This is a genomic window from Microbacterium sp. LTA6, assembly GCF_045690355.1.
Lineage (GTDB): Bacteria > Actinomycetota > Actinomycetes > Actinomycetales > Microbacteriaceae > Microbacterium.
On the sequence record NZ_CP147855.1, the window covers coordinates 1,872,539 to 2,103,224 of the forward strand.

The following is a 230,686-nucleotide window of genomic DNA, read 5'->3' on the forward strand; positions in this document are numbered from 1 at the left end:
GTTCCGTGCTCCACTCGTGAACATTGCGGCTGATCGCGCCGAGGCGCCCACGTGGCTGTACCGATTCTCGTGGCCCTCCGGCACCTTCGGATTCGCCGAGCACTGCCTCGATGTGCCCTTCTTCTTCGACTGCCTCGACGGACCGGCCATGGAGCCGCTCGCCGGCCCCAACCCCCCGCAAGCGCTCGCCGACGAGGTGCACTCGGCCGCCGTCGCGTTCATCGTCACGGGCGTTCCCGGCTGGGAGCGACACCAGGAGGACCGCGGAATCGTGCGGGTGTACGACACGCAGACACGGGACGTCGTGGATGCCTATGCCTCGGTCCGTCCGCTGCGGGGATTCGCATCGTGACGGCCGTCGCCCCGGCGGAGGCCGTGCCGGCGCGCCATCACGCTGTGCGGCCGCGCCCGATGCTCTGGACCGCCCTCGGCCTGCTCGTCGCGTTCCTCCTGCTGGCCGTCGGCGTGCTCGCCGCTCCGGAGTCCCCCTGGACGCAGGCAGTGGACGATGCCTGGCGACGATTCGCCGGGGTGGACCCGGCATCGTCTCTTCCCGGAACGGCGTGGGCGCAACTCTTCCAGCACCTCGGACAGCTGCCCGGCGCCGTGTTGATGATGCTTCTGCTGCCGCTGGTGCTCGTCGCGGTCGGACGCTGGCGCTCCGCGTTGTTCGTCATCGCGGTGCAACTCGCAGGTCCCGGGCTGCTGTCGCAACTCACGAAGAATCTGGTCGACCGTCCGCGACCCGCCGATGACGCAGCGGCGGGACTGTTCGGCCCGCTCGTCCCAGTCGACCACGGTTCGTTCCCGTCCGGGCACGCGGTCAGCATGGCGGTGATCATCGTCAGCGTGTTCGCGTTGATCCCGGCATCCGCCGTCTGGGCGCGTCGGATCTGGGCGGTGCTCGGTGCCTTCCTCGCCGTCGGAATGGTGTGGCAGCGAACCCTCATCAACGCGCACTGGTTGAGCGACGCCGGTGCCGGACTGATCGGTGGCGCGGGCGTGGCGCTGCTGCTCTGGTGGGCGTTCTGGCCCCAACTGGCGCAGGATCATCGCCGGCCCGTGTGGTTCCTGCCGCACGGCCGCTCCTCGATCCCCGTGGCGACTCCCGAATCCCAAGAAAAGGTGAACCGATGACCACTCCTGAAAACCTCAGCCTCGAACAGAAGGCATCCCTGACCAGCGGCGCCGACTTCTGGACGACGAAGGCGATCGACAGCGCCGGCGTGCCCTCCCTCATGCTCACCGATGGCCCGCACGGGTTGCGGAAGCAGGCGGAGGCCAGCGATCACCTCGGTCTCAACGCGTCGGTCCCCGCGACATGCTTCCCGCCGGCGGCGGCACTCGGTTCGACCTTCGATCCGGAGCTCGCCGAACGCGTCGGCGTCGCGCTCGGCATCGAGTCCGCGATCGAGGATGTCGCCGTCATCCTGGGCCCTGGCATCAACATCAAGCGGTCTCCGCTGTGCGGCCGCAACTTCGAGTACGTCTCCGAGGACCCGCTCCTGTCGGGTGGAATCGGAGCCGGTCTCGTCCGCGGCATCCAGTCGCAGGGGGTCGGATCCTCGCTCAAGCATTTCGCCGCAAACAATCAGGAGGACGACCGGATGCGCTCGTCCAGCGATGTCGATCCGCGCACACTCCGCGAGATCTATCTGCGCGGGTTCGAGCGCGTCGTCAAGGACGCCCAGCCGTGGACCGTGATGTGCTCGTACAACCGCATCAACGGGGTCTACGCCTCCGAGGACCCGTGGCTTCTCACCCAGGTGCTGCGCGACGAGTGGGGCTTCGACGGCCTCGTCGTGTCGGATTGGGGTGCCGTCGAGGACCGCGTCGCCGCTCTCGCCGCCGGACTCGATCTGGAGATGCCGTACAGCGGCGGCGAGACGGATGCCGAGATCGTCGCCGCCGTCCGCGGCGGCCGGCTCGCCGAGGACGTGTTGGACACGGCGGCGCAGCGCGTACTCGACCTGGTCGCGAAGGCGCAGGAGCGTCCGCCGGTCCCGGGCCCGCTCGACGTCGACGCGCACCATGCGCTCGCGCGAGAGGTCGCCGGACGCTCGATCGTGCTGCTGAAGAATGAGGGCGCTCTGCTGCCGCTGGCATCCGAGGTCTCCGTCGCTGTGATCGGCGAGTTCGCACGCACCCCGCGCTACCAGGGCGGCGGGTCCTCGCACATCAATCCGACCAGGATCGACACCGCGCTCGATGCGTTCCGCGATGTCGCGGGGAACCGGGTCGCGTTCGCGCCGGGGTTCACGTTCAATGGGGCGGATGCCGAGGCGCTGCGTGATGAGGCCGTGGTGCTCGCCGCGCAACGGGACGTCGTCGTGCTGTTCCTGGGGCTGCCGGATGCAGAGGAGTCGGAGGGTTTCGACCGCGCGCATCTCGACCTGCCAGCGGTGCAGCGCGAACTGGTGGACGCGGTCGTCGCGGTGAACCCGCGCACGATCGTCGTGCTCTCCAACGGTGCGGTCGTGACGCTGCCGTTCGCCGAGAAGGTCCCCGCGATCGTGGAGGCGTGGCTGCTCGGACAAGCGGGCGGATCGGCGACGGTCGACGTGCTCACGGGTGCGGTGAACCCCTCTGGTCGCCTCGCCGAGACCATCCCGCACCGTCTGGAGGACACTCCGGCCTTCGGCAGCTTCCCCGGTTCGTTCGGGCACGTCCGCTACTCCGAGGGCATCTTCGTCGGATACCGCTGGTACGACGCGCGCCGCATGGAGGTGGCGTTCCCGTTCGGGCACGGTCTGTCGTACACGACGTTCTCGTACGGTGAGCCCACCGCAGCGGTGAACGCCGATGGCGACATCGTCGTGTCGCTCGCCGTGGCGAACACCGGGAGCCGCGACGGCCGCGAGATCGTGCAGGTCTACGTCGCCCCCGAGGCGTCGGCCGTCGAGCGCGCCCCGCGCGAACTCAAGGCTTTCGTCTCGGTCGAGGTCCCCGCGGGGTCGATGCGTGAGGTCGAACTGGTCGTCCGTCGCGAAGACCTCGCCTACTGGGACATCCGCGTCGATCGCTTCGTCGTCGAGGGCGGCTCTTATCGGGTCGAGGTCGCAGCATCCAGCCGCGATATCCGGGGCACGGCCTTCGTCGAGGTCGGCGGCGACGAGGTCCGCCTTCCGCTGACCGCTCACTCGTCGATCACCGAGGTGCTCGCGCACCCGGTCGTCGGTCCGGTCGTCGCCCAGCAGCTCGCGGCGATGCGGGAGCAGGCGGACGGCGCGATGGATGCCGGGATCATGGGCGACGAGGCCATCATGAAGATGATGGCGTCATTCCCGATCGGCCGGATGGCCGGCTTCCCCGGGATGGGCATCGACCGCGCACAGGTCGATCAGCTCATCGCCGCAGCCAACGCCTGACTCGGGACTCTCGCGGGCGGATGCCCCGCGTCGAGAGGAGTCGCACATGGTCGCCCTGCGTCTGCAGAAGCGACCATGTGCGGCCCTCGCGGCGCAGGAGGTGTCGCACATGGTCGTCTCGAGTGCCAGGAGGCGACCATGTGCGACCCCTCGCCGTGGTCCGAGGGCGGAGAGGGGTCGTCAGCCCCGCACGTAGCCGTCGGCGACGGTGAGCGCCTCGTCGAGCACACGCAGGCCGCGTACGAGGTCGTCTTCGGAGATCACCAGGGGAGGAGCGACGTGCATCCGGTTGAAGTGCGTGAACGGCCACACGCCGCCCCGCTTCGCCGCCGCGGCGAACTCGGTCATCGGTGCCGCATCCGCTCCGCTCGCGTTGAACGGCACCAGCGGCTCGCGGGTCTCGCGGTCGCGCACGAGCTCGACGGCCCAGAACAGTCCGCGCCCTCGGACTTCGCCGACGCTGGGGTGCGTCTCCGCCCAGGCACGCAGCGTCGGTTCGACGATGCGGGTACCCAGATCGCGCACGCGCTCCAGGATGCCGTCGCGTTCGAACACCTCGAAGGTCGCGACGCCCGCGGCGCACGCCAGAGGATGCCCGGAATAGGTGAGTCCGCCAGGGAACGGCACCCGATCGAAGTGCGCCGCCACCTCTGCGGAGATGACGACACCGCCGAGCGGCACGTACCCGGAGTTCACACCCTTCGCGAAGGTGATCAGATCGGGCTTCGCGTCGAACGCGTCGATGCCGAACCACTCGCCGAGACGCCCGAAGCCCACCATGACCTCGTCGGCGATGTACAGGATGCCGTGGCGATCGCACAGCTCGCGGACGCCCTGCAGGTAGCCGGGCGGCGGCACCAGCACGCCGTTCGTGCCGACGACGGTCTCGATGATGATCGCCGCGATCGTCGCCGGGCCCTCCAGCAGGATCGTCTGCTCGAGGTGCTCCAGGGCGCGCTGCGACTCCTCTTCGATCGTCGAGGAGTGGAACGCCGACCGGTACAGGTACGGGCCGAAGAAGCGCACGGTCGCGATGTCGCTCGGGTCGTTCGCCCAGCGGCGCGGGTCGCCGGTCATCGAGATCGCGGTCGACGTCGAGCCGTGGTAGCTGCGGTACATCGACAGCACCTTGCGGCGGCCGGTCACCTGGCGCGCCATCCGCACCGCGTACTCGTTCGCCTCGGCGCCGCCGTTCGTGAAGAACACCTTCTCGAGACCGTCGGGAGCGACCGCGGCGATGCGCCGGGCGAGCTCGCCGCGCACGTCGTTCGCGAACGACGGCTGGATCGTCGCGAGTCGGCCGACCTGCTGCTGGATCGCGGAGACGAGATCCGGATGCTGGTGCCCGAGGTTCAGGTTCACCAGCTGGCTGGAGAAATCGAGGTAGGCGTTGCCGGCGTAATCCCAGAACGTGGCGCCTTCGCCGGCGGCGACGGGCATCGGGTCGATGAGCGCCTGGGCGCTCCAGGAGTGGAAGACGTGACCGCGGTCGTCCGCGCGGACCTGCGCCTCGGCATCCGGAGCGGGGAGGGTGTGGGCGGCGTTGTGCCGGTCGGTGAAGTTCATGCGTGACTCCTCAGAATCGGACGACGGTCAGTGGTTGCTCGGGAACCCGAGGTCGACCTGTGCGGACGTGTGGTCGGGCCAGCGGGTGGTGACGACCTTCGACCGGGTGTAGAAGTGCACCGATTCGGGACCGTAGATGTGCGAGTCTCCGAACAGCGAGTCCTTCCAGCCGCCGAAGGAGAACGCCCCGACCGGAACCGGGATCGGCACGTTCACGCCGACCATGCCCACCTCGATGTCGAATTCGAACTGACGAGCGGTGCCGCCGTCGCGGGTGAAGATCGCGGTGCCGTTGCCGTAGTTGTTGGCGTTGATCAGCGCGACCGCCTCCGCGTACGTCTCGACGCGGACGACGGAGAGAACCGGTCCGAAGATCTCGTCATCGTAGACCTTCATGCCGGGCTTCACGTCGTCGAGCAGACTCACGCCGATGAAGAACCCGTCTCCGGCGAACGACTTCCGGCTGCCGTCGACGACGACCGTGGCGCCCTCGGCCGCAGCACCGGTCACGTAGGAGGCGACCTTGTCGCGGTGCTCGCGGGTGATCAGCGGACCCATCTCGCTGGACGGGTCCGTGCCGGGACCGATCTGCAGCGTGGCGATGCGGTCGCGGATGCTCGCGACGAGGTCATCGGCGATGTCGCCGACGGCGACGAGCACCGAGACGGCCATGCAGCGCTCGCCGGCCGAGCCGTACGCGGCCGAGATCGCGGCTGCGGTGGCGCCGTCGATGTCGGCATCCGGCATCACGACCATGTGGTTCTTCGCGCCGCCGAGGGCCTGAACGCGCTTGCCGTTCGCCGAGGCGCGCTGGTAGATCGTGCGGGCGATCGGGGTGGAGCCGACGAAGCTGACGGCGGCGACGTCGGGTGCGTCGAGCAGCGCGTCGACCGCGACCTTGTCGCCGTGCACGACGTTCAGCACGCCGTCGGGGAGTCCTGCCTCCTGGAAAGCCTTGGCGAGCCAGACGGCGGCTGACGGGTCCTTCTCGCTGGGCTTCAGGATGACGGTGTTGCCGCAGGCGATCGCCGAGGCCACCATCCACAGCGGCACCATGACCGGGAAATTGAAGGGGGTGATCGCCGCGACGACGCCCACGGGCTGCTTGACGGAGTGCACGTCGACGCCGCGCGAGACCTGCTCGGCGCGCTCGCCCTTGAGCAGGTGCACGAGCCCGGCGGCGAACTCGACGTTCTCGATGCCGCGGGAGACCTCGCCGGCCGCGTCCGAGAGCACCTTGCCGTGCTCGTCGGTGACGATCGCCGCGAGCTCCGAGGTCCGATCGGCGAGAATCTGGCGCAGCCGGAAGAAGACGTCCGCGCGCTTGATGAGGCTCGATGAGCGCCAGCCCGGGAGCGCGGCCTTCGCGGCGGCGACGGCGGCGGCCACTTCGGCCTCGGAGGCGAATGCGACCTGTCGCTGCACCGCGCCGGTAGCCGGGTTGAAGATGTCGCCGGTGCGGGCGGCCTCGGCGGTCTCTGTGCCGTTGATGAGGTGGCGGACGATGCTCACGGATGGACTCCCAGGTGATGTGCGGCGGTCGAACACTCTGACCGGCGAGATGAACGTGCTTGCTTTCCATGTTTTCAGAGGGCAGGATCGATGGGAGGCGGCAGAACGTCGTGAACTTCACCAGAATCCGGACAGAGTGTATGGATCGCATCGTCGAACAGCTCGCCGGATTGCCTGATGTCGCCGAGGTGCTGTCGATGCCTGCCCTGCAGGCCGGCTTCCCCGAGGTCCTCACGGACGTCACCACCCTGCAGCCGTCGGTCCGCTGGGTGCACGTCTCGGACAGCCCGCGGGTCGCCGCGCTTCTCGACGGGGGTGAGCTGTTGCTGTCCACCGGCGCCGGCTGGCCGGGGGATGCCGAAGGGCTGTCGGTGCTGGCATCCGAACTCGCGGATGCCGGTGTCGCCGGGATCGTGCTCGAACTCGGCACCCGCTTCACGGTGACTCCACCGGCATTCGTCGCCGCATGCCGCCGATTCCGGGTCGCGCTGATCAGCCTCGAGCGGGAGGTCAAATTCGTCGCCGTCACCGAGGCCGTGCATCGGCGGATCATCGCCGGTCAGCTCGACGCGCTGCAGCAGCGTCAGCAACTGCACGAGTTGTTCACCACGCTCAGCCTGCGCGGCGCGCCGGCCGACGTGATCGTGCGCGAGACCGCCAGAGCCCTCGACGCCGGCGTCGTGCTGGAGAACCTCGCGCACGAGGTCGTCGCGGCCGATGCCCGCACCGTCGATGACGCCGGCCTTCTGGACGGATGGGCGGCGCGCTCGCGGCGGATCGCCGACGGGCGCGAACAGGGATGGATCCTGGTGCCGGTCGAGGGCCGCGGAATCCGCTGGGGGAGCCTGCTCGTGGCTCCGGGAGCGCCGCATCCTGCCGGCCGGACGACGGTGCTCGAGCAGGCGGCGACGGCACTCGCTCTGGCCCGGCTCGCCGACGGCGACGGCGCGTGGGAGTTGCTCTCGCAGCGCCGGCTGCTGGCATCCCTGCTCGAGCAGCAGCATGCGACGACCGCGGATGCGCAGGCGCGGCTGGAGGCGAGCGGCTTTCCCGTGCGGGGGCGACGGCTGCAGGCGCTGGTCGTGGATGCCGCCTCGCCGAGCAGCGCGGAGGCGGTACGCGCCGCCATCGAAGACACCGAACCCGCAGCGCGCTCGATCGGCGCCGTCTTCGATGGTGCTGCCGTCATCCTGCTGTCGTTTCCCGCCGGTGCGTCCGTGTCGGATGCGGCCGCCCGTCGCATCGCCGCCGGTCTCGATGACGCCGGAGGACTCGCCGTCGGCGCGGCATCCGATTCCCTCGCCGAGTTGCTGGACTCGTTGCCGGCTGTTCGTGCCCTCGCGCGGCGGCTGCCGCCCGGCGGCTTCCGGCGCGTGGACGACCGACCCCTCGCGCGTCTGGTGAATGCGCTGCACGGGGATCACCGGCTGCAGGAGCACAGCGAGCGGATGCTCGGGCCGCTGATCCGATACGACCAGGATTCCGGCGGCGACCTGCTCGCCGTGCTGGGCGCGCTCGTGCAGCACCCGGGCAGTCGCACGGCCGCCGCGGCGGCATCCCATCTCTCGCGCTCGGTGTTCTACCAGCGGCTGACCCTCATCGGCGATCTGCTGGATGCCGACCTCGAAGACGGCGAGACGCTCGCCGCCCTGCACCTGGCGCTCTCGGCGTACACGGCGACGTCGCGCTGAGTGCACCGCTGTTAGAGATTGTTATCTTCGTCGATTTCCGCGGGCTGCCGTGGCTACGGTGTGAGCACCCCAGCCCGCCTCGACGATGAGGAAGCTCATGAACGCTCAGTCCTGCCCTTCGTTCTCCCGCCGCCAGATCCTTCGACTCGGCGTCGCCGGAGGTCTCGCGCTCGCCGCGTCGGCCGCGACGCCCGTCTTCGCCGCCCCGCCGGCGCTCGCCGGCCGCGGTCCCTCCGCAGGCTCCGCGGGTCCTGGCGTCACTGTGACGGACCTCGGTCCGGGGGTGACGGCATTCACGCACGCCGCAGCGACGCGAGTCGGTGACACCGTCTACGTCGCCTCGCGCAACATCGCCCCGATGCGGGTCGTCGGCTATCACATCCCGACTGGCACGGTCACGAGCGTCACCGATGGTCCGGGCGTCAGCACGCAGCTCTTGGTCCCGGATGTCGACGGCCGCTACCTGTACTCCGCGATCCGCCAGTACGCCACCGCGCCGGGTCCCGGTCTCATTCGGATCGACCTCGGCCAGCCCGACGCGCCCAAGGAGGATCTGCACGACATCCCCGCCCTCGACCCCTATGGCCTGAGCGTCACGCCGGACGGCGTGGTGTACTTCGGCGGCCGCGAGATGAGCGCTGATCTTCGCCCGAGGTTGCGCAGATACGACACGACGACCGGGGTTCTGGACGAAGTCGCGATCCCCGACCCGAAGGCCACGATGATCCGCTGCGTCGCCGCCACCGCGACCGAGGTGTACATCGGCACCGGCAGCGTGCTGAACGCTCTCCCGACGAGCAGCAAGGCGGGTCTGTGGGTGCTGGACAGGGCGACGAACGCCGTCCGCTCCATCCTCCCTCCGGAGTTCGCAGGTGGCGTCGAGGTGCGCGACCTGATCATCGTGGACGAGAACACCCTGTGCGTGAGCGGAATCACGCCGCAGGGGGCGGCGCTGGCTTTCATCAACCGGGCGGACCCGTCGTCGTACGTCATCGCGCCTGCCGGGCGCGGTGGCTCGGCGAAGAATCTCGCGCACGCCGACGGCAAGATCTACGCGATCCTCGGCGGGCTCTTCGAGTACGACACCGCCACCCGCACGGTCCGTGATCTCACTCCGAAGGGCGTCGAACTCGGCGAGCTCTGGGGGCTGTTCGTCCGCGACGGCAAGTTGTGGACCGTCTCGGCGTTCGCGCTCGCCGTCGAGGTCGACCTCGCGACAGGTGAGCACACCCTGCACGACCTGATCGCGGCCGGCGCCCCCGCCGGGGCTCTGCTCGCCATGTCGGTCGCGGCAGGCGGAGGCGGGGTGTATGTGGGCGGGACGAATGCCGTCTCGCGCCGCGACACCGCGACCGGAGCGGTGACGCGCCTCTTCGCGCCTTCGGAGGCCAAGGACATCGGCATCGTGAACGGCGTGGCGTACTTCGGGCAGTACAGCAGCGTCGGCATCCTGGGTCACGACCCCGCGGCCGACGGCGCGTGGCCCCGTCTCGTCGAGAAGTTCCCGGCAGGTCAGAACCGTCCGCATCAGGTCGTCTGGGACGAGGCGAACCAGCTGCTCCTGCTCGGCCTGCAGAACGACACGCAAGGCGGCGGCAGTCTGCTCACCTACGATCCCGTGCGGGACGTCCTCACTTCGGCGATCAACCCGATCGATGCCAGGCAGATGATCCGCTCAGTGGCCACGCACGACGGCATCGCGTATCTCGGCGGTGACGTCACCGGAGGCAGAGGGGTGGTGGTGGCGTGGGATCCGGTCGGGCAGACCGAGCTCTGGCGCGTCGATCCGCTCACGGACACGGCCGGGGTCACCGGCCTTGCGGTCCACGGGCACCATCTCTACGTCATGGGGTATCGCGGAGAACTCGCCGTGGTCGATCTGGAGACCCGCGTCGTGATCCATCGATCGCGCCACCGCGACGTGGTGCCGAACTACGGGACGCTCTTGGTCAATCGCGGGGTCGTCTACGGAACATCCAGCGCGGCCTTCTTCCGGTTCGACCCGCGGACCTTCGACCGGACCGACCTCGTGACGCTGAACGGCGAGTGGTACGGGATCCCGCGAGCCGCGGTCGACGAGAACGACGACTTCTACGCGATCCAGGGACGCAACCTCGTGAAGATCCGGGTCAGTCAGCGCTGACGGGCAGCTCGTCTCAGGCGATGTAGACCTTGCGGAGCGTCTCGGCGACGGTCCACAAGGTCTGCATCCCCTCATCGAGGCGGACGATGCTGCCAGGTCCGACCTCGAGCGCTGGCAGCGCGGGCGAGACGAACTCGATCGTCGCCCGCCCGGACAGCACGACGAACACCTCGTCGACCTCGGTGTCGGATGCCGTTCCCGGCGTCATCTCCCAGATGCCGATCTCGGTGTCGTCGATTGTCGCGAGGGCGTGCGACGCCGTCGTCGGTGCACCTGACAGCACCTCCGCGGCAGGTAGCGGCTCGTGCGCGAGCGCCAAGCCCGCCGCATCCACGCCGGTCCCTGCCGCCAGCTCGCCCGCGAGCTCCTCACGACTCACGAGTCGAACCCCATACCGACGGCGTCGAGCGCCTTGAGGAACAGATTGCGCTTGCCCTCGTTGTGGTCGGCGCGGTTCATCGCTGCCCGCACCAGGTTGATGCCGATGGCAGCCGCCGGCTCCGGCGGGAACGGGATCGGCTTCTCCCGCACCATCCGCAGTTGCGTGCGCTCGGTCTCGATTCCCGACAATTTGTCGAGCATGACGTCGGCGGCGAAGCGGGCGGCCCCGACGCCGAGTCCGGTGAAGCCGGTGGCATACGCCACGCGTCCGCGTCGCGCGGTGCCGAAGAACGCGCAGAAGCGGCTGGACGAGTCGATCGCCCCGGCCCAGCGGTGCGTGAAGCGCACGCCCTCCAGCTGCGGGAACGTCGTGAAGAAGTGCTCCGCGAGGCGGCGATGGCTCTCCATCCTGTCCTCGTACTCCGGGCGCACCTTGCCGCCGAAGTGGTAGACGGCGTCATAGCCGCCGAACAGGACGCGGTTGTCGGCCGACAGCCGGTAGTAGTGGAACTGGTTCGCGCTGTCGGCGAGCCCCTGCCGGTTCGACCAGCCGATCGAGGCCAGTTGCGCGTCGGTCAACGGCTCGGTCATCAGCACGTAGTCGTACACGGGAACCGTCATCAGGCGATTGCGCTTGAGGAGCGACGGGAAGACATTCGTGCCCAGGGCGACCGCATCCGCCGTCACCCGCCCGCCGTCGGTCTCCAGCACGACCGGGTCGGCGCCGTCACCGTCGACGAGGCGCACCCGCGACTGCTCGAAGATCTCGACGCCCAGTTCGGTGGCCACGCGCGCCAGTTCGAGACCGAGCTTCGCCGGGTGCACCATCGCGCACCCCTCGCGGTCCCAAGAGCCGGCGAGGTACGTGTCCGAGTGCACCTCGGCGCGCACGGCATCCTGATCGAGGAATCCCTCCTCGCCGCGATACCACTCGACCTGATGCGGCTCGACCGCCACGGCCAGCTGGCCGGTGCGCTCGAAGTCGGCGTCGATGCCGTAGCGCTGCACGGTGTCGGCGATGCCGTCGAGGTTCTCCACGCCCAGTTCCTCGAGGCGGTCGATCTCTTCCGGCCAGCGGTTGACCCCGTTCTCGTGACCGTGCGTGAGGCTCGCCTCGCAGAAGCCGCCGTTGCGTCCGGATGCCGCCCAGGCGACGCGCGAGGCCTCCAGCAGCACGACACGGCGGTCGGGCTCGCGCTCCTTCGCCCGGATCGCCGTCCAGAGTCCGGCGTACCCGCCGCCGACGATCGCGAGATCCGCCCGGACGTCGCCCGCGAGACGCGGGTACTCCGTGCGCTGCACGTCGTCGAGCCAGAAGGCGGCGAATGCGGTGCTCTGCAGGGCGTGGTCGACGACGGATGCCGCGGGGCGGCGGCGCTCGAAAACAGTGGTGCCCATCAGCGCGTTCCCCAGTTGTAGAGGTCCTTGTAGAGCCCCGCGTAGAGCAGGCTCTCGGTGTGCGTGACACCCGGAAGGGTGCGGATGCGGGTCGCAATCAGATCGATCAGGTGCTCGTCACTCTCGCAGACGGCCTCGACGAGGATGTCGAAGGTGCCGAGGGTGACCACCACGTAGGCGAGCTCGGTGATCTGCGTGAGTTCCTGTGCGATCGCTCGCGGGTCCCCCGAGACGCGGATGCCGATCATCGACATGCGATGGAATCCGAGCTGCATCGGGTCGGTGACGGCGACGATCTGGATGATCCCGGCCTCCGTCATGCGCTGCACGCGCTGCCGGGCAGCGGCCTCGCTGAGGCCGACCGCACGGCCGATTTCGGCGTAGGGGCGGCGGCCGTCTTCCTGGAGGAGCTCGATGATCTTCTTCGAGACCTCATCGAGGGCAGGCTGCTTCTGTTTGGCGCTCATGTGTCGATATTGACACGCTGGGTCGGTCGATGCAACTGATTCAGTCGTGAAAACTGGATGAGTGCTACAGAATTCGTAGCGCTCCGGATATGATGACGGTCATGCGCACAGAGCTTTCTTTGCAGAACTTCATCGGCGGCCGCTACGTCCCTGTGCACGGGGACGGCACGATGCCGCTCATCGACCCCGCGACCGAAGACGTGTACGGGACGCTCCCGGTCTCGGATCGCGACGACGTCGACACCGCGTACGCGGCAGCATCCGCCGCTTTTCCGCTCTGGCGCGACACGACGCCGGCAGACCGTCAGCTCGCGCTGTTCCGCATCGCTGACGAGATGCAGGACCGCGCGGAGGAGTTCGCCGATCTCGAGTCGCAGGACACCGGCAAGCCGCGGGCGACCCTGGTGGCCGATGAGATCATGCAGTCCGTCGATCAACTGCGGTTCTTCGCGGGTGCTGCCCGCAGTCTCGAGGGGAGAGCGGCGGGGGAGTACCTCGCCGGACACACCTCGTTCGTGCGCCGCGAGCCGATCGGCGTGATCGGGCAGGTCACTCCCTGGAACTACCCGCTGAACATGGCGGTCTGGAAGATCGCACCGGCGCTCGCCGCTGGCAACACGGTCGTGCTGAAGCCGGCAGAGTCGACCCCGCAGTCGACCCTGCTGCTGGCCGAGATCGTGGCGAAGCACACCCCGGCAGGAACGCTCAACGTCGTGCTCGGCGATCGCGACACCGGTGTGGCCCTGGTCGAGCATCCGACGCCGCAGATGGTCGCGATCACCGGGTCCGTGCGCGCCGGCATGGCCGTGGCGCGTTCGGCCGCGAACGATGTCAAGCGCGTGCACCTGGAACTCGGCGGCAAGGCGCCTGCGATCGTGTTCGCGGACGCCTCGATCGAGAAGGCGGTGGAGGGGATCATCACCGGTGCGTTCTTCAACGCTGGCCAGGACTGCACGGCCGCGACGCGCGTGCTGGTGCACGCGTCCGTGCACGATGAACTGGTGGAAGCGCTGGTGAAGAGGGCGCAGTCGGATGCTCGCACCGGCGGCCCGCACGAGGAGGGCGTGCTCTACGGCCCGCTCAGCAGTGCGGCGCAGCTCGCTCAGGTCTCCGGCTTCATCGAGCGGCTTCCCGCGCACGCGAAGATCGAGACCGGTGGTCGGCGGCAGGGCGATCGTGGGTACTTCTTCGAGGCGACGATCGTCTCGGGCGTGCGGCAGGACGACGAGGTCGTGCAGGGCGAAGTCTTCGGCCCTGTGCTCACCGTGCAGTCCTTCGAGACCGATGAAGAGGCATTGGAATTGGCGAACGACGTGGACTTCGCGCTCGCGTCATCCGTCTGGACCACCGATCATGCGCGGGCGATGCGCTTCTCCCGAGACCTCGACTTCGGGTGCGTCTGGATCAACACGCACATCCCGTTCGTCTCGGACATGCCGCACGGCGGCTTCAAGCACTCCGGGTACGGGAAGGACCTCTCGCAGTACGGATTCGACGACTACACGCGCATCAAACACGTGATGTCGGCGCTCGGCTGATCGGGGAACGGGGAACCGCCCGACGAAAGTCTGGCCACACGCGACGAAAGTCACGTGTCGGCGGAATGAGTCGCGGCAATAGAGTGACGCTGTCGTAAGCGTGCGCTGGGGAAGTTGCCGATCTACGGGAATGGCGTCCCCAATGAACGCCTACGAAAGAGGGCTCGTGCGCACACCCACCAAAGCCGCCGTTGTCGCTGCAACGACGGCTTTTCTCATCCCTGTATTCTCCTCACCCGCCTTCGCCGCCGACGACACCCCGATACTGCTCGGCACCAACACCTCGGCCGCGGCGGCTGCCGACGTCCTCACCGATCTGGCGGTGGCAGGCGGACAGGTCTACTCCAGCTACGGCGACTATGACGCCAACACCGGCCCGGTCGATCTCAACTCGCTCAACGTCACCACGGGTGCGCTGACGAAGCAGCTGACTCTGAACAGCGAGGAGCTGAAGGCACTCCGCGTCATCGACGGCAAGGTCTACGCCGCGGATGTCGACCCGAAGGCCGCGTGGACGGCCAACGTCGGGTACGCCACGAACGCCGGCGGATCCTGGACATATAACGCGGCCACCCCGTTCCAGCACGTCTTCGACATCGCGAAGAGCGGCAGCGAGATCTTCCTCGCCGGCAGCATCGTCAACCCGGATCCCGCGGTGTACGGGCCGACCCCTGACCTCGCCGTGATCAAGAAGAGCTCTGATGGCGGAAAGACCTGGTCGATCACCAAGGCGAGGTCGTCGGCCAGTGGTTCCAGTGCCTACGACCGCTACTACTGGCTGGCCAACGTCGGGGGGAAGATCGCGGCGATCGCGGAGGTCCGCGATGCGAGTGGCAACACGAACCGTGTGCTGGACGTGTACAGCGGCGGCCGATGGAGCACGATCGACCTGGGGCGCTTGTTCTCACTCGCACACCGGCACGAGCCGACCAAGTACGAGGTCCTCGGCAGCAGGATCATCCTGTCGGACAGCAACACCACCGGGTACATCGACCTGAACGCGAAGGGCAAGAACGGCGGAGTGCAGATGTCGAACCTCCCGGCATCCTTCGCCTCGCGCGACATCACCGTGCACAACGGGGTCGTCTATTCGGTCGGGAACTGGTTCGCCGGCACCGGCATCGACATGACGAAGAACGTCGTCTTCGCGACCAGGGACGGCGCGAACTGGACCCAGGTGGCGACTCCCGCCGTCATCCCCGCGACCACCTATTGGGATCACAACGGGGAGATGATCCCCGACTACGGCATGTACACGTCGATCGCCGTGGATGGCGCGACGATGTATCTCGGCGGAGATGACGCGAAGGTCTACAAGGTCAGCGCACCCGTGGTGCCCTGACGAGTTCCTTCACTCGACGGTGCTCGGCGAGCGCGACGTCGGGGCGCTCCTCGACCTTCGTCGCGCCGTCGGCGACCCAGCCGTGCGCTTCGTAGAACGCGTCGGCGCGAACGTTGCCGTCGAGCACCCAGAGGTAGGCGCGGGTGTGCCCGGCACCGGCGATGCGCTCCTCGGCTGCGGCGAGGAGCGCATGCCCGATGCCGGTGGACCACGCGGCGGGGTCTGCGTAGATTCCGTAGACCTCGCCATCCGCCGCGCCGTCTTGGTCGCGGCCGGATCCGAATGACGTCCAGCCGACGACCTCGCCATCGCGCTCCGCGACCAGGAGGGCGAGCGTCGTCGGCAGCGGCTCGGCGATGATGCTCCGCCAGCGATCGGCGCGATCGGCGACCGAGAGCTCGTCGAGCACCTTCTGGTCGATGAGCCCGAGGTAGGCGGCCTGCCAGGAGCGCACGTGCACGCCTGCGACGTCGTCGGCATCATCGATCAGAGCCTCGCGTATCACCAGCTGCGTCATCGCTTCAGGCTAGCGGCGAGGGCGGGAGGGGGCGGAGATGGCCGCCTCGCCGCGTCGGATGCGGCCGAGTGCGTCCCCTCTCGCGGGGGAGGTGTCGGAGATGGTCGCCTGACGGCGGGGGATGCGGCCGAGTGCGTCCCCTGCCAGCGGCTGGCCGGAGAACTCAACCGGCGTTGCGTCGGGCTTCCCAGCCGGTGCGCACCATCTCGTCGACCGTGTAGCGCATCGTCCAGTCCAAGTCGCGGGCGGCGAGTTCACCGGTCGCCACGATGCGGTCGGGGTCGCCGGCGCGGCGAGGGCCGATCTCGGGCGAGAAGTCGATGCCGGTGACGCGGACCATGGCATCCATGATCTGCTTCACGCTCAGGCCGTCGCCGGAGCCGAGGTTGTACGCGGCCTCGATCGCTTCACCGGCGGCAAGGCGCTTCGCGGCGGCGACGTGCGCCGCGGCGATGTCGCCGACGTGCACGTAGTCGCGCACGTTCGTGCCGTCTTCCGTGGCGTAGTCGTCGCCGTTGATCCGCGGGGTCTCGCCGGCGATCAGCTTCTCGAACACGATCGGGAACAGATTGTGCGGGCTCACGTCGTACACCGTCGGGTCGGCCGAGCCGACGACGTTGAAGTAGCGCAGAGACGTGTGCCGCAGCGGCTTCTCCGAGCCGGCGGTCGCGGTCGCCTGGTCACGCAGCAGCCATTCGCCGATGAGCTTGGATTCGCCGTACGGGCTCGCCGGCTTCTTCTCGGTCTCCTCGACGACGAGCGAGACATCGGGGGTGCCGAAGACAGCGGCGGATGACGAGAAGACGATGTTCGTCACGCCCGCAGCATCCATCGCCTCGAGGATCACGCGGGTGCCCTCGACGTTCTGCGCGTAGGTATGCAGCGGCCGCTGCACCGAGACTCCGGCGTACTTGAAGCCGGCGACGTGGATGACGCCCTGCGCGTCGTGGTCGCGGAGCGTCTTCTCGACGAGGTCGCGGTCGAGGATGCTGCCGTGCACGAACGGCACACCCTCAGGGACGAACGAGGCGACGCCGCTGGAGAGGTCGTCGAGGACGACGGGGGTGAGGCCGGCATCCGCGAGTGCGCGCACGACGTGCGCTCCGATGTAGCCGGCGCCGCCGGTGACGATCCAAGACATGTGTGTTCCTCTCATCGCGCTGGCGCGCGGTATTCAGTCTGTCAGGCGTCGCGGTGCGCGCCCGCGGAGGGGGTCACCGTGAAGATGTGCGGTTCGGAGAATCCGGATGCGGCGAACGCGGCGTTCACGGCATCGGACACCGATGCCACGGCGTCCTGCTCGACGAGCGCGATGGCCGCACCGCCGAAGCCGCCGCCGGTCATCCGCGCACCGAGCGCGCCGGCCGCCAGCGCGGCCTCGACCGCGGTGTCGAGCTCGGGCACCGAGATCTCGAAGTCGTCGCGCATCGAGACGTGCGAGGCGACCAGCAGATCGCCGATCGCGCGGGCACCCTCTGTGCGCAGCACCTCGACGGTGTCGAGCACGCGCTGGTTCTCGGTCACGATGTGGCGCACGCGGCGGAACGTGATGTCGTCCATGAGCTCCTGCGCGCGGGGGAGATCGTCGACGGACACGTCGCGCAGCGCGGCGACACCCATGATCGATGCGCCCAGCTCGCAGGACGCTCGGCGCTCGCCGTAGCCGCCGGTGGAGTGCGCGTGCTTCACCCGGGTGTCGATGACGAGGATCGCGAGGCCGGCCTCGGCGATGCCGACCGGCACCAGCTGCGCCTCCAGTGATCGGCAGTCGAGGAAGATCGCGGCATCCGGCTCACCGAGCATCGATGCCATCTGATCCATGATCCCGGTGGGCGCGCCGACCGCCTCGTTCTCCGCGCGACGACCGATGCGGGCAAGAGCCGTGCGATCGAGGTCGGCGTTCCAGAGGTCGTTCAGCGCGGATGCGGCGGCCCCCTCGATCGCGGCGGAGGAGGACAGCCCGGCGCCGACCGGTACATCCGAGGCGATCGCGATGTCGACACCGCTGCCGACGAGTCCGGTCTGCCGGAGCGCCCACGCGACGCCGAGCGGGTACGCCGCCCACTCCGGCACGGCCGGTTCGCGGCCGGTCGCTGTCGGGAAGATCTCGTCGAGATCGTCGAGCGCGACTTCGACCGGCTCCGCGGCGAACGTCGATGCGACGCGCACACGGCCTTTCCCGTCTTCGCGCCTGCCGACCGCGGCGACGGTACGGTGCGGAATCGCGAAGGGCAGCACGAAGCCGTCGTTGTAGTCGGTGTGCTCGCCGATGAGATTCACGCGACCCGGTGCCGACCAGAGGCCGTCCGGCTCGCGGCCGGTCAGGTCGGTGAAGAGGGTGCGTGCGGCGACCTGGGTGGCGTGATTCGACTCAGCCATCTCGTTTCCTTCGGTCGATCCGGTCGAGGGCTGCCGACGCATCATGCGGATGCCCTTTCGATGGCCTCGCGAATACGGGCGGCACCCTGTTCGGGGGCGACCTCGGCGGCCCAGGCCCACATCGCGGCCTCGGATCCGGCGAGGAATTTCAGCTTGTCGGCGGCGCGACGGGGGCTGGTGAGCTGCAGGTGCAGGCGCACGCTCTCGCGGCCGATGTGCACCGGCGCCTGATGCCAGGCGGCAATGTACGGGGTCGGGGTGTCGTAGAGGGCGTCAACACCGCGCAGCAGTTTCAGGTAGAGGGGGGCGAGTTCGTCGCGCTCCGCTTCCGTCGTCTCGGCGAAGTCGGGCACGTGGCGGTGCGGCATGAGGTGCACCTCGAGCGGCCAGCGGGCCGCGAAGGGGACGAACGCCGTCCAGTGCTCGCCCTGGAACACCACGCGCTCCGACCCCTGTTCGAACTCGAGGATGCGCTGGAACAGATCGGGCGCGGTGCGGTCGATGCTCTCCAATACCCGGGTGGTGCGCGGGGTGACATACGGATAGGCGTAGATCTGGCCGTGGGGGTGCGGGAGGGTCACGCCGATCGCCTCGCCGCGGTTCTCGAACGGGAAGATCTGCTCGATGCCGGGGAGGAGCGAGAGCGCGGCGGTGCGGTCGGCCCAGGCCTCGATCACGGTGCGGGCGCGGGTGACCGACTGGGTGCCGAAGGATCCTGCGTGCTCGGGGCTGAAGCACACGACCTCGCAGCGGCCGACCGAGGTGCGGGTGCGGCCGAGGCCCAGGGCCGCGAGATCATCGAGGCCTCGTGGCGGATTGCTCGCGCCCGGCGCGGTGCCGACGGCTTCGGCGAGGGCAGGGCCGAACGCGGGAGAGCGGTTCTCGAAGACGGCGACGTCATAGAGCGACGGCACCTCGGACGGGTTCGTCGGGGTCTGCGGCGCGAGCGGGTCGGCGTCGGCGCTGGGCATCATGACGCGGTTCTGGCGGTTCGCGGCGACCGTGATCCAGTCGCCGGTGAGCACGTCGAGGCGCATCGTCGCCGTCGCGGGCCGCGGGTCGAGGGTGCGGGCATCGACGGAACGCTCGGCGTCGAGCGTCGTGTCTGGGTCGTCGTAGTAGATGAGGTCGCGGCCGTCGGCCAGCACGGTGGCGCGCTTCGTGACGCCGGCGCTCAGTGCTTCGATTCGCGTCTGGGGGGATTCGTGCGTGTTCACGTAAACATGGTGACATAGCCTCCGTGGTAACGTCAACACGGAAAGGGGGATTGCGATGACCGCTGACGATCTCGCGCTCGGATCGGACCAGGCAGAGCCGACACCACGTCGCCGCCGCGGCTCGACCGGACGGGTCTCGATGGCCATGGTCGCCGCGCGTGCCGGGGTGTCGGGCCAGACCGTCTCCCGCGTCGTGAACGACAGCCCCCGCGTCGACCCCGAGACCCGTGCGCGCGTCGAGACCGCGATGGCCGAGCTCGATTATCGCCCGCACCGCGCCGCCCGCGCCCTGCGCACCGGTCGCTCCCAGACCATCGGTCTCGTCGTCACGACACTTGCCACCGTCGGCAACTCGCGCATGCTGCAGGCGACGGCCGAGGCCGCAGCCGAGCGGGGCTATGCACTCACTCTCGTCACCGCGTCGAACGGCGTCGCCGCCGCATTCGAGAGCCTCGCCGAACAGGAGGTCGATGGAGCGATCGTCCTGAACGAGGCCTCGGCCCAGGTCGCCACGGTCGAGCGCCCTCGTGGGCTGCGACTGGTCGTCGTGGACGCGGCTGTGGATGCCGGGTTCGTCTCCGTGCACAGCGATCATGCGGGCGGTGCGGCCGCCGCCACCGCGCATCTCCTCGCCCAGGGGCACGCCACGGTGCACCACGTCGCCGGCCCCGCCGACTCCTTCGCTGCGGCCGAGCGCGAGCGCGGCTGGCGCGAGACGCTCGTCGCCGCGGGGGCCGATGCGCCGGCTCCTGTTCGCGGCGACTGGAGCGCCGAGTCGGGGTACGCGGCCGGGATCGCCCTGGATGCGGCATCCGCCGTCTTCTGCGCCAACGATCAGATGGCTCTCGGCGTGCTGCGCGCTCTCGCGGACAGTGGTCGAAGGGTGCCGGAGGACGTCGCGGTGATCGGTTTCGACGACGTGCCGGATGCAGCGAACTACCGGCCGCCGCTGACCACGATCAGACAGGACTTCGCAGCCCTCGCGCACCGCGCCGTTGAGGCGCTCGTGGCAGAGATCGAGGGTGGCAGCGTGGCGGCAGGTCCCGTCATCGTGCCGACGTCCCTGATCGAACGCGCGAGCGTGCGCTGACGCCTCCTCGCCTCAGGCGGAGATCATGCACTCACTTGTCAGCGCGCCGGCGCCGTGGATTCGCGCGCATGCAGCGTCGGGCTCAGGATGACCCGGTGCACGGGGCGCGAGGGGTCGGCGAGGCGCCGAGCGAGCAGATCAACCGCCGCGGCGCCGACCGCACCGCGCGGAGGGCTGACCGCGGTGAGCGCCGGGGTGAACAGCTGGGCGACCTCATCGTCGTAGGCGATGACGGACAGGTCCTCCGGCACGGCGAGGCCGCGGTTGAGGGCGATGTCGATGAAGGCCATCGCCGCGGGGTCGGGGTGGATGAGCAGCCCGGTCGCCCCCTTCTCGAGCGCGGTGTCGATCGCGGCGTTCACGGCCGAGGTGAAGCCGGGGACGTTGCGATCGGGGATCAGGCTCTCGAAGTGGGCATCGGGACCCAGTTCGAGTTCCTCGCACGCGGCGGCCCACCCCTTCACGACCTTGCGGCCGGTGGGGGAGTCGCGCGAGACGATCAGGCCGAGCCGGCGGTGGCCCAGTTCCGCGAGGTGCCTGGCGGCGAGCACGGCGCCGAACGCGTGGTCGGTCGTGACGCTCTCGACGGGCTCTCGCCCCGGGAGCACGACCGCATCGCGCTCGACGAACACGCTGGGGATGTCGGAGGACGCGAGCCACTGCACCACGTCCTGCGCGTGGGCGGCGTCGGGGTTCGGGGCCACGATCAGGCCCCGGATGTCATCGGATGCCACGAGGCGCTCGAGGACCGGTCGCTCATCCTGCAGCTCGTACGAGGCTCCGCGGAGCACCAGGCGCAGGCCGCGGCGCTGCGCCTCGGCCTCCATGCCGCGGAAGACGCCGGGCCAGTAGTACGCGAGCGAGGGGACCAGCACGGCGATCGCCCCGCCGCTGACGGACTCCGTGGCCTCGACAGACACCGCGCCCGACGTGGGAACGGCTCCGCCGTGCACCCGCTCGAGGTGGCCTTCCTCCTCGAGCTGCTGCAGATCCCGGCGAAGAGTGACGGGGGCGACGCCGAGCTCCTCGGTGAGCTGCGAGACCCGTACGATCCCGTCGCGCACCAGGGCGGCGAGGATGTGCGCATGGCGCGCCGGCGCCAGGGGGACGTGCTGCTGATCGGTCATGGATTCAGCATAGCTGATCGAAAATGATCGAATGTGGATTAATTACGGGTTGTCTTGATCGAAACAGAATGATAATCTCCAAACGATCGCGAACGGAGAGAGTCCGACGGCGGTACCCGGAGCAGTATTCAAAGGAGAAGCCCGTGGCGTTCGAGCCCACCAGCGAAGCGGCGAAAAGTCACCGCAGCGATGCGGAATGGACCCGCGATGATCTGCTCGCCTACGCCGACGGGCTGCTGGCGGCCGTGCGCCCCTGGGCGTCCGAGACCGGCGCCCGCATCACGCTCCCCGGAGCATCCGGCGGCTACGGCGTCGACGTCGATGGGCTCGAGGGCTTCGTGCGCACCTTCCTGCTGGCCGGCTTCCGCATCGCCGGCGCCCGAGGTGAAGGAGTCGACGATCTCATCGACTTCTACTCGCGCGGCATTGTCGCCGGCGTCGATCCCGAGAACGAGGATCGCTGGGTACGCCTCGATGAGTATGCGCAGGCCAAGGTCGAAGCCGCCTCCATCGCGCTCATCCTCGACATGACCAGGCCGTGGATCTGGGATCGCCTCGACGCTCTCACCCGGCAACGCATGATCGACTACCTCTCGCCGGTCGTCGGTGACGAGACCTACCCCGGCAACAACTGGCTGTGGTTCCGGGTGGTCGTGCAGACCTTCCTGCGTTCGGTGGGCGGCCCGTGGTCGCAGGCCGACATCGACGACGATCTCGCCCGTCACGACTCCTACCTCCGTGAGAGCGGCTGGATCTCCGACGGAGACGAGCGCGCCTACGATCACTACGTCGGCTGGGCACTGCACCTCTATCCCGTGCTGTGGGCGCGGATGCAGGGCGCAGCCGAACTCGCGAACGGCCGCACGGCCGGAGATATCGCGCGTCTCGACGCCTTCCTGCAGGACGCGATCGCGATGGTCGGCGCCGACGGCTCGCCGCTCATCCAGGGTCGCAGCCTCGTCTACCGCTTCGCGGCGGCCGCGCCGTACTGGGCAGGCGTGATCGCGGAAGTGCCGTCGGTTCCGGCGGCGCAGCTGCGCCGTGCGGCATCCGGCATCGTCCGCCATTTCTCCGCCAACGGCGTGCCGAACGGCGAGGGGCTTCTCGACCTCGGCTGGCACTCAGAATGGCGCCGTCTCGCGCAGAACTACTCGGGCACCGGGTCGCCCTACTGGGCGGCCAAGGGGCTGCTCGGCATCGCCCTGCCCGAAGACCACCCCGTCTGGTCAGCGCCGCCCGTGCCGCTGCCCGCCGAGACCGCAGACACCCTGCGTATCGCCGTCGCTCCGGCGTGGATCATCTCGGCCACCGTCGATGACGGCATCGTGCGCGTCATCAACCACGGCGCCGACCACGCGCGGCCCGGCGACCTCGTCGGAGACTCACCCCTGTACGCCCGCCTCGGCTACTCCACCGCTGCGAGCCCGTTGCTGAACGGCGACGCCTGGGCCGAACCGCTCGAGCAGTCAGCCGCCCTGATCCACGCCGACGGCCGGGCGACGCACCGTGCCGGTATGCAGGTGCAGGGCATCCGGCTCGATGGCGGGGCGGCGATCGCCGGATCCCTGGCGAATGCGCACTGGATCGCTCCGGCAGCGACCCAGACCCGACATGGCTCGGGGATCGTCGGCTCCGTCGAGATCGCCGGTGCCGTCTCCACCTGGTCGATCGTGCGGGGAGCCTGGGAGGTGCGCCTGGTGCGCGTCGACGCCGTGGCAGCGGATGCCGCGCCGACCGTGCTGCGCATCGGCGGCTGGGCGATCGCAGCGGATGCCGTCGACGATCTGGTCTCCGCCGACAGCGCCGCAGCCGCGGCCGGTGGCCGTCACAGCACGATCGTCGCCCTCACCCCCGGAGGCGCGCCTGCCGTCGAGACCCGAAAGGATGCGAGCCCGCTCGGTGCTGCGGCATCCGTTCCTGTCATCACCTACCCGGTCGTGATCGGCGGGTGGATCGCCACCGCGGTGCACCTCTCCGATCACGCGCCGGTATCCGCCCCCTCCGTCCGGATCGACGGCGACGCCGTCGCCGTCACCTGGCCCGATTCCACCGCCACCGAACACCGGCTCGCCTGAGCCGGACACCCGACCCGTCCTGGGCACCCGCAATTGCAAAGGAGCAGTACCCACATGAACCGCAAGATCCTCGCCGCCGGCAGCATCGCCGCAGTCGCGGCCCTCGCCCTCGCCGGCTGTTCCGGCGGCACCGACGCCGCTGAGAGCACCGACCCCGATGCCCCCATCACCCTGACGCTGTCGGGCTGGAGCATCGAGACCACGCCCGAGTTCCAGACCCTCGCCGACGCGTTCACGAAGGAGCACCCGAACGTCACGATCGAGCTCAAGGAGTACGACGCCGCCGAGTACAACACGCTCGTCACTGCCGACCTCGCCGCCGGCTCAGGTCCCGACATCATCACGCAGAAAGAGGTCAAGTACGTCACCACCTTCCAGGAGGGCGGTCAGCTGCTCGACGTCTCCGATGTGAAGCTCCCCGACGGCATCAGCGGCGCCGACTCCTACAAGGTCGACGGCGCCTCGTACGCGGTGCCCTACCGCCAGGACTCCTGGGTGCTCTTCTACGACAAGGACCTGTTCGACGCCGCAGGCGTCGAACACCCCGACGGCTCGTGGACCTGGGATGACTACGCCGACGCCGCGAAGGCGCTGACCACCGACACTGTCAAGGGCGCCTACCTGCACCGCTGGCAGTCGACCGTGCAGGGCTTCGCGAACGCGCAGACCGGCACCAGCGTCCTCGACGGCGACTACGGCAATCTGAAGGACTACTACGACAACACGCTGGCGCTGCAGGATGCCGGCTACCAGGTCGACTTCAACACCTCGACCGCCAACCAGCTCACCTATCAGGGCGAGTTCGGCACCCAGAAGGCGGCGATGATGCTGATGGGCACCTGGTACACGGCGACCCTGATCGCCCAGCAGGCCTCGGGCGACGCGAACGACTTCGAGTGGGGCATCGCTCCCGCTCCGCAGCTCGACGCGAAGACCGCGGGCACCGACAACACCCCGGTGACCTACGGCGACCCGACCGGCTTCGGCATCAACGCGAACATCGACTCCGCGAAGGCCGACGCGGCCAAGCAGTTCCTCGAGTTCGCTGCGTCCGAGGACGGCGCCCAGGCGCTCGCCGCGATCGGAATCACCCCGGCGCTGACGAACGACGCCGTGGTCGACACCTACTTCTCGGTCGAGGGCGCTCCGTCCGACGAGCTGTCGAAGTTCGCCTGGTCGACCCACGAGGTGCTCCCCGAGAACCCGACGTCCAGCAAGACGGCAACGATCCAGGGCATCCTCGCCGACCTGCACACCGCCGTGATGTCCGGCTCGGCGGCGATCGGCGACGCGATCAAGACGGCCGAAGACCGCGTGAAGAACGAGGTCGGCTGACCCACTCGGGGGCCGGCCGCCGGCCGGCCCCCGACATCGCGCCCCGCGCCGCATCCAGGAGATGAGAGACATGACCACCACCGAGGCCCCGCCCCGCGGCACGGCCCCGCGGCCGGCCAAGCCGCCGAAGCCGCAGAAGCGCAGCTCGGCGCTGCGCCGCCGCAACGCCCTGATCGGCTGGAGCTTCATCCTGCCGAACTTCATCGGATTCGGGTTCCTCACCCTGCTGCCGGTGCTGATCCTCTTCTACATGGCGTTCACGAACTGGAACGTCTTCGGCAAGGCCGACTGGGTGGGACTGGCGAACTTCCAGCGCCTGATCGGCGATGGCAGCTTCCGCATCGCCTTCGGCAACACTCTCTACTACTCGGTGATGCACATCCCGCTGACGATCATCGTCTCGCTGGGGCTGGCGCTGCTGCTGAACAACAAGCTGCGCGGCGTCGCGTTCTTCCGCACCGCCGCTTTCTTCCCGTACATCACCTCGATCGTCGCGATCGCGGTCGTCTGGAACCTGCTCTTCAGCCCGGATTACGGGCCCATCAACGAGATCCTCCGCGCGATCGGCATCTCAGAGCCCCCCGGTTGGCTCACCTCGTCGGAGTGGGCGATGCCCGCCGTGGTCATCGTCAGCACCTGGCGAGACATGGGTTACTACATGATCCTGTTCCTCGCGGGGCTCCAGACGGTGCCGAGAGAACTGCACGAGGCCGCCAGGGTGGACGGCGCGAGCGTCTGGCAGCGCTTCGTGAACGTGACGCTGCCGTGCCTGCGGCCGACGATGTTCTTCGTCACCGTGATGCTCACCATCAACTCCTTCAAGATCTTCGACCTGATCCTCGTGATGACCGACGGCGGCCCCGGCCAGTCGACGCTCGTCCTGTCGCAGTTCATCTACAAGAAGGGCTTCGAGGAATCGCAGTTCGGCTATGCATCCGCCGCAGCCGTCGCGCTGTTCTTCCTCTGCATCATCGTCACCATCGGCCAGTTCCTCTGGAACAAGAAGCGGAGCGCATGATGACCGCGACCCAGGTCCTCGTCACCGGGGGCTCGCTGCGCAAACTCAGCGACCCCACCCCGGCCGGCCGCGTACGCACCCGCCGCACGGTCGGCCGCGTCATCGGCTACATCGCCCTGATCATCGCCGCGATCGGTCTGCTCGCCCCGTTCGCCTGGATGGTGATGAGCTCGCTGAAGAACGCCAACGAGGTGTTCTCCGTGCCGGTCGTCTGGGTGCCCGAGATCTTCGTGTGGCAGAACTACGTCGACATCTGGACGAAGTCGGACATGCTCGTCTGGATCCGCAACACCCTGTTCCTGGCCGTGAGCGTCACGTTCCTCCAGGTGCTCACCGGATCGTTCGCCGCCTACGGCTTCGCCCGCATCCGCTTCGCCGGCCGAGACATCCTGTTCCTCGCCTACATCGGCACGATCGCCGTGCCGTGGCAGTCGTACATGATCCCTCAGTTCATCCTGCTGTCGAACCTCAAGGTGTCGAACACCCTGTGGTCGATCATCCTGCTGCAGGCGTTCGGCGCCTTCGGCGTGTTCCTCATGAAGCAGTTCTACGAGACGATCCCCGAGGAGCTCAGCGAGGCTGCACGCCTGGACGGTCTCAGCGAGTACGGCATCTGGCGGCGCATCATGCTGCCGCTGTCGATCCCGGCGATCGCGAGCCTCACGCTGCTCACCTTCGTGAACACGTGGAACGACTACCTCGGACCGCTCATCTATCTGCGCAACCCCGACCTGTGGACGATCCAGCTCGGACTCAAGAGCTTCGTCTCGAACCTCTTCGACACGAACTACGCGCTGCTGTTCGCCGGCCTGACGATCTCGGTCCTGCCGATCGCGATCATCTTCCTGCTCGGCCAGAAGTACTTCGTCGAGGGCATCGCCACGAGCGGGATGAAGGGCTGACCGATGAAGCGCATCTCACACGACACCTGGGCGACGATCCTCGGCGTCGTCTACCTCGGCCTGATGTCGAACTTCCTCGTGCTCCTCACCGCGGCACCGCTGGTGGTGCTGCTGATCACCACCGACCCGGTGCTTTCCTGGCCACTGCTGGCTCTTGCGGTGCCCCTGGCTGCGCCGGCGCTCACGGGGGCGTTCGCCGCGTTCCGCGAATTCGGGCGCGGTGAGCCGCAGGTGGTGCGGTCGTTCTTCCGCGGCTGGAAGGCGACTTGGCGCAAGGGGATGCTGATCGGGGCCGCCGCCGCGGCATCCGTCGTCGTCCTGCTCGTCGACGTGCGCGCGGTGGCTGCGCTGCCGGCGTCCGTCGTCGTGGTCCCGGTTCTGGCCCTGCTCACCGTGGTCGCCGTCGCTACTGCGCTCGTCGCCCTCGCCGCGCTCGCCGAGGCACCGCAGGCACGGCTGCGTGACATCCTCAAGGCGGCGCTCTACCTGAGCGTGCGGCGCTGGTACCTGACGGCGCTGTCGTTCGCGGTTCTGGGGGTGCAGCTGGCGCTGTTCACCACGATGCCGGCGATCGCGATCGGCCTGACCTGCGCGCCGGCGCTGTACGTCGCGTGGGCGAACAGTCGTCACACGTTGCGCCCTGTTCTCGACCTCGAAGAGGTGCGGGCGTGAGGGTTCGCACCGCGATGAGCCCCGAGGTGTTCGAGTTGCTGTTCGACTCCGCCCGTCTCGAGCGGCTGCGCGCGCTGACCTCGTCGTCGCCGTGTCTGGCGATCGACGACGGCGATCTTGCAGACACCGAGATCCTGTTGACCTCGTGGGGGGCGCCCCGTCTCGACACCGAGCTGCTCGACCGCATGCCGCGGCTGCGCGCCGTGGTGCACGCCGCCGGGAGCGTCCAGGGGCTCGTCTCCGATGAGCTGTGGGAGCGCGGCATCACTGTGACCTCCGCGGCCGATGCCAACGCGGTGCCCGTTGCGGAGTACACGTTCGCCGCGATCATCCTCGCGTTCAAGCGTGCCTTCGTGCACATGCGCTCTCCCGCGGCGGTCCTCGGCTGGGGAGACCTGGTCGGTTCGCCGAAGTACGGCAGCGTCGGCAGGACGGTGGGCATCGTCGGCTTCTCGCGGATCGGGCGCCGGGTGGTGCGGATGCTGCGGCAGCTCGATGATGTGCGCATCCTCGTCGCCGACCCCTTCGTCGCGCCGGATGCCGTCGCGGCAGCGGGGGCGGAACTCGTCCCTCTCGAGTCGATGCTCGGACAGGTGGATGTGCTGTCGCTGCATGCTCCGGCCCTGCCGGAGACGCACCACATGATCGGCGGCACCGAGCTCGCCGCCCTGCGCGACGGTGCCACCGTGATCAACACGGCGCGCGGCTGGATCCTCGACCACGAGGCCCTCCTGCGGGAGTGCGCCTCCGGGCGGCTGGACGCCGTCCTCGACGTGACGGAGCCCGACCCCCTGCCGGCCGAATCGCCGTTGCGCGAGCTGACCAATGTGGCGCTGACCCCGCATATCGCCGGATCGATGGGCACCGAGGCGCGGCGGCTCGCAGACTCGGCCCTCGACGACATCGAGACCCTGCTCCGCGGCGGAATCCTGTCGCAGGTGATCACGCGGCCGGACATGGAGCTCAGCGCGTAGCGGCACATGGACGGACAGGATGAGGGCCCCGCTGGGCTGATCGAGCGCGGAGCGCTGCTGCGCATCTGGCAGTCGTCGCAGCCAGACGCCGCGCCGCATCTGGTGCCGAAGTCCTCCGATCGCGCCGCCTGGGAGTCGATCGACCAGGAGGCGCGAGCTCTCATCCTGTCGGCGGCCGACGCCGAGCGAGGCGAAGCTTGGCTCGTGCCTCGGCTCTCGCAGTGGTCGGACTTCGCACGGACCGGGGATCGCGGAGGCTACGAGGCGGTCGAATTCGCACACAAGCGGCGCATTCGACTGGCCGTCCTCGCCGCCGCGATCGACCCGTCACCGGCGCGTGTCATCGAGGCGGCCGACGGTCTGTGGACGCTCTGCGAGCAGTCGACCTGGTGCTGGCCTGCGCACGACGACTCGTTCTCGCGGGGGCTGCTCACCACCGACGTCGACCGCCCGTTCCTCGATCTGGGGGCGGGGGAGTGCGCGGCTCTCGCCGGATGGGCGGCCCTCATGCTCGGCGACGCCCTCGATATCGAGGTGCCGGGGCTGGTCCCGCGGCTGCGCGCCGAGGTCGAACGCCGCATCCTGTCGCCGCTGATGCAGCGCCGTGACTGGTGGTGGGAGAACCGCGAGATCAACAACTGGCTGGCGTGGATCGTCGGCAACGTCATCCCCGCGGTTGTCGCGTTCAGCGAGGGAGAGCACCGGGCTGGGCTGCTGGAGAGATGCGTCGACGGCATCGACCGGTACCTGTCGCATCTCCCGGCCGATGGCGGCATCGACGAGGGCTTCGCATACTGGTGGCAGGGTGCCGGTCGTGCCTTCGACGGCCTGGTGCTGCTCGACACGTTGTCCGGTGGCCTGATCAGGCCGGAGGCGGTCGACGGTGCGCTGGCCGGACTGCGCGAGCTCGCCCGCTTCCCCGAGAGGATGCTGCTCGGCGAGGATTGGGTCGCCAGTTACTCCGACGCGGAGGCGCGGATCGGAGCGGATACGCCCTGGTTCTCGCTGTTTCGCGCGGCCCACCTCTGCGGGCTCGAGGAGACCGCTGCGTTCGCGGCGGGCCGGAGGCGCGAGGGAAGGATCCTCGGGCTGGAGGCCGACACGGTCGGTGGAATCGGTCGCATGGTCGGCGAGTCGTTCGATGCCCGGTGGCGCACGACCCCGCCGGGCGGGGCACCCTATCCCCGCCTCGCCGAGTGGGATTCGATCGCGGTCGGCATCCGTCGCGAGCGCGAACGTGAATCCACCGGGCTCACCGTCATCGCGAAGGCGGGGCACAACGGCGAGAGCCACAACCACAACGATCTCGGATCCGTGTCCGTCGCGGTCGACGGGGTGCCGCTGCTCGCTGATCTCGGCCGTGGCGTCTACACCGCGACGACCTTCTCCGAGCAGCGGTACTCGCTGTGGCATCTGAGCAGCGAATGGCACAGCGTCCCGCATCCCTCCGGGCTCGAGCAGCTGCCCGGTCCGGAATGGGAGGCGCCGATGCGGCCTCTCGACGACGGCTGGTCGATCGACCTGACCGCCGCATACCCGTGGCCCGAGGGCGCCGAGCGCGAATGGACGAGGGAGATCCGCCTCCGCGACGGCGAGGTGATCATCCGCGACCGGGGAGTCGCCGTCGGCGCAGCGGGCACTCGCATCGCCGTCGTGTGCGCCGGTGTGCCCCAGCGAGTGGGCGACGGCATCCTCGTGCCCGGTCGGCACGCATCCCGTTCCCTTCTGCTGGTCCATGACCCCGCAGAGGTCGTGATCGAGACGCGGACCGTCGACGATCCCTATCTGCATCGGTCGTGGGGCGAGTTCATCTCGCGGATGGTGTTCGCTCCGGAGACGGCGGGCGGGCGGTGGGAGCTGCGAGGGAGCGTCGCATGATCGAGGGCGCGCAGGCGTCGAGCCTGGAAATCACCGGAAAGCGGCGGTGGCCGCCGCGAGCACCACGACGAGGGACGCTACTCCACAGGCGGTGAGGCCGATGGTGAGGGCCAGCGCGAGACTTCCGTCCGGAAGCCGCGCGCGATCACCCTGTTCGTCGAGAGCGGCAGACATCGCGCGGGAGCGGCGCCGCGAGGCGACCCACAGCGAGGTCGACAGCGCGACCCCTGCCGCGCCACCGAGCGTCCAGAGCGCATCGCCGAAGACCGCCGGCAGCAGCCTCATCGCCACGAGAGACGCAGCGCCAAGGGCGAGACACGTGCGTCGCCAGGCGAGTTCGGAGCGTTCGAGCTGCAGACCGGGATCGAACGGCGGCTTCATCGCAGCAGTGTCGCGAGCACGACGAGGATGCCGGATGCCGTGACGGCGACGCCGAGCAGGATTCCGAGCGGCGATCCGGGCAGCGGTGCATCCTCGCGCAGTGCGCGCTCGGTGCGGCCCCAGCCGAGCCATGCCAGGACGGGTGTGACCGCGCCGGCGATGACGAGGATCAGCGACGCGGCCAAGCGCAGCCGCGGTTCGAGGTCGAGGCCGAGCAGCTCCAACGCAACGCCGCCAGCGAGCAGCGCAAGGGATGTGCGGATCCAGGCGAGGAAGGTGCGTTCGTTGGCGAGCGTGAATCGTGCATCCGGTTCCCGCCCGTGGTCATAGACGTGCCGCGGGAAGCGGCGCCGGCGGCTCATCGTGCGACCGTCCGGAAACCGGCGTTGCCCATCGACGAATCCGGGGTGTTCCGGGAACGTGCCGAATTGCGATATCGGTTGCAGTACGAGTCATGGCAGAGATAGCTTCCGCCGCGCAGTACCCGTTCTGTGCCTGTCGAGGGGCCGGTGGGAGAGAACGAAGGGGAGTCTCGGTAGTAGCCCGCCGAGAACCAGTCCTGACACCACTCCCAGACGTTGCCGACCGCCTGGTGGAGTCCGTAACCGTTGGGCGCAAATGAGTCGGCCGGCGCGGTGGTGAGGTACCCGTCGTCGAGGGAGTTGTCGTGGGGGAATCGCCCCTGCCAGATGTTGGCCCGCCAGCCGCCGACATCCGGCGCGTCGTCGCCCCACGGATACGTGGCACCGTCCAGTCCGCCGCGCGCGGCGTACTCCCATTCGGCCTCGGTGGGAAGGCGACGGCCGGCCCATTCGCAGTACGCGATGGCATCGTTCCAGCTGATGTGCACGGCGGGATGCCTTCCGAAGTCGTCACCGTCGACGTCCGAGAGACGTCCGCCGGGATGCCGCCAATCCGCACCCTTGACCCCTACCCACCACGGCGAGCGAGCAGCCGGGCCCATGATGTCGCTCTCTGCTGCGGTGATCGCGAGGTGGAACACGGCGGAGTATCCGAAGACCTCGGCCTCCGTGCGGTACCCGGTCTCTTCGGCGAAGCGCGCGAAATCATCGTTGGTCACGGTCGTGGCGTCGATCGAGAACCCATCGAGGGTGATCGGATGCCGTGGCTCCTCGCCGTCGCCGTGATTGCCGTCGCCGGAGGAGTCGCCCATGAGGAATCGTCCCGGCGGAACCTCCGCCTGCAGCACCGCATGCGCGCCAGGGTCCGCGGTCGCGCTGAACTGGGGAGGGTCGACGTTGATCGACAGCAGCCGGCTGCGAGCTGGTGGCCCGCAGGTGCAGGATGCCCCGCAGTCGTTGGGGGTCTCGAGAGTCATCGCGGGACACCGTACCATTCGGCATCCCGGTCATTCGCGAGCACGATGGACTCCTGCCGGTTCAGATCGCGCTGGGGCGCGGCGGTCGTCGGGTGAGGTCGACCGGCATGTGGTGCGCGAGCACGGAGGTGCCGGCGGCGACGAGCTCGGAGATCTCGAGGATCTGCGTCGCATCGATGTTCGGCTCGCGGGTGAGGCAGGACTCCACGACCGAGGCCAGCAGGCCGGTCAGCATGTCCTCGTTCGCTTCGATCTCGAACGCGGTATCGCCTGCTGCGGTCCGTGCACGACCTCTCGTCCACGGGGTCCATTCCGCGGGTCCGCCGATCGTCGCGGTCCTCGAGCCCGGCCACACCATGCGCACGCCGCTGCCCGCGGGCTCGACGCGAGTGCACCCAGGCCCGAAGATCGCGACGGCCAGGTCCACCAGATGCACGCCGTACCACGCGAGCCCCGGATGCCCTGGCTGCTCGACCAGAGGCCCGGTGAGGTCGATCGATTCGATCTCCTGCGAGAGCAGGGTCTGGAACTTGGGCGTGAATCGCTTGGGCGAGCCGCTCAGCACGAGACAGCCCGATTCCTCCGCGAGCTGCAGCATCTGCTGGGCATCCTGCAACCCTGCGGCGAAGCGGGTGTCGACGTACACGGGCTTCCCGAAAGGCGCGACACGCGCGAACTGCTCACGACGAGTGCGCACGTCCGAGCTCACCAGTAGAAGCGCGTCGGACGCTTCGGCGACCGCCTCAGCGGAATCGCGCATCTCGACTCCTGTTGCCGCCAGCAAGGCGGCGTTCGCGTCGCTGCGGTCGCGGCTCGGCGGGAAGTCTGCGGAGACCGGACCCTGCCACGCCGTGGCGACCCGACCGCCTTCGACCCGACCGGTGCGGCCGTCGCCGAGAAGCCGAGTGAACTGGATGGCGTGCGATGAGTCGACGCCGATCAGGCCGAACCTGATCGGCTCCTGCGTGATCATCCCTTGATCCCGCTTGCGGTGATGCTCTCCACGATGTGACGCTGCAGGAAGATGAAGATCAGGAAGCAGGGGATGAAGCTGATCAGCGCGGCGGCCATGATGTTCGAGGTCGACACGGTCTCGGTGTTGAGGGTCGCCAGCCCGACGGTGAGCGTGCGGGCCTCGTCGGACTGGCCGACGACGAGCGGCCAGAGGAGGTCGTTCCAGTGCCAGAGGAAGACGAAGATCGCGAGAGTCGCCAGCACCGGCTTGAGCAGCGGCAGCACGATCGAGACGAACGTGCGCCATTCGCCGGCGCCGTCGATGCGTGCGGCGTCGAAGAGTTCATCGGGCATGTCGATGATGAACTGACGGATCAGGAAGACGGCCTGGGCGTTCGCGAGCGTCGGCAGGATGAGACCCCAGAGCGTGTTCACGCCTCCGGCGCCGGCGACCAGGATGAAGGTCGGGATGAGTGTTGCCTGCATCGGGACCATGAGCGTCGCGATGATCGACCACAGGAGCGCGCTGCGACCGGGGAATCGCTTCCTGGCGAGCGCATAAGCGGCCATCGATGCGGTGAACAGCACGATCACGACCGACACCACGGAGTACACGACCGAGTTCCAGACCCAGGTCGGGAACTCGCCGACGCGGAAGATGCGGAAGATGTTGTCGAGTGTCAGCGCCTCCGGGATCGCGTAGGGGATCGTCGGCGCGTCCGCCGGAGACAGCGCGAGGACCACGACGGCGATCAATGGGGCGACCGTGAACAACGAGATCGCGGTCAGCGCGATGACCGTCCACCGCTGGCCTGATCGCCGCCTGCGACGGGGGGCAACGGATGCTGCGCTGTGACCGCCGGAGTTCGGAGCGGCCACACGGGGGGCGAGTGCAGAGGTCATCACCGCTCCTTCCTTTCGAAGAATCCTCGCTGGATGAGCGAGAGGATGAGGACGATGGCGAACAGGACCATGCCGACGGCCGCCGCGTATCCGAAGTCGAAGAACTTGAAGCCCTGGTCGTAGAGGAAGTAGATGAGGCTGTAGCTCGCACGGGCGGGGCCGCCGCCTGTCATCACGTAGATCGTGTCGAAGACCTGGAATCCGACGATGGTCTCGATGACGAGGACGAAGAACACCACAGGTTTCAGCAGCGGCAGCGTGATGTGCCAGAACGTCTTCCACGGCCCCGCGCCGTCGATCGTCGCGGCCTCGTGCACTTCGGCCGGCTGGGCCTTGAGCCCCGCAAGGAAGATCAGCATCGAGTATCCGAACCCCTTCCAGACGGCCACCATCGCGAGGCTGGCAAGCACGAGCCACTGGTCGCCGGTGAGGAACGGCACAGGGTCGAGCCCGACCGAGGCGATCACGGCGTTGAGGGGGCCGTCGACGCCGAAGATCCACTTCCAGATGATGCCGGCCATCACGAACGAACTGAGGTACGGCACGAACAGCAGGGCCCGGAACAAGCCGCTCATCCGCACCAGACGGTTGAGGAGCACCGCACCGGCGAGAGAGATGATCATGATCAGTGGAACGAAGATGACGACGTAGACGAGAGTCACCCAGAGGCTCTGCCAGAAATGCGGGTCGGCGAAGAGTCGGGTGTAGTTCTCGGCGCCGAGAAACTCGATGTCACCGTTCAGGCGGTATCTGGTCAGGCTCATGGCTCCTGCGCCCGCGATGGGGAGGAACTTGAAGAGCGCGAAGATGACCAGCGTCGGCAGGATGAAGAGCACCCCGGCCCAGGCCTCGCGGCGGCGCGTGGCTCGGCCCGCGATGAGGCGTGCATCCGACGCTCGTCGTGATGTGGTGCTGACGGACATGTCGTTCCTCTCAGAGGATGTGCGGTGCGGGGGACGAACCCCCGCACCGGTCGGGTCAGGAGCGGTCGAGAGCTGCCTGCGCCTCGGCGGCGGCCTTCTCGAGAGCCTCCTCGGCGGAGATGTCGCCGCGCAGAGCGGCCTGGATGTAGGGCGCGAGGACGGCCATGACCTGGCGTGCTGCCGGGTTGGGCTCTCCGGGGTTCGCCACCTCGAGGGCCGCCTCGTACGCGGCCCTGTCGGCTTCGGCGCCGGCGATCTCGACGTCGGTGCGGGTCGGGAAGTTCCCGGCCGTCGCGTTCAACTCGGTCTGGAAGTCAGCCGACGTGAGGAACGAGAGCACCTCGTAGGCAGCCGCCCGGTTCTCCTTCTTGTTGATCGAAGTGAGCGACAGCAGGCCGGGGTTCCCGTAGGTCGCCTGCGCCTCGCCCTTCAGCGGCGGGCCCACCACCACGGCGTCCTCGCCGAGCGCGGCCCGCATTTGGGCGAGCTCGGCCGGCGACGTGGTGGAACGGATGCCGACCTTGCCGGCGGCGACGGGGGAGCCTTCGATGCCGGTGGTCTGGGTGGCTGCATCCGCAGGAATGCCGCCTTCCTTCTTCAGGTCGACCAGGAATTCGAGCGCCTCGACGCCCTCCTTCGAGTCGAACGCGATCTCGGTGCCGTCCTCGGAGAAGACGGTGCCGCCCGCCTGCCACAGCAGCGGATAGAAGGTGAGGTTGAGGGTCTGCTCGGGTGAGCCCACGTAGTCGAGCACGGCGGCGCCGCTCTCGGCGAGCACGGGCGCGGCATCGCGGATGTCGTCCCAGGTCTTCGGCAGATCGAGACCGGCATCCTCGAACAGAGCCTTGTTGTAGGCCGTGGTGAAGACGTTCTGGAACAGCGGAACACCGTACAGCTCGTCCTCGAACGTCGCGGCATCCAGCGTCGCCGGGTAGAAGACGTCGCGCTCGGCAGCGATCGCGTCGTCGACGGGGAGCAGGCCGCCGACATTGAGGTACGTCGCCGCCTGGTCCGGCGTGATCAGAACGATGTCGGGGCCGGAGTTGGCGGCGAGAGCAGCCGAGATCTGCTCGTCCCGCTTGTCGAACGTCTGCAGCTCGATGGTGAGATCGATCGAGGGATTGGCCTTCTCGAAGGACGCTTCGGTGTCCTCCCAGAAGCTCTTGCTGGCCGCTTCGTCGCGGATGACCGGGTACATCCACAGCGTCACTTCGCCCTTCGCCTCGCCGTCGACGGGCTTCTCTGTCTCCGCAGAGGGAGAGGAACAGGCGGTGAGTGCCAGAAGGGCGACGCCGGTGAGGGCGGTGGCTCGTACGATGCGGTGCGTCATTGCAGTGATCTTTCTCTCAGGGGTGTGTTGCAGGTCAGGCGGGGGCGTCGATCGGTTCGGCTCGGTGCATCCGTGCGATGCGGTCCAGACTCGTCAGAGCGAGACGGTGCCGCGGCGATGCCGGGCTCGACAGCAGCGGATCTTCGGTTTCGCGCATCCATTCCTGCAGCGCGGTGGCGAGTTCGGCGATCTGCGGTGCCCGTGCCGGCTCGTCGATGAGATTGACGAGCTCCTCAGGATCGGCGCCGAGGTCGTAGAACTCCATCAGCGGGCTGGTCCCGATGGTGGGCCCGGTCAGGTCCACCGGGATGCTGCGGTGCATCCAGGACTGGGTCGGGTCCATCGCGCGCGGAGCGTTGGACAGGTTGAGGATGAGCTTCGCATCGGCCGACCGAACGGAGCGCTTCGGGTCGAAATAGGTGTGGTACGTCAGCTGCCCGAACGTGAAGGCGCGTGGAGCCGCGTCGTGCTCGACGAGTGCGACCAGGCTGGTCCCGGCGGCGCCGGCGGGATCGGCGGATGCCGCGAGCTCGAGAAGCGTGGGCACGACGTCGACGTGGCTGACCAGGCTGCGGATGCGCCGGCCGTGCCAGGCCGCCGCACCTGGCACCCGCATGAACAGCGCGACGCCGACGCCGGCGTCATACAGCGTGCACTTCGCGCGAGGCAGCGCGAGACCGTGGTCGGTGGTGAACACGACGAGGGTGTCTTCGGCGAGGCCGAGCTGATCGAGTTCGGCGAGGATGGCGCCGACGCCCTCGTCCATGTGCCGGACCGCGCCCTGCAGCTCGGCCATCTCCTCGTGCGCCTCGGCGGTGTCGGAGAGGTAGGCCGGAACCGAGACGCCGCGCGATTCGTCGGCCTCGAAGCCGTCGCCGAGGAAGCCCATGATGCCGTCGCGGTCGCGACGGGAGGGGGTGCGGTGAGGCTCGTGGAATCCGACCTGGAGGTAGAAGGGCTGATCGGATGACGCCGCTCGCCGGAGCGCATCGATGGTGCGCTCGACCACGACGTCGCGATCGCCGCCGGTGCGCACGAGGTCGAATCCGAGTCGGGAGGCGAGCTCATCGTCGGGGAGGGTGCGGGATTCATGATGGACGCCGATGAGCTCGGTGGCGTACCCGAGCCGGCTCAACCGGTGCGCGATGTGCGTGGTCGGGTCGATCAGATCCCAGCCGAACGGTTCGTGGGTGAGCCCGAGCACGCCGTGCTGCTGCGGGTACGACCCGGTGAACAACGAGGCGCGCGCAGGGCTGCAATGCGGCGATGTGGCGAAGGCCGACTCGAACACCGTCGATTCGGCGGCCAATCGGTCCAGGTGCGGAGTGCTGACCGTCGTGACCCCGTATGCGCCGAGGAAGCGGCCGAGGTCGTGGCAGTGCAGGAGCAGGATGCTGCGCGCCATCTCAGCCCATCCTCTCGAGTGCTTCGCGAGTGATGCGGTGCTGGAGCTGCGCGCCGGCGAGGAACCGGTCGATCTCATCGATCACGATCCGTCCGGCTCGGGCGCGTGATTCCGCGGTGGCACCGGATACGTGGGCGGTGAGCAGGGCGTTCGGAAGCTCGCGCCAGCGATCGTCCAGCGGCAGCGGCTCGGTGTCGAACACGTCCAGCGCGGCGTCCAGCCGGCCGGAGGCGACCTCGCCGTACAGGGCGTCCATGTCGATGATCGAGCTCCGCGCTGTGTTGACGAGGGCGGCGCCGTCGCGCATCGACGCGAGTTGCTCACGGCCCAGCATCCCGGAGGTCTCCGCCGTCGCCGGAGCGTGGACGGCGACGATGTCACTCGTGGCGAGCAGGTCGGCGAGATCCGTCGCGAACGCTGTGAGCGGGTCGCGCGCCGGGAGATACGGGTCGTACACCCGCACCTGCGCGCCCAGAGCGCGGCACATCCGGATGAACTCGCGTCCGGTGCGGGACGCGCCGATGACGCCGATGCGCGACCCGGAGATCTCCCGCGCACGATCTATCGCTCGCGCCTGGTCCCAGGGGCGACCTGTGCGCAGCGCGTGATCCATGCGGTGCGTGCGGCGCAGCAATGCGAGCGTCAGCGTGAGCGACATCTCGGCGACGGCAGGCGACATGGCCGCCCCCGCCTGGCTGATCGGGATCCCGGCGTCCCAGAACGCATCGCTGACGAGGCCGCGCACGGAGGAGGCGGCGTTGACGACAAGGCGCAGACGCGGCATCCGCGACAGCAGGTCGGCGTCCAGCCGCGGGAATCCCCATGCGACGACGGCGATCTCGGTCTGCGCGAGCGCCGCGGATGAGGTGATCGTCGCGGGCTCGCCGGTATCGAACGCGGATGCTCGTGCCGCGAGGGCGTTCAGCGCCGCGGTCGGGAAGAACGCGGTGCGCTCGGCCGTGGCGATGCTCACCAGGATGCGCGCGGTGGGATGCGGCTCGGAGTCCGCTACTCGGACGGCGTCGTTCGACATGCCGAGAATTCAATCAGCCGATATTCGTTTTGTCAATGACAAAAATAATAGAATCAAGGGACGACCTGACGACGAAGGAGTGGCGATGGCCGACGGGGCAACAGCGGAGCGTGCGGCGGGGCGCGTCGGCAGCAAGGCGCTCATTCGGGAGATCAACGAGGCGCTCGTCCTCGATGTCGTGCGTCGCAGGGGCACGACGTCCCGCGCCGAGATCACGAGCTCCACAGGTCTCAGCCCGGCCACGGTCACGGGGATCACCGGGCAGCTCGTCGGGGAAGGGTTGCTCCTCGAAAGCGATGTGCTGCGTGGCACGGGAGGCCGCCCCGCGCGGTTGCTCCAGCTCGGCAGGGATGCGGTCGTCGTCGCCGGCGTGCAGCTCTCACCCGACGCCGTCGAGATCGCGCTCGTGGATCTGCGCGGAGACGTCGTCTCGACCCTGCAGGTCCCGCTCTCCTCGACGACTCCCGACACCGCCGCCGACACCGTTGCTGCGGCCGTCTCATCCGTGATCGCGAGCCATCCTGGTTCCGAGCTCCGGGGCGTCAGCGTCGCGCTCTCCGGTGTCGTCGACCGTCCTCGCGGCATCGTCCGCCACAGCGGGGCGCTGGGCTGGGAGGATGTGCCGTTCGCCGCGCTACTCGCCGGCCGCCTCGGCCGGCGAGTAGCGATCGACAGCCTCGTCAACAGCTTCACCACGGGACTCCTCCTCCTCGACACCGATCTGGCAGAGCGCGACGTCATCGTGTTCAGCGTCGGTGCGAGTCTCGGCGCGTCGATGCTGACGCGCGGGCGGATCCACCGCGGATTCCGGGGCGGGGCGGGGGGCTTCGCACATTCCGCAATCGGTCGTCGAGACGGTGGGGCGCTCTGCCACTGCGGGGCTCACGGATGCCTCGAGACGCAGAGCAGCGTGTGGGGCTTGCGGCAGGCTCTCGAGACCCGCGGGATCGATCCGTCTGATCTCGTCGCCCCGGCCGCCTCCGCTGTGCTCGGCGATGGCGGGGCGAAGCTCGGGCTCGCGATCGCGAATGCGTCGAAGATGTTCGGCCCTGAGCGGGTGGTGCTCGTGCTTGCGGCCGAGATCGGCCAGACCGTGTTCGAGGAGGCGTGTCGGGAAGCCTTCACGGCGGAGTACGCGTTCGGTGACGCCGTGCCGCCGTTCCTGGTCACCGTTCCGGCGGATGGCGACATCTTCGCGCGCGGGGCCGGGTACGACATGATCACGGAGCTGTTCAGCGCGGAGCCCGTCGGGGGGCTCTGACCGAGCTCCGGGAGATCGAATCGAGCCGAATCGACCTCGGGCTCGCGCGTCTAGGTCGAGTCGCGCACGTTCAAGGCCGGTGCGAGCTTGGTGCGCTGCGAGGGCGTCTCGTCTCGTTCCTCGAGCCTCATGAAGCAGGTCTCCAGAGCCCGGCGACCGACGGCGAGCTTGGGAGGTGCGACGGCCGTGAGCGGCACGCTGGCGAGCGACGCGATCTCGTCGTCGTACGCGACGATCGCGAAGTCCTCGGGGACGCGCAGCCCACGCTCCTCCGCGACGCCCAGAAGACCGAGGGCGAGGTCGTCGGGAAGGACGAGTGCCGCACGGGCCCCCGCGGCGAGACAGTCGTCCAGGAACTGGCGGAGCACGTCAGCGGTCGACCCGTCGCCCCACCGCGGGGACGGGGCGGTGGCGACCGGCGCGCTCGGGTCGAGTCCCCACCGTTCGATCGCCCTGGCATGACCCCGCACGATCCAGGGTGCCGTCGCGCTCTCGCGGCAGAGCAGGCCGACGCTGCGGTGGCCGCGCTCAGCCAGGTGATCGACCGCGATCTCGGCGCCGTAGCTGTGATCGCTGCGGACCGCGTCGATGCGCAGCGAGGTCGGAGCGCCGCCGGCTGAGCGCTCGACCAGAACCACGGGCGTGCCGATCTTCGCGATCGTGTCCCACGTGGCCTGGTCGTCGATCTGCGGCCGTGCCGTGACGAGCATGATCGCGTCGACGCCGCTTTCGCTGAGCCGGATGAGCTGGCGCGCCTCCTCGCGGGCGTCGTAGCTCGTCGTTCCCAGCACGAGCCGGACACCGGCCGCCCTGGCCGCATCGCTCGCGCCGCGGATGACGGGCGGGAAGTAATACGTGGCATCCGGCACGATCAGCCCGATCGTCGCGATCGGCCTGCCTGACGAGCCGATGCCGCGCGCGCCGATCGCCGGCGCATCCGCCGCGTCGGGCAGCACAGCCCCGCCGTGCACCCGCCGGAGCAGTCCGCGCTCGGCGAGTACAGCCAGATCACGGCGGATCGTCATGCCAGAGAGGCCGAGGCGTGCGGCGAACTCTGGCACCTCGACGCGGCCCCGCAGCACGAGTTCGCGAAGAATCCGCTCGCGTCTCTCCTCGGCTATCACGGCATCAGGCTAGCGAGTCGCCGGGTGGGCGTGTTCATGAGCATGCATCCTGCGTGAGTCCGGGCGGCACGTCTCTCGTGAGAGACGTGCCGCCCAGGTGGAGGGTTCAGCGGCAGCTGCGCGCTGCGTAGGGGACCTCGAGTGTGGTGGTGTCGCCGCCGGCCGTCGCCGTCACCTCGACGGTTCCGGCAGGGAACCGCAGCGGGGCCTTGAAAGACACCGTCATCGATTTCCCGGATGCGAGGCGCTGATCGGCCTTGGTGCCCAGTGGCGTCGTCACGGTGACCGTGATCGCCCGGTTCTCCGAACTGCGCACCGTCACGGCGAGCTCTGCCTTGCCGCCGTTGCAGCGGGTGCTCACTGAGGCCGCCGCGTTCACGTCGGCCTGATGCAGTCCGGCGCCGAACAGGTTCAGCCCTTCGCCCACCACCGGGCTGCCCGCGGGCAGTGTCACACTCGCGACCGGCTTCCCGGACAGCGGAATCCGCTGCGCGAAGACGGATGCCGCGCCCTGGATCTCGGCGACGGTGCCGCCGAGATACGGGCGGTCGCGCTTCAGATACGACGAGGCGCTGCCGACGAGGGTCGTGTCGGGGTCGCTGCCGGCGTCCGCCGTCGACCACAGCGGCAGTTCGATCACGACCTCCTGGCTGCTGCCGTCCTGATAGTGCACCGTCGCCGTCCCGGCGGTCGCCTGGCCCGTCGAGAAGCCGACCACGACGAGAGCATCGCCGGATCCTTCGAGCGCCAACTGCTGCCCGGCCGCCTTCACGGTGTCCGGCGTGCCGATCGCATTCGGATGCCAGTCGATCTCGGTGTCGAACGCTGTGACCTGTTCGCCGACCCGCAGTCCGGCATCCGCCAGCGCCGACGCGGAGAACACCCGGTAGTCGGTCGTGATCGCGCCGTTGCGCGGATTCGCCGCGCTCGCCACCGACGTCTGGTTGACCAGGGCGGTGAAGGGGAGTGGGGCGACGGCGACCCCGGTTCCCTGATCGGCGCCGATGTTCGGAGCATCCGCGGGGATCGGGTTCCCGAAGAAGTCCTGCGCACCGGCGTCCGCGATCGCGGTGCCCGCACCGATCAGGGGCGAGCCGACCGCGAGGCGATAGCCGGGCAGCTCACGCGTCTGCTGGCCGCTGCCCGCTGCGATCAGACCGGGGTCGGCGGTGACCGCGCCGGTCTCGATCGCCGGGGGCTGGATGCCCCCCGAGTACGCGTTGTTCGAGTACACGGCGTTCGCGGTCTTCAACGTGCCGCCCGGCGCGATGAAAATATTGTTCTTCATCTCACGCGGCGCGGTCATGTCGTCTTCGAACGGTCGGTTCATGCACGAGAAGGTGTTGTTGTAGATGAGGTGCATACCGGGACCTCCGCTGGCGCCGCCGAGGCGGCAGTCGTCTTGCGAGACGTTGTAGCGGAGCACAGCGTTCGCCGTCGTGGAGGCCGTCCCGCAGCCGGAGATGCAGTCCAGGTAGAAGCCGCCGGCGTTGCCGTACGAGTAGTTGTACTGGAACGTGCACGTGCCCTTGATCTTCATGTCGCAGTCCCACGCGGTGGAGTCGTAGATCGAGCGCACGCTGTTGCCGACCACGTTGTACTGGAACAGCGGGTTGACCGAGTTGTACGGCCACATGCCGGCGAAGTTGCCGTTGATGAACGGGTACTCGCCGTGTCCGAGGTCGATCGCCGAGTTGTACTCGATGACCGGCTTGTCGGAGTTGTGGATCACGATGCCGTCTCCGCCGACGTCGTGGATGTCGTTGCGGGCGACGTAGACGTCGGTGTTGTAGAGCTTCGTCGTGTCCGGCGCGGAGAGCTTGATCCCGCCGGCAGCGGTGTCGTTGACCTCGTTGTCGGTGATCGTGATGCCCGCGAATGCTCCGACGCCGTCACCGAGCACCGAGATTCCGGCCGAACGGGAGAACGCATTGCCGAGTGTGGTCTTGTCCGACCAGCCGGCGACCTTCTCGACGTGGTTGTTCGTGAGCACGACTCCTCGTCGCACGGTGCCGTCATTGATCTCGTAAAGAATGCCGACGCGGCGCTGATCGGGGGTGCCCGGATTGATCACCCGCATCCCGTCGACGGTCCAGTTGCTCACGTTCAGCAGGTGGATGCCGGCGAGGGCGCCGTTCCCGTTGATCGTGGCCTTCTGTTCACCCTCGCCGTAACCGGAGACCACGATCGGCGCGTCGTCGAAGCCGGACCCGTTCGGGGCGAAGGTGCCGAGGCATTCGGTGCCGCGCCGGAACAGCACGCGCTCGCCGGGGTAGAACGCGCCGACGCCGGCCAGTTCCTCCAGCGACGAGAACGGCGCCTGCTCGGTGCCGTCGCCCGGTTCCTCGCGCGAGCAGTCGACGAAGTAGGCCTGGTCGGAGACGCGCACGACGCGTGCCGCGATGGTCCCCTCGGCGATCGTGTCGAACAGAGACGGAGCGGACGCGGTGATCGTGTGGTCGCCCTTCTGGGCGTCTGCCGGCACGACGAATGTCACGAGGGCGACGCCCTGATCGTCGGCGTTGGTGACGGTCGGCTCGCCGTCGAACGCAACGGTCACCGGTGTCTGCGGGTTCGCGCCTTCGACTCGCAGGGTGACCGGCATGCCTGGCGAGAGCAGCGACAGATCCACATCCTGCGGGGTGAGCGTGAGCGGCTGCGCGAGGAAGGCATCGGTGCAGTTGAACCTCAGATCGGCCCAGTCTGCGTGATCGTTGCCGTTCCCCTCAGGGCCTGCTTCGGCGCGGAGCTCGATCAGGTCGGCACCCCGGAGATCGAGGTTCAACCGGCCAGCCGGATCGGAGCCGGTGCGCTGCAGACGGAACTGCTCCATACCGTCGACGGCGACCACGAAGTCGACACGTCCCTTGCCCGCCTGGCTGTCGTCGATCCCGACGTAACCCAGCAGCTGCGTGCACTCCTGGTTCACTTCGTAGACGATCTTCGAGGGAGCGTGCGTGCCGAGTCCCTTGTCGTAGACGGTGCCGCGGATGGAGATCTTCTGGCGCGTGGTGTCGGGGACGGCTCTGGCGCCGTTGTTGAAGTCCCTCTCGACCGGTCCCCAGCCGTTGTCCGCCGTGATCCAGTCGAGATCGCTGGCGTAGTGGACTCCGCCGGGCAGGCCCTCGACGGCCGCGGCCGAGAGGGGTGCTGCGGTCAGGCAGATCGCGCTCGCCGCGATCGCCGCCAGCATCCGTGTTCGTGTCTTGTGCACGTGACTCCTCCTCGAATCAGCATGATGAGCCGTCGTCGGGAGACGGCTGCTGTCATCGTGACACCAGCCAACGCACACCGTTGAACATATGAACACACTTGAACATCGCTGTCCGACCACGGTGGGCGGTCATCGCGCCGATGACCGCCCACCGTATGCCTCCTCCGGGCTACTGGACGTCTACCCAATAGCTGTGCGTGTTCAATTGACCGTTGCCGGTGAAGACCTCGGTGCCGGCCTGGACGCTGGTGAGGTACTTGTTGTTGCTGATCCACCCTCGGTTCACGAGATTGTTGGCGAAGTCCCGCAGGTTGAAGTTCACCGAGGTGGTGTTCGAGGTGCGAACGAACGAGAAGACGTTCCAGCCGGTGCCGTTGCCCGCGTCGATCCAGCCGCGGTAGAGATCCCAGGTCCCGCCGCCGATGTTGACGGTCGCCTGGAGGGTGCCGGCAGGCCCCGCTCCACCCGACTTGTAAGGCCAGATCATGATCTCGTCGCTGGGCCCGCTCGATGCCCCGGGGTTCGACTCGTTGTGCAGCCAGAGGTCGTAGGCGACGTTCATCGTGCCCGAGCCGGTGACCTCGTAACTCCAGGTCGTCGGGATGCTGCGGTTGGCGCTCAACTGGACCGGGAGCTCGGTGTTCGGGCGCTGCCACCCCCAGTGCCAGCCGAGGATGATGCTCGAGTAGCTCTTCACCGAGTTTGACTGTCCGCTCCACTGCCAGTTGGTGCCCCACCCGACCGTGTCGCCGGACTGCCAGTTGTCCCACACGCACTGCCAGCCGGTGCCGGAGCCGTTGCCCCAGAGGTTGTTGACGACGTAGTACTTGCCCATCGCGATGTTGCCGCCGCTGGCGCAGGTGCTTGCGGCCTGAGCCGGCGCGGCCACAGCCACGACCGGAGCCGCGGCCAGGCACAGTGCGGCGACGGTGCCGGTGATCCGACGTTTGATCGATGCTGTTCGACGCTGACGCATCTTTGTCCTTTCGTTCCGTTTCGTCGGGCCGCCATTGGTCCGACGATGATCCGCTGAGGTAGCGGTGAGGCCAATGATGGGGCGAACCTTCGCCAATGTCCATGGTTTTGGATGAATTTGTCGAAGCGCTTCCGCGCTGTCGTACGTAGGGGAGTGGGGATGGGTGGCCTGCAGGCCGCGAGTACTGCGCCAGCACCGCCTCGCTCCTCGTATGGCGGCCGGGTCCCTCGTGATGGAACGCCTTTGATCGGGCGGAGCGAGGGGAGTGCGCTGCATCCGCGCTTGCGGAATGTGCTTCCCGGTGTCAGGATGGAGAAACCGGAAAGCGCTTACCCAATTCCGCCGGAGCGCCGAGAAGAAGGAAAGATCGTGTCAGAGACGACCACCCTGGACGCACCCACCGCAGAGCTCTCCCGCCCGCAGGTGCGCGAGATCGGGATCATCATGAACGGCGTCTCCGGGCGCATGGGCTACCGGCAGCACCTCGTGCGCTCGATCCTCGCGATCCGCGACCAGGGCGGCATCGAACTCTCCGACGGCACCCGCGTCACGGTCAAGCCGATCCTCGTCGGCCGCAGCGAGCAGAAGCTCGCCGAGCTTGCCGCCCTCCACGGCATCGAGGACTGGACGACCGACCTCGACGCGGCGCTCGCCGACCCGCGGTGGGAGATCTACGCCGACTTCCTGGTCACGAAGGCCCGGGCATCCGCGATCCGCAAGGCGATCGCCGCCGGCAAGGCGATCTACACCGAGAAGCCGACCGCCGAGTCCCTCGAAGAGGCCCTCGAGCTCGCGCGCCTCGCCCAGGAAGCCGGTGTCAAGACCGGCGTCGTGCACGACAAGCTCTACCTGCCCGGCCTGCAGAAGCTCAAGCGCCTCATCGACTCCGGCTTCTTCGGCCGCATCCTCTCGGTGCGCGGCGAATTCGGCTACTGGGTCTTCGAGGGCGACTGGCAGCCGGCTCAGCGGCCGAGCTGGAATTACCGCACCGAAGACGGCGGCGGCATCATCAGCGACATGTTCCCGCACTGGAACTACGTGCTGGAGAACCTCTTCGGCGAGGTGAAGAGCGTCTATGCGCAGGCGGCGACTCACATCCCGGAGCGCTGGGACGAGAACGGCGAGAAGTACACCGCTACCGCCGAGGACGCCGCATACGGCATCTTCGAGATCGAGGGCGGCATCGTCGCCGAGATCAACTCGAGCTGGACCGTCCGCGTCAACCGCGACGAGCTCGTCGAGTTCCAGGTCGACGGCACCCACGGCTCCGCTGTCGTCGGTCTGTTCGGGGCGAAGATCCAGCCGCGCAATGCCACTCCGAAGCCGGTCTGGAACCCGGACCTCGAGGACACCCGCGACTACGACGCCGACTGGCAGAACGTGCCGACCAACGACGTGTTCCTCAACGGCTTCCGCCAGCAGTGGGAGGAGTACCTGGAGTCGTACGTGTTCGGCACCGTCTACCCGTTCGACCTGCTCGCGGGTGCGAAGGGCGTGCAGTTCGCGGAGGCCGGTCTCATCTCGAGTGCCGAAGGACGCAAGGTCGCCATCGAGAAGCTGTCCCTCTGATGGCAGGGCTGACGCTTCTCGCCGCCGACGGGTCCCTGTCCGAAGTCCCGCTGAACGCCGCGGGAGCCTATGCGCGACCGACGGCTCCGCTGCGGAGCCGAGTCGCCTACGCCGCAGCGCACGTCGTGCCGCGCGTCTCGGCCGACAACACTCCGGGTCAGCCGGCCGACATCGACTGGGATTCGACTCTCGCGTTCCGCCGCAACGTCTACTCGTGGGGTCTCGGCGTCGCCGACGCGATGGACACCGCGCAGCGCAACATGGGGCTGGATGCCGCGGCCACGCGCGAGCTGATCTCCCGCAGCGCCGAGGTGGCCCGTGAGGAGGGCGGTTCGGTCGTGGTGGGCGTGAACACCGATCACGTTCTCGATTCCCGCATCTCGCTCGATCAGGTGATCGACGCGTACAAGGAGCAGCTGCACTTCACCGAGGAGCAGGGCGCAGGTCCTGTGCTGATGGCCTCCCGCCATCTCGCCAGGGTGGCGCAGGATGCCGCCGACTACCGTCGCGTGTACCGCGCGGTCCTCGAGACGGCCACGACTCCAGTCGTGCTGCACTGGCTCGGCACCGCTTTCGACCCGGAGCTGGCCGGATACTTCGGCGCGGACGACTGGCAGACGGCATCCCAGGTGCTGCTGGAGATCATCGGCGAGAACCCGGGCAAGGTCGCCGGCGTGAAGATGAGCCTGCTGAACGCGGAGTCCGAGATCTCGGTGCGAGCGCAGCTGCCCGAGGGCGTGCGCATGTTCACCGGTGACGACTTCAACTACGTCGGCCTCATCGGAGGCGACACCGTCGGACAGGGCGACAGCCACTCCGATGCGCTGCTCGGCGCATTCGCGGCGATCACTCCGGTGGCATCCGCAGCGATCCAGGCGCTCGACGCCGGCGACCCCGCTCGATACCTGGAGATCCTCGGCCCGACCGAGGAGCTCAGCCGTCAGGTGTTCGCCGCGCCCACGTTCTATTACAAGACGGGCGTCGCGTTCCTCTCCTGGTTGAACGGGCACCAGCCCGCGTTCCAGATGGTCGGCGGCCTGCACTCCGCCCGCAGCCTGCCGCACCTGAGCCGCATCGTCGAGCTCGCGAACGCCTCGCTCGCCCTGGAGAATCCAGAGCTCGCGCGTGAGCGCTGGCACGGGATGCTGCGCGTGAACGGAGCGGACGCATGAGCGCCGCCCACCCGCGCCTGTCGATCAACCAGGCCACCATCAAGTACGCCGACCTCGCGACGGCGCTTCAGGTCACGGCCGAAGCCGGAGTGCAGTCCATCGGACTCTGGCGCGAGCCGGTGAACGCGGTCGGCCTCGACGTCGCCGCGCAGATGCTGTCCGATTCCGGTCTGCGTTTCTCGACCCACTGCCGTGGCGGCTTCTTCACGCTGCCGGAGGGGCCGGAGCGGGATGCCGCGCTCGATGACAACCGTCGGGCGATCGAGGAGACCGCGACACTCGCCGCCGCGGGCGCCGAAGGATCGACGGCTGTGCTGGTGCTCGTCGCCGGCGGGTTGCCGGAGGGGTCCCGCGACCTCGTCGGCGCGCGAGAGCGCGTGCGCGACGCGATCGGCACGCTCGCACCGGATGCGAAGGCGGCGGGCGTGACGCTTGCGATCGAGCCCCTGCATCCGATGTACGCCTCCGACCGTGCCGTCGTCTCGACTCTCGGTCAGGCACTCGACATCGCCGCCGACTTCGACGCCGATGTGGTCGGAGCCGCCGTCGACACGTTCCACATCTGGTGGGACCCGCAGGTGTTCGAGCAGATCGCTCGAGCCGGCCGTGAGGGGCGCATCGCCACGTACCAGGTGTGCGACTGGAAGACGCCGCTGGCCGCGGACGTGCTGCTGTCACGGCACTACATGGGCGACGGTGTGATCGACTTCGGTGCGCTCACGCGTGCGGTGATCGAGACCGGGTACGACCGCGACATCGAGGTGGAGCTCTTCAACGCCGACATCTGGGCGGATGCTCCCGCCGATGTCGTCCGTCGCACCGCCGAGGCGTTCGGCGCCGTAGTCGCCCCGCACCTGCCCTGACAGGATGAACGTATGACGACGATCAGGCCGGGGCTGTGCTCGGTGACCTTCCGGGAGCTCCCGCCAGAGCGGATCGTGGGGCTGGCGGCGGACGCCGGGCTCGAGGTGATCGAGTGGGGCGGCGACGTGCACGTCCCGCCCGGTGACACCGAGCGCGCCGCGCAGGTCGCACGGGCGACGACGGATGCCGGACTCGCCGTCTGCTCGTACGGCTCGTACTTCCGGGCGGGGCCGGGGGAGGAACTCACGCCGATCCTGGACAGCGCCGAGGCGCTCGGGGCCGATCGCATCCGTATCTGGGCCGGCCCTGTCGGCTCGGCGGAGGCGACCCAGGCGGATTGGGCCGGCACCGTCGCGCGGCTCCAGTCGGCGACGTCCGAGGCATCCGCGAGGGGAATCGGATTGGCGCTCGAGTTCCACTCCGGCACTCTCGCCGACACGGCGCCGACGACGCTGCGGCTCCTTGCCGATGTCGCCAGCCCTGCCCTCACCACCTACTGGCAACCGACGGTCACGGCGCCCGATGACGTCGCGCTCGCCGAGTACCGTGCGATCGCGGCGCATACGAGTGCCGCGCACGTCTTCTCCTGGTGGCCGACGAAGGAGAGGCTGCCGCTGCGCGCCCGCGATGAGCTGTGGAGCCGGTTCTTCGCGGCAGCATCCGCCGCCGAGCGCCCTCCACGCGACGCCCTGCTCGAGTTCATTCCCGACGCCGACCCGGACCTCCTCGCTTCCGAAGCCGCGGCCTTGCGCGGATACCTTTCCCGCTGATCCTCTGAATCGGCCAGGGACGGCGTGCGACGGGCATCCGGTGTCAGCGCACGCGCCCCAGGTGGCGACGGATCCACGGACCGAAGGCGAACATCAGGCCGCCCGCGGCGAGGCCCGCGAGGCCGATCACCAGGAAATAGGCGAACTCGCTCGTCGAGTGGTAAAAGCTTCCGATCACGCCGGAGAGCGAGGATCCGAGGGCTGAGGCGATGAAGTACAGCGCCATCAGCTGCGCACGGAACGCCTGAGGCGCGAGCTTCGTCGTCACCGCGAGTCCGATCGGCGCGACGAGCACCTCGGCGACGGCGAGGATCAGGAGGATGAGGAAGACGTACAGGGCCGGGGTCGTCTTGCCGGTGCCGCCCGCGAACGGCAGGAACAGCAGGAAGCAGATTCCACTGAGCATGATTCCCACGCCGAGCTTCGTCGGCGTGGACGGAGCACGGTCCCCCAGGCGGACCCAGATCGCGCTGGCCATCGCGAGCAGCGGCATCACCCAGACGGTCTCCGCGAGGAACAGCCAGGATGACGGGGCCGTCCACCCGAAGATGTTCCAGTCGATCCGCTCGTCGGAATAGGCGGCGAATGCCGTGAACATCTGGGTGAACAGAGCAGCGAAGACGGTGATGGACAGGAACATGGGGATGAAAGCGCGGACCCTGGACCGCTCGTCCTTCGTCACCTTCGGGCTGGTCAGGATGACCACGAAGTACACGACGGCCGCAAGTGAAACGACGATGCTCAGCACCTGCGCAAGGTTCGACAGATTCACCACCCCGGTCAGCAACGCGGCGGCGACGACCGAGGCCGACGCGACGGCGAATACGACCGTTCTCGTGATCGCAGTGCGCGGCAGCGGGTTGCCTGGAGCTTTTCCGGCCGTGCCGAGGTTGCGACGGAAGGCCACGTACTGCACGAGCCCGAGGAGCATGCCGACCGCCGCTGCGCCGAACGCGAAGTGGAAGCCGCGCGAGTCGTTCAGCAGGCCGGTCAGCAGCGGTCCGAAGAAGGAACCGACAGTGATGCCGAGATAGAAGATCGAGAATCCGCTGTCCGTTCGCCGGTCATCCCGGGCGTACAGCGTGCCGAGCAGGGACGATGCGTTCGCCTTGAGCGCCCCGGCTCCGATCGCCACGAGCACCAGCCCGGTCGAGACGCCACCGAATCCCGGCAGCAGTGCCAGTGCGACATGACCGAGCATCACGACGAACCCGCCGTAGAAGACCATGCGCTCCATTCCGAGCACGCGATCCGCCAGCCAGCTGCCGAGCATGGTCGACAGGTACACCAATCCTGCGTACGCTCCGACGAATCCCAGTGCGGCGGGCTGCGGGATGCCCAGCCCGCCTTCGTCGAGGGAGTAGTAGAGGTAGTACGGCAGGATCGTCACCATGCCGTAGAACGAGAACCTCTCCCACAGTTCGACTCCGAGGAGGTTGGCGAGGCCGATGGGGTGCCCGAGGATCGTTCGCGGGGGCCGGGCCTCGACTGTCGCGTCGTCTTCTCGCTCTGCAGTCTGGGACATGTTCTTCAACCTCCGGGCTCGGCGTCTCACGGCTGCACTGCCGCGAGCTCATCGATGCGCCGGGAATCGTTGACGAGTTCACGTCGACGGCGCATCGCGATGTACCAAAGTGTGGGCGGTCGCGCCGCCGTCGCCTTGTTGTTGTCGGCCAACATCACGGCGACATTTCATGATTTCCCACAACGGTCGTGGCGCGGCCGCGAGAGGGGCGCCGTGAAAAAGATCAGTTTCTCCATTGAATGGCAACCGTTTGCCAGATACTCTGAGGCGGCACGCTACTGAACGGTAAGAATGTTTACTAATCACGTGGCGCACGAACCGTCGAGAAGCAGTTCCCGCCGAGTAGGAGACACCGATGTCGCACGCTCATCCTTCCGTCCGCAGATCCATCGCCGCGCTCGCCGCGGTGATCGTCGCGATCCCGCTCGGCCTGGCGGTGCAGTCCGCCACTGTTCCGGCATCCGCCGCAGAGCCGGGCATCACCGAGGGTCTCGATCTCAGCGCAGGCAACCGGCGCGCCCCGATCACCGGCCTCTATGACTGGAGCAAGGCCGGCTACCGCGGCGGGGCAGAGCTCCCGAACACCGCCGCCCTCGCCCCCCGCGCGGCATGCGACATCACGGCGGCCGAGATGACCAGCGCACACGGCGTGACCGCCGGCGACGGCGTCGATGACACCGCGGGGATCCAAGCCGCGATCGACGCGATCCGCACCGGCTGCTCGCCGACAGCCGGCTTCGACAACCTCAGCCGCATCACGCTTCCGGCAGGGCAGCTCGACGTCACCGGCGAGCTGCACGTCGACGCCGACTACCTCGTCATCCGTGGTGCGGGATCGGATGCGGCGACCGGCACCACGCTCGTCTATCGACCGGATGCCGCCACCCGCTACGACACGATCACCCCCGACGGATCCGAGTGGGACAAGGACGCGATGACCTCGGGTCAGGGCACCGGCGGCTGGCTGTGGCCGGGACGCGGTCTGTTCCGCGTGCAGTCGCGCGGCGTGCACACGGCGTATGCGAGCGACTACGCCGCCGCCCCCGCGAACCGCAAGGACCTCTTCGAGGGCACCGTCAACGTGCACTGGAAGGTCGGCGTCGCGCTGCGCGCCAAGAACGGCGATGCCGGTTACTCCGCCCGTGCCGGTGACACCGTCGTGCACCTCGCCACGACGGGATCGATGACGACTCTCGGGGTCGGCGCTCTCGTCAACATCAGAGCAGCCAACTCGATCAAGTTCTACGAAGAGCAGGAGGCGGTGCAGGCCACGCATCCGCTGCAGAACCTGCACATGCGCCAGCAGATCTTCCGCATCGTCGCGAGCGACTCCACCGCCCGCACCATCACGCTCGACAAGCCGCTCGAATACGACGTTCCGGTGAACTCGACCTCCGACGGATCGGCCGGTATCGGCGGCAAGGTCTATGCCTCGAAGGCATCGCCGATCGTCGATCCCGTCGTCGGCGTCGGAATCGAGTCGCTCGCCTTCACCCAGGTGATCGAGGGGGCGGATGCCGCAGACGCGAAGAACAACTACGGCAACCTTGCTCCCGACCAGGCGATGCACGGCATCGTGTTCAAGTGGGCTGCCGACTCGTGGGTGCGCGGCATCCGCGCGGAGATGACCGGATCGCATCCGATCGTCACCGAAGAGGCGAAGAACCTGCAGATCGTCGACAACAAGCTCGACGGCTCGTGGAACAAGGGCAAGGGCGGCAACGGCTACTTCCGTGGTTCGCGCGTCTGGGACTCGCTCTACGCCGACAACATCTCTCGCAACCTCCGCCACTTCACGTTCCAGTGGGCGGCATCGGGCAACGTCGTGATCGGCAACGATTTCGACTCCGACCTGAACCTGCACGGCGGGTGGGAGCGCAACAACCTCTTCGAGCTCAACAAGGTCACCGTGCCCTATGCGCACCGTTCCGGAAACTGCAGCTCCAACTGCGGTGAGGAAGGCGGCGGCGGGCCGGACGACTCGAACTGGTTCCCGATCTGGTGGGGTGCCGGCCAGAAGGCGGTGAAGTGGTCTGGTTCGTCCGGGCCGATGAACGTCTTCTTCAACAACGACATGAGCAAGCAGCTGGGTGGCGACGCGGCGGCCTACACGCCTTATCTGCCCGACCGGCACCGTATTCTCCAGTTCGGTTGGAACGGCACCGGCTGGCACCACCTCGATCAAGGCGGCACCCCGATCACCGACTGGGCGTCTCGCGAGACGCTGGACTACGGAGATGGGCACGGCGTACACGACGAACTGACGGATGCCGCGGACTCGCTGTTCCTCAAGTCCGTTACTGGAGGCGGTGGCGGAACCCCGACCCCGACGCCGACGCCGACCCCGACCGCGTCGCCCACGCCGACTCCGACGCCGACGAACCCGACGGAGACCCTCATCTCGCAGGGGAAGCCGGTCACGGCATCCTCCGTGGAGACCTCCGAGTTCCCCGCGTCCCACGCCGTCGATGGCTCCATGACCACGCGCTGGGCGAGCGCCGAAGGCGTCGACCCGCAGTGGATCACAGCCGACCTCGGCACCGGGGCCAAGGTCTCGAAGGTCGTCCTGAAATGGGAGGCCGCCTACGCGTCGAAATACCGTGTGGAGATGTCCACCGATGGCTCGACCTGGACGCCTCTGAAGACGGAGACCGCAGGCAACGGCGGCACGGACGAGATCACGGGCTTGGCCGGCACGGGCCGGTACCTCCGCGTATTCGGCACCGCGCGCGGCACCACCTACGGCTACTCGCTGTGGGAGCTGCAGGTCTACGGCACGGCAGGAACACCGGGCGGCCCCGTCGACCCGGGTCCCGGTGATGGTGACATCGTCGATGTCGACACCGCCGCAGAGCTCAGCGCCGCGATCACTGCGGCCGAACCAGGGCGGACGATCCGACTCGCGGCCGGCACGTACCGCGGCAGCTTCATCGCCACCGACTCCGGTACGGCGGCCAAGCCGATCACTCTCACGGGTCCGCGCAGCGCGATCATCATCAACAACGGCTCGTCCGGGACGTTGTCCGGATGCCCGCAGCCGACATCCGGTTGGAACTCCGGTTACGGACTCTGGCTGTTCGGTGCGTCCTACTGGAACGTGAAGGGCGTCACGGTCGCGGAGTCGAAGAAGGGGATCGTGCTCGACACGGCCACCCACGTCAACATCGACGGCGTGCTCGTGCGAGACATCGAGGAGGAAGGCGTGCACTTCCGTCGTTCCTCGGCCGACGGGACCATCCGGAACTCGGAGATCACCCGCGTCGGATTGGTCAAGCCCGGGTACGGCGAGGGCGTCTACCTCGGTTCCGCGAACTCGAACTTCGACTGCTACGGAGATTCCAGCGGGCGAGACCGCTCTGACCGTGTGCAGGTTCTCGACAACACGTTCGGGCCCGGCATCGCCGCTGAGCACATCGACATCAAGGAAGGCACCGAGGGCGGCGTCATCCGAGGGAACAAGTTCGACGGCAAGGGCATCTCCGGCGAGAACTCGGCCGATTCCTGGATCGACGTGAAGGGCAACGGCTACCTCATCGAGGGCAACACCGGCACCTTCTCCTCGCCGGGCACCTTCGTCAACGGCTATGAGACGCACAACCCGCTGACCGGCTACGGGTGCGGGAACATCTGGCGCTCCAACACCTCGAACCTCGGCGGTGTGGGCAAGTACGCGGTGTTCATCTCGTCGACGTCGAAGTGCTCGAGCAACCCCAACAAGGTCTACGCGTCGAACACCGTCGCGAACGCCGTCACGGGGCTCACGAACGTCACGGTGACACCGTGACGGGTGAGCCTCGTGCGTCAACCCCCACTGAATCAATGAAGATCGGAGTCTGAATGTTGAACATGACACAGCGTGTCGTCGCGGCCGCCGCCGCGGCGGCGCTCTCAGTGACCGGAGCGGTCGTGGTCGGCAGCGCCGCACACGCGAGCGTGCCGGCACCAGTCCCGGCGACCGCGTTCGGTCAGGCCGGCCCGCTCAGCGCGACCGAGGTCGGTCCGCTCGCCGAGACCCTTATCTCGCAGGGCCGCCCCGCGACGGCCTCCTCAGTCGAGACCTCCTCCTTCCCGGCGAGCAACGCCGTCGACGGATCGGCCACCACGCGATGGGCGAGCGTCGAGTACGTCGACCCGCAGTGGATCACGGTCGATCTCGGCGAGGGTGCGACAGTCTCGCGCGTGCTCCTGAATTGGGAGGCCGCCTACGCCAGCAAGTACAAGGTGCAGATCTCGGTCGACGGCACGACCTGGACCACGCTCAAGGATGAGACGGCCGGCAACGGTGGCACCGACGACATCACCGGCCTCAACGGCACCGGCCGATACCTCCGGGTCCACGGCACCGCGCGCGGCACGGCCTACGGTTACTCCCTGTACGAACTGCAGGTCTTCGGCAGCACCGGCGGCGGCACGCCGACCCCGACGCCGACGCCCACCCCGACCGTTCCCGCCGGGCAGACCCTCGTCACCTCGATCTCGCAGCTGCAGAGCGCGATCAACAGCTCCGACCCCGGTGACACGATCGTGCTGAAGAACGGCAGCTACAGCGTCTCCACCGCGGTGAGCCTCGGATCCAGCGCCTCCGGAAGCTCGTCCGCGCCGGTGACCATCAAGGCCGAGACCGTCGGTGGCGTGACGCTCACCGGCGCGTCGAGCTTCAGCTTCTCGAGCGTGCAGTACGTCAGCATCCAGGGCTTCAAGTTCACACAGTCGACGACGATCGACGTGGGCTCGAGCAGCAAGGCGGTGGACTTCGTCCGCAACGAGTTCGCGTTCTCCGACGCGGCGGAGCACAACTTGATCGTCCGCTCGGACGACTCGGAGATCGCGTACAACTGGTTCCACGGCAAGGACTCGCTCGGCGTCTACCTCGGCATCGAGGGCCCCGGCAGCGACACCGTCGCCAAGAACTCCCACATCCACCACAACTACTTCTCCGACCACAACTTCACCGGCACCAACGGCGGCGAGTCGATCCGGCTCGGCACCAGCCCGAAGGCGCTCTCCAGCGGCGGCGCGATCGTGGAGTACAACCTGTTCGAGAACGCCAATGGCGACCCGGAGACGATCTCGGTCAAGTCGAGCGGGCACACCATCCGGTACAACACGATCCGCGACAGCGTCGGCGGCATCGTGTTGCGCCACGGCAACGACAACAAGGTGCTGTCGAACTACATCCTGAACGGTGACAACGGCATCCGCATCTACGGCAACGACCACGTCATCATGAACAACTACGTGAGTGGCATCAGCAACGACGACGGTGCGATCGTCGTCGGCTCGGGCACGGTGCGCGACCACTTCGTGGGAGAGAGCGCCGATTCGCGGAAGAAGTACGATGCCCCCGACCGTGTTCGTATCGGCCTGAACACCGTGGCGAACAACGTCAACGGCCTCGCCGGCGAGACGCACCGCACGGTCAAGCCGCTCAACGTCACCATCGTGGACAACATCTTCCAGGGCGCCACCGGCAACCTCGCCGATGTGCCGCTCATGCAGGACTTCTACTGGCGAGGCAACATCCTTTGGGGCTCGGCCGCCAATGGGAACATCCCGACGGTGGGCTACACGCGGGTGAACCCGCAGCTCGCGCAGGACTCGGCCGGCGTGTGGAAGATCGGCTCGTCGAGTCCCGCGGTGAACGCGGCGTTCATGACCAACCATGGGACCTGGGCCACAGACGACATCGAGGGACGCCAGCGCTCCGGCACCTACGACGTCGGTGCGCATGAGGTCACCAGCAACGCGGCGACCCGCGCTCCGCTGACCACGTCGAACGTGGGGCCGACCGCCCCGTAGTCGCAGGGAGAGATGGAAAAGGCCGGTGAAGATCGATCTTCACCGGCCTTTTCCATCCCTGTGGACGGATGTGCGGCGGGCGCACCGTAGCGGCGGGCGCAGCGGCGGCGGGCGGCGGATGCCGTGACTCAGGCCTGCGGGATGCGGAACGTGTCGTAGGGGATGCGCCGGACCAGGTCGTCGGCGATGTCGGCGGCATCCGCCTCGGTGAGCCGGTGGGTGGCGACGAGGGAGGCCAGGTACGAGGCATCCGCTCTGCGTGCCATGTCGTGCCGCGCGGGGATCGAGCAGAATGCCCTGGTGTCGTCGATGAACCCGGAGGTCTTCGCGAAGCCGGCGCTGTCGGTGATCGAGCGGCGATAGCGCTCCATGGCATCCGGAGTGTCCAGGAACCACCACGGAGCTCCGACGTACACGCTGGGGTAGAAGCCGGCGAGCGGAGCGAGCTCTCGCGAGAACGCGGTCTCGTCGACGGTGAACAGCACGAGCCGCAGCTGTGTGTCGGTGCCGAAGTCGTTCAGCGCCCGTCGCAGCGGCTCGGTGAACGTGGTCGGCAGGGGCAGGTCGTGGCCGGTGTCCGCGCCGTGGCGCTCGAGCGTGGGCTCATGGTGGTTCCGGTGCACGCCCGGATGCAGCTGCATCACCATGCCGTCCTCGGCGGACATCTCGATGAGGCGGTAGAGGATGTCGCGGCGGTAGGCCGTGCCCTCGGCGACGGTGGCTGTTCCGCGCAGGCCTGCAGCATGGATGCGCTCGGCCTCGGCGTCGTCCAAGGGGAGAGCCCAGGCATCCGCCACGCCCGTGTCGGTGGCCGTGCCGCCGGCGGCGCGGAAGTACGCGCGACGGGCGCGCAGCGCGGCGAGAAGGCCCGCGTGCGTATCACAGGCGATATCGGATGCGGCGGCGAGGCGATCCAGCGCGGCGATCCAGCCGGTGGCGGCCGGGTCCATGCTGTGGTCGGCCCGGAATGTCGGCAGCACGCGGCCGCGGAACGTCGGATCCTCGGCGAGGATGCGGTGCGCGGCGAGATCGTCGGCAGGGTCATCCGTGGTGGCGAGCACGTCGACGCCGAACCGCTCGAACAGAGCGCGCGGCCGGTAGGCGTCGTCAGTCAGTCGCTCGGCGATCTCGTCGTAGACGAGGTCGGCCGTGTCGGGGGTCAGCCGGGTCGTGACCCCGAACACTTCGCCGAGCTGATACTCCAGCCAGTACTGCACGGGGGTGGCACGGAACAGGCGCCAGTTCGCGGCGAGCACGCGCCATGCTTCGCGGGGGTCCACCGGCGGCGCCCCCGCCGGGGCCTGCACCTGGCCGAGCGGAACGCCGGCTCCGTGCAGCACCCTGGTCACGTAGTGGTCGCCGGTGATCAGCAGGTCGGTCGGCGAGGCGAACGGCGCGTTCTCGGCGAGCATCGCGGCCGGGACGTGGCCGTGCGGGGAGCAGATGGGGGCATCGCTGACGCGGAGATAGAGATCCCGGGCGATATCCCGGGTGGCCGGGTCGCTGGGGAAGAGGCGGTCCGGGTGCATCATCGTGGTCGGCATGCTGTCCTTCGGGGGTCGTGCGCGGCGACGGAACGGTCGTCGCCACGGTTGACGTTACCCGGCCTCGCCCACGATGGCAACCGCTTGCCATAGAATGGTTCCGAAGTCGACGCTGAAGTCGGCGGGGAACACGAGGAGACGGCATGTCGCAGCGTCCACAGGGCATCGACGAACACACCATCGCCCACCTGGGCGTCGGTGCGTTCCACCGTGCACACCAGGCCTGGTACACGCACCGTGCGACCGATCAGGACGATCCGTGGAGCATCGCCGCCTTCACCGGACGATCGCCAGAGCAGGCGCAGATCCTGCAGGCGCGGCAGGGCGCATACACGCTGATCACCCGCAGCGCCGACGGGGATGACTTCACCCAGATCACCAGCATCCGCTCGGCCCATGACGGCGCCGAACGCGCGCAGTGGGAATCCGTGATCGCCGATCCGCAGACGGCCGTCATCACGCTGACCATCACCGAGGCCGGGTATCGGCTCGGGGCCGACGGCCGGCTCGACACCACCGCCGTCATCGACGCCGACCTCCGGAATGCGATCCAGTCCCCGGATGCTCCGATCGCGACGGCGCCGGTGCGTCTCGCTCTCGGTCTCGCCGCCCGCCGCGCGGCAGCTGCGCCGCCCCTCACGGTCATCAGCTGCGACAACCTCAGTGGCAACGGCGAGATCGCGCGGTCCGTCGTGCTCGCTGCGGCCGCCGTGCTCGATGCGACCCTGCCGGACTGGATCGACGAGAACGTCGCCTTCCTCTCCTCGATGGTCGACCGCATCACGCCGCGGACGACGGCTGCCGACGTCACCGCGGTCGAGCAGGCGACCGGCATCCGCGACGAGGGGACCGTCGTCGCCGAACCCTTCTCGGAGTGGGTGATCGAAGACGGCTTCGTCGGTCCGCGACCCGCGTGGGAGCGGGGCGGTGCGCGGCTGACCGTCGATCTCGCGCCGTTCGAGGAGCGCAAGCTGCGCATCCTCAACGGGGCGCATTCGCTGCTGGCCTATCACGGACTGCGCAACGGGTTCGATGATGTGGCCGGCGCCTTCGGCGATCCCTACCTGCGCTCCCTCGTCGAGGACTACTGGGCGATCGCGGCCTCGAGCTGTGCTCTGCCCGCCGATGAACTCGAGGACGCGATCGATGCCACCCGGCAGCGGTTCGCCAATCCGCGCATCCGCCATCAGCTGGCGCAGATCGCCCTCGACGGCGCGCACAAGCTGCCGCACCGCATCGTGCCGGTGCTCGAGCACGCCATCCGATCGGGAGCGGACGCGGAGGTGCCGGCGTCCGTCATCGCCGCATGGTGCCTGCGCGGCGGTCAGTCCGCCGACGACGCCGCAGCGCTGCTCTCCGGGGTTCAGGACGCATCCGCCGCGGACGCAATGCTCACCGTGATCGGGCGCGAACTCCGTAGGCTGGAGGGTGACCCCACCGGCGCCCCCCGAAGCGCCGGTGCAGTGAGGAGCTGAGCATGGCCGAAGACGGCACCGCCGACGCCGAGCTGCGAGCGGAGCGGGCACCGGCGGCCGGCTCGGAGAGTGTGACGATCTACGACGTCGCCAAGCTGGCCGGCGTGAACCCGTCGACGGTGTCCCGGGCGCTGAACAGGCCGGGCAGGGTCAATGCCGTCACAGAACGGCGGATCCGAGCGGCTGCAGAATCCCTCAACTATCACGTGAATCCGATGGCGCGAGCGCTGCCGACAGGGCGCACCTCGATCATCGGTCTCGTCGTCTCCGACATCACGAACCCGGTGTTCTTCGACGTGATCCGCGGCGCCGAGGCTGCTGCCGCCCGGGCCGGATACACCCTGGTGCTCACCGAGTCCGAGGAGTCGGACGAGCGCGAGTACGAGAGCGCCCAGCGGATGCTGCGCATGGTCGACGGTCTGCTCCTCGCGACTCCCCGCATGTCGGATGACCAGATCCGCGCGCTGGCGCGGCAGAAGCCCATCGCCGTGGTGAACCGACTGGTCGAGGACGTGCTGTCCGTGGTCCCGGACGTGCAGCACGGCATCGCCGAGGCCGTGCGGCATCTGCGCAGCCTCGGGCACAGCCGGATCGCATACGTGCCGGGTCCTCCGCTGTCCTGGATGGCTCGGCACCGCGGCGAGCTGCTCTCCCAACGCTGCGAGTGGGCCCACATCGAGCTGCTGCAGCTCGCACCGGTCGCGCCCACGGTCGTCGGCGGGCGCAGCGCGGCGATGGCGGCCAGGGACAGCGGAGCGACGGCGGTCATCGCGTACAACGACCTCATCGCGATCGGTCTCATGCAGGAGCTCGTCGAGACCGGCATCCGGATCCCGGCGGACATCAGCGTGCTGGGCTTCGACGACATCTTCGGCGCCGACTTCACGTCGCCGCCCCTCACCACGGTCAAGTCGCCGCTGCGGGAGGAGGGCGATCACGCCATGGCTGCGCTGCTCAGCCGGGTGACCGAGGGCTCTCTTCCTCCCGTCGGATTCGACCTGGCGACCAGCCTCGTCGTCCGCGGCTCGACGGGAATCGCCGCCGGCTGAGCGGGCGGCCCTTGCGGCATTCGCTTTCTGCAACGTTTCACAGTGTGGCAAGCGATTGCCAAACGCGGGAGCGAAGTACTTGCCGCTGGCCTCGAAACCGATTCCGGTCGCAGTTCGTGCGGGTGTGGGATGCGGGGGAAGACGTCAAGTGGGACCGGAGCGGCGCGATCGCAGGGGCCGGCATGAGGCCGGGCCGAGGTCGGCGTCTCGGGGGAGGACGCCGACCTCGGTCGCGGGGGGGGCTCAGGGGGCGAGCGGTCCCACGTCAGCCGGGGTCAGCGGTGCGCGCTTCGCGATCGCCGAGCTCGACTCATGGCAACCGACGTCGGCGGCGCCGATGCGCTTGCGGCCGCCGATGTCGTCTCGCACCTGGCCGGAGTGATCCTGAGTCGCGGCGTCGATGGCCGGGCTCGATGCACTGATCCGCCACACGTCGGCGGAGTCCCGCTCGAGCTGCGGGTCGACGCGGGTGAAGCCGGTCGTCGGCAGATCTCCGTCGGCGGCAGCGCCCCAGAGAACGTTGCCCGACCAGGTGAAGCCGTTCGACACGGGCACCTTGGCGAGCGTTCCGACGTCGCCCTGGATGATGTTGTCGACGATCACGCAGTCGTTCGGCTCGATCGGCCGGTGCGTCTCTCCGGAGATGCCGCCCGTGTTGCCGACGAAGTTGTTCAGCGCGATGCGGACGCGGTCGGCCGCGTCGTTCTTGTTGCGCGAGTTGGCGGGCTCTCCCTCGTAGTGATCGCGCAGCGTGCCGGCGCCGAGCACCAGTGCCGTGTCTGCCGTCTCGCCGACGTAGTTGTTGACGATGACGTGGTCGTTGCCGTAGATGCGGATGCCGCGCTGGCCGCGGATGATGTGGTTCGACTCCACGACGGTGCGGTTTCCGTGACGCAGCACGATGCCGCCGCCGCTGTCGCGCATGGTGTTGAAGCGGATCGTGTTGTCGCTGGACTTCACCGAGATCGCCTCAGGGTCGCCGTTCGTGCGCTCGAAGAGATTGAACTCGACCAGTGCGTGGGCGCTGCTGAGCGCGCGCGGGCTGACGCCGAGACGGATCGGCTCGCCGCCGTTGTCGCCGGCGAAGCTGTGATCGGAGAAGTAGTTGTGGTGGATGTGCACATTCTCGGCCATCTCGGTCGACCCCGCGCCCTCGACGCCGAGGAAGATGCCGAGCGTCGACTTGCTGTGGAAGTGGTTGTACTCGATGACCGTGTTGTCGGCGCGCACCATCACGCAGTGCATGCCCTCGATATCGGCGAGCACGAACTCGTTGCGGCTGAGCGTGATCGCCGTGCAGCTCGCCGGGATCTCGAACGTCGTCGACTGCGTGAAGACGAAGCCCTGGAGCGCCAGATCGTGCGTGGCATCGAAGGTGAAGCTCTGTGCGCCCGTGAGGGTGACGCCGCCGATCGATGCGGCCATGATCGTGAGCGGCTTGTTCCAGCGGCCGCCGGCGCCGGCGAGGCTGATCGGAGCGCCGTCGGGCACCGCGTAGGTGCCGTCGGCGACGATGATCGTTCCACCGTTGGTCATCGCGGAGATCGCGGTACGCAGCTCGTCCAGCGACGAGACGTGCGAGTACGGCCCGCGACCGGGAAGCAGCGGTGCGATGCGCGAGGCCACGGATGCCGAGGCAGGGCCCCCGAACACGGATGCTCCCGCCTGCTGCGGGATCGCGATCGCTGCCGCACCGGCGACAGCGGACAGGATGAACGTACGACGCTTCATGTTTCCTCCTCGTTGAGGCGGCCCCTTCGACGAGCTCAGGGACCAGGGTTCAGGGTCAGGGACCCAGGGGTGGGGTGGGGGAGAGGTGCGGTCAGGGGGTCTCGGTGAGGAACAGCTCGATCACCGGGACGGGGGTCTCGGGGCGCTGCACCGGAAGCTGGAGCGTGAGCGTGCCATCGGGCAGCCCGCCCATCAAGGTGTTCTGCGCCTGACGGTTCGGGTCGATGTGCAAGGGGACGAGCTCGGACGCATCCGACATCAACTGGGCGTAGCGGACCTTGCCGGCGAGTCCGGGCAGGTGCAGGTGCTTGAACGGCCAGGAGAAGAGGTGCACGTACAGGCGGTCTCCGCGCAGGGTGTATCGCGCATCGTTCGGGGCCTGCCAGGGAGCGGCGCCGGCACCGTGGATCGAGCGGGCGTGGTCGTCCATCCACGCGGCGATGTCGTCGAAGGTGCGCTGCGCCGTGCGGTCGATCCGGCCGCGGCCGTCGGGCCCGACGTTCAGCAGCAGGTTCCCGTTCTTCGCGACGCCGTCGATGAGGAGCTTGATCAGCGATTCCGAGCTCTTCACGTCGAGGTTGTCGCGGTCGTAGCCCCAGCTGCCGTTGAGGGTCTGGCATGCCTCCCAGGCCACGGGAGCGCCGTCGCGCTCCATCGGCTTCAGCGGCTGGTACTGCTCGGGGGTGACGATGTCGCCGGGAATGCCGAGACGGTCGTTCACGATGCAGCCCGGCTGCAGTGCACGCACCAGGCAGAGCAGGTTCTCGGCATCCCAATCGGCGGCGCCCTTGCCACCCCAGTAGTCAGGACGGTGCGTGTACGAGAAGTCGAAGAAGAGGTAGTCGATCTGGCCGTAGCCGGTGAGCAGCTCGCGCACCTGCCCGTGCAGGTAGCGCTGGTAGTCGCGGATGTCGCGGTCGGCCGTCGCCGCCTTGAACTCCTCATCGTCGCGCTGCGGGTGGGTTCCGTCGACGGGGAACCTGTCGTGGTGCCAGTCGATGAGCGAGTAGTAGATGCCGACGCGCAGGCCTTCAGCGCGGCATGCCTCGACGAACTCGGCCACTGCGTCGCGGCCGAACGGGGTGTTCACGGAGGTGTAGTCGGTGAGCTTCGAATCCCACAGGCAGAAGCCGTCATGGTGCTTGGCCGTGAGGACCACGTAGCCGGCACCGGCATCCTTCGCGGTGCGCGCCCAGGCGCGCGGGTCGTAGCGATCAGGGTCGAAGTGGTCGAAGTACGGCGCGTACTGCGCGTCCGTCATGTGTTCGCGGTTCTTGACCCATTCGTGGCGGGCGGCGAGGGAGTAGAGCCCCCAGTGCACGAACATGCCGAGGCGCGCTTCTGCGAACCACTCGAGATCGGCGGATGTTGTCATGACGAGGCTCCCGGGATTGTGGGTGCGGATTCGACGAGGGCGGCGCGCAGCGCGCTCAGCTCCGAGGCGGTGAGGCCGTGGGCGATCAGGTAGTCGGCGGCGGAGCCCCACTCGGCATCGAGGTTCGCGAGAGTCTCGCGCATCACCTCGGCGGGGGATTCGGTGGCGAGCATCCAGGCGTGGCTCGACTGCGGGTACTTCTTCGCCAGCCGTTCCGAGGTCGCTCGGCGGTGTTCTGCGGGGATGAGGTCGCCGGTCAGGGCGTAGTCGGCGACGACGGATTCTCGATCCGCGCCGACAGCGGCGAGGGCGAGCGCGATCGTGACCCCGGTGCGGTCCTTGCCGGCCGTGCAGTGCACGAGGGTCGGCTCGCCCGCGGCGATGATCCGCACAGCATCCACCAGCCGGTTCGATCCGCCGCCGAGCAGGTGCGCATAGATCTCGCCGAGGCTGTAGTCCTCGAGGAAGAACGAGCGCGTGGAGCCGAGGTAGAGAGGCAGTCGGGTGATCTCGACGCCGGCGACCGCCGTGACATCGGCCGCCACCTCGTCATCGGCGCGCAGGTCGACGATGCGGCGCACGCGGGCGCGGACCTCATCCGCGCCCTGCGCACCGAGCCCGGCGAGGTGACCCGAGCGGAACAGTCGCCCTGTGCGGATCACCCCGCCGTCTGCGGGAATGCCACCGACATCCCGGAAGCCGGTCACGCCGTCGATCTCGACGATCGCCGTCGGCTCCGTCGTCGCTGTCATCGCTCGCTCGCCCGTCATGGTTCGATCAGCCCTTGAGCGCGCCGGAGGTGAGTCCGCGAGCGAACGAGCGCTGGAACAGGAGGAACACGATCACCGAGGGGGCGAGCGCGAGCAGCGATGCCGCCATCACCACGCCGGGGGTGACCTCCGGTTCGATGCGCAGAGTGCGCAGCGCCAGCGGCAGCGTGTACGTGTCGCTCGAGGTCGAGACGAGCAGCGGCAGCAGGTACTGGTCCCAGATCATCGTGAATCCGAAGACCCCGATGACGCCGATGGCCGGCTTGCACAGCGGCACGATGATCTGTGCGAACACGCGCAGCTCGCTGGCACCGTCGATGCGCGCGGCCTCCTCGAGCTCGAGGGGCACGTCCTTCATGAACTCGGTCATCACCAGGATCGAGAACGCCCAGGCGCCGATCGGCACGATCATGCCCGCGAGGGTGCCCATCAGGTTGATGTGCAGGAAGGGGATGTCGGCCAACAGGATCGACAGCGGCAGCGCGAGGATCTCATCGGGCAGCATCATCGTCGCGAGGATCGCGACCAGCGCCAGCGCCGAGAAGCGGAACTTCTTGCGGGCGAGGGCGTAACCGGCGAGGACCGAGACGATCACCTGCAGGAGCAGGCCGAAGCCGACGACGAAGAACGAGTTCATGAGGTAGCCGAGCACGCCGAAGTCGAACGCGACGGAGAAGTTCTCCAGCGTCGGCCGGTTCGGAATGATGCTGAGCTCTGTCGGGTCGGTCACCTCGCTGAAGGCGCCGGAGAGCAGCGCGAGCAGGGGGCCGGCGAACAGTGCGACGACGACCGCGTACAGCAGCACCTTCACGCCGATACCGACGATGGTGCGGCTCTCGGTGAGTCCGAGAGCGGTATCCGTTCCGGCGGTCATGCGTCCTTCTTCCTTCGCAGCATCAGCTGCACCGCGAGGGTCAGCACCAGCGTCGCGAGGAACAGCAGCACGGCTCCCGCCGAACCGACGCCGAGCTTCTGCTGTTCCAGGCCGAGTTTGTAGAGGAGGGTCATCACGACCTCGGTGGCGCCGTTGGGGCCACCGTTGGTCATGAGGTACACCTCGGTGAACACCCGGAAGCCGCGGATGGCGGCGAGGATGAACAGGATCGAGAACACCGGGCGCAGGCCCGGAAGAGTGACGTGCAGGATGCGCTGCCAGCGGTTCGCACCGTCGACGGTCGCGGCCTCGTAGAGCCCTCGGTCGATGCCGGCGAGTCCCGCGAGGATGATCATCATGTCGTAGGGGCCGCCGCGCCAGATGCCCATCAGCATGATCGACCACATGGCCGAGTCCGGGCTGTTGATGTACTCACTGGGGGCGAGGCCGACGATCCCGATGATGGAGTTCAGGAACCCGTTGTCGGTCGGGTGGTACATGATTCGCCAGAGTTCGGCGATCACGGCCATCGGAACGACCACCGGGAGGAAGGCGGCGGAGCGGATGAAGGAGAGCTTGCGGGTCTGGCCCTCGAGGAGGAGTGCCAGCAGGAAGCCGAGCACCAGGCATCCGAGCGTCTGGCCGAATGCCAGGACGAGGGTGTTGACCGTCGCGTCTCGGAAGGCCGGATCGGAGAGGATCGTCTCGTAGTTCTTCAGCCCGACGAACTCGTTGCCGAGGTAAGGGCGGACGTTCTCGACCGACATGCCGATGGCCTGGACCATGGGGATGTAGCGGAAGACGAGGAACAGCAGCAGGGCGGGCATGAGGAAGGCCCACGGGACCCACCACTGTCCCTGTACGCGATGGCGGCCACGCCGCCGGGCGGGCGGCGGGGACACGCTGGTCCCCGCCGCCGACTTCGGAGCGTCTGCCGTGTTCACGGCGTCGGCTGTGTGGATTGTCACTGCTTGAGGATTCCCTGCGTCAGGAGCTCGGCCGTCAGCTTGCCGTCGAGCTTGGTGAGTTCTTCTTCGACGTCGAGGGAGCAGTCAGCGAGCAGGGCGTTGATGGTGTCAGCGCTCATCTGGCGTACCGGCGTCCAGCTCGGGATGGTCGGCGCGTAGTGGCCGCTCTCCTTGTAGGCGGTCGCGAACGTCTCCCAGCGGGGGTCGTCGCGGACCTCGCTGATGTCGACCTTCTCGTTGACCGGGAGCTGGATGGCGAAGGCATCCGTGCCCTCCATGCCGTAGGTCTGCGATTCTTCGCCGACGTACCAGTCGGCGAAAGCCGTCTGACCCTTCTCGTTCTCGGAGCCGGCCATCAGGTAGACCGTGCCGCCCTCAGCGAGCACCGAGGCGTCCTTCGGGCCCTCAGGCGCCGGGACCACGGTGTACTTGTCGGCGCCGAGCACCTTGTCGAAGCGCGGCATCATGTAGGGGCCGGTCACGTACATGCCCGCGACGCCGGACTCGAAGGCCTCGTTCGTCGGCGGGGTGTCCATGCTCGGGGCTCCCGGCTGGATGACGCCGGCCGTGCACTGCAGGTCGCGGAACCAGGTCGTCGCCTCGATCGCCTCGTCCGTGGTCATCGACGGCAGCCATTCGTCGCCGGAGCCGGTGATGAAGTCGCCGCCCGCGGCCCAGAGGAAGTTCGAGAAGTACCAGGAGGCGTAGCCGCGCTTGGTCGAACCGGGAACGGCGAGTCCGTAGGTGTCGGCCTGGCCGTTGCCGTCGGGGTCGTTCTTCGTGAACGCCTCGGCGACGGCGAGCATCTCGTCCCAGTCGGTCGGTGCCTCGAGTCCGAGGTTCGCCAACCAGTCGCTGCGGATCATGAGCGCGTTCGCCTGAGCGGAGTAGGGGATGCCGTAGGTCTTGCCGTCGATGGCCTTGCCGGCCTCGAGGGCCTGCGCTGTCATGTTCTTCGAGTTCTTGATGTCCTTGAGGTCGACCTCGCGGAGGATGCCCTGCGACTGCATCGTGCCGAGCTGGCTGACGTCGTTGAGCACGATGTCCGGCAGGTCCTTCTGGCCGGCGCGCTGGGCGAGCTTGATCTCGAAGTCATCGAAGATCGCGGTGACCTCGGCTTTGTAGCCGGTTGCCTCCATGAATGCTTCTACCTGTCGGATCGTCGCAGCCTCGCTGGGGCTGCCGGGGGTGGTGCGGGTCCAGACTTCGAGGACGGCCTCTTCGTCCTGCTTGACGCCCGAGCTGTCGCCTTCGGGGGCGGCTGCGCTGGAGCAGCCGGCGAGCGCAAGCGTGACGACGCCCAGGACTGCGGCTGCTTTCATCTTTGTGTGCATGGTTTCTCCAGGGTTTTGGCAAACGCTTGCCACTTTGCAAGACGTCGATGGCGAATCTAACCTAGGGATGCGAACACTGTCAATCATTGATCGGATGTTTCGCTTTCAATCGTGATGAAGTCGGGAGACGAAGTGGTCGACAGGGATGACAAGTTTCGGGTGCGTCTGGTGATGGAGGAGCGGCGTCGGGGGGATGTCTATCCCGCCGACGTGCTGGCCGATATCGACCGTATCGCGGACCTGGAGCGCCCGTTCCTCACGGCGCAGGAGCTCGCGGCCGATCCGGAGGCCCTGCGCGACACCGACGTGCTCCTCACCGGCTGGGGTGCGCCCGTCATCGATGCCGAACTGCTCGCTCGAGCACCGCGGTTGCGGGCAGTGCTGCACGGTGCGGGATCCGTGAAGCACCTGATCACGGATGACTTCTGGGCGCGCGGACTCTCGATCGTCTCCGCGGCCTCCGCCAACGCCGAGCCGGTCGCCGAGATGACCGCTGCGCAGATCGTCCTCGCGGCTCGCGGAGTGCCGGCATCCCGCCGCCGGTATCGTTCCGAGCGCACTCTCGCTGCAGCCCAGGCCGCCTCCGGTACCAGGGGGAGCGTCGTCGGCCTGGTCGCTCTGGGGGAGATCGGACGGCGAGTGGCGGAGCGGCTGCGCGGCTCGGGTCTCATCCTGCTCGCCGCTGACCCGTTCGCGGATGCGGCGGCTGCTGCCGAGCTGGGCGTCTCCCTCGTGTCGCTGGACGAGCTGTTCGACCGGGCCGACGTCGTGAGCCTGCACGCGCCTCTCCTCCCGGCGACGGAGGGGATGATCGACGCCCGCCTCCTGGAGCGGATGCCGGAGGGTGCCACGCTCATCAACACCGCGCGGGGTGGCCTGATCGCCGAGGCTGACCTGGTCGACGTGTTCCGCCGTCGGCCCGACCTGACCGCGCTGCTGGACGTCACCGCGCAGGAGCCGCCGGCGCCGGATTCGGCGCTCTGGGACCTGGAGAACGTCGAGCTGACGCCGCACGTGGCCGGCTCCATGGGCACTGATCGTGGAGCGATGGGGCAGCTCGTCGCCGAGGAGCTCGAACGCCTGGTCGGAGGCCGGCCGCTGCAGCACGCGATCGCGCGGAGCACCCTCGAGCGCATGGCCTGATTCGGAGGCGGAAGGGCGCGGGGTTCGGCGATTGGTCCGGCAACCGATTGCCACGATGGAGGGACGCGCCGGGTCCGGGTGGGCGACGCCGCTATGCTCGGTTCATGGATACGTCCGAGCCGACTCCGGAAAGCCCCTTCCGCGTTCGCGCGACACGGCCGGGCCGACACAGCGCTCCCACGCTGGAAGACGTCGCGCGCGTCGCCGGAGTGTCGCTGGCCACGGCATCCCGCGTCCTGAACGGCTCGGAGCGGAAAGTCGCCGAGTCGTTCCGGGAACGGGTCGAGCAGGCAGCCGAAGAACTCGGATACACAGCGAACGTGTCGGCGCAGGCCACCGCCCGCGGGACCTCGCCGGTCATCGCGCTGCTCGTCGCGGACATCGCCGACCCCTACTTCGGCCTGATCGCCTCGGGTGTCGCGCGCGGTGCCGACGAGCACGGCCTCGTCGTGACCATCGCGATCACGGAACGCGACCCCGCCAGGGAGAAGCGGATCGTGCGGGCGTTGCGTGGTCAGCGACCGCAGGGGCTCATCCTGGCGGCGTCGCGCACGCACGAGCCCATGGAGCAGGAGACCAGACAGGAGCTGGCGGAGTTCGCCCGGTTCGGTGGTCAGGTCGTCGCTCTCGGCGCAGGTGAGGCGGGGGAGCGCAGCGTCCAGATCGACAACGCCGCCGGTGCCGAGGCGCTCGGACGCCGGATGGCCGATCTCGGATACCGTTCGGCGGTGGCCCTGGCCGCCGCGGCGGGGGTGGACACCTCCGATGCGCGACTCGACGGATTCCGTCGCGGCTTCGGTGCAGGCGGCGGCGCGGTGCAGAAGGTCTACCGGGGCGACTTCCGGCGGGAATCGGGAACGGACACCATGGCGAAGGCGCTGGCAGACGGCATCGACCGCGGCACGCTCGTCTTCGCGATCAGCGACGTCGTCGCGATCGGGGCGATGACCGCCATCCGCGACGCCGGACGCGAGATCGGCGCGGACATCGCGGTCTGCGGTTTCGACGACGTGCCGTCGAGTCTTGACGTCACTCCGCCGCTCACGACGGTGCACGTCCCGCTGAGCGACGTCGGCTACCAGGCGTTCCGCGCGACGATCGATCCCGACTGGAAGCAGGGGCCGCTCCCGCTCGACGTCATCGTGCGCGCGAGCACGCCCGCGCTCGCGACCGGCGGCGCTGCGGAGAAGGAGCTCGGATGAAGGTCGTACTGGCACCGGACAGCTTCAAGGGCACGATCACCGCGGCGGATGCGGCGTCTGCGCTTGCTGAGGGCTGGGCGTCCGTCGATGCCGCCGCATCGTTCGTCTTCCGCCCGATGGCCGACGGCGGCGAAGGCACGGTCGCCGCGTTCGCAGCGGCCGTCGCAGGCGCGCAGCGCATGCCTCTCGTCGTGGACGGCCCCGCTGGCACACCGGTCGAGACCGCGTGGCTGCTGCTGCCCGCCTCTGCAGATGCCCCCGACGGAACCGCCGTCATCGACCTGGCCTCCACCTCGGGCATCGAACTGCTGGACGAGCTGCGACCGTGGGATGCCGATACGACCGGCTTCGGGCAGGCCGTCGTCGCGGCCCTCGACCACGGCGTCTCGCGCCTCGTGGTCGGCATCGGGTCGAGTGCGTCGACGGATGGCGGCACCGGTCTGCTCACCGCGCTCGGCGCCCGATTCCTCGATGCCGCCGGCGCGCCGGTCGTGTCGGGAGCGCGAGGACTCGCAGACATCGCCGACGTCGACCTCAGCGGGCTCCGGCCGGCGCCGGAGGTGCGGGTGCTCACCGACGTCACCAATCCGCTGACCGGCCCACGCGGCGCGGCAGCGGTGTTCGGACCGCAGAAGGGACTCGTCGAAGGCGACATCGCCGTCGTCGACGCCGGTCTGGAGCAGCTCGCCAGGCTGCTCGACATCGACGCGTCGTTCCCCGGTTCGGGAGCGGCCGGCGGTACCGGAGCGGCGCTCGTGGCCTGGGGCGCGACTCTCGCGCCGGGCTCTGCCGAGGTCGCACAGTTGATCGGCGTCGCGGAGGCTCTGGCCGGCGCGGACATCGTGATCACCGGCGAAGGGTCCTTCGACGGACAGTCCGGAGACGGCAAGGTTCCCTCGTTCGTCGCGGGCCTTGCCGAGGATGCCGGAGTGCGCGCGATGCTCGCCGCCGGTCGGATCACCGCGGATGCCGATACGACGCTGTTCGCGGCATCCGTTTCGCTCACCGACCTCGCCGGGTCGCCGGCGGCCGCCCTCGCGGAGCCCGCACGCTGGCTGCGCGAGGCCGGCGCTGCACTCGCCCGGGCCGCAGCATCCTGAGCTGAGCGTCACACGCGTTCGGGGATGGTTTCGACCGGTTCCAGGCCGTGGGAACCGGTGAAACCTCTCCCTGAACTGCGGTCAGGCGGCGTCGGGGGACGGTGTCAGCCGCCCAGAGCGGCCGACACGACGGCGCGGGCCTCTTCCTGCACCTCGGCGAGGTGCTCCGGGCCGAGCAGGCTCTCGGCATAGAGCTTGTAGACGTCTTCGGTGCCGGACGGACGGGCGGCGAACCATGCGTGTTCCGTCTGCACCTTCAGGCCGCCGATCGCCGCGCCGTTGCCGGGGGCGTGCGAGAGCTTCGCCGTGATCGGCTCGCCGGCGAGGGTCGTCGCGGAGATGCTCTCCGGTGCGAGCTTGCCGAGGGTCGCCTTCTGCTCCGGGGTCGCGGCCGCGTCAACTCGCTGGTAGGCGGATGCTCCGAACGCCTGCTCCAGCTCGGCATAGCGCTCCGACGGAGTCTTCCCGGTGACCGCGATGATCTCAGCGGCCAGAAGGCAGAGCAGGATGCCGTCCTTGTCGGTCGACCAGACCGAGCCGTCTTTGCGCAGGAACGATGCTCCGGCCGACTCCTCGCCGCCGAAGGCGACAGAGCCGTCGAGCAGCCCGGGCACGAACCACTTGAATCCGACCGGAACCTCGAGCAGACGCCGGCCGAGCGACTCGGCGACGCGGTCGATGATCATCGACGAGACCAGGGTCTTGCCGATCGCGGCATCCCGCGGCCACTCCGCACGGTGCGAGAACAGGTAGTCGATGGCGACCGCGAGGTAGTGGTTCGGGTTCATCAGCCCGGCATCCGGGGTGACGATGCCGTGCCGATCGGCGTCGGCGTCGTTGCCGGTCAGCACGTCGTAGTCGCCCTTCTTGGCGACGAGCGAGGCCATCGCCGAGGGCGACGACGGATCCATCCGGATCTTCTCGTCCCAGTCCAGCGTCATGAAACGCCACGTCGGGTCGACTTCGGGGTTCACCACGGTGAGGTCGAGTTCGTAGACCTCGGCGATGAGCGCCCAGTATTCGACGGATGCTCCGCCCAGCGGATCAGCCCCGATGCGGACGCCCGCCTTGCGGATCGCGTCGACGTCGATGATCGAGGCGAGATCGCGCACGTAGGCGTCGCGGAAGTCATAGGCGGGGAGCGCGTCCCAGTCGACGTCGGCGAAGCGCTCCCGCTTGACACCCTCGAGGCCGGTGGCGATCAGCTCGTTCGCGCGGTCGGCGATCCAGCTGGTGGCATCGGTATCGGCGGGGCCGCCGTGCGGGGGGTTGTACTTGAAGCCGCCGTCGCGGGGCGGGTTGTGGCTCGGCGTGACGACGATGCCATCGGCTCGGCCCGCAGCATCCGCCGCCAGATCGCGGTTGAAGGTGAGGATCGCGTGACTGAGCGCCGGGGTCGGCACATACGAGTCGCGGGAATCGACGCGGACGTCGATGCCGTTCGCGACCAGCACCTCGATCGCACTGCGCTCCGCCGGGAGAGACAGCGCGTGGGTGTCGCGGCCGAGGAACAGCGGACCACGGATGCCCTGACTGTCGCGGTAGTCGACGATGGCCTGCGTCGTCGCGAGGATGTGGTTCTCGTTGAAGCTGCCCGACAGCGAAGACCCGCGATGACCGCTGGTGCCGAATGCCACGCGCTCAGCGGCGACGTCGGGCTTCGGGATGCGGTCGTAATAGGCGGCGATCAGTTCGTCGACATCGATGAGGTCAGTTTCCTCCGCGGGGAGGCCGGCACGGCTCGTCATGCACTCAGTCTGCCCTCTGTGCGGCGGGACCGCATCCGCGATCCGGGCGGATTACGCACAGGGCGCCGAGGGCTAAGGTGAAACGCGTGACTGAACGCCGTACCTACAGCTACCTCGGCCCTGCCGGAACATTCACCGAGGCGGCGCTCGAGCAGGTCGCCGAAGCCCGCGGCCAGGACTGGCGCGCCGTGCACAACGCCGGTGAGGCGTTCGCCGATGTGCTGGAAGGTCGCAGTCATGCGGCGATGATCGCGATCGAGAACTCCGTCGAGGGCGGGGTGTCGACCACGCAGGATGCACTCGCGACGCTCCCGGGGCTCCGCATCATCGGCGAGTATCTGGTGAAGGTGAACTTCGTCCTCGTGGCGCCCCGAGGAACGACGCTCGACGACGTGCAGGTCATCGCGGCGCATCCCGTCGCCTACGCGCAGTGCCACGGATGGCTCGGCGAGCATCTTCCCGCGCACTCGCACGTCCCCGCTGCGAGCAACGTCGCCTCCGCCATCGGCATGCTCGACGGCACCCTGCCGGTGCAGGCCGCCATCGCCCCTCCGGGGATCGTGCGGCACTACGACGTCGACGTGCTGGCGACCGAGATCGGCGACAATGCCCAGGCCGTCACCCGTTTCGTGCTCGTCACCCGCACCGCGCGGCCGCCCGCGCCGACCGGGGCCGACAAGACATCCATGATCGTCGAGCTGCCGCACGACCATCCCGGTTCGCTGCTTGAGATGCTCGAGCAGTTCTCGACGCGGGGCATCAACCTCTCGCTCATCGAGTCGCGGCCGATCGGCGACGAGCTCGGACGCTACCGCTTCGTCATCGACGCCGACGGCCACATCGAACACGAGCGCATGGCGGACGCCGTGCTCGGCATCCGCCGGTTCAGCCCCCGTGTGGTGTTCCTCGGCTCGTACCCGCGTGCCGACCGGCAGATCGTTCAATACCCGGAGCGCTACGCCGACGACGTGTTCGTCGAGGCGCGGGATTGGCTGCGCGGCATCCTGAGCGGCGAGCCCGAGGAGTAGGCGCCCGCCACGCGCCTCAGATCGCGGCGGCGATGAGCTCCAGCGTCTGGGCGCGGCCGAACGGCTCGGCGAGAGGTTCCGCATCGAAGGCTCCGGCCACGGGCGAAAGCATGACCTCGTCGACGCCGAATCGCTCGGCGAAGGAACGGACCTCGGCGGCGACCGTCTCTCCGGTGCCGACGAACCAGCGAGACCGCGCGGCCTGCACGACCTGGTCGGTCGCGGCATCCGTCTCCGCCGCCAGCGCCTGCTCGACCGTGTCGAGCGCCGTGAGCGGCTTGTTCAGACGCAGCCGGGCCATCATCCGCAACTGCGGGAGGGCGCGGGCCTCCGCCTCCTCCGAGGTGGGAGCGGCGACGGCGTTGACAGTGAGGAACGTGCGAGGCTCCGCGAGCGCCTCGGAAGGCCGGAACCCGGAGCGGTACAGGTCGAGCGCACGTTCGAGCCCCTCTCCGGAGAAGTGGTTCGCGAACACGTACGGCAGTCCCTGCGCGGCGGCGAGCTGTGCCGAGTAGTCGCTGGATCCGAGCAGCCACACCTCTGGCACGCCGGTGGCTGCGGGTGTCGCGTGCACCGTGTATTCGCCGCCGGAGGTGAAACGCACGGTGGCGCCATCGTCGGAGAGCAGCAGCGAGATGTCCTGCACGTGGCGCGGGAACTGTTCGACGTCGCTGGTGGTGCCGGCCGTGCGCAGCAACTGGGTGATCACGGGGTCGCTGCCCGGCGCGCGGCCGATGCCGAGGTCGATCCGCCCCGGGGCGATCGCCTCGAGGGCGGCGAACTGCTCGGCGACGATGAGCGGGGCATGGTTGGGGAGCATGACGCCGCCCGAGCCGAGTCGGATGCGGCGGGTGCGACCGGATGCCGCGGCGATCAGCACCGGCGGAGACGTCGACGCGACCGCCGGCATGTTGTGGTGCTCGGCGAACCAGTACCGGCGGTAGCCGAGCTGATCCGCGTGTTCGGCGAGGGCCAGTGATGCGGCCACCGCCTCTGCACTGGTCTGTCCGGTGCGTACCGGAACGAGGTCTAGGACGGAGAGGGCGGTGGCAGTCATCCTCCTCCCTAACCTCGCGGGGCGGCGGGGCATTCCCTCGCGGCGGCAGGCGGATGCGCGCGCGCCAAGGGCTTGACCCGCCCGCCTCGCAGGGGTAATCCGGAGGGGAGGACGGAGGCGGCGACGGTGTGGTTCGCAGATCGAACGCAGGCGGGGCGGATGCTCGCTGAGCGGTTGGCGGAGCATCCGCTCACCGACCCTGTCGTGCTGGGATTGCCGCGCGGTGGTGTCCCGGTCGCGGTGGAGATCGCACGGGTGCTCGATGCGCCGCTGGATGTTCTCGTCGTCCGCAAGCTCGGCTTCCCCGGTCATGAGGAGTTCGCGATGGGGGCTGTGGGCGAGGACGGGGCGAGAGTGCTCGATCAACGGGTGGCCGCCGGCGTCGCGCCTCGCGATCTCGAGCAGATCGAGACCAGGGAGACGATGGAGATCGGGCAGCGCGTCGCCCGGTTCCGCGACAGGCGGCCGGCCGTCGATCTGCGCGGACGCACCGCGATCATCGTCGACGACGGTGTCGCGACCGGGGCGACCGCCAGGGCGGCCTGCGCGATCGCGCGGGCGAGGGGCGCCGCCGTCATCGTGCTCGCGGTGCCGGTCGCTGCTCCCGACTCGCTCGCCGAACTCGCGGATGCGGCGGACGAGATCGTGTGCCTGTACGCCCCCGCCGGATTCATGGCGGTGGGCATGCACTACGTGGACTTCCGCCAGGTCGAGGACACCGAGGTCGTCCGGCTGCTCCGCGCGGAGTGACGCATCGGGCGCAAAGGGCCATCCCGCTACGCTTCGACCATGGATGCCGGGATCTTCTTCGTTCTCACAGGCGCACTCATCGTCGCCGCCATCGCGCGCTGGCGCGGGTGGCCGGCGCCGCTGCTGGTCACGGTCGTCGCGCTCGCCGTGTCGTTCGTGCCGTTCGTGCCGAACCTCGAGATCGACGGTCATCTGCTGCTGACCCTCGTGCTGCCGCCGCTGCTGTACTCGGCCGCTCTCGACGTCTCCTTCATCAGCTTCGCGCGCAGTCTGCCCCAGATCCGTCGTCTGGGCATCGGGCTGGTGCTGGTGACGACGCTGGTGGTCGGGCTCATCGCCTGGTGGATCCTCCCCTCGCTGACCCTGCCCGGCGCGCTGCTCCTCGGAGCGATCGTCGCGCCGCCCGATGCCGTCTCCGCCGCCGCGATCGGCCGCAAGCTCGGGCTGCCCCGACGCGTGATGACCGTGTTGTCGGGAGAGAGCCTCATCAACGACGCGACCTCGCTGACGCTGTACCGGGTGTTCGCGTCGATCGTGCTCGGCGCCACGGTCAGCGTCTGGGGAGGCATCGGCCAATTCGCGCTCGCCGTCGTGTTCGGCGTGGGTATCGGCCTGGTCTTCGGCATCGTCATCCACCAGCTGCGCCTGCGGATCGCGGATCCCGTCGTCATCGGCACCTTCGGCCTGCTCGTGCCGTTCGGCGCCTATGCGATCGCCGAGCACGTCGGGGGATCAGGTGTGCTCGCAGTCGTCGCGATGGGCCTGTTCGTCGGCTTCAACTCGCCGAGCACCAGCTACACGACGAGGCAGCAAGAGGCGCCGCTGTGGCTCTCCGCCGACTTCCTGCTGGAGAGCTTCGTATTCGCCTACATCGGCTTGCAGTTCCCTCGAGTGATCAGCGACCTCGGTGACGAATCCGTCGTTCATGTGATGCTGCTGTCCGGGGCCGTGCTGCTCGCCGTCCTGCTGGTGCGCCCCGCGTTCGTGTATCCCGCGAATGCGTGGGGTCGCTTCCAACAGCAGGTGCGGCTGCGTCGCTTCGACCGACGGGTGCAGTCGGGGCGAGTCCAGGCGCGGTTGGCGCGCGGGAAGCATCCGCGAAAGCCGCAGATGTCCGTGGAGCAGCTGCGCGGGCGGATGATCGCGCCCGCCCTGACCTGGAAGGACAACGCCGTCATCTCGTGGGCCGGGATGCGCGGGGTCGTCACTCTCGCGACGGCTCTCGCCGCCGCGGATCTGGCTGACCTGGACAGAGGCGCAGGTCATGCGATCGTCGTCGTCGCGTATGTCGTCACCCTCGGCACTCTGCTGTTGCAGGGCTTGACGCTGCCGTGGCTCATCCGTGTTCTCGGGGTGGTGGCCGATTCGGAGCACGAGGAGGACCGACGCCAGCTCGCCGCAGTCCGTGCGCGCAGCAAGGAGGCGGGTAAGGAGTATCTCGAACAGCGCCGTTCCGAGTGGATCGCGGAGCACGGCAAAGGCAGCACGGCAAAGTTCGACGCCTTCGAGACGCGCCTGCTGAAGATGGAGACGGATGCTGATCGCGCACAGGCGAGCACAGACGGTTCGGGTCCTGCGCATCCGACCTACGCCGAGCTCGAGGAGCTGTCGCGAGGGTGGCTGCAGGTGCGGCGCGAGGTGCTGCGGCAGGAGCGCGACGCCGGGAAGCTGAACGAGGAGGTGATGCGCGAGCTGATCGCGGCGATGGATGCCGAGGAGCTCGCGCTCGACACTCGGGGTGCGCTGCGGTTGCCCGGGCGGGCGTAGGGGCGCATCCGCCTCCATAACTCCGGAGATTCGCGGGGCCGGACGTACGGTGCCCGCGTGATCTCGGGAGATCGGATGCCGGCCGGAGTTGAATCTCCGGAGTTGTGGAGCCGGTATCGGCGGAACCTCCGTTCATAACTCAGGAGATATGCGGCGCCCGGTTGGCGGCGCCCGCGTGATTCCAGGGAGTCGGATGCCGGCGGGCCGCGTTCTTCCTGAATTGTGAACGGCAGGCCGTCGGAGCCTCCGTCACCCGGATGCCGAAAGCGCCCCGTCCCGCAGGGGACGAGGCGCTCTCGAGGGGTGACGCGGCGGGTCAGCGGGCCCCGACCGGCTCCGGATCCTTGTCACTGACGGCATCCGTCTCCGGCACGCCGTCGGAGTCGTCCGAGTCGCCGGAGTCGTCCGCGAACGGAAGGCCCTCGCGCGGAGCGTTGTAGAGTTCCTCGTCGAGGATGCCCTCGCGCTTGGCGACGATGGTCGGGACGAGCGCCTGGCCGGCGACGTTGACCGCGGTGCGGCCCATGTCGAGGATCGGGTCGATCGCGAGCAGCAGACCGACGCCCTCGAGCGGCAGGCCGAGTGTCGACAGCGTGAGCGTCAGCATCACGGTCGCGCCGGTGGTGCCGGCTGTTGCCGCCGAGCCGACGACCGAGACGAGGACGATCAGCAGGTACTGCACGATGTTCAGCTCGATGCCGAAGAACTGCGCGACGAAGATCGCGGCGATGGCCGGGTAGATCGCGGCGCATCCGTCCATCTTCGTCGTCGCGCCGAACGGCACGGCGAACGATGCGTAAGAGCGGGGCACGCCGAGGTTGCGTTCGGTGACGCGCTCGGTGAGGGGCAGCGTGCCGATCGAGGAGCGGCTGACGAACGCCAGCTGCACGGCGGGCCAGACACCCGAGAAGTACTGCTTGATCGAGAGGCCGTGCGCCTTCACGATGGCCGGGTAGACCACGAAGAGCACCAGCGCGAGGCCGATGTAGATCGCGGCGGCGAACCAGGCGAGCGAGGTGAGCTTGTCCCAGCCGTACTCGACAACGGCCGCGCCGATGAGGCCGAAGGTGCCGAGCGGGGCGATGCGGATGATCCACCACAGCACGCGCTGGATGACCTTCAGCAGCGACTCGGTGAAGACGAGGAACGGCTCGGCCTTCTTGCCGGCCTTGAGTGCGGCGATGCCGACCACGGTCGCGACGACGATGACCTGCAGGATGTTGAAGCCGACGCTGGACGTGACGGCGCCCGCCTCGGGGTTGAAGGAGCTGTTCACGCTGAGGCCGAGGAAGTTCTGCGGGATGAGCCCGAGCAGGAAGTTCCACCAGGTGCCGACCGTGTACGGGTCGCCGGGCTCGAGGCCTGCACCCGCACGGGATCCGGGCTGGATGACCAGACCGAGCACGATGCCGATGGTGACGGCGATGAACGCGGTGATCGCGAACCACAGCAGCGTCTGCCCGGCGAGGCGGGCGGCGTTCTGCACCCGACGCAGGTTCGAGATGCTGGCGACGATGGCGGTGAAGATCAGCGGGACCACGGCGGCGCGGAGCAGCGTGACGTAGGAGCCGCCGATCGTGTCGAGCGTGGCGGAGAGTCCGTTCGGAGCCTCAGCGGTGGCGCCGAGCTGGCGGGCCAGCAGGCCGGCGGCGATGCCGAGAACGAGGGCGGCCAGGATCTGGAAGCCGAACGAGGTCAGCAGCTTCCGGACGGGTCCGCGGGTATCTGGCGCTTTCTGGGCGCGGGCGGTGGTGCTCATGAGACTCCAAGTCGTTGCGCGCCGGTTGCGCGCCATGGGAGACAACGCTAGGAGCACCCATTCATTCCGAGGGTCGAAATGACGAAGGATGACGGATGCTGTGCGCATCCGTCATCCTTCGGTGATTGCTGCCGGAGATTACTTACCGGACTTCTCGGCGCACTCCTGGATGTTCTCGGAGATGAGCTTGGTGGTGAGGTCGCGGTCAGCGATGTCCTTCTGCTTGTCCTCGCCGTTGGCGATGTAGTTGAGGGTCTCGTCGCTGAGCTTCGAGTCGACGAGGACCTCGGCCAGGCATGTGGCGACGTCCTTGGTGACCACGTCTTCCTGGCCCTGCTCGACGAAGACCTGGTGAATGCCTTCGGCGACCTTGTCGACCGAGGGGCGTGCGGGGCCGGCGCAGGCGGCGAGGGAGAACGCCACGGCCGCGATGGGCAGGGCGAGAAGAAGGCGGGTGCGCAGTTTCCGGTCGATGTTCATGAGTTCAGGGTATCGGCTCACAGTGAATTGATAGGGGTGGCCGAGTGGGGAGAATTGCCCATGTATTCGCGGCGTCCGTCTGTCACGATGGCCTCATGTTCATGGTGACGACGAATGACATCCCCGGCTATCGGATCACCCAGGTGCTCGGCGAGGTGATGGGTCTGACGGTGCGGTCCACCGATTTCGGCCAGAGCTTCACCGGAGCGTTCCGCTCTCTCGGCGGCGGCGAGATCCCCGAGTACACGAAGGTGATGTACGAGAGCCGTCAGGAAGTGATGGCGCGGATGTGGGGCGAGGCGCAGCAGCGCGGCGCGAACGCGATCATCGCGATGCGATTCGACACCGGCTCGATCGGCAACTTCAGCGAAGTCTGCGCATACGGGACCGCGGTCGTCGTCGAGCCGGTGGGTGCGGCGGCCACGCCCGCATGAGTTCCCGGGCCGGCGGCCCGTCGACCCGTGGATAGGATGATCGCACACCGGATCTCGCGGTGCCTCATGCGCTCCGACCGAAGGATCCCGGTGACCGATAACCACGCTGCCCAGCCCACCCGCCGCACGGTTCTCGCCGTGGCCGCATGGTCGGCCCCGGTGATCGCCACCGCCCTCGCGGTTCCGCTCAGCGCCGCGAGCACTGTCGGAGCCATCGACGCGGCCGGCGTGGAGCTCGTCTTCACCGGGCCGGAGTTCAGCTCCGAGTTCCGGCTCAGCGGGCAGCTGTCCTTCCCGCAGGCGCCCGCCGCTGCGACGATCGTGTCCGCGACGGTCACGTGGCAGGGCACGGGGTCGAACTCCGGCGCTCAGGGGCTCTATCTCTACAAGGGCAATATCGCCGGCGGTGACGCAGGGATCGTCGGGTGGGCGACGGTGCAGGGTGCGGCCGACGACCAGCTCCACCCCACCTTCGTGTTCCAGGCTTCGCTGGGCACCGGTGAGACGCAGCTGCCGGTGGTATCGAGCTACGACGGCTCCACGCTGAACCCGATCATGTACGGGGCCGAGACGCCGAGTGGCGGCACCTCTTTCTGGGACGGCGTCATCACCATTCGGTTCTCCGCGCCTGGGTACGCGGATGCCGTGCTCACCGCCCCTTACGTGCAGTAGCCGCGGCGCCGATCAGCGAGCCAGCACCAGCAGCTCGCCGACCTCGCATCCGAGCGCATCGCAGATCGCGCGCAGCGTCGAATACCTGATCGCGCGAGCCCTGTCGTTCTTCAGCACCGACAGGTTCACGATGCTCACCCCGACTCGAGCGCTCAGCTCGGTCAGCGTCATCCCCCGTTCGGCGAGCAGCTCATCGAGTCGGCAGTGGATGCCGGTGTCCTCCTCGTCCTGAGGCGCGGGATTCATACCAGTCCCTCGGTCTCGCGCCGCAGCCGGTCGCCGACGACGAAGACCGTGCCGATGATCGCGAGGGCGAAGGCGGCAAGGAGAAAGGGGAACGGCTGCACGGACATGACGGCGGTGTCGAACGCGCCGTCTGTGACCTGAGAGATGGCGGCATTGGCCAGCACGTTGTCGCAGAAGCGAGACGCGGCTGATCCGACCAGGCCGAGGATTCCGCCACCCATTACGAGACCGGTGTTGACGCGGCTGAACACGACGCCGCGGAGGAGATTACGGCTGAGTGCGATCAGGCACACCACCACGCCGACGATGGTGAGCGCGAAGGCGATCTGACCGAGGACGCCGAAAACGACGCCCGTTGGCATGAGGTCGGTCACAGTGACGACCGCACGGTCGAGCAGGACGGGCAGCGTCTCGCCGTCGGCCGTCGCCTCTGCGGGGACGTCGATGAACTCGGCGAGCACCTGGACGGATCCGCCGGACGAGAGTTCGGCGATGCGAACGATCGCCATGCAGACCGACGTCACGGCGATCCCGATGCCCAGGATGGTGAACAGGGCGAGCGCGACGGTGTCGCCGGTGCTCAGTACGCGCTGCTGGTTCTTCATCTCAACTCCTTATCGAATATCGTTGTTATCGATTCCCGTTAACGTAACGACAATCGATATGGGTGTCAACCCCGCCTGACGAACGCCGAGCGCTATGCCGACGGCGAACACGGGCATACCGGCATCCGCCGCTGGTTACTCTCGATGTACAAGCGCTACACGCGTCTTCGCCCCGTGCGAATAAGGAGTCACAGCATGTTCGAGAGATTCACGGACCGAGCCCGTCGAGTGGTCGTCCTCGCCCAAGAAGAGGCGAAGATGCTCAACCACAACTACATCGGCACCGAGCACATCCTGCTCGGCCTCATCCACGAGGGTGAGGGTGTCGCAGCCAAGGCGCTCGAAAGCCTCGGCATCTCCCTCGACGCCGTGCGCGAGCAGGTGCAGGACATCATCGGTCAGGGCCAGCAGCAGCCCACCGGTCACATCCCCTTCACCCCGCGCGCCAAGAAGGTGCTCGAGCTGAGCCTCCGCGAGGCCCTCCAGCTCGGCCACAACTACATCGGCACCGAGCACATCCTCCTCGGCCTCATCCGCGAGGGTGAGGGCGTCGCCGCTCAGGTGCTCGTCAAGCTCGGCGCCGACCTGAACAAGGTGCGCCAGCAGGTCATCCAGCTGCTCTCCGGCGCTCCCGGCCGCGAGCCGGCCAGCGTCGGAGCCACCACCGGCGACCAGCAGCAGGGCCCCCAGGGCGGATCCGCGGTGCTCGACCAGTTCGGCCGCAACCTCACCCAGGCCGCGCGCGACAACAAGCTCGACCCGGTGATCGGGCGCGAGAAGGAGATCGAGCGGGTCATGCAGATCCTCTCCCGCCGCTCCAAGAACAACCCCGTCCTGATCGGCGAGCCCGGCGTCGGCAAGACCGCCGTCGTCGAGGGCCTCGCTCAGGCGATCGTCAAGGGCGATGTGCCCGAGACGCTGAAGGACAAGCAGGTCTACTCGCTCGACCTCGGCTCGCTCATCGCCGGTTCCCGCTACCGCGGTGACTTCGAGGAGCGCCTGAAGAAGGTCACCAAGGAGATCCGCACCCGCGGCGACATCATCGTCTTCATCGACGAGATCCACACCCTCGTGGGTGCGGGTGCCGCCGAGGGCGCGATCGATGCGGCCAGCATCCTGAAGCCTCTCCTCGCCCGCGGTGAACTGCAGACGATCGGTGCGACCACCCTCGACGAGTACCGCAAGCACTTCGAGAAGGATGCTGCGCTCGAGCGCCGCTTCCAGTCGATCCAGGTCGCCGAGCCGAGCCTCGCGCACACGATCAACATCCTCAAGGGCCTGCGCGATCGCTACGAAGCGCACCACAAGGTGCAGATCACCGACGGCGCCATCGTCGCGGCATCCAACCTCGCCGACCGCTACGTCAGCGACCGCTTCCTCCCGGACAAGGCCATCGACCTGATCGACGAGGCCGGCGCCCGCCTGCGTCTGTCGATCCTGTCCAGCCCGCCCGAGCTGCGCGAGTTCGACGAGAAGATCGCCGCCGTGCGTGAGCAGAAGGAGATCGCCTCCGAGGAGCAGGACTTCGAGAAGGCCGCCTCCCTCCGCGACGAGGAGAAGAGCCTCCTCGCCGAGCGTCTGCGCCTCGAGAAGCAGTGGCGTTCCGGCGACATCGCGACTGCAGCGGTCGTCGATGAGGGCCTGATCGCCGAGGTGCTCGCACAGGCCACCGGCATCCCCGTGTTCAAGCTGACGGAAGAGGAGTCCAGCCGACTCGTCTTCATGGAGAAGGCCCTGCACCAGCGGGTCATCGGCCAGGAAGAGGCGATCGCCGCTCTCTCCAAGACCATCCGTCGTCAGCGCGCCGGCCTCAAGGACCCGAAGCGTCCGTCCGGTTCGTTCATCTTCGCCGGTCCCACCGGCGTCGGAAAGACCGAGCTGGCCAAGGCGCTCGCCGAGTTCCTCTTCGACGACGAGGCAGCTCTCATCTCGCTCGACATGAGCGAGTTCGGCGAGAAGCACACCGTCTCGCGTCTGTTCGGTGCCCCTCCCGGATTCGTCGGATTCGAAGAGGGCGGCCAGCTCACCGAGAAGGTGCGCCGCAAGCCGTTCAGTGTCGTGCTCTTCGACGAGATCGAGAAGGCGCACCCGGACATCTTCAACTCGCTGCTGCAGATCCTCGAAGAGGGTCGCCTCACCGACGGTCAGGGTCGAGTGATCGACTTCAAGAACACCGTGATCATCATGACCACCAACCTCGGTGCGCGTGACATCGCCGGTGGACCTGTCGGCTTCCAGCTCGAGGGCAGCAGCTCGACGACCTACGAGCGGATGAAGGGCAAGGTCAACGAGGAGCTCAAGCGCAACTTCAAGCCCGAGTTCCTGAACCGTGTCGATGACATCATCGTGTTCCCGCAGCTGTCGAAGCCCGAGCTGGTGCAGATCGTCGATCTGTTCACCAAGCGCCTCGGCGAGCGTCTGCTCGATCGCGATATGACCATCGAGCTGTCGCAGTCCGCGAAGGAACGTCTCATCGAGATCGGGTTCGACCCGGCCCTCGGTGCCCGTCCGCTGCGTCGCGCGATGCAGCACGAGGTCGAAGACCGCCTGTCGGAGAAGATCCTGCACGGCGAGCTCAACGCGGGCGACCACGTCAAGGTGGATGCGAAGGACGGTGAGTTCCTCTTCGAGCACGGTCCGCGCGGCGAGCGGGTCGCGGTCGGCGTGAACACCGGCGGCGCGATCGCGGGCACTCCCGACCTGGCGGTCGCCAGCGGGGAGTAACACCTCACGAACGAAGGGGCGGATGCGAACAGCATCCGCCCCTTCGTCGTTCCCGCGTCCGTTCGCCGTTCGGAATGAGCGCGGTTGCGGAATCCGCCGGCACTGCCGACACGGTGTCGCGGCGGCGGGCGAAGGATTCGTCCGGTGGTCGAAGGCAGCGCCTCCGGGCAGCGGCTAGCATCGCCAGAGACTTCAGATCGAGCGGGAGAACGCGATGACGCACTGGGATCCGAGTACCGCCGACGGACTCATCTACTCCGGCGGATGGCGTGCCGGTGGCGGCGGAGTTCTCGCGGTGACCTCTCCGGGTGACGGGGGACGTGTCGGTACGGTCGGGATCGCGGACGACCAGGATGTGGACCAGGCGGGGGTCTTGGCCGTCGCCGCGCAGAAGCAATGGGCGCGCGCGTCGTATCGAACCAGGGCCGGCGTCTTGACCCGCGCCGCCGAGGTGCTGCGCGAGATCCGCGACGATGTCGAGCACCTGCTGATCCGTGAGAGCGGTTCGCTGCCGACCAAAGCGGCGCATGAGGTGAGCAAGGCGATCGACGAGCTCGTCGAGGCGGCGAGCCTGGTGACCATGTCGCAGGGGGATGTGCTCCCCGTCGACGACCCGACGACACTCGGCATCGCGAGGCGCATCCCGGTCGGCGTGGTCGGGGTGATCGCGCCGTGGAACGCACCGCTGATGCTCGCGATCCGCTCTGTCGCACCGGCGATCGCGCTGGGCAACGCTGTGATCGTGAAGCCGGATGTGAAGACCGCCTTCTCCGGCGGCGCCGTCATGGCCGAGATCTTCTCGCGCGCCGGACTTCCAGACGGCGTGCTGCACATTCTCCCCGGTGGGCCGGAGACCGGAGAAGCCGTCGTGCGCTCTCCGCATACGAACGTCATCTCGTTCACGGGCTCATCGGCGGCCGGTCGACGCGTCGGCGAGGTGGCCGGAGGCCTGCTCAAGCGGGTGATCCTCGAGCTCGGCGGCAACAACGCCTTCATCGTCATGGCTGATGCCGACCTCGACCTGGCTGTCGCCTGCGGCGTCGGCGGATCGTTCCGCCATCAGGGCCAGATCTGTATGGCGACCGGTCGGCACCTGGTGCACGAGAGCATCGCCGACGAGTACGTGGAACGGCTGAGTGCCGCGGCTGCGGCGATGCGGCTGGGCGATCCCCTCGCCGAAGGAACGACGCTGGGCCCGCTGATCACAACCGTGCAGGCCGAACGGGTGCAGAGCATCGTCGATGCTGCGGTCGCCGATGGAGCCCGGGTGGCGCACGGCGGCACGCATGACGGCGTCTTCTTCACGCCGACCGTGCTCGACGGCGTCGGTGCGACGAACGCCGCATTCCAGAGTGAGATCTTCGGCCCGGTGGCCCCGGTGACGCGGTTCTCCACTGCGGAGGAAGCGCTGGAGTTGACGAACGCGAGCGACTACGGCCTGTCTGCGGCGATCCACACGCGTGACATCGCCCGCGGTCTCGGCTTCGCGTCGCGACTGCGCGCGGGAATGGTCGCCCTGAACGGTCAGACCATCTACGACGCCGCGCACATCCCGATGGGCGGGATCGGTGCTTCCGGCAACGGCGGACGCCACGGCGGTCACTGGAACCTGGACGAGTTCACCTACTGGCAGTGGGTGACGGTCCCGACGATCTCAGACTGAGACCCGGTCTGCGGACGGAGAGGGCGAGCTGCGCCGAGGGGGTCGGCTCGTCCTTTTTCGTCGTGTCCGCACGCTGGCCGGCGATTCGACATCGTGTCGGAACCACGGCGCGACTTTCGCTCCGCGGTCACGTATCGACGTCGATCGGCCGAAACCTAGCCTGGGATCTCCGTAGCCGAGGAGGAGCCCTGTGTCCGTATCCGTGAAGAGTCCCCGTGCCCCGCTGTCGCCGCTCGGCGACGACGTGTGGCCAGACTCCACCGAGGTCCTGATCATGGGCGGGGGCCCGGTCGGCCTGTCGTGCGCGATTCTGCTTGCGCAGCGGGGCATCGACGTCCTTCTCGTCGAACGCCGCGACTTCGTTTTCCGCTTTCCGCGGGCGCATCTGCTCAATCCACGCACCATGGAGGCGTTCCACGACATGGATGTCGCCGACGACATCTACGCGGCGACCCCGGCTCATGATCGCTGGCGCAAGGCCGCCTGGTACACGACGGCGACCGGCCCCGGCCGTTTCGACGGGATGAAGATCGGCGATGTGCCCGCCTGGGGCGGTGGGCCGGATGCAGAGCGCTACCGCTCCTCCAGCCCGCGTGCCTTCGCCAACATGCCCCAGTTGCGCCTCGACCCGCTGATCCATCGGCACGCGCTCGCCGCTGCTCCCGGGCGGATCAGGAGCAAGCAGGAGGTCGTCGGCATCGACCAGGACGCCGAGACGACGGTCGTGTCGATCAAGGATCTCGAGACCGGCGAGCTGCGCACTGTGCGAGCCCAGTACGTGATCGCTGCCGACGGTGGTCGCGACAGTGCCGACCTTCTCGGGATCGAGCTGGAGGGCCCGCGCGACATGCGCGAGGTCGTCAACTATCACGTGAGCATGGACCTCTCTGCGTGGTCGGAGCCGGATGCGCTGCTCGGCCACTTCCTGCATCCGGCTGGCGGTGCGCGGCGGAGGGGCACGATCCAGGCGCTCGGACCCACCCATTACAACCGCGACTCCGAGGAGTGGCTGGTCTCGGTCGCCGCCTGGATGGTCGAGGGCGACCCGAACGACGAGGCAGCGCTCTTCGCCTCGATCCGACGGATGCTGGGGCTGGCCGACGATCACGAGATCACCATGCACTCGATGACACGATGGAGCTATCACGGCCTCGTCGCGAAGCACTTCCGCGATCGTCGGGTGTTCCTCGCCGGCGACGCCGCGCACAAGCATCCGCCGACCGGGGGGCTGGGGCTGAACAGCGGAATCCAGGATGCCCAGAACCTGTGCTGGAAGATCGCGGCCGTGCTCGATGGGCAGGCACCGGATGCGCTGCTGGACAGCTACCAGGCCGAGCGCCGCCCGACGGTCGCCTGGTACACCGCGCACTCGCTCGAGAACGCCAACCGGCACCCTCCGATCGCCGACGCTCTCGGTTTCAGTGACGATGAGGCCGAAGGCTTCCGCGGCCTGGAGACCTTCGTCAGCGACACCCCCGAGGGTGAGGCGATGCGGGAGCGAGTGGCGGCGGAGGTCGCGCACAACGCGCACGACTACAGCCAGCTCGGCGTCGAGGCCGGGTACCACTACTCGGCAGGGGCGATCGTGCCCGACGGCACCCCTGTGCCCGGCGATCCCTCCGATCCCGTGACGTTCCATGCGACCTCCCGGCCCGGTCATCACCTTCCGCATGTCTGGCTCAGCGGTGTCACCGGTGCGGACGGTGGTCGCGTGTCATCCCACGACCTCATCGATTCCGTCGGGCTGACGCTGCTCACCTCGGAGTCGGCGGCGCCGCGGTGGCGCGAAGCTGCTGCAGCGGCATCCGGAAGCATGCCGGTCACCGTCGTCGCGATCGCCGATGACGATGCGGCATGGACCGCGACACGTCAGATCGACGGAGACGGTGCCCTACTCGTACGACCTGACCGCAAGGTCGCCTGGCGGGCAGCGAGTCTGCCCGCGGACCCCGCCGCAGAGCTGGTGAGCGCTCTCGACATCATCCTCCGCGGTGGTGATGCCCCGGCGGATGACCCCGCCGAGCCGTACCTGCGTCGGATCAGGGCTGCGGCGAACGTCCTGGTGCGCTGACGCATGCCGGCATCCCGCTGCTTCGGACACCGTGTCGGATCACGACAGGGGAGTTTCCCGCAGTGCACCGATTCTCGACGGATGCCGCTCTCGTAGCGTCGAGTAGACGCCGCTTCCTGTCCTTCCCGGACCCGCACAGATCTAAGGAGTCACCGTGATCATCGATGTCCACGGCCACATGTCGGCCCCGGATTCCTACTACGCGTGGAAGGCGTCGCTGTTGGCGGCTCGTGGGTCGCACGGCGGCAAGCCGCCCGTGATCACCGACGACGATCTCATCGCGTCGTATCACGCCCCGCATCCGAGCTTCGGGCATGTGTCGCACATGACGCACATCGATGACGCCGGGATCGGGTTGCAGCTGCTCTCCCCGCGTCCGTTCCACGCGATGCACTCCGAGCGCCCGACCAAGATCGTCGAGTGGTTCACCGCGGAGACGAACAATCTCATCCAGCGCACCACCGAGCTGTTCCCCGGACGCTTCCGGGGCATGGCCGGGATCCCGCAGAGCCCGTACCTGAGCGTCGAGCAGTGGCTCCCCGAGCTGCGTCGGGCGATCACCGAACTCGGATTCGTCGGAGCGATGGTGAACTCCGACCCCTACGAGGGCACCGAGGTGCCGCCGGCGATGGGCGAACGGTACTGGTACCCGCTCTACGAAGAGCTCTGCGCACTCGATGTGCCCATGCTGCTGCATTCGGCCGGCTGCAAGTACCCGTCGCGTGAGCCTTACAGCCTGCACTTCATCCAGGAGGAGACCGTCGCGATCTGGAGCATGATCCAGTCGAACGTGTTCGCCAACTTCCCCGATCTGAAGGTCATCGTGGCCCACGGTGGCGGCGCGATTCCGTACCAGATGGGGCGCTTCCTCCCGTCGGTCGTGCGCACCGGGGTCTCGTACCTCGACAAGCTCCGCAAGTTCTACTTCGACTCGTGCCTCTACACGCAGGACAGCCTCGAGCTGCTGATGAAGACCGTCGGCACCGACCGGGTGCTGTTCGGCTCGGAGAAGCCGGGCACCGGCTCGCAGATCGATCCGGACACGGGCCGTTGGTTCGACGACATCCACCTGCTCATCGACGACATCGAGTGGCTCGACGCCGATCGTCGCGCCGACGTGCTCGAGAACAACGCCCGCAGCCTGTTCCGGCTCTGAGCGCGGGCACACGGCACAACGAACACCGCACACCGAACACCGAGAAGGGATCCACCATGACCGAGATCGTCGCCGGATTCGGCACCTCGCACGGACCGCAGCTGAAGGCCGCGCCCCCTGCGGCGTGGGAGACGCGAGGCGTCGCCGACCGCCGCAGCAAAGGCCTCAAGTTCCGCGGAGGCAACTACACGTTCGACCAGCTCAGCGCGCTGCGCGAGGACTTCTCGGAAGAGATCTCACACGACGTGATGCAGCGCCGCTGGGACAGCTGCCAGTCGTCGATGGATGACCTCTCCCGTTTCATCGCCGAGCAGAACGTCGACGTGCTCGTCATCGTCTCCAGCGACCACAAGGAGACCTATGGCGACGAGTGGCTCGCTCCGTTCTCGGTGTTCTGGGGCGACGAGGTCGCGCACGTGCCGTTCACGCAGGCGCAGCTCGACGAGATGGCGCCGGGGCTCGCCGAGGCGGCGAAGGGAGACGTTCCGGATCACACGATCATCCGTCCGACGCACCGCGCTCTCGGCAAGCACATCATCCAGTCGACGCAGGCCGAGGACTTCGATACCGGCGCGACCGAGATCGTGCCCGCAGGGCGCTACGACAACCATTCGATCCCGCACGGCTTCGGCTTCATCTACCAGCGCTTCATGGGTGAGCAGTCGACGGTGCCGATGGTGCCGATCTTCATCAACACGTTCTGGGAGCCCAATCCGCCGAGCGCCAAGCGCTGCTACGAGTTCGGCCGCGCGGTGGCGAGGGCGATCACGTCGTTCCCCGGCAACCTGCGCGTCGGCATCGTCGCCTCCGGAGGGCTCAGCCACTTCGTGATCGACGAGAAGCTCGACAGCGAGTTCCTCCAGGCGATGAAGGACCACGACGCCGACTATCTCTCCTCTGTTCCGGCAGCCGAGATGCAATCGGGAGCATCAGAGCTCCGCAACTGGATCGCGGTCGCCGGCATCGCCGACGAGGTCGGTCTCACCGTCACCAACGTCGACTACGAGCCCTGCTACCGCACCGAGGCGGGTACCGGCAACGCGATGGGCTTCGTCACCTGGGAGCGCGCCTGAGATGACCGATCCCACAGCGATCATCGCGGCACTCCGGGCGTTGGACAGCTGCGCAATCTCGGATGCTCTTGACACGCTGGGTCTACCCGGAGCGGTGATCGAGCTGAGCGCGATGTGGCCGGCTGGTCGCACGGTCGCGGGGCGGGTGCGCACCGTGACCGCCGCCCCCAAGGCGTTATCCGGCCCTGCAACCCACATCGCCACGCCGCTCGTGGTGATCGCCGAGCGGGATGACGTCGTCGTGATCGACAACCACGGCCGCACCGACGTCTCCTGCTGGGGCGGTCTGCTGGCCGAGGCCGCGATCCAGCGGGGTGTGGCCGGGGTGATCGTCGACGGCGCGTGCCGCGACGTGCAGGAGAGCGAGGCGCTCGGCCTCCCCGTCTTCGCGCGCGCTGCCGTTCCCGTCAGCGCACGCGGGCGCATCGTGCAACAGGCCATGGACGAGCGCATCCAGGTCTCCGGAGTCTCCGTCGCGTCGTACGACTATGTCGTCGCCGACGTCAACGGAGTCGTCTTCGTGGCCGCATCCGACGCTGCTCGTGTAGTCGCCCTCGCGCAGCGCATCGCCGACCGGGAGGCCCGGATGGCCGAGGCCGTGCGCGCCGGCCAAGATGTCAGCGAGGTCATGCACGACTCCCGATTCCCCACCGTCACCGCAGATCCAGACTCCGCGGAGGAGAAATGACCGACACTCTCACCGAGCGTTTCGCCGCCCTCGGCACCGCGACCGTCTCCGACGCGCTCGACAAGCACAGCCGACCCGGCAGCCTCCTCGGCATCGCCCCGCTCGCCGACGGCCAGCACATGGTCGGCCGGGCGTTCACCGTCCGTTACGTCAGCGCGCAGGTGCCAGCGGGAACCGTCGGCGACTTCATCGACCAGGTCAAGCCTGGCCAGGTCGTCGTGCTCGACAACGACGGCAGGGTCGACTGCACGGTGTGGGGCGACATCCTCACGGCGGTCGCTCACCACCGCGGCATCGCCGGGACCGTGATCGAAGGCGTCTGCCGTGACACGCACCGGGCGCTGTCGATCGGGTATCCGATCTTCAGCCGAGGCCGCTTCATGCGCACGGGCAAGGACCGCGTCGAGGTCGCCGAAGAACAGGGGCCGGTCACGATCGGCGGTGTCACCGTGCGCGCGGGCGACATCCTGCTCGGCGACTCGGACGGTGTGGTCGCCATCCCGCAAGACATCGAGGAGCAGGTGCTCGAGACCGCGGAGATGATCCATGTCCGTGAGGAATCGATCCTCGCCGCGGCGCTGGGCGGGGCGACCATCGCCGAGGCGCGTGCCCGCTTCGGCTATCACGATCTGCAGAGGGCCGACGCGTGAGCGACCTCGATCGCGATGCAGACGAACTGCTGCGCTTGGGCAGTGCCACGCTGTACGAGGCGTCGCGCAGCGACTGCTTTCTCGACCACGCATTCCATCCGGCCTGGGAGGGCGCTCAGCTCGTCGGACGGGCATTCCCGGTGTCGGCGCAGATCGGCGACAACCTCGCTCTGCATCACGGGATCGAAACGGCGACTGCGGGCGACGTGCTCGTCGTCGACGGAGGCGGCGCCGCCTACGGGTACTGGGGTGAGGTCATGACCGTCGCCGCCCAGGCCCGCGGAATCCGTGGGCTCGTCATCGACGGCGGCGTGCGCGATACGGCGCACCTGGCCGCCCTGGGCTTCCCCGCCTTCAGCACGTCGATCTCGATCCGCGGCACGATCAAGCAGTGGCCAGGCACGGTCGGTCAGACGGTCACGCTTCGCGGACGTGTCATCCGACGTGGCGATGTGATCGTGGCAGACCGTGACGGCATCGCCGTCCTCCCCGCCGAACGCTACGACGACGTCCTCGCCGCCTCTCGCGAACGCGCGGACAAAGAGGATGCGTATATGGCGAGGCTCCGCGCCGGCGAAACGACCCTCGACGTCTACGACCTCCGTCGCCTCGGCTCGCCGAGCAGCGACACGACCCCCTGAGAGGGAGACATGACCCAGGTCCTGGACGCGGACGTCCTCATCATCGGCGCGGGCCCCGTCGGGCTCGTCGCCGCGCTCGATCTCGCCTCCCGCGGAATCTCCACCGTCGTCGTCGAGCAGCGGGAGTACCTCGAGCCGCCGAACGTGAAGTGCAACCATGTGGCGTCGCGCACGATGGAGAGCTTTCGCCGACTCGGCTTCGTCGACGAGGTGCGTGCTGCCGGTCTACCGACGGACTACCCGCAGGACGTGGCGTTTCGCACCTCGCTGACCGGACGTGAGTTCGCGCGCATCCCGATTCCGGCGAGCGGCGAGCGCTACACCTCGCGCACCGGACCTGACACCTCCTGGAATACTCCGGAACCCCCGCACCGGATCAACCAGACCTTCCTCGAGCCGATCCTCGCCACGAACGCCGCAGTGTCACCGAACATCACGCTGCTCAATCGGACGCTGTTCCATTCCCTGTCGCAGGACGAGGAGTCGGTCTCCGTCGTGATCTCCGACCTCGACGGATCGAACGAGCGTGTCCTGCGCGGCCGCTATCTCATCGGTGCGGACGGCGGGCGATCGAACGTCCGCAAGCAGATCGGCGCCACACTCAGCGGTGATGCCGTGCTGCAGCACGTGCAGTCGACGTGCATCCGTTCTGTCGACCTGTACGAGCAGATGACTGCCGCGGAGCCGCGAGCCTGGGGCTACTACACGTTCAACGCGCGCCGACTCGGTCACGTCTACGCGATCGACGGTCGAGAGACCTTCCTCGTGCACACCTACCTCTCCCCGGAGGAAGCGGCGCACGAAGGCGCCGTGGACCGGGACGCCGCCATCCAGGCGATCCTCGGTGTCGACGAGGACTTCCCCTACGAGGTCGTGTCGCGGGAGGACTGGGTAGCCAGGAGGTTGCTCGCCGACCGCTTCCGCGACGGGCGCGTCTTCATCGCCGGAGATGCGACGCACCTGTGGGTGCCGTTCGCCGGTTTCGGCATGAACGCGGGGATCGCCGATGTTCTCAATCTCACCTGGTCGCTCGGCGCTCATCTGAACGGGTGGGCGGCGGAAGGCATCCTCGACGCGTACGAGGCGGAGCGTCGACCGATCACCGAACAGGTGTCGCACTTCGCGATGAATCACCAGCGAAAGCTCGCCAGGCCCGGCCTGCCCGACGCGCTCGAAGATGACTCGGATGCGGGCGACGCGGCTCGTGCCGAGTTCGGAGCCGCCGTGCACGCGCTCAACGAGCCGCAGTTCGCCGCGGCCGGGCTCAACTACGGCTATGTCTACGGCGCCTCGCCGATCATCGCGTACGACGACGAGCAGGCTCCCGGCTATTCGATGGGGGAGTACACGCCCTCGACGGTTCCCGGATGCCGTGCCCCGCACTTCACGCTGCCGGACGGCTCGTCCTTCTACGACCGGCTCTCGGCCGGATACACGCTCGTGGTGCACGACGGAGGCGATGGCGCGGCGCTGTCCGCCGCCGCAGAGATCCGCGGCATCCCGTTCGCCGTCGTCGAGGCGGACCCCGAGATCCTCCCCACGGAGTACCGGTGTGCGCTCACACTCGTCCGTCAGGACCAGCACGTGGTCTGGCGGGGGGATACCGCGGATGCCGAGACGGCGGCTCATCTGTGGGAGCTGCTCCGCGGTGCCCGTGTCGAGGCCGCGGTCTGAATCCGCACACGTCGGATTCAATACGAAGGGGGCCGGTCGCGAGATGCGACCGGCCCCCCTTCTGCGTTCAGAACCGGATGACCTTGGTGGCCGCCATCGCCTTCAGGCCCTCGACGCCGAACTCCAGGCCGTAGCCCGATGCCTTGGTGCCGCCGAACGGCACCTGGGGGTCGACGCCGCCGTGCTGGTTGATCCACACAGTGCCGGCATCGAGGCGCTGTGCGATATCTGCCGCAGCATCCGTGTCTGCACCCCAGACCGACGCGCCGAGTCCCTGCTCCGTGCCGTTGGCGCGGCGCACCGCATCGTCGACATCGAAGTAGCGGATGACCGGCAGCACCGGGCCGAATTGCTCTTCGTAGACGACCGCGGCGTCGTCTTCGACGTCGGCGATGATCGTGGGGCGGTAGAACAGCGGTCCGAGTTCTGCAGCCGGCTCTCCGCCAGTGACGATGCGAGCTCCGCGGATCCTGGCGTCATCGACGAGGCGCGCGACGATGTCGAACTGAGCCGGGTTCTGCACCGGGCCGAGGCGATTCGTCTTGTCGTGACCAGAGCCCAGCGGTGCTGCTTCCGCTCGCGCGGCGAGGGCTGCCACCGTCTCCTCGTACACCGAGTCGTGCACATACAGCCTCTTCAGGGCGGCGCACACCTGCCCGGTGTTCATGAAGGCGCCCCAGAACAGCTTGTCGGCGACGGTTTCGACGTCGGTCCCGGGGAGCACGATGCCCGCATCGTTGCCGCCGAGCTCGAGAGTGAGGCGGGCGAGGTTCGCCGATGAGCTCTCCACGATCCGTCGGCCGGTGGCCGTCGATCCGGTGAACACGATCTTCGCGATGTCGGGGTGCGCAGCGAGGGCTGCACCCACCTCGCGGTCGCCGGACACCGCAGTGACCACGCTCGAGGGGAGGTGCCGGCGGAAGATCTCGACGAGCGCGAGAACGCTGAGCGGAGTGTTCTCGGAGGGCTTGATCACCAACGTGTTGCCCATCCGGAGAGCAGGAGCGATATGCCAGACCGCGATCATCACCGGGAAGTTCCATGGGCCGATGGAGGCGACGACACCGAGCGGGACGTAGTGCAGCTCCGAGCCCTCGGCGAGCTTCTGCGGTTCGAGGATCGTGTCAGCGGCTCCGCGCAGCCAGTGCGCCGCGCCGTGAGCCTCGCCGGCTCCGGCGACCTTGCCCTGCTCCTGGGTGATGATCTCGCCGAGTTCTTCCGCGTGTGCGTCGATGTCATCGGCGACGAGACGCATCAGGCGGGCGCGCTCCGCGTGCCCGAGAGCCGCCCAGGCGGGTTGGGCAGCGGATGCCTCGGCGACGGCCACCTCGAGGTCGGCGACGGTCTGCACCGGTGCATGACCGATGACCGCCCTGGTCGCCGCGTCGAGGATCGGCCGACCGCTGTCGGCATCCAGGGAGACCGTGGCCAGGAGTTCGTTCATTGCGGGTCCTTCCGCTGAGGAGGCAGATCGGGCGAGCCCGAACGGCCTCGGAGTCGATTCCGGATATTCAGTTGTCAGGGGAAGTCATGGGCGGCGGCTCGTAGCTCAGCGAAGCCCCGCGAGTGTCGCGACGCGCAGGCCGGTGTGCAGTTCGCGCCGGATGAGGCCGTCAGACAGGTCGACATCGGTGATCGCTCGCACTCGATCGAGTCGGTAGTAGAGAGTGCTCCGGTGGACGTGAAGCTCCAGAGCGGTGCGCTGTGCATCGCATCCGCAATCGAGGTACGCCTCGAGCGTGTGCGCCAGATCCGGGCCGGATTGGGCTTCGAGCAGCCGCTGCACGGAGCCGGGGAGGTCGGATCGGGTCAACGTCTCGAGCGGCAGCTGCAGGAGCATGCGGTCAAGACCCAGGTCCTCCCAGTGCACGACGCGATCCCTGGTCGGGTCGATCGCGGCACCTCGTGCGGCGATGCGCGCTTCTCTCCGTGAGCGGTAGGCGTCCGCGAGGGGAGCGTGCGCCCCGCCGATGCCTGCTCGCAGCGACGCGAAGGCGGGGAGTTCGAGCAGACCGACGAGTCGGTCGCGATCGATCTCGTACGGGACGACCAGCACGGCCTCGCCGTCGACGACGGTGCCGACGGCCTTGAGAGCAGGGAACACCGGGATGGCCGAGAGCGCGCGATCGATGACGAGACGCAGCGCCGCAGAACTCGGGTCGAACCCGGACGGCGCCGCCAGCGTGATCACGCTGTAGTGGGGCACGGGGGAGACGAGCCCGCCGGTCAGGAGCTCGTCGGCGGCTCGGGTGCGCTGATCGCGATCGCCGTCCAAGAGAGCGGTGATCAGACGAAGGGCACGATCCTCGTCCTCGCGGTTGCCGAGCGCCATGGCGGCGAGGATGACGCCGATCTGTGCACGAGACTCCCGGATCGCGTCATCCTCGATGAGGTGCTCGTCGGGCGTGTCTTCCGGGATCGTCGAGGAGACGTAGCCGACGAGGTGCCCTTCATGGCGCACAGGTGCGACGTGCCGGGTCTGCCCGCCGTCCAGAGGTGGGATGCGCACAGGGCCGTCTGCATGCCCGACCCGGTACTCCTTGATCGACTCGCGCGCTCGCGAGGAACCCTTGTGGGACAGGATGATCGCGAGTCTCGCGTGGTCGACATCTCGGTCGTGGATGCTGAACGCGATCACGTTGAAATCGACGTCGAAGACGATGATCGGCCGACTCAATCGGTCGGCGTACGCCTGGACATGTCCCTCGAGATTCATCGCTCACCTCTCTGTGCTCACCCACGAGTGCCTTCATGTCCGCCAAACGCTCGAGTTGTGGCGGACATGTTCACGACGGAGTTGTGACCGTCATGAAGTTCGACCTATATTCAATATAGTCAATTTCTAGAGAGGCGGCCAGTATGGCAAAGATGACAGGCGGCGACGCGCTCACCCAGGCTCTGATCAGCGAGGGGGTCGAGACAGTCTTCGGCATCCCCGGCGTGCAGCTCGACGGGCTAACCGACGGCATGTATCGGCGTCAGGATGAGGTGCACCTGATGGTGCCGCGACACGAGCAGAGCACCACCTACATGGCAGACGGGTATCACCGGGTCACCGGCAAGCCCGGTGTCGCGATGGTCGTTCCCGGCCCCGGCGTGCTGAATGCGGGTGCCGGTATGGCGACGGCATACGCCTGCTCGTCGCAGGTCATGCTCCTCGCGGGGACCATCCCGAGCACGCTCGTCGGAGCGGGTCTCGGTGCGCTCCACGAGATTCCGAAGCAGACCGAAACGATCCAGGGGCTCACGAAGTGGACGGCCAGGCCGACCCGTGTCGAAGAGATCCCCGACCTGGTGCACGAGGGGTTCCGCCAGATGCGCACCGGCCGCCCCCGGCCCGTCGCGCTCGAACTCGGGCCGGACATCCTGCACGCCGTCGCCGACCTCGAGGTCGGCACGCCCTTCGCCGTCGACGCTCCGGTCGCGCCCGAAGACAAGGTTGCGGAGATCGCCCAGCTCCTCGCCGCCAGCTCCCGTCCGGTGATCCACGTCGGCGGCGGCGTCAAGGGGCAGCGGGCTTTCGATCTGCTCGCTCGCCTCGCGGACCTGCTCGACGCGCCGGTCGTCATGAGTGAGAACGGGCGAGGCGCGATCGACGCCCGCGACCCGCACGCGCTCTCGGCGTACTCCCTGTGGGAACTGCGGGAGACGGCAGATGCCGTGGTGTCCTTCGGCAGCCGCTTCCTGACGCCCTTCGGTCAGCAACTGAACATCGGTGAGGCGCGGCTCGCGCTGGTGAACGTCGACCCGGCCGATCTGACTGCACCTCGTCGTCCCGATATCGCCGTGACTGCAGACGCCACCGCCGTCCTGGAGGTGCTCGTCGCCCGTGTGCGGCGGCAGGAGGGCTGGGGGGCGGAGCTGCGTCGCCTCCGCGAAGACGGTGACGCGCGGGTGCGCGCTCAGGTCGCTCCGCAGATGGCGTTCGTCGACGCCATCCGCGCGTCGCTTCCCGCCGACGGGATCTTCGTCAACGAGCTCACCCAGATCGGGTACGTCTCCACCTACGGCTACCCGGTGCAGGCGCCGCGATCCTACGTCTGGCCCGGCTACCAGGGCACGCTCGGCTATGCGATGCCGACCGCACTCGGCGCCGCCGTCGGCGCCGGAGACCGCCCGGTCGTCGTGGTCACCGGCGACGGTGGCATCGGCTGGTCGCTGCAGGAGTTCGCCACGGCGAAGAAATACGGCATCCCGCTCATCACGGTGCTGTTCGAAGACAACCGGTTCGGAAACGTGTGGCGCATCCAGCGAGACACCTACGGAGGACGATTCATCGGATCCGATCTCACGAACCCGGATTTCGAGCTGCTGGCACAGGCCTTCGGCATCGACTTCACCCTCGCCGACGATGCGGATGCCGTGCAGCGCGGCATCGCCGCCGCGATCGCGGCCCGCCAGCCGGCCATCATCAAGGTGCCGGTCGACGTCTTCCCGTCGCCCTGGCCGTTCATCCACGAGCCGAAGAAGCACTAGCGGCCCGTCCGGAGAAGGGCGCGTTCAACCTGTCAAGGTCGGGCGCGCTCTTCGGCCTCAGTCGCGGTCCGCGGATGCACCGAGGTGGCTCAGCGCCAGCGCGGCGAGGGCGGCGGACTGCTCGCCGAGAACGCCGTCGTCGAAGATCGCGCGCGGCGAATGATTCATCTCGGCGGTTGCGGGGTCGGTGCCCTCCGGTGTCGCGCCGAGAAAGATGAACGCGCCGGGCACCTCGTTCAGCACGTACGAGAAGTCCTCCGATGCCATCGCCGGATGCTCCAGTTCTTCCACGCGCGCCGGGCCGAAGAGGTCGCCGAGAACGGTGAGGGCGTAGGTCGCCGCCGTCGGGTCGTTGACGGTCACCGGATATACGGAGCGGAACTCCGCCTCTCCGCGGCATCCGTGTGCGGCGGCGATGCCCTCGACGAGCACGGGGAGCTCGTCGGCGAGCACGTCCACACTTCGCGTCGAGAGGGTGCGGATCGTGACGCCGAGGCTCGCTTCGTCGGGGATGACGTTGACGACGTCACTGGCCCGCATCTTCGTCACCGAGAGCGTCACCGGGTCGAACGGGGAGAAGCGGCGCGTCGCGAACGCGTGCAGGGCCAGTACGATCTCCGCGGCGGCCGGTACCGGATCGACCGCCTGGTGCGGCCGTGATCCGTGGCCGCCTCGTCCGATCACGCGGACGGTGAGGGTGTTCGCGCCGGCCATCAAGGCGCCTCGTCGGGTGGAGAAGACGCCGCTCACGCCGGGCAGGACGTGAATGCCGTAGGCCGCAGTGACGCGCGTGCCTCCGGCCGTGAGCACGCCATCGTCGATCATGCGCCGCGCGCCGCCGCCGGCCTCTTCGCCCGGTTCGAACATGAAGACCACGGACCCGCGGATCTCGTCCCGTCTCGCGCTGAGCAGCCGTGCCGCTCCGACCAGCGCCGCCGTGTGGAGGTCGTGGCCGCACGCATGCATCGCTCCCGGGACCTCGGAGGCGAACGGGAGCCGGGTGCACTCGTCGATCCGGAGCGCATCCATGTCGGCGCGGAGCAGCACCGACGGGCCGGGAAGCGATCCGTGCAGCACGGCCACGATCGACGTGAAATCATCGGGCCCGGTGGTGATCTGCAGGCCGAGCCCGTCCAGGGCTGCAACGACGACAGCGCGGGTGCGGGGGAGTGCGAAGCCCGTTTCCGGCCGTCGGTGCAGGATGCGCCGGAGATCTCTGAGCTCCGGCATCAGCGCGGCGGCGTCGGCGCGAAGGCGGGTTTCGGGCATTCGATACTCCCTCATGACGGATCTGCGTCGACATTCGACCGATTAACATATATCAATATAATCAATAGGCGAAGGGCGCTGAACTCACGATCTATGTCTAATGTGAGAGGCACGCGGACCCTGGGTGGTGCGTCGTTGCAGGAATCGAAGGGGAGAACCATGGCGCCGATCACGAACGCCGCTGTCGCCGTTCAGGTTGCTCGGGCGCTGGAGGCGGAGATCACGGCCGAGGGCTGGAAGTCGGGGCACTTCATCGGGCGTCGGCAGGAATTGGCCGCCCGTTTCAGCGTCGCGCCGGCCACGCTCGGCGAAGCCATCCAGCTCCTGCGCTCACGGGGGATCGTCGACGCCAAGCCCGGCCCTGGTGGAGGGATCTTCGTCGCCGATCGTTCGCCGTTCACGCAGCTGAGCGACCAACTGCTGAGCCTGCGTGAGGGAACGGCGACAGTCACCAACTGCCTTCGGGTGCTCGATGCGCTCGATGGAACCGTGCTGCACGACGCGATCGAGTTCGCGAACGATGCGGATATCGCCGACGTCCGTCGTTCGGGGCAGCTCGTCGAATCGGTCTGGGGAACGCCCGAGGGTCCGGCCGCGATCTGGGCGCTGCATGCGCGAATCGCACGCATCACGCCGAACGAACTACTGCGCAGTCTGTACACGAACCTGGTCGACTACATCACCGTCGAGGAACTCGACGGGGCGACCGCGCCGAGCACCCCTGAGCGCCTGCAGACCCACCTCGATTTCGCCGCCGCCGTGGTCCGCCGCGACCATGTGCTGGCCGCGTCGGCTGTCGAGCGTCACCGCGGGTCCTCGATGGCGGCTGTCCTTTCCTGAGCCCGCGGCGGCCTCCGCTTCGGTGTTTCGGGTTGACAGGAGCGCCTTCGATGAATAATGATCATATTCATTATTAACAATAGCCTTCGCCCGAGGAGGAACCTCATGACGCTTGAATTCCGCAGTGTGGTCGACACGATGCTCGCGACCCCGAATCGACCTGGCAGAGACAATCCGCCCCCCATCCGTCTCTCCCAGAACGAGATGCCGTGGGAGCCCGCAGGTGTGATCGTCGAGGCGATGGAAAAGGCCGCTCGCTCCACGCATCGATACCCCGACTATCACCGGACCCAGGCGCGCGCGGCCATCGCCGCTTCGCTCGGCCTCGACGTCGGGCGGATCGCCATCGACAACGGTTCCGGCTCGTTGCTGCACGGTCTCGCGCGCCTCGTTTGCGAGCCCGGCGTGCACGGGGTCTACTGCTGGCCCTCTTTCGAGGCGTATCCGGCCGCGCTCGCGCTCGCCGGTGCCCAGAGCACCGCGGTCGATCTCGCCGAAGACGGAGCGATGGATCTGCCGCGAATGGCTGCGGCCATCACGTCGGAGACGCGGATCGTCTACCTGTGCAACCCGAACAATCCCACTGGCGGCCTGGTCGGAGTCGACGGCATCCGGGCCTTCCTGCGTGAGATTCCCTCGAACGTCCTGGTCGTTCTCGACGAGGCCTACCGCGAATTCGTGACCGACGAACCCGTGGACGCGACGATCGCTCTCCTCGACGAGTTCGCCAACCTCGTCATCCTTCGCACCCTCTCGAAGTCCCACGGCCTCGCCGGCGTGCGTGCCGGATACGCGGCGACGACGCCACGCACGGCAGAGGCGCTGCGGCGGACGTCCGTCGGTTTCGCCCTGAACAGCGTCGCAGAGGCCGCGGTGATCGCGGCTTTCAGCCCGGAGGGGCAGTCCGTCGCCGCGGGGCGGATCGCGACGATCGTCACAGAGCGCACCCGCATGGAAGAAGCGCTCCGCGCCGCCGGCGTCTCGTTCTTGCCGAGCCAGTCGAACTTCCTCTTCCTGCACGGCGACGCTCCCGCGATGCTCGCCCGATTCGAACAACACGGTGTGCTCGCCCGCCCGTTCCCGCATGCGGGAGGGGTCCGCGTCACTGTGGGGCTTCCCGCCGAGAACGACGCGGCACTGTCCGCCCTTCTCTGAGCATCCGACACAGCATCCGCCCGAGCATCCGACACTGTGTCGGATGCTCGGAGAAGGACTTCAGAGTCGGCACCGATGAAGCGTCAGCACTTCGGTTCGTACGCTGACAGACATCACGAACGATGCGGTTCGTACCCGAACGGCCCGCGTCGAACACCCAGACAGCTTGCGTGAAGGGATTGGCAGTGACTGCGACGGATTTCGAGCGCGATCGGCGGGCATCGCTGCGACGCTCCATCACGAGCCGCGGCCTCTGGGCCGTGTTCGTCGCCGTGCTGGCACTCGTGTTCATCTACCCCGTGTCGATGATCATCATCGGCACCTTCCGGGACGGTCTTCCCACGTCGGATGCGCCCTTCACCCTCCAGGGCTTCATCAACGCATTCGCCTCGGAGATGACCTGGGACACACTTCTGCACTCGACGATCCTGGTCGTCGTCTGCGGCACGATCGCCGTCGCCGGTGGAGCGATGTTCGCCTGGGTCGGTGCCAACACCAATGTCCCCGGGCGCAAGTGGCTGACGCCGCTCATGGTGATCAACCTCTTCATCCCACCGCTGTTCCACACCATGGGATGGCTGATGCTCGGGAACAAGCAGAACGGACTGCTCAATCAGCTCGGTCAGATGATCGGCCTCCCGGAAGGCTTCATCAATATCCAGTCCTGGCCGGGACTGATCATGCTGCTCTCGCTCGGCTACATGCCGTTCGCGTATCTGCTCATGCTCGGCGCCTTCAAGAACCGTGACCAGTCGCTCGACGAGGCGGCCGCGATCAGCGGCGCCAGCACACTGCGCACGTTCTTCACGATCACTCTGCCGTCGGTGGGGCCGGCGATCACGGGTGCTGCCCTGCTCATCGCGGTGCTGGTGTTCCAGGCGTTCGACAGCCCGCAGATGATCGGGCGTCAGGCCGGCATCTATGTGTTCTCCACGCAGATCTACCGCTACATCCGGGACTCGGTCCCCGCCGAATACACCCGCGCCTTCGCCCTCGCCCTCATCCTGATCGTCCTCGTCCTGATTCTCTTCCTGCTGCAGCGGGCGATGCTGCGCGGGCGGAGCTTCACCACGCTGACCGGGAAGACCTCGAGGCGCGAGCCGCAAGAGCTCGGCCCGGTCCGCTGGGTCTTCGCCGTGCTGATCGCGATCTTCATGCTCCTGAACCTGATCCTGCCGCTGATCGCGATGATCATCGGCAGCATGCAGAAGATCTACGGGGTGATGAGCCTCGGGCTGTCACTCGACAATTATGCGGCGATCCTGGCCGACCCCAAGCTCAGCGGGACGCTGGTGACGACAGCCCAACTGGCCATCCTCGGCGGGTTCGGGTCCATGGCGGTCGCGCTGCTGACGACGTACGTCGTCGCCCGCCGCGGCGGATTCCTCAAGTCGTACACATCGTTCGCCGTGTGGATTCCCTGGGCGCTCCCCGGACTCGTGCTCGCCCTGGCGTACATGTTCGCCATCCTGTACGTGCCGGCGTTCCGGCCGCTCTACGGAACTGCGACCCTGATGACGATCGTGCTCGTGGTGGCCACCATCCCGGTGTCCAGTCGCATCGCCGAGGGAGCGCTCGCTCAGCTCTCGCCCGAGCTGGAAGAAGCCGGCGCGATCTCCGGCGCGAATCGCCTGCGCGTGCTGGTCAGCATCGTGCTGAGGCTCGTGCTTCCGAGCTTCTTCGCCGGGTGGTTCCTCGCCGCCCTGTTCATCGTGGGGAACCTGGCCGTTCCGCTTCTGCTCGCACCACCCAAGGTCACACCAGTGGCGATGGCGGCTTACGAGCTGTTCCTCTCCGGCGAGATGAGTACCGGTGCCGCGCTGTTCATGATCATCCTGCTCGCGGCGACTGTCGTCGTCATCGTCGGTGCGGTCTGCCTGAAGGTCGTCTCGACACTTCAGGCCAGAGCGGGCCGCTCCCGTACCTCCCTCACCCACATAGCATCCTGACCCCCTTCGGCGCACAGGCCCCCTCCGTAACCCGACGAACACCTGCGCACCACTGCAATCCCACAATGACCAAGGAGAAGAATAATGAAGTTCAATTCCGCAATCCGCCTCGCGACCGCTGCCGTTGCGATCAGCGCGCTCGCCGCGCTCGCCGGCTGTTCTTCTGCCGCGCCGGAACCGAAGACCGACGGCGGCTCGAAGGGCATCGAGATCCCCGGAGCGACGCCGAAGGCGTCGGAGAAGCTCAACGAGCTGTACCAGGCCGCCGTTGACTCCGGCAGTACGGACATCGTCTTCTACGGTCCGTCGGCAAGCACCTCCGAAGCGCTCCTCGAGGTCTTCACCGAGCGTTTCCCCGGCCTCTCCGTGACCCTCAAGGACATGGCCGACGCGCAGATCCTCACGACGATGCAGACCGAGGCGGCGACTGGTCAGCGTGTCGGCGACCTCTGGTGGGGCGGCGACTCGATCCAGGCCGCCCGTGAAGCGGACATCTGCACGCCCGTCGACGTCGTCACCGGCCCGGAGGGCTGGGAGCCTCCGACGGCAGAGGAAGATCGCCTGATCTACTTCGCGTACCGGATGTTCGGCTTCGTCTACAACACCGACGAGGTCAGCGCCGATGAAGCGCCGAAGGGCTGGAACGACCTGCTCGATTCGGAGTGGAAGGGCAAGGTCGCGATGGGCGACCCGAACGCCGGTGCGCTGCGGCACATCTTCACCGGAATGCTGCGGCCCGATGGCCAGCAGGAGAAGTTCGGCGAGTCGTTCGTCGAGGACTTCGCTGCGCAGGACGTGCAGTACGTCGACCCGGAGCGCAACGTCGCCGCCGAGGTCGCCAGCGGGCGGTTCCCCGTCGGGGCAGGAGTCTTCTACGGCTACTACCTGCTGCAGAAGGAGAAGGGCGCGAACGTCGAGTTCGTCTTCCCGCTCGAAGGCGGAGGCAACTTCCTCAGCCGGTCCAGCATGTGCGTCGCGCAGGACGGCCCGGCGGCCGACGCGACAGAACTGTTCGTGAACTGGATCTTCACCGAAGAGGGCCAGCAGGCGATCGCGGAGAAGGACCTCTCCTACGGCAACACGCCGACGGCACCGGGGCCGGAGGGGATGGCCTCGCTCGACCAGATCGACAAGCTCCCGTTCGCCAACCCGGATGCCGCGTTCAACCAGCCCTTCTTCGACTTCATCGAGAAGACGTTCAAGAACCCGAACGCCCAGTAGCACACCCAGCGGGACGACACAGAGAGCAGATATCAGCATGACTGAGGTCCTGGTTTCCGGACTCACCAAGAAGTACGGCAATAAGCCGGCTCTGCACGGGCTCGATCTCACGATCGACTCGGGCGAGTTCGTCACCCTCCTCGGCCCCTCGGGCTGCGGGAAGACGACGACGCTGCGTTGCCTGGCCGGCTTGGAGCGTCCGACCACGGGCCGGATCACCATGGGTGACCGCATCGTCGTGGACACGGATCGGCGCACCTTCGTGCCGGCCGACAAGCGACAGGTCGGCATGGTGTTCCAGAGCTATGCGCTGTGGCCGCATCTGAGCGTGGCGGAGAACGTCGCGTATCCGCTCAAGGTAGCCAAGATCGGCAGCCAGGATCGGCAGAAGCGCGTGCGCGAGATGCTGGTCGCCGTCGGGCTCGCCGATTTCGAGAAACGCCCCGTCACCGCACTGTCGGGCGGTCAGCAGCAACGCGTCGCACTGGCGCGAGCGCTGGCCGCCCGGCCGGGCATCATCTTCTACGACGAGCCGCTCTCGAACCTCGACTCGAAGCTGCGCTACCAGATGGGTCAGCAGGTGCGTGCGCTGCACAACCAGTTCGAGACCACCTCGGTGTACGTCACGCACGATCAGGAGGAGGCGATCACGCTCTCCGACCGGATCATCGTGATGAGCGAGGGGGAGATCGTGCAGGACGGCGCCCCCGCCGAACTCTACGACCGACCGCAGTCGGCCTACGTCGCCGACTTCATGGGGTTCCAGAACATCCTCCCCGGCACGGTCGTCGCCGTGAACCGGGGAATCGCCGACATCCGGGTCGACGGCACCTCCCTGGTGATCGCCGGAACCGCGACGACGGACGTCGCTGTCGGCGAGCGCGCCGACGTCGCCTTCCGGGCCGCGCACGTGCGGACGGATGCCGTCACCTCGACGTCGGGCGCGGGCCGATTCTCCGGCACCGTCGAGCGCACGACCTACCTCGGCAGCGCCGTGAACCTGCTCGTCCGCGCTGATGGACTGCCTCTTCGCGTGCGGGTCGAGACATCCGACTTGAGCATCGACGACGTGCCGAAGGCGGGCGATGAGCTCGAACTCGCCGTCAACCCTGCCCGCGCTGTCGTGATCACTCGGCAGGAATCCGAAGACGCCTACCTCACCATCCAGACGAACGCGATCGTCTCTCCGCGCTGACGCGGCCCCGACTTCAGAGAGGAAGAATGACAAATGAGTGATCTCCCCACCCCCCGATCCGACGCACCGCGCGTCCGCGAGCTCGCCGAGATCGGCGGACGCTCCGACACCCGAGATGTCCTCGCCCATGCGACGAAGCAGGCGAGGGACGACTACGACGACTACTTCATCGTCGACATCGATGCCCACGTCTCCGAGGACCACTTCTGGGGTGAGGTGCTCGACCTCATCGACAACGACGTCTGGCGCCAGATCGGCATGGACCAGTTCGGCAAGTTCGCCGGCAACAACGCCCTGCTGAACATCCAGCCGGGGATGTCGCACCAGAGCGTCGGCGGGCGTATCGGGCACCAGGGTCGCAAGGAGCCGATCGAAGGCGAAGAGGGGCATCCCTTCGTGACCGCCGCCCGCCGGGGGATGGATGCGATGGGGCTCGACTTCCAGGTCGTGTTCCCCAGTGCGATGCTCCTCCTCGGAATGCACCCGCAGGACGAAGTCGAGGTCGTGCTCGGCCGGGCCTTCAACCGCTGGTTGACCGAGGTGATCCTGCCGCCGAATCCTCGCCTCAAGGGCATGCTGTACCTCCCGTACAACACCCCCGAGGTCTGCGAGGAACTCGTCGAGAAGTACGCGGACAACGACGGCATCATCGGATACACGGTGTGCTCCACGCGCAACAACCCCGTGCACTCCGATGTGTACACCCGCCTCTACAAGCTCATCGAAGACAGCGGCAAGCCGCTCGCGTTCCACTCGGGATACCACTGGGGCGACCCTTCGTTCGCACAGCTGAACCGCTTCCTATCGATGCACGCGCTCTCGTTCACGCACTACAACCAGATTCACGTGACGAACTGGATCATCAACGCGATGCCCGAGCGCTTCCCGAAGATCAAGATGGTGTGGGTCGAGAGCGGGCTGGCCTGGATCCCGTTCCTCATGCAGCGTCTCGATCACGAGGTGCTCATGCGACCGAGCGAGGCGCCGGGTCTGAAGCGACTGCCGAGCGAGTACATGAAGGAGATGTGGTACACGACGCAGCCGATGGAGCGGACCAACATGGAGCTGCTCGAGGCGACCATGAAGTCGTTCAACGCCGAGACGCAGTTGCTGTACTCCTCGGACTGGCCGCACTGGGATTGGGACGCGCCGTCGACGATCACGCGGCTTCCGTTCCTCTCCGAGCAGGCAAAACGGAACATCCTCGGATTGAACGCCGCGCGGGTGTTCAATCTCCCCACCGACCGACAGAAGCCTCCAGCGGAGCAGGTGCTCCAGGACCGACCAGGGATCTCGTGACATGACTACTGACAGCACCACCACCACGTCCGCCATCGAAGAACTCGGTGTCCTCATCGCCCGCCTGGGAGAGGTCACCGCGCAGATCGCCGAGGAGAAACTGGGCGCCGAGGTCTCCGACGAGCAGATCGCCGACGTGCTCTACGCCGCTGCGCGGTTGTTCTCGGCGAAGACCGATCGTGTCGGCAAGATCTCCTGGCCGATCCGCGCGGATGCCCTCAACGCCACCGAGACCGTGGTCCTCGTGACCGCGTTGCTCGACGCCGCCGATGTCAACCTCTTCGACATGGCGATCTGGTACCGGAGGGCCGAATGAGCGCCCGGGTCGTTCGCCGTGACGTCGTCGTCGCTCGACTCGACGACCTGAAGGAGCGCGAGCGCATCGTCGTCGATGTGGACGGCACCGAGCTCGGACTCTACTTCTACGCCGATCAGGTGCGCGCCTGGTACAACGTCTGCCCGCATCAGGGCGGCCCCGTCTGCCAGGGCAAGATCATGCCGCGCACCGTCCAGCTCGTCCGCGAGGACCTCAAGAGCGGGGGTCCGGGCTTTCACCCGACCGACCGCAACATCGTCTGCCCGTGGCACGGCTTCGAGTTCGACGTGCTCACCGGCAAGCATCCGGCGGATGCGAGTGTCGGCCTGCGTCCGATCCCGGTACGGGTCGACGGCAACGAGGTCGTGGTCACGCTCTGAGGTGGCGACGTGGTCATCGGAGGGGCGGATGCGAACAGCATCCGCCCCTTCGTCGTTCCCGTTCCGATTCAGGCGCTGCCTCACGGATGTCACAGGCGCGGGGTTCTAGGCTTGTCCTGTGAGCGAGATCATCGTACGGCCGGCGCGGAGCGCGGATATCGTCGCGATCAGGAACCTGCTGCAACCGCTCGTCGAGCAGCGCATCCTTCTGGGCAAGGATCTCGCGATCCTCTACGGTGCGGTGCAGGAATTCGTCGTCGCGGAAGCGGATGGTGTGCTGATCGGATGCGGCGCGCTGCACGTCATCTGGGAGGACCTCGGTGAGGTGCGCACGCTTCTCGTCCGCGATGACTGGCTGCACCACGGAGTCGGGCGCTCCATCGTCGATCGCCTCGAGGAGAACGCGAAAGCCCTCGGGCTGTCGCGGCTGTTCTGCCTGACCTTCGAGGTCGAGTTCTTCAGTCGGCGCGGCTTCGCCCCGATCGGCGAACAGGTCGTCGATCCCGACGTGTACTCCCAGCTGCTGCGCAGCGGTGACGCCGGCGTCGAGGAGTTCCTCGACCTGGCGCATGTGAAGCCGAACACGCTCGGCAACACGCGGATGCTGAAACAGCTGAACTAGCCTGGACGCATGACCCGTTCGTCTGCCGCCGTCTATCGCCGACGGCGTCTTGTGGTGGTCGGCGCGCTGATCGTCCTCCTCGCGGCGATCGGGGTCGGAGTCTGGCTTTTCATCGCCCAGCCGTGGGCCGGAGCTGAGCCGGGAGCAGACCCCACGCCGTCATCGACGACGAGTTCTTCACCGACGACGGCGCCCACCGCCGGAGAAACCCCGACGCCGGAGTCGACGACCGATGGGACCCCCGCGATCGTCGCCTGCAAGGCGACGGACATCAAAGTCACTGCCGTCGCCGATGCGGACGTCTACCCCGCAGGTGTCCTGCCCCAGCTGTCGATCTCGCTGACCAACAACGGGAAGACCGATTGCACGCTCGATGTCGGGTCGACCATGCAGGTGTTCACGGTCTCCAGCGGCGACGATGTCTGGTGGCGTTCCACGGACTGCCAGGAGAACCCGAGCAGCATGATCGCGACGCTGGTCGCGGGAACGACGGTCACCAGCAAGGAGCCGGTCACCTGGGACCGCACCCGATCCAGCGTCGAGACATGCGCGGACGAGAATCGTCCGCGAGCGCCAGGCGGCGGTTCGTCGTATCACGTCGCCGTGTCGATCGGCGGCTTCGAAAGCCAGGGAACACAGCAGATCCTGCTCGAGTGAGATCGCTCTGATCGAGGCGTGGTGCGGGGGCGCGGTGCCCCAAAGACCGTCACCTTTGGGATACCATGGGGTGACTCTCGGGTATTCGCGGCGTAAGCCATCCCCAGTGGCGTCGGCTACAGCGTCCCCAGCGCTTCGACATCCGCCGCGCGAGAGCTCCGGGCCCTCTCGAGTACCCCAGTCCCCACTGGAGAACTCGAGAGGGCCCTCTTCGTTTTAGGCTGGACTCATGGCAGCGAAGAAGGCGAAGGCCTCCAAGAAACCCGCCCCCGAGGAGTTCCGCTCCGACGCGCTGGCGCAGGCGCTGGAGAAGCAGGACATCGCCGCGGTCGCATTGGCACTCCGCCACGGCACGACCGTCGTCCCGCTGATCAAGCCGGGAGCGCGCGACAACCCGCGCGACAGCGGCGAGGTCTGGACCTATCGCAACCCGGACAGCGGCGACCTCGCCCTGCTGCTCTTCAGCGACGCGAAGAACAAGCCGGCGAACCTGCCGCCCGGCGTCGGGATCTACGACGCCGACTGGCTGCGGAAGTTCCTCGCCGCGCATCCCATCACGACGGTCTTCCTCGACATCGCGGGTCCACATCCGATGCAGGCCTCCCCGGACGAGCTGCTGAAGGCCCTCGACGACTGAATCGAAGCCGACCGGCCGGCCTCGGTCACGGACCGGAACCTCAGAACGGCGGGATCTCGCCGTCGGGCCGACGGTTGGTGTTCCGCGCCCGCACATCGTTGAGTGCAGCCCGGAGCGTCTTGGAGCGGTCGTCGACGACCTGCTCGTACCCGAGCCGCGCTGCTTCGGAACGCCGCTGTGCCGCCTGCGTGACCGGGCGGATCTCACCGGCCAGGCTCAGCTCGCCGACCGCGGCCACCGTGCGCGGCACGGAGTTCAGCTGCACGGATCCGGCCACGGCGATCGCGATGGCGAGATCGGCGGCCGGCTCGGTGAATCGCACGCCGCCCACTGTCGACACGTAGACGTCGAGCATGCTGGTCTTGATGCTGGCCCGCTTCTCGAGGATCGCGAGCACCATCGCGACCCGTGAGGCGTCGAGACCGTGCACCACCCGGCGCGGATTGGGCGCGGACGACGGGATCGTCAGGGCCTGAACCTCGACCGGCAGCGCCCGCTTGCCCTCCAACGCGATCGCGACGCAGGTGCCCGGTTCGGTCGCGCCCTGCGAGAGGAACAACCCGGACGGATCGGGGACCTCGGCGATGCCGCCGCCGGTCATTTCGAAGCATCCGACCTCATCGGTGGGACCGAAGCGGTTCTTCAACGCGCGGATGAAGCGCAGCGATGTCTGGCGATCGCCCTCGAAGTGGCACACGACGTCGACGAGATGCTCGAGCACTCGCGGGCCAGCCACCTGGCCGTCTTTCGTGACGTGGCCGACGATGATGATCGGCAGACTGCGTTCCTTCGCGACCCGGATGAGCGTGGCGGCGACCTCTCGCACCTGACTGGGCTGCCCTGCCGCGCCATCGGTCAGTGAAGACGACACGGTCTGCACGGAGTCGACGATCACGAGCTGCGGTCGCACCTCGTCGATGTGGCCGAGGATCGTGGCGAGGTCGGTCTCGCTCGCGAGATACAGCTCATCGTGCAGCGCGCCGGTGCGTTCGGCGCGCAGTCGCACCTGAGCGGGTGACTCCTCGGCGCTCGCGTAGAGCACGCGGCGGCCCGCACGGGCCGACTGCGCCGCCACTTCGAGCAGCAGCGTCGACTTGCCGACGCCCGGCTCGCCGCTGAGCAGGATCGCGGCTCCCGGAACGATGCCGCCACCGAGCACGCGGTCGAACTCGCCGACGCCGCTCGTGCGCCGCGGTGCGTCTTCCGTGGTGATCTGCGTGATCGGCCGAGCGGCGCGATCGGCGTGCGGGGCGAGCGGTGTCATCCGACGGAGGAAGCCCGTCGGAGCGGCCTGTTCGGACACGGTGCCCCACTGCTGGCACTCGCCGCAGCGACCCACCCACTTCGCCGTCGTCCACCCGCATTCCGTGCAGACGAAAGCAGGGGGAGCGGGTTTGCGGGTGGCCATGCAATCAGGCTATCGGGCGCATCCGACATGCCTATCGGCAAGAGGGACTTTCGGCCCACGTCGGCCGTCGCGGCCCGACAGAATGGAAGCAGGAGAGAAGGAGTCGCGCATGGAATGGCTTGATCCGCTGGTCCTTTCACGATGGCAGTTCGGGCTGACCACCGTCTACCACTACCTCTTCGTGCCCCTGACGATCGGCATGGTCGTGGTGGCCGCGATCTTCCAGACCGCCTGGGTGCGCACCGGCAAGGTCGAGTACCTGCACCTCACCCGTTTCTTCGGGAAGATCTTCCTCATCAACTTCGCGATGGGCGTGGTCACCGGCATCGTGCAGGAGTTCCAGTTCGGCATGAACTGGTCGGACTACTCCCGCTTCGTCGGAGACGTGTTCGGCGCCCCGCTGGCCTTTGAGGGGCTCCTGGCGTTCTTCTTCGAAGCGACCTTCATCGGCCTGTGGATCTTCGGCTGGGACAAGCTGCCGCAGAAGCTGCACCTCGCGACGATCTGGTGCGTCGCGATCGGCAGCATCCTCTCCGCATACTTCATCATCGCCGCGAATGCGTTCATGCAGAATCCAGTCGGTTACGAGTACAACGCCACGACGAACCGTGCCGAACTCGTCGACATCGGTGCCCTCCTCACCAACCCGGTCGCGCTCGCCGCCTTCCCGCACACCATCTTCGGGGCGTTCATGTTCGCCGCCGGCGTCGTGATCTCGGTGTCCGCCTGGCACCTCTCCCGCGGGCAGCACTACGACACCATGCGCATCTCGCTGAAGTTCGGGCTGTGGGCGATGATCATCTCCACCGCCGGGGTCGCGCTCACCGGCGACCAGCTCGGCCTCGCCATGTACGAGACGCAGCCCATGAAGATGGCCGCAGCGGAAGCGACGTTCAACACGGTCTGCGGGCCGGATGCCGCGTTCAGCCTGTTCACGCTCGGCACTCCCGACGGCAAGACCGAGCTGTTCAGCATCCGCGTTCCGTACCTGCTGTCGCTGCTGTCGACGCACACCCTCGACGGATGCGTGCACGGCATCAACGACCTCAACGCCGAATACGCCGAGCGCTTCGCCGACACCGGGATCACCGACTTCGCGCCGGTGCTCTGGGTCACCTACTGGGGCTTCCGCTGGATGATCGGCCTCGGCATGGCGGCCGCGCTCGTCGCCGTCGTCGGGCTCTGGATCACCCGCCGCAGCGCCAAGCGCCAGCCGGCCCCGTGGATGTGGAAGCTCGCGATCTGGTCGTTCCCGCTCGCTCTCGGCGCCAACATCATGGGCTGGGTCTTCACCGAGATGGGCAGGCAGCCCTGGATCGTCTTCAGCCTGATGACGACACAGGACGGCGTCTCGCCGGGCGTGAGCGGACTCGAGGTGCTCATCTCCTTGGTCGCTTTCACCGCGATCTACGCAGCTCTCGCCGTCGTCGAGATCCGCCTCATCGTGAGGGCCGCGCAGAAAGGCCCTGACACCACCGAGCAACCTCATGACGAGACGGCCCAGCTGCCGTCGGTCGTGTACTGAGAGGAATGTTCATGGACCTCGCAACCCTCTGGTTCTGGATCGTCGCCTTCCTCTTCGTCGGGTACTTCGTGCTCGACGGGTTCGACTTCGGCGTCGGGATGTCTCTGCCGTTCCTCGGCAAGGACGACGTGTCGCGCCGGCAGGTCATCAACACCATCGGGCCGATCTGGGATCTCAACGAGACGTGGGTGATCGTCGCCGGCGCCTGCCTGTTCGCCTCGTTCCCGGAGTGGTACGCCACGTTGTTCAGCGGCTTCTACCTGCCGCTGCTTCTCATCCTGCTCGCTCTGATCCTGCGCGGCGTCTCCTTCGAGTACCGGCACCAGCGCGAGGACGCCGCATGGAAGGCTCGCTTCGACCGGATGATCGTCATTGGCTCGGCCGTGCCGGCGTTCCTCTGGGGAGTGGCGTTCGGCAACATCGTGCAGGGCGTCCCGCTGGACGCCGATCACGTCTACGTCGGCGGATTCTTCGGCCTCCTGAACCCGTACGCCCTGCTGGTCGGCGTCACGACCCTGCTGCTGTTCTTCCTGCACGGGGTGTGCTTCGTGGCGCTGAAGACCGACGGTCGGGTGCATGAAGATGCGCGGAGGCTGGTCGCTCGGGCGGCCGTTCCGACGATCCTCGCGGCGGCTGCGACCGTCGTCTGGACGATCGTGCTGGCCGCCCAGCGCGAGGCGCCGTTGCTGTGGATGGTGATCGCTGCCGGTGCCGTGGCCGCGGTTTTCCTGGTGAGCCTGGTGGTGCTCTCTCTTCGCCGGCTGGACGGCTGGGCGTTCTTCGCCGGCGTCGTCACCGTGCTGTCTGCGGTCGTGATGCTGTTCGCCGCGCTCTTCCCGTACGTGATGCCGTCGACGATCGACCCGGCCGTCAACAGCCTCACCATCGCGAACGCCTCGAGCACGCCGTACACGCTGCAGATCATGAGTTGGACGGCGCTGGTCGCCCTGCCTCTGGTGCTCGCGTATCAAGCCTGGACGTACTGGATCTTCCGCAAGCGCGTCACCCGCCGCTCCATCGAGGCGGCTCCGGCGCACGCGTGAGGTCCTCGTCGCGGTGCGGTCGCACGTCGTGCGGGTGCGAAGCTGAGATGAGGACACGAAGTGCGACCGGAAGGGTGAGGGGCTGCGCATGAAACCCGTCGATCCGCGGTTGCTTCGATACGCGGCGGCGGCACGCGGGTTCGTCGCGGCATCCGCACTGATCGCGGTGGTGCAGACCGGGGTCGTGATCGCGTTCGCCTGGCTGCTGACGGATGCCGTCACAGGCGTCCTCGCGGGACGCGATGTCACCGCATCCCTCATCTGGTTGCTGCTCACGGCCATTCTGCGCGGGGCGCTGATCGCCCTCTCGGATGCCGCAGGCACGCGCGCCGCCGCGCGGACCGGTGCCCAGCTGCGCGCCGCCCTGATCCGGGCGATCGGCCGGCTCGGGCCGGGCTGGCTCGCGCAGCGGAATCAGGCCGGTCTCGCCGTGACCGCCGGGCACGGGCTGGACGCACTCGACGCCTACTTCGCGCGGTACATCCCGCAGCTCGTGCTGACCGTCATTGCAACGCCGGTGCTGCTCGCGGTGATGTGGTGGCAGGACTGGCCGAGCGGACTCGCCGCGGCGATCACGCTGCCGCTCATCCCGCTCTTCCTCATCCTCATCGGGATGGCCACCCGCACGGTGCAGCGTCGGCAGTGGCAGACGCTGCAGCGGCTCGCCGTGCGTTTCGCCGATACCGTGCAGGGGCTCGCGACCTTGCGTCTGTTCGGTCGGGAGCAGCGAGCGGCGGAGCGGATCGAGACCACGGCAGACGAGTACCGGCGCGAGACGATGACGGTGCTGCGGTTCTCATTCCTCTCCGGCTTCGCGATGGAGCTGCTGTCCTCGCTGGCCGTCGCGCTCATCGCCGTGTCGGTCGGTTTCCGGCTGCTGTCCGGTGAGCTCTCGCTCGAGGTCGGGCTGTTCGTGCTGCTGCTCGCACCGGAGGCCTTCCTGCCGATCCGGCAGGTCGGAGTGCAGTTCCACGCCGCGGCCGAGGGCGTCGCGGCGACCGAGGAGATCTTCGAGGTGCTCGATGCCGCGGGGGCGCGCGCCGATCGTGTCCACAACTCCGGAGATCTTGTGCCGGAGACGGCCGAGGCGCGTGTTCTTGGAGAGAATCGGCCCGGATCTCCGGAGTTGTGGACGCGCGGAACAGACCTCGTCGTCTCCGAGCTCGCGGTCCGTGACCTCCCGCCGGTCTCGTTCGCGGCCGAGCCGGGAACGATCACTCTCATCGAAGGTCCGAGCGGTTCCGGCAAGTCGAGCCTCCTCGCTGCCTTGCGTGGCGCGGCGGACTTCGACGGCGCGGCCACGTTTGGCGGGAGCGATCTGCGCGACCTCGCGCCCGCCGACTGGCTGGCCTGGGCCGGGCAGGCGCCGGGGCTCATCCGCGGCACGATCGCCGAGAATGTCGCACTCGGAGATCCGTCAGCGGATGCCGAGGGCATCCGCGCGGCCCTCGACGACGCCTGCGCCGAGGATCTCGACCCTGCGGCCGAGCTCGGTGTGCAGGGCAGCGGCCTGTCGGGCGGACAGGGGCAACGGGTCGCGGTGGCCCGCGCGTTCTACCGGCACGCGGCGGAGCCGAGGAGAGTTCTCGCGCTCGACGAGCCGTCCAGTGCTCTGGATGCCGACACCGAGGCACGACTCTGGTCGTCGCTGCGGAGGAGGGCGGATGCGGGTGCCACGATCCTGCTCGTCTCGCACCGCCGCTCAGCGCGGACGATCGCCGATCAGGTCATCGCCTTGGGGGTGAGCGTGTGAGCATCCGATCCGACGCGAGGCGTGCTCCTTCCGCCCGCGCGACGGCCAGAGAAAGGGCAGTGCTCCGCGGCGCGCAGCCGCCGCTCGGCCGATTCCTTCCCGGTCTCCTCTGGGGCGTGCTGTCGGCCGGAGCTGCAGTGAGCCTGCTCGCGGTGAGCGGGTGGCTGATCGTCAGCGCCTCGATCGTGGATTCGCTCGTGCCGCTTTCGATCGCGGTCGTCGGGGTGCGCTTCTTCGCGGTCTCGAGGGCTGTGACCCGCTACCTCGAGCGGCTCAGCGGGCACGATGCCGCGTTGCGCCAGTTGGCGGTCACCCGCGCCGACATGGTGCGCCGGCTGATCCCGCTTTCTCCCGCAGGGCTCGGTCGCACCGATCGTGGCCGGGTGCTGTCGGCTCTCGTCGACGATGTCGAGAATCTGCAGAACCTGCCGTTACGGGTGCTGCAGCCGTTGGCGGTGGCCGCCGTGGTCGCCATCTGCGCGGTCGGTTTCATCGCCTTCGTATCTCCGCCGGCCGCCCTGACTCTCGCCGCGTGCCTCATCGTCGCCGCCGGCGCGGCCATCGGTCTCGGCTGGATACTCGGATCACGTGCCGAGACGCGGGTCTCGTTGCGCAGGGCCGAGCTGTCGGCGGCTCTGGTGGACTATTTCGGCAGTCTGGACGTGCTGATCGCGTACGGGGCCGAGTTCGCTGCGCGGGAACGTGTGCAGGACGCCGACGCCGCACTTCGCGCCTCGGTGACACGGGCGTCCCTCGCTCAGGCGGTCGCCGCCGGCGTCGTGTCGACGATGGCGGGAGCTGCCTCGGTCTGGGCGCTCGCCGCGGCATCTCCTGGGTTGTCCACCGGAGTGATCGACGGCCCGTGGCTTGCCGTGGCCGTGCTGGTACCGATGGTGGTGTTCGAGATCTTCGGTGCAGCACCGGTGGCGGCGGCCTCGTGGCGCAGCGTCCGAGCGAGCGCTCGGCGCGTGGTCGACGTGCTGCCGGAGCGAATGCCCGATGAGCTGCGCGGCGACGAGGGCGTCGATGCCGGTGGGGTCGAGGGGAGTATCCGGTTGCGGAACGTGCACGCGACGTGGCCGGGCGGGGCGGAAGGGCTGCGCGGCGTCGATCTCGATCTGCAGCCGGGGGAGCGGGTGCTGGTCTCGGGCCCCAGCGGTGCCGGGAAGAGCACCCTCGCCGCGGCGCTGGTCGGGTTCCTCCGGGTGGAGGGCGAGTATTCCGTCGGCGGCATGGATGCGGCAACGCTCTCCGGGCCTTCGCTGCGCGCGGTCGTGGGACTGTGCGAGCAGAGCCCGCAGTTGTTCGACGAGGACATCCGGCAGAACCTCCTCTTCGCGCGCGACACCGCCACCGACGACGAGCTGCTGGCCGTGCTCGACCGGGTCGGGCTCGCCGACTGGGTGCGCGACCGCGGCGGGCTCGACGCGCGTGTCGGCGACCGCGGGGCGCTGGTGTCCGGAGGTCAGGCGCAGCGCATCGCTCTCGCCCGAGTGTTGCTGCGCGGGTTCCCCGTGCTGGTGCTCGATGAGCCGACGGCGGGCGTCGACCCGGCGGCATCCGACGCGCTGCTGCGCGATCTGCTGGAAGCGGTCGGCGAGCAGTCCGTCCTGCTGATCTCGCATGTCGCCCCGCCCGCGGGCACGGTGGATCGCGTCGTGCGCATCGAAGCGGGGCGCACGATCTGATCGCCCGGCCTCGACGAGTGGGTGCATCCCTCCACATGCCCCCGTAGCGTGGGGGCATGAGACGGACAGATGAAGCAGATCTGCTGATGAACGCCTCGCCGGAGCGGGTCTTCCGCGCACTCACTGATCCGGAAGCACTCGTGAAGTGGCTGCCTCCGGAAGGCATGACCGCGCGCTTCGAGCGTTTCGACGCGCGGCCAGGCGGTGACTACCGGATGGTGCTGACCTATGTGGATGCCACGGGTGCTCCGGGGAAGAGCAGCGCTGATCAGGATGTCGTCGAGGGCAGGTTCGTCGAGCTGATGCCCGGCGTCCGGGCGGTTCAGGAGATCGAGTTCGAAGCCGAGGATCCGTCGTTCGCCGGTGTCATGCGGATGACCTGGGAAGTCGCGGCGCGAGAGGCAGGCGCCCACGTCATCTTCCGTGCCGAGGACGTTCCACCCGGGATCTCCGCGGAAGACCACATCGAAGGCATGACGTCTTCGCTGCGGAATCTCGCCGCTCTCGTCGAGGCCTGAGTCAGGCCAGCGAGACCGGCGGTTCCATCACGATGCCCTGGGCTTCGAAGGCGCGGCGGCGCTCTTCGATGCGGCGGTGCAGTTCGACCTGGGCGTCTTCGATCGTCTGCGGGTCGAGATCGACGGTGGGCGGATGCGGGTCGCCGTGGTTCGCCGCGATGTAGGTGTCGAGCTCGGGCCCGGACGTCCACGAGGTGATCAGTGCGTAGCGGGGAGCGGTGCCGCGGTGCCACACCGCATGCCAGAAGCGCTGGGTGTCGACGATGATCCGCGAACCAGCGGGGAGCGCGAACCGCACCTCGGTGGCGGGGTCGAAGCGATCTGCACGAAGGATGAGCATCGAGTCGGAGTCGTCGGTGAGATTGAAGAATCCGCGCACCACCCAGCCGGTGCCGTCGTCGTTGAGCCGGTTGTTGTCGTCCTGGTGCAGGTTGTAGATCGCGTCGGCGTAGTCGTTGGGCTGCAGTTCGATCACGCGGCAGCGGCCGACGTTGGCGCCCGGCTCCTGCGCGCGCTGCACCAGGATCGGTGCCTTGTCGGCCTGACCCGCGACCCACACGCCGTCCTTGTCGGTGCGGGGCGGGGTGTGGTTCCAGAAGCCGTTGCAGTCGACGTCACCGGCGTAGCTGGTGAGCGGCGCGAAGCGGGTGATGCCGGAGGAGCGCCAGCCGATGTATTCCAGGTCGAGCCACTCGGCGGGATCGGCGGCCTGATCGTGGTCGTCGAGGACGACGTAGCCCGTCTCGGCCAGTGCTTCGGATGTGATGAAGCTCATGTTGCGCCTCCCGGCTGTCTCCTCTTCGAGCCTAGCCCGGCGTCGTCTTGTTTCGTCGGCATCGATCCCGCGTTCGACGGTCCACCAGTACGATGTGCCATATGACGCACTTTGGATCGGTCCGATGACTGGCGTGATGGCCACTCTCGCCTCGGCGGAGAGCCTGCGAGAGCAGATCGAGGCCCAGCTCTCGTCACGGATCATCTCCGGCGAGATTCCGCCAGGGCAGGTTCTCACGGTGCCGACGCTTGCCGGCGAGTTCGGTGTGAGCGCCACCCCGGTGCGCGAGGCGATTCTGAATCTCGCGAGACGCGGATTCCTCCGCCCGATTCGCAATCGCGGCTTCGAGGTCACCGAGGTGTCGCCGGAGGAATTGCGCGAGCTCAGCGACGTGCGAATGCTGCTCGAGGCGCCGACGATGGTCACCGTCGCCGGGACTCTGGACGACGAGACGGTCACGGAGTTGCGCGCCCTGGCTGATCGCATCGTCGAGGCGGGCCAGGAGGGGCGCTTCGATGAGTACCTCACGGCTGACACGGCATTTCACCTGCGGATTCTCGAATGCACCGGCAACCGCAAGCTGGTCGAACTGGTTCGCGAGCTGCGTCAGCAGACGCGGTTGGTCGGGCTCGCGCATCTCGCCGAGACGGACACCCTGATGTCGACGGCCCTCGAGCACGCGGAACTCGTGGATCTGCTGGTGGCCGGCGACGGCGCGGCGGCCGAGGCGCTCATGCGGAGGCACATCCGGCACGTGGGGGGCATCTGGAGCGGCCGCGACGAGGGCTGACGCCTCAGCGCAGTTCGCGGGTGCATCGATTCGGCCCGAGGGGTTTCGCTCTGCCGGTCCGATGAGTAATGTGTCACATGCTATCAAGTGTGGAATTGCAACGACGCATCCCAGGAGACCCTCATGAAGACCCGTACACAGCGCACCCGTCAGATCCTCGCCCTCGCCGCGGCGACCGGCGTCCTGCTCGCCGCAGCAGGCTGCTCCGGCGGCCTCGGCTCCGACGACGGGGGAGGCGCTGACCAATCCGGCACGATCAAGCTGGGGATGCTCGCTCCGTTCTCCGGCAGCGAGTCCGCCTTCGGCGAATACATGCAGAACGGCGCCCAGCTCGCCATCGACGAGATCAACGCAGACGGCGGAATCGACGGACGCAAGCTCGAACTGCAGGTGGAAGACGACGCCTGCGATGCGACTGCCGCCGTATCCGCAGCGAACAAGCTCGTGACCGAGGGCGTCGTCGCTTCGGTCGGCGGCTACTGCTCAGGCGCCACGCTGCCGACGCTTCCGATCTTCGATGAGGCCGGCATCCCGATGGTGATCCCCGCCGCCAACTCGAACGAACTGGTGAAGCAGGGCCTCCCCGGGGTCTTCCTCATCAACGGCACCGGCACCCAGCAGGCTGCCGCAGCGGTCGCTTACGCGGAGAAGAGCGGCATGAAGAGCGTCGCGGTGATCGACGATGCGACCGCATACTCCGCAGATCTCGCGGCATCCTTCGTCACGCAGGCGACCGAGGCCGGGCTCAGCGTCTCGTTCGAAGCGACCGTCACGCCTGGTGAGAACGACTACGCGGCCGTCGCCACCCAACTGGCGAGCGAGAAGCCCGAACTCGTGTACTGGACCGGCTACTACCAGGAGGGCGGACTCATCGTCCGGCAGGCGACGGATGCCGGTTACGCCGGCGCCTTCCTCGTCGGCGATGGCTCGGTCGACGCGAAGTTCGCCGAGATCGCGGGCGACGGATACACCGACAACGTCCTCGGCACGTTCACCCAGACCCCCGACATGATCGAGGGCGCCGATGCCTGGATCGCGGACTACGAGAAGCTCGCCGGAGCCGCGCCCGGACCGTACTCGACGCAGTCGTACGACGCCGTCCGAGTGATCGCCCAGGCGATCGAGGACGCAGGGAGCACCGAATTCGACGAGGTCGTCGCCGCGCTCGAAGGGCTGAAGGACTTCGACACGTTCGCCGGCCCGCTCACGTTCACGAAGGACCACACGCTCTCCGGCGGCGGTTTCGTGATCGTCGGCATCGATCCGGCATCCGGTGCGTTCATCCTCGAAGACGATCTGCAGGACTGACGTGAGTGGGGCGGCTGACGCCGCCCCACTCCATCGGCGTCCCAACGACGCGGAAGGACATCTGCAGTGATGCAACTCATCTGGAACGGCCTGATCGTCGGCTCGTTCTACGCACTCGTCGCTCTCGGCTACAGCATGGTCTACGGGATCATCAAGCTGCTGAACTTCGCGCACGGCGACATCTACATGCTCGGCGCCTTCACCGGGTTCGCGACGCTCTCGGCTTTCGGCATCTCGAGCGAATCCTCGATCCCGCTGCTGCTGGTGATCATGCTGCTCTCGATGGTCACCACCGGTCTCATCGGCGTCGGCATCGAACGCATCGCCTATCGGCCGCTGCGCCGAAGTCCTCGCCTGGCCGTTCTGATCACCGCGATCGGCGTCTCGTTCACTCTCGAGTACGCGGTCAGGCAGATCTTCGGCCCGAACCCGGAAGCCTTCCCCGTGCGCCTCGAGTCGAGTGGGTTCGACTTCGCCGGCATGCGCATCACCGCCGCGCAGATCGTGCTGGTGATCATCGCCGGAGTGCTGATGCTGGTGCTCGCGCACGTCGTCGAACGCACCAGGCAGGGGCGCGCGATGCGCGCGATCGCCCTCGATCCGCAGGGTGCCCAGTTGATGGGGATCAACGTGAACCGCGTCATCGCCACGGTGTTCTTCATCGGCTCGGCGCTCGCCGGAGCCGCAGGCGTGATGGCGGGCGCGTACTACGGTTCGATCGACTTCCTGATGGGCTTCATGATCGGCCTCAAAGCCTTCACCGCTGCCGTCATCGGCGGCATCGGCAACCTCTACGGTGCGATGCTCGGCGGTCTCCTCCTCGGCATGCTCGAGTCCTTCGGCTCGGCCTGGTTCGGCGGCGAATGGCGAGATGTGTTCTCCTTCGCCTTCCTCATCCTGTTCCTCACCTTCAAGCCGACCGGGCTCCTCGGAGCTCGCGTCGTAGAGAGGATGTGACATGCCTCGTCTCTCCGCACCGTTGCGCGACGCCGCGCTGCGTGCACCATCGCCACTGTTCGACCGGCAGCCGGCAGCACGCGGCATCCTCTCCTCCCAGCAGGGGTTCCTTCGCGCGCTCGGCGGCCTGTGCGTCGTCCTGCTGGTCGTGCTGCCTTTCCTCGACGCATCGCGCTACACGATGTCGATCGCGACCAGCGCGCTCATCTACGTGATGCTCTGCATGGGGCTGAACGTCGTCGTCGGATACGCGGGGCTGCTCGATCTGGGGTACATCGCCTTCTTCGCCGTCGGCGCGTACGTCTCCGGCATCCTGACCACCGAGCTCGGCTGGCCGATGTGGGCGGCGCTGCCGGCGACCATCCTCGCCTGCATCCTCGCCGGCATCGTCGTCGGAGCGCCCACCCTACGGCTGCGCAGCGACTATCTCGCGATCGTCACGCTCGGTTTCGGGGAGATCATCCGAATCACGGCGAACAACCTCGACGTCACGGGCGGGCCTTCGGGAATCCACGGGATCCCGACCTGGTCCTTCGGCGATTGGAGCTTCGCAGACGGGTTCACCGTGCTCGGGATCGAGTTCCCGCAGCGCGTCGTCTTCTACTACTTCGTCGCGGCCATCGTCGTGCTCGTCGGAGTGATCGGTGCCGGGCGCCTGGCCAGAGGGCGGCTCGGCCGGGCGTGGAAGGCCGTGCGCGATGACGAGGACGCCGCCGAGGCGATGGGCATCAACACCTACGTCGCCAAGATCACTGCCTACATCATCGGCGCGGTGTGGGCCGGCATCGCTGGCCAGCTCATGGCCACGCACCTGTCGGCGATCAGCCCGAACAGCTTCCAGTTCCTCTATTCGGCGCTGATCCTGATGGCCGTCGTGCTCGGCGGCATGGGCTCGACGCCCGGCGTGATCATCGGCGCCCTGTTCGTGTCGCTGGCGCCCGAACTGCTGCGGGAATTCTCCGAATGGCGCTTCCTCATCTTCGGTGTGCTTCTCGTGGTGGTGATGCTGTTCCGTCCGTCGGGCCTGTGGCCGGCGACCGCGGTGCTGCCCTGGCTGAAGCGCAGGCGACCGATTCCGCCGCCGACGGCAGGGTTCGCGGCGGTCCCCGCACCCGAGGACAATCTCGACGACAGCGAGGGCACCCGATGAGCGCGCTCCTCGAGGTCAAAGACCTCCGACTGCAGTTCGGCGGCGTCAAAGCCGTCGATGGTCTGAGCTTCTCCGTCGACGCCGGGGAGATCCTCGCCGTGATCGGCCCGAACGGCGCCGGCAAGACGAGCGCCTTCAACTGCATCTCCGCCTTCTACCTGCCCACCTCCGGGTCGGTCGAGTTCGACGGCAACAGCATCGTGCGCGAGCCGCCGGCCGTCTGGCGCACCCTGCGCCTTGTCGACCTGCTGCAGAGCTTCGGCTTCTACCGGGTGCTGCCGTCGCGAGTGACGAAGTGGGGGATGGCGCGCACGTTCCAGAACCTGCGCCTGTTCCGTGAGCTCAGCGTGATCGACAACGTCAAGACGGCCATGCACGCGAACCTTCGCGAGGGGTTCTGGGCGACGCTGCTGCACTCGCCGGGCTACCGCCGAGCCGAACAGTGGTGCACCGAGCAGGCCAGGGGGTGGCTGGATTTCGTCGGCTTCGCCGGAGACGAGAACCTCTACGTCACGCAGCTCCCATACGGCGAGCAGCGACGGGTGGAGATCGCCAGGGCACTCGCGAGCAGCCCCAAGCTTCTGCTGCTGGACGAGCCGGCGGCCGGCCTGAACTTCAATGAGAAGCAGGCGCTGATGCAGCTCATCCGACGGATCCGTGACCTCGGTGTCGCGGTGGTCTTGATCGAGCACGACATGGGGCTCATCATGGAGCTCGCTGAGCGGATCATCGTCCTCAACTACGGCAAGGAGATCGCCGTCGGCACTCCGCACGAGATCAAGAACAACCCGCTCGTGATCGAGGCGTACCTCGGTGTCGACGATGAGCCGCTCGATGAGACGAAGCTGCAGACGGGCACCGTGGACCTATCGTTGCTCGCCGAACCCCGTAAGAAGAAGGACCGATGAGGATGCTGTCCGTCGAAGCCGCCGACGTCTACTACGGCCGCGTGCACGCTCTGCGCGGGCTCAGCTTCGAGGTGCAGGAGGGCGAGATCGTCTGCCTGCTCGGCAACAACGGTGCCGGAAAATCCACCACGATGAACATGCTCTCCGGTCTGGTGCGTCCGAAGTCCGGCGTCGTGCGATGGGGTGAGCTGGATCTGGCGACCGCAAAGCCCTGGGACATCGTCTCCGCCGGGTTGATCCATGTGCCAGAGGGGCGGCGGATCTTCTCCACGATGAGCGTGCACGAGAACCTGCTGCTCGGCGGATACACCGTGCGCGAGCAGAAGCTCGTCGCGCAGCGCGTCGAGCAGGTGTACGCGCTGATGCCGCGTCTGGCAGAGCGACGCAAGCAGCAGGGCGGCACGCTGTCCGGCGGTGAGCAGCAGATGGTCGCCATCGGCCGGGCGATCGTCGGCGGCCCGAAGCTGCTGCTGCTGGACGAGCCCTCCATGGGGTTGGCACCGCTGGTGGTGAAGCAGGTCATGGAGACGATCCAGGCGGTCAACGCCGAGGGCACGACGGTCCTGCTCGTCGAACAGAACGCCCGTGCGGCGCTGAAGATCGCCGACCGCGCGTATGTCATCGAGACCGGGCAGACGACGCTGTCGGGGCCGGCGGCCGAACTCGCCGCCGATGCCAGGGTGATCGATGCCTATCTCGGCGGCTGAGAGGATGACCACCAGGCCGACGATGAAGAAGAGGAGCGCGCTGTGCGGATCGTCGTGATCGGCGCGGGCATCGTCGGTGCGGCGTGCGCACTGGAGCTCACCGAGCGCGGCGCGGAGGTCGTCGTCATCGACCGAACCGGTGTCGCCGCGGAGACGTCGAGCCGCTGCGAGGGGAACCTGCTCGTCAGCGACAAGGAACCCGGCCCCGAGGCCGATCTCGCGATCGCATCGAACGAGATGTGGCGCGGGCTCGCTGCGCGCCTCGATACGGATCGTCCCCCGGGGCAGCCCGGGACGGAGTTCGAGGCCAAGGGCGGAATCGTGGTCGCCTTTCCGGGGGGAGAGGGAGCGCTCGAGGGATTCGCCGCTGCGCAGCGCGACATCGGAATCCGCGCGGTGGCTCTGGATGCGGCCGCACTGCGGGCCGCCGAACCGCATCTCGCCCCCGACGTCGCCCTCGCCATGCACTACCCCGATGATGCGCAGCTGCAGCCCTCGACGGCGACGCAGGCTTTACTCGCGACAGCGCTGCGCCGCGGCGCGCGACTGCGGATCGCCGAGGTCGTCAGCGGCCTGATGCACGACGGTCGCCTGGGCGGTGTCGAGACGGATGCCGGTCCGATCGAAGCCGATGCCGTGGTGAACTGCGCTGGACCGTGGTCCGGCGAGGTCGCGGCGCGGCTTGGCGCACGACTGGATATCCGGCCCCGGCGCGGCGTGATCCTGGTCACCACACCGATGCCGCAGCGGGTCTTCCACAAGGTGTACGACAGCGACTACGTCGGAGCGGTGGGCTCGGGGAACGCTGCGCTGCAGACGTCGACGGTGGTCGAGTCCACCCCGGGCGGGACCGTTCTGATCGGGTCGAGTCGGGAGCGCGTCGGCTTCGACGAGCATCCGGGCACCGGTCCTTCTGCGGCAATCGCGGCGAAGGCGATCCGTCTGTTCCCGTTCCTGGCGGAGACCACGCTGCTGCGCAGCTACTTCGGCTTCCGCCCGTACGCACCGGATCACCTGCCGGTCGTCGGCGCCGACCCGCTCGTGGACGGTCTCTTCCACGCGACAGGCCATGAGGGGGCCGGAATCGGGCTGGCACCGGCGACGGCCGCACTCATCTCCCACGCCGTGCTCGGCACGGACACCGATCTCGATCCCGGCCCGTTCCTCCCGGGTCGAGCCAGCCTGCAGGAGACCCCATGATCCGCATCACCGTCGACGACGAGCGCTTCGAGGGCCGCGACGGTCAGACGATCGCGGGGGTGCTGATCGGTGCCGGACGCATCGCATGGCGCACCGCCCAGACCGGAGAGCGCGGCGTCTTCTGCGGAATCGGCGTCTGCCACGACTGTCTCGTCACCGTGAACGGGTTGTCCGGTGTGCGGGCGTGTCAGCGGGCGGCGGCCGACGGCGACGTGATCGAGCGCGAGGTGCGGGCATGAGGCGGGTGGCTGTTCTCGGCGGAGGACCCGCCGGTCTTGCCGCGGCCCAGGCGGCGCTGGCGCTGGGCGCCGAGGTCACCCTTGTCGATGAGGGAGCCGGTCTCGGTGGGCAGTTCTGGCGGCATCACGACACGATCACCGATCCTCGGCTGACGCACGGGCGGGCGCGGTTCGACCGGCTTCGCGGAGCACTCGCGCGGGCGACCGTGCACACGGGGGCCAGCGTCTGGTCGGCGGACGTCGCGGCATCCGTCACGCTGCGTGCATTCGCCGGAAGCGCCGACGGACCCTCTCGGCGCTCGCTCGCCATCGAGGCGGATGCCGTTGTCGTGGCGACCGGTGCGCACGACCTGGCGCTGCCGGTGCCGGGGTGGACCCTGCCCGGCGTCACGACCGCCGGTGCGGCGCAGGCGCTCGCAAAGCGCGACGGAGTCACTGTCGGGCGCCGGACGATCGTGAGCGGCTCGGGTCCGTTCCTGCTCCCCGTCGCGCAGTCGCTCGCACTGACGGGTTCGCAGGTCGTGGGCGTGCACGAGGCATCAACGGTTCGCGCGCTCGCCGCGGGATGGCTGCCGCGGCCGTGGCAGCTCGCAGGCAAGGCGGGCGAGCTCGTCGAGTACGTCGCCGCCCTCGCCCGGCACCGCATCCCCTATCGTCCAGGCAGTGCGGTGGTGCGCGTTCTCGGCGAGAGCAGAGTGGAGGCCGCAGTGGTCGCGTCGCTGGATGCCGCCTGGCGACCGATCCCCGGCACCGAGCGGGAGATCGTCTGCGATGCGGTCGCGCTCGGACACGGCTTCACTCCGCGTCTGGAGGCTGCCCTCTCTCTGGGATGCGCGATCGTGGGCGAGCGCGGAGCGCGGTTCGTCGCGGTCGACGACGAGCAACGCACGAGCAATCCGCTGGTGTTCGCCGCCGGCGAGGTGACGGGTATCGGTGGAGCGGACGCGGCACTCGCCGAGGGTGCGATCGCCGGATTCCTCGCAGCGGGCGGCTCGATCGACGACAGCCGGCTGCGGGGGCCGCTCGCGGTCAGGCGCCGGATGCGGGCGTTCGCCGCCCGGCTCGAACGAGCGCACGGCATCCGACAGGGGTGGACGGACTGGCTCGACGACGACACCGTCGTCTGTCGATGCGAGGGGGTCGCGAAGCAGGCGATCGAGCAGAGCTCCCACGCGCCGATGCGCGCCATGAAGCTCGCCAGCCGTGCCGGTCTCGGCCCGTGCCAGGGGCGCACATGCGGGCATGCGGTGGAGGAGATCATGGCGCAGGCGGGCGGGCGGCCATCCGGATTCGACCGCAGGCCGATCCTCGCCCCGATCCGACTGGGCGAGCTGGCCGGACAGTCGGGCGACTGACGCCGAAACTCGACGATCGGTCCTTGCAATCGCTCGACCGGGATGAGTAATATGTTACACATTACCCCCGTCAAAGGAGACGACCCATGTCGCAGAGAACCGCAAGCCCCCCACCGCCCGGCACGGCGGACACCGAGAGTTCTGCCGAGTCTGTCCGTCGCGTCCGCAAGGTGATGACCGCCTCCGCGATCGGGCATTTCGTCGAGTGGTTCGACTTCGCGGTCTACGCGTACGCCGCCCCGGTGATCGCGAGCCAGTTCTTCCCGAACAGCGATCCGGCTGCTGCGCTGCTCTCCGTGTTCGCCATCTACGCCGTCGGTTTCGTCGCCCGTCCGATCGGTGCATTCCTGCTCGGAAACCTCGGCGACAGGTTCGGCCGCAAGCGCGTGCTCGCCGCGGTCATCCTGATCATGGGGCTTTCGACGATGCTCATCGGGCTTCTGCCGACCTACGCGGTGATCGGTGTCTTCGCGCCGCTGCTGCTCATCGTGCTCCGGATGGTGCAGGGTCTCTCGGCCGCGGGCGAGACGATCGGCTCGAACTCGTTCGTGTCCGAGCACTCGCCGATCCGTACCCGCGGGCGCAACGTCGGCCTGGTGTACACCTGGTCGAACCTGCCCCCGGTCGTCGCCGCGCTGCTGGTGCTCTTCCTCACCACCGCGCTGCCCGTCGAAGCCTACGAGAGCTGGGGATGGCGCATCCCCTTCCTCCTCGGCGCCCCGCTCGCGATCGTCGGCCTCTACATCCGGAGCCGGGTCGACGAGTCGCCGGCGTTCACCGAGATGCGCGAGACGCGCCAGGTCGAGTCCGCGCCGATCCGCACCGTCTTCCGCGAGCAGTGGCGCAATATGCTCACCTGCTTCAGCATCGCCGCGGTCGCGAGCCTCGGCTACTACTCGCTCACGGGGTACTTCTACTCGTTCATGACGGTGACGATCGGCCTGCCCTCGTCTGAAGCGCTCCTGTCGAACAGCATCGCGCTGCTGATCACCTTCGTCATGGTGCCGATCTCGGCCGCGATCTCCGATCGGATCGGGCGACGCCGCATGCTGCTGATCGCGGGCACCTTCGGAGCGCTCATCGCCGTCCCTGCGTACCTGCTCGTCTCCACCGGCACCCTCGGAGCCGCGATCGCGAGCCAGGGGCTGCTGGGTCTCGCGCTCGGTCTCTTCTTCGGGCCTGCCGGTCCGGCGTTCGTCGAGCTCTTCCCCGCTCGCGTCCGGTACACCGGTGCGTCGATCAGCTACAACCTCGCGTTCACGATCTTCGGCGGCACCGCCCCGTTGCTGGCCATCTGGCTCATCGGCGTGACCGGTTCGACGATCGCGCCCGCCTGGTACGTCGTCGCCGTCACCGTACTCGCCCTCATCGTGATCTCCGGCATGCCGGAGACGCATACTCGCTCGATGCGCGACGAGGCGTCGATCGAGAACGCTCCTGCTCCCGCACGCGATCGCGCGTGACCTGACACAACACGAACATCCACAAGAGAATGGAACTCTGATGACCGGAACTATGGACCTCGGTGGCGTCGTCGTCGCCACCACCCTCGCATTCAAGGAAGACGCATCCGCACCGGCCGGCCTCGCGGTCGACTACGACCGGTTCGCCGAGCACGTCGATTTCCTGATGTCGAACGGATGCCACGGCGTCGGCCCGAACGGGTCGCTGGGGGAGTACTCCTCCCTCACCGACGAGGAGCGCCGACGGGTGATCCAGGTCGCCGTCGAAGCCGTCGACGGGCGCGGCATCGTCATCGCCGGGGCGCACGGCGTCGGAAGTCACCAGGCCAGGAAGTGGGCCGAGATCGCGCGCGAAGACGGCGCCGACGGTGTGCTGCTGCTGCCGCCGACCATGTACCGCGCCAACGAGGGCGAGGTGATCGCTCACTTCCAGGAGGTCGCCAAGGCGGGCCTGCCGATCATGGCGTACAACAACCCGTTCGACACCAAGGTCGACCTGGTTCCCTCGCTCGTCGCGAAGCTCGCCGAGATCCCTGAAGTCGTCGCGATCAAGGAGTTCTCGGGTGATGTGCGCCGGGTCTACGAGATCAAGGAGCTGTGCGACATCGACGTCATCGCCGGTGCAGACGATGTGCTCTTCGAGCTCATGGTCAACGGCGCCGTCGGCTGGTTCGCCGGGTACCCGAACGCATTCCCGCGGGAGGCCGTCGAGCTGTACAACCTCTGCAAGGACGGGCACTGGCACGAGGCGAAGGCGCTCTACGAGCAGCTCGTCGCCGTCTTCCGCTGGGATTCGCGCACCGAGTTCGTGCAGGCGATCAAGCTGTCGATGGACATCTGCGGCAACTCCTACGGCGGACCCACCCGTCCGCCGCGCGGTCCGCTCTCCGCCGAGCAGCGTGCCCAGGTCACCGCTGACACCGAGCGGGCTCTGGCCGCGCTCTCGGCCCGCACGGCGGCGGTCGTCTGATGCGCGGGCGCCGGGTGATCCAAGCGGTCGACTCCCATACCGAGGGCATGCCGACACGGGTCGTCACCGGGGGCGTCGGCCAGATCCCCGGCGCCACCATGAACGACCGCCGGCTGTACGCCATGGAGCACCTCGACGGTCTTCGGGGCTTCCTGATGAACGAGCCGCGCGGCCATGCATCGATGTCCGGTGCTCTGCTGCAGCCGCCGGCGCGCGACGATGCCGACTGGGGCGTCGTGTTCATCGAGGCATCCGGATTCCTGCCGATGTGCGGGCACGGCACCATCGGCGTCGCCACCGTGCTGGTGGAGACCGGAATGGTCGAGGTCACCGAACCGATCACGGAGATCCGGCTCGACGTTCCGGCTGGCCTCGTCATCGCCCGGGTCAGAGTCGAGGACGGCCGCGCGGTCGATGTGACCATCGAGAACGTGCCGAGCTTCGTCGATCGGCTCGATCAGCGCATCGAGGTTCCCGGAATCGGCGAGATCGAGTACTCCGTGGCCTTCGGCGGCAACTACTACGCCCTGGTCGAGCTCGAGCAGGTGGGGCTTCCGTTCGATCGTGCCAGGAAGGACGACATCGTCAAGGCCGGCCTCGCGATCATGGACGCGATCAACGAGCAGGCGCCGCCGGTGCATCCGACGCTCTCCGGGGCGAACCACGTGCATCACGTCGAGTTCATCGCGCCGGGATCGGATGCCGTACGTTCCCGCCACGCGATGGCGATCCATCCGGGCTGGTTCGACCGCTCGCCGTGCGGCACGGGCACCAGCGCGCGGATGGCCGAGCTGCACGCACGCGGCGAAATCGCCCTGGACACGCCGTTCGTGAACGAATCGTTCATCGGCACCGAGTTCATCGGGCGGATCATCGGCGAGACGACAGTCGGCGACCGCGCGGCCATCATCCCCACCATCACCGGGCGGGCCTGGATCACCGGGCTCGGTCAGTACCTGCTCGATGAGAGCGATCCGTTCCCCGAGGGGTTCATCTTCTAATGGAGGAAACGTGACCAACACCACTGTGAACGCCACCCGTCCGCTCACCGATGTGGCCGAGGCCGCAGCAGGCGCCGCACGTGCTTTCGCGCGCACCAGCCCGCGCGAGCGCGGTGCAGCGCTGGTCGCCGTCGCCGACGCACTCGATGCCGCGGCGGAAGAGCTCATCGCGATCGCCATGCGCGAGACGGGTCTCTCCGCGGCCCGCCTCACCGGCGAGGTGCGGCGCACGTCCTGGCAACTGCGGCTCTTCGCCGACGAGATCGTCGACGGCGCCTACCTCGACGTGCGCATCGATGCGGCCGACCCGGAGTACGTGATCGGCCCGCGCCCTGATATCAGGCGGATGCTGGAACCGGTCGGCCCGGTGCTGAACTTCGCGGCATCCAACTTCCCGTTCGCCTTCTCCGTCGCCGGCGGTGACTCGGCTGCTGCGCTCGCCGCGGGCTGCCCGCTCGTGGTCAAGGCGCACTCCGGGCACCTGGAGCTGTCGCGTCGCACCGCGCAGGTGGTCGTCGAGGCGCTCCGCGCCGCGGGAATGCCCGATGGTGTCTTCCAGCTCATCGAGGGGCAGGAGAACGGCGTCGAACTTCTGAAGGACGAGCGCATCCGGGCAGCGTCCTTCACCGGCTCCACCCATGTCGGTCGTCTCCTCGCCGACATCGCGGCATCCCGCGCCGTGCCGATTCCTTTCTATGGCGAGCTCGGCAGCGTCAACCCGGTCTACGCGACATATGCGGATGACGCACTGCTCGACGGATTCGTCGCCTCCGTGGCCGGTTCCGCCGGTCAGCTCTGCACCAAGCCGGGCTTTCTGTTCGTGCCGGAGGGCGCCGAACTCGGCGCCGTGGCCCCTGCCGCTGCCGGTGTCGTCGAGCACCGCCTGTTGAATCCCGGGATCGGCCGAGCTTTCGCGCAGCGTCGTGCCGACGTGCTCGGAGCGGAGGGCGTGACCGTTCTCAACGAAGGCGAGGTGCGCACCGACGAGGGCGGGCAGACCTTCGCCACGCCCACCGTGGTGACCGTCGACGTCGATGCTCTGCTGGCGAATCGTGAGGCTCTCCTGGAGGAGTCGTTCGGACCGCTGTCAGTCATCGTGCGCTACCCGGATCAGGCGGCACTTCCGGCTCTGCATGAGCAGTTGTTCCCCGGAAACCTCACCTCCACGGTGCACGCGCGGCCCGAGGAACTGGCCGACGGCTCCCTTCAGGTTCTCGTCGATGCGCTCGCCGAGACCAGCGGACGAGTGCTGTTCGGCGGCTGGCCGACGGGGGTCTCGGTGACGCCCGCGATGCAGCACGGCGGACCATACCCGGCGACCACCACCGACGACACGAGCGTCGGCACGGCCGCCATCACCCGGTTCCTGCGAGGCGTCTCCTATCAGGGGGCACCGCAGGAGCTGCTGCCGGCGCCGTTGCGCGACGACAACCCGTGGAACGTCCCGCAGCGCCGCAGCGCCGCGGGCGGATCGACCGGTTGGGGCTCCTTCGCCGGCTGAGTGCGTGGGGCGCGGCGGTCAGCTCAGAACGCGACCGCCGCGCAGTACCGCTCGCCGGGATTCCTGATCCCAGAGCGCATCGGGGGAGGCGATGGGGTTGCGCGAGAGCAGCACGGCATCGCCGTAGGCGCCCGTCCGGAGATGGCCCAGCGCCGGGTCGCCGATGAGCTCCGCATTCACCGCGGTCATCGACTGCAGCGTCGCCGAAGCGCCGGATGCCTCGATCTGCAGACGCACGCCGGCCAGCTGGTCGTCCTCGAGGTCGCCCATGAGGTCGGTGCCGAACCCGACGCGCACGCCTGCGGCGAGGGCGAGCCGAACCGCCTCCTGGCCGTGCGAGAGCACGACGGCGTTCTTTGCGAGGGAGGTCTCGTTCAGCCCGATGTCGGCGCCCCGGCGGTCCAACGCGTCGTAGGCCGCGAGGGTGGGCACCAGGAAGGCTCCGGCCTTCGCCATCAGTTCGGCCGTCTCCCGATCGATCAGGTTGCCGTGCTCGATGGAGCGGATGCCGTTGTCGATGGCGTGTCGAACGGCTTCGGAGGAGTAGGCGTGCGCGGCGACATAGGTGCCGCGTCGGGTGGCCTCGTCGACGATCGCCCGCAGTTCCTCGGCGGAGTACTGCGGGTTGTGGATCGGATCGGCGAGGGAGAAGACGCCGCCGGATGCCATCACCTTGATGGCGTGCGCCCCGGTGCGGAGTCGGTTGCGCACCGCGAGTCGCAGCGCATCGACGCCGTCGACGACTTCGCACATGTGGCCATGAGCGAAGCAGACGTCGACGTGAGCCGCACGGGGGTCGCCGTGCCCTCCGGTCTGGCTGAGCGCCGGCCCGGTGAAGTGGTACCGCGGTGAGGGGAACAGATCGGCGTCGATCGCGCGCGCCAAGCCGATGTCACCGCCGGCGACGTCGCGCACGGTGGTGAATCCGCGGCGCAGGGCGGCTGTGAGCCGCTTCGTGCCGTTGATCGCGGCATAGCTGAGCGGGCCGCGCTCGTTCTCGATGCCGTCCATGCTCGTCGCGTAGGCGTGGAAGTGCGCGTCGATCAGACCGGGGATCAGCCAGCCGCCCTCGGCATCCAGAGTCTCGGCGTCGTCGCCGGGTGTCGAGGCGACGAGTCCGTCGACGATGTGCACGTCCCTGGCGACGAATGCCTCGCCGTCCCAGACTTCTGCTCCGCTGATGGTGATGGATCCGACCTGCATCCGCTTCTCCTTCGGTTCTGCTCTTGTGTGTCGTGATCCTGCGCGTGGTCAGCGCAGGCTGAAACCTTGGGGCAGAGGGTCGCCGTCGTCGAGCTCGAACGATGACGATCCGACCCGATGGGCGAGACCCGTGACCTCGGGAATCACGCCGGCCGCGGTCCGTTCGGCGATTCGGCCGACGAAGCGGGTGCCGATGATCGAGTCGTGGGTGAGTTCCGCATCGTCGGCGAGTACCCCGGATGCCGCGAGCAGCGCCACGCGCGCGGCGGTGCCGGAGCCGCACGGGCTGCGGTCGACTTCACCATCGGCGAAGACGGTGACGTTGCGCTGCCAGGGGCCGGCGGAGGTGCGGCCGAGATCGTCGAAGAGGATCGTGCCGTAGACGCCCGACAGGCGCGAGTCGGCGAGCCGGGCTGCCGGATGGTCGTTCAGTGCCCACTTGATCTCGCGCCCGATCGCGATGAGAGCCGTGGTGTTGGCCGGTGTGACGTCGAGACCGACGGAGCCGGCTGACAGCGTGGCGTAGACAGCGCCGCCGAAGACCAGATCGACCTCGACATCGCCGCGGGAGGTGTGCAGCGGGATGCCGCTCTCGAGCACTCTCGACTCGACGTTGCGGAACACGATCTGCTTGATGCGTCCGGCGCTGCGGCGCACGCGCGCCTGGACACGTCCGCTGGGGACGTCGATGGTCACCACAGTGTCGCCGTCGGGATCCGACGGCACCCGGCCGGTGCGCACCGCCCAGGCGCCGAGCGCGATCGTGCCATGACCGCACGCCGTCGAGAAGCCGTCCTTGTGCCAGAACAGTACGCCGAAGTCCGCACCGGCGTCGTCGGGGGGAGTGATGAAGCCGCCGTACATGTCGTCGTGGCCGCGCGGTTCGAGGCACAGGAATCGGCGCACGGCATCTGCCTGGCCGCTGATGGCCTCGATGCGTCGCTCGGCGACGGTGGCGCCGTCGGTGGGCACGCCCTCGACGATGCGGAATGGTTCGCCGGCGGTGTGCCAGTCCTCGGTGTTCCAGTGCATTCTCTGCTCCGTCTTCATCGGATGGCGAGGCGGGCGACGACGAGGTCCTGCCACCCCATGCCGCAGGTCTTCACAACACGTGGGCGGTCGGTCGCCGGCTGGACCTGCCCGGTGAACAACTCGTGCATGGTGACGAGGTCGTCGGGATGCAACGTTCCTGCGGCGATCGCGCCGATGACGTCGCCCGCTTCGGTCCTGGCCACGCGACGACTCTCCACGACGACCTGCGAGCGCCCGACGAGCACAGGGTCCAGCTCGGAGCGATCGGGTTCGTGCGAGCCGATCGCCACGATCGTGGCGTCGTCTCGGACGAGGTCTGATGGGAACAGGGGAGTGGAAGCCGACGTCGCGCAGACGATCAGGTCGGCGGCGCGGAGGTCGTCGAGGGTGCCCGTGCTGATCTCGGCGTTCGGCGCGTACGGCTGTGCGGCATCGACGGCGGCTCGCGTTCGGGACTCGTCACGCCCGATGATGCGGACGGTCCGCAGGTTCCGGATCGCGGCGAGTGCCTCAACATGGCGCACAGCCTGGGGGCCGGTGCCGAACACCACGAGGTCACCGGCATCGGCGCCGGCGAGCACATCGACGACGGCAGCGGACACCGCCGGGGTGCGCAGGCTTGTGAGCGCCGTGCCGTCCAGCAGGGCGGTGGGCGCCAAGGTGGCTCCGTCGAGCAGGACGTACAGTGCCTGAATGCGTTCGAGTCCGCGCGCCGGGTTCGCGGGGGCGACGGTCGCGAGCTTCTGGCCTGCGGCGCCATCGACCGCCGACGGCATCAGCAGGAGTTGGCCGTTCGGGACGTCGAGAATCGTGCGCGGCAGATCTTCTTCCGGATCGAATCCTGCGCGGAGGACAGCCGAGATCGCCGCGATGGCGTCGGCCATGCTCACGCGATCGCCGAGTTTGCGGCCGCTGACGAGGGTGAGATCCGAGAGGACGTCGGTCATGCTCCTACGCTAACGGGCGCTGTGTAATATGTCACGCATTGCCTGAGTTTGGCGGATTCGCGCGTCGGCGGCAGGTGAAGTAAGCTGTTCCGCGGTGACGTGTCCGAGCGGCCGAAGGTGCAACTCTCGAAAAGTTGTGTAGGGTAACCCCCTACCGTGGGTTCAAATCCCACCGTCACCGCCACCGAGAAAGCCCCCGAGATCCGCGGAATTACGCGGAAGTTCGGGGGCTTTTCACTTGCCGAATTCGCCTCGTGGCAACGCTTTGGCAACAACTGAGTCAGACCGAGCCTGATCGAGGGCGACCGAAACGCGGTCAAGATCGTCGTCGAAGAGATCGGCATAGGTGTCGAGAGTCATCGATGCTGAGGCGTGACCCAGCATCCGCTGCACGGCCTTCACGTTCGCTCCGGCGCTGATCGCGAGGCTCGCCGCGGTGTGGCGAAGGTCGTGCGGAGAGATCTTCGGGAACGTATGGTCCACTTTCCGTGCGCGCTTGACGGCGGCCGCGAACCAGCCGTCCTGCGACTGAGGCAGGCGATGGTGCGCGTCACGCTTGCCGAAGACGAGATCATCGGGCGACTTGCCAGTGCATGCGACGCGCAGCGGAGTCGTGAGGAACTCCGGGAACGGAACAGAACGTGTCTCATTGGTCTTCGGAGATCCGACGTGGACGGTCGCGTTCACGAGCACGGCGTTCTCCTCGATCAAGATCCGTTTGCGAACGAAGTTGACGTTCTTGACGCGGAGTCCACTCATCTCGCCCCATCGTATCCCGGTGTAGGCGAGGACGTAGACGATGGTCGGATACAGCGACGTCGATGCGAGCGCTTCGACTTGTTCGTGCGTCAGATAGGAGCGAGACCCACGAGTCTTCTTCGGGAGCCGGAGGTCACGGGCCGGATTCTGCGTGATGCGGCGATCTCGGACGGCGGCGTCTAGGATGCCGGCGATGATGCCGTGCGCGCGCAGCACGGTGGTGGCACTGTGCGTTGCCGCAAGGGCCGATACCCATGCCTGCACCTCGGAATGCCGGATGCTGCCGATCGCACGCTTTCCCCACTGCGGCTCGACGTGAATGCGCCAGGCCGACTCCACGGATCGGTATGTCGAGGGCTTCAGCACGGAGGCGCGGTCGTTCAACCATTCCGTGCCGAGCCGGACGACGCTCACTTTGGCGTCGGTCGGGTTGACATAGTCGCCACGAGCTTTCGATGTGTCGATGTGAGCCAGGTAGAGCTCAGCTTCCTTCTTCGTGGTGAAGCCGCGCTTCTGGCCTTGGGATCCGTCCGGACGTCGGTAGAGAACGCGGTATCGCCGGCCGTCTTTCGTGACGTACGCGAGAACGCTACCCACCCGCCGGTCGACCGACGTTAGACGTCATGCCGACCAGCCAGCCCGCCGCGCGGGCCTTCTGGATCCAATCCGATGCGGTGCGCTCGGGGACGTCGAGCTCGACCGCGATGAGTTTCACGGGCGGGAGATCTGCGAGGGCAGCGGTGCCGTAGAGGATCTCGACGACCTCCCAGCGCTCGTCCTTCATGCCGCGCTTCACTACAGCCTGTGCGAGCCACGGTGGAATAATGCGTCCTTCGGCGGTGGTGAGGTCCGCGACCGTCGTCCACTTCGCATCGGGGCTGTCATCGAGCTGCAGCGCGACGCAGTGCGGGATCGCGACCTGCAGGATCGCCTGCGGCGCGGAATGCTTCAGGCGATCCTCGTTGAACTCGGCGGAGACGGCTCGGTTGAGGATCGTGGTGATCACGTACCGGCCACGCTCGGCGAGGTAGTGCGCCTCGATCGTCGTCTCAACACTCGTCGTGTCATCGATCACGGTCGCGACGAACGCGGGGGCAATGCGCAGTGCGGACCCGACGGGCTCTGTGGCGTCCTGCGTCGACATCGTCTTGCCGTCAAGTGTCTTCACGTCGACCTTCACCCCCTTATTTTGCCTTACCGCACACGCATTCCGCAGATACCTCTTGACTAACCATACATCTTAGGAGTGTACTGCTGTCAAACGTCAAATCAGATCCGCAGAACGAGGTGTTTTCGATGACAACAACGACGAACTCCGACTCTGCCGCGCTGAGCCATGTCTTCCTGAGTCCAGACGAGCTCGCGGCAGCCCTTCCCGGCGTGACGAGGAACACGCTCGCGATGTGGCGCTACGAGGGGAAGGGTCCGCGCTATCGAAAGCTCGGACGCGTCGTCGTGTACGCGCTCGATGAGATCGAAGCCTGGATCGAAGAGGGGGCGCGAGAGGGCGAGCGCCATGAGCATTGACCGGGCCCCCTCGTCTCCCGATACCACCCTGCACATCATCGCGATCCTGAACCAGAGGCGCGGCTTCGGCAAGACCGCATTCATGGTGCAGCTCGGCGCGGCGCTGTCTCGTCGCTACCGCGTCCTCGTGGTCAACGTAGATCAGCGGCATTCAACGGTAAGAGGTGCGCGAGTTCCCGACGATCCACTTACGGCACCGACGGTCAACGTCGATTCGGTAGGGGTGTGGCGATGACCACCGTGACCGTCTACTCAACAGGTCCCGCATGCATCCGTTGCACGCTGACTTGCAGACGCTTGGCCGCGGTCGGCATCGGGCACACGGTGCTCGACATCACCCGCGACAACCATGCGGCGATCCGCGAGTTCCTCACCGAAGAACTCGGCTACACCGAGGCGCCGGTCGTGATCGTCGACGACGAACCGGAGCACCACTGGTCGGGCTTCCGCCCCGATCTCATCGACGCGCTCGCCGTCCACTTCCGGGGAACTGCGGCGGATGAAGTGCCGATCTGCTCGCCAAGCCTGACCAGGGAGGTAGGCCATGACCGACGATGATGACGCCCTCGACCGGGTCGAACGCGAGGTCGAGGACATTCGGTTGAAGATCGCGTACACCTACCACCAGCTCTATTTCAAGAAGGAAGCTCGAATAGAAAGCCGTCGCGCCTACGCGCGCGACTACTACGCGGAGCACCGCGAGGAGCTTCTCGAGAAGCAGCGTCAGTACCGGGCTGCACAGCGTGCCCGCGACCCGGAGCGATACAAGGACTTGCGGCGGGGGAGGGCGAAGCGCTGGAGAGATGGGCACAAGGAGCGGGAGAACGCCAAGAACAGAGCGAAGTACCGCGCCAATCCGCACCGCGAACTCGAACGGCGGGCCAAGTACTACGCCGACAACGCGGAAGAGATCAAGGCCCGGCGCCGTGCCCGGTACGCCGAGAACCGTGAGAAGGAGCTGGCCAAGCAGGCCGCGTGGCGCGACCGTGAGAAGCGTCGCCGCGAATTGGGGCTGCCGGTCCGGCGCTTGCATGTCAGCACTGCGGATGACATCGCTGCGAACGATGCGGCCGCGAACGCGTTCTTCGCTCAAGTGTGGGGCAAGCGCGCGATCAACCGCATGGTGAAAGGGCCGCCAACTCCGCCCGAACTCCTGGCCGCCTTCAAACGGCAGAGCAAGCGGATCCGCGCCGCCAGCATCCTTGCTGATAAGCGGGAGGTCCTGGAGCGGCTGGAGAAGGAACTCGGCCGCACACCGCCGGGCCCGAAGCCGAAGCCCCGGCGCAGCGCCAAGGAGATTGAGGAGGAGCGACTCGATGCGATCGGCAAACAGGTCAACGATCAACTCCGGTACCGAGAGCCCCCGCGGCGTCCGCACCACCTCGACCCCGCCGCGCCGCACCCGATGCTGCAACCGAACCAGACGATGGGAATGAGCAGATGACCCCCACGAGCGCCGTGCCTGCGATCGACCGAACCGACGTCGAGGCGACCCTCTATCGCGTCGCGGTCTCCTCGTTCACCTACTATCCCGACAAGGAAGCAGCGGAGCCCGGCTACACGATCGACGAAGACGTGGACTGGTGTCTCGCGCCGCTTGCGGGCCGGCCAGCGGGGCAGCGAAGTCAGCTACGAGCGATGATCCGAGTGATGGTCACCGAACCTACCGCGAACCGCCGGGAGTTCATCGCGATGCTCGCCGACCTCGCGGAGGGGTGAGGCGATGTGTCCTGCGCGAGACGGTTGCGGATGTCGGGCGAGCGTCTTTCCTGGTGGCTCATCGTAGCTCCCTGCGGGGTGCTCCGTTCCGGGCTTTCGCGGCATATGCTCCCTCGCTGCGCTCGGTCCGCTATTCCACGGTCCCGGCACTGCGCACCCCTCCGGTCGCGTCCGTAGCCACTTACCAGGAAGCCGCCGTAGGAGCGGTCAGACTGGGATCCTACGGCTCGACTTGCCGTCCGATGAAGGCTGCCATCCCCGGGACGGTGAAGGCGACGACGCCGTGCTCAGGGGCGAACACGAGGCCCTTGTTGATCAACGCGGCACGGACGGGGCCGATGCTCTTCGGTTTCTTGCCGAGCCGGGTCGCGATCTCGCCGGAGGAACTGCCCTCGTCGCCGTCGGCGGCCATCGCCCGGAGATACTGCTGCTCGGATGGCGTTGCCCTGTCCCAGCGGACCCGGAAGAATCCACTGTCGAGCTGGTTGTTTCCCTGGAGGATGCCGACCTCGGCATCTCGCGCGGTGATCGTTGACCCGGGCGCTGCGTTCCATGTCTCCTGTCCGTACTGCTGGATGAAGTACGGGTAGCGGCCGGATGCTGCAACCACGACGTCGACGGCATCGTCATCCCAGGATGCGTCCTCGTGCGCGGCGGGAATCGTCAACGCCTCGGCCACGACGCTCTCGTCGATTTGGTGGATCCGCGAGTACTGGAAGCGTTCGGCGTACGACTTCGCTTCGGCGAGGATCCGCGGCAGGCTGGGCAGGCCTGCAAATGCGAACAGCGCCGGCCAGTTGTCTTGGGCCGCCGCGTGGGCGATCGTGCAGAGCGTGACTAGCTCGTCGACGGCGAGGTCTTGCGCTTCGTCGACCAGGATTGCCAGGCCGACGCCTTCTTCCTCGGCAGCGTCCGCAAGATCGTGGATGAGCTTTTTCAGGTCGGTGTCCAGGATGCCGGTGTCGGCGCCACCGCCCGGTGTGCCGGAGAGGTCGAGTCCGAACGTCCACGTCCCGGTGGTGTCGTACGAGGTCTTGAAGCTGACCGCGGTCTTGAGCGCCTTCAGGAGCCGCTTCCCGGAAGAAGGCCGTGCGAGATCGGCGAGAGGCGCGTACAGCGCTTCACCGAGCAGTTCGCGCAGTGGCTTGCCCGACCCGGCTTCGATCTGCGCGACGATCCAGTCCTTCTTGAGGGCGTTGCGGCGGAATTCCGAGAGCAGCACCGTCTTCCCTACGCCGCGCAGCCCGTAGAGGACGAATGGCTGATCGGTACGCCCTAGTTCGGCGCGCTTTAACGCGATCGCCCACGTTTGCAGCGCATCGTCGCGTCCGACGAGTGCGGCCGGCTTGCGGCCCGCTCCGGGTGAGTAGGGGTTACGTACGGGATCCACGTGATGCCTCCTGCTGACGATATCGAGGAAAGTCTAGGAAGATCTAGTGCTGTCTAGTGAAATCTTAGACTCGACTAGATTCTACAAGATTTCCCTAACATCGATCCCGAACCTCAACGCGACAGCCAGCCACGTTCGGGGCCACCCGGCACCAAGATCGGCGCCGCAGCATCCACAGACTCCTCCGTCCGCAACGAACGACGCAGCAGTTCGAGGCGCGCGGATACTTTCTGCTCCATCACCGTCGCGAACTTCCCGCCCATCGGGACGTGCAGTTCCGGAATCACCTCATCCATCGCGATGGCGTGGAGCTCGACGAGCGACTCCGTCACGCCGGGCGACAGATCACGTCTGGACGTCGCGAAGTCGGTGACATGGTGCAACTCACTCAACCACTGCGTCGCATCGAATCGGATCATTCGGGCAGATTGCGCAGCCGCCAGCGCCGCACCAGCGCCGGCGAAAGCATCCGTGGCCCCCGCACGCTGCGCGTCGAAGGCTACCCGACCGTTGCGTCCGAGCACTGTGAGGCGATCCACGGATGCCGACTCTTCGATGGTGGCAACGAGCGATCGCGTAGCGGTGAACCCGCGATCATGCGTAGCCAGGCTCGTGTACTGCGCAGGAGTACCCGCATGCACCTCGCGCAAGTATCGCGAGACAACGGACATCAAGCTCTCGGCGCGTCGCGAGGCGACAACGACGATGTGCGTAGTGAATCCTTCTGACGCGAACCGTGCCGCGGTGGCCGTGGCGACCGAAGGATCGTGAAATGTTCCCTCGAGGAGCAGCGAGCGATGGTTCTCGCGGGCGAATCGGACGCAGTCGCGCACCCATCCAGCCGTAGCGCGAGAGAGGACCGCCGAGGCTTCAGGGGAGCGAGCGGCAACAAGCTTGAGGAAATGCGGATGGAACGCTCTAAGATCCTCGCCGTTCAGCGTGGCGATATAGGCCCCGGGTGCTGTGGCTATCTGCCCGATCGCCCGAGACCGGCCAGCCCCCGGTTGACCGCTCAGCAAGACGAGCGTTGGATCATCGCTTGCAACCTTCGTTGCGAAATAGAGCGGCAGGATGTCGCGCTGCAGAATCCGCTCGCGTTCGTCGTCGCTAAGTTCCCAGTCGCTCAAGAAGTCTCTCCGTCGAGTTCGCGGGAGCGGGTTTCAATCCGTGTGGCCAGGGCGGCGACGGCGGCGCGGTCGTACGCGTCGACGGTGAGAATATCGGTCCGCCAGGCCGCGATCTCAGCTCGCGCGTGATCAGCAGTTCGCGGATCTTGTGCGCCCGACCGCAGCAACAGGGCGATCAGGGTCGTCGCCGACTCCCGCATCACGTCGAAGGTGACTGCGTCGCTTGTCCGCCATGCCGAGATTGCGGCCAATCCTGCCTCCTTGTTGCCAGATTACCGGCTCTAGTCTGGGTTCTGCCGCTCAAATCGGGGACTGCGCTCCTCGACCAACCACTTAGTTCCGTCGAGCTCGAAGACCACGCCGATGTGCTGACCCACTCCAACCCGAGAAGGTCACGATGGTAGTCGCCCCGTTACACGAGTAGGACAGAGCAATAGGGGAAGCAGTCACGGCAGCGGCGGCCGAACTCCGCAATCGTCTGCTCTACAAGAGCCCGTGGCCGCAGCAATGTCGCCGATCCGACCTCCGATTGCGAGAGCCTTCCCTTCCGCTCTACTCGTTCGGCCGCGCCTCAGTTACACCCATACCCGGCCGCTCGCACCACGCCTGACGACGCGGACCTAGGGCGTGTCTGACAGGGCATCGGCCCATGCCACGGCTGCGCTAAGAACGTCGAAACCCACGTCCTTTTCGGCTGGTGGACATTTGATGCACAGCACTCATCGCGCACGCGTCGACCGCCGTGGTGCGGACGCGGCCGGCATCCGCCGGGTCGGCGCGAAACTGGGAGCGGATCGTGAAGGACGCGCAACAGCAGCCGTCGATATGCGATGAAAAGAAGCGTCTCTTGCTGACCTAGCGGAGTGCCTTCAACGCGGCGGACGCGGCGGCCTTCTTCTCGCCGATACGCCAGTTCCGACTAGCAGGCTTACGAGCCGCGGCACGCGACATCTTCCCCGGGCGCAGCGCAGCCCCCAGGGTGGCGGCAACTGCAGTGCTCGGCTCCTCGGATATCCAATGGAGCATCGCGCCCCCGACGGTCTTCGCCACGAGTTGGTCGAACTCACCATCTGTGCTGGTGGCGGCGAGAGTGATGGATGCGGCTGAAGCTTGCTGCGCGGATGAGGTGAGCTTCGACTCGACCTCCGCCCAGATGTCGGCACGTTCGGCCATATGGAGCGGAATCGTGATGAACGCCCACAGGTGCTGGTCGCCCGTCCCGCCAACATCGAGGGTGTCGGCGAGCAGGATGCGGACAGCGCCCATGTAGACGTCGTAGTCCGCCGAGGCAAACGCACGTGCGAACGACGCCCGCGCCGGAACTGGCGGCTGAAGGACAGCGATCCTCCGCAGTAGTCCAGCGACAGCCGGGTCCGCCTCGCTGGCCTCGAGCCCACGGGCTGCGACGGCGGCCATCGCGTCCTCCGATTCGGCAGATAGCGCGAGCTCCAAAGCCTTCTCGAGCGGCAGCACACGGGCCAGCGGCTGAGCGCGTGTCTTCATCGCTTCCGTCGGCTCGTCAGCGTCTAGGTGCGTGTCGATGTGCGCGGTGAAACTCGCGTCCACGAGTCCGCGATTATCGAATAGGTCGAACAGAGCCCAGTAGTCCGCTTCGGGGGCCTCCTCCACGAATGGTGTCACGGTCGCCGCCACCTCAGCCGACAGCTCCTCGGACCATGGCATCTGCGCAAGCGAGGTGAGGGCCCGCACCTCGTGCGCCCCACCGTAAGGAAGGATCCTCCCGAACGCATCGAGCAACTCCCGCTCGCAGTCCACGGAGACGCGCCCGGTCGCCATGACGAAGGCTGCCGCTTCTGTGGCGTCGGTGCTGTAGTCGATGGAACGCTGGAACATTGGGACAAGCTGCGCCATCGCCTTGTCGCCCCACTCGGTCGGTGCCCTTGCCGTCAGGATGTGTGGGGCGATACCTGAGACGAACGCGCGGGTGTCCTCATCTCCGAGCGCTGCCACCCAGGCATCGACTACGGCGGTGGACGCGGTCTCTTCCATCTGCGGGAGAAGCGCGCACATGCTTTGAACAGTTCCCCCGTATGAGACACCCTCTGCGTCGATGCCCCCAGGGTTGCGGATCCAGGCGTCGATGAGAGCTTTCGCGAGGGACGTGTGTGTCTTTGCCCCCTGCGTGACCATCGCGGTGAGGGTCGGAAGGGCGAGAGATGCCGGGTAGGTATCGGCGTCGACCCACCCGGCCAGCAGCGACGATCCGACGCTGGCAACGGAGTGCGGGTTGGTCGCGTTCTTCCAGTACCCGTACTCCGGATTCTGGGTAGTCGTGCGGATCGTGACCGCCACCAGGCCGTCCTGCATCTCGCGCACCGGTTCCGCGTCGTCGGCGAGCGACTTCTGGGCAGTCGCCGCCGATTGGAGAACTTCAGCGAGCTGTTGATCCGTGAACGTGTACGCGCGCGTGCTTTCGAGTGCGATTGCCGATTCGAGAGTGTCAACTCCAACCTCGACGGCCGCGCGAAGCGCCTTCATGTCTGCCACCGGGATCTGCTCGGACACCTGAGATGTGATCACGACAACGTTCGCGAAGTCGTCTTCGTTCGCGACAGCGGTCTCGCCTGGGTCTGACGCCAACGCGACGGCGCGTCCAAGAAGTGTGGCGGCGAACGCATCACCGAGGTCTTGGCGGGTCCAACGCTCGACGTCGCTCCACGAATCGACATGCGCAATCCGCTCTTGCGCCCAGGACGAAAACGCCTTCTCGCCGAGCACGGCGCGAATTTGAGCACGGCCGCCCCACAGTGTTTCTTCAGCGTTGACGTCGGAGGCATCCAACGCAAGTCGGACCAGGGTCTTCGCGTCCTCCGGGGACGCGGATTCGGCGAGCACGAGCGCACCAGCGACGTCGGTCACAGCTTCGGACCGGCGGTTCGCGGCGGCGGCCACCGCGCGGGCAACCTCCTGATCCTGAAGTGCGGGGGTGGCTTGCGCGGCCTGGATGACAGCGGATGCGGCGTTCGTGATCTCGGGGTCTTCGAGCTCACGCAGGACCGATACCAGCAGCTCTCGGAACAGAGCGACCGCGTCGGTGCCGGCCGAGTGCGCTGCGTTGGCAAGGTCTGCGAGTGCAGCGGACTGGTTGTTTGCGAGAGCGGAACGGAGCTCGCGTGCTTCCGCGTTCCCGAGCGTCAGGCTGAAGCGGTCCTGCCCGAGGTAGAAGAACGGGAACAGATCGACATTCCCAGGCACCCATCCAGCAGTGCGGGCGAGGTACTTGTAGAGGGGCCGATTCTTCGCCTGCGGGAACGCGCTCAGCTTCGAGAATTCCGTGTCACCCTCGCCGAGGGACGACGCCCGGGATCCGATATCGACGAGCGCCAAATCGTTCAGCGCCGCCTTGAAGAACGACGCAAAATCCGTCTTCAACACCACGACGCGAGCCAGGACATCTGGGTGCGCGGTGACAGCCTCCGCGCGGAGGGAGCGGCGCCCTTCGCGCTTCTCGCGTGCGAGCGCGAGGCGGTAGTCGCTACTGAACGCGTTGATGAGGCGGACGACGTGGCGAGGGTCGGCGACGTCCTCGTAGACGAGCATCGAGATGACGTCGTCCACGCGCGTATCGAGCTTAGCGGCGAGTGCCGGCGCCTGCGTGCGGAGTACGTCGCGGGCGTAGTCGCGAAGGTCTGGACTCTCGTGAACGGGTACCTCTTGGCGGAGAGTGAAGAGCCGGTTGAGGAAGTCCTGGGCGTGTTCCCCGTCCAACTTGCCGTCGGTGTCCAGCGCCCCTCGGATGATCTTCTCGGCGACGGACACGATGAAGACCGGCCGGAGGTCTTTCTTGCAGGTTAGTTGGAAACTCCGGATGGCGTTCAAGGCCTCGAGGATCTGCTGCTTGGAGAGGCGGTCGATATCGTCGACAGCCACAACAAGGCGGTGCTTCGCCTTCGACGCGAGCGTGGCGAACGCCCGCTCATGCTCGTCAGCGGCCTCAACCCGGGGCCGCTGGGTGACGCTTGTGCCAGGAGTGAGAAGCGATGTGAAATTAAACTCGCTGCCGCTGAGTTTCGTAATGAACCAGATCAATGGGACGAAGACAGTTGCGCTTGTGAAAAGAGGCACGGCGAACTTCTGGAGGTTCTCCCAAGCCTCCGCTCCTACAACCGCGGCGATGGCTCCGGAAGCGATGAGCGCGATGACGATAACCGCCAGTGTGAGCAGGATGAAGCCCGTGCGCGTCATCTTCAATTTCGCCTGGAACTTCGTAAAGATGCGCCCGAGCGGAGAGTTCGCGGGGTCGCTGATGGTGATGGTCTGAGCGCTACGTAGCGGCTCGAGGATTTCCTCTGCGTCCGACGCCTTGATCTCTCCCGCATCGACGAGCGCCTCCGCGAACCCATAGACAGCTGCACGATGGAACCCGACCGGCTCGTGACGTTCGGCCGACATACGAACGACACGGAGCTTCTTGTGCCCAACGAGCTTCGCCTGGAGAAGCTGGATGATGGTGCTCTTACCGACACCAAACTCGCCGAACAGGCCAATCATCCGCCGATGCACGCTTGGCTCAGTCACCATGCGGTAGAGGTTGTCGGCGATGTCGTTGTGACCGAATGCGTCCTTCTCGACGTCGCTGATGGGCGCGTCGATGACGAACCAATTGTCGGGGGTGCTCGCCTCGGCGTTCATGGCTCTCCTCTGAGTGGTCGTGGCGCCGGACGGCATCGGGCACAGATTATCGAACGTCTCGACGTTCCCGGTGGAATGATGGAACGTGGCGTGCTGCGTTGTGATCACTCGTGCGGTCCGCCATCGTGTGCACCTCCGCGAGCGCACCCGAGGACGGGCGATGCCGTTACTCGCGAGGATCATTCCCTTCGCATGTACTGTGTGAATCGGGGCGCCTAAGGGGGCGTAGACCGGGGGTTACGATGTCTTCTTCAGGTGCACGTACGCGGACGGAGCTGGCGGCCGACTACCCGGACGAGGAGTGGCGCGAGCGCTTCCTCGATCTGCGCACTCTGGTCCATATTCTGGCTCACTCCATAATTCCGTCGGGCTTCAAAGCATCCGACGAGTTGAACCGTGCGATCGTCCTCTCCGATTCAGGCAAGAAGCTTCGGCATCAGTTGGTCGCCAATGAGTCTGTCGAAACCAAGGACGCGAATCTGCTGTGTCTGCTGACGCTGACCCACGTTGACCCGCTCATCGATATCGAACGCATCGACATGGGCAAGCTCGTTGACGCGGTGTCCGAGATGATTCGGGACAAGCGCATCCTGTACCCGATGATCTTCGGGCGCGGTCTCTACGACGAAGCCGTAGCCCTCTTTCCGGAGGAGCGCGACGAGCTCAAGCACGGCGACACAATGCGACTGCTCCAAGATAAGCCGCAGGGCGTCTTCCACGACGGCCACTACCTCATCGGCCCGTTCGGGCTCCAGCGGCTGGAGTTCGAACGAGATCTCCATCCGTCTACGGACATCCCGCTGCAGCACTGCAGCGATATCTCCTGCACTGCGATCCACAACGTCGGTCTCTCCACCAGTCGCGAGGCTGGAGTGAACCAGCACCGGCCGCTCGCGAGCAAAATGCTCCGTCAGTTCGCCAACGAGCCATCCGACTGGTCCGGCTTCGCGGCGGATCTCATCGAAGAACGATACAACCCGTATGAGATCAACGACGCCTCCACGCTGCCGTTCCTGCTCGGGGATGGGCTCCACGACACCGAGCTGAGGAAGCTCCTCAAGCGAGTCGTGGACACATCAGACGGGCGCACTCGAACGTGGGCTTCGTCGTTCGGGTTCTCCGGTGACGTCGATAAGTGGTCAGCCGAGCTCGACCGCGCCAGTCTCCTGAACCTCCTTCTCACCGAACCCGACGATGCACTGGCCGAGGCTCTCGACGCCGCAGTGCAGGAGGGTGAGATCGAGGTGCCCGACGGTGAGGTCCGTAAACCCGTCGTGAACCATCGGGCGCGATCCGGCGCTTGGGGACTTCGGTCCGAGCTGAGCTCGATGGGCTATCGGATCATGCCTGGTAGCTCAACCGTGACACTGTTGCGTCTCACGTCCCTTGCTCGTTCTCTCTTCGATCCCGAGTCTGCGGACGAGATGAACGACCTTGCATGGCTACTCCGCGGACACCCGGGAACGACCACGGAGGAGCGGTTGGAGAGCTTCCTGCGCACCGCGAGTCCGCGGGAGATCCTCTCAACCTTGGTCCTTTCAAGGGAAGGGAACGCGAAGAAGGCTGCGGAGGTCCTCGGACTCAACATCGGCGGGAATGACGATAGCTTCCTGGACGCGATGCTCTGGAAGTTGGGTTTCGTTCCGAACCGTAGGCCGGACATCCGCGATGCCTATTGGCGGAACCACAACACCCTGGAGAAGTTCGTCGTCACTCCGCTCAAGACCAATGACTCGGCCGAAGAAGCGCTGCGTAAGGTCGCCGTCAATTACTTCGTCGCACTCGAACGCCACCTCTTCGATTCGCTCATTTTCGCCACATGGGCGCTCCTCACTGACCATTCGATGGCTGGGAGACCGTTCGAGTTCCACCTGCAGTCGGCTCGCGACTTCACCATCGCGACGCTCAATAGCTCCGTCGAACGCAAGGACGGCGTGGAGCGCAACGACCTGCGCGAGGGTCCTGTGCTCGCGGAGCTCGTGCAAGGGTTTATGCGGCTGTCTAACCACCTCGAAAGCCTGCGGGGTCGGGAGGACGACTTCCGCCGTGAGAAAGACGAATACCCGCGGTTCGTAAAGCAGACGGACCTGCAGCGTTTTCCCTTCGAACACACGATTCCTTACCTCGATCTGACAGCCTCATCGCAGGTATCCCTGAGGAAGACCTTGCGTGACGTCAGCACTCGACTAGGCGACTCCGGCATTCTCAGTGCCCGCAACGGCCTGCTCCACGCGGAAGGCAAGCAGCGGACCCCCACCACAGAGGAAGTGAACTCTGCCTTGGACCGTGCCCGGGAGGTGCTCCGTTCCTTGGAGCAGATCGGGTGCGTGCGAGTGACCTTCGAAGTGGTCTCGAGCGAGACGGATCAGTGGGGTCGCAGCAGTACGCTACTGTCTGCGAACGGCACGGAGATCCGCGTGGCGGGTCCCTCCAGTTACGAGCTGCTCGGGATGCCTTCACTGCACCGCAAGGTGTACTTGATGCAGGGTGCCGTCTTCGCCGCACCGAACGAGATGCTGAGGTTCCGAGAAGGATTCGATTCCCTTTACGCCGGTTACTGGCGCGACTTCGTTCGGCGGCCTGAGCCGGCAAACCGAGCCTCTGCCGCACAGATGGCAGATTCCGGAGCGGACGTTGAGGCGCCCGCGGCAACTGGCGCATGACCTGACCGATAGATTTCCGCTGGCGGAAAGTCTGGCTCGATGTACGGTCGCCGGTGGTGGCTGTGGTGATCAGCGTCCGCCATCGCCCCTAGCGACGGGGCCGCGGTTCGGTCAACCCATCTGATGGAGTCGAGAAATCGCCAGTCCAACTTAACCTCATTGACTCCACACCCAGGCGTCGTTTCGCGCGTCCCGTAACTCCTCCTCGAGGCGCCACTCGTAGAGCAGCGTGATGTTGCGGGGCGCGTCCTCATCGAGAAGCGTGACGTTCAACCACTGCGCCCATGCCCACGGCGATTTCACCCTGGCCTGAAGGACGAGAAGCACCTCCTGCAGCACTTCGACCACCTTGCCGCCCAGTAGCCGGAACGACGGGAAGAGATAGACGTCGTCATCGTTGTGCAGCATGAGGAGTCGTAGATTGTTCCCAGCCTCCATGACCTCTGCCTCTGCCCCGAGGGTGCGGGCCATGCTCAATATCGTGTAACAAGGGCCAACGATTCTCGCCCACGGGTTGGGCTCATCCGCGGTCATGGCTTCTCCTCATGGATCTGAGCATCACGAATTCGTGAATTCACGAATTCACGAATTCACGAATGCACGCAGGCACTTTCTGTGGAACTCGTTTTGAGTTGAGCAAGAACGGCGTAGTGTGGATGTGTGCGAGGAGGTCTCGAGCGCTGGAAACGGGGTGTCGGATCGCAGGGTGTTCGACAGGCGCTCGGGTACGCGCTCAAGGGCTCGTGTGACTCCCACCTCCGCGAAGCGACGGGAGTCAATGCGCTTGCCGGCTACAGCGCCGCCGCATCGGTTGGCGTCACCCGTTTCACGGTCGAAGCGGGAATCATCACAATCGACGCGCTCGACGAGACCCAGCTGCGCCGCTGGGTCGAGGGCCGCGATCCAGATACCGGTGAGCTCCGCGGACGCGACCTAAGTTCCCCGGACGCGGATCTGATCCTCGACGGGACCATCAACGCTCCGAAGTCGTACAGCATCGCCGCACTGATCAACGAAGACCTCGCGCGAGAGCTCGAACTCCTACAGGACCGCCTCCGGGATCGGATCATCACAATCTGGCAGCGAGAACTGAATGCGCGGCGCGGCGCCGGTGGGCGCATCCGTGAGTCCCTCCACCGCATCGAGGTCGTCGAACTACAGCATCGACGTTCACGGGCGTTGGACCCGCACATCCACCGGCACCTGTGGCTGAACGTCAAGGTACAGGGCGACGACGGCCAATGGTCTAACGTCGACTCTCGCGTGGCGATGAGGTTGCATACCGTCATCAACGCCGAAGGCGAACTCGCTGCACGCACCGATCCGGAATGGATGGCCGCACTCGCCCGCCACGGGTACTCGCTCAACTCCGAGGGCGAGATCGCAGCACTCGCCCATGCGGTGCGCCCGCTGTCGCGCCGGTCGACGCAGATCGAATCGAACCGGTCCATGCTGCTCGTGGCCTGGCGGCGGGAGTATCCGGGACAGGAGCCGAGTCCTGACCAGGTGCACCGGATCGACCGGCTCGCGTGGGCGAGAGCCCGACCGAACAAGCCCGGCGACCTGGACGAGACGGCATGGGAGAAACTCATCGCCGGTGAGCTTGGCGCGATAGATTCTGACCTGTTGCGCGCCCGTCGCGAGGTACCATTTCGCGCGGTCTCTGTCGAAGGTCTGGATCTTGACTTGCTAGCAGCGCAAGCGATCGTCGAGGCGGATGCGCGGTCAGCGTGTTGCGGAGGAAGGTTCAGCCTGTTCGACGTCAGAGCTGGCGCGACGCGTGCGCTCGCGGGTTGCGGCGTCGTCGCCCCGCGCGATCACCTGCAACGAGTGATCGACGATGTCATCGACCGCGCCCTCAGATTGGCCACCGACTTATTGAAAGATGAGGCAGAGCGCCCAGCGCACGTGAAGGCATACATGGCGTCCACGACCGCTCGGCTGAAAGTCGAGCTGGGCGCACGGTTCGACGCGCTGAGCCGTGCGGGCGAGGCCATCGGCAGTGACGTGATCGTTCGGATCGCCGCTCAGGTCCTCGACGAGTACGTCGTGCTCGATGAGCGACAGGTGCAGGCCGCGGCGGCGATTGCGGGGACCGATCGACTGGTATCGGTGACGGGGCCGGCTGGCGCGGGGAAGACAACGATGCTGCGGGTCGCGAAAGTAGCAATCGCGCGGCAGGGGTATCGGATGCTGGTGGTCGCGCCGACCAAGAAAGCGGCATCCGTCGCCGAGCGTGAGATCGGTACTTCCGCGTCGAGCCTGCACGCGCTCCTCGCCGATCACGGGTTCCGCTGGGGGCGAGACCAGGCGGGAGCCGAAGCGTGGAGTCGCCTCGCTGTAGGCGACGTCGATCCCGCGACGGGGATCGAGTTCGCCGGACCTCGACGGTTCCTGCTGGCTGGAGGTGATCGGGTGGTGGTGGACGAGGCGGGCATGGTCGACCTGCAGACTGCGACGGCGCTGGCGACCGTCGCGGACGAGACGGGAGCCGGCGTCGCGATGGTCGGAGATCATCTCCAAGCACGTCCGGTTGGGCATTCCGGGGCAATGGCTTCGATGACGCGTCGGGCGACCGCGGTCGTGGAGCTGACGGCGGTGCATCGATTCATGGATCCGGACTACGCGGCGCTGACGCTGCGGATGCGGGAGCCGGCATCCAAGGACGTGGCTCTCGCCGTCGCCGCCGAACTCGACGGGCGTGGTTTGATTCGTCGCGTCTCCGATCACGACCAGGCGCGAGAGGAAATGATCGATGCCTACTTCCGATGGGCTGCCAACAACGGTCGCGTGGCGTTGGTCACCAGCAGCAACGAGGAAGCCGATGCGATCAACGAGAGGATCCAGCAGCGTCGCCTCGACCGCGGACAGTTGGGTGACACGCGCATCGTCGTCGGGCAGCGGGAGCAGCGACTTCTGGAGGGCGACATTGTCCAGACTCGTCGCAACGATCGACGGACGGGCGTCGAGAATCGAGCAGTCTGGGTCATCCGCAACATCGGGCCACGGGGAGTGGAGCTCGTGAGCCTCGGCGACAGCGGCGATACCTGCACGGTCGCGCATGAGTACACCGCCGAGCATGTGCACCTCGCATACGCGTCGACGGTGCGCGGCATTCAAGGGGAGACGACGGATGCCGCGATCGTCGGGCCTGGCGTCGACGCAGCGGGCCTCTACGTCGGGATGACTCGCGGTCGGGCACACAACGTGGCGATCACTGTTGCGCGCACGGATGCGGAAGCGCTGGATCAGACTGCCGACAGCATGATGCGCGGTATTCCAGAGGTGAGTATCGAGGACTCGATTCGGGCGGCGCGGATCGAACTCGGGCGGGCGGCGCGAGTGGGTGATCCCGTGAGGGGTCCGGTGCCCGGATTGGGTGACCGGCTCGTGCGTCAGGATATTTCGATCCGTGCCGCAATGGCGAAGCTTCTCGAGACGGATGCCCGTATCGCGGCGAAGGATTCGTCGGCGCATGGCCGCAAGAGTGGTGCAGAAGTCGATTCGTTGACGAACGCGCGTGCGGAGCTCGTTGCGCAGTACGAAGCGCGAGCCGACGAGTACTCGGAGCTTACTCGCCAGTACGGCGGCCGCCTACACGTCGATGGCGGTCGCTCTGGCCAGAGCCTGATGGGTCAGTCGGCGCACGATCACTCTGGGGTTTCCGACACTCGAGTTCCGTTGGCCGACGGTTTGTCCCTGGAACGATGACGCGAACACTTGCTGGGACGCGGTATTCACGCGGGATTCCGTTCCGGCGCGGCTGGCGGTGTTGCGGACGTGCATGGGGAGAAACCCGATTCCGAGCAGTGGACTGCAACCTTTAGGTCCCTAGGAATCTCGGGACGTCATTGAGCCTCCCGCGGGGGAGATCAAGGGCGGCACGGGTGAAGCGCCCCCACCGCAGGCGGAAGTTGGCGGAGATTGGGATCGACTCGTTGCCGATCCTGTCTCATCTGAAGTGTCAAGACTGGCCACTCTGACGGGCTTACTCGTGAGATAGCAGGAGATCGGCGATCAGGCGGGCCATGTTTCCTGACAGCTGCGAGTGGTGATCAGTTACGTACACGACGCCGGAATGTGTGGAGGCTCGGAAGTCGAGGATGGCTTCGGCGAGCCACTGCACGGGAAGGCAGAGAACGCCATCTCGCCAGACCGCTTCCGCGAGCATCGCTGTGATGCGCCCATCGACCACGCAGCCGATGGCTCCACGGGCGAACTGTAGCGTGCGTCCGTCCTTAAGCGTGAGCTCCGCGACTCGCCCATCGTCGTCGTCAGCGAGTGTCGCGTCGAAGACCTCCGCGAGCAGATCGATCGGCGCGAACACGTAGCTGCCGCGGGACAGCGTCGATCCGCCCCGGCCGTGGTACTGGACCGAGTCCCAGACGAAGGCCGGGGTCGACATCGGCACTCTCCGACCCGACACCCACGCCTTGGCGCGCCCCGCCGCGACGGCGAGAGCAAATGGATCCCCGGTGCGCGGCAGCAACGACTCGTCGCGGACGATCGACCCGTCCGCGTCGCGGCGAACCCCGGAGAACAAGTGGTCCCAGACCAGCTCGGCGTCGTCGAAGGTCTGGCCGTGGTCGCGGTTGTGCACGTCACGGAACACCACGTCGGCATGCGCACCGCGATAGAAGGCGAAGTTGTCCGTACCCCTCACCGCGATCACGGGCGGATCGGTCACGCCGTTCAGGCGCAGCCAATAGTTGCGATTGGCGACGACCACCGAGGGGATGTCGTCCGAGTAGTACGTGCCCGCCAGATCGAGATCCAGGCGCGACTCCCACACGGCCAGGGGGCCCGCTTCATTGATGATCTCGCCGTCGGCGTCGAACAGCATCGCGGGGTCGGTGGGACCCCCCGACCCCGCGACACCCGCCAGGACACCACCCAAATGTCGCGCGAACTGCGAGGCCATGATGTTTCCCGCCGACATGCCATGCACGAAGATCCGCTCGCGATCGATGTCGTACTCTTGAGCCATCCGCTCGATGAGCGCGCGCACGAACTGCAGGTCATGATTGGCCTCGACGGATGCCGCGGGTGCGGGCAAGTAGAGGCCTTCCGGGTTGGGCCTGGTCATTCTGGCGACATGCTCCGCCGCGACATCGATCGCCCACATCCGTCGCTCGTGCGCGTCGGGAAAGACCACAACGAAGCCCTCGCGCTCGGCGACCGCCGTCCACGACGAGTAGACGGCCTGCCCCCAGCCGGTCATGAGGCCGCCGTGCAGCGAGATCACGAGCGGCAGGGCAACACCCGGCCGACAGCCGCTCGGCACGAAGGTGTACCAGGTGTCCTCGACGCCGTCGACGAGAACCTCCCGATGCTCGGTCAGCCCTGCGGGATACGGCTGCGAGTTGTTGCCGTTCTCGTTGACGACGATGTCCGAGTGCTTGAGCGACTCCGGGAGGTAGTCGCGATTGGCGTCGTCCGGCGTCCCGGGCAGAAGACGGATGGCGGAGTTCATGCCGACTCGCTCAGACCGCGTCGTGGTCGATGTCGCGCAGCCCGAAGAACTCGAACGCGTCGCGCACCGCCACATCCCAGAAGTCCCATTCGTGCGCGTAGCCGTCGCGGACGAGGAACTCGGCGTCGAGGCCTATCTGCTCGGCGTGAGCGCGGAACGGACGCAGGTCATCCATGACGTAGTCGTCGTCGGCCCCGCACGCGAAGAGCAGGCGCGGCAGCTCCCCGGATGCGGCGCGCTCGTCGATGACGCGCCAGGTGTTGTCCGGCGAAGCGAGGAACGCGTCCAACCCGCCGGCGTTTTCGATCGACCGCGAGAAGCGCTCGGCGACAGGGCCGTCCGACGCCAGGTACTCCGGCGTGAGCGTGGCAAAATCGCGCGGCGAAGCGGACAGCGCTGCCGCCGCAGCGAAGCGCTCCGGATTGTTGACCGCGTACGTGATGGTTCCCCGGCCGCCCATGGACAGTCCGGCGATGAAGTTGTCTTCACGTCGACTCGAGACCGGGAACCAGTTGTGCACCAATGGCATCAACTCGTCGAGCAGGTAGTCGTACATGTTATAGCCGAGCATCGCGCGGCTCCAGTTGGCGTAGCTGGTGTTCATCGCGCTCGGCATGACCACCGCGACCCGCTTTTCGGTGGCGTACCGCTCGACGTTCGTCTTGCGCACCCAATCGGTGTGGTCACCGTAGGTGCCGTGCAGCAGCCAGACGACGGGCAGATCGGTGGTCGCACCATAGAACTCCGCCGGCTCTCCCTCCCTCGGCATGTCGGGCAGGATCACGCTGAACTCCTGATTCACGCGCAGGTGCTTGCTCGCCATGTTCATCGTCAGCAGTGCCATCTGTCCTCCTCGAGCTGGTGCGGCCGGCTCGGGTGCGATGCCGTCGTGGCCGTAAGAACACTATGCCCAGTGACCCTCGGCCGTGTCAGCCGCCGGGTGGCGGATTCTACGACCGCGATTGCGGTCGAGGGGCGGCTCAGCGGCACCCGCAGTGCGCATCAGGATGGCTTGGGGGAGCGCTGAACACCATGGCGCCCAGGGAGGCTGAACGTGCGAGGTATGTCGTGATGACGCGCGCCGGTGGCTCGCCCCGCATCTGGACGGGGCCTTTCGTCGCGCTTTTCGCGATCAATCTCGTCATCACCTTCGCGCAGTTCATGACCATTTCCCTGATTCCCAAACTCGCCGTGTCGCTCGGCGCCACGTCGATCACGGTCGGCGTCGTCACAGGGATCTTCGCCGTGACCGCCCTCGCGGTGCGGCCGGCGGTGGGATGGGCCACGCTGAAGGTGCGGCACTCGTACCTTCTGATGGGCACGCTCGCCCTGATCATCGTCGCCTTCGTGCTCTACGGAATCTCCGACAGTATCCCGGTGCTGATCGCCGCCCGCCTTCTCCACGGCGCAGCCATGGGCTTCCTCGCACCGGTGACGCTGGCCCTGGCCAGCAACGCCCTGCCCGCGTCGCGGATGGCGCAGGGCATCGGCGTCTTCTCGCTGGGCCAGGCTGTCAGCACCGCCGTGGGGCCGTCGGTCGGCCTGTGGCTGCTGGAGACGTTCGGGTCCCTCCCGTCCTTCCTCCTGGGCGCGGTCCTGCTGCTGGGCGCCGCGGTCGCGGCCGGGTTCATCCGCTCGCCGAGGCCCGGGCCGGCTGCCGAGCAGCGTTTCGGCTGGCGATCCTTCATTGCGGTCGAGGCGATCGTCCCGGCGACGGTGATGCTCTGCCTCGCCGGAGCCTTCTCGGGTGTGAACGCGTTCATCGTGCTGTACGGCGAAGCGCGCGGCGTCGCTCAGATCGGGCTGTTCTTCGCCGCGTACGCGGTGTTCATCCTGCTGTCGCGGCCGCTGGCGGGGCGTCTTGCCGACACCTACGGTCTCACGGTGGTCATCGTGCCCGGACTGCTCATGTTCGCGGTGTCCTTCATCGTGATCAGTCAGGTGACGACTCTCACGGGCTTCCTGATCGCCGGCGCGATCTCGGCGCTCGGTTACGGGATCTGCCAGCCGGCCATCCAAACCCTGTCGCTCATGTCTGTCAGCCCGGAACGGCGAGGCGTAGCCAGCAACACGAACTACATCGGAATCGACCTCGGCTATCTTCTGCTACCTGTCGCGGCGGGCTGGATCGTGACGGCGAGCATGGATGCCGGCGCCGCGACCTCGGACGCGTATTCGATGATGTATCTCGTCCTGATCGTGCCGATCGGAATCGGCCTGCTGGTCTTCCTGCTCTTCGGACGCGGCTCCCGGGGCCCCGGCCACGCCGAACCTCTCGTCGAACTCGACGAGTGACCCCTACCCACCCGGATCGGAACCCACCATGCTGCCCGTCGTGAACCAAGCGATGCTCATCACCTACGCCGACAGTCTCGGAGGTGACCTCAAGGCGTTGGCCCGCACCCTGCGCACACACTTCGCCGGCGCCTTCGGAGGTGTGCACATCCTGCCGTTCTTCCCATCGTCGGGGGACCGGGGATTCGCGGTTGTCGAGTACGACATCGTCGACCCCGCCTTCGGCGACTGGTCCGACATCGACGACATCGGACGCGACCACTATCTGATGGCCGACTTCATGATCAACCACGCGTCGATCCGCTCTCGCGAATTCGTCGACTACATGCGCCGAGGCGACGAGTCGCCCTTCCGGAAGATGTTCATCCACTGGGACGAGTTCTGGCCCGATGGCGATGCGACGGAAGACGAGATGGCGGCGCTGTATCGGCGCAAGCCGAATGGCCCGTTCTTGGAATTCACCCGCGACGACGGCCGCGTCGTCCGCCTCTGGAACACGTTCTTCGCCGAGCAGATCGACATCGATCCGTGGCAGCCGGTCACGCAGGAGTACTTCGCACGCAACCTCGGCATGCTCGCCGAGCGCGTCGCGATCGTTCGCTTCGACGCGTTCGCGTATGCCTCCAAGCGGCCCGGAACCAGTTGCTTCTTCGTGGAACCCGAAGTGTGGGAAGTGCTCGAGATCGGCATGGAGCCGTTGCGCGCCCGCGGGACGGAGATGCTGCCCGAGATCCATGAGAACTACGGGATTCAGTTGAAGATGGCCGAGAAGGGTCACTGGGTCTACGACTTCGCCCTGCCGATGCTGACGCTGCACGCGTTGTTCACCGGTCGGTCCGACCGACTTCTGCATTGGCTCGAGATCTGTCCGCGCAAGCAGTTCACGACGCTCGACACCCATGACGGAATCGGCGTCGTCGACGTGGTGGGACTGCTCACCGAAGACGAGATCGAGTTGGTCTCGGATCGCGTCAACTCCGAGACGGCCGTGCTGCGCGAGGTCGTGCCGCTGCCCGCGTCCGTGATCCGCAAGGGGGCTGCTGGCGCGCAGAAGTACCAATTGATGTCGTCGTACTACTCCGCGGTGGGCGAGGACGACACGGCATACCTCCTCGCGCGGGTGTTTCAGCTGTTCGTTCCCGGCATCCCGCAGGTCTATTACGTCGGTGCGCTGTTCGGTGTGAACGACCTCGAGGCGCTGGAGGCCGCGCGCGATCCGCGCAGCGCCAACCGCCATGACTACACGCTGGACGAGATCGCCGAGCGGGTCGGCAAGCCGCAGATCCAGAAGTTCTTGGAGGTGCTGCGGTTCCGCAACACGTTCCCGGCCTTCGGCGGCGCGTTCACGGTCATCGAGGAGGGCGCCGGCGTTCTGCGATTGACATGGTCGGATGCCTCATGCTCCGTCGCGCTGGTCGCCGACTTCCCCGGTCTTGCTTTTCGCATCACGACTCGTCGCGGGGATGCTCAGGAGGAGCTGGTCTTCTCGTCCTGAGTGCATCCGTCTCAGGCGTCCGGTGGGACGTCGAAGGGTCGCGGAGCCAGGCGCACCTCGGTGGCCATGTTCTCAGGCGTGCCGAAGGAGGCGAACCGGTACGCGGCGCAGGCGAGCCACAGGTGATACACGTGCCGCGAGTTGGCGAGGTTGAGGTTGAAGTGGTGCTGCAGCTTGTCGATGCGCTTCTGCACCGTGGAGTGATGCAGCCCCAGCAGGTCGGCAGCGCCGCGGACGGAACCGGTCTGGGTGACCGCGGTGACGGTCTCATCGAGCCAGGGCATGTTCTCCGAGTCGATCGCATTGACGATCGGCTCGGCGAGCAACTCATCGGTCTTGGCGCGCAGGAACAGTGGCGCCAGGACGCCGAGCTTGTCCCAGGGCAGGGCCTCCCCCTGACGCGCGAGGCGAAGCACGACGACAGCGCGTCGCCACGAATCGAGCAGGTCCACGACGTCGACAGCCGGGCCGATGCCGTAGCGTGCACGCTCGCCGACCTCGTACTCCATCTCGAACGGCGCCGGGCGGATCGTCGCGCCGACCTGCACGCCCTGCACGGTCGTGTAGGCGTGAAGTCCGTCCGTGCGCGCGGGGGGCACTTGGGCGACGACCTGATAGCGGCGCGCGGTATCCAAGCGAAGCGCCGCGAACAGTTGATGGCGCCGCTCGCCGGGCACGGGATCGTTCAACAAGACCGACCACGCCTGAGCCGGTTCGGGAGTGAGCGCCTCCATGCGGCCCGTCCATCGGTTCACGCCCTGTTCGACGCGCTCCAGGATGAGCTCATGGAAAGTGCTGCGCTCGTGCGTCTCGACCCAGACTCGGTTGCTCGAGGACGATGCAAGCGTGCGCTGGAGCCACTCTTCGGAGGGTTCGAAGCTGCGGTCGGCGCGCAGTCGCTCACCGTTCGGGGCGATCCGGAGTGTCAGACGCCGCTCGTTGAGCACCATGCCGACCGCGGACGCGCTCAACGCCGCTGCGCCGCGCAGGTAAGTCTCGGGGCCACCGGCCCGGTCGTCGAGTGCGTCGAAGTAGTCAAGTACTCTCAGCGCGGCGGAGGCGTCTTCATCGTTCTGCGCCAGTCGCGCCAGCAGATCTCTCATGCTGCGTCGCCTCCTGCGGTCCATATCCGAACAGCCGGCCCAGCCAGTTGCGCCGTGACTCGATCGCCGCCTGGGTCACCGCCGCGTGGGGGTAGCTCTGAAAACCGTGGAACCCCCCGCTCCACACGTGCAACTCGGCATCCCCGCCGACCTGCCAGATGCGACCAGCATAATCGATGACCTCCGTGCGGAAGATCTCGGCCGAACCGACCTCGAGCAGCGCCGGGGGCAGGTCACCCAGCCGCGGGACACGGCCGGGCGCGTTGCATCCGACCTCGTTCTCGGGGACCCCGTCGAGCACCATCTTCCACGCAGCAGAATTCTCTTCACGGTTCCAGGGCCCGGAGGGCTGCTGGCGCATCGAGTCACCGTCGCTGTCAGGGTCGAGCATCGGGGCCATAAGCAGCTGCCCGCGCAGCGCTGGTCCGCCGCGGTCCCGTGCGAGCACGGCCGTGCCCGCGGCAAGCCCGCCCCCGGCGCTCATACCCGCTACGACGATCGCCGCGGGATCAATGCCCCACTCGGCGGCGCTGGCATGCACGTGACGCAACGCCGCGTAGCAGTCCTCGACGAGCGTGGGCGCCTTGGCGGTCGGGGCCAGGCGATAGTCGACGGTCACGACGCTCACGCCGAAGTCGGCGATCCACCTCGGGAAGTCCGTGACGCCGTCCCAGGGCGTCCCCATGATCATCCCGCCCCCGTGGATGTAGATGATGCATGGGCGTGGCGAGCTCGAGGACGGCGAGAACACGTGATGCAGCGGGACGCGGTAACCGTCGTGGGCCAACGCATGATGGTCGAGGACCACCAGACCCAGTGCCTCGAGCTCGCCGCGTGACACGTCTGATGTCGCGCGGACGTTGGCCTGAATTTTCTGGAGGAGGTCGATATCGTCGAAGTCCAGGACATACGGCCCGCCGGCTGCCCGGAGTGAACTGGCGAGCTCGGCATCATAGGCGGGGCGGACGGGAACGTCGCTGGTCACGGTTGCCTCCTCGAGGGTCATCCTTTCACCGAGCCTTGCAGAAGAGCCGCCGTGAACTGCCGTTGGAACACGATGAACACGAGCAGAGTCGGAACCATCATCAGCAATGCGGCCGCGCACAGCATGACGACGTCCGTGGCCTGCGCGCCCTGGAACCCGGCGAGCGCACCGCCCACCGTGCGCCTGGCGGGATCGTCGATCATCACCAGCGTGAGGATGAAGTGGTTCCACGTCCACAGGAAGCTGAGGATGACCATCGTCGAGATGGCCGGACGGGCGAGCGGCAGCTGCACCTGGAAGAACGTACGGATGGGGCCGGCGCCATCGAGTTGAGCGGCTTCTTCCAGCTCGGCAGGCATGCCGAGGAAGTGGGCGCGCATCCAGAAGATTCCGAAGGGAATCTGGATCGCCGCGAGCGGCAGCGCGACGCTCCACACCGTGTTGGTCAGGTTCAGTTCACGCATCGTCAGGTACAGCGGCGTGATGAGACTCTCGAAGGGGATCGTCAATCCGAGCAGGAACACGATGAAGAGAACTCCCGCGAACGGCACGCGCAGCCACGTCAGCGAGTAGGCCGCCATGGTCGCACACAACACGACCAACGGGACGACGATCAACACCAGCGTCGCACTGGAGACCATAAGGGTCGGGAATTGCGACAATTCGAAGGCCGTCGCGAAGTTCTCCCAGTGCAACTCGCGCAGGAACGAGATCCCCGAGGGGAGCGTGTTCGGCGGCGAGAGGGCGACCGACAGGAGGGCGACGAAGGGGAGGAGGGTGAAGAGCACCAGGGCGACGAGGACGACGGCGCTGAACACACGTTCGGTACGGGAGATGCGCACGGGTCAGTCCTTTGCTGCGAGACGCTGGAGCGGCAGGATGACCACGAGCACGACGGCCATCAGCACGATGCCCATGGCTGCCGCGCCGCCGACCTTCTGTTCACCGAAGGCCATGAAGAAGATGTCGATACCGGGCACTGTCGTCGCCCGTTCCGGACCGCCCTGCGTTGTGATGTAGATGATGTCGAATGCCGCGAGTGCCGCGATGACAGTGAGGGTCGCGCTCACCACGAGCTCACGGCGCAGTCCGGGAAGGGTCACGGCGAAGAGCTCCTGAAACGGGTTCGCCCCATCGATGCGGACCGCCTCGTACAGGGCGGGATCGATCTTGCTGATGCCAGCGGTCAGCAGCAACGTCACCAGGCCCAGCAGAGCCCAGGTGCCGATGAAGCCGACGGCGATGAGCGCGGTGGCGGGGTCGGCGAGCCAAGGCCGGGTGACCGCCCCCAGACCCGTCGCGGTGAGGATCTGGTTCACAGCCCCCTCTCGGGAGTAGATCCAGCTCCATCCGATGGCAGCCGCCACGATCGGGATCACCTGGGGCATGAACAGGATGGCCCGGGTGACGCCCGATCCTCGCCGCTTGGCCGCACCGCGGGTGAGCACCGCGGCGAGAAGGCCGAGGGTCAGGGTCACCCCGGTGAAGAACACCATGAGCTCGAATGCATGCAGCAACGAGATGAGGCGAGCCGGGGAGGAGAATACGTCGACATAGTTCTGCAGCCCCACGAAGGTGGCGGTGCCGATGCCATTCCAGTCGTAGAGGGAGAACTGAGCGGCCTTCGCGAACGAGCCCAGCACGAGCCAGCCGTAGAGCGCGGCCGCGGGCGCGATGAAGAGCAAGCTCATCAGAGTGCGCCGTCTGTTGATCCCCCGTTGCAGGAGTCCTCCCCGGCTGCTCATCAGTTCATCAACTCCGACTCATAGGCGGCCTGCACCGAGTCGACGAAGTCTTGCGGCGTCTTCGAGCCGAGCATCATCGACTGCATCAGTCCGTTGAGGGTGGACAGCGTGAATGCCTGGCTGACGTTCGTGAACGAGTCCACGGCGCCGTCCTCGCGAAGCACCTGCTCGAATGCTGCCGAGGTCTCTTGGATCAGTGGCACGTCGGTCACGGGTGCGGGCAGGTCGGTCGGCCCGGCCGGCGAGCTGCCGATCGTATCCACGATCAATTGCCGTCCGACCTCGTCGGTTCCCAGCCAGTTGAGGAAGTACGCGGCGACATCCTTGTTCTTCGCGCCGGCGGGGATGGCGTGGTTCGAGGGGAACGCCATCGCGTACTGCTTGGCGTCCGCGTCTTGGTTGGGCATGAGGAAGAACCCCACGTTGTCCCCCATGGCCGCGACCAGGCGCTGCGCCTCCCAGTCGCCCACGGCGACGAACAACGATTTGCCGGCCTGGAAGTCGCCCATCATGGTCGGATAGTCGACCGACACGGCATCCTTCGAAATAACGCCTTTGCCCTTCCACTCCTGCAGCTTTGCCGCCGCATCGACCATTGCGGGCTGGTCGAACGTGGCCCCGGGCTCCTGAGCGCTCCAAGCACTGATCTCGGGAGCATTGCCGAACGAGTTCTGCACCTGCTGCAGCAGCAGGGGCGTGCCGGCATCCTTGGCAGCGACCGAGAATCCGAGGTATCCGGCCGCAACGGCCTCTTCAGCGGCGGCTTCCATATCGTCGAACGTCTTCGGCGGCTCGGTCATGCCCACCTGCTCGGCGATCTCTTTGTTGTAGAAGACGCCGGTGACGTTGTTGCCGATCCCGACCGCGTAGAGCGGACCGGAACCGCGCTGTCCGTCGGGGCCGACGCGGTTGATGTCGAGCAGGCCCTGCGACCAGGTGTCCCACCCGTAGGCGTCGAAGTAGGGATCGAGGTTCGTCAGCAGGCCGTCCTTCGCGGGCTGCGCGATGGTGGGAATGAAGATGACGTCGGGCGGGGTATCGCGGGTGAGGATCCGAGACAGATTCGTCGCGACGTTCGCGTTGGCCTCAGCGACCACATCGAACGTGACGTTCGGGTGCTGCTCCGTGAACGCCTCGCCGATCGTCTTCAGAGCTTCACCCATCTCGGTGTTGGACAGGATCTGCAGGGTGACCTCCTCGCTGGTCAGCTGGGTCGAGACAGGACCGGCAGGATCCGATGCGGCGGGTGCGGATGAACCGGGAGGAGCGCACGCGGCCAGCGCGACTCCGACGACCGCAACGGAGGCGAGCGCGAGCACGGCACGACGCGAACGGCGCGGCCGGGCGGGTCGATGGATTCGGGACATGAGGTTCTCCTTGGCGTCGACTGTGACGAGCGGTAACGACTCATGATCCCGCGTGGGGAACTACGGAGAAGCCGCAGATCGTGCGCGGTAACGCTAGCCGAAGCCGCCGCGCGGCGGTGTCGGGTGGGCGTACCCCGTGGAGTGGGGCCGCCAACGGTCCCGGAGCGAAAGAACCCTTATGCGCCGAGGGGTGAGCGATGGGCGGATAGTCGGTTCCTCGGAATCCGCAGGTCGGCCCGCACCGGCACCACCGATCTACAACTCGGGTGAGAACCCGCGACTCCGTTGAGGCTTTCCTCAGGTAGGTGAGTTTACCCAGAGCCGGTGACGTAGGTCGACACGCACATCGACGACAAACGGCCCCAATGAGGAGCGGGACGAGAGTACGCTGACTCTCGTCCCGCTCTCTTGATTCAGGTCAGCGGACAACCCCCGCTCCGGCGTACGAGGCCGGTGCTGCTGTCGGGCCCGTAGCGTCTGCTGCGGGCCTTTCAGCTTTTGGGGCGCGATCCACGGTGACGCTGGCGAATTTCAGCGAGGCGCCGACGTTGTCGGCGACGACGTCGCGGGTTTCGCGGGTCTGGCCAGTCTCCTTGTCGGTGTAGGTGCCGAACCGGAGGTCGCCGGCGACGATCACGCTGTCGCCCTTGTGGAGCGAGTCTGCGATGTGCCGCGACTGCTGGTTGAACGCGACGACGCGGTGGAACACCGTGCCGGCGTCTTCCCAGCGGTTGGTCGTCTCGTTGAGGCGGCGGTCGTTGACGGCGACGGTGAATCGGGCGTACTCGTTACCCGACTCTCCTGTGCCGTGCTCGGGGTCACCGGTGAGGTTGCCCTCGATGGTGACGGGGATCCTCGTAGTCATCTCTCTTCCTTTCTGTTGTGCGACGCCTGGACAGGCGTCGCGATTGCGTGGGCCTGGCTGGTCCACGCAGTCCATTCCTGTTCGTCGATCACCCACGAGCGCGGCGTTGCGGCATCATGCCCGCGTGCGCAGCCGCCGGAGTATGCACGGTTCATGCGGGGGATTGCGAGGCTGAGACGTTCGTGCCATCCGATCGGCCCGAACCCGGCATCGGACGGATCAAACGCAGCGGTGTGCGCTATATGCAGTGCGGAGAGTTCCTCGACGAGTTGCCCGTGCTTGAACCAGCACGCTGGGACGACCGATTCGGAGACCCGATAGCGAAGCGAGAACCACTCGACCCATGCCCGCAGCTCGTCCCATGCTTCGCGCGCATCGGCGTCGGTGAGGGTGCGCCAGTTCACGACGTGCGCGCCGAGCGGCACGGAGCTGGCGTGGCGGATGTCGGGTTCGAAGTCGCTCAGCTCGGCAGCGAGGAGGTCGTCGAGGTCGGGCGGTTCTTCGTAGCGGGTCATGACGAGGCTCCTTCGGCGGGTTGCAGCTTGCGGCGGAGTCGTTCGAGCGCGAGGTCGGATGCTGCGCGGCGGGTGCGATTCCGGGAGAGGACGGCATCGCGGTCCAGGAGACGGTGGAGCAGATCGTGGCAGTACGGATGCATCGGCACGAGGTCTTCGTGCGTTTCGAGCGCCTGCCATCGCCCCTGATCGAGGACCACGCCGACGTAGTCGAGGTGGTGCAGCTCGAGCTGCGCCTTGCTCGCAGCACGCCCGCAGCCCGCGCACGCCAGCACCCGACCGAACGACGCCTCTTCGGTGAACCAGCGGTCGCGCCTCGCGAACCAGACCGGTGAGTGCAGGAACTCAGACCGGTAGATGTTCAGCAGCCCGGGACGGCGACGATTGCTCATTCGTCGTTCACCGCCTCGGCCGGAGCCGCCTCCGTCGAGGCAACGTCACGGGAGGATGGTTGTGCGGCGGGCTGAGTCGCGCGGGACGCGGCGTCGAACACGTCGCGCTGTTCGACCTCGGTCTGGCGTTTCCCGGATTGAATGCTCGCCGCGTCGCGACGTTCGTCCCAGCCGGCGAGGTCAAGGAGCACGCTGCGCCGGTTGCGGTACGCGAGCAGCCCCGTCGTTGGTGGGAGTCGGCGGATCTCGTCGACCGACATCAGCGGGCGGCGCTCGTGCTGCTCGCTCGCGGAGTGCCCGGCATCCCTGGTTGACCACGAACGTTGTGTGCGCTGCGTGTCGCGCGTGCCCAGCAGTGACTCGATGTCGCGGAGGTGGCCGACGTGGCTGGCGCCGCCCAAGAGCACTTTCGCGGTCGCCGCGGCCCAGATGGTGTCAGCCTCCGCCCGCGACCAGGAGGTCTCGGCTTGGGAGAGAGCCTGCAGGACGATGAAGGTGCAGATGCCACGACCCCCGCCGTCGGCCATGATCCGGGGCAGGTTGCCCCACCGGAACATGTTCGCGATCTCGTCGAGGATCAGCCCGAGCGGGTGCGCAAGCCGGGACCCCGGGGAGGCGAGCGCGGTGGTGCGGGCGACCTCGACGATGTCGTCGAGCAGCGCCCCGAGCCATCCGCCCATCGCTGAGGCGCCTGACGAGGACCCGATCAGGTAGAGGGTGTTCGCGGCATCCAGGAACTCCCGCGGGTCGAGCGTGGGATCACCCGGTCGGGGCATCAGGGCGTCGCGGATCTGCGGGACGGCGAGCGGTGCGACGGCGCCCTGTACTCCGAACCAGATCGAGGAGACGAGCTTTTCGTCGCCGTTGATGGTCGCGTCGAGGCTGTCGCCCCAACCTGGGGCGCCGTCGCGCTTGAGGATGTCGACGGCGTCGCGGGTGAGTGCAGGGCTGGATCCCCAGTCGTAGAGTTCGGCGATCGTCTTCCGGCCCACGGCTGCGGCGTGCAGGAGTCTGCCGAGTATGACACCGGATGCCTGCGCCCACTCCCCGTTGGTTGTCGACGCGCCGAGCGCGGTGCCGGTGATGATCGCGGTGCCGCGTTGCATCGCCACCAGCGGATCCTCGCAGCCTGCGATGGGGGAGACGCGGAGCGGATGCCGGATGCCGGAGAGCCCTTGCGGGTCGAACACGTGCACGTCGCCGCGAGCCTGCCGGGTCCGCATCGTCGCGGTCAGGTTGTCGTTGGTGGTCGAGGTGGTGATCAACGGACCGGACCAGTCGACGATCGCGGAGACCAAGACGCGATACCCCTTGCCCGACCGCGGCGGCCCTTCGAGCGCCACGGAATCCTCGATCGAGACGTAGACATCCTGCTGGCGGGAGCGCCCAACGCGCCAGCCGACGTCGGTAGCGGTGGGCTTGGCGAGATCCGGCCGGAGTTGGCGTGCGCGGCGGAGGACGGCGCGGGCGGACAGGTGCTCGCGGATCTCGGAACTCGTCGCGAACCCCGGCCGGGTCCGCAAGTCGGTGATGAACGCGCGGTCCGACTCCCGGTACCGACCTACCGCGACCAGCACCCACACGGTCGCGCTGGCAATCAGCAGGACAGCGGCGAGGTCGGCAATGCGGATCCCTGTGATGGGTAGGGCGCATCCGGCGGGCGCGGTGTAGCCAGCCGGGTCGCCGGTGATCGCAAGCCCGAGCCCTGCGAACAGGTTGCCAGCGGTAGGTCGTGCACCGCAGATAAGGCGGGTGACGGCCTCCGCGATGAACCCGAACACGAGCGCGAGGATGACCGCGGCGCCGATGAGCACCGTGACTCCTTTCCCGAGCAGTCCCTGATTCATGACGCCGGCTCCTCAGAGCGCCCCGGCGACAGATGCGGCGGCGCTCAGCCAGGCGTCGCGGGTACGGCGGTGTAACGCATCGAACCGCAGCGGTCCGGCTTTCAGCGCGCGGTCGAAGGGGATGATCTCGACGGCGCGGACGAGCGGACGGAACCCCTCGGCGATGCGCCGTGCCGTCCGTTCCGCCGGCTCGGATTGGGTGACAATGACGACCGCCCGGTCGGCGAGGTCGGCGGAGCGTTCGTCGCGGCCGCGGAGCGCGTCCAGGAGCAGTGCGGCGGATTCGGCGGATTCCGGGGTGGCAAGGGTGGGGATCACGAGCTGGGAGGAGCTGTCGATCATCCGCAGCCACCGATCAGCGGATTCGTCGTTACCGGAGTCAAATACCACGAGGCGGAAATAGCGGGCGGCGACGCGCATCAGCAGGTTGAACTCGGAGGCGGCGATGCGCTGATCCGTGGCGAGAAGCTCCGGGTTCGAACGCAGCACGTCGTACCGGTCGGTCGCCTGGTGATGCACGAACCGCGTGATGTCCGACACCCCGGCGCTCAGCTCGAGTAGCCCGGGGGCAGCGGGCACCAGGTCGCGGAGGGTGGTGTCGTAGAGGCCTTGTTCGGTGCGCCAACCGAGGGTGCCGCGGGTGTCGTTGTTGTCCCAGGCGAGCACGTTCCCGCCGCCTTCACGGGCGTACACGGCGGCGAGCATCGCGCAGGTCATCGTCTTGCCTACGCCGCCTTTGCCGTTTGCGACGGCGATCGTGCGGCATCCGGCCCAGTGCATCGATACGGCCGCGACCCAGTCGGCCCGCCGACGGTCGGCATTCGACGGCCGGATGTTGATCCCGATGCCGGCGAGGGCACCACGCCACCCGGTGGGTCGGGAGGCGGCCTCTGCAACGGGGGTGAGGAAGGTCGGACGGGGAGACTCCGCAGCCGACATGGCGTCAACGGCATCGGGCTGCGGGGTCGGTACCGTAAGCTCCTCTCCGCTCGTCGACGCGTCCGCGATGTCGGGGACGGGACCGGTTGGGGAAGCTGTCGCGTCCGGCGTGATCGCCGTGAATGTGCCATCGGTGCCGACGAGGAGGTGGTGGGAGCCGCGGTCGCCGGCGGTGATGAGTTCGACCGGGGTGCCGGTGCGGCGGGCCTCTTCGGTGGCGCGGCGGACGACCGCGTGGCGGATGTCCTCCTCACCGGTCGGTGTGACGGGTTCGGTGCTGCCCTCGAGGGTGATGAAGGTCGCCTGCGGCCCGGTGACGGTCGCGTAGGTGCGGGGATGGGTGACGATGCTCATGGTCAGTGCTCCTAGGTGAGATCGAGTGTGAGATCGCGGGATTCGGGGATGACCCAGCCGCCGAGGCTGGTGTCAGGGCCACTGGGCCAGTAGGCGTCGAGGGCCTCGGCGTCCAGGATTCGGAGGGCGTCGTCGTGGTCGGCGGCGGAGACGGCGTCGTCGGTGGCGAACAGTTCGTATTCCCAGTCGGTGCTGGTGGCGAAACAGTCGACGAGGTAGGAGAACTGGCCCACGTAGGCGAGGAACTCGCCCTTCCGCAGTTGCCTAGCCATCTCCACGTGCGGAGCTGGAAGGTTCAACCGCTGGCGGAGGGCAGTCTGCTCTTGGTGGTTGACGCGGAAGATGAACTTGTTCTCGATGTCGCCGACGATCGAGTAGGCGAGGGAGCGTTCCATCGAGTCGGCGTCGCCGACAGCATCCAGGTCGCCCATCTTGTGCAGGATCACGATGTTGCTGATCCCGTAATGGCGGGACAGCTTGAGCCACTGCTGGAACATCTGCAACGACGCCAGCGAGGTCATGTCGCGCCATCCTTCCTCGCGGACCACGTAGCGGGTGCGGTGCGCGGCCCGGTCGCTGATCACCGCCTGGATCCACGCCGTCGAGCACACCTGCGTGAGCTGGGCGGCGAGGTCACCGCGGGCGAACAGCTCACTGGTGTCGGTGACGACGATCGGCGCGTCCTGGTCGAACTCGACCGTGGACTCGTCTTCGAAGAGCCCGGACAGGTCGCCGTCAACGAATCGGCGCAGCACGAACAGAGGCTGAATGGCGCCGTCGGACGCACGGAACGCGGCATCGGACTCTTCAGCGATGGTGCCGAGCTCCTGGTAGACACCGCGGAGCGTCGGCCGGTCATCGGTGTGCGCGATGCACCGCTCCAGTGCGTCGAGGATCGCGGCGTGCTCGACCGCGGTAAGGCGGTTGCCGAGCGTCAACTCGATCAGCGAGATCAGGGTGCCGATGCGACGTTGCTTGACCATCTGCTCGTGCTGCTCATCCGTCGTGTCGGTGCGACGCGGGCCGCGGTCGAGCGGATTGAGGCGGGTGCCGGTGCCGCCGCCGAGGCGGATCACCTGCCCGCTCGGGATCGCCTCCGCGACCGCGACCCACTCGCCCTTGGGGTCCGAGGGAACGACAACCTGGTGCCCGAACGCGATCGACCGCGTGACGAGGGTCTTCACCGTCGCGGACTTCCCGCCCCGGTATGCCCCGAGTACGAGGATGTTCGTGGAGAACGTGCCGCGCTCGGTGTCGTCGACGTACGCCTCCCACGGGGAGAAGTGCCACAGCGCGTCGGCGTTCAGGTCGACGCCCAGGATGGGGCCGCGGTGTCCGAGCCCGGAGTCGGCGACGAACGGGTAGATCCCGGCGATGTGCTGCGAGGTCGCCTGATGCGCCGGGACCACCGCCTTCGCCAGATTCCAGTACCCGCCCTGAACGAAGCCGGGGCCGAACGGCCCGCGCACCGGTGCCTCGGGAAGAGAACGGTCATGACGTGTCGTGCGAGCGGGCGTCGCCTCTCGCTGCTCTTGCGCGACCTGACGTCGCAGCTCGCGCTTCTGCCGTCGGGTGAGGCCGGTCGGGGTGAAGGTGGCGGCGTGGCGGGTCATCACTTCATCCCCAATCCGACCGGGATCGCGTTCACCATCAGCGCCTCGGCCTGCTGGCAGTACAGGATCTGCGCCTCCATTCCGGCGCGGGACAGGGCGTTGCGCATCCCCGCTACGGCCTGGTCGAGGCGCTCCTCGTCGGATGCGGTGATGGTGAGGTAAGCGCCGTACTGGAACTCGCCGTGCCCGTTCGCAATTTCCTGTTCCTGCTGCTCCAGGGCACGCCAATCCGCAGCATCCGCCGCCGATCCGTCCGCCCCGCGCTTCGCGCGGAGCGACTCGTTGCCACGCCACACCTTCTTCTCGTCACGGATCCGCTTCAACGCTTTGGACACCGGAACCGGGGTCAGCACGATGGAGAGGATGTGCGTGATCGCCTCACCCGTGTTCGGATGCCGGGCGAACACGACGGGGGAAAGGAACCCGACGGGAGAATCGGAGCGCGGCCACTCGTGCACCCACATGGTCGTGTGCACGCCGGAGTCGGTAACGACGATCCCGTTGCGTCCCTTCGGCTCATCGAGGAACATCGGGCCGATCGCGACCGGATCGACCCCGGCGAGCTGATCGGGACGGTTCTGCACGATCGGCGCGAACTCCGGATCGAACGCCAGCCGGCCGAGGGCTGCGACATCACGAACTGTCAACCAGCGGCGGACGGTGATCTTCGCAGCGGTCAGCGCGTCGGCGAGGTTGCCGGATTCGATCTGCGCGAGAGCGAGGATCGCGTCCTTCCCGCCGCCGAGCGCCTTCAACTGCGACCCGAGCGCGACCAGGTCGAGGGTGAGGATGACGTAGTTGCGATGCGCGACCTCGAACCGCTCCGACTGATCCATCACCTCCTGGTAATTGCGGGCGACCGGCGAATCTGCGGCGATGTTCCTGACTCGGCGGACGGTGTCGTAGTGGTCGCGGGCGGCGCGGATCGTGGTCGGCAGGGTGCGCTCTTGCAGGGTCACCCGCTTCATTCCGGGGCGCTGGGTGAATGGTCCGAGGACCCGGTCGAACTGCTCCGCGAGGTCGAACCGTTCGGGGAGGTCGTGCATCAGGAAGCCCTGCACTTCGAGTTCCGCGACGACCGACACGGACCGGTCGTGCGGGTTGTAGACGGCAGCGAGACCGTTCACATCCCACAGCTGCAGCGACGCACGGATGCCGGGAAGGTTCAGCGTGCCAGCAAGTTCGGGGCGCTCGGGGCGGAACGTGTGCGTCGTCGCCCCGGTACGGCTACGGAGCTTCTTCATCATCCACAATGCCGCCATCCGAGGGGTGGAGACCCCACGGAGGCTCGTCAGCGCGGTCACCCCGAACCCCAGATACAGCGGTGCGCCGTACAGCAGCCCGAGCGGCCCGAATCGGTTCACGAAGAGCAGCAGAACGAGCGCCGCGATGGCGAGGAAAGTCAGCTGCCAGGGATCCATCCCCATCACGACGCCCTGCCTCGACCGACGCGGCAACCGCACCGGACGTGCGTAGTCGCTGTTGATGGTCATGATGGGCTCCCCTCAGCCTGCGGTTTCTGAGCTTGCGGTGATGCTTTCGGCGGTGCCTGCGGCGAAGCTTGCGGCGAGGGACGCGGTGTTGATGCGGTGGGACCGCCGGAGTGGGATCCGCCGGACGTCGTGGCCGTGCGATTCCGAGTCGGTGTGGATGCACGGCGGAGCGCACCCGACCTGGCGCCGGTCTTCGACATCGGGCCGGTGCTCTTGGGACCGCCACCCGGCGAGTGGATACCGGAGGGGAGACCGCCGAGCCGAGTCGGGATACGCGCGGCCGTGCGCCCTGCGTTCCCGGCCATGCGCCCGCCGTGAGATCCGAGGCGAGAGCCGACGCCGTCGGCGGCAACCGCGCCGACGAAGCTGAACAGCCCGAAGATCGCGAAAGGTGCGAATGCGACGAGGACGAGTCCGACCAGCAGCGGCCAGGACTGCGGATTCCAGATCGTCTTCACGCTCGCGAGCCCGTTGATGATAAGCGTGACGAACCCGATCGTGAGGGGACCGGTCAGCAACAGGACCATCACAGCCGAGGAGTAGCGGACGACCCATTGCGGACCGACACCGCGCACCGGGAACAGCATCCACGCCACCGGTCCGACCATGATGAGCGCGGCGAGCACGATGTTGCGGAACGTGAACACGAGCATCAGCAGCAGCATCCCGAGCATGAGGAGACCGTGGATCAGGAAGGCGAAGAAGTAATTCGCCTGCCCGCCGGCCCACATCACCGACTGCAGCGTCGAGAACAGCGCAAGCGGACCGTCGCGGTTCATGATGTACCAGGTCATGTCGTCGATCGCGTTCAACAGGTGGCCCGTCAGCCACAGCGTGATCGGCACCGCGGGGACCGCGATGAACGACCGCACCAGAGCGCCCACGAGCTCCTCGCGATCACCGGAGACGACGGCAGCGGCGACGGCCCAGACCATCGCGCCGAAGGTGATGATCAGGATCGCCCACTGCCAGAACGACCACTCGCCGACCGCCGCGGCCCACAGCAAAGTGCTGGTGTCGAAGCGCATGGCATCCGCGACGAGGAACATGATCGCCGTCGCCGCGATCGCCATGCCACGACCCGCGTTCTCAAACGTGAGGCAGACGGCATCCCCGAGGCTGCAGCCGTACTTCACCAGCAGGGGAGTGCCGCCGTCGGCCTGAATGGCCTTGACGTGTCCTTCGTAGGTCGTGCAGACCATGGCGCGCTCACCGCCGAACGAGACCCCGACGAAACACTGCTGGGCCGTGACCTGCTGTGTGTCATTCGGGGTGCAGTTGACCTGCCCGCTCGAGCTCTGGCAATCGACATCGAACGCGGGAGCGGACCAGGGTTCGCCACCGACGGATGCCGACATGGGCGGGGTATTGGCGGCATCCGCAGGGGTGCTGGCCTGGGCCGCGCTGCCCGAGGCGAGCACCAGCGCGATCCCGACGGTGACGCCGAACCGGAGCACGCGCAGCATGTTCATCAGAACCCGAAGTCGAAATTCACGAACCAGGCGAACAGGCCGGATGCCGCACCGAGGACGGCGGCGGCTATGAAGATCCAGAGGATGTTCTCGCCCGCCCAGGTGCGCACGCGATCGGAGGCAAGGCCGCGGAAGGCGAGGGCAGCGCCGGCGATGATCAGCATGATCAGGACGACGAGCATCGCGCCCGCGAGGATGTACGACGCGATGACTTGGAACCCTTGGAAGAACGGGGCAGAGAAGTCCGGTTGGATATCGGGGACGTCGACCTCGCCAGGGATGGTGTTCGTGAACATGGGGATCTGCTCCTTGCGGTGGGGGCCTGCGCGGGCCCTATTTCAGGGGAAGGCCGAGAGCGGCCATGAACGGCTCCGGATCTACCGGAGTTCCGGACTTCTGAACTTCGAAATGCAGATGGCATCCGAACGACGCGCCGGTGTCGCCTTCCGCACCCAGAGGTGTGCCTGCCGTGATCTGCTGCCCTTCGACAACACGGATCGATTCCCATTGCATGTGGCCGTACAGCGTGACCAGCGAGTCGCCGTGATCGATGCGGACGGTGTTTCCCCAGCCGTAGTACGACCCCGCCGTGATCACTTCCCCGGGCCCAGCGGCGAAGATCGTCGAGCCGCAGCCCTGAGCCATGTCATAGCCCTTGTGGTTCGTGGAGCAGTAGCTGCATCCGTCCACCGGGTCGTATCCGAACCCGCGGCCCTTGGTGTATTCGCCAGCGAGCGGGTACCCCCAGTCGCCGCTCGCTGCCGGAGGATTGGCGCCGGGTTCAACGATGCCCGCGGCGCTCCCTGCGACAGCGAACGGGATCGCGATCAGCGGAGTCAGCGCGAATGCCACAGCGAGCAGGATGACCAGGATCGCTCCGCCAAGGATCCGCCGGCCAGTCCTCGTATTGAGGGCTGCGGCGGCGACGGCGGGGACACCCATGTCAGGGCTCCAACGGCTCCGTGAAGTAACGCACCACCTTGCAGTCCCCAGACTGCTGCGCGCTATCGGGCGTCGGTACGGATCCGGCGCCGCACAGCACCTGGACACTCACCCGCACCTGCTCGTCATAAGACGTCTCGCTGCCGTCGCCATCTGACCGCGTGAAGGACAGCGTCACGTCCGCGGTCCCGATCGACATGTCGCCAGACGCGTCATCACTGACCGGCACGAAGGCGATATCGCCAGTCGTGGCGGCAACGACCCGGCCGTCTTCGTTCGCGAGCGAGTCCCAGTCCTGCTGGGGGAGCACGACGCCTTGACGCATCAATCCTTGCGAATCCGTCATCGCGGCCTGCTGATCGGCTTCGGAGTTGAAGCGGGTGTCGGGCGTGAACCAGGTGTCGAGGTAGTCGAGCCACGCTTCTCGCTCGCCCTTCGTCGTGTCGAAGGAGGATGCGGCTTCGAGCGCGGCGCGAATATACGTTGCGGCGTCCGTCGTGATCGGTTCGGGTCGCCAGCCGCGGTCGGCGACGGAGGGGTCGACGACCTCGTCATCACCCGGGGTCGTCTGTGGAGTGGGCTGCGTTGTCGGCTCCCCGGTCGGATCTGTGGGCGTCGGCGTCCGCTGTGTCAGCAAGGAGCCGATGATGATCGCCACGATGCCAGCGACCAAGACGAGGCCGCCGGTGATGGCCCACGTCAGTCCGCGCCGTCCGGAGTTTGCGCTCGTCACTATCGCCGACCCCCCTGATGATCCGGGATGGCGACCGTGCACGGACGGTACGGCTCGCGCGACGGTTGCCGTGCGGGCATTCTACGCACGAGGTAGGCCGTCATGTAGCGACTTTTGGCCAGATTGTGGATAACTCGGATGCCGTCGGCCTTTGTGGATCCCGCAGCCTTGGGCCTTCTGGCGGTGGGGGATTCGAGCTGTTCTGCCCGGATATCGGGGGCTATCTCGTCAGTGGGCCCACGGAACTGGAGGGGCTTCGAGGCCACCATCTGGATCGTGCGAGCCGTGGACATGCCCACACTGTATAGCAGTGTGGGCGTGAAGTACAGGTCTAAATCGGATGGTTCGCTGGACCGGTAGCCAGGCAGTGCGAGAGAATCGGAACATGCCACGACTAGCTCAGCCGGCGGGATCCGAAGACGCCCAAGACCCGATCGCGCTCCTCGGGAACCTCGTCAAGGCCGCGATTCTACGGTTCCTCCGCAGCAACCCCGACGTCACTGTCGGCCCGATCTGTGATGCTCTCGTGCTCGGGCCGACGACGATCCAGCCGCGACTTAACGAGCTCGAGGCGGCAGGGCTGGTGATCGCCGATCCGCCGAGTCTAGAGGGAGGATCCCGCAAGGGTGTCTGGGTCAAGTATCGGGTGAACAACGAGGCTGTGACTGACCTCTACCTTCGCTTGGGACTAGCGATCGGGGAGTTCTAAGAGTGGGCCAGTTCAGCCCGTTGATTGCGGCGGTCGACCAGATCAGGATCCTCGCGAGATCATTGCGAGAGCGTCGGCTTAGGGATGGGCAGTTTTCGCCCGCTCGTGAGGCACAGTGATCTGGACATGCAGTTCGCCGAGCCCGCCCGCTACCGGGCGGGCTCTTCCAGGAGAGGTCGCACACGAGGCCAGAGCCATCGTCCGCAACGCCGAGCGTGCCTTCGTCGATCAGGGCGAATCCAGGCGGGTGGGGATCTAGTGGGATTGCGATGGTCTGAATCTGCTGATCGGCATTCGCGACGATGGCGATCCGACATCATGACCTGCGCCTTGTGTACAGGGGAAGACCATCGCGCGGTGGCGACTAGCTCGCTTCGCTCGTCTTCCGGCGCGCACGGAGGTGTTTGACGATCAACTGTGTCGTCACTGCGACGATCAGCACGGAGAAGGCGATGTTCGACGCGAGGGGAGTGATGTTCGTTGCGGTCAACAGGCCGAGCGGAGAAGCGATGCACGCGGTGATGCCCACGGTCGCGGCAACGCGCATATCGAAGTTCTTCCGACGCACGTTTCCGATCGTGCCGGATAGGGAGCCGGGGATCATCATCAGCAGCGAGGTGCCCTTGGCGTTGAGGTCGCCCGCTCCGAACAGCAGCATCAATGCCGGCACGACGATGATCCCGCCTCCCACGCCGAGAATCCCGGAGAGGATTCCGGTGAGCACACCGAGAGCAGCGAGTCCGGCGACGGCCCAGCCGTCGATGCTGATGGTGTCGCCGCGGTCGGGGATGACGATCCACAGGCTGATGACGACGCCCGCCATGAACACGATGAAGATCCAGAACAGCACCGACCTGGGAAGCCGCGACAGCAGGTAACTACCGATCTGCGCTCCTCCGATGATCCCCGCTGCCAGGATCGCGCCAGCGACCCAGTCGACGTGACCAGCGATGCCATAGCTGGTGGCGCCGACAATGGCAGTGGGAAGGATTGCAGCGACCGAGCTTCCTGCGGCCCGCCGTTGATCGATGCCCAGGAGCACCAACGCGGGCACGACGATGATGCCGCCGCCGACGCCGAAGAGGCCAGAGAGATACCCGGCCGTCAAGCCCAGGACCATCAGGCCCCAGAGGGGGATCGGGCCCTTGGCTGTTGCTTTCGTCGCGTTACCAGATGCCATCAATTGTTCCCTCCGTGGTGCGAGGCCGCGAGCGTGGTGACGTGATCGCGGAACACGATGTCCACGAGTGCGGATCTGATGGCAAGATCACGCCGGAGGCACTGGGGTAGTCACCCGGCTCTTGCCTCGCGCGGTTGGGGTGAGCGTGCGGTCGTACGGATCCCGATTCTGAGTTCTCAACGATCTCCGTTGCCTCCGCGATGCAAAGCGTTGAGGCACCCGCGCGAACGCGGTTGACGACCCGGGCGCGAATCACGACCGATGCATCCATGAAATAAGGCTCGCCGGTGGATAGTAGAGACCATTTCCCGGTATCGCCGAAACGATCTGCGCCGCTCAGGGTGCCGAGCCTTGCCAGCCAGGAGGAGTCTGTGTCGGGCATGTGCACGACGACGGATTCTGTCTCGAGGATGACGGGTGCGTTCGAGGAGAGATCGGGTACCGAGAACACAAGCAACGGCGGTTCGGCGCTGAGCGAGGACAGGGAGCTGACAGTGAGAGCGATGTGCTGCCCGTTCTCGGTCGCGGTGACTAAGGCAAAGCCTGCGGGGTGATTGCGGAAGGCGCTCTTGAACTGGTCAGGGGAAACGGTCTCAACGGTTTGGAACACGCGGCCCTCATGCTCCTCCGGAGTTCTCGGGTTCCGTCCGGCGGCGATGGTGAGCCTGCTACGCAGCGATGCGAGCTCGGCGCGGAGAGCTGCCGGCAGCTTGTCGCCGAAGGTGTCGAAGAACTCCTCGGTCAGGTCGGCCTCGGCGAGCCAGGCGGCGGAGTCGATCGAGAACAGCTCCTCGAGATCGGCGTCGGCGATGTCGAGTCCGTCCAGATTGAGGTCCTCGACGCGCGGCAGGCGGCCGATGGGGCTGTCCACGGCGGGCACTTCACCGGCGACGCGGCGGATGATCCAGTCGATGACGCGCGAGTTGTCGCCGAATCCGGGCCACAGGAACCGGCCGTCGGAGCCGCGGCGGAACCAGTTGACCTGGAAGATCCGCGGCGCCCGGTCGAAGCGCAGGCTGCGGCCGACCTTGAGCCAGTGCGCGAAGTAGTCGCCCATGTTGTAGCCGCAGAACGGCAGCATCGCGAAGGGATCGCGGCGCAGCTCGCCGAGCGTGCCCTCGGCCGCGGCCGTGCGCTCGGAGGAGATGGTGGATCCGAGGAAGACACCATGCGTCCAGTCGGTCGCCTCGACCACCAGCGGGACGTTGGTCGCACGACGCCCCCCGAACAGGATCACATCGAGCGGAACCGCCTGCTCCCAGTCCTCGGCGATCTGCGGGCACTGGGCGGCCGAGACCGTGAACCGGGAGTTCGGATGCGCCGCCGGACGACCGGAATCGGGCGTCCAGGGGTTGCCCTCCCAGTCGATGAGCTCGGCCGGTGCCTCGTCGGTGAGGCCCTCCCACCAGACGTCGCCGTCGGGGCGGAGTGCGACGTTGGTGAAGATGGTGTTTCCCCACAGCGTCTCGACGGCGGTGACGTTCGTGGACTCGCCGGTGCCCGGCGCGACGCCGAAGAAACCGGCCTCCGGGTTGATCGCCCACATCCGTCCGTCGTCGCCGGGGCGGATCCAGGCGATGTCGTCGCCGAGCGTCTCGACCTTCCAGCCCGGGATCGTCGGGCGCAGCATCGCGAGGTTCGTCTTACCACAGGCAGAGGGGAACGCCGCCGCGACGTGGTACGCCTTGCCCTGCGGGTCGATCACCCGGATGAGCAGCATGTGCTCGGCGAGCCAGCCCTCATCACGCGCGATCACCGACGCGATGCGGAGGGCGAAGCACTTCTTCGCAAGGATCGCGTTGCCGCCGTATCCGGAGCCGAAGGAGTAGACCTCGAGCGAGTCCGGGAAGTGCACGATGTACTTCTCGTCGTTGCACGGCCACTCCACGTCCGCCTCACCTGCAGCGAGCGGGTCGCCGACCGTGTGCACCGTCTTCACCCAGGGCGCGCCCTCGGCGATCCGGCGGGTGACGGCGTCGCCGACCCTGGTCATGATGCCGATGGATGCCACAGCGTAGGCGCTGTCGGTGATCTGGACGCCGATGTGCGAGAGCGGGCCGCCGACCGGGCCCATCGAGAACGGGACGACGTACATCGTGCGACCGCGCATCGAGCCCTCGAAGAGGCCGGTCATCTTCTGGCGCATCTCGGCCGGATCCGCCCAGTTGTTCGTGGGTCCGGCATCCTCTTCACGCTCGGAGGCGATGAAGGTGCGCCCCTCGGTGCGGGCGACGTCGCCGGGGTGCGAGCGGGCGAGGTAGGAACCGGGGCGCCACTCGGGGTTGAGCTTGATGATCTTGCCCTCGTCGACGAGCCCGCGCAGCAGCCAGTCGTTCTCGGCCCGTGAGCCGTCGACCCAGTGCACGTTCGCGGGCTGAGTGAGGGTGCGGATCTCCTCGACCCAGGCGGCCAGCTCGGCCATCGCGGGCGTGTCATAGCGCGGCGCAGAGGGCGAGACGTTCAAACCTGAACTCTTCACGACGGTTCCTTCCCAAGAATCCTCGAGACCAGTTCCCACCCCACAGTGCCCCTTGATCAAAAGTGAGGGAGGGTGAGGCCACGAATCGTACGCTATCACTGAACGTCGGGCCGCGGTCAAGCATCACTTGAGTCATGACTGCGACGGCTGATTGTCACTCATCGCGCAGTTGCAAAGGATTGCATAGATGTTAAGCAAGGATTGACACTGTGAGCATGGTCCTGCGATGATTGGCCCGCTAGGCGCGTCGAACCCATTGCGGTCCCGGCCGCAATGGGCTTTGTCGGCGAGCAGGCAGCTCGCCGGCCCGACATACGAAGGCGAGATGATGGCGCAACTGGGTAACCTGCTGAATTCCCTCTCAAACGGTGACGTGACGATCATCGATCTGACGAACAAGCTGACCGAGAACACGCCCAGCCTGACGCTTCCCAAGCCGTTCCCGAGCCCGCTTCCGTTCTCGCTGGACGAGATCGCGGCCTACGACGAGCGTGGGCCGATGTGGGCGGCGAACGACATTCACATCGGCGAGCACACTGGCACTCACCTGGACGTGCCCATCCACTGGCTGACCGGACGCGAGGGCACAGACGTCTCGGAGACTCCCCTGACACGACTGGTCGGACCAGCGGTCGTCATCGACTTCACGGCCGAGGCTGCGGCCGACCCGGACTTCCTGGTGACCGTCGACCACCTGAAGGCGTGGGTAGCGGAACATGGAGAGTTCCCCGACAACGCCTGGCTTCTGTTCAGGACGGGCTGGTCAGTCCACAGCCAGAATCCGGAGAGGTTCGTCAATGCCGACAGCACGGGCTCGCATACCCCAGGATTCACCGCGGAGTGCGCACGCTGGCTGGCGGAGGAGACTCGCATCTCAGGCGTAGGGGTGGAGACCATGGGCCTGGATGCGGGACTCGGTCACGGTCTGGACCCCGAGATGCCGATGCACTACTACCTCCTCGGCAACGACAAGTACGGCGTCACCTCACTGCAGAACCTGGATCTGCTTCCGACGACGGGCGCAGTGATCGTGGTCGCCCCGCTCCCGATCGTGGGGGGCACGGGCAGTCCGGCTCGCGTCATCGCATTGGTGGAGCAGGCATGACTATCAGCATCGAACTGACGAAGTTCGGCCACGCGTGTGTGCGACTCGAGAAGAACGGTCGGCGGATCGTCATCGATCCCGGTGAGTACAGCGACCCGGCGCCGGCGCTCGAAGGCGCCGAGCACATCCTGATCACCCATCAGCATCCTGACCATCTGGAAGAGGGTGCGGTGCTGCGGCATCTCGCAGCGAACCCCGACGCCACGGTCCGCGCTCCCGAGGTCCCAGCGGCCCGTCTTCTCGCTCAGGCGGCGGGGGCCGGTGTGAAGGACAGCCAGATCATCGCCACTGGAGCGGGAGAGCAGTTCGACAGCGCAGGCTTCTCGCTCCGCACCGTCGGAGGTCAGCACGCGGTGATCCATGCCTTCATCCCGGTGGTGGCGAACACCGGGTACATCGTCGACGGCTTGGTGTATCACCCCGGCGACAGCTTCATCGTTCCGGCTGGGCCCGCCCCTGACACGCTGCTCGTGCCTTTGAGTGCACCCTGGAACAAGATGGCCGAGATGGTCGACTTCATCACTGCTGTGCGCCCGAGGCAGGCCGTCCCAGTGCACGACGCTCTGCTCAACGAGACCGTCGGGCGGCCGCTGTACATCAAGAGAGCGCGGATGTTCGCGGATCGTCACGGTGTGGAATTCACCGATCTCGGGGTGGGGGAGACGATTGTGATCGAGGGGCCGGCGCCGACTGACGTGGATGCCGGCGCGGACGCCGTCTTCTCGGACAAGTTGGATCTCCGGCACTTCAACGGCTGACAACGCCAGTAGTACGACAGCGACGCGTTCAGCGTCACAGCACGCACCCCGCCAGACCGCTGTGGCGGGGTGTTTTGCTGTCAAATCGGCCTTGGAGCGGATCTCCATCCGGAGAATCCACCCTTTGGAGTGTTAAGTATTGATTACGGCTTAACCGGTGACTTCAGTCGTGCTGTACGGTCGCGATCAGAGGACGCGAGCAATGAAGCTCAGATCCTGAGTCTGGTCGATGCCCACAAGGTGTCGAACGGGCTGACAAGTATCGAGCGATTGGCTCGAAGCCAGTCTCCTTCCGCAGCGTCCGAGAATCTCTCTGCTGCACACCCCGGTCCGTTCATTCACACATTCCGTGGGCGGGCGCCGGGGAGGGGCCCGAGCACCATCACAGAAACAGGTAGCGGTCATGACGCATCACAAATTCTCACAGGCAGCCAAGAACGTCGTATTGATCTCCTTGCTCGGCGGAAGCGTTGTCCTCGCGGGCTGCGCCGGACCTTCCGCTGACAGCAAGCCGGACTCTGCCGCCGGCGAGCTCTGCGCTGACGGCAAGATCACGATCGGCTCAGCGAAGGCGCTGAGTGGCTCCTTCTCGTTCTACGACACCGCAGGCTCCCACGCGGAAGAACTGGCTGTCGAACTCGTCAACGAGCAGGGCGGGATCAACGGTTGCAAGGTCGAGTTGGTCACGCAGGACATGAAGTCCGACCCTGCGGTCGGCCGGCAGGTGGCCCGTGAGCTGATCGCCGGCGGTGCGGAGGTCTTCCTGCCTCCGAACAACGAGGGCCTCGGCACCCCTGCTGCTCAGGCGGCCCAGAGCGAAGGGATCTTCAGCATGGCCGGTGCATCGGGCGACGACTATGCACCCGGCGTGGGATCCCTGTTCGCCACCGGCGGCAGCATGGCGAGCTTGAACGGCAGGGCGGCCGCTGCGTTCGCGAAGGAGCAGGGATATGACTCGGTCTACTACATCACCAACGATACGTTCGCGTACTTCGGCACTGTCGAGGACTACTTCCGCGAGGACGTCGGGAAGGACCTGAAGGAGCTCGGCAGCCAGGCGATCGAGTTCGGCCAGACCGACTTCGCCGCGGTGATCAGTGACATCAAGCGCACCGTGGATGGTGGTGAAAAGCCGATGATCCTCCTGGCGACGAACTACCCGGATGCACCGACCATGATCAAGCAGCTGCGCAAGGCCGGACTGGATACTCCTGTGGTAGGCAACGCGACATGGGCGACTAAGAACATGGTCGATGCCCTCGGTGGCTCGACGAACAACGTGTTCTACACGGCCGGTGCCTACACCGAGGGCGACGATGCCGATGAGGCGACCGTCGCGTACGTCAACCGCTACAAGGAGGCGTACGACACCTTCCCGGAGAACCACCAGGCGGTGGAGTCCTACTGGACGATGTGGGCGTTGTTCGACGCGATCGAGAAGGCCGATTCGACGACCGGAACGGAGATCGAGAAGGCGCTGTTCGCTCAGAAGGATGTCGAGCTTCCGATGCGCACCGTCTTCGAGTGGAAGGACGGGCACGTCCTCGGCAGCAACGTGGTGGTGGGGTTCACCGCCGACGGCGCCTTCGAGCAGGTCAGCTCGTACAACCTAAGCGGCGGGGAGTGAGGACCGTTGGAGGCGCACACGCAGCCGATCGTCTCCGTCCGCGGGGTCGGGATGTCGTTCGGCCAGTTGATGGCTCTGGCCGATGTGACACTCGACCTCGAGCAGGGCGTCTGCACCGGACTGATCGGGCCTAACGGCTCGGGGAAGAGCACTCTCGTCAACTGCCTGTCGGGACTGCTGAAGCCGACGACGGGATCGATCGCCTTCGGGGGCAAGGAACTCCATCATTCATCGATGCGCGCACGCGCGAAGGCGGGTCTCGCTCGGAACTTCCAGAACCTCAGGCTGTTCGATTCCCTGACTGTTCGCGAGAACATCGCCGTGTCCGCCGGCCTGGCCAGCGGCGAGCGGCGTGCTTCCGAAGAGATCGTCACGCAGACTGCGCGTCTGTTCGGTCTCGAAGACGATCTCGATGCTCGCGTCGGTGACCTTTCCTGGGGTCACCGGCGCAGGGTGGAACTCGCGCGGGTGATCAACGGCGTTCCTCGATACCTGCTCCTGGATGAGCCGGGAGCAGGACTGGACCTGTCCGAGCGTCAGAAGCTCCCCGGCATCATCGGAGACCTCACGGCTCGCGGGGTGGGATCACTTCTCGTGGATCACGACATGTCGCTGATCTCGAGAGTGTGCACGCGGGTACTCGTGCTCCGCCAGGGGCAGCTGATATTCGACGGAACTCCGGCCAGCGCGTTCAAGGACCCGCAGGTTCTCGAGTGCTATTTGGGAGAGAGACATGACGCTGCTTGAGGTATCGGATCTCTTCGCGGGCTATGGCGCCGGTGACATGGTCCTCCATGGAGTGGACCTCAGCCTCGCCGCCGGACAGGTCACCGCTCTGACCGGAGTGAACGGTGCGGGCAAGACGACCCTCGCCTCGGCTCTTGCGGGGAGGGTGATCCCGACTGCGGGCCAGATCCTCTTCGACGGTGTGGAGGTGACCAAGACGTCGGTGCAGGACAGGGTCCGTAAGGGCATCGTGCTGTGCCCGCAGGGGCGGGAGGTGTTCCCCGCTCTTTCGGTGGCGGAGAACATCCGTCTGGGCGCGATCAACCGTCCGGCATCGACCCGGAAGGGCGCCGTGGAGCAGATCTTCGATCTCATCCCACTGCTCACGCCCTTCCGCAACAGCCGCGCCGGCTCACTGTCGGGCGGACAGCAGCAGCTGGTCGCGATCGGTCGTGCGCTGGCCGCGCAGCCCGAGGTTCTCATCGTGGATGAGCCCTCCATGGGATTGGCGCCGACGACCGTCGACTCGGTCTACGAGATCCTGGGCGCGCTGACGTCGACCGGCGTGGCGCTTCTCGTGATCGAGGAGTCGCCGCTGCGGCTGGTCGACCTCGCCGATCACGTCGTCGTGATGCGCGGTGGAGAGATCGTGATCTCCGGAGGCGCATCACTTCTGCAGGACGAACGGGTACTCACCGAGGCCCTTCTGGGTGAGGGGACGGCACAATGACTCAGCTTCTTCAAGCGCTCTTCGACGGCCTCTCGCAGGGCGGCGTCTACGCCGTGCTGGCGGTGGGTGTCGCACTGGTGAGCGCGGTGATGTCGTTCCCGAACTTCGCCCACGGCTGGCTCGTAATGTGGGCGGCGTCTCTGACCGTGTTCTTGAGCGCCTTCGTTCCGCTTCTCGTGGCGGTCTCCATCGCGACGCTCGTCGCCGTGGTGATCACGGCTGTCGGCGGTCAGCTCACTTTCATGACGGGACATCGGGCACCCAGCGAAGTGATCATGCTCAAATCGCTGGCGCTCGGGCTGGTGTTGCAGTCCGCAGCGGTCCTCATCTTCGGCGACGCACCGCGGCTGTATGCGACCCCGGAGTGGTTCGGAGAGGTCGTGGTCGTCGGAGACCTGCGCATCGGAGTGTCCAGCCTGGTCAGCCTAGCGGTCGCGGTCGTGGCGCTCACCGCGCTGCTGGTGCTGCTTCGGGGCACGGACCTCGGTTTGATGATGCGGGCCACTGCCCAGAACCTGTCGACATCGGCGCTGGTCGGAATCCGCACCCGCCGAGTCGTCCTGACAGCACTCATCATCGCGGGTGTCCTGGCGGGCATTGCCTCCTTCCTCTGGTATGCGAAGGCCGGCAGCGTCACGCCTCGCTCGGGCCTCGAAGTCACCATGGTCGCGTTCGTCGCGCTCGTCCTGGGCGGTCTGCGCAACGTGGGTGGCGCGGTCGTGGGGGGACTTCTGCTCGGAATGGTCGATGCATTCATGGCCACCTACCTGCCCGGTGAAGTCCAGGGCTACACGCGGGCGTTCACATACATCCTGCTCATCGTGGTGCTGGTGCTGAGACCCGATGGAGTGCTGCAACGAAAGGTGGTGCTGACGAAATGACACGCATCTTCACGATGTCCCAGGACCGAGTGCAGACGACGGGAGGATATCTCAGCGCTGTCTCAGGGCCGACGACACTCGCTGTCGTCGCCGTCGCGGTGGCATTGGCAGTTGACAGCATCACCGGCGGGACGCTCGAAGCGATCCTGGTATCCGGGCTCGTCTTCCTCTGCCTGACGGTCTCGCTTCAGGCCCTCATGGGCAACACGGGACTGATCTTCTTCGGCCAGTTCGCGTTCGTCGCGGTCGGCGCATACGTCTCGGGGGTGCTCACCGTTCCGGTCGCTTCTCGCGGCGCGCTCCTGCCCGATCTCCCGCCGTGGTTGGAAGAGCTCGAGGTGAGTTTCGGTGTCAGCATCCTGGCCGGCGCTCTCGCTGGCGCTGTGGTCGCGGCCATCGCGAGCCCTGTGCTGGTCAGGGTGTCCGGTCTGGCTGCCGCAGTGGTGAGCCTCGGCCTTCTGTTCATCGTCGGCGACATCATCCGCGAGTCGCCCTCGATCACGAGGGGCGCGATGATGTTCCCCGGTGTGCCCTTCGACACCAACCTCGGTGTCGCCGGACTCACGGTCGTGGTCATGACGCTGGCCGCTTCGGCGTTCAAGTTCTCCCGGTGGGGGCTGCAGGCGCGAGCCGGTCGTGATGACGCGGTCGCCGCAGAGTCGTCCGGTCTTTCCCAGACGCGGGTGAGGATGCCCGCGCTGGTGCTCGGTGGACTCCTGTCCGGCGCCGCCGGCGCTGTCTGGGCTCACTATCTGACGTCGTTCTCTCCGGCGACCTTCGGCATCGACCCCGCGATCGTGGTCGTCATCATGGCGGTGATCGGGGGACTCAACAGCGTCAGCGGAGCCATCGCCGGCGCATCGATCGTCGTCATCTGGCAAGAGCTGGCGAGGCAAGTAGAGGGTGGTCTGCTGCTGTTCGGGACACAGCTTCCTCGTCTGCCGGAGTTCGGCACATTGACGCTCGGCATCGGCCTCATCATCGTGCTCGCCGTTCGGCCGCACGGACTACTGGGCTCGCGGGAGCTCCAGTTCCTGCGTCCGTCGCTGAGCCGCTCGTCGGCGTCCTCCGGCTCTCAGCCCGGAGTGCAGGGCGCGACGGATGACTTGCAGAACCAGAGAGGAAAGGATCAGAAGTGAACAGAATCCGAATCGGAGCGATCGGCCTCGGCATGGTGGGCTCCGCGCAGGTGAAGACGATCGCACGCTCGGTCGGCGCAGGAGAGCTGGTGGCCGTCGCCGACGTAGACCAGGACCGAGCGCAGACCATCGCCGAGTCGCTGCCGGGTGATGTGAGAGTGTTCGCCACGGCGGAGGAACTGATCGCCTCCGACGCGGTCGATGCGGTGACGATCGCGTCCAACGCCGAATCTCATCTCTCGCTCGTCCTCGCCTGCATCGAACACCGCAAGCCGGTGTTCTGCGAGAAGCCTCTCGCCCTCACCGCAGCGGACTGCGAACTGATCGTCGACGCGGAGGTCCGCGCCGGACGGCGTTTCGTCCAGGTGGGGTTCATGCGCCGCTACGACGCGGCATTCGTCGATCTCAAGAACGCGGTCGACACCGGGGATCTCGGCGAGGTCGTGTCGTTGCAGTTCGTCCACCGGGCCGCAGACGTCCCGTCGAGCGTCGGTTCGTCCGCTCACACGACGGAGGCGGTCGTGCACGAGGCAGACAGCACTCGGTGGCTCCTGGACGACGACATCGTAGAGGTGCGGGTCACCGGCAACGGTGGGCGGTTCGGGCTCGACGAGTGGCTGGATCCGCAGTTCTTCTACTTCCGCACCGCACGCGGCGTCATGATCTACTCCGAGGTCTTCCTGCACGCGACCTACGGCTACGAGATCGGATGCGATGTCGTCGGTCGCTCGGGAGTGGCTCGTCTCACGAACTCGCCGCCCGTCGCGGTGAGCCTGGACTTCCGCACGGCGGGTGTGCGGGAGAAGGACTTCACCGTCCGGTTCGGTGACGCCTACCGGCGTGAGCTCGAGGTCTGGGCTGCAGACGCGGTCCAGGGCATCGTGAGCGGACCCAACGCCTGGGACGGCTACTGCGCGGCTGCGGTGACCGATGCTTGCCTGGAATCCCTACGCAGCGGTACCCCGGTCCAGGTTCAGACACGTACGCGCCCTCCGCTCTACGGATGATCCGCAGCGCGGTCGGTCCTGTTCATCAAGTGCCGGAAGGCGGTCCAGATGGTGAGATCAGCGGCCGGCCGCGTAGCCCTGCATGCCGCGAGCGTTCGCCGCGGCTACCAGCATCCCGTCCTCCCGGAATCCTGCCGCGCTGATCCTGCCGAGCGTCCACGGGGCCCCCACGACGAGCTCGTGTCCGCGCGCGCGAAGGTCCGTCAGGACGTCGGCTCCCAGCGAAGCTTCGGCCACGAGCCCGAGGGGAGTGAAGCTTCGCGGGAAGAACGAAGACGGCATGTGCGTCGAGTGCCAGGTGGCGGCGTCGATGGCTTCTTGCAGGTTCATCTTGTGGACCAGCAGGTTCAGCAGGAAGGGAACAGTCCACTGGTCCTGCTGGTCTCCTCCCGGAGTGCCGAACGCGAGAAAAGGAGCACCATCGCGAAGGAGCATGCCGGGGCTCAGCGTCGTCCGAGGACGCTTCCCCGGAGCGATCGAGTTGGGCAGGCCGGATTCCAACCAGAACATCTGCGCTCTGGTCGGAAGCGAGAACCCCAGACCGGGGACCACCGGAGAGCTCTGCAGCCACCCACCGCTGGGAGTGGCGGCGACGACGTTTCCCCAGCGGTCGACGACGTCGAGATGACACGTGTCTCCGCGAACCGTTCCCATGCTTCGCACCGTCGGTTCGCCTGTTCCGGCGCCGCCCTGGGCGCGCTCGCGGAAGATCTCGGGCGACAGGCGTGGGTGTCGACCGCCCGGAGAGCCGGGCCGCAACTCGCTGGAGGCGTGCGAGGTGACGAGCGCCGCACGTTCGCGGGCGTACGAGTCCGAGAGAAGATCATTCAGGGGAACATCGACGAAGTCAGGATCGCCGTAGAACGCCTCCCGGTCCGCGAAGGCGAGCTTCGCCGTCTCCGCGACGGTGTGCACCATCTGCGCCGAGCCGGGATCACCGATGTCTTGGTGCGCCAGCATGGCGAGCTGCTGCAGCAGAACAGGCCCCTGCCCCCACGGGCCGGTCTTCGCGACGGTGACACCGGCGAACTCGACTGTCGTCGGAGCCTCCCACGTGGGTTCCCAGCGCGCGAGGTCGTCGGCGGTGAGCAGACCGGCGTGGTCTTTACCTGTCACATCTCTGACCGGCTGTCGCATGAAGGCGTCGATCCGCTCGGCGACGAACCCGCGGTAGAAGACGTCGCGCGCACGGGCGATCACCGCCTCCCGAGTTCCCCCGCCTCGCGTCGCCTCAGCGACGATGCGTTCGAGGGTGTCCGCGAGCTGCGGATTGCGGAATCTGGCACCGGCGGCGACATGCCGATCAGAACCCAGATAGACCTCGGCAGACGACGTCCAGTGATCGGAGAACAAGTCGGACACCGACTCGATCGCCGCGACCGCGTCGGGAATCAGGGGGTAGCCATCCCGCGCGTATCCGATGGCGAATCGCGTGATGCGCTCGAGCGGAAGCGTGCCGTGACGTTCGAGCATGCTCATCCACGCCCCGAACGAGCCCGGCACGACGGCGGCGAGGTGTCCGGTTCCGGGGATGACGTCGAGCCCCAGATCCGTGAACGCCGCGCTCGTCGCTGCCGCGGGGGCGGGCCCCTGTCCGCACAGAACCCAGGGCGTGCCGGACTTCGCATCGAAGCCGATGATCGGCGTGTCCCCGCCCAGCCCGTTCAAGTGCGGTTCGACCACGTGCATCAACAGTCCGGCGGCGGCGGCGGCGTCGAACGCGTTTCCCCCCTCTTCGAGCACCGCCATGCCTGCTGCCGATACGAGCCAGTGAGTCGAGGCAACCATGCCGAACGTGCCGACCAGTTCAGGACGAGTGGTGAAGCGCATCGTGGTGATCCCTTTCTGACTCCGCGTCGTGTGGAGTTCCTTGCCCGGCCGTCGTGAACGGTAGGCGGTCGAACTTTTTTGATCGTATACGTAACGCTTCAGAATGCGCGAGAGGCGTTTGGTGTGCATTGCGCGAGAAGTCGGTAGTCCGGGCGGCTCTGGCGCCCCGCACTGATCTTCGTTGTTGCGCGGATGGCGAGTATTCTTTTGCTGCTGACCAGGCAAAAATGCGTGCAACTGTCATGCGGCAATCTGCGAGGGACGCGGTCGATCGAATCGCGACCATAACGTGACAATTGCCCTCTTGTCCTCGGGGGCATGTTGCGGCTACCTTGGCGACACCGAGAAGTCGTATACGAACATGATTGTCGGCTTGCTCTCGGACAGGCGTCCCGGCCTGGCGTTTCCTGCTCAACTGCAATGCCCGACAGAAAGTGAGTAAGCGAACCATGAGATTTTCGACACGAACGATTGCGGCCGTCAGCGTCGCGGCGGTCTCCGCTCTAGCGCTGGCCGGGTGCGTCGCCAGCGCCGCCGCTCCGGGTGGCTCCGGTGACGGCGGCAACTCGAAGACCATCCTTCTCGGCGCGGCGGTGGCCGAGACCGGCTTCATGTCCGTCGTCGACCTGCCGGCGATCAACGCCCTGAAGATCGCCATCGATCAGCTCAACGAAGACGGCGGTATCGACGGAACACCCGTCGAGCTCCGCATCATCGACACCGGCTCGGACCTCGACAAGTACGCACCGGCCAGCCAGCAGCTCGTCGACGCGGGTGCCAAGGCGATCATCCTCACCTGCGACTTCGACCTCTCCAGCCCGGGAGCCCTCGTCGCCGAGCAGGCGAACGTCCTCAGCATCTCTCCCTGCATCGGCGACGCACTGTTCGGCCCGGCGAGCGGCCTCAACCTCGCCTTCTCGATGGGCAACTCGACGATCGGCGAGGGCGTCGTTTTCGCTGAGTTCGCCGAGAGCAAGGGATGGAAGAATGCCGTCTTCCTCACCGATACGACGCTGAAGTACACGCAGAGCCAGTGTGAGATCGCACGCAAGCGATTCACGGAACTCGGTGGCACCGATGTGGGCAGCTTCGACTACGTGCAGGGCAGCAGCATCCCCGAGATCGTGTCGAAGATCTCGGGAGGCACGACTCCCGATGTGGTATTCAACTGCGGCTACAACCCCGGCGGAGCCCAGGTCGCCAAAGACCTGCGTGACGGCGGCATCGATGCTCCCATCGTCTCCGGCTTCGGCATGGACGGGACGTTCTGGCTCGACGCGATTCCCGGGCTGAGCGACTACTACGTGACCACGTACGTCTCGACGACGGGCGACGACCCCGACCCCAAGGTCAACGAGTTCGCCAACTTGTACGAGAAGACGTACAACGAGCGGCCGGTCACCGGCAGCTTCGTCGCCGGTCCGTCGGTTCTCGAAGCGCTCGTCAAGGGTCATGAGATCGCAGGAAGCTGGGACGGCGACAAGCTGGCCGAAGCCTTCCAGACCTTCAAGGATGAGAAGTTCCTGGTCGGAGACACGACTTTCACCTCCGATCTGCACATCGGTGTCGACCGGCCGCAGAGCGTGTTGGTGGTCAAGGACGGGACGCTCGAGTTCCTCGAGCGCCGTGCCCCCGAGAAGATCGACGTCAATGGTTGACATCCGCCCTGTTCCGGGAGTCGGGCACGAAGGCGCCCGGCTCCTGGGCCGCGGAATCACACGATCCTATAAAGGCGTGAAAGCGCTGAACGATGTCAACATCGAGATCCCTCGCGGCCGGGTCACCGGACTGATCGGTGCGAACGGCGCCGGAAAGTCGACGCTTGTCAACATCCTTAGCGGATATGACCGGCCGGACGACGGCGTCATCTCGATCGACAGCGAAGAGATCGCCCGCGAGTCGGCGCAGCGGAGGACTCGCCGAGGCATTGCGCGGACGTTCCAGCACGGACACCTCTTCCCCCGGCTCACCGTCATCGAGAATGTTGAGGTGACGGCGCTGGCGTGCGGACTGTCGCGCGCGAAAGCACGTTCCCTCGCCACCGACGTACTGACAGAGTTCCAGCTCGAGGAGTGGGCGCTGCACGAGGCGGATCACCTGCCTCACGGTGTCGAACGGCGTCTCGGGGTGGCGCGGGCTCTCGCGACTCGGCCTCGCTGGGTCTTGTTCGACGAGCCGGCTGCCGGCTTGAACGAAGGCGAGGCGCAGCACTTCCGCGAGACGATGCGCGCGCTCGCGGCACGTGGTATCGGCGTTCTTCTGATCGATCACAACATGCCCTTGGTCTTCGGCAGCTGCGACCACATCTTCGTGCTGGGCGCGGGTCGCAACGTCGTCGACGGCACGCCGGATGAGATCCGTCACGACGAGCGCTTGGCGACGTCGTACCTGGGCAACGCCGCCCGCCAGATCGCCGAAGGAGGAGCCGATGTCACAGCCTGACGCGGAACGAGTACTCACGGTATCGGGCCTGCGCGTCGCCTACGGGGGCGTTCCCGCCGTATCCGACGTGAGCCTGCATGTGAACGCCGGGGAACTGGTGGGAGTCATCGGGCCGAACGGAGCCGGCAAGTCGTCGACTCTGCTCGGAATCGTGAACGCGGTGCGATCCGAGTCCGAGGAGACCAGCCTGCGGGGCGTCGACTTGCGGCGCATGGCCCCCGAGCGCGCCGCACGGTCCGGGCTGGCGCTGGTGACCGAGGGGCATCACATCTTCGGACGGCTGAGCGTCCGCGACAACCTGCGACTGGGAACCACCGCGCGCCGTGATCGCAAGGGGCTCAAGGACGACCTGGAGTGGGTACACGATCTCTTCCCGATCCTCGCGGAGTTCGCAGACCGCCCCGCCGGGCTCCTCTCCGGAGGACAACAGCAGCAGCTCGCGATCGGGCGGGCGCTGCTGGCTGCTCCGACTCTGCTCGCCCTCGACGAGCCCTCTCTGGGGCTTTCGCCGACCGCGGTCGACACCGTCTTCGCCGCCATCGAAAGCGTCTGCGCTCGCGGCACGGCCGTTCTTCTCGTTGAACAGCGCGCCCAGCAGACCGTGGCCACGGCGACCAGAACCTACGTGTTGAGCGAAGGACACATCACCATGACACTCTCCCCGACCGATGCGGATGACTCCGCGCTGCTCATGAAGGCGTACCTCGGATCGTGATCCCCGTCATCCAATCTCTCATCGATGCCACGTCTGCGGGAGCCGTGTACGCACTCGCCGCGCTCGGCATCGGGCTGGTCTTCGGCGTGCTGCGGCTCGCCAACTTCGCCAACGGCGAGATCATCACCGGCGCCGGCTACGCGCTCGTGCTCCTCTGGCCGCTCTCCTGGCCGCTTGCGCTCGCAGCATCCGTCCTGGTCGCCATCGGGCTCTCCCTCCTGATGGATCTCGCCGTGTTCCGCTGGATGAGATCGCAATCCCCGGCGGCTCTCCTGATCGCGAGCTTCGGCGTGAGCATCCTGCTGCAGCGCGCCTTCGAGGGAATCTTCGGCGTCAACGTCAGAAGCGGCGCGGTCGCGCCCGCGCTGACGAAATCGGTCAATGTCGGAGGACTGCGTCTGAGCCTGCTCGCGATCGTCGCGATCGTCCTGGCCGCGCTGCTCCTGCTCGCCGTGCATCTCTTCCTGACGCGATCACGGATGGGTCTGCAGGTGCAGGCCGCCGCAGCCGACTTCCGGGAAGCGCGCATTCTCGGCATCCGTTCGGGTGCGGTGATCGCGGTCACTCTGGGGATGAGCGGACTCCTGGCCGCTGCCGTCGCCTTCGTGCTGACGGCACAGTCCGGGTCGGTCAACCCCAGCTTCGGTGTGCAGGTGACGGTGTTCGGCCTGATCGGTGCCGTCATCGGAGGCCTCAACCGGATCGGCGGTGCACTCGTCGGTGGCTTCGCCGTCGGCTTCTCGCTGTCGTTGTTCACGACGTGGCTGCCCGCAGGTCTCGGAGACTTCCGGGTCGCCTTCGTCTACCTACTCGTCATCATCGTTCTGGTGATCGTCCCCAATGGGATCTTCGCCGGACGCACGGCCAAGGAGCGCGCATGATGTCCTCTGATACCCGTCGCTCTCCCCGTTTGGGCTGGAGTGTTCCGCAGCCCGTGCTCTCGTTGTGGACCCTCGCGGTGCCGTTGGTCGTCGTGTGGCTCTTCAGCTCGGCAGCGAGTCGTCTCTCCCCGGCCGCATCGATCGATCTGGGCTACGCGTTGGCGACTCTCATCATCGTCGTGGCGATGTGGACTTTCATCGGCAACAGCGGGGTGCTGTCGTTCGGGCACATCGCCTTCGTAGCGGTCGGAGCGTGGACTATGTCACTGCTGACGATCAGCCCCACGGTGAAGTCCTCCATCATGCCGAACCTCGCGCCGTTCCTAGCCGACACGACGCTGGATCCCTATGTCGCGTTGCTCGTCGCCGCGGCGGTCGGCGGGCTCACCGCCATCATCAGCGGTTTCGCGCTCATGCGTCTGCACGGGCTGGAAGCGGGCATCGCGACGTTCGCGCTGCTCATGCTCGTCGTGCAGATCCTCACCTACTGGGACGCCATCGGGCCAAGGTCCGGGCAATCCATGACCGGCGTTCCGCGGAGCTTCGACCTGCAGAGCACCCTTCTGATCGCCCTCATCGTCATCGTCATCGCTTGGGGATACGGGCAGAGCGTCAGCGCGCGGATGCTCCGTGCATCGCGAGAAAGTGTTCAGGCCGCGCCCGCCTCCGGCATCAGCATCACATGGCACCGCATCATCGCCTTCGCCGTGTCCGGAGCACTCGCGGGAGTGGGAGGAGCGATGTGGGCCCAGGCGAACCGCGTGGTGCAGGCATCGCAGTTCGGACTGGACTTCACCTTCACGACGATCGCGATGCTGGTCATCGGCGGGATGCTCTCGCTCTGGGGTGCTGTCGTCGGAACCCTCCTCATCTCGGCGATGAACCACGTCATGGGACTCCTGGAGAACGGCGTGCAGATCGGCGGCTTCATCGTCTCGCTGCCCTCCGGAAGCCGCCTCGTGGCGGTGGCGGCGTTCATGGTGTTCATCATCATCTTCCGTCCCTCCGGTATCACCGGTGGTAGAGAGGTGAGATGGCCATTCCTCTCGCGCGATCCTTTCTCACAGCGCCGGGTGCAGCGGCTGGCTCAGCGAAGTTGACGTGACGAACATCGTGTCGTGTGGACCAGATCCCATCCGGCCCGCACGAGGTCAACCGGAATCGTTGCGAGCATCCGCCGCAGCATCGACAGTCAGGAGCAACGGATGAGCCTTTCCCCTCACAAGCCCATCGAAACGGTCGCCGAGGCGCGAGCGCGCGCCAAGAAGCTGCTTCCGAAGGACGTCTTCACGGCGCTCGAAGCGGGGAGCGACAGCGGGGCGACGATGCGGAACAACCTGACCGCTTTCGAGCAGGTGGGCATGATCCCCCGAGTGGGCGTAGACCTACCCGCGAGCCTTGACCTGAAGACCACCTTCATGGGCCAGAGCATCGACCTTCCGGTGGTCATCGCGCCCGCAGCAGCCCAGGCCATGCATCCGGATGGCGAGGTCGGTGTCGCTCGCGCGGCGCGGCGCGCGGGGACGGCGCTGGGGCTGAGCAACTTCGCATCGATGCCGGTGGAGGACGTGGTGCGCGCCAACCCCGACACGTTCGCGCACGTGTACCTTTCCGGTGACCGCGACATCATCGCCGGCCGTGTCGAGCGGTTCCGCCAGGCCGGCGTCAAGGGGCTCATCTTCACGATGGACCTGTCGGGCGGCCGTGTCGCGAACCAGCCTCGCGACTGGGGATCGCCGGTCTACCCCGACGGCCTGGGCCTCAGCACCTTGATCAAGTACGCCCCCATGGCGCTGACCCATCCGCGATGGACCATGAGATATCTCCGCCGAGGAAGTGTGCCGGGGCTCTACGCGCCGAACATGAGCAAGAAGGACGGAGTCGTTCCGACCCTGGTCGGTGGGTTGTACGAGTGGGTGGACACGCACGTCCCCACCTGGGACGACATGGCATGGCTGAGCGATCTCTGGGGCGGTCAGTTCATGATCAAGGGTCTGGTGACGCCTGATGACGCCCGGCGTGCCCTCGACGTCGGTGCGACCGCGATTGGGGTGTCCAACCACGGCGGAAACAACCTCGACACCACCCCGTCGCCGCTGAGATTCCTTCCTGCGGTCGTCAAAGCCGTCGGCGACCAGGCTGAGGTCACCTTCGACAGTGGAGTCCGCCGGGGGACCGACGTCGTCAAGGCGCTTGCGCTGGGAGCACAGTCAGTGATGATCGGACGACCCTGGTTCTATGGCCTTGCCGTCGACGGGGAGCGAGGTGTTTTCGAGGTGATGGAAACGTTCCGTATCACCATCGAGCGCGCCCTCATCGGCCTCGGGAAGTCCTCGATCCACGAGCTCAGCCCGGATGACCTCGTGATCCCCGAGGGATTCCTCATCGGCTGAGCCCCCGGGTCGCGGGATACATTGGTCTTTAGCTCGCATTCCGAGGGAGAACATTTTGGCGCAGCCGAGCCTAAGGGGACGAGACCTCGTCGATGCCATTCGGGATCTCGTGATCACCGGAGAGCTCACTCCGGGATCGCGGGTGACAGAGCCGTCATTGGCGAACAGGTTCGGTGTGTCCCGCGTGCCCGTGCGGGAGGCGCTGAGAGCGCTCGCCGCAGAAGGATTCGTCGATCTGCGCCTCTACGGTTCGCCGACGGTGCGGGAGCTCAGCGCGGAGGTGGTGAATGAGGTTCGATCTGCGAGGAACATCTTGGAGCCGCCCACAGCTCGCGAGGCTGCGCTTCACCATACGCAGGCGCAGCTCGAGTCGATCGAATCGATACTCGCGGAGGGTGACGCAGCGCTGGCGGCGGGCGAGGTCGCACGGTTGCATCGGCTGAACTCTCGCTTTCACGACGCCATCGCGTCGGCGTGCGGAAACAGCATTCTGGAGGCATTCGTTCATACGCTCTCCAGCAGATCCGAGTGGATCAACGTCGCGGCCATCACTCCGGAGAACAGGCATCTCTGGGGAGATCACCACGAGATCAGCGCGGCGATCGCCGCCGGCGATGGAAACCTGGCGGAAGCGCTTATGGCCGCTCACGTGCAGAGAGCAACCTCGGGTCCGCTGGCCGTGGCCGATGTCGGCCACAGCCAGCTACAAAGCTGACAGAAGATGCTGGATCAGCTGATCCGCCACCCGCGGTCGACGTTCAGGCTGTGCGCCGACACTCCCTTGTTGAACAGCAGGAACTTGGTGGCTTCGACGATGTCGGCCATGGTCGCGAGCTCACCACCGGGAGTGCGATTCCGATAGCTGTCGATGATGGCCTCGGGCTTCGAGGCCCAGAAGGGGCTGTCGCCGATGATGCCGGGGTGAAGGGCATTGACACGGATCGGTGCGAGCTCGAGCGCGAGCGTGTTCGTCAAGCCGTCCACGCCGCCGTTGATGGTCGAGACTGTCGTCGATCCGGGATACGGCGCGTCCTTCCCGCGACCTCCGAAGAGTACGATTCCGGTCGAGACGCTGGGCTCGAGACGATCGAGCAGCGTGTGGATCGTCTCGGTGTAGCCGACGAGCTTCAGAATGACGAGCCGTGTCGCCCGAGCGACGTCGAAGTCTCGCACGGTGTTCGCGTCGCGCTCGATCGCGCTGAGCACCACGCCGTCGAGCCGGCCGACGGCTTTGAGCTGATCGGCGATGCCTTCGGGGTCGGACACATCCAAGGCGTACCCCTGTGCGCCGCCGCCGAGCTCGTCGGCGGTTCGTTCGGCGGTATCCCGCGAGCGGCTCGTGACGACGACGTCGTCACCCGAGACGATCAGGTCCTTCGCCAACTCGAGGCCGATGCCGCTCGAGCCGCCCACGATCAGGATTGTCTTCTTCGTCATCACAGTCTTCCCAGAGCGTTCGGATTGGTCTTCAGAGCGGGGGGCACTGTCTGTGCAGTGATGCTCTTCACGTTTACGAAGGGCCGCGCCTCCACTCGTCGTCGGGTGCAGGCGCGGTCGCGGTAGTGGGATCAGGTCAGGAGAACGCCGGCGTTCGCAGGTGCCCGCGATGCCTCGTTCTCGCGTCGGTTGACCTCGATGACGTAGTTGCCGCTGTCCGTCGTCCAGGACTTGTAGCGCTGCACGATGTCGACATCGTGGCCGGGGATGATGCGGCTCGTCTCGTCCTTGAGCTCTTCCTTGAGGGTCTTATAGAGCTTGATGAGGTTGAAGTCGTTGCCCTGTCCGTATCCCGGAGTCCACATCTTCTCGACGTTCGAGTACCAGTACACGGTGTCACCGGCGACGACGAACGGTCCACTCTGCGTCTCGACCTTGAACCACTGCGAGCCGAACGTGTGGGAGTCGCGGGCCAGGCGCGCGGTGACGCCGGGGAGCAGTTCCTCGTCACCGTTGACGAATCGGATGCGACCGTCAGCGATTCCCTTGGCGGCGCGTGTCAGGTCGGTGGGGTCGAAGGAGGAGAAGATCCACGCCCGATCGGCGTCAGTCGGCATCTGGTTCGCGAGGTCCACCGCCTGCGACCAACCGACGTACTCGTCGAACTGCACGTAGAGCTGCGCGTTGGGGAAAGCCTCGAAGTTGCCCATGTGGTCGAAGTGCATGTGGGAGACGAGGATGACGTCGATGTCTTCGGGCGTGAGGTCGACCTTCGCGAGGACCTCTGCCGGGCTCTCCCAGCTCTGGAACGGGTAGCGGTCAAGCCAGTAGTCGTTGCGGAAGCCGCAGTCCACGAGGGCGATGTGCTGCTTACCGCCCACTTCGCCTCCGATGAGCAGCGTGTACAGCATGGGGATACGAATAGTTCCCGCGTTGCTGTACAGGCCGGAGCCACCAAAGAAGTCGTGAGGCATCGTCCCTTGGCAGAACTCGAGGGAGTAGATCGAGTAGTCGGTCTTGCGTTCGCTCATGGTTATGGCCGGTCTTTCTCGGGATTCGGGTTTCGAGTGACCGTAAGCGTCACTGCTGGCGGCGTGCAGTCATGGTACATGCCTGCCTATCGGATGCGCAACGAAAATATGTTGAAAACCAGCGGATGCAATCGATTGACGCGCCGGCAGCCAATCTTGGACAATCAGACGTCTGAGGATCAAGCTGTCCAGATGGACTTAACTTCAGTGCCCCACACAGATTGGCCCGCCATGTCTCGCAACCGCCTCGTCCGAATTCCTGCCCCCGTGGTTCCCGGGATCTCCGACAGTGTCCTGGACACCGAGTCAGGACTTCTCTTCGTTTCCGGCGTTTATGTCCCCTTCCCTGAAGACGACGAGCGCGCAATCAGGTTGACCTTCGGAGCGTTGGAAGAAGCGCTACACCGAGGGGGAGCGACCTTCGCGGACCTTGTGCGCGTCAACGTCTACGTCACGCATCTCACTGAGGAGAAGCTCCAGGCCTATCGGCGGGTCCGCGACTCGATCATCGATGCAGACCAGCTGCCTGCGAGCACGGTCGTCGGCGTGCAGTCGTTGTACAACGGCGCCGTGATCGAGATCGACGCGATTGCTGCCGTCTGAGCAGCTCCGTCCTGTGCAGTCGGGGTGCACGAATTTCGGTCGTGAGACGATAGTGTTTCCCAATCGCTCAAATTGAGGCAACGGAGATTCTATTGTGGCTGCCGATGAACTGGGAACGCGCCTGCGACAAGCTCGGCAGTCGCGGAGCCTGAGCCTTCGGAGTGTCGCGCAGTCGCTCGGGGTGTCGCCAAGCCTCATCTCGCAGGTCGAGACGGGGAAGTCTCAGCCCTCTGTGGCCACGCTCTATGCCCTCGCCAATCTCCTCGAGGTCTCGGCAGACGACCTCCTCGGCATGGATTCGAATAATTCGAGAGATACTTCCGCGACTGTCGCGCGGTTCGATGTCCAGCGCGCGGGCGAAGGCCCGGTGATCGAGATGGAGAACGGCGTCCGCTGGGAACGGTTGGCGATGGCGCAGGGCGGTGGGGTCGAGGCATTGCTCGTCACCTACGAGCCCGGCGCTTCCAGCTCGATCGACGGCAGATTGATGCGGCATGCCGGAGTCGAGTACGGGTACATGCTCGAAGGCGTGTTGACACTCCAGCTCGATTTCGACACTTACGAGCTGTCGCCGGGTGATTCGCTTCACTTCGAGTCTTCGCGTCCGCACATGTTGGCGAACCGGGGAGCGGTCACGGCCCGCGGGGTCTGGTTCGTCGTCGGTAGGCACGAAGGCGCGAGCGCCTGAATCCGTTTTCAACCGCTGCCTCGTGGAACTGCTCCATTCCCACCGGCGGGGCTCGATCTCTTGAGGAGATCGCGGCGATCCTGATCCCCTGATCGTTCGCCCAGCCTCTTCGCTTCGACCGTTGCCCCTGCGCGCTTCAACATGCTCATCTGCCATGCCGAATGGCCTGTCCGCGGCGACCTGTCCGCGTGCCAACACAAATAGTGTGCAGTGACACTTGACAGTCTTGGCCCCTTCGGTCATCCTTGGTGAACGCATAAGCCCCGGCCGGAACAGCCGACCGCGACGCCACAAGGAGAGTTCCATGGCAACGACAGCAATTCGGCCCGAGATCGCAGCGATCATCGAGAAGATCGACCAGTTGCGGCCTCAACTCATCGCGGGTGGACGTGAAGCCGATCTGACCCGGCGCATCTCGCCCGAGGTTTTCGACGCGGTCGCTGCAACCGGTGCTTTCAGCATCTCGGCGCCGACCAAGTTCGGCGGTCTGGCCGCCAACACTCGCGAGGCTCACGCGGTGGCCCGGGCTATCGGCCGCGGCGACGGCAGCCTGGCCTGGGTGGACGGCATTCTCGATTCCGGCGCTTGGGTTCTTGGCCTGATGGACGAGCGTGCACAGCGGGACGTCTGGGGCTCTGGCCTCGACTCGTTCATCTCGATCGTGCTCGCCACGACTTCCGAGGCAGAGCCGGTCGACGGCGGGTATCGGGTCACCGGCAAGTGGGGTTACGGTACCGGCAGCATGCACGCGACGTGGTCGCTGCTCGGAATTCCTCTGAAGAACGCTGCCGGCGAGGTTGTCGACGCCGGCCTCGCGCTCATCCCGACCGCTGACCTCACATACGAAGACAACTGGTTCGTCGCGGGGATGAAGTCGACAGCGAGCGTGATGCAGATCGCCGAAGACGTGTTCGTGCCTGCGCATCGAGTCTTTCCGTTGACCGCGGCCGTCGAGGGCAGATATCTCGGTGACAACCCGGAGTCCACGTACAAAACGGTCTTCGTGCCGTCGCTGTTCATGAAGCTCGTCGGGCCGCACCTCGGAATGGGGCGTGCGGCTCTCGACCTGGTGATCGCCAAGGCCGAGACCAAACCGATCGCCTACACGGGCTATGCGAAGCAGGCGGACTCCGTTCTGTTCCAGACGGCGATCGCGAAGGCGACTGTCGACCTCGCCGCCGCTGAGCTCGTCGCTGCGCAGGTCGCCGACGAGATCTATGAGGCGACCGAGACCGGGTGCTACGCGCCCTATGCCGAGCGCATCGAGATGCGCGCGAAGGCCGCGTGGGTGGTCGAGACGATCACCAACATGATCCACGACCTGATGACTGCGCACGGCTCGGGGGGCTTCGCCGATGTGTCGCCGCTCCAGCGGATCTGGCGAGACCAGGCCACGGCGTCGCGCCATGGGCACACTCTCGGTGCCAGCGGCTACGAGGCGTTCGGCAAGGTGATCTTCGGACGGGAGGACGACGCACGTTTCGTCCTCCCGATCGTCTGACCTGACCCCGCCGGCTGTCTAACTTTACTTAACTAGATTTGCGGCGTGTTTCGCGTCCAGGTAGGGGGAATTTCGATGAAGAGCACGGGGACAGCCGGGACTAACGGCGTCGATTGGGAGGCGCGCGTCGATTTCGATCGGCTGCGGGACGAGCGTCTCGGGAAACTGAAGAACGAGCTGGCTGCGTCGGATCTCGGGGCCATACTGGCGTTCGACTTCTCGAACATCCGCTACATGACGTCGACTCACATCGGAACCTGGGCGATGGACAAGCTGATCCGGTTCAGCCTCCTCACCCGCAACACCGATCCGATCGCCTGGGATTTCGGATCGGCGGCAAAGCACCATGCGCTCTACAACCCGTGGCTCGATGTGACGTCGTCGGAGATGGACGCGGATCCGCATGCTCCTCACGAGGGAACCAAGAGGCCCCGCTTGGAGTCCGGTGCTCGCGCCGGTATCTCCACGCTCCGCGGTGCATTCCCTCCCGATGCGGGCATCGCGCAAGAGGTCGCTCGCAAGATCAAGCGCGAGCTCGAGAAGTTCGGCGTGGCCCACGAGCCCCTCGGCGTCGATGTCATCGAGCTTCCCATCCTCTTCGCGTTGCAGAAGGAGGGCATCACAGTCGTCGACGGCCAGCAGGTCTTCATGGAGGCACGGCGCATCAAGACGCACGACGAGATCCGACTGCTCACTCAGGCAGCCTCGATGGTGGACGCAGCCTATGAGGATCTCTATCGCTTTCTGAGGCCGGGGGTGCGCGAGAACGAGGCCGTGGGCCTCGTCGCCAAGACTCTGTACGACCTCGGCTCCGAGTACGTCGAAGGCGTGAACGCGATCTCCGGTGAGCGATGCTCGCCGCACCCTCACGTGTTCAGCGATCGTCTCATCCGCCCGGGCGACCCTGCGTTCTTCGACATCCTGCACAGTTGGAATGGCTATCGCACCTGCTACTACCGCACTTTCGCCGTAGGGTCGGCCTCGAGACAGCAGAAGGATGCGTACACGCGCGCGCGGGAATACATGGACCGAGCGATCGCGCTGGTGAAGCCGGGGGCGACGACGGCCGACATCTGCGCAGTGTGGCCCACCGCTCAGGAGTTCGGTTTCGCCGACGAGGAAGCGGCGTTCGCTCTGCAGTACGGCCACGGCGTCGGACTGTCGATCTGGGAGAAGCCGATCTTCTCGCGCCTCACATCCTTCGACCACCCGGAAGAGCTCAAAGAGGGCATGGTCTTTGCGCTCGAGACCTACTGGCCGTCCGCTGATGGGTGGGGAGCCGCGCGGATCGAAGAAGAAGTGGTCGTCACGGCGACCGGTTGCGAAGTCATCACGAAGTTCCCGGCCGAAGAGCTGCTCATCGCGGGTCCACGCTACATCGCCGTCGGAGGTCCGCTGAAGAACGAACGCGACTCGCAGTCGCACCTCAACACGATCTGGGGACGGGGAAATGCGTGATGACGCACGCCCGTCGCACCCTCGCACTCTCGCCGAGAAGGTCTGGGACGACCACCTCGTCGTGAAGGGCGAGAACGGCGAGCCGGACCTCATCTACATCGACCTCCACCTGGTCCACGAGGTCACCAGCCCGCAGGCGTTCGACGGCTTGCGAAAAGAAGGGCGTCCGCTGCGTCGTCCAGATCTGACGATCGCCACCGAGGACCACAACACCCCGACGTGGGACATCGACAAGCCGATCGCGGACCTGACCAGTCGGACGCAGATCGAGACGCTGCGACGCAACGCTCCCGAGTTCGGAGTGCGTCTGCACTCGTTGGGTGATGCAGAGCAGGGCATCGTGCACGTGATGGGTCCGCAGCTGGGCTTGACGATGCCGGGGGTGACGGTCGTGTGCGGTGATTCTCATACCTCAACCCATGGTGCCTTCGGCGCCATGGCCTTCGGTATCGGCACCAGCGAGATCGAGCATGTGATGGCCACGCAAACGCTGTCGTTGAAGCCGTTCAAGACCATGGCGATCAATGTCGAGGGGACGTTGCGTCCGGGCGTGACCGCCAAGGACATCATCTTGGCCGTCATCGCGAAGATCGGCACCGGTGGGGGACAGGGCTACGCGCTCGAGTACCGCGGCGGTGCGATCCGTGCGCTCTCCATGGAGGGCCGGATGACGATCTGCAACATGTCGATCGAGGCCGGAGCGCGAGCGGGCATGGTCGCGCCGGACGAGACGACCTTCGCGTACCTGGAGGGTCGTCAGCATGCCCCCAAGGGGCAGGACTGGACGGATGCGGTCGCCTATTGGCGGACGCTTCCGACGGACGAGGGCGCGGTGTTCGACGCCGAGGTGTTCATCGACGCCGATCAGCTCGAACCGTTCGTGACCTGGGGCACGAACCCGGGTCAAGGAAGCTCCCTGTCGTCGTCGGTACCGAACCCCGCCGACATCGTCGACCCGAACGAGCGTGCCGCGGCAGAGCGGGCGCTGGAGTACATGGGCCTCACCCCTGGTACGCCCCTTAAGGAGGTTCCCGTCGACGCCGTGTTCATGGGCTCCTGCACGAACAGCCGCATCGAGGATCTGAGGGCGTTCGCGTCGATCATCGAGGGGAAGAAGAAGGCCGACGGCGTCCGTGTGATGGTCGTGCCCGGTTCCGCGCGTGTGCGCCTGGAAGCCGAGGCGGAGGGTCTGGACAAGATCATCACGGACTTCGGGGCGGAGTGGCGGTTCGCCGGCTGCTCGATGTGCCTGGGGATGAACCCCGACCAGCTCGCACCAGGTGAGCGTTGTGCGTCCACCTCCAACCGCAACTTCGAAGGACGCCAGGGCGAAGGCGGACGGACCCACCTGGTGTCCCCGCTCGTCGCCGCGGCCACCGCCATCCGCGGCACGCTGTCGAGCCCCGGCGATCTGCTCGTCGCCATCGGAGAGGAGGCCTGATCATGGAGAAGTTCACGACCCATACCGGCATCGCAGCGCCGCTGAAGCGCTCCAATGTCGACACCGATCAGATCATCCCCGCGGTCTTCCTCAAGCGCGTGACCAAGACCGGCTTCGAAGACGCGCTGTTCCATGAGTGGCGAAAGAACCCCGACTTCGTGCTTAACGACATGGCCTATAGCCGCTCCTCGGTCCTGGTCGCCGGCCCCGATTTCGGCACCGGGTCGAGTCGCGAGCACGCGGTGTGGGCATTGCGAGACTTCGGTTTCAAGGTGGTGCTCAGCCCGCGATTCGGCGACATCTTCCGCGGCAACGCCGGTAAGCAGGGCCTCCTCGCCGCCACGATCTCGGAAGAAGATCTCGAGCGCATCTGGGCCGAGATCGGCCTGTCGCCCGCGATGGAGATCACGGTCGATCTGAGCGCACGCACCGCACGAATCGGGCAGAACGAGATCCGCATCGGTGTGGATGACCACACACGCTGGCGGCTCCTCGAAGGGCTCGACGACATCGGGCTCACGCTGCGCAACGAAGACAAGATCGCGCAGTTCGAGGGCCGTCGCGAGTCGTGGCGGCCCCGGACCCTCCCCGTCTCCGCAAACGGGAGCTGATCTCCGTCCGACTGGTAGAACTCACCCGATCGCGGGCTGCGGCTCCCAGTCACAGGCAAGGGGGAGATCATGGACTGACGCACCGGCGCGAAGGGTGAAATGCCCTTCCTCGAGGCCCCAGCCGTGCGCAGTCCAGTGCGCGAGCCGACGCGAGTCGATCGGGATGGTGGCGGTGACGGTCTCTCCTGCCGCCGCGTGCACGACAGCGAACCCCACCAGCCATCGGGCGGGACGCTCGATGGTGGAGTCGGGGCGCTCTGCATACACCTGAACAACCTGTTTGCCAGCTCGTAAGCCTGTGTTCGCGAGGATCACCTCGAGCGTGTCATCGACGCGGGACGCCGCCCCCCAACTCCAGGTCGTGTATCCGAGACCGTGTCCGAAGGGGAACGCCGGCTCCGCCTCAGAGGTCAACCAGGAGCGGTAGCCGATGTGAATGCCCTCGCCGTAGGTCAGTCTGCCGTTCTCGGGAACCACATTCGTGGTCGGTGCGTCCGAGAGCGCGGCGGGCCACGTCGTCGGGAGGCGGCCGCCCGGCTCCGATGTGCCGATCATCATGCTCGCGATGGCGCTACCGAACTGCTCACCGCCGAAGTATCCGTGAAGAACCGCCGAGACCTCGCCGGCCCACGGAAGCGCGACAGGAGAACCCGCGTTCACGATCACGATCGTTCGTGGATTCACAGCCGCCACCGCGCGCACCAGGTCGTCCTGGCGGCCGGGAAGAGCAAGGTTCTCCCGGTCGTGCCCCTCGGATTCCACCCGGGAATTCGTGCCGACGACCACGATCGCGACATCCGCACCGGTTGCGGCGGCCACCGCACGAGCGATGAGGCCGTCGGGGTCGGAGTCATCCGGGGCGATCCCCACCGTCACGCTGAGCGAGCCGGCGAGCGTGCCGGCGGTGGCGAGAGAGAACTCGGCCCGCACATCCACCGGGATCCCGACGGTGACCGGCACCGTCACCGTCGCGGACGCCGGTGACGTGATCGCCGCACCCAGATCGTTGCCTCGGGCCACCGGAGCGTCCTGGAGAGCGAGCTCCCCATCCACGAAGATCTTGCCCGGGTTGGAGCCCGAGAATCCGAGCAGAATCGTTCCCGATGCCTGGGGTGTGTAGGCCGCACGGATCTCGAGCGTCCCGGCCCCGGCCAGTGCGCTGTCTCCGCCGAACCAGATCAACTCCGTCGAGCGTCGGTCCTCGTGGCAGAGTTCCTCGCCGTCGGCATCGAAGAACGTGACACGGGCGCCGGGTTCGCCGGTGATCGGATTCGTGATCGTCTCCAGGGGGAAGCGGGACACGCCCTCCTGCACGACGGCTCCGATCTCGTAGTCGATCTGCACGTGCGGCAACGCCTCGCGAAGACCTTCCAGAGGCGAGACGACATGTGCAGGAAGCACCGTCGCCGAGCCGCCGCCCTGGGTGCGGGCCTCGCGGGCATTGTGGCCGATCAGCGCGATTCGCGAGAGCGCCGCTGCGTCGAGGGGGAGAGTGCCGTCGTTTGCGAGCAGGACGCTTCCCTGGATTGCGGCAGTGCGCGCAAATGCGATTCCGTCGAGGGGAGCAGGGACCGCCGCAGACGCGTCTCCGAGAGCCCCGACCCGTTCGGCCAACAGCAGTAGACGCAGAACCTTGCGATCGAGGTCCGACTCCTGCACGATACCGTCGCGAATCGCGCCGAGGAGGTCGTCGTACGCGGGGGCGGGTCCCGGCATCGCGAGGTCCTGTGCGGCTGGGATCGCGTCAAGGCTACGCACAGCGGTCCAATCGCTGATGACCACTCCATCGAAGCCCCACTCGTCATTGAGGGGACTGTCGAGCAGGTCGTTCTCGGTCATCGTCACCCCATCGACAGAGTTGTACGCGCTCATGATGCTCCAGGCACCGGCTTCGACCGCCCTCTCGAACGGCGCCAGGTAGACCTCGCGCAGCGGACGCTCGTCGACCCTGATGTCTACCGTGAACCTGTCGGTCTCCGAGTCGTTCGCGACGTAGTGCTTCGGGCAGGCTCCGACGCCGTTGTCCTGCAGCCCGGCGACGTAGGTCGCCGCAAGCGCGGCGGTGAGCTCGGGATCTTCGCTGAAACACTCGAAGTTGCGACCTCCGAGGGGTGTGCGCTGCAGATTGATGGTCGGGCCGAGCACGACGTCGACACCCTTGCGTCGTGCCTCGGATGCCGCGGCAGCTCCATATCGGTACGCGAGATCGACATCCCACGATGCCGCGAGTGCAGATCCGGAGGGCAGGTTGAGGGAGGGATCGCGCTCATCCCAGCGGGGCCCACGGACACCTGCGGGCCCGTCAGACAGCGTCATCGCGCGCAGCCCGATCGAGGGGAGGGGAACCGTCGTCCAGAAGTCGGCACCCTGGATGAGCGCAGCCTTCTCTTCGAGGGTGAGCTTCGCTAGCAGGGGCAGGAGATGATCGGTGGGGGAAGTCAAAGAAGGGTCCTTCGTCGTGCGGGGGAGATCGATTGGACTCCCGATGGGCACGTGCTCACGGCGTGTGCCCACCGGGAAGCGAGATCACGCGGGGGCGTCGTCCGTGTTCAGCAGTGCGCGTCGTTCGAGCCGTCGGGCTTCCTGCTTATCGGGGTCGGGCACCGGTGACGCCATGAACAGTCGCTGTGTGTATGGGTGGGCGGGACGAGCCGTGACCTGGTCGCCGTCGCCGGTCTCGACGATCTCGCCGTGATACATCACCGCCACCCTGTGACTGATGTGGCGGACGACGGCGAGGTCGTGCGTGATGAAGAGGTAGGAGACGCCGGTGCGCTCCTGGATCTCGATGAACAGGTCCAGCACGCGCGCTTGGGTCGACAGGTCCAGCGCCGAGACGGGCTCGTCGCACACGATGAGCTTCGGCGCGAGCGCGAGCGCTCGCGCGATCGCGATGCGTTGACGTTGCCCGCCGGAGAATTCCCGCGGCAGACGGCTGCGCGCGCCCGACGGGAGCCCGACATGATCCAGCAGGTCGCGGACGCGAGTCTTGGCGGTGTTCGCGTCGACGCCTCGAGCCTGGAGCGGCTCGGCGAGGATCTGCTCGATCGTCAGCGAGGGATTCAGCGACGAATACGGGTCTTGGAAGACGACTTGGATCTCAGAGCTGAGCGCTCGCCGTTCAGCCCGGCGGAGCTGGCTGATGTCCCGAGAGTCGTAAGTGATCTTCCCGCCGGTGACGGGAGCGAGTCCTAGCACGGCGCGGCCGAGCGTGGTCTTCCCTGAGCCGGACTCGCCGACCAGACCGACCGTTTCGGCGGGTTTGATGTCGATCGAGACGCCCTTCAGCGCCTGGAAGGGTTTTGCCCGGAACCCCTTGCCCGGGTACTCGACGACGAGGTCGTCGACGGTCAGCAGCGACTCGCTCACGCGATGCCTCCCTGAGATGCGCGGCCGCCGGTGGTGGCCAACGGCGGACGGGCGGGGCCCTCGTCGAGGATCGACGCGAGCAACGACTTCGTGTACGGGTGCTCGGGGCGCTGCAGGATCGCGCGCACCGGGCCTGTCTCGATGAACATACCGCTCTGCATGACCGTGACGCGGTCGCACAGGTCGGCGACGACACCGAAGTTGTGTGTGACCAGGAGGATCGCCAGTTCGCGCTCAGCCTGCAGATCGCGCAGCAGGTCGAGTACTTCGGCCTGCACCGTGACGTCGAGCGCGGTCGTCGGCTCGTCGGCGATGATCAGGTCGGGATCGGTCGAAACCGCTCCCGCGATGAGCACCCGCTGCGCCATACCGCCCGAGATCTCGAAAGGGTAGGCCTGGAAGGTGCGCACCGGGTTCGGGATGCCGACTCGTTCGAGCAGCGAGAGCGCCTTGTCCCTGGCCTCTTTCCTGCTCATCCCGAGGGACATCCGCAGCGGTTCCGTCAGCTGGCTGCCGATCGTGAACGACTGGTCGAGGTTGCTCATCGGCTCCTGCGGGATATAGCCGATGCGACGACCGCGGATGCCGGCGTAGACGCCGTCATCCCCGTTCTCCAGGCGCGTCCCTTCGTAGTCGATCGATCCCGCCGTGATGCTGCCGCCTTTGGGGAGCAGGCCGAGGACCGCGAACGCGGTCTGCGACTTCCCGGAGCCGGACTCGCCGATCAGTCCATGCACCTCTCCCTTGCGGACGTCGAGGGAGACGCCGTGCACCACCTCGGTCGAGGTGCCATCCGGCTGCTGGTAGCCAACACGGAGGTCCGTGATGCGCAGGAGCGGCTCCGAAGATCGGGCGGCGGTCCGCGCGTCTTCGTCATGAACGATCGGCTCACCATCGCGGGTGACGATGTCGACCTCGTCGCCCAGGTCGGCGAGGTCGGTGTTCGTCGTGACTGCGGCGACAGAACCGGTGCGGCTGGTCACCGCGCGACGACGCTTGCGGCGCACCACGACGGTGCGTTCGATCACGTCACGGATCGCATTCGCGAGCAGCATCGACGCGATGCTCGTCAGCCCGATCGCGAGTGATGGCCACAGCATGAGCAGGGGACCGACGTACATCTTCGTGAAGGCGTCCTGCAGCATCCCTCCCCAGGTGGGGACCGAGGCATCGCCGAGCCCGAGGAACTCGAGTCCGGACTGGATCCCGATCGCGATGATCGCGACCACAGCGGTCTGGATGATGATCGGTGCCCGGACGACCGACAGGACGTGGCGGCCGATGATTCGCAGATCGCTCAGTCCCGACACCCGTGCGGCATCGACATAGAGTTCTGATCTGACGGCAGTCACCATCGTGTAGACCAGTCGGAAGTATGCGGGTGACAGCACGACGCCGAAGATGATCATCGAGATCCAGACGGAAGGCCCGATCGCTGCGCGCGCCGCGAGCAGAATCACCATGGCCGGCAGCGCCATCACCAGTGAGGTCGCCCACGACGCCAGGTTGTCGAACCAGCCCTGGTAGTACCCGGCGATCAGCCCGGACGTGACGCCGAGCACCAGAGCGGTGAGGACAGCGAGGAGTGCGGCAGCGACGCTGATCTGCGTCGCGACGAGCATCCGCGACAGCACATCGCGCCCGGCGCTGTCGGTCCCGAGCAGGTGCTCGGTGCTCGGCGGTTTCAGGATCGACTGAAGGTCAGCGGGGTTGGGGGAGTACGGCGCGAGGAGCGGCCCGATGAGAGCGATCACCACGACGAGAGCGAGGAGGATCAGCGAGATCAGAGCCACCGGGTTGCGCAGCAGCTTCCTCAGCAGGCGGTCCGTACCCGCTGTCGCGGTGGTTGGAGAGACTTCGATGGTGGTCATGACAGTCGCACCTTCGGGTTGAGCGCAGCCTGCGCTAGGTCGATGAGAAGGTTGACGACCACCGCGATGATCGCGGTGACGACGACGATCCCCATCACGACCGGGATGTCGCCCTGTGCCGTCGCCTGCACCGTGAGCGAGCCGATTCCGGGGAGGGCGAAGATCTGCTCGACGATGACCGCGCCACCGATCATGCCGACGAACTGCACGGCGAGAAGTGAGAGCGCGGGCCCCCCGGCATTGCGCAGCACGTGCTTGTACACCACGCGATTCGAGCTGAGGCCCCTGCTGCGCAGCGTGCGCACATAGTCGCGGGAGAGTCCATCGATGATGGAACCGCGCACCTGCTGAGCGATGGTCGCCACCCCGCCGATCGCGAGGGCGATGATGGGCAGTGTCACGCTGCTGAGCCACCCCGTGAAGGACTGAGTGATGGGGATGTACCCGGTCGCTTTGAACCACTGCAGATTGATGGCGAACAGCAGCACCAGGAACAGGGCGATGAGGAAGCCGGGGATCGCGAAGCCGAGGATCGAGAGGAACTGGATGGCGCCGTCCACCGCTCCGTCGCGGCGAGCGGCGACGATGCCGAGGACCACCGAGAAGATCGCGGTGAGGATGATGGATCCGATGACGATCGACAGCGTCACCGAGAGTCGGCTGGAGAGCTGGACCGACACGAGCTGGCCGGTGAACCAGGAGCGACCGAGATCGCCGGTTGCGGCGGAACTAAGCCAGTCCCAGAACTGAGCGGGGAGTGGTCTGTCGAGCCCGAGTTCCGCGGTCTTCTGCGCGACCACCTCATTGGTGGCGTTCTGGCCGAGGATCGAGCGGGCGATGTTGCCGCTGCCGAGATACAGCAGTGTGAAGGCGATGACCGTGATCGCGACGATCAGGATCACACCCGAAACTGACCGCCGCAGAATGAAAGTGAGCATGGCTCCACTCCTGTGTAGAGGGACCTCGAAGATGGATGCCGGTCCGCCCGATCTCTCGGGCGGACCGGAGGGCGACTACTTCTTCGGCCGGAAGTCGTAAAGCGCCGGGTAGGTGTTCGTCGGGAGCATCGTGACGGCCGTGTTGGCGTCCGTCGCGAAGCTTCCCTGCACGCGGTAGAACGGGGCGAACCAGGCCTGCTCCACGATGTAGGTGTTGAGCTCCTTCGCGACTGCGGCCTGGGTCGCCTCGTCGCCGTACTGGATCTGCTTCAGGTACTCGTCGACCTGCGGGTCCTGCGACTTGAACGGGTTGAACGACGCGGTCGGAGCGATCATGAACTGAACCAGCTGCCAGTCCGGGTTCTGCTCGAGTGCCATGAAGGAGGCAGGGTACTTCGGCGCCAGCAGATCGGCGAAGAAGTTGCCGACCGGTACGTCCGTCGGCTCGACCGTGATCCCTACATCCGCGAGCTGCTGGGCGATCAGGGCGTAGGTCGTCGTTCCGAACACCGAGAGCGTTGGCATCGCGAGCGTGAGACCGTCCGGGTAGCCGGCTTCGGCAAGAAGCTTCTTCGCCTTCTCCGGGTCGTACGTGTAGTAGTCGTCCAACTCCGGATCGAACGCCTTCGAGCCGGCGGGGAAGACCTGGGTGGTCACGGTGCCACGATCCGACTGGAGCGCGCTGAGCAGACCCTTGCGATCGAACGCGTAGTTGATCGCCTGACGCACCTTCACGTCGCCCAGGGCGGGGTTCATCTGCCCGGCTCGGTCGAGGAGCAACAGTCCCTGGAAATCGATCTCGGCGGAGCTGACGGTCCAGCCGGCGGCTTCGACTTCGGAGACAACGTCGTTACTGGAGAGCTTGACTCCGTTCGCCTCGCCCGCCTTGATCGCGTTCAGTGCGGCGGTGGCGTCGCTCAGAACGTTGATGACGACCTTGTCGTAGTGCTGGACTGACGGGTTCCAGTAGTCCGGATTCTTGGTGTAGGAGTACGAGGTTCCCGTGACAGTTGCGTCCGTGTCGAGAATGTACGGGCCGGAGCCGACCGGCGTCGTCGCGACGTCGGCGCTCTCGAGCGAATCCGCGGCGCCGACGAGGCCGGCATCGCGGGTCAGATAGCTGAGAAGTGCAGGGTCGGGCGCGCTGAGGGTGATGACGACTGTGGTGTCGTCAGGAGCCTCGACACTCGCCACACCGGCGAAGCTCCCCGCGTTCGGAGAAGTGCCTTCCTTGTAGCGAAGGAGGTTCGTGGCGACGACATCACCGGTGAGCTTCGTGCCGTCTGTGAAGGTCACGTCATCACGGAGGGTGAGCGTGAGGATCGTGTTGTCCTCGTTGTACGACCATTTCGTCGCGAGCCAGGGCTCAATGGTCCCCTCCGGGGTCGCGAGCAGCAGAGTGTCGAAAACGGCCTGATAGAACGGCGACCGGTTTCCCCACTCCGTGCCGGACGGGTCGAACGTGACAGGAGCGGCGCTGGCGCCGAGAATCAGGGTCTCGCTGGCGGTGTCTTCATTCGCGCCGGCCGCGCAACCCGCGATCGCGAGCGTCGCGGTGACAGCGATGGCCGCTGCGGAGACGACCTTCTTCCATCGCATCATTTGCTGTGTCCTCTTGGTAGGGGCGATGCCTCGTCGGATCGCTGTATGCGTAAGCTAGCACCTAAAATGAATGTTCACTAGGTTTTTGCAAAATTTAGTATCACTGTACGAAACGGGCTCCGCGTGGGGGTTGCAGAATGGAGGGGGCCGGCGTATCCGTCGACCCCGGAGTGTACGAGGGAGATCATGACGGATTCGCGCAAGCGGAAGCCCCGCGGGGAGTATGCGAAGACAGGAGCGAAGCGGGTAGCGATTCTCGATGCTGCGCTCGAAGTGTTCGCCCAAGTGGGGTATCGTGCGGGATCGCTCCGCGATGTGGCTGAGCGGGTCGGAATGAGTGAGGCGGGGCTGCTGCACCACTTCCCGACCAAGCCTGCGCTGCTGGCGGCTGTGTTGGATCGCCGCGATCAGCACAGCCTGGAATGGGTGCGCATGGCCGAGGGCGATGGAGACGTGACTCTGCGCGGGCTGGTCACCACGGCGGCTCGTAACGCCTCCGCGCCCGGCGTTGTCGAGTTGTACTGCGTCCTGTCCGCGGAGGCCACGCAACCCGGGCACCCCGCGCGGGACTACTTCATTGCTCGTTATGAAGAAGCCCGCACCAACCTGCGCAAGGCGTTCGAAGATCTGGAGCGGCAGAATCGCACGCGACCGGGAGTCGCGCCGCGAAGCGCCGCCGTGGCTACCCTCGCGATGATGGACGGGTTGCAGGTGCAATGGCTGTTGAATCCCGAGGCGGTCGACATGGCGGCGGAGCTGAGTGACTTCCTCGCAGCCTTGGTGGACATCGACTTCACTGCGACCCGATAGCCAGGTCCGGTTCGCGCTCAGCCTTCGCAGGGCGGAAGTTTTCAAAACCGAAACACAAAAGTAGCCATCGGGCGTATACCATCATCGATAGAAGCAAACGATTGCAATCACACGCAGGCTCCAGGCCGGCGTCATCGAAGGAGAGCGACAGTGAGCAGTTCAGTTCAAGAAGCACCGGCCATGGACGCCTTTTTCGGCGCGCCCGGCCCCGACTACGAGATCATCGCGAAAGCACAGGCACTGCAGCCTCTGATCCGCGAGTACGCCCAGCAGGGTGAGGAGAACCGTCGTGTCTCGGAAGAGGTCATCACGGCGATGCGGGACGCAGGTCTTCTGCACATCTCGATCCCGAAGCGCTGGGGCGGCCTCGGCGGCAACTTCCGCACCTTCATCGATACCGTTGCGGCCGTCGGCCAGGCTGACGGTGCCACCGGTTGGGTTTCAGCGCTGCTGAACTCGTCCACGTGGTTCGCCACCCTGTTCTCCGAGCAGGCTCAGGAAGACGTCTTCGGCTCCAACCCCCGCGCATCCGTCGCCGCCGTGCTCTCGCCGGGTGGTCCCTTCATGCAGGCGAATTCCACCAAGAAGTTCGAGCGCGTCGAGGGCGGCATCCGCCTCACGGGCGAGTGGGGCTACTCCACCGGGTCGCTGCACGCGGACTGGTCCATCGTGCCGGTGCGCACGGGCGAGGATGAGAACGGTCTCCCCGTGAACTCGCTCGTGCTGATCCCGAAGTCGGACTCGAACATCAGGGACACCTGGTACGTGGCCGGTATGCGCGGAACGGGTTCGAACACCGTCTTCGTCGAGGACATCTTCATCCCTGACCACCGCATCGAGCCGATCGGGAACTTCGCGACCGAGCAGTACCCCCGGGTCTGGGCCGAGGAGGACAACTACAATGCCTCCTTCGTGCCTGTCGCGGAGATCGTGCTGAGCGCTGCGCAGATCGGAATGGCGCGCGGTGCCATCGAGATCGCCCGTGGCGTCGGTGAGAAGCCGATCACGTACTCGGTGTACCAGCACGCGAAGAACTCGGTGGTGCACCAGATCGAGCTGGCCAAGGCGCAGTCCGAGGCAGACCAGGCGTACCTGCTCGTCACGCGCAGTGTTGCGATCATCGACTCCGCCGCCCGTGACCGTCGCCCGATGACGGTGGAAGAGCGTGCCAGGACTCGTATGGACAACGGCCAGGCGGCAGCGCTCGTGCGCAAGTCGATCAACCGCTGCCTCAGCATCGCCGGAGCCTTCAGCTTCGCCGAGATCAATCCGCTGCAGCGTTTCTGGCGCAACAGCGAGACCGCGAGCCGTCACGCTCTGGTGCACCCGGAGATCGGCGCCGAGGTCTACGGCAAGTTCCTCTTCGGTATCGAGGACAACGTTCAGCCCTTCTGATCGTTGGACGAAAAGGGGCCCTCGGAGCGGCGACGGAGACGTCCCACCGCGCCGAGGGCCCCTTCTCCTGTCGCTGAGGCGCTGCGCCCGGGCATGCAGAACGGCCCCGTGGACCTCTCCACGGGGCCGTTCTGCATACGTCGCGCGCTCTCGGGTGAGTTCCGCTACGCGTCTTGGTGGGTCAAGCGACCCACACCGTCTTGAGGTTGCAGAACTCCCGGATGCCCTCCGCCGAGAGCTCGCGGCCGTACCCGGAGCGCTTGATGCCTCCGAAGGGCAGCTCGGGATAGGAGATGGTCATGCCGTTGATGAAGACGGCGCCGGACTCGATCGTCTTGATCGCGTGTCCGATCTCCGCTTCATCCGAGCTCCAGAACGCCGAGCCCAGGCCGAAGTCGAGACCGTTGGCAATGTTCAGAGCGTCTTCGAGCGACGCGGCTTCGTACAGGCTTGCGACAGGTCCGAAGGCCTCTTCCTCGAACAGGCGCATCTCCGGAGTGATCCCCGCGATCACGGTAGGCGGGTAGAACCATCCGTCGGCGCTGTCGTCGAAAGAGCCGCCCACGATGATGTCCGCGCCCTTCTCTCGTGCATCATCGACCAGCTCGACGATGTCGTTGCGGCCCGACGAAGTCGCCAGGGGTCCGATGTCGGTGCTCTCGTCCTGCGGATCGCCGATCTGCAACTGCGCCATCTTCGCGGCGAACTTCTCGGAGAACACGGCGTAGGCATCGGTGTGCACGATGAAGCGCTTCGCGTTGATGCAGGCCTGACCATTGTTGCTGGTGCGGGCCTTCACAGCCATTTCCGCGGCCGCCTCGAGGTCGGCAGAGGGCATCACGATGAACGGGTCTGAGCCGCCGAGCTCGAGCACGACTTTCTTCAGCACGTCGCCGGCGATCGACGCGACCGACCTCCCGGCTGGCTCAGAACCGGTCAGCGTGACGGCGGATACGCGCGGATCCCGGATGACGCTCTCGACCCGTCCAGCGCCGATGAGAAGGGTCGAGAAGGAGCCTTGAGGAAAGCCCGCACGCGTGAAGAGACTGCCGAGGTAGACCGCCGCCTGAGGCACGTTCGAGGCGTGCTTCAGGATGCCCGCGTTCCCGGCCATCAAGGCCGGTGCCGCGAAACGGATGACCTGCCAGATGGGGTAGTTCCACGGCATGACGGCGAGGACGACGCCGAGCGGGTCGAAGCGCGTGCCAGCTTGGCTCGCGCCGACCGCGGAGGGGTCGTCGAGAGTGCGCCCGCTGAGGAAACCTTCGGCGTTCTCGGCGTAATATCGCATCGCGTAGACGGACTTCGCCACCTCACCACGCGACTGTGCGATGGGCTTGCCCATCTCGTCCGTGATCATCGCCGCGACCACTTCGAGGTCAGCCTCCAGGAGGTCCGCGGCGGCGTTCATGAGCTCGGCTCGGCGAGCCCACCCTGCCGCCTTGAGCTGCGGTACAGCGGTGTTGGCGGCGGCCAGCTTCTGTTCGACGACAGTGTCGCTATCCTGCTCGAACGTCGCCAGTTCCTCCCCGGTGGTGGGGTTGACACTTCGCATGATTGCCATGGTTGCTTTCTTTCGTCAGGTCAGGTCAGGTCAGATCAGGATGGTGAGAGGGTTCTCGATGCGTCGTTGGAAGGCGGCGAGCCACAGGGCCGCGACCGCCCCGTCCAGTACGCGATGGTCAGCTGAGAGCGTCACGGTCATGACCTTCCCGGTAGAGAGAGCCCCGTCCGAGTCGATCACCGGCACCGCCCGCGCGGCGCCGACCGCGAGGATTCCCGCCTGCGGCGGGTTGAGGATGGCGGTGAACTGCGACGTGCCGTACATGCCGAGGTTCGATACAGAGAAGCTGCCTCCCTCGAGCTCGTGCTGCTTGAGCCGCCCTGAGCGTGCGCGCTCCGCCATCTCGGCGATGGTGGCGCTCACTTCTGTCAGCGACATGCGTTCGATTCCGCGCAGCACCGGAGTGGTCAGGCCGCCTTCCGTGGCGACGGCGACCGAGACATCTGCGGAGGAGAACTGACGGATGCTGTCGCCGTTCCACGTCGCGTTCGCCTGCGAGACCTCCATGAGAGCTGCGCCGACGGCCTTCACCACGAAGTCGTTGACGGAGATCTTGCGACTCGCCGTCTGGTTCACCGTCGCACGCAGGGCCATCAACTCGTCCACGCGGCAGTCGGCCACAAGATAGAAGTGCGGCACGGTCGACTTGCTCTCGGTGAGGCGACGGGCGATCGCCTTGCGCATGCGATCGAGGGGGATGTCCTCGTAGGGTGCTGTGCCGGCAGCCGCGACCTCCGAAGTGCTCGCACTCGACGGCTCCTGCGCGGGCGCGGGAGAGGGCGCGACCGGAACGGGAGGAGCTGTCGTCAGCCGGGTCAGGTGCGTCTCGAAGTCGCGACGCACGATCCGCCCGTTGGGACCGGTTCCTTGTACGTCTTGCAACGCCACGCCGTGCTGTTCCGCGAGCCGACGGACGATGGGGGTAGCGAAGAGTCGACGCGCTTCAGCTGCATCGCTCTGCTCCGGGGCGGGGACGGTCGCCTGCTCCATCGCAGTGACCGGGGGCGTCGGCTGGGCCGAGTTCGACGGTTGCGGCTCTGGATCGGTGGCCTCTGCGGGCGGCGCCGATGGCGTCTCGCCCAGGCCGATAGCCGCGAGAGCAGCATCGATATCCTTCTCGCTGTCGCCGGGGGCGAGCATCACGAAGATCGGATCGCCCACCGCCACGCTGTCGCCCTCGGGAACGAGGAGGCGTCCAACCACTCCGGCGGCCTCCGACAGCATCTCGACGCTCGCCTTGTCGGTCTCGATCTCGGCGATCGGCTGATTCTGTGCGATGGTATCGCCCGGGGAGACGAGCCAAGACTGGACAGCCGCTTCTTCGGCGCCAGCGAGGATCTCGGGCATGCGGATGATTTCAACCATGATCAGGATCCGAATCCGGCGCGGACTGCTTCCAGGCCCGCGACCACTTCTTCCGTGCGGGCGATGGCTGCCCGCTCCAACACGCGAGAGATGCTGGGCGATGCTTCTTCTCCGGTGACTCGGGCGACCGGCTGATCGAGCCAGTCGAAGAATCGCCGCTGGATCTCGTCGGCGAGCCATGCGCCGTAGGACGTGCCCTGCGAGCCCTGCTCGACGATCAGCACGGCGTTCGTCTTGCGGATGCTGTCGCCGATGGTTTCCCAGTCGATGGATGCCCGGTCGAGCCAGCGCAGGTCGATGAGTTCGGCATCGATGCCGGTCTGCTCGATCGCTTCCTTGGAGTGAGCGACCATTGCCAGGTAGGTGAGGACGGTGACGTCGGAACCTTCCCGGAGCACGGCGGCCGAGCCCGGCTCGATGATGTAATCGAGATCGCCCTCCGGGATCTCGTCAGCTGTGCCATAGAGGTCGACATGCTCGATCACGAGCACCGGGTCCTGCAGCGCGAGAGCCGCATTCATCAGACCGATGTAGTCCCTCGCGTTGGAGGGGGCGACGATTCGCCATCCGGGGCTGGTCGCGAAGATGCCCGCGGGGTCCATCAGGTGCTGTGACCCGTAGCCGGATCCCATCGCGACCTTGGTGCGCAGCACGAGAGGCACATCGTTGTCGCCACCGAACATGTGCCGCGCCTTGCCGATCTGGTTGAAAACCTGGTCGGCGGCCACCCACATGAAGTCCGGGTACATGAACTCGACGACCGGACGGAAGCGGCCGTCCAGGGCGAGGCCACCGGCGAGACCGACGAAGGCGTTCTCGCTGATGGGGGTGCCGAGGATGCGATCCTCGCCGTACTTCTTCGGCAGCCCCTTGGTGGCGCCGTTGGTGCCTCCGTTGAGGCGATGCACGTCTTCGCCCATCACGACGATGCGCGGGTCCGTCTCCATGCGGCGGTCCATCACCTGGGCCACGGCCTCGATGAACTTCACCGGGCGCAGGGGAGCGGACTCATCGAGCGCGGGGAGACCCTGCAACTCGCTACCGTCGCCTCTGACGCCCACGTTTACGAAGCTCGTCTCCGGCCACAGCTCCGGTCGGATGCGGCGCTTTCCGGGGCGATCCGGATCTGACTCGAGAAGTTGAGCTGCGGCCTCCGTCATCGCAGCCTGAACGCGTTCGCGAAGGGCCGAGACGCCGGCGTCCTCGATGAGTCCACGACGGATCATGTGCCGGGCCACGAGGTCCAGGGGATCGCGGGCGAGCCAGAGTGCCTCCTCCTCCTTCGTGCGGTATCCGAACGCGCTGCCGGGGTAGGCGCCGTTCTGGTGGAAGAACCGGTACACCTCTGCCTCGATGACGGTCGGGCCTTCGCCCGAGCGCATCCGCTCTGATGCCTCCAGGGTTGCCAGGTGCACCGCGAGCGGGTCCATTCCGTCCACACGCCAGGAGGGGATTCCGAAGCCCTGGCCGCGGACGGAGAACCTCGGATCCGCGGTGATCTCGTCGGCGCGCGTCGACACCGCGTAGAGGTTGTTCTCCACGAAGAAGCAGACCGGCAGCTTCCATGCGGCAGCGAGGTTCATCGACTCCAGCACCGAGCCGATCTGCGCTGCGCCGTCGCCGAAGTAGTTGATGGACAGATCCGTCGTCCCTGAGTGCTTCTGCGCCCAGGCGTTACCGGTGGCCATCGGTGCGCCGCCGCCGACGATCGCATTGGTTCCGAGTGCCCCGGCTTCGAACCACTGGAGGTGCATCGACCCGCCGCGGCCACGGCAGTAGCCCTGCGCGAGGCCAAGGATCTCCGCCAGGGTCCGCTGCAGGACCGTCTGGATGTCGTCGTTCACCGGCTCGGCGGGATCGATCGTTCCGGCGCTGACGTGGGTGAGAGCTTTCGCGAGGAACTGATGGTGACCCCGGTGAGACCCGTTGACGCCGTCGGTGGAGCGAAGCCCGACGATTGAGCCGACTGCTCCACCTTCCTGCCCGATGCTCGAGTGCGCTGGCCCATGGACGAGTCCCTCGCCGGCGATCTCGAGGACCGTCTCCTCGAACGCGCGGATCAGATGCAGTTCACTCAGCATGGTCCCCAGAAGTGCGGGATCGGCTGCATTCCAATCCGCGTCGGTGGTGGTCAGCTGGAACCAGTCGACGCCGGTCTGGAGTCGCTTCTTCTTCGGCATCTTCGCCATTCCTCTCGCGCGATCACCTAGACCGCTGAGTCGACGGTAGCGGAGTATCGGATCCAATACAAACGTTTGCATATCGGAATATATCGTCGTAGACTGCCGATACGGGTACGGTGTATCCAATTTGGTTGCGACAGAGGAGTCCACATATGGCTGACGCCGTGCGGCCGGGCATCCCCGGCATCCACGGGACCGACCACATCGGATTCACCGTCCCGGATCTGGAAGAAGCTGAGCGATTCCTCGTCGACATCCTCGGTTGCGAACGCGTCTACACCCTCGGATCGAAGAAATCAGACGGCGACTGGATGCACACGCATCTGGGAGTGCATCCGCGCACTGTCATCAGTGAGATCCGCTTCTTCCGGCTGGGCAACGGGGCCAACTTCGAGGTCTTCCTCTATGAGGCGGCCGATGGTCAGGCGCCCCATCCCCGCAACAGCGACCTCGGCGGGTTTCACATCGCGTTCTACGTCGATGACATCGACGAGGCCGTGCGCTACCTGAATGACAACGGCGTCGAGGTCATGGGGTCTCCGACATCCAGTGCCCAGGCTGCGGAAGGCCAGCGCTGGGTCTATTTCACCAGCCCGTGGGGTCTGCAGTTCGAACTTGTGAGCTTCCCCCAGGGCAAGGCGTACGAGAAGCAAGCCGACAGCCTGCTCTGGCACCCGGCGCACCCCGAGCGATGAGGTCGACATGTCGATAGAGACCAGCACGCTCATCCACGGTGCGACCGGCGCTCGCATCGCGGCGACGCTGCGTGATGCCATCCTCTTGGGTGAATACGCACCGGGCGAGCGTATCCGTCAAGGCCAGCTCGCCGATCAGCTCGGCGCCAGTCGCTTGCCCGTGCGCGAGGCGTTGCGGATGCTGGAGGCGGAGGGCCTCGTCACGCTCGTCGCGAACACCGGCGCCTGGGTGTCGAGGCTCACGATCTCGGACTGCGAGGAGATGTATCGCATGCGGGAGAGTCTGGAACCGCTGCTTCTCGGGTTGAACGTCCCTCTCCTGTCGGACTCGGTGATCGACAACATGGATTCCCTTGCCAACGCGATGGCGAGCACCTCCGATGTCGAGCGCTTTCTGCTCCTGGATCGCGAGTTCCATCACTCGAGCCTGCAGGCTGTGCAGACCACTGTTCTCGGCGAGACGGTCTTTCGCCTGTGGAATCGCACGCAGCACTATCGGAGGACTGCGACGCGCCTCTTCTATCGCGAGGGCGATGATGCGGTGCATCACGACCATCACCTTCTGGTCACGGCTCTACGTCGTCGAGATGCCGACGAGGCCGAGCAGGTCCTCCGCCGACATATCCGTCGCAGTCGGCTCGAACTGGTTCGACATCCGGAGGTCTTCGATGCATAGCCTGCAGGCGGCGGCACTCTTCCCATGCGACGCAGGCGAATCCGGCAACTTACGACCTTGAAACATCGCTGCAACAATCTCGGCCTAGCATAAGGCGCAAGCAATCGTTTGCATTTTGTCTCTTGCTTCAAAAATTCAGACGTCCCGAGGAGGAACACCCTTGTTTGACACACTTGTTCGACCATCGATCACTGAAGTCATCGATCGAATCACGGCGCTTCGCCCCGAGCTCGCAGAAGGCGGACGTGAAGGAGACCTCTCCCGGCGTGTTCCGGAACGCATCTTCGAGGCTGTACGGGCCACGGGAGCATTCAGCGTGTCGGCGCCGGAGAAGTTTGGCGGGCTCGCCGGCAACACTCGTGACGTGCAGGCCGTGACGAGTGCGATCGGTGCCGGCGACGGCAGCCTCGCCTGGATGGCCGGCATCTACAACACCGGCGCTTGGGTGCTGAGCCTCATGAGCGATCAGGCGCAGGGCGATGTCTGGGGGGAGCGGGGGAAGGCGGGCGCGCTCGTCTCCATCGTCCTTGCCACCACGTCAGAGGCCGTCGTCGTTGACGGGGGATACCGCATCACCGGTCGATGGGCGTACGGCACGGGCAGCCGCGAGGCAGAATGGTCGCTTCTCGGCGTGCCGCTCAAGAACGTCGCGGGTGAGATCATCGACGCCGGTGTTGCGTTGATCCCTCGAGAGGACCTCACCTTTGAGGACGACTGGTTCGTCGCTGGGATGAAGTCGACGGCGAGCGTCACCCAGCTCGCGAACGATGTTCTTGTGCCGAGTCACCGCATCTTCCGGCTGACCGCAGCGATCGAGGGTGAGTACATCGGCAGCAACCAGGAGACGTCGTATCGCACGATGTTCGTGCCGTCGCTCTTCATGAACTTGGTGGGGCCCCACCTGGGAATGGGCCGCGCAGCACTGGACTTCGTGGTGGCGGCGGCGGGAACCAAGTCCATCGCCTTCACGGGATATGACCGTCAGGCGGATTCGACGATCTTTCAGTACACGCTCGCCAAAGCTGCGGTTCAGCTCGCGGCGGCCGAAGCTCTGGCTGAGCAGGTCGCTGACGAGATCTACCTCACGGCCGAACGAGGCGAGTATGCGCCTTACGCCGATCGCATTGCATTGCGTGCGAAGGCGGGCTGGGTCATCGACACGATCACTCAACTCATCGGTGATCTAGTGACGGCGCACGGCTCCGCAGGGTTCTCCGACTCGTCGGTGCTCCAGCGGATCTGGCGTGATCAGGCAGCAGCAGCCCGACACGGGCACACCCTCTCGGCGAGTGGCTACGAGGCTCTCGGGCGGGTGATGGTGGGCCGTGAAGGCGATGCCCGCTTTGTCCTGCCTGTGGTGTGAGTCCCCGGTCGAGACCGACTTCGAAAACAACCAAGTGAACGGTGAGAAAATGACCATGACTGAGACTCATTCCGCCATCTCCGCTGATGACTTTCGCTTCGCCTTCCGGTCGCACCCGGCCGGCGTCGCGATCGTCACCGCCGACGCTGGCGATGGCCCGGTCGCGATGACCGTCAGCTCTGTCGCATCGGTGTCCATCGATCCGCCGACGCTCGTCTTCTCGGCGTCGGCCCTCTCTTCGAGTACGCCGACGATCCTCAAGGCTGAGACAGTCGTCGTGCACATGCTCGCTGCAGACCAGGTCGCCCTTGCCAAGCTGGGTGCGCAGCGGGGGGTCGACCGGTTCGGACCGGACGTCGAGTGGAGCCGGCTCCCCACCGGTGAGCCTTACTACCCGGGGGCGCACTGGTTGCGCGGACGGGTCGTACAGCGGGTGGATGCCAACGGCTCGACCCTGATCCTCGTTGAGGCGATCGAGTCCAAGCAGCACGGCGAAGACGTCGACCAGGAGCCGATTCCTCTCGTGTATCACAACCGCCGGTGGCACACGCTCTCGGACCGATCTTCGCTACCCACATCTTCCGTCCCGTTCTGCGTCGTCTACGGACGAGACGAATGAGAACCTTCCGACCATTCGCATTCAACAAGGAGTAATGAATATGACCAACGAACGTATCTCCCGCATCCCGGCTCCCGTGGTTCCCGGCATCTCTGACAGCACCCGCGTCACCGCGGGTGAGCTCATCTTCATCTCTGGGCAGGTTGGGTTCGAAGAAGACGGATCTGTGCCCACCGACTTCGTTCGCGCTATCGAACTCACGTACGGCGAGTTCGAGCGCGCCCTGCATGCCGCCGGCGTCACGTATGACGACCTGGTTCGCGTGAACGTGTACATCACGGAACTCGACCAGGAGAAGCTTCACACCTGGCGAGAGACGCGCAACGGCATCGTCAAGACGACCACGCCTTCCGCGAGCACCGTCATCGGTGTGCACTCCCTCTACAACGGCGCGACGATCGAGATCGACGGCATCGCCGCAGTTCGATAAAGAGCGGACAGGGTGGGCAGCCTCTCTTGATGAGCGGGCTGCCTCTTCCTCCTCTCGTTCCGGGCAGCGCGATGCTGCGTGTCGTGACTGCTGGATGGTCAGCTAAGTCGGCCATCTGATGGTCACCTCACGATCCGGAGGAAGTGGTTGCGATTCCCCAGGGGATCGGTTTCCGCTCGCAATGCAATCGTTTGAATTTGCGGTACCGTCGAATACGACCACCGTCCCAATAGAGAGATCGCCACCGATGGCCGAGGCCGCCAACACTCCCCGACCGCTCCTGACTCCCGGACAGATGGGTGTCGACTACGAGATGCGGGTCGACTTCTCCCGCCTTCGGGACTATCGCCTCCAGCGCGCCCAAGCCGCGCTGGAAGCGAGCGAATGCGGTGCCTTCCTGTTGTTCGACTTCTATAACATCCGCTACACCACGTCGTCGTGGGTCGGTGGCGCGCTGGGCGACAAGATGATCCGGTACGCCCTGCTCACGCGTGGCGGGGAGCCGCACCTGTGGGACTTCGGTTCTGCGGTCAAGCACCACCAGCTCTACTCGCCATGGCTGAAGCAGGACCACAATCATCCCGGCTTCCTCGGATTCCGGGGCGCGGTGGCTCCCACCGCGGGCCTCATGGTCGATGCCGTGACCGAGATCAAGGGCATCCTCAAGGACCTCGGGCTGCACAATAGCCCGGTCGGGATCGACATCGTCGAGCCACCGTTCCTTTTCGAGATGCAGCGCCAGGGCCTCACAGTGGTCGACGCCCAGCAGCACATGCTCGATGCCCGCGAGATCAAGAGCGCCGACGAGATCATGCTGTTGAACCAGGCAGCGGCGATGGTCGACGGTGTCTATACCGACATCGTCGAAGCGCTGAAGCCCGGTGTGCGCGAGAGCGACATCGTCGCTTTGGCGGCGAAGAAGCTCTACGAGTACGGCTCCGATCAGGTGGAGGCGATCAACGCGATCTCCGGAGAGCGTTGCAACCCGCATCCGCACAACTTCACCGACCGGATCATCCGTCCGGGCGATCAGGCGTTCTTCGACATCATCCACTCGTTCAACGGGTATCGCACGTGCTATTACCGCACGTTCAGTGTGGGTCGTGCGACAGGTCCCCAGAAGAGTGCATACTCGCAGGCGCGGGAGTGGATGGACAACGCGATCGCAGCCATCAAGCCCGGGGTGGGCTCAGACGAGATCGCGTCGTTGTTCCCCACCGCGGAGTCTCTGGGGTTCGATGACGAGCTCTCGGCCTTCGGTCTGCAGTTCTGCCACGGACTCGGGCTCGGACTTCACGAGCGGCCGGTGATCTCACGGCTGAACAGCTACCGCGAACCAGTCGAGATCAAGACCGGCATGGTGTTCGCGGTCGAGACATACTGCCCGGCGAGTGACGGCTATTCGGCTGCGCGCATCGAGGAGGAGGTCGTCGTGACGGAAGACGGTCCGATCATTCTCACGAAGTATCCCGCCGACGAACTCATGGTCGCCAACCCGTACTGAGTGGCGGAGTATCTCTCGCGAGACCATGGACCAGGATGAGGGTACCGACAGCGCGGCCCGAGACTTCGCGGGATCGGTACGCGCTGCGAGGAGCACGGACCGAGTGCGCCTCGGGCGAATGAACGGGCATTACAGTGCGAATATGGCCGAATCCCGAGTTCCCAACCTGAAAGATGTCGCGCGCGAGGCGGGCGTCCATGTCGCGACGGCGTCACGAGCTCTGAGTGATGACCAATCCCACCTCGTGAGCGAGGCGACCAAGGCGCGGGTGCACGCCGTGGCAGAGGGGCTCGGCTATCGTACGAACGCGGTCGCGCAAAGTCTGCGCCGGGGGAGAACGGGCACGATCGGCGTCGTGGTAGCCGACTTGGCCAACTCCTTCGTGGTTTCCTTGCTGCGAGGGATCGAGCACGAAGCCCGCACCGGCACCTATACGCCACTTGTGGCCGAAACCCACGATGACCCGGCGATCCTGCGTAGCGTCGTGATCCGACTTCTGCGCAATCAGGTGGATTGCATCATCCTGAGTGCCGCGCAGGTCGATGACGAGGATTTCGTCTCGGATCTCGAGCGCCGGGTTCCGGTGGTGCTGGCGGTACGAGGATTCGGTTCGTCCGGGCTCGCCGGTGCCGAGCGACGTCACCTCGAGGTATTGCCGGACGACTTCGTGGGTGCCCGGGTGGCGGTAGAACACCTCCTGGCTCTGGGGCACCGGCGCATCGCCCAGATACCAGGTACGTTCCAGATATCCTCCTTCGTCGAGCGCGCGCGGGGGTTCGGCGCGGCGATGCGCGAGCACCCCGAAGCCTCCGATGTGTCGACAGGTGCCCATGCGCCGGAGAGCACCGTCGAGGAGGGGCGACGTCAGGCGGAGATGCTTCTGCGTCAGCCGCCTGACAGGCGACCCACTGCGGTCTTCGCGCACAACGACCTGATGGCAATCGGCGCGATCGATGCGATTAGAGCCGCCAGATTGCGGTGTCCCGAGGACATCTCAGTAGTCGGCTACAACGATGCGCCGCTCGTTGACCATCTCGACCCGCCGCTGACGACCGTGCGCCTCCCCGGTTTCGAGCTGGGTCGTCGTAGCGCGCGTATCGCGTTCGATCTCCTCGAGGGAGTGAGACCGACCGACGTCCGTCAGATGCTCGAGCCCGAGTTCATCGAGCGTGGCTCGACAAGCGCGAATTTCCCCTGACCTCCTCTTTTCCAGGACTATCGAACGGAGTTTCTCGTGACAACAGTTGGTTTCCTCGGCCTTGGCACCATGGGCGCAGGCATGGCTCGCCGTCTCATCGATGCGGGGCACGAGGTGCTCGTCTGGAACCGATCGCGCGCGCCGCTGGAGCCGCTCGTTGCGGCCGGAGCCCGACCGGTGGCGACACCCGCCGAGGCGCTTCGCGCCGGAGTCGCGGTCTCGATGCTCGCGAACGACGCGGCCGCAAACGCGGTCTTCTCCGACGAGACACTCCGCAGTGCGGCCGGCTCGGTGCACGTCAACATGTCGACGCTGAGTCTCGATACCGTGCGGGATCTGGTCGCGCGTCATCGCGAGGCTGGTGTCGACTATGTCGCCGCTCCGGTGCTGGGCCGCCCTCACCTGGCAGCAAGCGGTGGTCTGAACATCGTCGCCGCCGGACCTGAGGCCGCTCTGGACCGTGCCGAAGAGTTCCTGACGGTTCTCGGAAAGCGCACCTGGCGCCTCGGCGACCAACCGGAGCGTGCGAACCTCGTCAAGATCGGGGTCAACTACAACCTCATCCACACGCTGCAGGCGCTGGCCGAGTCGGTCAACCTGATCGAGCGGGGAGGTGTCGACGGTTCGGTCTTCGTCGAGATCCTGACCGACGCCGCCTACACCGGGAGCGCATACACCGGATACGGCAAGATGATCGCCGAACGCGGGTATCTGCCCGTCGGATTCTCGGCGGAGCTGGGACTCAAGGATCTCAATCTGGCACGGTCGGCTGCGCAGGAGTTCCGTGCAGCCCTGCCGACTGCGTCGGTTCTCACTGACATCTTCGAGCAGACGCTCCAGGATGAAGAGCTCGCCAGGCTCGACTGGTCGGCGATGGCGGAGATCACGCGCCGACAGGACTGACGGCCGTCGGACAGGAATCCCGCTCAGCGGGAGGAGGATCTCTCGGCCGCAGCGAACCCGACGCGGTGGAGCGGATCGAGTCGCTCGACGAGCGGCGCCAGAATGCGGGTCAAAGCTCGGAGATCGTCGACGGACAGATGGTCGATGACGACCGACTTGGCGAGCGCGATGTGATCAGGTACCGCGCGGATGAGTTCACGTCGCCCTGCCGCGGTGAGCCTGACATTCACGACGCGGGCATCGTCATCTGCTCCGATGCGTTCCACCAGGTCGCGAACTGCGAGTTTACCGACGACCCTCGACAGGCGAGGCAGCGTCGAGTTCGTGGCGGAGGCGAGGTCCTTCGTGCGCAGAGTGCTGTTCTTCGCCTGCTGCAGTGTGCCGATGACTATGAACTCGAAGTGTGTCAGACCGGAGTCCGCCTGCAGTTGCGCGTCGAGCGCTGCCGGGAGCAGCTCCGCCGTCCAGACGAGCGCCAACCAGGCGCGAGATTGCTCATCGGTCATCCGAGGGACTTTGTAGGACATATCGCACCAACTCTAGGGGGAACAGATCAGGCCGAGAGTAGGTTGTGAGAAGTAGTTGTAGTTGCAACCTAATTGAGCAGGAGGACGGAAACGTGGCAAGCATCTCCATCATCGGAACAGGGAACATGGGCTCGGCGATCGCCGGTATCCTCGCGAAGGGCGGCGCGTCGGTGCAGGCTGTCGCGAGGGACTCGGCGAAAGCTGCCGCCCTGGCAGAGCAGGTCGGAGGCACGGCGGCCGCCTTCGGGGAGGCGCTGACGGGTGAGATCGTCGTGCTCGCAATTCCTTACCCTGCGGTCGCAGACGTTATTGAGACGTACGCCGAGCAGCTGCAGGGCAAGATCGTCGTCGATGTCACCAATCCGGTCGATTTCGACACGTTCGACGCACTCACAGTGCCCGCCGACTCCTCCGCTGCTGCTGAGTTCCAGCGAGCGGTTCCCGACGCGAAGGTCGTGAAGGCCTTTAACACCAATTTCGCCGCCACCCTCGGGTCGCGCGAGGTGGGCGGAGTCCCCACGACCGTGATCGTGGCGAGTGACGACGACCAGGCCAAAGCGCAGCTGACCGAGATCATCTCGGCCAGCGGCGTCTCCGTGACCGACGCGGGGTCGCTGAAGCGGGCGCGGGAACTCGAGGCGCTCGGATTCCTGCAGCTCGTCCTCGCGGTGCGCGAAGAGGTGCCCTGGACCGGTGGCTTCGCCATCCGTTCCTAATCAGCGCGAATGCGGGCGGAGCGTGTCGGTCGGCGCTTCGTCCCGCTCTCCCGCGTCCGCGCCCGATAAATGGGGGCTGGCCGTGAGCAGATCTGCGTGGGCGGAGTTCTGGAGATAGCCGATGACGGCCTCGCGGCTCTTCTGTAGGCAGAGGATGCGGTTCTCCACCACACGCAGCTCTCTCGCCAGCTCTACGGCGGAGGCGCGATTCTCCGCCGTCGACGGCCGGTCGGCTGCGGGGGACTCAATGTCCAGCACTATCTTGATCATGCGAGTGGAGAGCCCCGCTTCGACGAGGGCACGGACGTGGCGGGCGTGTTCCACCTGCTCTTCGAAGTAGTCGCGGTACCCGTTTCCCGAGCGTGATGCCTCGATGAGTCCCTGTTGCTCGTAGTAACGCAGCATCCGCGCCGGCGCGCCGATCTCCGCCGCAGCCTCGCTGATCCTCATCAGGTGCATCCTTCTGTCGGGGGTGATCGATTTGACCTTGACACTGATGTCAAAATTTACGCTTTGTGAACGGCATCGCGATCCTCGAGATGCCGCAGGAAAGGAAGAACACATGTCAGTGCGCAGCTGGGACGGCTCGTCGCGGAGGATCCTCGTCATTGGGGCGGGCGAACTCGGAATGCCCGTGCTGCGCAACGTCGCGCGCCGGGTGGCGGACATGCCGGGAGCCTCCGTGGATGTGCTGCTGCGCGCCTACACGATCGATTCAACGGTTCCGGCGAAGCAGCGCGACGTTGCGGAGATCCGCGCCCTTGGCATCGGGATCGTCGCCGGCGACCTGGTGGAGAGCACCATCGACGACCTCGCGGCGATCTTTTCGGACTACGACACTGTCATCGGCTGTACCGGGATCACCGCCGGTCTTGACACCCCAATGAAGGTTGCGCAGGCGGCGCTGCAGGCGAAGCTCCCACGGTACTTCCCGTGGCAGTTCGGAGTCGACTTCGATGTGATCGGGCGCGGGAGCCCTCAGGACATCTTCGACTCACAGCTCGACGTGCGAGACCTCCTCCGATCACAGGACGACACCGAGTGGGTGATCATATCCACAGGCATGTTCATGAATTACCTCTTCGAGCCCGGGTCGGGGATGGTCGACCTGCCGAATGACACCGTGAACGCACTTGGCACCCCGGACACCGCCGTCACCGTTACGACCCCGGAAGACATCGGTGCGCTCACCGCGGCGATCCTGTTCGCCGAGCCGCGGATCCGGAACGAGATCGTCTACGTCGCCGGCGATACCATCACTTACGGCCAGCTGGCGGAAACGCTGGAACAGGTTCTGGGGCGCTCGTTTGAGCTACGCGTATGGTCGGAGCCCCTCCTCATGGCTGAACTCGCCGCCGACCCAGACAACATGACCAGGAAGTACCGCGCAGCGTTCGCGCAGGGACGCGGCGTGGCCTGGGAGAAGGAAGGCACGTTCAACTCGCGCCACGGCATCTCGACCACGACTCTGCGCGAATGGGTGGAGCGGAACCTCGTCGATGTGGTCTGCTCTGGCGAATAGTCGAACCGCACATTGCCCGCGAAGAGCGACGCGTTGAGATGCCGTCCCGTCCGCCGCGAGGAAGCTCGAGCGAGATTGGATGCGGCTCCTAGAGTGCGGCGACGGTGATCATCGGATTCGCTCGTGCATTGCACGCTCGCGCGGTGTGCGAGCGTGCGATGATGAGAAGGAATTGGCAACGGCGTGGCAAGTCGTCGCAGTGCTGGTCGTCGTGGACGGCGGCGCCTTCTCGACAGTCCTCTACTCCATCCTCGGATCCATCGCCGCCGGGGGGCACATGGTCGCCGTCGTCACGTTCCTCGTCGCCGCCACCTTGGGGATCGACGCGGAACAGCACGGACTCGCCACTGGTCTCGTCACCATGACCCAGCAAGTCAGCATGACCCTCGGAACGCCCATCGTCTCCGCCATCACGATCGCAGCCGGCGGCCTCACCAGCCTCTTCGCACTTCGGGTCGGCATCGGAATCGATGCCGCGATCGTCGTCGTGCTCATGCTGCTGATACTGGTTGTCCTACGACGCGCCGACGGCCGACGGCCGACGGACGACGGGCGCCG

Annotated in this window: 199 protein-coding genes, 1 tRNA gene and 2 pseudogenes (2 of these 202 cut by a window edge); 117 read left to right on the top strand and 85 right to left on the bottom strand. The window is 66.8% G+C overall.

Going from position 1 to position 230,686, the window contains the following annotated elements; genetic code table 11:
• The 3 genes in view from LTA6_RS08790 to LTA6_RS08800 are tightly spaced (each overlapping or abutting the next) and all read left to right on the top strand, a layout consistent with a single transcriptional unit that may run on beyond the window.
• On the top strand, positions 1-352 hold the end of the coding sequence (locus tag LTA6_RS08790; protein ID WP_341977542.1) for a carboxylesterase family protein. Its footprint begins 1,154 nt before the window's first position; only the last 352 of its 1,506 coding nucleotides appear in the window; the start codon falls outside the window, past its left edge; the stop codon is at positions 350-352.
• Positions 349-1,137 carry a phosphatase PAP2 family protein gene (locus tag LTA6_RS08795; RefSeq protein ID WP_341977544.1) on the top strand — a complete coding sequence of 263 codons (789 nt, stop codon included), beginning with the start codon at positions 349-351 and terminating at the stop codon, positions 1,135-1,137. The genes LTA6_RS08790 and LTA6_RS08795 overlap by 4 nt, the downstream gene beginning before the upstream one ends.
• Complete coding sequence (locus LTA6_RS08800) at positions 1,134-3,368, top strand: glycoside hydrolase family 3 C-terminal domain-containing protein (protein WP_407359194.1); 2,235 nt, start codon at positions 1,134-1,136, stop codon at positions 3,366-3,368. The genes LTA6_RS08795 and LTA6_RS08800 overlap by 4 nt, the downstream gene beginning before the upstream one ends.
• A 180-nt stretch (positions 3,369-3,548) precedes the next feature.
• Here the strand turns inward: LTA6_RS08800 and LTA6_RS08805 are convergent, their stop codons facing one another.
• Positions 3,549-4,934 (bottom strand): aspartate aminotransferase family protein, encoded by a 1,386-nt coding sequence (locus LTA6_RS08805; protein ID WP_341977548.1) that lies wholly within the window; start codon positions 4,932-4,934, stop codon positions 3,549-3,551.
• 27 nt (positions 4,935-4,961) lie between these two features.
• On the bottom strand, positions 4,962-6,446 hold the full coding sequence (locus LTA6_RS08810; RefSeq protein WP_341977550.1) for a CoA-acylating methylmalonate-semialdehyde dehydrogenase: 1,485 nt from the start codon (positions 6,444-6,446) through the stop codon (positions 4,962-4,964).
• A 140-nt stretch (positions 6,447-6,586) separates the two neighbouring features.
• On the opposite strand from LTA6_RS08810, the gene LTA6_RS08815 reads away from it, so the two are divergent.
• Positions 6,587-8,137 carry a PucR family transcriptional regulator ligand-binding domain-containing protein gene (locus LTA6_RS08815; RefSeq protein WP_341977551.1) on the top strand — a complete coding sequence of 517 codons (1,551 nt, stop codon included), beginning with the start codon at positions 6,587-6,589 and terminating at the stop codon, positions 8,135-8,137.
• Between the two features lie 97 nt (positions 8,138-8,234).
• Entirely contained in the window at positions 8,235-10,280 is a 2,046-nt protein-coding gene (locus tag LTA6_RS08820) for a PQQ-binding-like beta-propeller repeat protein (RefSeq protein ID WP_341977553.1), read from the top strand.
• A gap of 13 nt (positions 10,281-10,293) precedes the next feature.
• On the opposite strand, the gene LTA6_RS08825 is transcribed toward LTA6_RS08820, so the two are convergent.
• The 3 genes from LTA6_RS08825 to LTA6_RS08835 are packed head-to-tail and all read right to left on the bottom strand — an operon-like array spanning position 10,294 to position 12,526.
• Positions 10,294-10,659, bottom strand: a complete 366-nt coding sequence (locus LTA6_RS08825; protein WP_341977555.1) for a cupin domain-containing protein — start codon at positions 10,657-10,659, stop codon at positions 10,294-10,296.
• Positions 10,656-12,059, bottom strand: a complete 1,404-nt coding sequence (locus LTA6_RS08830; RefSeq protein ID WP_341977557.1) for an FAD-dependent oxidoreductase — start codon at positions 12,057-12,059, stop codon at positions 10,656-10,658. Before LTA6_RS08830 ends, LTA6_RS08825 begins: the two co-directional genes overlap by 4 nt.
• Positions 12,059-12,526: an Lrp/AsnC family transcriptional regulator gene (locus LTA6_RS08835; RefSeq protein ID WP_341977559.1), complete on the bottom strand. Its 468-nt coding sequence runs from the start codon at positions 12,524-12,526 to the stop codon at positions 12,059-12,061. The genes LTA6_RS08830 and LTA6_RS08835 overlap by 1 nt, the downstream gene beginning before the upstream one ends.
• Positions 12,527-12,627: 101 nt before the next feature.
• Between LTA6_RS08835 and LTA6_RS08840 the strand changes: the two genes are divergently transcribed.
• The gene (locus LTA6_RS08840) at positions 12,628-14,064 is read left to right on the top strand and encodes a gamma-aminobutyraldehyde dehydrogenase (RefSeq protein ID WP_341977561.1); all 1,437 of its coding nucleotides are present in this window, start codon (positions 12,628-12,630) and stop codon (positions 14,062-14,064) included.
• Positions 14,065-14,206: 142 nt separating this feature from the next.
• Entirely contained in the window at positions 14,207-15,406 is a 1,200-nt protein-coding gene (locus LTA6_RS08845; RefSeq protein WP_341977563.1) for a hypothetical protein, read from the top strand.
• Here the strand turns inward: LTA6_RS08845 and LTA6_RS08850 are convergent.
• From LTA6_RS08850 to galT, 4 genes are all read right to left on the bottom strand, one after another.
• Positions 15,384-15,923 carry a GNAT family N-acetyltransferase gene (locus tag LTA6_RS08850; protein ID WP_341977565.1) on the bottom strand — a complete coding sequence of 180 codons (540 nt, stop codon included), beginning with the start codon at positions 15,921-15,923 and terminating at the stop codon, positions 15,384-15,386. The two genes, LTA6_RS08845 and LTA6_RS08850, sit on opposite strands and share 23 nt — an antisense overlap.
• A gap of 163 nt (positions 15,924-16,086) precedes the next feature.
• Positions 16,087-17,064 carry a UDP-glucose 4-epimerase GalE gene (gene galE / locus LTA6_RS08855; protein WP_341977567.1) on the bottom strand — a complete coding sequence of 326 codons (978 nt, stop codon included), beginning with the start codon at positions 17,062-17,064 and terminating at the stop codon, positions 16,087-16,089.
• Positions 17,065-17,105: 41 nt separating this feature from the next.
• Positions 17,106-18,302, bottom strand: coding sequence for a galactokinase (gene galK / locus LTA6_RS08860; protein WP_407359195.1), 1,197 nt, complete (start codon positions 18,300-18,302; stop codon positions 17,106-17,108).
• Positions 18,303-18,343: 41 nt separating this feature from the next.
• The gene (galT, locus tag LTA6_RS08865) at positions 18,344-19,519 is read right to left on the bottom strand and encodes a galactose-1-phosphate uridylyltransferase (protein ID WP_407359196.1); all 1,176 of its coding nucleotides are present in this window, start codon (positions 19,517-19,519) and stop codon (positions 18,344-18,346) included.
• A 139-nt stretch (positions 19,520-19,658) separates the two neighbouring features.
• Between galT and LTA6_RS08870 the strand changes: the two genes are divergently transcribed.
• Positions 19,659-20,609 (top strand): LacI family DNA-binding transcriptional regulator, encoded by a 951-nt coding sequence (locus tag LTA6_RS08870; RefSeq protein ID WP_407359262.1) that lies wholly within the window; start codon positions 19,659-19,661, stop codon positions 20,607-20,609.
• A 38-nt stretch (positions 20,610-20,647) separates the two neighbouring features.
• Here the strand turns inward: LTA6_RS08870 and LTA6_RS08875 are convergent, their stop codons facing one another.
• Positions 20,648-21,736, bottom strand: a complete 1,089-nt coding sequence (locus LTA6_RS08875; protein WP_407359197.1) for a substrate-binding domain-containing protein — start codon at positions 21,734-21,736, stop codon at positions 20,648-20,650.
• A 143-nt stretch (positions 21,737-21,879) separates the two neighbouring features.
• Between LTA6_RS08875 and LTA6_RS08880 the strand changes: the two genes are divergently transcribed.
• The 7 genes from LTA6_RS08880 (at position 21,880) to LTA6_RS08910 (ending at position 30,590) form a co-directional block, all read left to right on the top strand.
• Positions 21,880-23,811 (top strand): DUF2264 domain-containing protein, encoded by a 1,932-nt coding sequence (locus LTA6_RS08880; protein ID WP_407359198.1) that lies wholly within the window; start codon positions 21,880-21,882, stop codon positions 23,809-23,811.
• 54 nt (positions 23,812-23,865) lie between these two features.
• Complete coding sequence (locus LTA6_RS08885; RefSeq protein WP_407359199.1) at positions 23,866-25,146, top strand: ABC transporter substrate-binding protein; 1,281 nt, start codon at positions 23,866-23,868, stop codon at positions 25,144-25,146.
• Positions 25,147-25,216: 70 nt separating this feature from the next.
• A complete protein-coding gene (locus LTA6_RS08890; RefSeq protein ID WP_363548944.1) occupies positions 25,217-26,164 on the top strand; it encodes a sugar ABC transporter permease in 948 nt (315 codons plus the stop codon).
• Positions 26,161-27,066 carry a carbohydrate ABC transporter permease gene (locus tag LTA6_RS08895; protein WP_407359200.1) on the top strand — a complete coding sequence of 302 codons (906 nt, stop codon included), beginning with the start codon at positions 26,161-26,163 and terminating at the stop codon, positions 27,064-27,066. Before LTA6_RS08890 ends, LTA6_RS08895 begins: the two co-directional genes overlap by 4 nt.
• A 3-nt stretch (positions 27,067-27,069) precedes the next feature.
• A complete protein-coding gene (locus LTA6_RS08900) occupies positions 27,070-27,738 on the top strand; it encodes a DUF624 domain-containing protein (RefSeq protein ID WP_407359201.1) in 669 nt (222 codons plus the stop codon).
• Positions 27,735-28,712: a hydroxyacid dehydrogenase gene (locus tag LTA6_RS08905; protein ID WP_407359202.1), complete on the top strand. Its 978-nt coding sequence runs from the start codon at positions 27,735-27,737 to the stop codon at positions 28,710-28,712. Before LTA6_RS08900 ends, LTA6_RS08905 begins: the two co-directional genes overlap by 4 nt.
• 6 nt (positions 28,713-28,718) lie before the next feature.
• Positions 28,719-30,590 carry a hypothetical protein gene (locus LTA6_RS08910; RefSeq protein WP_407359203.1) on the top strand — a complete coding sequence of 624 codons (1,872 nt, stop codon included), beginning with the start codon at positions 28,719-28,721 and terminating at the stop codon, positions 30,588-30,590.
• 30 nt (positions 30,591-30,620) lie between these two features.
• Here the strand turns inward: LTA6_RS08910 and LTA6_RS08915 are convergent, their stop codons facing one another.
• From LTA6_RS08915 to LTA6_RS08955, 9 genes are all read right to left on the bottom strand, one after another.
• Positions 30,621-30,971: a DUF202 domain-containing protein gene (locus LTA6_RS08915; protein WP_407359204.1), complete on the bottom strand. Its 351-nt coding sequence runs from the start codon at positions 30,969-30,971 to the stop codon at positions 30,621-30,623.
• A complete protein-coding gene (locus tag LTA6_RS08920; protein WP_407359205.1) occupies positions 30,968-31,333 on the bottom strand; it encodes a YidH family protein in 366 nt (121 codons plus the stop codon). Before LTA6_RS08920 ends, LTA6_RS08915 begins: the two co-directional genes overlap by 4 nt.
• The gene (locus LTA6_RS08925) at positions 31,330-32,310 is read right to left on the bottom strand and encodes a formylglycine-generating enzyme family protein (protein ID WP_407359206.1); all 981 of its coding nucleotides are present in this window, start codon (positions 32,308-32,310) and stop codon (positions 31,330-31,332) included. The genes LTA6_RS08920 and LTA6_RS08925 overlap by 4 nt, the downstream gene beginning before the upstream one ends.
• Positions 32,311-32,371: 61 nt before the next feature.
• The gene (locus LTA6_RS08930; RefSeq protein ID WP_407359207.1) at positions 32,372-33,283 is read right to left on the bottom strand and encodes a gfo/Idh/MocA family oxidoreductase; all 912 of its coding nucleotides are present in this window, start codon (positions 33,281-33,283) and stop codon (positions 32,372-32,374) included.
• Positions 33,280-34,167 carry a carbohydrate ABC transporter permease gene (locus LTA6_RS08935; RefSeq protein WP_407359208.1) on the bottom strand — a complete coding sequence of 296 codons (888 nt, stop codon included), beginning with the start codon at positions 34,165-34,167 and terminating at the stop codon, positions 33,280-33,282. The genes LTA6_RS08930 and LTA6_RS08935 overlap by 4 nt, the downstream gene beginning before the upstream one ends.
• Positions 34,167-35,090 carry a sugar ABC transporter permease gene (locus LTA6_RS08940; protein ID WP_341977598.1) on the bottom strand — a complete coding sequence of 308 codons (924 nt, stop codon included), beginning with the start codon at positions 35,088-35,090 and terminating at the stop codon, positions 34,167-34,169. Before LTA6_RS08940 ends, LTA6_RS08935 begins: the two co-directional genes overlap by 1 nt.
• 55 nt (positions 35,091-35,145) lie before the next feature.
• Positions 35,146-36,420 (bottom strand): ABC transporter substrate-binding protein, encoded by a 1,275-nt coding sequence (locus LTA6_RS08945; RefSeq protein WP_407359209.1) that lies wholly within the window; start codon positions 36,418-36,420, stop codon positions 35,146-35,148.
• A gap of 34 nt (positions 36,421-36,454) precedes the next feature.
• Positions 36,455-37,825: a sulfatase gene (locus LTA6_RS08950; protein ID WP_407359210.1), complete on the bottom strand. Its 1,371-nt coding sequence runs from the start codon at positions 37,823-37,825 to the stop codon at positions 36,455-36,457.
• A 1-nt stretch (position 37,826) separates the two neighbouring features.
• The gene (locus tag LTA6_RS08955; protein ID WP_407359211.1) at positions 37,827-38,858 is read right to left on the bottom strand and encodes a hydroxyacid dehydrogenase; all 1,032 of its coding nucleotides are present in this window, start codon (positions 38,856-38,858) and stop codon (positions 37,827-37,829) included.
• An 85-nt stretch (positions 38,859-38,943) separates the two neighbouring features.
• On the opposite strand from LTA6_RS08955, the gene LTA6_RS08960 reads away from it, so the two are divergent.
• The gene (locus tag LTA6_RS08960; protein ID WP_407359212.1) at positions 38,944-40,119 is read left to right on the top strand and encodes an ROK family protein; all 1,176 of its coding nucleotides are present in this window, start codon (positions 38,944-38,946) and stop codon (positions 40,117-40,119) included.
• A gap of 50 nt (positions 40,120-40,169) precedes the next feature.
• Here LTA6_RS08960 and LTA6_RS08965 read toward each other — a convergent pair whose 3' ends face one another.
• The 3 genes from LTA6_RS08965 to LTA6_RS08975 all read right to left on the bottom strand — a co-directional run bounded on the left by LTA6_RS08965 (position 40,170) and on the right by LTA6_RS08975 (position 45,433).
• On the bottom strand, positions 40,170-41,243 hold the full coding sequence (locus tag LTA6_RS08965; protein ID WP_407359213.1) for a substrate-binding domain-containing protein: 1,074 nt from the start codon (positions 41,241-41,243) through the stop codon (positions 40,170-40,172).
• Positions 41,244-41,349: 106 nt separating this feature from the next.
• Positions 41,350-44,457: an NPCBM/NEW2 domain-containing protein gene (locus tag LTA6_RS08970; RefSeq protein ID WP_407359214.1), complete on the bottom strand. Its 3,108-nt coding sequence runs from the start codon at positions 44,455-44,457 to the stop codon at positions 41,350-41,352.
• A 169-nt stretch (positions 44,458-44,626) separates the two neighbouring features.
• Positions 44,627-45,433: a GH12 family glycosyl hydrolase domain-containing protein gene (locus LTA6_RS08975; RefSeq protein ID WP_407359215.1), complete on the bottom strand. Its 807-nt coding sequence runs from the start codon at positions 45,431-45,433 to the stop codon at positions 44,627-44,629.
• Positions 45,434-45,877: 444 nt separating this feature from the next.
• Here LTA6_RS08975 and LTA6_RS08980 point away from each other — a divergent pair, with 444 nt between their 5' ends.
• From LTA6_RS08980 to LTA6_RS08995, 4 genes are read left to right on the top strand one after another with little or no spacing between them, the layout of a single operon-like run.
• Positions 45,878-47,002, top strand: coding sequence for a Gfo/Idh/MocA family protein (locus LTA6_RS08980; protein ID WP_407359263.1), 1,125 nt, complete (start codon positions 45,878-45,880; stop codon positions 47,000-47,002).
• A complete protein-coding gene (locus LTA6_RS08985; RefSeq protein WP_407359216.1) occupies positions 47,002-48,174 on the top strand; it encodes a dihydrodipicolinate synthase family protein in 1,173 nt (390 codons plus the stop codon). The genes LTA6_RS08980 and LTA6_RS08985 overlap by 1 nt, the downstream gene beginning before the upstream one ends.
• Entirely contained in the window at positions 48,171-49,037 is an 867-nt protein-coding gene (locus LTA6_RS08990) for a sugar phosphate isomerase/epimerase family protein (protein WP_407359217.1), read from the top strand. The genes LTA6_RS08985 and LTA6_RS08990 overlap by 4 nt, the downstream gene beginning before the upstream one ends.
• A gap of 12 nt (positions 49,038-49,049) precedes the next feature.
• Positions 49,050-49,808 (top strand): sugar phosphate isomerase/epimerase family protein, encoded by a 759-nt coding sequence (locus tag LTA6_RS08995; RefSeq protein WP_407359218.1) that lies wholly within the window; start codon positions 49,050-49,052, stop codon positions 49,806-49,808.
• Between the two features lie 43 nt (positions 49,809-49,851).
• Here LTA6_RS08995 and LTA6_RS09000 read toward each other — a convergent pair whose 3' ends face one another.
• Positions 49,852-51,333 (bottom strand): peptide MFS transporter, encoded by a 1,482-nt coding sequence (locus LTA6_RS09000; protein ID WP_407359219.1) that lies wholly within the window; start codon positions 51,331-51,333, stop codon positions 49,852-49,854.
• A 355-nt stretch (positions 51,334-51,688) separates the two neighbouring features.
• Between LTA6_RS09000 and LTA6_RS09005 the strand changes: the two genes are divergently transcribed.
• Both LTA6_RS09005 and LTA6_RS09010 read left to right on the top strand, forming a co-directional pair.
• Entirely contained in the window at positions 51,689-55,117 is a 3,429-nt protein-coding gene (locus tag LTA6_RS09005) for a discoidin domain-containing protein (RefSeq protein ID WP_407359220.1), read from the top strand.
• A gap of 62 nt (positions 55,118-55,179) precedes the next feature.
• Positions 55,180-57,132: a chondroitinase-B domain-containing protein gene (locus tag LTA6_RS09010; RefSeq protein WP_407359221.1), complete on the top strand. Its 1,953-nt coding sequence runs from the start codon at positions 55,180-55,182 to the stop codon at positions 57,130-57,132.
• Between the two features lie 128 nt (positions 57,133-57,260).
• Here the strand turns inward: LTA6_RS09010 and uxaC are convergent, their stop codons facing one another.
• A complete protein-coding gene (gene uxaC, locus LTA6_RS09015; protein ID WP_407359222.1) occupies positions 57,261-58,676 on the bottom strand; it encodes a glucuronate isomerase in 1,416 nt (471 codons plus the stop codon).
• A gap of 143 nt (positions 58,677-58,819) precedes the next feature.
• Between uxaC and LTA6_RS09020 the strand changes: the two genes are divergently transcribed.
• Both LTA6_RS09020 and LTA6_RS09025 read left to right on the top strand, forming a co-directional pair.
• Positions 58,820-60,151 carry a mannitol dehydrogenase family protein gene (locus LTA6_RS09020; protein ID WP_341977629.1) on the top strand — a complete coding sequence of 444 codons (1,332 nt, stop codon included), beginning with the start codon at positions 58,820-58,822 and terminating at the stop codon, positions 60,149-60,151.
• A gap of 2 nt (positions 60,152-60,153) precedes the next feature.
• Positions 60,154-61,200, top strand: a complete 1,047-nt coding sequence (locus LTA6_RS09025; RefSeq protein WP_341977631.1) for a LacI family DNA-binding transcriptional regulator — start codon at positions 60,154-60,156, stop codon at positions 61,198-61,200.
• A 243-nt stretch (positions 61,201-61,443) separates the two neighbouring features.
• Here LTA6_RS09025 and LTA6_RS09030 read toward each other — a convergent pair whose 3' ends face one another.
• The 6 genes from LTA6_RS09030 to LTA6_RS09055 all read right to left on the bottom strand — a co-directional run bounded on the left by LTA6_RS09030 (position 61,444) and on the right by LTA6_RS09055 (position 68,240).
• On the bottom strand, positions 61,444-62,931 hold the full coding sequence (locus LTA6_RS09030) for a polysaccharide lyase 6 family protein (RefSeq protein ID WP_341977633.1): 1,488 nt from the start codon (positions 62,929-62,931) through the stop codon (positions 61,444-61,446).
• 91 nt (positions 62,932-63,022) lie between these two features.
• The gene (locus LTA6_RS09035) at positions 63,023-64,306 is read right to left on the bottom strand and encodes an alpha-L-fucosidase (protein WP_341977635.1); all 1,284 of its coding nucleotides are present in this window, start codon (positions 64,304-64,306) and stop codon (positions 63,023-63,025) included.
• Positions 64,303-65,058 carry a tyrosine-protein phosphatase gene (locus LTA6_RS09040; RefSeq protein ID WP_341977637.1) on the bottom strand — a complete coding sequence of 252 codons (756 nt, stop codon included), beginning with the start codon at positions 65,056-65,058 and terminating at the stop codon, positions 64,303-64,305. Before LTA6_RS09040 ends, LTA6_RS09035 begins: the two co-directional genes overlap by 4 nt.
• 25 nt (positions 65,059-65,083) lie before the next feature.
• Entirely contained in the window at positions 65,084-65,950 is an 867-nt protein-coding gene (locus tag LTA6_RS09045) for a carbohydrate ABC transporter permease (protein WP_341977639.1), read from the bottom strand.
• Positions 65,947-66,918 carry a sugar ABC transporter permease gene (locus LTA6_RS09050; protein WP_341977641.1) on the bottom strand — a complete coding sequence of 324 codons (972 nt, stop codon included), beginning with the start codon at positions 66,916-66,918 and terminating at the stop codon, positions 65,947-65,949. Before LTA6_RS09050 ends, LTA6_RS09045 begins: the two co-directional genes overlap by 4 nt.
• Positions 66,915-68,240 carry a hypothetical protein gene (locus LTA6_RS09055; RefSeq protein WP_407359223.1) on the bottom strand — a complete coding sequence of 442 codons (1,326 nt, stop codon included), beginning with the start codon at positions 68,238-68,240 and terminating at the stop codon, positions 66,915-66,917. The genes LTA6_RS09050 and LTA6_RS09055 overlap by 4 nt, the downstream gene beginning before the upstream one ends.
• Before the next feature lie 126 nt (positions 68,241-68,366).
• On the opposite strand from LTA6_RS09055, the gene LTA6_RS09060 reads away from it, so the two are divergent.
• The 3 genes from LTA6_RS09060 to LTA6_RS09070 all read left to right on the top strand — a co-directional run bounded on the left by LTA6_RS09060 (position 68,367) and on the right by LTA6_RS09070 (position 71,697).
• Positions 68,367-69,395 (top strand): hydroxyacid dehydrogenase, encoded by a 1,029-nt coding sequence (locus LTA6_RS09060; RefSeq protein WP_341978323.1) that lies wholly within the window; start codon positions 68,367-68,369, stop codon positions 69,393-69,395.
• 104 nt (positions 69,396-69,499) lie between these two features.
• On the top strand, positions 69,500-70,597 hold the full coding sequence (locus LTA6_RS09065) for a LacI family DNA-binding transcriptional regulator (protein ID WP_341977645.1): 1,098 nt from the start codon (positions 69,500-69,502) through the stop codon (positions 70,595-70,597).
• The gene (locus LTA6_RS09070) at positions 70,594-71,697 is read left to right on the top strand and encodes a glycerate kinase (RefSeq protein ID WP_341977647.1); all 1,104 of its coding nucleotides are present in this window, start codon (positions 70,594-70,596) and stop codon (positions 71,695-71,697) included. The genes LTA6_RS09065 and LTA6_RS09070 overlap by 4 nt, the downstream gene beginning before the upstream one ends.
• Before the next feature lie 104 nt (positions 71,698-71,801).
• Here the strand turns inward: LTA6_RS09070 and pgm are convergent, their stop codons facing one another.
• On the bottom strand, positions 71,802-73,445 hold the full coding sequence (gene pgm, locus LTA6_RS09075) for a phosphoglucomutase (alpha-D-glucose-1,6-bisphosphate-dependent) (protein WP_341977649.1): 1,644 nt from the start codon (positions 73,443-73,445) through the stop codon (positions 71,802-71,804).
• Between the two features lie 77 nt (positions 73,446-73,522).
• Between pgm and pheA the strand changes: the two genes are divergently transcribed.
• On the top strand, positions 73,523-74,473 hold the full coding sequence (gene pheA, locus LTA6_RS09080) for a prephenate dehydratase (protein WP_341977651.1): 951 nt from the start codon (positions 73,523-73,525) through the stop codon (positions 74,471-74,473).
• A gap of 16 nt (positions 74,474-74,489) precedes the next feature.
• Here the strand turns inward: pheA and LTA6_RS09085 are convergent, their stop codons facing one another.
• Complete coding sequence (locus tag LTA6_RS09085) at positions 74,490-75,530, bottom strand: LLM class flavin-dependent oxidoreductase (RefSeq protein ID WP_341977653.1); 1,041 nt, start codon at positions 75,528-75,530, stop codon at positions 74,490-74,492.
• Between the two features lie 126 nt (positions 75,531-75,656).
• Here LTA6_RS09085 and LTA6_RS09090 point away from each other — a divergent pair, with 126 nt between their 5' ends.
• Together LTA6_RS09090 and LTA6_RS09095 are read left to right on the top strand one after the other, a co-directional pair.
• Positions 75,657-76,280, top strand: a complete 624-nt coding sequence (locus LTA6_RS09090) for a phosphoribosyltransferase family protein (protein WP_341977655.1) — start codon at positions 75,657-75,659, stop codon at positions 76,278-76,280.
• Positions 76,281-76,319: 39 nt separating this feature from the next.
• Positions 76,320-78,047, top strand: coding sequence for a sodium:proton antiporter (locus LTA6_RS09095; RefSeq protein WP_341977657.1), 1,728 nt, complete (start codon positions 76,320-76,322; stop codon positions 78,045-78,047).
• Between the two features lie 316 nt (positions 78,048-78,363).
• On the opposite strand, the gene LTA6_RS09100 is transcribed toward LTA6_RS09095, so the two are convergent.
• Together LTA6_RS09100 and LTA6_RS09105 are read right to left on the bottom strand one after the other, a co-directional pair.
• A complete protein-coding gene (locus LTA6_RS09100; RefSeq protein WP_341977659.1) occupies positions 78,364-79,806 on the bottom strand; it encodes a dicarboxylate/amino acid:cation symporter in 1,443 nt (480 codons plus the stop codon).
• Positions 79,807-79,944: 138 nt separating this feature from the next.
• The gene (locus LTA6_RS09105; protein WP_341977661.1) at positions 79,945-80,286 is read right to left on the bottom strand and encodes a hypothetical protein; all 342 of its coding nucleotides are present in this window, start codon (positions 80,284-80,286) and stop codon (positions 79,945-79,947) included.
• 95 nt (positions 80,287-80,381) lie between these two features.
• Here LTA6_RS09105 and LTA6_RS09110 point away from each other — a divergent pair, with 95 nt between their 5' ends.
• Both LTA6_RS09110 and LTA6_RS09115 read left to right on the top strand, forming a co-directional pair.
• Complete coding sequence (locus LTA6_RS09110) at positions 80,382-80,720, top strand: YbjQ family protein (protein WP_363548879.1); 339 nt, start codon at positions 80,382-80,384, stop codon at positions 80,718-80,720.
• A 90-nt stretch (positions 80,721-80,810) separates the two neighbouring features.
• A complete protein-coding gene (locus LTA6_RS09115; protein ID WP_341977665.1) occupies positions 80,811-81,392 on the top strand; it encodes a hypothetical protein in 582 nt (193 codons plus the stop codon).
• A 12-nt stretch (positions 81,393-81,404) separates the two neighbouring features.
• Here LTA6_RS09115 and LTA6_RS09120 read toward each other — a convergent pair whose 3' ends face one another.
• Together LTA6_RS09120 and LTA6_RS09125 are read right to left on the bottom strand one after the other, a co-directional pair.
• Complete coding sequence (locus tag LTA6_RS09120) at positions 81,405-81,638, bottom strand: helix-turn-helix transcriptional regulator (protein WP_341977667.1); 234 nt, start codon at positions 81,636-81,638, stop codon at positions 81,405-81,407.
• Positions 81,635-82,243 carry a hypothetical protein gene (locus LTA6_RS09125; RefSeq protein ID WP_341977669.1) on the bottom strand — a complete coding sequence of 203 codons (609 nt, stop codon included), beginning with the start codon at positions 82,241-82,243 and terminating at the stop codon, positions 81,635-81,637. Before LTA6_RS09125 ends, LTA6_RS09120 begins: the two co-directional genes overlap by 4 nt.
• A 195-nt stretch (positions 82,244-82,438) precedes the next feature.
• Here LTA6_RS09125 and LTA6_RS09130 point away from each other — a divergent pair, with 195 nt between their 5' ends.
• The 9 genes from LTA6_RS09130 (at position 82,439) to LTA6_RS09170 (ending at position 94,583) form a co-directional block, all read left to right on the top strand.
• A complete protein-coding gene (locus LTA6_RS09130; RefSeq protein ID WP_341977671.1) occupies positions 82,439-84,967 on the top strand; it encodes an ATP-dependent Clp protease ATP-binding subunit in 2,529 nt (842 codons plus the stop codon).
• 214 nt (positions 84,968-85,181) lie between these two features.
• Positions 85,182-86,630, top strand: a complete 1,449-nt coding sequence (locus tag LTA6_RS09135; protein WP_407359224.1) for an aldehyde dehydrogenase family protein — start codon at positions 85,182-85,184, stop codon at positions 86,628-86,630.
• A gap of 190 nt (positions 86,631-86,820) precedes the next feature.
• Positions 86,821-88,701, top strand: coding sequence for an FAD-dependent monooxygenase (locus LTA6_RS09140; RefSeq protein ID WP_407359225.1), 1,881 nt, complete (start codon positions 86,821-86,823; stop codon positions 88,699-88,701).
• Positions 88,702-88,855: 154 nt separating this feature from the next.
• On the top strand, positions 88,856-89,857 hold the full coding sequence (locus LTA6_RS09145; protein WP_407359226.1) for an amidohydrolase family protein: 1,002 nt from the start codon (positions 88,856-88,858) through the stop codon (positions 89,855-89,857).
• A gap of 56 nt (positions 89,858-89,913) precedes the next feature.
• Positions 89,914-90,930, top strand: a complete 1,017-nt coding sequence (locus LTA6_RS09150; protein ID WP_407359227.1) for a hypothetical protein — start codon at positions 89,914-89,916, stop codon at positions 90,928-90,930.
• Position 90,931: 1 nt separating this feature from the next.
• Positions 90,932-91,618, top strand: a complete 687-nt coding sequence (locus tag LTA6_RS09155) for an RraA family protein (RefSeq protein ID WP_407359228.1) — start codon at positions 90,932-90,934, stop codon at positions 91,616-91,618.
• Positions 91,615-92,268, top strand: a complete 654-nt coding sequence (locus LTA6_RS09160) for an RraA family protein (RefSeq protein WP_407359229.1) — start codon at positions 91,615-91,617, stop codon at positions 92,266-92,268. Before LTA6_RS09155 ends, LTA6_RS09160 begins: the two co-directional genes overlap by 4 nt.
• A complete protein-coding gene (locus LTA6_RS09165; protein ID WP_407359230.1) occupies positions 92,265-92,909 on the top strand; it encodes a 4-carboxy-4-hydroxy-2-oxoadipate aldolase/oxaloacetate decarboxylase in 645 nt (214 codons plus the stop codon). Before LTA6_RS09160 ends, LTA6_RS09165 begins: the two co-directional genes overlap by 4 nt.
• A gap of 9 nt (positions 92,910-92,918) precedes the next feature.
• The gene (locus LTA6_RS09170) at positions 92,919-94,583 is read left to right on the top strand and encodes an FAD-dependent monooxygenase (RefSeq protein ID WP_407359231.1); all 1,665 of its coding nucleotides are present in this window, start codon (positions 92,919-92,921) and stop codon (positions 94,581-94,583) included.
• Positions 94,584-94,650: 67 nt separating this feature from the next.
• Here the strand turns inward: LTA6_RS09170 and LTA6_RS09175 are convergent, their stop codons facing one another.
• Positions 94,651-96,027: an aldehyde dehydrogenase family protein gene (locus LTA6_RS09175; RefSeq protein WP_407359232.1), complete on the bottom strand. Its 1,377-nt coding sequence runs from the start codon at positions 96,025-96,027 to the stop codon at positions 94,651-94,653.
• 105 nt (positions 96,028-96,132) lie between these two features.
• Positions 96,133-97,299 carry a PucR family transcriptional regulator gene (locus LTA6_RS09180; RefSeq protein WP_407357715.1) on the bottom strand — a complete coding sequence of 389 codons (1,167 nt, stop codon included), beginning with the start codon at positions 97,297-97,299 and terminating at the stop codon, positions 96,133-96,135.
• Between the two features lie 143 nt (positions 97,300-97,442).
• Here LTA6_RS09180 and LTA6_RS09185 point away from each other — a divergent pair, with 143 nt between their 5' ends.
• Positions 97,443-99,059, top strand: a complete 1,617-nt coding sequence (locus LTA6_RS09185; RefSeq protein WP_407357716.1) for a thiamine pyrophosphate-binding protein — start codon at positions 97,443-97,445, stop codon at positions 99,057-99,059.
• 57 nt (positions 99,060-99,116) lie between these two features.
• Here the strand turns inward: LTA6_RS09185 and LTA6_RS09190 are convergent, their stop codons facing one another.
• Positions 99,117-100,328, bottom strand: coding sequence for a M20 family metallopeptidase (locus tag LTA6_RS09190; RefSeq protein ID WP_407357717.1), 1,212 nt, complete (start codon positions 100,326-100,328; stop codon positions 99,117-99,119).
• 159 nt (positions 100,329-100,487) lie between these two features.
• Between LTA6_RS09190 and LTA6_RS09195 the strand changes: the two genes are divergently transcribed.
• The 11 genes from LTA6_RS09195 (at position 100,488) to LTA6_RS09245 (ending at position 110,599) form a co-directional block, all read left to right on the top strand.
• Positions 100,488-101,168: an FCD domain-containing protein gene (locus LTA6_RS09195; RefSeq protein WP_341977696.1), complete on the top strand. Its 681-nt coding sequence runs from the start codon at positions 100,488-100,490 to the stop codon at positions 101,166-101,168.
• 105 nt (positions 101,169-101,273) lie between these two features.
• On the top strand, positions 101,274-102,323 hold the full coding sequence (locus LTA6_RS09200) for a pyridoxal phosphate-dependent aminotransferase (protein WP_407357718.1): 1,050 nt from the start codon (positions 101,274-101,276) through the stop codon (positions 102,321-102,323).
• Positions 102,324-102,508: 185 nt separating this feature from the next.
• Positions 102,509-104,272: an iron ABC transporter permease gene (locus LTA6_RS09205; protein ID WP_341977700.1), complete on the top strand. Its 1,764-nt coding sequence runs from the start codon at positions 102,509-102,511 to the stop codon at positions 104,270-104,272.
• 84 nt (positions 104,273-104,356) lie between these two features.
• Positions 104,357-105,493: an extracellular solute-binding protein gene (locus LTA6_RS09210; RefSeq protein ID WP_341977702.1), complete on the top strand. Its 1,137-nt coding sequence runs from the start codon at positions 104,357-104,359 to the stop codon at positions 105,491-105,493.
• A gap of 37 nt (positions 105,494-105,530) precedes the next feature.
• Positions 105,531-106,688: an ABC transporter ATP-binding protein gene (locus LTA6_RS09215; protein WP_341977703.1), complete on the top strand. Its 1,158-nt coding sequence runs from the start codon at positions 105,531-105,533 to the stop codon at positions 106,686-106,688.
• Positions 106,689-106,721: 33 nt separating this feature from the next.
• Entirely contained in the window at positions 106,722-107,987 is a 1,266-nt protein-coding gene (locus tag LTA6_RS09220; RefSeq protein ID WP_407357719.1) for an amidohydrolase family protein, read from the top strand.
• A 1-nt stretch (position 107,988) separates the two neighbouring features.
• Positions 107,989-108,303 carry a hypothetical protein gene (locus LTA6_RS09225; protein WP_341977707.1) on the top strand — a complete coding sequence of 105 codons (315 nt, stop codon included), beginning with the start codon at positions 107,989-107,991 and terminating at the stop codon, positions 108,301-108,303.
• Positions 108,300-108,683 (top strand): Rieske 2Fe-2S domain-containing protein, encoded by a 384-nt coding sequence (locus tag LTA6_RS09230; RefSeq protein ID WP_341977709.1) that lies wholly within the window; start codon positions 108,300-108,302, stop codon positions 108,681-108,683. Before LTA6_RS09225 ends, LTA6_RS09230 begins: the two co-directional genes overlap by 4 nt.
• Positions 108,684-108,801: 118 nt before the next feature.
• Positions 108,802-109,305 (top strand): amino-acid N-acetyltransferase, encoded by a 504-nt coding sequence (locus LTA6_RS09235; RefSeq protein ID WP_341977711.1) that lies wholly within the window; start codon positions 108,802-108,804, stop codon positions 109,303-109,305.
• A 9-nt stretch (positions 109,306-109,314) separates the two neighbouring features.
• Positions 109,315-109,962 (top strand): hypothetical protein, encoded by a 648-nt coding sequence (locus LTA6_RS09240; RefSeq protein WP_407357720.1) that lies wholly within the window; start codon positions 109,315-109,317, stop codon positions 109,960-109,962.
• Between the two features lie 229 nt (positions 109,963-110,191).
• A complete protein-coding gene (locus LTA6_RS09245) occupies positions 110,192-110,599 on the top strand; it encodes a dehydrogenase (protein ID WP_407357721.1) in 408 nt (135 codons plus the stop codon).
• Between the two features lie 40 nt (positions 110,600-110,639).
• On the opposite strand, the gene radA is transcribed toward LTA6_RS09245, so the two are convergent.
• Positions 110,640-112,007, bottom strand: a complete 1,368-nt coding sequence (radA, locus tag LTA6_RS09250) for a DNA repair protein RadA (RefSeq protein ID WP_407357722.1) — start codon at positions 112,005-112,007, stop codon at positions 110,640-110,642.
• Between the two features lie 109 nt (positions 112,008-112,116).
• On the opposite strand from radA, the gene LTA6_RS09255 reads away from it, so the two are divergent.
• From LTA6_RS09255 to LTA6_RS09275, 5 genes are all read left to right on the top strand, one after another.
• Positions 112,117-113,532: a cytochrome ubiquinol oxidase subunit I gene (locus LTA6_RS09255; protein ID WP_341977719.1), complete on the top strand. Its 1,416-nt coding sequence runs from the start codon at positions 112,117-112,119 to the stop codon at positions 113,530-113,532.
• A gap of 11 nt (positions 113,533-113,543) precedes the next feature.
• On the top strand, positions 113,544-114,575 hold the full coding sequence (cydB, locus tag LTA6_RS09260; protein WP_407357723.1) for a cytochrome d ubiquinol oxidase subunit II: 1,032 nt from the start codon (positions 113,544-113,546) through the stop codon (positions 114,573-114,575).
• A gap of 88 nt (positions 114,576-114,663) precedes the next feature.
• The gene (gene cydD / locus LTA6_RS09265) at positions 114,664-116,328 is read left to right on the top strand and encodes a thiol reductant ABC exporter subunit CydD (protein ID WP_407357724.1); all 1,665 of its coding nucleotides are present in this window, start codon (positions 114,664-114,666) and stop codon (positions 116,326-116,328) included.
• A 2-nt stretch (positions 116,329-116,330) separates the two neighbouring features.
• Positions 116,331-118,016 (top strand): thiol reductant ABC exporter subunit CydC, encoded by a 1,686-nt coding sequence (gene cydC, locus LTA6_RS09270; protein ID WP_407359264.1) that lies wholly within the window; start codon positions 116,331-116,333, stop codon positions 118,014-118,016.
• Positions 118,017-118,072: 56 nt separating this feature from the next.
• Positions 118,073-118,534 carry an SRPBCC family protein gene (locus LTA6_RS09275; protein WP_341977725.1) on the top strand — a complete coding sequence of 154 codons (462 nt, stop codon included), beginning with the start codon at positions 118,073-118,075 and terminating at the stop codon, positions 118,532-118,534.
• A gap of 1 nt (position 118,535) precedes the next feature.
• On the opposite strand, the gene LTA6_RS09280 is transcribed toward LTA6_RS09275, so the two are convergent.
• Entirely contained in the window at positions 118,536-119,309 is a 774-nt protein-coding gene (locus LTA6_RS09280; protein WP_341977727.1) for a hypothetical protein, read from the bottom strand.
• A gap of 136 nt (positions 119,310-119,445) precedes the next feature.
• On the opposite strand from LTA6_RS09280, the gene LTA6_RS09285 reads away from it, so the two are divergent.
• From LTA6_RS09285 to LTA6_RS09345, 13 genes are all read left to right on the top strand, one after another.
• The gene (locus tag LTA6_RS09285; protein WP_407357725.1) at positions 119,446-120,099 is read left to right on the top strand and encodes a GntR family transcriptional regulator; all 654 of its coding nucleotides are present in this window, start codon (positions 119,446-119,448) and stop codon (positions 120,097-120,099) included.
• 123 nt (positions 120,100-120,222) lie between these two features.
• Complete coding sequence (locus LTA6_RS09290) at positions 120,223-121,407, top strand: branched-chain amino acid ABC transporter substrate-binding protein (RefSeq protein ID WP_341977730.1); 1,185 nt, start codon at positions 120,223-120,225, stop codon at positions 121,405-121,407.
• 69 nt (positions 121,408-121,476) lie between these two features.
• Positions 121,477-122,364 (top strand): branched-chain amino acid ABC transporter permease, encoded by an 888-nt coding sequence (locus tag LTA6_RS09295; RefSeq protein WP_341978327.1) that lies wholly within the window; start codon positions 121,477-121,479, stop codon positions 122,362-122,364.
• Between the two features lies 1 nt (position 122,365).
• The gene (locus tag LTA6_RS09300) at positions 122,366-123,514 is read left to right on the top strand and encodes a branched-chain amino acid ABC transporter permease (protein WP_407357726.1); all 1,149 of its coding nucleotides are present in this window, start codon (positions 122,366-122,368) and stop codon (positions 123,512-123,514) included.
• Entirely contained in the window at positions 123,511-124,422 is a 912-nt protein-coding gene (locus LTA6_RS09305) for an ABC transporter ATP-binding protein (RefSeq protein WP_407357727.1), read from the top strand. The genes LTA6_RS09300 and LTA6_RS09305 overlap by 4 nt, the downstream gene beginning before the upstream one ends.
• Entirely contained in the window at positions 124,419-125,129 is a 711-nt protein-coding gene (locus LTA6_RS09310) for an ABC transporter ATP-binding protein (RefSeq protein WP_363548852.1), read from the top strand. Before LTA6_RS09305 ends, LTA6_RS09310 begins: the two co-directional genes overlap by 4 nt.
• Before the next feature lie 42 nt (positions 125,130-125,171).
• Positions 125,172-126,329 (top strand): NAD(P)/FAD-dependent oxidoreductase, encoded by a 1,158-nt coding sequence (locus tag LTA6_RS09315; protein ID WP_407357728.1) that lies wholly within the window; start codon positions 125,172-125,174, stop codon positions 126,327-126,329.
• Positions 126,326-126,568 (top strand): (2Fe-2S)-binding protein, encoded by a 243-nt coding sequence (locus LTA6_RS09320; RefSeq protein WP_407357729.1) that lies wholly within the window; start codon positions 126,326-126,328, stop codon positions 126,566-126,568. Before LTA6_RS09315 ends, LTA6_RS09320 begins: the two co-directional genes overlap by 4 nt.
• Positions 126,565-127,923, top strand: a complete 1,359-nt coding sequence (locus tag LTA6_RS09325) for an FAD-dependent oxidoreductase (protein ID WP_407357730.1) — start codon at positions 126,565-126,567, stop codon at positions 127,921-127,923. Before LTA6_RS09320 ends, LTA6_RS09325 begins: the two co-directional genes overlap by 4 nt.
• Before the next feature lie 86 nt (positions 127,924-128,009).
• Positions 128,010-129,386: an MFS transporter gene (locus tag LTA6_RS09330; protein WP_407357731.1), complete on the top strand. Its 1,377-nt coding sequence runs from the start codon at positions 128,010-128,012 to the stop codon at positions 129,384-129,386.
• A 37-nt stretch (positions 129,387-129,423) separates the two neighbouring features.
• The gene (locus LTA6_RS09335) at positions 129,424-130,356 is read left to right on the top strand and encodes a dihydrodipicolinate synthase family protein (protein ID WP_407359265.1); all 933 of its coding nucleotides are present in this window, start codon (positions 129,424-129,426) and stop codon (positions 130,354-130,356) included.
• The gene (locus tag LTA6_RS09340; protein ID WP_341977746.1) at positions 130,356-131,357 is read left to right on the top strand and encodes a proline racemase family protein; all 1,002 of its coding nucleotides are present in this window, start codon (positions 130,356-130,358) and stop codon (positions 131,355-131,357) included. The genes LTA6_RS09335 and LTA6_RS09340 overlap by 1 nt, the downstream gene beginning before the upstream one ends.
• Positions 131,320-132,858 (top strand): aldehyde dehydrogenase family protein, encoded by a 1,539-nt coding sequence (locus LTA6_RS09345; RefSeq protein WP_407357732.1) that lies wholly within the window; start codon positions 131,320-131,322, stop codon positions 132,856-132,858. The genes LTA6_RS09340 and LTA6_RS09345 overlap by 38 nt, the downstream gene beginning before the upstream one ends.
• A gap of 18 nt (positions 132,859-132,876) precedes the next feature.
• Here the strand turns inward: LTA6_RS09345 and LTA6_RS09350 are convergent, their stop codons facing one another.
• Genes LTA6_RS09350 through LTA6_RS09360 form a run of 3 tightly spaced genes read right to left on the bottom strand, consistent with a single transcriptional unit; the run spans position 132,877 to position 136,040 of the window.
• Positions 132,877-134,061, bottom strand: a complete 1,185-nt coding sequence (locus LTA6_RS09350; protein ID WP_341977751.1) for an amidohydrolase family protein — start codon at positions 134,059-134,061, stop codon at positions 132,877-132,879.
• 48 nt (positions 134,062-134,109) lie between these two features.
• Complete coding sequence (locus LTA6_RS09355; RefSeq protein ID WP_341977753.1) at positions 134,110-135,093, bottom strand: proline racemase family protein; 984 nt, start codon at positions 135,091-135,093, stop codon at positions 134,110-134,112.
• Between the two features lie 14 nt (positions 135,094-135,107).
• Positions 135,108-136,040, bottom strand: a complete 933-nt coding sequence (locus LTA6_RS09360) for an ornithine cyclodeaminase family protein (protein WP_341977755.1) — start codon at positions 136,038-136,040, stop codon at positions 135,108-135,110.
• Between the two features lie 93 nt (positions 136,041-136,133).
• Here LTA6_RS09360 and LTA6_RS09365 point away from each other — a divergent pair.
• Positions 136,134-136,224: transfer RNA gene (locus tag LTA6_RS09365), tRNA-Ser, on the top strand.
• Between the two features lie 50 nt (positions 136,225-136,274).
• Here the strand turns inward: LTA6_RS09365 and LTA6_RS09370 are convergent.
• Both LTA6_RS09370 and LTA6_RS09375 read right to left on the bottom strand, forming a co-directional pair.
• On the bottom strand, positions 136,275-137,396 hold the full coding sequence (locus tag LTA6_RS09370) for a tyrosine-type recombinase/integrase (RefSeq protein WP_341977757.1): 1,122 nt from the start codon (positions 137,394-137,396) through the stop codon (positions 136,275-136,277).
• Positions 137,389-137,967 carry a hypothetical protein gene (locus tag LTA6_RS09375; RefSeq protein WP_341977759.1) on the bottom strand — a complete coding sequence of 193 codons (579 nt, stop codon included), beginning with the start codon at positions 137,965-137,967 and terminating at the stop codon, positions 137,389-137,391. The genes LTA6_RS09370 and LTA6_RS09375 overlap by 8 nt, the downstream gene beginning before the upstream one ends.
• A 128-nt stretch (positions 137,968-138,095) precedes the next feature.
• On the opposite strand from LTA6_RS09375, the gene LTA6_RS09380 reads away from it, so the two are divergent.
• The 5 genes from LTA6_RS09380 to LTA6_RS09400 are packed head-to-tail and all read left to right on the top strand — an operon-like array spanning position 138,096 to position 140,045.
• The gene (locus LTA6_RS09380; protein ID WP_341977761.1) at positions 138,096-138,326 is read left to right on the top strand and encodes a helix-turn-helix domain-containing protein; all 231 of its coding nucleotides are present in this window, start codon (positions 138,096-138,098) and stop codon (positions 138,324-138,326) included.
• Entirely contained in the window at positions 138,316-138,561 is a 246-nt protein-coding gene (locus tag LTA6_RS09385) for an AAA family ATPase (RefSeq protein ID WP_341977763.1), read from the top strand. Before LTA6_RS09380 ends, LTA6_RS09385 begins: the two co-directional genes overlap by 11 nt.
• Positions 138,558-138,884, top strand: a complete 327-nt coding sequence (locus LTA6_RS09390; protein ID WP_363548833.1) for a glutaredoxin family protein — start codon at positions 138,558-138,560, stop codon at positions 138,882-138,884. Before LTA6_RS09385 ends, LTA6_RS09390 begins: the two co-directional genes overlap by 4 nt.
• On the top strand, positions 138,871-139,770 hold the full coding sequence (locus tag LTA6_RS09395; protein ID WP_363548831.1) for a hypothetical protein: 900 nt from the start codon (positions 138,871-138,873) through the stop codon (positions 139,768-139,770). The genes LTA6_RS09390 and LTA6_RS09395 overlap by 14 nt, the downstream gene beginning before the upstream one ends.
• Positions 139,767-140,045, top strand: coding sequence for a hypothetical protein (locus LTA6_RS09400; protein WP_363548829.1), 279 nt, complete (start codon positions 139,767-139,769; stop codon positions 140,043-140,045). Before LTA6_RS09395 ends, LTA6_RS09400 begins: the two co-directional genes overlap by 4 nt.
• Positions 140,046-140,265: 220 nt before the next feature.
• Here the strand turns inward: LTA6_RS09400 and LTA6_RS09405 are convergent, their stop codons facing one another.
• The 4 genes from LTA6_RS09405 to LTA6_RS09420 form a co-directional block, all read right to left on the bottom strand.
• A complete protein-coding gene (locus LTA6_RS09405; RefSeq protein WP_363548827.1) occupies positions 140,266-141,435 on the bottom strand; it encodes an ATP-binding protein in 1,170 nt (389 codons plus the stop codon).
• A 113-nt stretch (positions 141,436-141,548) separates the two neighbouring features.
• Positions 141,549-142,562, bottom strand: a complete 1,014-nt coding sequence (locus tag LTA6_RS09410) for a zeta toxin family protein (RefSeq protein ID WP_363548825.1) — start codon at positions 142,560-142,562, stop codon at positions 141,549-141,551.
• Complete coding sequence (locus LTA6_RS09415; protein ID WP_363548823.1) at positions 142,559-142,813, bottom strand: hypothetical protein; 255 nt, start codon at positions 142,811-142,813, stop codon at positions 142,559-142,561. The genes LTA6_RS09410 and LTA6_RS09415 overlap by 4 nt, the downstream gene beginning before the upstream one ends.
• A gap of 604 nt (positions 142,814-143,417) precedes the next feature.
• Entirely contained in the window at positions 143,418-147,215 is a 3,798-nt protein-coding gene (locus LTA6_RS09420; protein WP_363548821.1) for a P-loop NTPase fold protein, read from the bottom strand.
• Between the two features lie 242 nt (positions 147,216-147,457).
• On the opposite strand from LTA6_RS09420, the gene LTA6_RS09425 reads away from it, so the two are divergent.
• Positions 147,458-149,878, top strand: coding sequence for a hypothetical protein (locus LTA6_RS09425; RefSeq protein WP_407357733.1), 2,421 nt, complete (start codon positions 147,458-147,460; stop codon positions 149,876-149,878).
• A 156-nt stretch (positions 149,879-150,034) separates the two neighbouring features.
• Here the strand turns inward: LTA6_RS09425 and LTA6_RS09430 are convergent, their stop codons facing one another.
• Positions 150,035-150,349: a hypothetical protein gene (locus LTA6_RS09430; RefSeq protein ID WP_363548817.1), complete on the bottom strand. Its 315-nt coding sequence runs from the start codon at positions 150,347-150,349 to the stop codon at positions 150,035-150,037.
• Positions 150,350-150,538: 189 nt separating this feature from the next.
• Here LTA6_RS09430 and LTA6_RS09435 point away from each other — a divergent pair, with 189 nt between their 5' ends.
• Positions 150,539-153,589 (top strand): AAA family ATPase, encoded by a 3,051-nt coding sequence (locus tag LTA6_RS09435; protein WP_363548815.1) that lies wholly within the window; start codon positions 150,539-150,541, stop codon positions 153,587-153,589.
• A gap of 277 nt (positions 153,590-153,866) precedes the next feature.
• Here the strand turns inward: LTA6_RS09435 and LTA6_RS09440 are convergent, their stop codons facing one another.
• Together LTA6_RS09440 and LTA6_RS09445 are read right to left on the bottom strand one after the other, a co-directional pair.
• Positions 153,867-155,351, bottom strand: a complete 1,485-nt coding sequence (locus LTA6_RS09440; RefSeq protein WP_341977810.1) for a PHB depolymerase family esterase — start codon at positions 155,349-155,351, stop codon at positions 153,867-153,869.
• 10 nt (positions 155,352-155,361) lie between these two features.
• A complete protein-coding gene (locus LTA6_RS09445; RefSeq protein ID WP_363548813.1) occupies positions 155,362-156,195 on the bottom strand; it encodes an alpha/beta hydrolase family protein in 834 nt (277 codons plus the stop codon).
• Between the two features lie 227 nt (positions 156,196-156,422).
• On the opposite strand from LTA6_RS09445, the gene LTA6_RS09450 reads away from it, so the two are divergent.
• Both LTA6_RS09450 and gtfA read left to right on the top strand, forming a co-directional pair.
• Entirely contained in the window at positions 156,423-157,646 is a 1,224-nt protein-coding gene (locus LTA6_RS09450) for an MFS transporter (protein ID WP_341977814.1), read from the top strand.
• Positions 157,647-157,686: 40 nt separating this feature from the next.
• Positions 157,687-159,141 (top strand): sucrose phosphorylase, encoded by a 1,455-nt coding sequence (gene gtfA, locus LTA6_RS09455; RefSeq protein ID WP_341977816.1) that lies wholly within the window; start codon positions 157,687-157,689, stop codon positions 159,139-159,141.
• A gap of 11 nt (positions 159,142-159,152) precedes the next feature.
• Here gtfA and LTA6_RS09460 read toward each other — a convergent pair whose 3' ends face one another.
• From LTA6_RS09460 to LTA6_RS09535, 16 genes are all read right to left on the bottom strand, one after another.
• Positions 159,153-160,244 carry a helix-turn-helix domain-containing protein gene (locus LTA6_RS09460; protein WP_341977818.1) on the bottom strand — a complete coding sequence of 364 codons (1,092 nt, stop codon included), beginning with the start codon at positions 160,242-160,244 and terminating at the stop codon, positions 159,153-159,155.
• Positions 160,207-161,229, bottom strand: coding sequence for an alpha/beta hydrolase fold domain-containing protein (locus tag LTA6_RS09465; protein ID WP_341977820.1), 1,023 nt, complete (start codon positions 161,227-161,229; stop codon positions 160,207-160,209). Before LTA6_RS09465 ends, LTA6_RS09460 begins: the two co-directional genes overlap by 38 nt.
• A gap of 17 nt (positions 161,230-161,246) precedes the next feature.
• Positions 161,247-162,071 (bottom strand): carbohydrate ABC transporter permease, encoded by an 825-nt coding sequence (locus tag LTA6_RS09470; RefSeq protein ID WP_341977822.1) that lies wholly within the window; start codon positions 162,069-162,071, stop codon positions 161,247-161,249.
• 3 nt (positions 162,072-162,074) lie between these two features.
• The gene (locus tag LTA6_RS09475; RefSeq protein WP_341977824.1) at positions 162,075-162,920 is read right to left on the bottom strand and encodes a sugar ABC transporter permease; all 846 of its coding nucleotides are present in this window, start codon (positions 162,918-162,920) and stop codon (positions 162,075-162,077) included.
• A 53-nt stretch (positions 162,921-162,973) separates the two neighbouring features.
• Positions 162,974-164,341 (bottom strand): extracellular solute-binding protein, encoded by a 1,368-nt coding sequence (locus LTA6_RS09480; protein ID WP_341977827.1) that lies wholly within the window; start codon positions 164,339-164,341, stop codon positions 162,974-162,976.
• Positions 164,342-164,759: 418 nt separating this feature from the next.
• A complete protein-coding gene (locus LTA6_RS09485) occupies positions 164,760-165,206 on the bottom strand; it encodes a single-stranded DNA-binding protein (protein WP_341977829.1) in 447 nt (148 codons plus the stop codon).
• Positions 165,203-165,721, bottom strand: coding sequence for a hypothetical protein (locus LTA6_RS09490; protein ID WP_341977831.1), 519 nt, complete (start codon positions 165,719-165,721; stop codon positions 165,203-165,205). Before LTA6_RS09490 ends, LTA6_RS09485 begins: the two co-directional genes overlap by 4 nt.
• Complete coding sequence (locus tag LTA6_RS09495) at positions 165,718-166,113, bottom strand: hypothetical protein (RefSeq protein ID WP_341977833.1); 396 nt, start codon at positions 166,111-166,113, stop codon at positions 165,718-165,720. The genes LTA6_RS09490 and LTA6_RS09495 overlap by 4 nt, the downstream gene beginning before the upstream one ends.
• The gene (locus LTA6_RS09500) at positions 166,110-167,960 is read right to left on the bottom strand and encodes a TraM recognition domain-containing protein (protein ID WP_341977835.1); all 1,851 of its coding nucleotides are present in this window, start codon (positions 167,958-167,960) and stop codon (positions 166,110-166,112) included. The genes LTA6_RS09495 and LTA6_RS09500 overlap by 4 nt, the downstream gene beginning before the upstream one ends.
• Before the next feature lie 12 nt (positions 167,961-167,972).
• Positions 167,973-169,253 carry a ParA family protein gene (locus LTA6_RS09505; RefSeq protein WP_341977837.1) on the bottom strand — a complete coding sequence of 427 codons (1,281 nt, stop codon included), beginning with the start codon at positions 169,251-169,253 and terminating at the stop codon, positions 167,973-167,975.
• Positions 169,254-169,264: 11 nt separating this feature from the next.
• On the bottom strand, positions 169,265-170,866 hold the full coding sequence (locus LTA6_RS09510; protein ID WP_341977839.1) for a hypothetical protein: 1,602 nt from the start codon (positions 170,864-170,866) through the stop codon (positions 169,265-169,267).
• Positions 170,866-172,359: an SCO6880 family protein gene (locus LTA6_RS09515; protein ID WP_341977841.1), complete on the bottom strand. Its 1,494-nt coding sequence runs from the start codon at positions 172,357-172,359 to the stop codon at positions 170,866-170,868. The genes LTA6_RS09510 and LTA6_RS09515 overlap by 1 nt, the downstream gene beginning before the upstream one ends.
• The gene (locus tag LTA6_RS09520) at positions 172,356-173,831 is read right to left on the bottom strand and encodes a hypothetical protein (protein WP_341977843.1); all 1,476 of its coding nucleotides are present in this window, start codon (positions 173,829-173,831) and stop codon (positions 172,356-172,358) included. The genes LTA6_RS09515 and LTA6_RS09520 overlap by 4 nt, the downstream gene beginning before the upstream one ends.
• Positions 173,831-174,127: a hypothetical protein gene (locus LTA6_RS09525; RefSeq protein WP_341977845.1), complete on the bottom strand. Its 297-nt coding sequence runs from the start codon at positions 174,125-174,127 to the stop codon at positions 173,831-173,833. The genes LTA6_RS09520 and LTA6_RS09525 overlap by 1 nt, the downstream gene beginning before the upstream one ends.
• Before the next feature lie 37 nt (positions 174,128-174,164).
• Positions 174,165-174,773 (bottom strand): M23 family metallopeptidase, encoded by a 609-nt coding sequence (locus tag LTA6_RS09530; RefSeq protein ID WP_341977847.1) that lies wholly within the window; start codon positions 174,771-174,773, stop codon positions 174,165-174,167.
• Between the two features lies 1 nt (position 174,774).
• A complete protein-coding gene (locus tag LTA6_RS09535) occupies positions 174,775-175,506 on the bottom strand; it encodes a hypothetical protein (RefSeq protein ID WP_341977849.1) in 732 nt (243 codons plus the stop codon).
• Positions 175,507-175,891: 385 nt separating this feature from the next.
• Between LTA6_RS09535 and LTA6_RS09540 the strand changes: the two genes are divergently transcribed.
• Complete coding sequence (locus LTA6_RS09540; protein ID WP_341977851.1) at positions 175,892-176,215, top strand: helix-turn-helix transcriptional regulator; 324 nt, start codon at positions 175,892-175,894, stop codon at positions 176,213-176,215.
• 364 nt (positions 176,216-176,579) lie between these two features.
• Here LTA6_RS09540 and LTA6_RS09545 read toward each other — a convergent pair whose 3' ends face one another.
• The 3 genes and pseudogenes from LTA6_RS09545 to LTA6_RS09555 form a co-directional block, all read right to left on the bottom strand.
• The gene (locus tag LTA6_RS09545; RefSeq protein WP_341977853.1) at positions 176,580-177,395 is read right to left on the bottom strand and encodes a sulfite exporter TauE/SafE family protein; all 816 of its coding nucleotides are present in this window, start codon (positions 177,393-177,395) and stop codon (positions 176,580-176,582) included.
• Positions 177,382-178,005 carry a flavin reductase family protein gene (locus LTA6_RS09550; protein WP_341978331.1) on the bottom strand — a complete coding sequence of 208 codons (624 nt, stop codon included), beginning with the start codon at positions 178,003-178,005 and terminating at the stop codon, positions 177,382-177,384. Before LTA6_RS09550 ends, LTA6_RS09545 begins: the two co-directional genes overlap by 14 nt.
• Positions 178,006-178,056: 51 nt before the next feature.
• A pseudogene (locus LTA6_RS09555) lies at positions 178,057-179,817 on the bottom strand (phosphoenolpyruvate carboxykinase (GTP)); the annotation flags it as partial.
• 385 nt (positions 179,818-180,202) lie between these two features.
• Here LTA6_RS09555 and LTA6_RS09560 point away from each other — a divergent pair.
• The 8 genes from LTA6_RS09560 to LTA6_RS09595 all read left to right on the top strand — a co-directional run bounded on the left by LTA6_RS09560 (position 180,203) and on the right by LTA6_RS09595 (position 187,847).
• Positions 180,203-180,979 carry a cyclase family protein gene (locus LTA6_RS09560; RefSeq protein WP_341977855.1) on the top strand — a complete coding sequence of 259 codons (777 nt, stop codon included), beginning with the start codon at positions 180,203-180,205 and terminating at the stop codon, positions 180,977-180,979.
• Positions 180,976-181,737 (top strand): MBL fold metallo-hydrolase, encoded by a 762-nt coding sequence (locus LTA6_RS09565; RefSeq protein ID WP_341977857.1) that lies wholly within the window; start codon positions 180,976-180,978, stop codon positions 181,735-181,737. The genes LTA6_RS09560 and LTA6_RS09565 overlap by 4 nt, the downstream gene beginning before the upstream one ends.
• A gap of 403 nt (positions 181,738-182,140) precedes the next feature.
• Complete coding sequence (locus tag LTA6_RS09570) at positions 182,141-183,364, top strand: ABC transporter substrate-binding protein (RefSeq protein WP_407357734.1); 1,224 nt, start codon at positions 182,141-182,143, stop codon at positions 183,362-183,364.
• Between the two features lie 6 nt (positions 183,365-183,370).
• Positions 183,371-184,111 (top strand): ATP-binding cassette domain-containing protein, encoded by a 741-nt coding sequence (locus LTA6_RS09575; protein WP_341977861.1) that lies wholly within the window; start codon positions 183,371-183,373, stop codon positions 184,109-184,111.
• A complete protein-coding gene (locus LTA6_RS09580; protein ID WP_341977863.1) occupies positions 184,098-184,820 on the top strand; it encodes an ABC transporter ATP-binding protein in 723 nt (240 codons plus the stop codon). Before LTA6_RS09575 ends, LTA6_RS09580 begins: the two co-directional genes overlap by 14 nt.
• Entirely contained in the window at positions 184,817-185,701 is an 885-nt protein-coding gene (locus LTA6_RS09585; RefSeq protein WP_363548799.1) for a branched-chain amino acid ABC transporter permease, read from the top strand. Before LTA6_RS09580 ends, LTA6_RS09585 begins: the two co-directional genes overlap by 4 nt.
• A complete protein-coding gene (locus LTA6_RS09590) occupies positions 185,698-186,840 on the top strand; it encodes a branched-chain amino acid ABC transporter permease (RefSeq protein WP_341977868.1) in 1,143 nt (380 codons plus the stop codon). The genes LTA6_RS09585 and LTA6_RS09590 overlap by 4 nt, the downstream gene beginning before the upstream one ends.
• A complete protein-coding gene (locus LTA6_RS09595) occupies positions 186,837-187,847 on the top strand; it encodes a Gfo/Idh/MocA family oxidoreductase (protein ID WP_341977870.1) in 1,011 nt (336 codons plus the stop codon). The genes LTA6_RS09590 and LTA6_RS09595 overlap by 4 nt, the downstream gene beginning before the upstream one ends.
• A 57-nt stretch (positions 187,848-187,904) precedes the next feature.
• Here the strand turns inward: LTA6_RS09595 and LTA6_RS09600 are convergent, their stop codons facing one another.
• Positions 187,905-189,677 (bottom strand): gamma-glutamyltransferase family protein, encoded by a 1,773-nt coding sequence (locus LTA6_RS09600; protein WP_341977872.1) that lies wholly within the window; start codon positions 189,675-189,677, stop codon positions 187,905-187,907.
• A 449-nt stretch (positions 189,678-190,126) separates the two neighbouring features.
• Between LTA6_RS09600 and LTA6_RS09605 the strand changes: the two genes are divergently transcribed.
• The 7 genes from LTA6_RS09605 to LTA6_RS09635 all read left to right on the top strand — a co-directional run bounded on the left by LTA6_RS09605 (position 190,127) and on the right by LTA6_RS09635 (position 196,823).
• Positions 190,127-191,335, top strand: coding sequence for an ABC transporter substrate-binding protein (locus tag LTA6_RS09605; protein ID WP_341977874.1), 1,209 nt, complete (start codon positions 190,127-190,129; stop codon positions 191,333-191,335).
• Positions 191,328-192,119: an ABC transporter ATP-binding protein gene (locus tag LTA6_RS09610; RefSeq protein WP_407357735.1), complete on the top strand. Its 792-nt coding sequence runs from the start codon at positions 191,328-191,330 to the stop codon at positions 192,117-192,119. The genes LTA6_RS09605 and LTA6_RS09610 overlap by 8 nt, the downstream gene beginning before the upstream one ends.
• Positions 192,106-192,834 carry an ATP-binding cassette domain-containing protein gene (locus LTA6_RS09615; RefSeq protein WP_341977878.1) on the top strand — a complete coding sequence of 243 codons (729 nt, stop codon included), beginning with the start codon at positions 192,106-192,108 and terminating at the stop codon, positions 192,832-192,834. The genes LTA6_RS09610 and LTA6_RS09615 overlap by 14 nt, the downstream gene beginning before the upstream one ends.
• Positions 192,831-193,715 carry a branched-chain amino acid ABC transporter permease gene (locus tag LTA6_RS09620; RefSeq protein WP_341977880.1) on the top strand — a complete coding sequence of 295 codons (885 nt, stop codon included), beginning with the start codon at positions 192,831-192,833 and terminating at the stop codon, positions 193,713-193,715. The genes LTA6_RS09615 and LTA6_RS09620 overlap by 4 nt, the downstream gene beginning before the upstream one ends.
• Entirely contained in the window at positions 193,712-194,815 is a 1,104-nt protein-coding gene (locus tag LTA6_RS09625) for a branched-chain amino acid ABC transporter permease (RefSeq protein ID WP_341977882.1), read from the top strand. Before LTA6_RS09620 ends, LTA6_RS09625 begins: the two co-directional genes overlap by 4 nt.
• A gap of 105 nt (positions 194,816-194,920) precedes the next feature.
• Complete coding sequence (mftD, locus tag LTA6_RS09630) at positions 194,921-196,108, top strand: pre-mycofactocin synthase MftD (protein WP_363548790.1); 1,188 nt, start codon at positions 194,921-194,923, stop codon at positions 196,106-196,108.
• 55 nt (positions 196,109-196,163) lie between these two features.
• Positions 196,164-196,823: a GntR family transcriptional regulator gene (locus LTA6_RS09635; RefSeq protein WP_341977886.1), complete on the top strand. Its 660-nt coding sequence runs from the start codon at positions 196,164-196,166 to the stop codon at positions 196,821-196,823.
• A gap of 14 nt (positions 196,824-196,837) precedes the next feature.
• Here LTA6_RS09635 and LTA6_RS09640 read toward each other — a convergent pair whose 3' ends face one another.
• On the bottom strand, positions 196,838-197,545 hold the full coding sequence (locus LTA6_RS09640; RefSeq protein WP_341977888.1) for an SDR family NAD(P)-dependent oxidoreductase: 708 nt from the start codon (positions 197,543-197,545) through the stop codon (positions 196,838-196,840).
• A gap of 131 nt (positions 197,546-197,676) precedes the next feature.
• Positions 197,677-198,576 (bottom strand): N-acyl homoserine lactonase family protein, encoded by a 900-nt coding sequence (locus LTA6_RS09645; RefSeq protein WP_341977890.1) that lies wholly within the window; start codon positions 198,574-198,576, stop codon positions 197,677-197,679.
• 36 nt (positions 198,577-198,612) lie between these two features.
• On the opposite strand from LTA6_RS09645, the gene LTA6_RS09650 reads away from it, so the two are divergent.
• From LTA6_RS09650 to leuD, 7 genes and pseudogenes are all read left to right on the top strand, one after another.
• Positions 198,613-199,179 (top strand): RidA family protein, encoded by a 567-nt coding sequence (locus LTA6_RS09650; protein ID WP_341977892.1) that lies wholly within the window; start codon positions 198,613-198,615, stop codon positions 199,177-199,179.
• A gap of 94 nt (positions 199,180-199,273) precedes the next feature.
• Positions 199,274-199,408, top strand: a pseudogene (locus tag LTA6_RS09655) (multiprotein-bridging factor 1 family protein); the annotation flags it as partial.
• Between the two features lie 3 nt (positions 199,409-199,411).
• On the top strand, positions 199,412-199,867 hold the full coding sequence (locus tag LTA6_RS09660) for a cupin domain-containing protein (RefSeq protein ID WP_407359266.1): 456 nt from the start codon (positions 199,412-199,414) through the stop codon (positions 199,865-199,867).
• 304 nt (positions 199,868-200,171) lie between these two features.
• A complete protein-coding gene (locus tag LTA6_RS09665; protein WP_341977896.1) occupies positions 200,172-201,368 on the top strand; it encodes an acyl-CoA dehydrogenase family protein in 1,197 nt (398 codons plus the stop codon).
• Between the two features lie 45 nt (positions 201,369-201,413).
• Positions 201,414-202,826, top strand: a complete 1,413-nt coding sequence (locus LTA6_RS09670; protein WP_341977898.1) for a Xaa-Pro peptidase family protein — start codon at positions 201,414-201,416, stop codon at positions 202,824-202,826.
• Positions 202,819-204,267 carry a 3-isopropylmalate dehydratase large subunit gene (leuC, locus tag LTA6_RS09675; protein ID WP_341977900.1) on the top strand — a complete coding sequence of 483 codons (1,449 nt, stop codon included), beginning with the start codon at positions 202,819-202,821 and terminating at the stop codon, positions 204,265-204,267. The genes LTA6_RS09670 and leuC overlap by 8 nt, the downstream gene beginning before the upstream one ends.
• 2 nt (positions 204,268-204,269) lie before the next feature.
• Positions 204,270-204,878, top strand: a complete 609-nt coding sequence (gene leuD, locus LTA6_RS09680) for a 3-isopropylmalate dehydratase small subunit (RefSeq protein ID WP_341977902.1) — start codon at positions 204,270-204,272, stop codon at positions 204,876-204,878.
• Positions 204,879-204,899: 21 nt separating this feature from the next.
• On the opposite strand, the gene LTA6_RS09685 is transcribed toward leuD, so the two are convergent.
• The 5 genes from LTA6_RS09685 to LTA6_RS09705 all read right to left on the bottom strand — a co-directional run bounded on the left by LTA6_RS09685 (position 204,900) and on the right by LTA6_RS09705 (position 212,658).
• On the bottom strand, positions 204,900-207,320 hold the full coding sequence (locus LTA6_RS09685; protein ID WP_341977904.1) for a glycoside hydrolase family 3 C-terminal domain-containing protein: 2,421 nt from the start codon (positions 207,318-207,320) through the stop codon (positions 204,900-204,902).
• An 84-nt stretch (positions 207,321-207,404) separates the two neighbouring features.
• A complete protein-coding gene (locus LTA6_RS09690; RefSeq protein WP_341977906.1) occupies positions 207,405-208,247 on the bottom strand; it encodes an ATP-binding cassette domain-containing protein in 843 nt (280 codons plus the stop codon).
• Positions 208,244-210,118, bottom strand: a complete 1,875-nt coding sequence (locus LTA6_RS09695) for a dipeptide/oligopeptide/nickel ABC transporter permease/ATP-binding protein (protein ID WP_341977908.1) — start codon at positions 210,116-210,118, stop codon at positions 208,244-208,246. Before LTA6_RS09695 ends, LTA6_RS09690 begins: the two co-directional genes overlap by 4 nt.
• Positions 210,115-211,056: an ABC transporter permease gene (locus tag LTA6_RS09700; RefSeq protein ID WP_341977910.1), complete on the bottom strand. Its 942-nt coding sequence runs from the start codon at positions 211,054-211,056 to the stop codon at positions 210,115-210,117. The genes LTA6_RS09695 and LTA6_RS09700 overlap by 4 nt, the downstream gene beginning before the upstream one ends.
• Before the next feature lie 75 nt (positions 211,057-211,131).
• Positions 211,132-212,658, bottom strand: a complete 1,527-nt coding sequence (locus LTA6_RS09705; RefSeq protein WP_341977912.1) for an ABC transporter substrate-binding protein — start codon at positions 212,656-212,658, stop codon at positions 211,132-211,134.
• Between the two features lie 186 nt (positions 212,659-212,844).
• On the opposite strand from LTA6_RS09705, the gene LTA6_RS09710 reads away from it, so the two are divergent.
• Together LTA6_RS09710 and LTA6_RS09715 are read left to right on the top strand one after the other, a co-directional pair.
• Entirely contained in the window at positions 212,845-213,468 is a 624-nt protein-coding gene (locus tag LTA6_RS09710) for a TetR/AcrR family transcriptional regulator (RefSeq protein ID WP_341977914.1), read from the top strand.
• A 180-nt stretch (positions 213,469-213,648) separates the two neighbouring features.
• A complete protein-coding gene (locus LTA6_RS09715) occupies positions 213,649-214,863 on the top strand; it encodes an acyl-CoA dehydrogenase family protein (protein ID WP_341977916.1) in 1,215 nt (404 codons plus the stop codon).
• A 181-nt stretch (positions 214,864-215,044) separates the two neighbouring features.
• Here LTA6_RS09715 and LTA6_RS09720 read toward each other — a convergent pair whose 3' ends face one another.
• Genes LTA6_RS09720 through LTA6_RS09730 form a run of 3 tightly spaced genes read right to left on the bottom strand, consistent with a single transcriptional unit; the run spans position 215,045 to position 219,972 of the window.
• Positions 215,045-216,427, bottom strand: a complete 1,383-nt coding sequence (locus LTA6_RS09720) for an aldehyde dehydrogenase family protein (protein ID WP_341977918.1) — start codon at positions 216,425-216,427, stop codon at positions 215,045-215,047.
• 30 nt (positions 216,428-216,457) lie between these two features.
• On the bottom strand, positions 216,458-217,792 hold the full coding sequence (locus LTA6_RS09725; RefSeq protein WP_341977920.1) for a dihydrolipoamide acetyltransferase family protein: 1,335 nt from the start codon (positions 217,790-217,792) through the stop codon (positions 216,458-216,460).
• A 2-nt stretch (positions 217,793-217,794) separates the two neighbouring features.
• Positions 217,795-219,972, bottom strand: coding sequence for a thiamine pyrophosphate-dependent enzyme (locus tag LTA6_RS09730; protein ID WP_341977922.1), 2,178 nt, complete (start codon positions 219,970-219,972; stop codon positions 217,795-217,797).
• Positions 219,973-220,127: 155 nt separating this feature from the next.
• On the opposite strand from LTA6_RS09730, the gene LTA6_RS09735 reads away from it, so the two are divergent.
• From LTA6_RS09735 to LTA6_RS09770, 8 genes are all read left to right on the top strand, one after another.
• A complete protein-coding gene (locus tag LTA6_RS09735) occupies positions 220,128-220,670 on the top strand; it encodes a VOC family protein (protein WP_341977924.1) in 543 nt (180 codons plus the stop codon).
• A 7-nt stretch (positions 220,671-220,677) separates the two neighbouring features.
• The gene (locus tag LTA6_RS09740) at positions 220,678-221,346 is read left to right on the top strand and encodes a GntR family transcriptional regulator (protein ID WP_341977926.1); all 669 of its coding nucleotides are present in this window, start codon (positions 220,678-220,680) and stop codon (positions 221,344-221,346) included.
• Positions 221,347-221,506: 160 nt separating this feature from the next.
• Positions 221,507-222,709 (top strand): acyl-CoA dehydrogenase family protein, encoded by a 1,203-nt coding sequence (locus tag LTA6_RS09745; RefSeq protein ID WP_341977928.1) that lies wholly within the window; start codon positions 221,507-221,509, stop codon positions 222,707-222,709.
• A 55-nt stretch (positions 222,710-222,764) separates the two neighbouring features.
• Positions 222,765-223,328, top strand: a complete 564-nt coding sequence (locus LTA6_RS09750) for a flavin reductase family protein (protein ID WP_341977930.1) — start codon at positions 222,765-222,767, stop codon at positions 223,326-223,328.
• Positions 223,329-223,368: 40 nt separating this feature from the next.
• Positions 223,369-223,758 carry a RidA family protein gene (locus LTA6_RS09755; protein ID WP_341977933.1) on the top strand — a complete coding sequence of 130 codons (390 nt, stop codon included), beginning with the start codon at positions 223,369-223,371 and terminating at the stop codon, positions 223,756-223,758.
• A gap of 247 nt (positions 223,759-224,005) precedes the next feature.
• A complete protein-coding gene (locus LTA6_RS09760) occupies positions 224,006-225,262 on the top strand; it encodes a Xaa-Pro peptidase family protein (protein ID WP_341977935.1) in 1,257 nt (418 codons plus the stop codon).
• A 142-nt stretch (positions 225,263-225,404) separates the two neighbouring features.
• Positions 225,405-226,460, top strand: a complete 1,056-nt coding sequence (locus LTA6_RS09765; RefSeq protein WP_341977937.1) for a LacI family DNA-binding transcriptional regulator — start codon at positions 225,405-225,407, stop codon at positions 226,458-226,460.
• Positions 226,461-226,496: 36 nt separating this feature from the next.
• On the top strand, positions 226,497-227,363 hold the full coding sequence (locus LTA6_RS09770; RefSeq protein WP_341977939.1) for an NAD(P)-dependent oxidoreductase: 867 nt from the start codon (positions 226,497-226,499) through the stop codon (positions 227,361-227,363).
• Between the two features lie 23 nt (positions 227,364-227,386).
• Here LTA6_RS09770 and LTA6_RS09775 read toward each other — a convergent pair whose 3' ends face one another.
• Positions 227,387-227,869 (bottom strand): MarR family winged helix-turn-helix transcriptional regulator, encoded by a 483-nt coding sequence (locus tag LTA6_RS09775; RefSeq protein ID WP_341977941.1) that lies wholly within the window; start codon positions 227,867-227,869, stop codon positions 227,387-227,389.
• A gap of 113 nt (positions 227,870-227,982) precedes the next feature.
• Between LTA6_RS09775 and LTA6_RS09780 the strand changes: the two genes are divergently transcribed.
• Positions 227,983-228,606 carry an NADPH-dependent F420 reductase gene (locus LTA6_RS09780; RefSeq protein WP_341977943.1) on the top strand — a complete coding sequence of 208 codons (624 nt, stop codon included), beginning with the start codon at positions 227,983-227,985 and terminating at the stop codon, positions 228,604-228,606.
• Here LTA6_RS09780 and LTA6_RS09785 read toward each other — a convergent pair whose 3' ends face one another.
• Positions 228,607-229,056: a MerR family transcriptional regulator gene (locus tag LTA6_RS09785; RefSeq protein ID WP_341977945.1), complete on the bottom strand. Its 450-nt coding sequence runs from the start codon at positions 229,054-229,056 to the stop codon at positions 228,607-228,609.
• 112 nt (positions 229,057-229,168) lie between these two features.
• On the opposite strand from LTA6_RS09785, the gene LTA6_RS09790 reads away from it, so the two are divergent.
• Positions 229,169-230,128 (top strand): aromatic alcohol reductase, encoded by a 960-nt coding sequence (locus LTA6_RS09790; protein WP_363548774.1) that lies wholly within the window; start codon positions 229,169-229,171, stop codon positions 230,126-230,128.
• Positions 230,129-230,300: 172 nt separating this feature from the next.
• Positions 230,301-230,686, top strand: the 5' portion of a protein-coding gene (locus LTA6_RS09795; protein ID WP_407357736.1) for a hypothetical protein. The gene runs 97 nt beyond the window's last position; 386 of the gene's 483 nt are visible here — the first part of the coding sequence; the start codon lies at positions 230,301-230,303; its stop codon lies beyond the right edge, outside the window.

Excerpts from the sequence above, each read along its gene's own strand:
- LTA6_RS08800 (WP_407359194.1), top strand. The coding sequence starts at position 1,134 with ATGACCACTCCTGAAAACCTCAGCCTCGAACAGAAGGCATCCCTGACC.
- LTA6_RS08805 (WP_341977548.1), bottom strand. The coding sequence starts at position 4,934 with ATGAACTTCACCGACCGGCACAACGCCGCCCACACCCTCCCCGCTCCG.
- LTA6_RS08815 (WP_341977551.1), top strand. The coding sequence starts at position 6,587 with ATGGATCGCATCGTCGAACAGCTCGCCGGATTGCCTGATGTCGCCGAG.
- LTA6_RS08820 (WP_341977553.1), top strand. The coding sequence starts at position 8,235 with ATGAACGCTCAGTCCTGCCCTTCGTTCTCCCGCCGCCAGATCCTTCGA.
- LTA6_RS08830 (WP_341977557.1), bottom strand. The coding sequence starts at position 12,059 with ATGGGCACCACTGTTTTCGAGCGCCGCCGCCCCGCGGCATCCGTCGTC.
- LTA6_RS08835 (WP_341977559.1), bottom strand. The coding sequence starts at position 12,526 with ATGAGCGCCAAACAGAAGCAGCCTGCCCTCGATGAGGTCTCGAAGAAG.
- LTA6_RS08840 (WP_341977561.1), top strand. The coding sequence starts at position 12,628 with ATGCGCACAGAGCTTTCTTTGCAGAACTTCATCGGCGGCCGCTACGTC.
- LTA6_RS08845 (WP_341977563.1), top strand. The coding sequence starts at position 14,207 with ATGAACGCCTACGAAAGAGGGCTCGTGCGCACACCCACCAAAGCCGCC.
- LTA6_RS08850 (WP_341977565.1), bottom strand. The coding sequence starts at position 15,923 with ATGACGCAGCTGGTGATACGCGAGGCTCTGATCGATGATGCCGACGAC.
- galE (WP_341977567.1), bottom strand. The coding sequence starts at position 17,064 with ATGTCTTGGATCGTCACCGGCGGCGCCGGCTACATCGGAGCGCACGTC.
- galK (WP_407359195.1), bottom strand. The coding sequence starts at position 18,302 with ATGGCTGAGTCGAATCACGCCACCCAGGTCGCCGCACGCACCCTCTTC.
- LTA6_RS08870 (WP_407359262.1), top strand. The coding sequence starts at position 19,659 with ATGGCCATGGTCGCCGCGCGTGCCGGGGTGTCGGGCCAGACCGTCTCC.
- LTA6_RS08875 (WP_407359197.1), bottom strand. The coding sequence starts at position 21,736 with ATGACCGATCAGCAGCACGTCCCCCTGGCGCCGGCGCGCCATGCGCAC.
- LTA6_RS08885 (WP_407359199.1), top strand. The coding sequence starts at position 23,866 with ATGAACCGCAAGATCCTCGCCGCCGGCAGCATCGCCGCAGTCGCGGCC.
- LTA6_RS08890 (WP_363548944.1), top strand. The coding sequence starts at position 25,217 with ATGACCACCACCGAGGCCCCGCCCCGCGGCACGGCCCCGCGGCCGGCC.
- LTA6_RS08895 (WP_407359200.1), top strand. The coding sequence starts at position 26,161 with ATGATGACCGCGACCCAGGTCCTCGTCACCGGGGGCTCGCTGCGCAAA.
- LTA6_RS08900 (WP_407359201.1), top strand. The coding sequence starts at position 27,070 with ATGAAGCGCATCTCACACGACACCTGGGCGACGATCCTCGGCGTCGTC.
- LTA6_RS08910 (WP_407359203.1), top strand. The coding sequence starts at position 28,719 with ATGGACGGACAGGATGAGGGCCCCGCTGGGCTGATCGAGCGCGGAGCG.
- LTA6_RS08915 (WP_407359204.1), bottom strand. The coding sequence starts at position 30,971 with ATGAAGCCGCCGTTCGATCCCGGTCTGCAGCTCGAACGCTCCGAACTC.
- LTA6_RS08920 (WP_407359205.1), bottom strand. The coding sequence starts at position 31,333 with ATGAGCCGCCGGCGCCGCTTCCCGCGGCACGTCTATGACCACGGGCGG.
- LTA6_RS08925 (WP_407359206.1), bottom strand. The coding sequence starts at position 32,310 with ATGACTCTCGAGACCCCCAACGACTGCGGGGCATCCTGCACCTGCGGG.
- LTA6_RS08930 (WP_407359207.1), bottom strand. The coding sequence starts at position 33,283 with ATGATCACGCAGGAGCCGATCAGGTTCGGCCTGATCGGCGTCGACTCA.
- LTA6_RS08935 (WP_407359208.1), bottom strand. The coding sequence starts at position 34,167 with ATGACCTCTGCACTCGCCCCCCGTGTGGCCGCTCCGAACTCCGGCGGT.
- LTA6_RS08940 (WP_341977598.1), bottom strand. The coding sequence starts at position 35,090 with ATGTCCGTCAGCACCACATCACGACGAGCGTCGGATGCACGCCTCATC.
- LTA6_RS08945 (WP_407359209.1), bottom strand. The coding sequence starts at position 36,420 with ATGACGCACCGCATCGTACGAGCCACCGCCCTCACCGGCGTCGCCCTT.
- LTA6_RS08950 (WP_407359210.1), bottom strand. The coding sequence starts at position 37,825 with ATGGCGCGCAGCATCCTGCTCCTGCACTGCCACGACCTCGGCCGCTTC.
- LTA6_RS08955 (WP_407359211.1), bottom strand. The coding sequence starts at position 38,858 with ATGTCGAACGACGCCGTCCGAGTAGCGGACTCCGAGCCGCATCCCACC.
- LTA6_RS08960 (WP_407359212.1), top strand. The coding sequence starts at position 38,944 with ATGGCCGACGGGGCAACAGCGGAGCGTGCGGCGGGGCGCGTCGGCAGC.
- LTA6_RS08975 (WP_407359215.1), bottom strand. The coding sequence starts at position 45,433 with ATGCGTCAGCGTCGAACAGCATCGATCAAACGTCGGATCACCGGCACC.
- LTA6_RS08980 (WP_407359263.1), top strand. The coding sequence starts at position 45,878 with ATGAACGGCGTCTCCGGGCGCATGGGCTACCGGCAGCACCTCGTGCGC.
- LTA6_RS08985 (WP_407359216.1), top strand. The coding sequence starts at position 47,002 with ATGGCAGGGCTGACGCTTCTCGCCGCCGACGGGTCCCTGTCCGAAGTC.
- LTA6_RS08990 (WP_407359217.1), top strand. The coding sequence starts at position 48,171 with ATGAGCGCCGCCCACCCGCGCCTGTCGATCAACCAGGCCACCATCAAG.
- LTA6_RS08995 (WP_407359218.1), top strand. The coding sequence starts at position 49,050 with ATGACGACGATCAGGCCGGGGCTGTGCTCGGTGACCTTCCGGGAGCTC.
- LTA6_RS09000 (WP_407359219.1), bottom strand. The coding sequence starts at position 51,333 with ATGTCCCAGACTGCAGAGCGAGAAGACGACGCGACAGTCGAGGCCCGG.
- LTA6_RS09005 (WP_407359220.1), top strand. The coding sequence starts at position 51,689 with ATGTCGCACGCTCATCCTTCCGTCCGCAGATCCATCGCCGCGCTCGCC.
- LTA6_RS09010 (WP_407359221.1), top strand. The coding sequence starts at position 55,180 with ATGACACAGCGTGTCGTCGCGGCCGCCGCCGCGGCGGCGCTCTCAGTG.
- uxaC (WP_407359222.1), bottom strand. The coding sequence starts at position 58,676 with ATGCCGACCACGATGATGCACCCGGACCGCCTCTTCCCCAGCGACCCG.
- LTA6_RS09020 (WP_341977629.1), top strand. The coding sequence starts at position 58,820 with ATGTCGCAGCGTCCACAGGGCATCGACGAACACACCATCGCCCACCTG.
- LTA6_RS09025 (WP_341977631.1), top strand. The coding sequence starts at position 60,154 with ATGGCCGAAGACGGCACCGCCGACGCCGAGCTGCGAGCGGAGCGGGCA.
- LTA6_RS09030 (WP_341977633.1), bottom strand. The coding sequence starts at position 62,931 with ATGAAGCGTCGTACGTTCATCCTGTCCGCTGTCGCCGGTGCGGCAGCG.
- LTA6_RS09035 (WP_341977635.1), bottom strand. The coding sequence starts at position 64,306 with ATGACAACATCCGCCGATCTCGAGTGGTTCGCAGAAGCGCGCCTCGGC.
- LTA6_RS09040 (WP_341977637.1), bottom strand. The coding sequence starts at position 65,058 with ATGACAGCGACGACGGAGCCGACGGCGATCGTCGAGATCGACGGCGTG.
- LTA6_RS09045 (WP_341977639.1), bottom strand. The coding sequence starts at position 65,950 with ATGACCGCCGGAACGGATACCGCTCTCGGACTCACCGAGAGCCGCACC.
- LTA6_RS09055 (WP_407359223.1), bottom strand. The coding sequence starts at position 68,240 with ATGAAAGCAGCCGCAGTCCTGGGCGTCGTCACGCTTGCGCTCGCCGGC.
- LTA6_RS09060 (WP_341978323.1), top strand. The coding sequence starts at position 68,367 with ATGAAGTCGGGAGACGAAGTGGTCGACAGGGATGACAAGTTTCGGGTG.
- LTA6_RS09065 (WP_341977645.1), top strand. The coding sequence starts at position 69,500 with ATGGATACGTCCGAGCCGACTCCGGAAAGCCCCTTCCGCGTTCGCGCG.
- LTA6_RS09070 (WP_341977647.1), top strand. The coding sequence starts at position 70,594 with ATGAAGGTCGTACTGGCACCGGACAGCTTCAAGGGCACGATCACCGCG.
- pgm (WP_341977649.1), bottom strand. The coding sequence starts at position 73,445 with ATGACGAGCCGTGCCGGCCTCCCCGCGGAGGAAACTGACCTCATCGAT.
- LTA6_RS09085 (WP_341977653.1), bottom strand. The coding sequence starts at position 75,530 with ATGACTGCCACCGCCCTCTCCGTCCTAGACCTCGTTCCGGTACGCACC.
- LTA6_RS09095 (WP_341977657.1), top strand. The coding sequence starts at position 76,320 with ATGGATGCCGGGATCTTCTTCGTTCTCACAGGCGCACTCATCGTCGCC.
- LTA6_RS09100 (WP_341977659.1), bottom strand. The coding sequence starts at position 79,806 with ATGAGCACCACCGCCCGCGCCCAGAAAGCGCCAGATACCCGCGGACCC.
- LTA6_RS09105 (WP_341977661.1), bottom strand. The coding sequence starts at position 80,286 with ATGAACATCGACCGGAAACTGCGCACCCGCCTTCTTCTCGCCCTGCCC.
- LTA6_RS09110 (WP_363548879.1), top strand. The coding sequence starts at position 80,382 with ATGTTCATGGTGACGACGAATGACATCCCCGGCTATCGGATCACCCAG.
- LTA6_RS09120 (WP_341977667.1), bottom strand. The coding sequence starts at position 81,638 with ATGAATCCCGCGCCTCAGGACGAGGAGGACACCGGCATCCACTGCCGA.
- LTA6_RS09125 (WP_341977669.1), bottom strand. The coding sequence starts at position 82,243 with ATGAAGAACCAGCAGCGCGTACTGAGCACCGGCGACACCGTCGCGCTC.
- LTA6_RS09130 (WP_341977671.1), top strand. The coding sequence starts at position 82,439 with ATGTTCGAGAGATTCACGGACCGAGCCCGTCGAGTGGTCGTCCTCGCC.
- LTA6_RS09135 (WP_407359224.1), top strand. The coding sequence starts at position 85,182 with ATGACGCACTGGGATCCGAGTACCGCCGACGGACTCATCTACTCCGGC.
- LTA6_RS09150 (WP_407359227.1), top strand. The coding sequence starts at position 89,914 with ATGACCGAGATCGTCGCCGGATTCGGCACCTCGCACGGACCGCAGCTG.
- LTA6_RS09155 (WP_407359228.1), top strand. The coding sequence starts at position 90,932 with ATGACCGATCCCACAGCGATCATCGCGGCACTCCGGGCGTTGGACAGC.
- LTA6_RS09160 (WP_407359229.1), top strand. The coding sequence starts at position 91,615 with ATGACCGACACTCTCACCGAGCGTTTCGCCGCCCTCGGCACCGCGACC.
- LTA6_RS09170 (WP_407359231.1), top strand. The coding sequence starts at position 92,919 with ATGACCCAGGTCCTGGACGCGGACGTCCTCATCATCGGCGCGGGCCCC.
- LTA6_RS09175 (WP_407359232.1), bottom strand. The coding sequence starts at position 96,027 with ATGAACGAACTCCTGGCCACGGTCTCCCTGGATGCCGACAGCGGTCGG.
- LTA6_RS09180 (WP_407357715.1), bottom strand. The coding sequence starts at position 97,299 with ATGAATCTCGAGGGACATGTCCAGGCGTACGCCGACCGATTGAGTCGG.
- LTA6_RS09185 (WP_407357716.1), top strand. The coding sequence starts at position 97,443 with ATGGCAAAGATGACAGGCGGCGACGCGCTCACCCAGGCTCTGATCAGC.
- LTA6_RS09190 (WP_407357717.1), bottom strand. The coding sequence starts at position 100,328 with ATGCCCGAAACCCGCCTTCGCGCCGACGCCGCCGCGCTGATGCCGGAG.
- LTA6_RS09195 (WP_341977696.1), top strand. The coding sequence starts at position 100,488 with ATGGCGCCGATCACGAACGCCGCTGTCGCCGTTCAGGTTGCTCGGGCG.
- LTA6_RS09200 (WP_407357718.1), top strand. The coding sequence starts at position 101,274 with ATGACGCTTGAATTCCGCAGTGTGGTCGACACGATGCTCGCGACCCCG.
- LTA6_RS09210 (WP_341977702.1), top strand. The coding sequence starts at position 104,357 with ATGAAGTTCAATTCCGCAATCCGCCTCGCGACCGCTGCCGTTGCGATC.
- LTA6_RS09215 (WP_341977703.1), top strand. The coding sequence starts at position 105,531 with ATGACTGAGGTCCTGGTTTCCGGACTCACCAAGAAGTACGGCAATAAG.
- LTA6_RS09220 (WP_407357719.1), top strand. The coding sequence starts at position 106,722 with ATGAGTGATCTCCCCACCCCCCGATCCGACGCACCGCGCGTCCGCGAG.
- LTA6_RS09225 (WP_341977707.1), top strand. The coding sequence starts at position 107,989 with ATGACTACTGACAGCACCACCACCACGTCCGCCATCGAAGAACTCGGT.
- LTA6_RS09230 (WP_341977709.1), top strand. The coding sequence starts at position 108,300 with ATGAGCGCCCGGGTCGTTCGCCGTGACGTCGTCGTCGCTCGACTCGAC.
- LTA6_RS09240 (WP_407357720.1), top strand. The coding sequence starts at position 109,315 with ATGACCCGTTCGTCTGCCGCCGTCTATCGCCGACGGCGTCTTGTGGTG.
- LTA6_RS09245 (WP_407357721.1), top strand. The coding sequence starts at position 110,192 with ATGGCAGCGAAGAAGGCGAAGGCCTCCAAGAAACCCGCCCCCGAGGAG.
- radA (WP_407357722.1), bottom strand. The coding sequence starts at position 112,007 with ATGGCCACCCGCAAACCCGCTCCCCCTGCTTTCGTCTGCACGGAATGC.
- LTA6_RS09255 (WP_341977719.1), top strand. The coding sequence starts at position 112,117 with ATGGAATGGCTTGATCCGCTGGTCCTTTCACGATGGCAGTTCGGGCTG.
- cydB (WP_407357723.1), top strand. The coding sequence starts at position 113,544 with ATGGACCTCGCAACCCTCTGGTTCTGGATCGTCGCCTTCCTCTTCGTC.
- cydD (WP_407357724.1), top strand. The coding sequence starts at position 114,664 with ATGAAACCCGTCGATCCGCGGTTGCTTCGATACGCGGCGGCGGCACGC.
- LTA6_RS09275 (WP_341977725.1), top strand. The coding sequence starts at position 118,073 with ATGAGACGGACAGATGAAGCAGATCTGCTGATGAACGCCTCGCCGGAG.
- LTA6_RS09280 (WP_341977727.1), bottom strand. The coding sequence starts at position 119,309 with ATGAGCTTCATCACATCCGAAGCACTGGCCGAGACGGGCTACGTCGTC.
- LTA6_RS09285 (WP_407357725.1), top strand. The coding sequence starts at position 119,446 with ATGGCCACTCTCGCCTCGGCGGAGAGCCTGCGAGAGCAGATCGAGGCC.
- LTA6_RS09290 (WP_341977730.1), top strand. The coding sequence starts at position 120,223 with ATGAAGACCCGTACACAGCGCACCCGTCAGATCCTCGCCCTCGCCGCG.
- LTA6_RS09295 (WP_341978327.1), top strand. The coding sequence starts at position 121,477 with ATGCAACTCATCTGGAACGGCCTGATCGTCGGCTCGTTCTACGCACTC.
- LTA6_RS09300 (WP_407357726.1), top strand. The coding sequence starts at position 122,366 with ATGCCTCGTCTCTCCGCACCGTTGCGCGACGCCGCGCTGCGTGCACCA.
- LTA6_RS09305 (WP_407357727.1), top strand. The coding sequence starts at position 123,511 with ATGAGCGCGCTCCTCGAGGTCAAAGACCTCCGACTGCAGTTCGGCGGC.
- LTA6_RS09310 (WP_363548852.1), top strand. The coding sequence starts at position 124,419 with ATGAGGATGCTGTCCGTCGAAGCCGCCGACGTCTACTACGGCCGCGTG.
- LTA6_RS09320 (WP_407357729.1), top strand. The coding sequence starts at position 126,326 with ATGATCCGCATCACCGTCGACGACGAGCGCTTCGAGGGCCGCGACGGT.
- LTA6_RS09325 (WP_407357730.1), top strand. The coding sequence starts at position 126,565 with ATGAGGCGGGTGGCTGTTCTCGGCGGAGGACCCGCCGGTCTTGCCGCG.
- LTA6_RS09330 (WP_407357731.1), top strand. The coding sequence starts at position 128,010 with ATGTCGCAGAGAACCGCAAGCCCCCCACCGCCCGGCACGGCGGACACC.
- LTA6_RS09340 (WP_341977746.1), top strand. The coding sequence starts at position 130,356 with ATGCGCGGGCGCCGGGTGATCCAAGCGGTCGACTCCCATACCGAGGGC.
- LTA6_RS09345 (WP_407357732.1), top strand. The coding sequence starts at position 131,320 with ATGAGAGCGATCCGTTCCCCGAGGGGTTCATCTTCTAATGGAGGAAAC.
- LTA6_RS09350 (WP_341977751.1), bottom strand. The coding sequence starts at position 134,061 with ATGCAGGTCGGATCCATCACCATCAGCGGAGCAGAAGTCTGGGACGGC.
- LTA6_RS09355 (WP_341977753.1), bottom strand. The coding sequence starts at position 135,093 with ATGCACTGGAACACCGAGGACTGGCACACCGCCGGCGAACCATTCCGC.
- LTA6_RS09360 (WP_341977755.1), bottom strand. The coding sequence starts at position 136,040 with ATGACCGACGTCCTCTCGGATCTCACCCTCGTCAGCGGCCGCAAACTC.
- LTA6_RS09380 (WP_341977761.1), top strand. The coding sequence starts at position 138,096 with ATGACAACAACGACGAACTCCGACTCTGCCGCGCTGAGCCATGTCTTC.
- LTA6_RS09385 (WP_341977763.1), top strand. The coding sequence starts at position 138,316 with ATGAGCATTGACCGGGCCCCCTCGTCTCCCGATACCACCCTGCACATC.
- LTA6_RS09390 (WP_363548833.1), top strand. The coding sequence starts at position 138,558 with ATGACCACCGTGACCGTCTACTCAACAGGTCCCGCATGCATCCGTTGC.
- LTA6_RS09395 (WP_363548831.1), top strand. The coding sequence starts at position 138,871 with ATGACCGACGATGATGACGCCCTCGACCGGGTCGAACGCGAGGTCGAG.
- LTA6_RS09400 (WP_363548829.1), top strand. The coding sequence starts at position 139,767 with ATGACCCCCACGAGCGCCGTGCCTGCGATCGACCGAACCGACGTCGAG.
- LTA6_RS09420 (WP_363548821.1), bottom strand. The coding sequence starts at position 147,215 with ATGAACGCCGAGGCGAGCACCCCCGACAATTGGTTCGTCATCGACGCG.
- LTA6_RS09425 (WP_407357733.1), top strand. The coding sequence starts at position 147,458 with ATGTCTTCTTCAGGTGCACGTACGCGGACGGAGCTGGCGGCCGACTAC.
- LTA6_RS09430 (WP_363548817.1), bottom strand. The coding sequence starts at position 150,349 with ATGGCCCGCACCCTCGGGGCAGAGGCAGAGGTCATGGAGGCTGGGAAC.
- LTA6_RS09440 (WP_341977810.1), bottom strand. The coding sequence starts at position 155,351 with ATGAACTCCGCCATCCGTCTTCTGCCCGGGACGCCGGACGACGCCAAT.
- LTA6_RS09445 (WP_363548813.1), bottom strand. The coding sequence starts at position 156,195 with ATGGCACTGCTGACGATGAACATGGCGAGCAAGCACCTGCGCGTGAAT.
- LTA6_RS09450 (WP_341977814.1), top strand. The coding sequence starts at position 156,423 with ATGACGCGCGCCGGTGGCTCGCCCCGCATCTGGACGGGGCCTTTCGTC.
- LTA6_RS09460 (WP_341977818.1), bottom strand. The coding sequence starts at position 160,244 with ATGAGAGATCTGCTGGCGCGACTGGCGCAGAACGATGAAGACGCCTCC.
- LTA6_RS09475 (WP_341977824.1), bottom strand. The coding sequence starts at position 162,920 with ATGAGCTTGCTCTTCATCGCGCCCGCGGCCGCGCTCTACGGCTGGCTC.
- LTA6_RS09480 (WP_341977827.1), bottom strand. The coding sequence starts at position 164,341 with ATGTCCCGAATCCATCGACCCGCCCGGCCGCGCCGTTCGCGTCGTGCC.
- LTA6_RS09485 (WP_341977829.1), bottom strand. The coding sequence starts at position 165,206 with ATGACTACGAGGATCCCCGTCACCATCGAGGGCAACCTCACCGGTGAC.
- LTA6_RS09490 (WP_341977831.1), bottom strand. The coding sequence starts at position 165,721 with ATGACCCGCTACGAAGAACCGCCCGACCTCGACGACCTCCTCGCTGCC.
- LTA6_RS09495 (WP_341977833.1), bottom strand. The coding sequence starts at position 166,113 with ATGAGCAATCGTCGCCGTCCCGGGCTGCTGAACATCTACCGGTCTGAG.
- LTA6_RS09500 (WP_341977835.1), bottom strand. The coding sequence starts at position 167,960 with ATGAATCAGGGACTGCTCGGGAAAGGAGTCACGGTGCTCATCGGCGCC.
- LTA6_RS09505 (WP_341977837.1), bottom strand. The coding sequence starts at position 169,253 with ATGAGCATCGTCACCCATCCCCGCACCTACGCGACCGTCACCGGGCCG.
- LTA6_RS09510 (WP_341977839.1), bottom strand. The coding sequence starts at position 170,866 with ATGACCCGCCACGCCGCCACCTTCACCCCGACCGGCCTCACCCGACGG.
- LTA6_RS09515 (WP_341977841.1), bottom strand. The coding sequence starts at position 172,359 with ATGACCATCAACAGCGACTACGCACGTCCGGTGCGGTTGCCGCGTCGG.
- LTA6_RS09520 (WP_341977843.1), bottom strand. The coding sequence starts at position 173,831 with ATGAACATGCTGCGCGTGCTCCGGTTCGGCGTCACCGTCGGGATCGCG.
- LTA6_RS09525 (WP_341977845.1), bottom strand. The coding sequence starts at position 174,127 with ATGTTCACGAACACCATCCCTGGCGAGGTCGACGTCCCCGATATCCAA.
- LTA6_RS09530 (WP_341977847.1), bottom strand. The coding sequence starts at position 174,773 with ATGGGTGTCCCCGCCGTCGCCGCCGCAGCCCTCAATACGAGGACTGGC.
- LTA6_RS09540 (WP_341977851.1), top strand. The coding sequence starts at position 175,892 with ATGCCACGACTAGCTCAGCCGGCGGGATCCGAAGACGCCCAAGACCCG.
- LTA6_RS09545 (WP_341977853.1), bottom strand. The coding sequence starts at position 177,395 with ATGGCATCTGGTAACGCGACGAAAGCAACAGCCAAGGGCCCGATCCCC.
- LTA6_RS09560 (WP_341977855.1), top strand. The coding sequence starts at position 180,203 with ATGGCGCAACTGGGTAACCTGCTGAATTCCCTCTCAAACGGTGACGTG.
- LTA6_RS09565 (WP_341977857.1), top strand. The coding sequence starts at position 180,976 with ATGACTATCAGCATCGAACTGACGAAGTTCGGCCACGCGTGTGTGCGA.
- LTA6_RS09570 (WP_407357734.1), top strand. The coding sequence starts at position 182,141 with ATGACGCATCACAAATTCTCACAGGCAGCCAAGAACGTCGTATTGATC.
- LTA6_RS09580 (WP_341977863.1), top strand. The coding sequence starts at position 184,098 with ATGACGCTGCTTGAGGTATCGGATCTCTTCGCGGGCTATGGCGCCGGT.
- LTA6_RS09585 (WP_363548799.1), top strand. The coding sequence starts at position 184,817 with ATGACTCAGCTTCTTCAAGCGCTCTTCGACGGCCTCTCGCAGGGCGGC.
- LTA6_RS09590 (WP_341977868.1), top strand. The coding sequence starts at position 185,698 with ATGACACGCATCTTCACGATGTCCCAGGACCGAGTGCAGACGACGGGA.
- LTA6_RS09600 (WP_341977872.1), bottom strand. The coding sequence starts at position 189,677 with ATGCGCTTCACCACTCGTCCTGAACTGGTCGGCACGTTCGGCATGGTT.
- LTA6_RS09605 (WP_341977874.1), top strand. The coding sequence starts at position 190,127 with ATGAGATTTTCGACACGAACGATTGCGGCCGTCAGCGTCGCGGCGGTC.
- LTA6_RS09610 (WP_407357735.1), top strand. The coding sequence starts at position 191,328 with ATGGTTGACATCCGCCCTGTTCCGGGAGTCGGGCACGAAGGCGCCCGG.
- LTA6_RS09615 (WP_341977878.1), top strand. The coding sequence starts at position 192,106 with ATGTCACAGCCTGACGCGGAACGAGTACTCACGGTATCGGGCCTGCGC.
- LTA6_RS09625 (WP_341977882.1), top strand. The coding sequence starts at position 193,712 with ATGATGTCCTCTGATACCCGTCGCTCTCCCCGTTTGGGCTGGAGTGTT.
- mftD (WP_363548790.1), top strand. The coding sequence starts at position 194,921 with ATGAGCCTTTCCCCTCACAAGCCCATCGAAACGGTCGCCGAGGCGCGA.
- LTA6_RS09640 (WP_341977888.1), bottom strand. The coding sequence starts at position 197,545 with ATGACGAAGAAGACAATCCTGATCGTGGGCGGCTCGAGCGGCATCGGC.
- LTA6_RS09645 (WP_341977890.1), bottom strand. The coding sequence starts at position 198,576 with ATGAGCGAACGCAAGACCGACTACTCGATCTACTCCCTCGAGTTCTGC.
- LTA6_RS09665 (WP_341977896.1), top strand. The coding sequence starts at position 200,172 with ATGGCAACGACAGCAATTCGGCCCGAGATCGCAGCGATCATCGAGAAG.
- leuC (WP_341977900.1), top strand. The coding sequence starts at position 202,819 with ATGCGTGATGACGCACGCCCGTCGCACCCTCGCACTCTCGCCGAGAAG.
- leuD (WP_341977902.1), top strand. The coding sequence starts at position 204,270 with ATGGAGAAGTTCACGACCCATACCGGCATCGCAGCGCCGCTGAAGCGC.
- LTA6_RS09695 (WP_341977908.1), bottom strand. The coding sequence starts at position 210,118 with ATGACCACCATCGAAGTCTCTCCAACCACCGCGACAGCGGGTACGGAC.
- LTA6_RS09700 (WP_341977910.1), bottom strand. The coding sequence starts at position 211,056 with ATGCTCACTTTCATTCTGCGGCGGTCAGTTTCGGGTGTGATCCTGATC.
- LTA6_RS09705 (WP_341977912.1), bottom strand. The coding sequence starts at position 212,658 with ATGATGCGATGGAAGAAGGTCGTCTCCGCAGCGGCCATCGCTGTCACC.
- LTA6_RS09710 (WP_341977914.1), top strand. The coding sequence starts at position 212,845 with ATGACGGATTCGCGCAAGCGGAAGCCCCGCGGGGAGTATGCGAAGACA.
- LTA6_RS09715 (WP_341977916.1), top strand. The coding sequence starts at position 213,649 with ATGGACGCCTTTTTCGGCGCGCCCGGCCCCGACTACGAGATCATCGCG.
- LTA6_RS09720 (WP_341977918.1), bottom strand. The coding sequence starts at position 216,427 with ATGGCAATCATGCGAAGTGTCAACCCCACCACCGGGGAGGAACTGGCG.
- LTA6_RS09725 (WP_341977920.1), bottom strand. The coding sequence starts at position 217,792 with ATGGTTGAAATCATCCGCATGCCCGAGATCCTCGCTGGCGCCGAAGAA.
- LTA6_RS09730 (WP_341977922.1), bottom strand. The coding sequence starts at position 219,972 with ATGCCGAAGAAGAAGCGACTCCAGACCGGCGTCGACTGGTTCCAGCTG.
- LTA6_RS09735 (WP_341977924.1), top strand. The coding sequence starts at position 220,128 with ATGGCTGACGCCGTGCGGCCGGGCATCCCCGGCATCCACGGGACCGAC.
- LTA6_RS09740 (WP_341977926.1), top strand. The coding sequence starts at position 220,678 with ATGTCGATAGAGACCAGCACGCTCATCCACGGTGCGACCGGCGCTCGC.
- LTA6_RS09750 (WP_341977930.1), top strand. The coding sequence starts at position 222,765 with ATGACTGAGACTCATTCCGCCATCTCCGCTGATGACTTTCGCTTCGCC.
- LTA6_RS09755 (WP_341977933.1), top strand. The coding sequence starts at position 223,369 with ATGACCAACGAACGTATCTCCCGCATCCCGGCTCCCGTGGTTCCCGGC.
- LTA6_RS09760 (WP_341977935.1), top strand. The coding sequence starts at position 224,006 with ATGGCCGAGGCCGCCAACACTCCCCGACCGCTCCTGACTCCCGGACAG.
- LTA6_RS09765 (WP_341977937.1), top strand. The coding sequence starts at position 225,405 with ATGGCCGAATCCCGAGTTCCCAACCTGAAAGATGTCGCGCGCGAGGCG.
- LTA6_RS09775 (WP_341977941.1), bottom strand. The coding sequence starts at position 227,869 with ATGACCGATGAGCAATCTCGCGCCTGGTTGGCGCTCGTCTGGACGGCG.
- LTA6_RS09785 (WP_341977945.1), bottom strand. The coding sequence starts at position 229,056 with ATGAGGATCAGCGAGGCTGCGGCGGAGATCGGCGCGCCGGCGCGGATG.
- LTA6_RS09790 (WP_363548774.1), top strand. The coding sequence starts at position 229,169 with ATGTCAGTGCGCAGCTGGGACGGCTCGTCGCGGAGGATCCTCGTCATT.